The sequence below is a fragment of the Pseudomonas sp. RIT-562 genome, assembly GCF_026241895.1.
Taxonomy (GTDB): Bacteria; Pseudomonadota; Gammaproteobacteria; order Pseudomonadales; family Pseudomonadaceae; genus Aquipseudomonas; species Aquipseudomonas mandelii_F.
Genome location: NZ_JAPJIV010000005.1, coordinates 1 through 230,686, shown reverse-complemented (window position 1 = coordinate 230,686; position 230,686 = coordinate 1). Strand labels below are relative to the sequence as shown.

205 protein-coding genes, 10 tRNA genes and 6 pseudogenes are annotated in these 230,686 nt (G+C 58.3%); 103 read left to right on the top strand and 118 right to left on the bottom strand.

The features are described 5' to 3' along the window. Positions 1 to 190 precede the first annotated feature (190 nt). From radC to ORL50_RS09555, 9 genes and pseudogenes are all read left to right on the top strand, one after another. Positions 191 to 571 (top strand): annotated as a pseudogene (gene radC, locus ORL50_RS09595) (RadC family protein); the annotation flags it as partial. 52 nt (positions 572 to 623) lie between these two features. Then, a complete protein-coding gene (locus tag ORL50_RS09590) occupies positions 624 to 1,379 on the top strand; it encodes a DUF5983 family protein (protein WP_020300893.1) in 756 nt (251 codons plus the stop codon). A gap of 106 nt (positions 1,380 to 1,485) precedes the next feature. After that, positions 1,486 to 2,028 carry a PFGI-1 class ICE element type IV pilus protein PilL2 gene (gene pilL2 / locus ORL50_RS09585; protein WP_020300894.1) on the top strand — a complete coding sequence of 181 codons (543 nt, stop codon included), beginning with the start codon at positions 1,486 to 1,488 and terminating at the stop codon, positions 2,026 to 2,028. Next, the gene (locus tag ORL50_RS09580; RefSeq protein ID WP_020300895.1) at positions 2,025 to 2,696 is read left to right on the top strand and encodes a hypothetical protein; all 672 of its coding nucleotides are present in this window, start codon (positions 2,025 to 2,027) and stop codon (positions 2,694 to 2,696) included. The genes pilL2 and ORL50_RS09580 overlap by 4 nt, the downstream gene beginning before the upstream one ends. Positions 2,697 to 2,705: 9 nt before the next feature. Beyond that, entirely contained in the window at positions 2,706 to 3,425 is a 720-nt protein-coding gene (locus tag ORL50_RS09575; protein ID WP_032903628.1) for a TIGR03759 family integrating conjugative element protein, read from the top strand. After that, positions 3,407 to 3,955, top strand: a complete 549-nt coding sequence (locus tag ORL50_RS09570) for a lysozyme family protein (RefSeq protein ID WP_020300897.1) — start codon at positions 3,407 to 3,409, stop codon at positions 3,953 to 3,955. Before ORL50_RS09575 ends, ORL50_RS09570 begins: the two co-directional genes overlap by 19 nt. Continuing rightward, entirely contained in the window at positions 3,952 to 4,467 is a 516-nt protein-coding gene (locus ORL50_RS09565; protein ID WP_020300898.1) for an integrating conjugative element protein, read from the top strand. The genes ORL50_RS09570 and ORL50_RS09565 overlap by 4 nt, the downstream gene beginning before the upstream one ends. An 8-nt stretch (positions 4,468 to 4,475) precedes the next feature. Then, a complete protein-coding gene (gene traD, locus ORL50_RS09560; protein ID WP_020300899.1) occupies positions 4,476 to 6,581 on the top strand; it encodes a type IV conjugative transfer system coupling protein TraD in 2,106 nt (701 codons plus the stop codon). Between the two features lie 90 nt (positions 6,582 to 6,671). Then, positions 6,672 to 7,403: a TIGR03747 family integrating conjugative element membrane protein gene (locus tag ORL50_RS09555; protein WP_032903626.1), complete on the top strand. Its 732-nt coding sequence runs from the start codon at positions 6,672 to 6,674 to the stop codon at positions 7,401 to 7,403. A gap of 20 nt (positions 7,404 to 7,423) precedes the next feature. Here the strand turns inward: ORL50_RS09555 and ORL50_RS09550 are convergent, their stop codons facing one another. Continuing rightward, positions 7,424 to 8,005 carry a hypothetical protein gene (locus tag ORL50_RS09550; protein ID WP_020300901.1) on the bottom strand — a complete coding sequence of 194 codons (582 nt, stop codon included), beginning with the start codon at positions 8,003 to 8,005 and terminating at the stop codon, positions 7,424 to 7,426. A 299-nt stretch (positions 8,006 to 8,304) separates the two neighbouring features. On the opposite strand from ORL50_RS09550, the gene ORL50_RS09545 reads away from it, so the two are divergent. Genes ORL50_RS09545 through ORL50_RS09505 form a run of 9 tightly spaced genes read left to right on the top strand, consistent with a single transcriptional unit; the run spans position 8,305 to position 15,775 of the window. Next, positions 8,305 to 8,640 carry an integrative conjugative element protein, RAQPRD family gene (locus ORL50_RS09545; RefSeq protein WP_020300902.1) on the top strand — a complete coding sequence of 112 codons (336 nt, stop codon included), beginning with the start codon at positions 8,305 to 8,307 and terminating at the stop codon, positions 8,638 to 8,640. Further along, entirely contained in the window at positions 8,637 to 8,876 is a 240-nt protein-coding gene (locus ORL50_RS09540) for a TIGR03758 family integrating conjugative element protein (protein WP_020300903.1), read from the top strand. Before ORL50_RS09545 ends, ORL50_RS09540 begins: the two co-directional genes overlap by 4 nt. A 17-nt stretch (positions 8,877 to 8,893) precedes the next feature. Further along, positions 8,894 to 9,265: a TIGR03745 family integrating conjugative element membrane protein gene (locus ORL50_RS09535; RefSeq protein ID WP_020300904.1), complete on the top strand. Its 372-nt coding sequence runs from the start codon at positions 8,894 to 8,896 to the stop codon at positions 9,263 to 9,265. Positions 9,266 to 9,272: 7 nt separating this feature from the next. Next, positions 9,273 to 9,686 (top strand): TIGR03750 family conjugal transfer protein, encoded by a 414-nt coding sequence (locus ORL50_RS09530; protein WP_020300905.1) that lies wholly within the window; start codon positions 9,273 to 9,275, stop codon positions 9,684 to 9,686. Beyond that, positions 9,683 to 10,324, top strand: a complete 642-nt coding sequence (locus tag ORL50_RS09525) for a PFL_4703 family integrating conjugative element protein (RefSeq protein ID WP_020300906.1) — start codon at positions 9,683 to 9,685, stop codon at positions 10,322 to 10,324. Before ORL50_RS09530 ends, ORL50_RS09525 begins: the two co-directional genes overlap by 4 nt. Then, positions 10,321 to 11,133, top strand: a complete 813-nt coding sequence (locus ORL50_RS09520; RefSeq protein WP_150580261.1) for a TIGR03749 family integrating conjugative element protein — start codon at positions 10,321 to 10,323, stop codon at positions 11,131 to 11,133. The genes ORL50_RS09525 and ORL50_RS09520 overlap by 4 nt, the downstream gene beginning before the upstream one ends. Beyond that, positions 11,123 to 12,643, top strand: coding sequence for a TIGR03752 family integrating conjugative element protein (locus ORL50_RS09515; RefSeq protein WP_194690356.1), 1,521 nt, complete (start codon positions 11,123 to 11,125; stop codon positions 12,641 to 12,643). Before ORL50_RS09520 ends, ORL50_RS09515 begins: the two co-directional genes overlap by 11 nt. Further along, positions 12,606 to 13,022 (top strand): TIGR03751 family conjugal transfer lipoprotein, encoded by a 417-nt coding sequence (locus tag ORL50_RS09510; protein WP_150580263.1) that lies wholly within the window; start codon positions 12,606 to 12,608, stop codon positions 13,020 to 13,022. The genes ORL50_RS09515 and ORL50_RS09510 overlap by 38 nt, the downstream gene beginning before the upstream one ends. Continuing rightward, complete coding sequence (locus ORL50_RS09505; RefSeq protein WP_150580264.1) at positions 13,022 to 15,775, top strand: conjugative transfer ATPase; 2,754 nt, start codon at positions 13,022 to 13,024, stop codon at positions 15,773 to 15,775. The genes ORL50_RS09510 and ORL50_RS09505 overlap by 1 nt, the downstream gene beginning before the upstream one ends. Before the next feature lie 38 nt (positions 15,776 to 15,813). Here ORL50_RS09505 and ORL50_RS09500 read toward each other — a convergent pair whose 3' ends face one another. The 3 genes from ORL50_RS09500 to ORL50_RS09490 all read right to left on the bottom strand — a co-directional run bounded on the left by ORL50_RS09500 (position 15,814) and on the right by ORL50_RS09490 (position 17,416). After that, the gene (locus ORL50_RS09500) at positions 15,814 to 16,548 is read right to left on the bottom strand and encodes an ATPase (RefSeq protein WP_150580265.1); all 735 of its coding nucleotides are present in this window, start codon (positions 16,546 to 16,548) and stop codon (positions 15,814 to 15,816) included. After that, positions 16,545 to 16,793, bottom strand: a complete 249-nt coding sequence (locus ORL50_RS09495) for a hypothetical protein (protein WP_020300912.1) — start codon at positions 16,791 to 16,793, stop codon at positions 16,545 to 16,547. Before ORL50_RS09495 ends, ORL50_RS09500 begins: the two co-directional genes overlap by 4 nt. A gap of 365 nt (positions 16,794 to 17,158) precedes the next feature. Continuing rightward, positions 17,159 to 17,416, bottom strand: a complete 258-nt coding sequence (locus ORL50_RS09490) for a LasR-specific antiactivator QslA (RefSeq protein ID WP_096116162.1) — start codon at positions 17,414 to 17,416, stop codon at positions 17,159 to 17,161. Between the two features lie 169 nt (positions 17,417 to 17,585). On the opposite strand from ORL50_RS09490, the gene ORL50_RS09485 reads away from it, so the two are divergent. The 5 genes from ORL50_RS09485 to ORL50_RS09465 all read left to right on the top strand — a co-directional run bounded on the left by ORL50_RS09485 (position 17,586) and on the right by ORL50_RS09465 (position 22,160). Next, positions 17,586 to 17,840, top strand: a complete 255-nt coding sequence (locus tag ORL50_RS09485) for a helix-turn-helix domain-containing protein (protein WP_096116161.1) — start codon at positions 17,586 to 17,588, stop codon at positions 17,838 to 17,840. Positions 17,841 to 17,945: 105 nt separating this feature from the next. Continuing rightward, the gene (locus ORL50_RS09480; RefSeq protein ID WP_150580266.1) at positions 17,946 to 18,902 is read left to right on the top strand and encodes a TIGR03756 family integrating conjugative element protein; all 957 of its coding nucleotides are present in this window, start codon (positions 17,946 to 17,948) and stop codon (positions 18,900 to 18,902) included. Next, positions 18,899 to 20,281, top strand: coding sequence for an integrating conjugative element protein (locus tag ORL50_RS09475; RefSeq protein ID WP_150580267.1), 1,383 nt, complete (start codon positions 18,899 to 18,901; stop codon positions 20,279 to 20,281). Before ORL50_RS09480 ends, ORL50_RS09475 begins: the two co-directional genes overlap by 4 nt. 3 nt (positions 20,282 to 20,284) lie before the next feature. Next, a complete protein-coding gene (locus ORL50_RS09470) occupies positions 20,285 to 20,593 on the top strand; it encodes a hypothetical protein (RefSeq protein WP_150580268.1) in 309 nt (102 codons plus the stop codon). 10 nt (positions 20,594 to 20,603) lie between these two features. Then, the gene (locus ORL50_RS09465) at positions 20,604 to 22,160 is read left to right on the top strand and encodes a conjugal transfer protein TraG N-terminal domain-containing protein (RefSeq protein WP_150580269.1); all 1,557 of its coding nucleotides are present in this window, start codon (positions 20,604 to 20,606) and stop codon (positions 22,158 to 22,160) included. Between the two features lie 8 nt (positions 22,161 to 22,168). Here ORL50_RS09465 and ORL50_RS09460 read toward each other — a convergent pair whose 3' ends face one another. After that, positions 22,169 to 22,534, bottom strand: coding sequence for a DUF3742 family protein (locus tag ORL50_RS09460; RefSeq protein WP_150580270.1), 366 nt, complete (start codon positions 22,532 to 22,534; stop codon positions 22,169 to 22,171). A gap of 455 nt (positions 22,535 to 22,989) precedes the next feature. On the opposite strand from ORL50_RS09460, the gene ORL50_RS09455 reads away from it, so the two are divergent. Further along, on the top strand, positions 22,990 to 23,319 hold the full coding sequence (locus ORL50_RS09455; protein WP_150580271.1) for a hypothetical protein: 330 nt from the start codon (positions 22,990 to 22,992) through the stop codon (positions 23,317 to 23,319). Between the two features lie 130 nt (positions 23,320 to 23,449). Then, positions 23,450 to 24,409 (top strand): ArdC family protein, encoded by a 960-nt coding sequence (locus ORL50_RS09450; RefSeq protein ID WP_150580272.1) that lies wholly within the window; start codon positions 23,450 to 23,452, stop codon positions 24,407 to 24,409. Positions 24,410 to 24,541: 132 nt separating this feature from the next. Here ORL50_RS09450 and ORL50_RS09445 read toward each other — a convergent pair whose 3' ends face one another. Continuing rightward, positions 24,542 to 24,739 carry a DUF7740 domain-containing protein gene (locus ORL50_RS09445; RefSeq protein ID WP_007901093.1) on the bottom strand — a complete coding sequence of 66 codons (198 nt, stop codon included), beginning with the start codon at positions 24,737 to 24,739 and terminating at the stop codon, positions 24,542 to 24,544. Positions 24,740 to 24,961: 222 nt separating this feature from the next. Here ORL50_RS09445 and mobH point away from each other — a divergent pair, with 222 nt between their 5' ends. Further along, positions 24,962 to 26,686, top strand: coding sequence for a MobH family relaxase (gene mobH / locus ORL50_RS09440; RefSeq protein ID WP_150580273.1), 1,725 nt, complete (start codon positions 24,962 to 24,964; stop codon positions 26,684 to 26,686). A 573-nt stretch (positions 26,687 to 27,259) separates the two neighbouring features. Beyond that, positions 27,260 to 28,780: a hypothetical protein gene (locus ORL50_RS09435; RefSeq protein WP_150580274.1), complete on the top strand. Its 1,521-nt coding sequence runs from the start codon at positions 27,260 to 27,262 to the stop codon at positions 28,778 to 28,780. A 67-nt stretch (positions 28,781 to 28,847) separates the two neighbouring features. Here the strand turns inward: ORL50_RS09435 and ORL50_RS09430 are convergent, their stop codons facing one another. Then, the gene (locus ORL50_RS09430) at positions 28,848 to 30,296 is read right to left on the bottom strand and encodes a T6SS phospholipase effector Tle1-like catalytic domain-containing protein (RefSeq protein WP_150580275.1); all 1,449 of its coding nucleotides are present in this window, start codon (positions 30,294 to 30,296) and stop codon (positions 28,848 to 28,850) included. Positions 30,297 to 30,875: 579 nt separating this feature from the next. Beyond that, positions 30,876 to 31,367, bottom strand: a pseudogene (locus ORL50_RS09425) (transposase); the annotation flags it as partial. 495 nt (positions 31,368 to 31,862) lie between these two features. Between ORL50_RS09425 and ORL50_RS09420 the strand changes: the two are divergent. From ORL50_RS09420 to ORL50_RS09380, 10 genes are all read left to right on the top strand, one after another. Then, the gene (locus ORL50_RS09420; protein ID WP_224787693.1) at positions 31,863 to 32,480 is read left to right on the top strand and encodes a sugar O-acetyltransferase; all 618 of its coding nucleotides are present in this window, start codon (positions 31,863 to 31,865) and stop codon (positions 32,478 to 32,480) included. Between the two features lie 142 nt (positions 32,481 to 32,622). Then, on the top strand, positions 32,623 to 32,913 hold the full coding sequence (locus tag ORL50_RS09415) for a hypothetical protein (protein WP_150580276.1): 291 nt from the start codon (positions 32,623 to 32,625) through the stop codon (positions 32,911 to 32,913). Between the two features lie 2 nt (positions 32,914 to 32,915). Beyond that, the gene (locus tag ORL50_RS09410) at positions 32,916 to 33,146 is read left to right on the top strand and encodes a hypothetical protein (protein WP_412072138.1); all 231 of its coding nucleotides are present in this window, start codon (positions 32,916 to 32,918) and stop codon (positions 33,144 to 33,146) included. 98 nt (positions 33,147 to 33,244) lie between these two features. After that, positions 33,245 to 33,466, top strand: coding sequence for a hypothetical protein (locus ORL50_RS09405; RefSeq protein WP_150580277.1), 222 nt, complete (start codon positions 33,245 to 33,247; stop codon positions 33,464 to 33,466). A gap of 1,178 nt (positions 33,467 to 34,644) precedes the next feature. Continuing rightward, on the top strand, positions 34,645 to 34,869 hold the full coding sequence (locus ORL50_RS28955; RefSeq protein ID WP_323055222.1) for a cupin domain-containing protein: 225 nt from the start codon (positions 34,645 to 34,647) through the stop codon (positions 34,867 to 34,869). Positions 34,870 to 35,126: 257 nt separating this feature from the next. Further along, positions 35,127 to 35,996 (top strand): c-type cytochrome, encoded by an 870-nt coding sequence (locus tag ORL50_RS09400; RefSeq protein ID WP_150580279.1) that lies wholly within the window; start codon positions 35,127 to 35,129, stop codon positions 35,994 to 35,996. A 58-nt stretch (positions 35,997 to 36,054) separates the two neighbouring features. After that, complete coding sequence (locus ORL50_RS09395; protein WP_150580280.1) at positions 36,055 to 37,431, top strand: cbb3-type cytochrome c oxidase subunit I; 1,377 nt, start codon at positions 36,055 to 36,057, stop codon at positions 37,429 to 37,431. 11 nt (positions 37,432 to 37,442) lie between these two features. Then, entirely contained in the window at positions 37,443 to 38,252 is an 810-nt protein-coding gene (locus tag ORL50_RS09390) for a CbbQ/NirQ/NorQ/GpvN family protein (RefSeq protein WP_150580314.1), read from the top strand. Then, positions 38,252 to 40,282: a nitric oxide reductase activation protein NorD gene (locus ORL50_RS09385; RefSeq protein ID WP_150580281.1), complete on the top strand. Its 2,031-nt coding sequence runs from the start codon at positions 38,252 to 38,254 to the stop codon at positions 40,280 to 40,282. The genes ORL50_RS09390 and ORL50_RS09385 overlap by 1 nt, the downstream gene beginning before the upstream one ends. A gap of 27 nt (positions 40,283 to 40,309) precedes the next feature. Next, a complete protein-coding gene (locus tag ORL50_RS09380; protein WP_150580282.1) occupies positions 40,310 to 41,017 on the top strand; it encodes a succinate dehydrogenase iron-sulfur subunit in 708 nt (235 codons plus the stop codon). A gap of 234 nt (positions 41,018 to 41,251) precedes the next feature. On the opposite strand, the gene ORL50_RS09375 is transcribed toward ORL50_RS09380, so the two are convergent. The 13 genes and pseudogenes from ORL50_RS09375 to thrS form a co-directional block, all read right to left on the bottom strand. Then, positions 41,252 to 42,442, bottom strand: coding sequence for an NnrS family protein (locus ORL50_RS09375; RefSeq protein ID WP_150580283.1), 1,191 nt, complete (start codon positions 42,440 to 42,442; stop codon positions 41,252 to 41,254). Between the two features lie 631 nt (positions 42,443 to 43,073). Further along, a pseudogene (locus tag ORL50_RS09370) lies at positions 43,074 to 43,442 on the bottom strand (transposase); the annotation flags it as partial. A gap of 16 nt (positions 43,443 to 43,458) precedes the next feature. Further along, positions 43,459 to 44,983 (bottom strand): annotated as a pseudogene (gene tnpC / locus ORL50_RS09365) (IS66 family transposase). Between the two features lie 23 nt (positions 44,984 to 45,006). Next, positions 45,007 to 45,228: an IS66 family insertion sequence element accessory protein TnpB gene (tnpB, locus tag ORL50_RS29060; protein ID WP_194690357.1), complete on the bottom strand. Its 222-nt coding sequence runs from the start codon at positions 45,226 to 45,228 to the stop codon at positions 45,007 to 45,009. A 600-nt stretch (positions 45,229 to 45,828) separates the two neighbouring features. After that, positions 45,829 to 45,905 (bottom strand) — tRNA-Pro (locus tag ORL50_RS09360). Between the two features lie 89 nt (positions 45,906 to 45,994). Continuing rightward, entirely contained in the window at positions 45,995 to 46,351 is a 357-nt protein-coding gene (locus ORL50_RS09355; protein ID WP_003179985.1) for a MerR family transcriptional regulator, read from the bottom strand. Continuing rightward, positions 46,332 to 46,634 carry an integration host factor subunit alpha gene (gene ihfA, locus ORL50_RS09350; protein ID WP_002553164.1) on the bottom strand — a complete coding sequence of 101 codons (303 nt, stop codon included), beginning with the start codon at positions 46,632 to 46,634 and terminating at the stop codon, positions 46,332 to 46,334. The genes ORL50_RS09355 and ihfA overlap by 20 nt, the downstream gene beginning before the upstream one ends. Positions 46,635 to 46,637: 3 nt before the next feature. After that, complete coding sequence (pheT, locus tag ORL50_RS09345; RefSeq protein ID WP_266013039.1) at positions 46,638 to 49,019, bottom strand: phenylalanine--tRNA ligase subunit beta; 2,382 nt, start codon at positions 49,017 to 49,019, stop codon at positions 46,638 to 46,640. A gap of 26 nt (positions 49,020 to 49,045) precedes the next feature. Beyond that, positions 49,046 to 50,062 carry a phenylalanine--tRNA ligase subunit alpha gene (gene pheS / locus ORL50_RS09340; RefSeq protein WP_007905876.1) on the bottom strand — a complete coding sequence of 339 codons (1,017 nt, stop codon included), beginning with the start codon at positions 50,060 to 50,062 and terminating at the stop codon, positions 49,046 to 49,048. Positions 50,063 to 50,171: 109 nt separating this feature from the next. After that, positions 50,172 to 50,528, bottom strand: a complete 357-nt coding sequence (gene rplT / locus ORL50_RS09335) for a 50S ribosomal protein L20 (protein WP_007905879.1) — start codon at positions 50,526 to 50,528, stop codon at positions 50,172 to 50,174. Between the two features lie 28 nt (positions 50,529 to 50,556). Then, positions 50,557 to 50,751 carry a 50S ribosomal protein L35 gene (gene rpmI, locus ORL50_RS09330; RefSeq protein WP_002553160.1) on the bottom strand — a complete coding sequence of 65 codons (195 nt, stop codon included), beginning with the start codon at positions 50,749 to 50,751 and terminating at the stop codon, positions 50,557 to 50,559. A gap of 60 nt (positions 50,752 to 50,811) precedes the next feature. Next, positions 50,812 to 51,363, bottom strand: coding sequence for a translation initiation factor IF-3 (infC, locus tag ORL50_RS09325; RefSeq protein WP_176469887.1), 552 nt, complete (start codon positions 51,361 to 51,363; stop codon positions 50,812 to 50,814). After that, entirely contained in the window at positions 51,363 to 53,285 is a 1,923-nt protein-coding gene (thrS, locus tag ORL50_RS09320; RefSeq protein WP_266013021.1) for a threonine--tRNA ligase, read from the bottom strand. The genes infC and thrS overlap by 1 nt, the downstream gene beginning before the upstream one ends. A gap of 373 nt (positions 53,286 to 53,658) precedes the next feature. Between thrS and ORL50_RS09315 the strand changes: the two genes are divergently transcribed. Both ORL50_RS09315 and ORL50_RS09310 read left to right on the top strand, forming a co-directional pair. Then, positions 53,659 to 53,961, top strand: a complete 303-nt coding sequence (locus ORL50_RS09315; RefSeq protein WP_122838303.1) for a hypothetical protein — start codon at positions 53,659 to 53,661, stop codon at positions 53,959 to 53,961. 291 nt (positions 53,962 to 54,252) lie between these two features. Further along, positions 54,253 to 54,465: a cold-shock protein gene (locus ORL50_RS09310; protein WP_003179963.1), complete on the top strand. Its 213-nt coding sequence runs from the start codon at positions 54,253 to 54,255 to the stop codon at positions 54,463 to 54,465. Positions 54,466 to 54,532: 67 nt separating this feature from the next. On the opposite strand, the gene ORL50_RS09305 is transcribed toward ORL50_RS09310, so the two are convergent. Both ORL50_RS09305 and ORL50_RS09300 read right to left on the bottom strand, forming a co-directional pair. Further along, positions 54,533 to 54,853 carry an I78 family peptidase inhibitor gene (locus ORL50_RS09305; RefSeq protein ID WP_266013004.1) on the bottom strand — a complete coding sequence of 107 codons (321 nt, stop codon included), beginning with the start codon at positions 54,851 to 54,853 and terminating at the stop codon, positions 54,533 to 54,535. Between the two features lie 165 nt (positions 54,854 to 55,018). Continuing rightward, positions 55,019 to 55,324 carry a hypothetical protein gene (locus tag ORL50_RS09300; protein WP_266013001.1) on the bottom strand — a complete coding sequence of 102 codons (306 nt, stop codon included), beginning with the start codon at positions 55,322 to 55,324 and terminating at the stop codon, positions 55,019 to 55,021. 133 nt (positions 55,325 to 55,457) lie between these two features. Here ORL50_RS09300 and ORL50_RS09295 point away from each other — a divergent pair, with 133 nt between their 5' ends. Beyond that, entirely contained in the window at positions 55,458 to 55,670 is a 213-nt protein-coding gene (locus ORL50_RS09295) for a hypothetical protein (RefSeq protein WP_266012998.1), read from the top strand. A gap of 34 nt (positions 55,671 to 55,704) precedes the next feature. Here ORL50_RS09295 and ORL50_RS09290 read toward each other — a convergent pair whose 3' ends face one another. From ORL50_RS09290 to ORL50_RS09255, 8 genes are all read right to left on the bottom strand, one after another. Beyond that, positions 55,705 to 56,733, bottom strand: coding sequence for a nucleoside hydrolase (locus tag ORL50_RS09290; RefSeq protein ID WP_266012994.1), 1,029 nt, complete (start codon positions 56,731 to 56,733; stop codon positions 55,705 to 55,707). 41 nt (positions 56,734 to 56,774) lie between these two features. Beyond that, the gene (gene rbsD, locus ORL50_RS09285; RefSeq protein WP_266012991.1) at positions 56,775 to 57,179 is read right to left on the bottom strand and encodes a D-ribose pyranase; all 405 of its coding nucleotides are present in this window, start codon (positions 57,177 to 57,179) and stop codon (positions 56,775 to 56,777) included. After that, positions 57,176 to 58,093 (bottom strand): ribokinase, encoded by a 918-nt coding sequence (gene rbsK, locus ORL50_RS09280; protein ID WP_266012988.1) that lies wholly within the window; start codon positions 58,091 to 58,093, stop codon positions 57,176 to 57,178. Before rbsK ends, rbsD begins: the two co-directional genes overlap by 4 nt. Before the next feature lie 41 nt (positions 58,094 to 58,134). Next, complete coding sequence (locus ORL50_RS09275; RefSeq protein WP_266012985.1) at positions 58,135 to 59,154, bottom strand: LacI family DNA-binding transcriptional regulator; 1,020 nt, start codon at positions 59,152 to 59,154, stop codon at positions 58,135 to 58,137. 3 nt (positions 59,155 to 59,157) lie between these two features. Then, positions 59,158 to 60,135: an ABC transporter permease gene (locus tag ORL50_RS09270; protein WP_266012983.1), complete on the bottom strand. Its 978-nt coding sequence runs from the start codon at positions 60,133 to 60,135 to the stop codon at positions 59,158 to 59,160. Then, positions 60,132 to 61,685, bottom strand: a complete 1,554-nt coding sequence (locus ORL50_RS09265; protein ID WP_266012981.1) for a sugar ABC transporter ATP-binding protein — start codon at positions 61,683 to 61,685, stop codon at positions 60,132 to 60,134. Before ORL50_RS09265 ends, ORL50_RS09270 begins: the two co-directional genes overlap by 4 nt. Positions 61,686 to 61,741: 56 nt before the next feature. After that, the gene (locus tag ORL50_RS09260) at positions 61,742 to 62,698 is read right to left on the bottom strand and encodes a sugar ABC transporter substrate-binding protein (RefSeq protein ID WP_266012979.1); all 957 of its coding nucleotides are present in this window, start codon (positions 62,696 to 62,698) and stop codon (positions 61,742 to 61,744) included. A gap of 167 nt (positions 62,699 to 62,865) precedes the next feature. Continuing rightward, a complete protein-coding gene (locus tag ORL50_RS09255; protein ID WP_266012977.1) occupies positions 62,866 to 63,303 on the bottom strand; it encodes a hypothetical protein in 438 nt (145 codons plus the stop codon). 350 nt (positions 63,304 to 63,653) lie between these two features. Between ORL50_RS09255 and ORL50_RS09250 the strand changes: the two genes are divergently transcribed. From ORL50_RS09250 to ORL50_RS09240, 3 genes are all read left to right on the top strand, one after another. Then, positions 63,654 to 64,742, top strand: a complete 1,089-nt coding sequence (locus tag ORL50_RS09250; protein WP_266012975.1) for an asparaginase — start codon at positions 63,654 to 63,656, stop codon at positions 64,740 to 64,742. A gap of 145 nt (positions 64,743 to 64,887) precedes the next feature. Then, positions 64,888 to 65,157, top strand: a complete 270-nt coding sequence (locus ORL50_RS09245; protein ID WP_416236014.1) for a DUF1654 domain-containing protein — start codon at positions 64,888 to 64,890, stop codon at positions 65,155 to 65,157. Between the two features lie 4 nt (positions 65,158 to 65,161). Beyond that, positions 65,162 to 65,851 carry an endonuclease gene (locus tag ORL50_RS09240; RefSeq protein WP_045057922.1) on the top strand — a complete coding sequence of 230 codons (690 nt, stop codon included), beginning with the start codon at positions 65,162 to 65,164 and terminating at the stop codon, positions 65,849 to 65,851. Between the two features lie 63 nt (positions 65,852 to 65,914). On the opposite strand, the gene ORL50_RS09235 is transcribed toward ORL50_RS09240, so the two are convergent. Then, the gene (locus ORL50_RS09235) at positions 65,915 to 66,280 is read right to left on the bottom strand and encodes an SPOR domain-containing protein (protein WP_266012971.1); all 366 of its coding nucleotides are present in this window, start codon (positions 66,278 to 66,280) and stop codon (positions 65,915 to 65,917) included. A 249-nt stretch (positions 66,281 to 66,529) separates the two neighbouring features. Here ORL50_RS09235 and csrA point away from each other — a divergent pair, with 249 nt between their 5' ends. Continuing rightward, positions 66,530 to 66,721 carry a carbon storage regulator CsrA gene (csrA, locus tag ORL50_RS09230; RefSeq protein ID WP_045057924.1) on the top strand — a complete coding sequence of 64 codons (192 nt, stop codon included), beginning with the start codon at positions 66,530 to 66,532 and terminating at the stop codon, positions 66,719 to 66,721. An 85-nt stretch (positions 66,722 to 66,806) separates the two neighbouring features. Here the strand turns inward: csrA and ORL50_RS09225 are convergent, their stop codons facing one another. Next, positions 66,807 to 67,262 carry a DUF2214 family protein gene (locus ORL50_RS09225; RefSeq protein WP_266012968.1) on the bottom strand — a complete coding sequence of 152 codons (456 nt, stop codon included), beginning with the start codon at positions 67,260 to 67,262 and terminating at the stop codon, positions 66,807 to 66,809. 283 nt (positions 67,263 to 67,545) lie between these two features. On the opposite strand from ORL50_RS09225, the gene ORL50_RS09220 reads away from it, so the two are divergent. The 4 genes from ORL50_RS09220 (at position 67,546) to ORL50_RS09205 (ending at position 73,476) form a co-directional block, all read left to right on the top strand. After that, on the top strand, positions 67,546 to 69,807 hold the full coding sequence (locus ORL50_RS09220; protein WP_266012967.1) for an ATP-binding protein: 2,262 nt from the start codon (positions 67,546 to 67,548) through the stop codon (positions 69,805 to 69,807). Between the two features lie 15 nt (positions 69,808 to 69,822). Next, the gene (locus ORL50_RS09215; protein WP_266012966.1) at positions 69,823 to 70,284 is read left to right on the top strand and encodes a response regulator; all 462 of its coding nucleotides are present in this window, start codon (positions 69,823 to 69,825) and stop codon (positions 70,282 to 70,284) included. Between the two features lie 31 nt (positions 70,285 to 70,315). Further along, positions 70,316 to 72,697, top strand: coding sequence for a response regulator (locus ORL50_RS09210; protein WP_266012961.1), 2,382 nt, complete (start codon positions 70,316 to 70,318; stop codon positions 72,695 to 72,697). A gap of 395 nt (positions 72,698 to 73,092) precedes the next feature. Next, positions 73,093 to 73,476: a hypothetical protein gene (locus ORL50_RS09205; protein WP_266012958.1), complete on the top strand. Its 384-nt coding sequence runs from the start codon at positions 73,093 to 73,095 to the stop codon at positions 73,474 to 73,476. A 70-nt stretch (positions 73,477 to 73,546) separates the two neighbouring features. On the opposite strand, the gene ORL50_RS09200 is transcribed toward ORL50_RS09205, so the two are convergent. The 3 genes from ORL50_RS09200 to ORL50_RS09190 form a co-directional block, all read right to left on the bottom strand. After that, a complete protein-coding gene (locus ORL50_RS09200; RefSeq protein WP_266012956.1) occupies positions 73,547 to 74,428 on the bottom strand; it encodes a DNA/RNA non-specific endonuclease in 882 nt (293 codons plus the stop codon). A gap of 241 nt (positions 74,429 to 74,669) precedes the next feature. Continuing rightward, positions 74,670 to 74,888: a hypothetical protein gene (locus ORL50_RS09195; RefSeq protein WP_266012953.1), complete on the bottom strand. Its 219-nt coding sequence runs from the start codon at positions 74,886 to 74,888 to the stop codon at positions 74,670 to 74,672. A 403-nt stretch (positions 74,889 to 75,291) separates the two neighbouring features. Then, positions 75,292 to 75,368: transfer RNA gene (locus tag ORL50_RS09190), tRNA-Val, on the bottom strand. Between the two features lie 183 nt (positions 75,369 to 75,551). Between ORL50_RS09190 and ORL50_RS09185 the strand changes: the two genes are divergently transcribed. Beyond that, positions 75,552 to 76,835, top strand: a complete 1,284-nt coding sequence (locus ORL50_RS09185) for an NAD(P)/FAD-dependent oxidoreductase (protein ID WP_266012950.1) — start codon at positions 75,552 to 75,554, stop codon at positions 76,833 to 76,835. A 141-nt stretch (positions 76,836 to 76,976) separates the two neighbouring features. Here the strand turns inward: ORL50_RS09185 and ORL50_RS09180 are convergent, their stop codons facing one another. The 26 genes and pseudogenes from ORL50_RS09180 to leuC all read right to left on the bottom strand — a co-directional run bounded on the left by ORL50_RS09180 (position 76,977) and on the right by leuC (position 106,462). Beyond that, positions 76,977 to 77,948 carry an XdhC family protein gene (locus ORL50_RS09180; RefSeq protein ID WP_266012947.1) on the bottom strand — a complete coding sequence of 324 codons (972 nt, stop codon included), beginning with the start codon at positions 77,946 to 77,948 and terminating at the stop codon, positions 76,977 to 76,979. A 1-nt stretch (position 77,949) separates the two neighbouring features. Continuing rightward, entirely contained in the window at positions 77,950 to 79,185 is a 1,236-nt protein-coding gene (locus ORL50_RS09175; protein WP_266012944.1) for a c-type cytochrome, read from the bottom strand. A gap of 2 nt (positions 79,186 to 79,187) precedes the next feature. Next, entirely contained in the window at positions 79,188 to 79,727 is a 540-nt protein-coding gene (locus ORL50_RS09170) for a (2Fe-2S)-binding protein (protein ID WP_266012941.1), read from the bottom strand. Continuing rightward, entirely contained in the window at positions 79,720 to 82,551 is a 2,832-nt protein-coding gene (locus ORL50_RS09165) for a xanthine dehydrogenase family protein molybdopterin-binding subunit (RefSeq protein ID WP_266012938.1), read from the bottom strand. Before ORL50_RS09165 ends, ORL50_RS09170 begins: the two co-directional genes overlap by 8 nt. A 418-nt stretch (positions 82,552 to 82,969) precedes the next feature. After that, a complete protein-coding gene (locus tag ORL50_RS09160) occupies positions 82,970 to 85,372 on the bottom strand; it encodes a TonB-dependent receptor (protein ID WP_266012935.1) in 2,403 nt (800 codons plus the stop codon). Positions 85,373 to 85,439: 67 nt separating this feature from the next. Then, complete coding sequence (locus ORL50_RS09155) at positions 85,440 to 86,384, bottom strand: FecR domain-containing protein (RefSeq protein WP_266012932.1); 945 nt, start codon at positions 86,382 to 86,384, stop codon at positions 85,440 to 85,442. After that, complete coding sequence (locus tag ORL50_RS09150) at positions 86,381 to 86,890, bottom strand: sigma-70 family RNA polymerase sigma factor (protein WP_266012929.1); 510 nt, start codon at positions 86,888 to 86,890, stop codon at positions 86,381 to 86,383. The genes ORL50_RS09155 and ORL50_RS09150 overlap by 4 nt, the downstream gene beginning before the upstream one ends. 352 nt (positions 86,891 to 87,242) lie before the next feature. After that, a tRNA-Asp gene (locus ORL50_RS09145) sits at positions 87,243 to 87,319 on the bottom strand. An 89-nt stretch (positions 87,320 to 87,408) separates the two neighbouring features. After that, positions 87,409 to 87,485: transfer RNA gene (locus ORL50_RS09140), tRNA-Asp, on the bottom strand. Positions 87,486 to 87,540: 55 nt separating this feature from the next. Then, positions 87,541 to 87,616: transfer RNA gene (locus ORL50_RS09135), tRNA-Val, on the bottom strand. 204 nt (positions 87,617 to 87,820) lie between these two features. Then, a complete protein-coding gene (locus ORL50_RS09130; RefSeq protein WP_266012926.1) occupies positions 87,821 to 88,597 on the bottom strand; it encodes an SDR family oxidoreductase in 777 nt (258 codons plus the stop codon). After that, complete coding sequence (locus ORL50_RS09125) at positions 88,594 to 89,805, bottom strand: O-succinylhomoserine sulfhydrylase (protein WP_266012923.1); 1,212 nt, start codon at positions 89,803 to 89,805, stop codon at positions 88,594 to 88,596. Before ORL50_RS09125 ends, ORL50_RS09130 begins: the two co-directional genes overlap by 4 nt. Before the next feature lie 73 nt (positions 89,806 to 89,878). Next, a complete protein-coding gene (gene purF / locus ORL50_RS09120; RefSeq protein WP_266012920.1) occupies positions 89,879 to 91,384 on the bottom strand; it encodes an amidophosphoribosyltransferase in 1,506 nt (501 codons plus the stop codon). Between the two features lie 41 nt (positions 91,385 to 91,425). Beyond that, positions 91,426 to 91,986: a CvpA family protein gene (locus tag ORL50_RS09115; protein ID WP_247292521.1), complete on the bottom strand. Its 561-nt coding sequence runs from the start codon at positions 91,984 to 91,986 to the stop codon at positions 91,426 to 91,428. Positions 91,987 to 92,262: 276 nt separating this feature from the next. Next, on the bottom strand, positions 92,263 to 92,943 hold the full coding sequence (locus ORL50_RS09110; protein ID WP_266012915.1) for an SPOR domain-containing protein: 681 nt from the start codon (positions 92,941 to 92,943) through the stop codon (positions 92,263 to 92,265). Further along, complete coding sequence (folC, locus tag ORL50_RS09105) at positions 92,927 to 94,234, bottom strand: bifunctional tetrahydrofolate synthase/dihydrofolate synthase (protein ID WP_266012912.1); 1,308 nt, start codon at positions 94,232 to 94,234, stop codon at positions 92,927 to 92,929. Before folC ends, ORL50_RS09110 begins: the two co-directional genes overlap by 17 nt. Further along, positions 94,231 to 95,151, bottom strand: a complete 921-nt coding sequence (gene accD, locus ORL50_RS09100; RefSeq protein ID WP_045057943.1) for an acetyl-CoA carboxylase, carboxyltransferase subunit beta — start codon at positions 95,149 to 95,151, stop codon at positions 94,231 to 94,233. Before accD ends, folC begins: the two co-directional genes overlap by 4 nt. A gap of 177 nt (positions 95,152 to 95,328) precedes the next feature. Continuing rightward, entirely contained in the window at positions 95,329 to 95,955 is a 627-nt protein-coding gene (locus ORL50_RS09095) for a phosphoribosylanthranilate isomerase (protein WP_266012908.1), read from the bottom strand. 63 nt (positions 95,956 to 96,018) lie between these two features. Then, entirely contained in the window at positions 96,019 to 96,843 is an 825-nt protein-coding gene (gene truA, locus ORL50_RS09090) for a tRNA pseudouridine(38-40) synthase TruA (RefSeq protein WP_266013272.1), read from the bottom strand. Between the two features lie 305 nt (positions 96,844 to 97,148). Continuing rightward, entirely contained in the window at positions 97,149 to 99,797 is a 2,649-nt protein-coding gene (locus tag ORL50_RS09085) for a FimV/HubP family polar landmark protein (protein WP_266012906.1), read from the bottom strand. 93 nt (positions 99,798 to 99,890) lie between these two features. Next, on the bottom strand, positions 99,891 to 100,901 hold the full coding sequence (locus tag ORL50_RS09080; protein ID WP_266012903.1) for an aspartate-semialdehyde dehydrogenase: 1,011 nt from the start codon (positions 100,899 to 100,901) through the stop codon (positions 99,891 to 99,893). 269 nt (positions 100,902 to 101,170) lie between these two features. Then, positions 101,171 to 102,283: an aspartate-semialdehyde dehydrogenase gene (gene asd, locus ORL50_RS09075; protein WP_045057948.1), complete on the bottom strand. Its 1,113-nt coding sequence runs from the start codon at positions 102,281 to 102,283 to the stop codon at positions 101,171 to 101,173. Between the two features lie 69 nt (positions 102,284 to 102,352). After that, positions 102,353 to 103,435, bottom strand: coding sequence for a 3-isopropylmalate dehydrogenase (leuB, locus tag ORL50_RS09070; protein ID WP_266012895.1), 1,083 nt, complete (start codon positions 103,433 to 103,435; stop codon positions 102,353 to 102,355). 265 nt (positions 103,436 to 103,700) lie between these two features. Beyond that, a pseudogene (locus tag ORL50_RS09065) lies at positions 103,701 to 104,261 on the bottom strand (class I SAM-dependent methyltransferase); the annotation flags it as partial. 126 nt (positions 104,262 to 104,387) lie between these two features. After that, on the bottom strand, positions 104,388 to 105,032 hold the full coding sequence (gene leuD, locus ORL50_RS09060) for a 3-isopropylmalate dehydratase small subunit (protein WP_266012889.1): 645 nt from the start codon (positions 105,030 to 105,032) through the stop codon (positions 104,388 to 104,390). 11 nt (positions 105,033 to 105,043) lie between these two features. After that, positions 105,044 to 106,462: a 3-isopropylmalate dehydratase large subunit gene (gene leuC, locus ORL50_RS09055; RefSeq protein ID WP_266012886.1), complete on the bottom strand. Its 1,419-nt coding sequence runs from the start codon at positions 106,460 to 106,462 to the stop codon at positions 105,044 to 105,046. Between the two features lie 147 nt (positions 106,463 to 106,609). On the opposite strand from leuC, the gene ORL50_RS09050 reads away from it, so the two are divergent. Further along, entirely contained in the window at positions 106,610 to 107,500 is an 891-nt protein-coding gene (locus tag ORL50_RS09050; RefSeq protein WP_266012883.1) for a LysR family transcriptional regulator, read from the top strand. Between the two features lie 64 nt (positions 107,501 to 107,564). Continuing rightward, positions 107,565 to 110,843 carry a PAS domain S-box protein gene (locus tag ORL50_RS09045; RefSeq protein WP_266012880.1) on the top strand — a complete coding sequence of 1,093 codons (3,279 nt, stop codon included), beginning with the start codon at positions 107,565 to 107,567 and terminating at the stop codon, positions 110,841 to 110,843. 355 nt (positions 110,844 to 111,198) lie between these two features. Here ORL50_RS09045 and ORL50_RS09040 read toward each other — a convergent pair whose 3' ends face one another. The 10 genes from ORL50_RS09040 to gltX all read right to left on the bottom strand — a co-directional run bounded on the left by ORL50_RS09040 (position 111,199) and on the right by gltX (position 117,378). Further along, on the bottom strand, positions 111,199 to 111,645 hold the full coding sequence (locus ORL50_RS09040) for an Hsp20 family protein (RefSeq protein WP_266012877.1): 447 nt from the start codon (positions 111,643 to 111,645) through the stop codon (positions 111,199 to 111,201). Between the two features lie 121 nt (positions 111,646 to 111,766). Further along, positions 111,767 to 112,726 (bottom strand): tRNA dihydrouridine synthase, encoded by a 960-nt coding sequence (locus ORL50_RS09035; protein ID WP_266012874.1) that lies wholly within the window; start codon positions 112,724 to 112,726, stop codon positions 111,767 to 111,769. Between the two features lie 177 nt (positions 112,727 to 112,903). After that, on the bottom strand, positions 112,904 to 113,341 hold the full coding sequence (locus tag ORL50_RS09030) for an acyl-CoA thioesterase (RefSeq protein ID WP_266012871.1): 438 nt from the start codon (positions 113,339 to 113,341) through the stop codon (positions 112,904 to 112,906). 44 nt (positions 113,342 to 113,385) lie between these two features. Next, on the bottom strand, positions 113,386 to 114,219 hold the full coding sequence (locus tag ORL50_RS09025; protein ID WP_266012868.1) for an alpha/beta fold hydrolase: 834 nt from the start codon (positions 114,217 to 114,219) through the stop codon (positions 113,386 to 113,388). Positions 114,220 to 114,250: 31 nt separating this feature from the next. After that, positions 114,251 to 114,790 (bottom strand): TetR/AcrR family transcriptional regulator, encoded by a 540-nt coding sequence (locus ORL50_RS09020; protein WP_266012865.1) that lies wholly within the window; start codon positions 114,788 to 114,790, stop codon positions 114,251 to 114,253. Positions 114,791 to 114,974: 184 nt separating this feature from the next. Continuing rightward, a tRNA-Glu gene (locus ORL50_RS09015) sits at positions 114,975 to 115,050 on the bottom strand. A gap of 80 nt (positions 115,051 to 115,130) precedes the next feature. Beyond that, a tRNA-Ala gene (locus ORL50_RS09010) sits at positions 115,131 to 115,206 on the bottom strand. Between the two features lie 53 nt (positions 115,207 to 115,259). Further along, positions 115,260 to 115,335: transfer RNA gene (locus tag ORL50_RS09005), tRNA-Glu, on the bottom strand. Between the two features lie 79 nt (positions 115,336 to 115,414). Further along, a tRNA-Ala gene (locus tag ORL50_RS09000) sits at positions 115,415 to 115,490 on the bottom strand. 406 nt (positions 115,491 to 115,896) lie between these two features. Beyond that, on the bottom strand, positions 115,897 to 117,378 hold the full coding sequence (gltX, locus tag ORL50_RS08995; RefSeq protein ID WP_266012862.1) for a glutamate--tRNA ligase: 1,482 nt from the start codon (positions 117,376 to 117,378) through the stop codon (positions 115,897 to 115,899). A 220-nt stretch (positions 117,379 to 117,598) separates the two neighbouring features. Here gltX and ORL50_RS08990 point away from each other — a divergent pair, with 220 nt between their 5' ends. Beyond that, complete coding sequence (locus ORL50_RS08990) at positions 117,599 to 118,648, top strand: HlyD family secretion protein (RefSeq protein ID WP_266012859.1); 1,050 nt, start codon at positions 117,599 to 117,601, stop codon at positions 118,646 to 118,648. After that, positions 118,638 to 120,188, top strand: coding sequence for an MDR family MFS transporter (locus ORL50_RS08985; RefSeq protein ID WP_490722692.1), 1,551 nt, complete (start codon positions 118,638 to 118,640; stop codon positions 120,186 to 120,188). Before ORL50_RS08990 ends, ORL50_RS08985 begins: the two co-directional genes overlap by 11 nt. A gap of 140 nt (positions 120,189 to 120,328) precedes the next feature. On the opposite strand, the gene uvrB is transcribed toward ORL50_RS08985, so the two are convergent. Then, complete coding sequence (gene uvrB, locus ORL50_RS08980) at positions 120,329 to 122,344, bottom strand: excinuclease ABC subunit UvrB (protein WP_266012856.1); 2,016 nt, start codon at positions 122,342 to 122,344, stop codon at positions 120,329 to 120,331. 351 nt (positions 122,345 to 122,695) lie between these two features. On the opposite strand from uvrB, the gene ORL50_RS08975 reads away from it, so the two are divergent. Continuing rightward, positions 122,696 to 123,892: an amino acid aminotransferase gene (locus ORL50_RS08975; protein WP_266012853.1), complete on the top strand. Its 1,197-nt coding sequence runs from the start codon at positions 122,696 to 122,698 to the stop codon at positions 123,890 to 123,892. Between the two features lie 111 nt (positions 123,893 to 124,003). Then, a complete protein-coding gene (locus tag ORL50_RS08970; RefSeq protein ID WP_266012850.1) occupies positions 124,004 to 124,213 on the top strand; it encodes a hypothetical protein in 210 nt (69 codons plus the stop codon). Here the strand turns inward: ORL50_RS08970 and ORL50_RS08965 are convergent. Then, positions 124,210 to 124,440 carry a hypothetical protein gene (locus ORL50_RS08965; RefSeq protein WP_266012847.1) on the bottom strand — a complete coding sequence of 77 codons (231 nt, stop codon included), beginning with the start codon at positions 124,438 to 124,440 and terminating at the stop codon, positions 124,210 to 124,212. The genes ORL50_RS08970 and ORL50_RS08965 overlap by 4 nt on opposite strands. A gap of 227 nt (positions 124,441 to 124,667) precedes the next feature. Here ORL50_RS08965 and ORL50_RS08960 point away from each other — a divergent pair. After that, a tRNA-Asn gene (locus ORL50_RS08960) sits at positions 124,668 to 124,743 on the top strand. Between the two features lie 170 nt (positions 124,744 to 124,913). On the opposite strand, the gene ORL50_RS08955 is transcribed toward ORL50_RS08960, so the two are convergent. The 3 genes from ORL50_RS08955 to ORL50_RS08945 all read right to left on the bottom strand — a co-directional run bounded on the left by ORL50_RS08955 (position 124,914) and on the right by ORL50_RS08945 (position 128,372). Beyond that, a complete protein-coding gene (locus ORL50_RS08955; RefSeq protein WP_266012844.1) occupies positions 124,914 to 126,431 on the bottom strand; it encodes a nucleobase:cation symporter-2 family protein in 1,518 nt (505 codons plus the stop codon). Positions 126,432 to 126,641: 210 nt separating this feature from the next. Then, entirely contained in the window at positions 126,642 to 127,469 is an 828-nt protein-coding gene (locus ORL50_RS08950) for an arylamine N-acetyltransferase family protein (protein WP_266012841.1), read from the bottom strand. A 108-nt stretch (positions 127,470 to 127,577) separates the two neighbouring features. Further along, positions 127,578 to 128,372 (bottom strand): exodeoxyribonuclease III, encoded by a 795-nt coding sequence (locus ORL50_RS08945; RefSeq protein WP_266012838.1) that lies wholly within the window; start codon positions 128,370 to 128,372, stop codon positions 127,578 to 127,580. A gap of 174 nt (positions 128,373 to 128,546) precedes the next feature. Between ORL50_RS08945 and ORL50_RS08940 the strand changes: the two genes are divergently transcribed. Then, positions 128,547 to 128,876 (top strand): hypothetical protein, encoded by a 330-nt coding sequence (locus tag ORL50_RS08940; RefSeq protein WP_266012835.1) that lies wholly within the window; start codon positions 128,547 to 128,549, stop codon positions 128,874 to 128,876. A gap of 51 nt (positions 128,877 to 128,927) precedes the next feature. Here the strand turns inward: ORL50_RS08940 and ORL50_RS08935 are convergent, their stop codons facing one another. Genes ORL50_RS08935 through ORL50_RS08925 form a run of 3 tightly spaced genes read right to left on the bottom strand, consistent with a single transcriptional unit; the run spans position 128,928 to position 133,077 of the window. Then, positions 128,928 to 130,499, bottom strand: a complete 1,572-nt coding sequence (locus ORL50_RS08935; RefSeq protein ID WP_266012832.1) for a sensor domain-containing diguanylate cyclase — start codon at positions 130,497 to 130,499, stop codon at positions 128,928 to 128,930. Between the two features lie 23 nt (positions 130,500 to 130,522). Beyond that, complete coding sequence (locus ORL50_RS08930) at positions 130,523 to 131,320, bottom strand: lipopolysaccharide biosynthesis protein (protein ID WP_266012829.1); 798 nt, start codon at positions 131,318 to 131,320, stop codon at positions 130,523 to 130,525. 11 nt (positions 131,321 to 131,331) lie between these two features. Then, positions 131,332 to 133,077, bottom strand: coding sequence for a L,D-transpeptidase family protein (locus ORL50_RS08925; RefSeq protein ID WP_266012826.1), 1,746 nt, complete (start codon positions 133,075 to 133,077; stop codon positions 131,332 to 131,334). Between the two features lie 81 nt (positions 133,078 to 133,158). Between ORL50_RS08925 and ORL50_RS08920 the strand changes: the two genes are divergently transcribed. From ORL50_RS08920 to ORL50_RS08910, 3 genes are all read left to right on the top strand, one after another. Continuing rightward, positions 133,159 to 133,863: a murein L,D-transpeptidase catalytic domain family protein gene (locus tag ORL50_RS08920; protein ID WP_266012823.1), complete on the top strand. Its 705-nt coding sequence runs from the start codon at positions 133,159 to 133,161 to the stop codon at positions 133,861 to 133,863. A 122-nt stretch (positions 133,864 to 133,985) separates the two neighbouring features. Continuing rightward, on the top strand, positions 133,986 to 134,798 hold the full coding sequence (locus ORL50_RS08915; RefSeq protein WP_266012820.1) for an alpha/beta fold hydrolase: 813 nt from the start codon (positions 133,986 to 133,988) through the stop codon (positions 134,796 to 134,798). After that, entirely contained in the window at positions 134,791 to 135,960 is a 1,170-nt protein-coding gene (locus ORL50_RS08910) for a PAS domain-containing sensor histidine kinase (RefSeq protein WP_266012817.1), read from the top strand. Before ORL50_RS08915 ends, ORL50_RS08910 begins: the two co-directional genes overlap by 8 nt. A gap of 42 nt (positions 135,961 to 136,002) precedes the next feature. Here the strand turns inward: ORL50_RS08910 and ORL50_RS08905 are convergent, their stop codons facing one another. Next, positions 136,003 to 136,284 carry a DUF3892 domain-containing protein gene (locus ORL50_RS08905; protein WP_266012814.1) on the bottom strand — a complete coding sequence of 94 codons (282 nt, stop codon included), beginning with the start codon at positions 136,282 to 136,284 and terminating at the stop codon, positions 136,003 to 136,005. Positions 136,285 to 136,678: 394 nt separating this feature from the next. Between ORL50_RS08905 and ORL50_RS08900 the strand changes: the two genes are divergently transcribed. From ORL50_RS08900 to tal, 4 genes are all read left to right on the top strand, one after another. Beyond that, positions 136,679 to 137,995 (top strand): type II toxin-antitoxin system HipA family toxin, encoded by a 1,317-nt coding sequence (locus tag ORL50_RS08900; RefSeq protein WP_266013266.1) that lies wholly within the window; start codon positions 136,679 to 136,681, stop codon positions 137,993 to 137,995. After that, complete coding sequence (locus ORL50_RS08895) at positions 137,992 to 138,426, top strand: helix-turn-helix transcriptional regulator (protein WP_266012811.1); 435 nt, start codon at positions 137,992 to 137,994, stop codon at positions 138,424 to 138,426. Before ORL50_RS08900 ends, ORL50_RS08895 begins: the two co-directional genes overlap by 4 nt. Positions 138,427 to 138,719: 293 nt before the next feature. Then, positions 138,720 to 139,715 carry a tRNA dihydrouridine(20/20a) synthase DusA gene (dusA, locus tag ORL50_RS08890; RefSeq protein ID WP_266012808.1) on the top strand — a complete coding sequence of 332 codons (996 nt, stop codon included), beginning with the start codon at positions 138,720 to 138,722 and terminating at the stop codon, positions 139,713 to 139,715. 305 nt (positions 139,716 to 140,020) lie between these two features. Continuing rightward, entirely contained in the window at positions 140,021 to 140,947 is a 927-nt protein-coding gene (gene tal / locus ORL50_RS08885) for a transaldolase (protein WP_266012805.1), read from the top strand. Positions 140,948 to 141,025: 78 nt separating this feature from the next. On the opposite strand, the gene rssC is transcribed toward tal, so the two are convergent. The 3 genes from rssC to ORL50_RS08870 all read right to left on the bottom strand — a co-directional run bounded on the left by rssC (position 141,026) and on the right by ORL50_RS08870 (position 143,759). Then, a complete protein-coding gene (gene rssC, locus ORL50_RS08880) occupies positions 141,026 to 141,508 on the bottom strand; it encodes an anti-sigma factor antagonist RssC (RefSeq protein ID WP_007935262.1) in 483 nt (160 codons plus the stop codon). Continuing rightward, positions 141,505 to 142,689 (bottom strand): two-component system response regulator RssB, encoded by a 1,185-nt coding sequence (rssB, locus tag ORL50_RS08875; protein WP_266012770.1) that lies wholly within the window; start codon positions 142,687 to 142,689, stop codon positions 141,505 to 141,507. Before rssB ends, rssC begins: the two co-directional genes overlap by 4 nt. Before the next feature lie 380 nt (positions 142,690 to 143,069). Beyond that, a complete protein-coding gene (locus ORL50_RS08870; RefSeq protein WP_266012767.1) occupies positions 143,070 to 143,759 on the bottom strand; it encodes an MlaA family lipoprotein in 690 nt (229 codons plus the stop codon). Between the two features lie 199 nt (positions 143,760 to 143,958). Here ORL50_RS08870 and pcrP point away from each other — a divergent pair, with 199 nt between their 5' ends. Both pcrP and ORL50_RS08860 read left to right on the top strand, forming a co-directional pair. Next, entirely contained in the window at positions 143,959 to 144,579 is a 621-nt protein-coding gene (gene pcrP / locus ORL50_RS08865; RefSeq protein WP_266012764.1) for an HAD superfamily inactivated hydrolase PcrP, read from the top strand. A 125-nt stretch (positions 144,580 to 144,704) separates the two neighbouring features. Further along, complete coding sequence (locus tag ORL50_RS08860; RefSeq protein ID WP_150711610.1) at positions 144,705 to 144,968, top strand: DUF4404 family protein; 264 nt, start codon at positions 144,705 to 144,707, stop codon at positions 144,966 to 144,968. Between the two features lie 186 nt (positions 144,969 to 145,154). Here the strand turns inward: ORL50_RS08860 and queF are convergent, their stop codons facing one another. After that, entirely contained in the window at positions 145,155 to 145,985 is an 831-nt protein-coding gene (gene queF / locus ORL50_RS08855; RefSeq protein ID WP_266012760.1) for an NADPH-dependent 7-cyano-7-deazaguanine reductase QueF, read from the bottom strand. Between the two features lie 69 nt (positions 145,986 to 146,054). Continuing rightward, positions 146,055 to 146,570: a copper-resistant cuproprotein CopI gene (gene copI, locus ORL50_RS08850; RefSeq protein WP_266012758.1), complete on the bottom strand. Its 516-nt coding sequence runs from the start codon at positions 146,568 to 146,570 to the stop codon at positions 146,055 to 146,057. 155 nt (positions 146,571 to 146,725) lie between these two features. On the opposite strand from copI, the gene ORL50_RS08845 reads away from it, so the two are divergent. Continuing rightward, a complete protein-coding gene (locus ORL50_RS08845; protein WP_266012756.1) occupies positions 146,726 to 147,406 on the top strand; it encodes a heavy metal response regulator transcription factor in 681 nt (226 codons plus the stop codon). Further along, positions 147,406 to 148,755, top strand: coding sequence for a heavy metal sensor histidine kinase (locus ORL50_RS08840; RefSeq protein ID WP_266012754.1), 1,350 nt, complete (start codon positions 147,406 to 147,408; stop codon positions 148,753 to 148,755). Before ORL50_RS08845 ends, ORL50_RS08840 begins: the two co-directional genes overlap by 1 nt. A 125-nt stretch (positions 148,756 to 148,880) precedes the next feature. Here ORL50_RS08840 and ORL50_RS08835 read toward each other — a convergent pair whose 3' ends face one another. The 3 genes from ORL50_RS08835 to ORL50_RS08825 all read right to left on the bottom strand — a co-directional run bounded on the left by ORL50_RS08835 (position 148,881) and on the right by ORL50_RS08825 (position 152,130). Then, complete coding sequence (locus ORL50_RS08835; protein ID WP_266012752.1) at positions 148,881 to 150,125, bottom strand: lipoprotein-releasing ABC transporter permease subunit; 1,245 nt, start codon at positions 150,123 to 150,125, stop codon at positions 148,881 to 148,883. A gap of 63 nt (positions 150,126 to 150,188) precedes the next feature. Then, the gene (gene lolD / locus ORL50_RS08830) at positions 150,189 to 150,872 is read right to left on the bottom strand and encodes a lipoprotein-releasing ABC transporter ATP-binding protein LolD (protein ID WP_266012750.1); all 684 of its coding nucleotides are present in this window, start codon (positions 150,870 to 150,872) and stop codon (positions 150,189 to 150,191) included. A gap of 7 nt (positions 150,873 to 150,879) precedes the next feature. Beyond that, positions 150,880 to 152,130, bottom strand: a complete 1,251-nt coding sequence (locus ORL50_RS08825) for a lipoprotein-releasing ABC transporter permease subunit (protein WP_266012748.1) — start codon at positions 152,128 to 152,130, stop codon at positions 150,880 to 150,882. 94 nt (positions 152,131 to 152,224) lie between these two features. On the opposite strand from ORL50_RS08825, the gene ORL50_RS08820 reads away from it, so the two are divergent. Beyond that, positions 152,225 to 152,812, top strand: coding sequence for a PilZ domain-containing protein (locus ORL50_RS08820; RefSeq protein ID WP_266012746.1), 588 nt, complete (start codon positions 152,225 to 152,227; stop codon positions 152,810 to 152,812). Between the two features lie 9 nt (positions 152,813 to 152,821). Then, positions 152,822 to 153,544, top strand: coding sequence for a glycerophosphodiester phosphodiesterase (locus ORL50_RS08815; RefSeq protein ID WP_266012744.1), 723 nt, complete (start codon positions 152,822 to 152,824; stop codon positions 153,542 to 153,544). 42 nt (positions 153,545 to 153,586) lie between these two features. Here the strand turns inward: ORL50_RS08815 and sthA are convergent, their stop codons facing one another. The 7 genes from sthA to ORL50_RS08780 form a co-directional block, all read right to left on the bottom strand. Continuing rightward, positions 153,587 to 154,981, bottom strand: a complete 1,395-nt coding sequence (gene sthA, locus ORL50_RS08810; protein WP_045062459.1) for a Si-specific NAD(P)(+) transhydrogenase — start codon at positions 154,979 to 154,981, stop codon at positions 153,587 to 153,589. Between the two features lie 185 nt (positions 154,982 to 155,166). Further along, on the bottom strand, positions 155,167 to 156,159 hold the full coding sequence (locus tag ORL50_RS08805; RefSeq protein WP_266013263.1) for an FAD:protein FMN transferase: 993 nt from the start codon (positions 156,157 to 156,159) through the stop codon (positions 155,167 to 155,169). 227 nt (positions 156,160 to 156,386) lie between these two features. After that, complete coding sequence (locus ORL50_RS08800; protein WP_266012742.1) at positions 156,387 to 157,796, bottom strand: efflux transporter outer membrane subunit; 1,410 nt, start codon at positions 157,794 to 157,796, stop codon at positions 156,387 to 156,389. 39 nt (positions 157,797 to 157,835) lie between these two features. Then, positions 157,836 to 159,986, bottom strand: coding sequence for a glycosyltransferase family 2 protein (locus ORL50_RS08795; RefSeq protein WP_266012739.1), 2,151 nt, complete (start codon positions 159,984 to 159,986; stop codon positions 157,836 to 157,838). A 1-nt stretch (position 159,987) separates the two neighbouring features. Further along, entirely contained in the window at positions 159,988 to 161,232 is a 1,245-nt protein-coding gene (locus ORL50_RS08790) for a hypothetical protein (RefSeq protein ID WP_266012736.1), read from the bottom strand. Continuing rightward, entirely contained in the window at positions 161,229 to 162,434 is a 1,206-nt protein-coding gene (locus ORL50_RS08785; protein WP_266012733.1) for an HlyD family secretion protein, read from the bottom strand. The genes ORL50_RS08790 and ORL50_RS08785 overlap by 4 nt, the downstream gene beginning before the upstream one ends. Positions 162,435 to 162,952: 518 nt before the next feature. Next, positions 162,953 to 164,416 carry a glyceraldehyde-3-phosphate dehydrogenase gene (locus ORL50_RS08780; RefSeq protein WP_247292584.1) on the bottom strand — a complete coding sequence of 488 codons (1,464 nt, stop codon included), beginning with the start codon at positions 164,414 to 164,416 and terminating at the stop codon, positions 162,953 to 162,955. Positions 164,417 to 164,779: 363 nt separating this feature from the next. Between ORL50_RS08780 and mfd the strand changes: the two genes are divergently transcribed. The 3 genes from mfd to ORL50_RS08765 are packed head-to-tail and all read left to right on the top strand — an operon-like array spanning position 164,780 to position 171,511. Next, the gene (gene mfd, locus ORL50_RS08775; protein WP_266012727.1) at positions 164,780 to 168,229 is read left to right on the top strand and encodes a transcription-repair coupling factor; all 3,450 of its coding nucleotides are present in this window, start codon (positions 164,780 to 164,782) and stop codon (positions 168,227 to 168,229) included. 10 nt (positions 168,230 to 168,239) lie between these two features. Next, a complete protein-coding gene (locus ORL50_RS08770) occupies positions 168,240 to 168,806 on the top strand; it encodes a CsiV family protein (RefSeq protein ID WP_266012724.1) in 567 nt (188 codons plus the stop codon). Positions 168,807 to 168,817: 11 nt separating this feature from the next. Continuing rightward, positions 168,818 to 171,511, top strand: coding sequence for a DEAD/DEAH box helicase (locus tag ORL50_RS08765; RefSeq protein ID WP_266012721.1), 2,694 nt, complete (start codon positions 168,818 to 168,820; stop codon positions 171,509 to 171,511). 144 nt (positions 171,512 to 171,655) lie between these two features. On the opposite strand, the gene ORL50_RS08760 is transcribed toward ORL50_RS08765, so the two are convergent. From ORL50_RS08760 to ORL50_RS08750, 3 genes are all read right to left on the bottom strand, one after another. Next, positions 171,656 to 172,393 carry an S-methyl-5'-thioinosine phosphorylase gene (locus ORL50_RS08760; RefSeq protein ID WP_266012717.1) on the bottom strand — a complete coding sequence of 246 codons (738 nt, stop codon included), beginning with the start codon at positions 172,391 to 172,393 and terminating at the stop codon, positions 171,656 to 171,658. A 12-nt stretch (positions 172,394 to 172,405) separates the two neighbouring features. After that, on the bottom strand, positions 172,406 to 173,404 hold the full coding sequence (gene nagZ / locus ORL50_RS08755; RefSeq protein WP_266013260.1) for a beta-N-acetylhexosaminidase: 999 nt from the start codon (positions 173,402 to 173,404) through the stop codon (positions 172,406 to 172,408). A 170-nt stretch (positions 173,405 to 173,574) separates the two neighbouring features. After that, positions 173,575 to 174,282: a TetR/AcrR family transcriptional regulator gene (locus ORL50_RS08750; protein ID WP_008037709.1), complete on the bottom strand. Its 708-nt coding sequence runs from the start codon at positions 174,280 to 174,282 to the stop codon at positions 173,575 to 173,577. A 229-nt stretch (positions 174,283 to 174,511) separates the two neighbouring features. Here ORL50_RS08750 and lexA point away from each other — a divergent pair, with 229 nt between their 5' ends. Both lexA and sulA read left to right on the top strand, forming a co-directional pair. Continuing rightward, positions 174,512 to 175,123 (top strand): transcriptional repressor LexA, encoded by a 612-nt coding sequence (lexA, locus tag ORL50_RS08745; protein WP_122838163.1) that lies wholly within the window; start codon positions 174,512 to 174,514, stop codon positions 175,121 to 175,123. Positions 175,124 to 175,133: 10 nt separating this feature from the next. Continuing rightward, on the top strand, positions 175,134 to 175,607 hold the full coding sequence (sulA, locus tag ORL50_RS08740) for an SOS-induced cell division inhibitor SulA (protein WP_266012707.1): 474 nt from the start codon (positions 175,134 to 175,136) through the stop codon (positions 175,605 to 175,607). A gap of 80 nt (positions 175,608 to 175,687) precedes the next feature. Here sulA and ORL50_RS08735 read toward each other — a convergent pair whose 3' ends face one another. The 7 genes from ORL50_RS08735 to ORL50_RS08705 all read right to left on the bottom strand — a co-directional run bounded on the left by ORL50_RS08735 (position 175,688) and on the right by ORL50_RS08705 (position 184,225). Beyond that, positions 175,688 to 175,921: a hypothetical protein gene (locus ORL50_RS08735; protein ID WP_034148009.1), complete on the bottom strand. Its 234-nt coding sequence runs from the start codon at positions 175,919 to 175,921 to the stop codon at positions 175,688 to 175,690. Positions 175,922 to 176,027: 106 nt separating this feature from the next. Next, on the bottom strand, positions 176,028 to 176,552 hold the full coding sequence (locus ORL50_RS08730) for a DUF6586 family protein (RefSeq protein ID WP_266012700.1): 525 nt from the start codon (positions 176,550 to 176,552) through the stop codon (positions 176,028 to 176,030). Between the two features lie 157 nt (positions 176,553 to 176,709). After that, positions 176,710 to 179,337, bottom strand: a complete 2,628-nt coding sequence (gene topA, locus ORL50_RS08725; RefSeq protein ID WP_266012698.1) for a type I DNA topoisomerase — start codon at positions 179,335 to 179,337, stop codon at positions 176,710 to 176,712. Between the two features lie 114 nt (positions 179,338 to 179,451). Continuing rightward, a complete protein-coding gene (locus ORL50_RS08720) occupies positions 179,452 to 179,688 on the bottom strand; it encodes a DUF1653 domain-containing protein (RefSeq protein ID WP_262164890.1) in 237 nt (78 codons plus the stop codon). 99 nt (positions 179,689 to 179,787) lie between these two features. After that, positions 179,788 to 180,963 carry an acetyl-CoA C-acyltransferase FadA gene (fadA, locus tag ORL50_RS08715; RefSeq protein WP_045062413.1) on the bottom strand — a complete coding sequence of 392 codons (1,176 nt, stop codon included), beginning with the start codon at positions 180,961 to 180,963 and terminating at the stop codon, positions 179,788 to 179,790. A 32-nt stretch (positions 180,964 to 180,995) separates the two neighbouring features. Continuing rightward, positions 180,996 to 183,143 carry a fatty acid oxidation complex subunit alpha FadB gene (gene fadB / locus ORL50_RS08710; RefSeq protein WP_266012686.1) on the bottom strand — a complete coding sequence of 716 codons (2,148 nt, stop codon included), beginning with the start codon at positions 183,141 to 183,143 and terminating at the stop codon, positions 180,996 to 180,998. A gap of 644 nt (positions 183,144 to 183,787) precedes the next feature. Continuing rightward, positions 183,788 to 184,225 carry a hypothetical protein gene (locus ORL50_RS08705; protein WP_266012684.1) on the bottom strand — a complete coding sequence of 146 codons (438 nt, stop codon included), beginning with the start codon at positions 184,223 to 184,225 and terminating at the stop codon, positions 183,788 to 183,790. 104 nt (positions 184,226 to 184,329) lie between these two features. On the opposite strand from ORL50_RS08705, the gene ORL50_RS08700 reads away from it, so the two are divergent. Beyond that, entirely contained in the window at positions 184,330 to 184,770 is a 441-nt protein-coding gene (locus tag ORL50_RS08700) for a universal stress protein (protein WP_266012681.1), read from the top strand. Between the two features lie 191 nt (positions 184,771 to 184,961). Here the strand turns inward: ORL50_RS08700 and ORL50_RS08695 are convergent, their stop codons facing one another. Continuing rightward, complete coding sequence (locus ORL50_RS08695; protein ID WP_266012678.1) at positions 184,962 to 186,881, bottom strand: ATP-binding cassette domain-containing protein; 1,920 nt, start codon at positions 186,879 to 186,881, stop codon at positions 184,962 to 184,964. Between the two features lie 213 nt (positions 186,882 to 187,094). On the opposite strand from ORL50_RS08695, the gene ORL50_RS08690 reads away from it, so the two are divergent. After that, positions 187,095 to 189,023 (top strand): transglycosylase SLT domain-containing protein, encoded by a 1,929-nt coding sequence (locus ORL50_RS08690; protein ID WP_266012675.1) that lies wholly within the window; start codon positions 187,095 to 187,097, stop codon positions 189,021 to 189,023. A 294-nt stretch (positions 189,024 to 189,317) separates the two neighbouring features. Here the strand turns inward: ORL50_RS08690 and ORL50_RS08685 are convergent, their stop codons facing one another. Further along, positions 189,318 to 191,093 carry an ABC transporter transmembrane domain-containing protein gene (locus tag ORL50_RS08685; RefSeq protein WP_266012672.1) on the bottom strand — a complete coding sequence of 592 codons (1,776 nt, stop codon included), beginning with the start codon at positions 191,091 to 191,093 and terminating at the stop codon, positions 189,318 to 189,320. A 235-nt stretch (positions 191,094 to 191,328) separates the two neighbouring features. On the opposite strand from ORL50_RS08685, the gene ORL50_RS08680 reads away from it, so the two are divergent. Then, positions 191,329 to 191,508, top strand: a complete 180-nt coding sequence (locus tag ORL50_RS08680) for a PA1571 family protein (RefSeq protein WP_266012669.1) — start codon at positions 191,329 to 191,331, stop codon at positions 191,506 to 191,508. 249 nt (positions 191,509 to 191,757) lie between these two features. Continuing rightward, positions 191,758 to 192,831 (top strand): RHS repeat-associated core domain-containing protein, encoded by a 1,074-nt coding sequence (locus ORL50_RS08675; protein WP_266012666.1) that lies wholly within the window; start codon positions 191,758 to 191,760, stop codon positions 192,829 to 192,831. Positions 192,832 to 193,003: 172 nt separating this feature from the next. Here ORL50_RS08675 and pdxB read toward each other — a convergent pair whose 3' ends face one another. Further along, positions 193,004 to 194,146, bottom strand: coding sequence for a 4-phosphoerythronate dehydrogenase PdxB (pdxB, locus tag ORL50_RS08670; protein WP_266012664.1), 1,143 nt, complete (start codon positions 194,144 to 194,146; stop codon positions 193,004 to 193,006). Positions 194,147 to 194,523: 377 nt separating this feature from the next. Between pdxB and ORL50_RS08665 the strand changes: the two genes are divergently transcribed. Further along, on the top strand, positions 194,524 to 195,924 hold the full coding sequence (locus tag ORL50_RS08665; RefSeq protein WP_266012662.1) for an MATE family efflux transporter: 1,401 nt from the start codon (positions 194,524 to 194,526) through the stop codon (positions 195,922 to 195,924). Positions 195,925 to 195,997: 73 nt separating this feature from the next. Here the strand turns inward: ORL50_RS08665 and tusA are convergent, their stop codons facing one another. Continuing rightward, positions 195,998 to 196,249, bottom strand: coding sequence for a sulfurtransferase TusA (gene tusA / locus ORL50_RS08660; RefSeq protein ID WP_266012660.1), 252 nt, complete (start codon positions 196,247 to 196,249; stop codon positions 195,998 to 196,000). A gap of 226 nt (positions 196,250 to 196,475) precedes the next feature. Next, on the bottom strand, positions 196,476 to 197,549 hold the full coding sequence (gene rlmM, locus ORL50_RS08655) for a 23S rRNA (cytidine(2498)-2'-O)-methyltransferase RlmM (RefSeq protein WP_266012658.1): 1,074 nt from the start codon (positions 197,547 to 197,549) through the stop codon (positions 196,476 to 196,478). A 209-nt stretch (positions 197,550 to 197,758) separates the two neighbouring features. On the opposite strand from rlmM, the gene acnA reads away from it, so the two are divergent. The 23 genes from acnA (at position 197,759) to ORL50_RS08540 (ending at position 225,463) form a co-directional block, all read left to right on the top strand. Next, on the top strand, positions 197,759 to 200,500 hold the full coding sequence (gene acnA / locus ORL50_RS08650) for an aconitate hydratase AcnA (RefSeq protein ID WP_266012656.1): 2,742 nt from the start codon (positions 197,759 to 197,761) through the stop codon (positions 200,498 to 200,500). A gap of 213 nt (positions 200,501 to 200,713) precedes the next feature. Beyond that, a complete protein-coding gene (locus tag ORL50_RS08645) occupies positions 200,714 to 201,724 on the top strand; it encodes an RHS repeat-associated core domain-containing protein (protein ID WP_266012653.1) in 1,011 nt (336 codons plus the stop codon). A gap of 202 nt (positions 201,725 to 201,926) precedes the next feature. Beyond that, positions 201,927 to 202,718, top strand: coding sequence for a CPBP family intramembrane glutamic endopeptidase (locus tag ORL50_RS08640; RefSeq protein WP_266012650.1), 792 nt, complete (start codon positions 201,927 to 201,929; stop codon positions 202,716 to 202,718). Positions 202,719 to 202,931: 213 nt separating this feature from the next. Beyond that, positions 202,932 to 203,366: a low molecular weight protein-tyrosine-phosphatase gene (locus tag ORL50_RS08635; protein ID WP_266012646.1), complete on the top strand. Its 435-nt coding sequence runs from the start codon at positions 202,932 to 202,934 to the stop codon at positions 203,364 to 203,366. 24 nt (positions 203,367 to 203,390) lie between these two features. Next, positions 203,391 to 205,628, top strand: a complete 2,238-nt coding sequence (locus ORL50_RS08630) for a polysaccharide biosynthesis tyrosine autokinase (RefSeq protein ID WP_266012643.1) — start codon at positions 203,391 to 203,393, stop codon at positions 205,626 to 205,628. A gap of 54 nt (positions 205,629 to 205,682) precedes the next feature. Further along, positions 205,683 to 206,219: a transcription/translation regulatory transformer protein RfaH gene (gene rfaH, locus ORL50_RS08625; protein ID WP_266012641.1), complete on the top strand. Its 537-nt coding sequence runs from the start codon at positions 205,683 to 205,685 to the stop codon at positions 206,217 to 206,219. Between the two features lie 741 nt (positions 206,220 to 206,960). Then, entirely contained in the window at positions 206,961 to 208,352 is a 1,392-nt protein-coding gene (locus tag ORL50_RS08620; protein WP_416236013.1) for an undecaprenyl-phosphate glucose phosphotransferase, read from the top strand. A 103-nt stretch (positions 208,353 to 208,455) separates the two neighbouring features. Beyond that, on the top strand, positions 208,456 to 209,769 hold the full coding sequence (gene wbpA / locus ORL50_RS08615; RefSeq protein ID WP_266012639.1) for a UDP-N-acetyl-D-glucosamine 6-dehydrogenase: 1,314 nt from the start codon (positions 208,456 to 208,458) through the stop codon (positions 209,767 to 209,769). 78 nt (positions 209,770 to 209,847) lie between these two features. Beyond that, on the top strand, positions 209,848 to 210,798 hold the full coding sequence (wbpB, locus tag ORL50_RS08610) for a UDP-N-acetyl-2-amino-2-deoxy-D-glucuronate oxidase (protein ID WP_266012636.1): 951 nt from the start codon (positions 209,848 to 209,850) through the stop codon (positions 210,796 to 210,798). Positions 210,799 to 210,805: 7 nt separating this feature from the next. Continuing rightward, complete coding sequence (gene wbpD, locus ORL50_RS08605) at positions 210,806 to 211,393, top strand: UDP-2-acetamido-3-amino-2,3-dideoxy-D-glucuronate N-acetyltransferase (protein ID WP_266012633.1); 588 nt, start codon at positions 210,806 to 210,808, stop codon at positions 211,391 to 211,393. Next, positions 211,390 to 212,535 (top strand): DegT/DnrJ/EryC1/StrS family aminotransferase, encoded by a 1,146-nt coding sequence (locus tag ORL50_RS08600; RefSeq protein WP_266013252.1) that lies wholly within the window; start codon positions 211,390 to 211,392, stop codon positions 212,533 to 212,535. The genes wbpD and ORL50_RS08600 overlap by 4 nt, the downstream gene beginning before the upstream one ends. Positions 212,536 to 212,628: 93 nt before the next feature. After that, positions 212,629 to 213,798, top strand: a complete 1,170-nt coding sequence (locus tag ORL50_RS08595; protein WP_266012630.1) for a glycosyltransferase — start codon at positions 212,629 to 212,631, stop codon at positions 213,796 to 213,798. Between the two features lie 40 nt (positions 213,799 to 213,838). Then, positions 213,839 to 215,266 carry a lipopolysaccharide biosynthesis protein gene (locus ORL50_RS08590; protein ID WP_266012627.1) on the top strand — a complete coding sequence of 476 codons (1,428 nt, stop codon included), beginning with the start codon at positions 213,839 to 213,841 and terminating at the stop codon, positions 215,264 to 215,266. A 184-nt stretch (positions 215,267 to 215,450) separates the two neighbouring features. Then, positions 215,451 to 216,719, top strand: a complete 1,269-nt coding sequence (locus tag ORL50_RS08585) for an O-antigen ligase family protein (RefSeq protein ID WP_266012624.1) — start codon at positions 215,451 to 215,453, stop codon at positions 216,717 to 216,719. A gap of 35 nt (positions 216,720 to 216,754) precedes the next feature. Further along, on the top strand, positions 216,755 to 217,663 hold the full coding sequence (locus tag ORL50_RS08580; protein WP_266012620.1) for a glycosyltransferase family 2 protein: 909 nt from the start codon (positions 216,755 to 216,757) through the stop codon (positions 217,661 to 217,663). A 42-nt stretch (positions 217,664 to 217,705) separates the two neighbouring features. Further along, on the top strand, positions 217,706 to 218,524 hold the full coding sequence (locus tag ORL50_RS08575; protein WP_266012617.1) for a glycosyltransferase: 819 nt from the start codon (positions 217,706 to 217,708) through the stop codon (positions 218,522 to 218,524). A 23-nt stretch (positions 218,525 to 218,547) separates the two neighbouring features. Continuing rightward, positions 218,548 to 219,564 carry an NAD-dependent epimerase/dehydratase family protein gene (locus ORL50_RS08570; RefSeq protein ID WP_266012614.1) on the top strand — a complete coding sequence of 339 codons (1,017 nt, stop codon included), beginning with the start codon at positions 218,548 to 218,550 and terminating at the stop codon, positions 219,562 to 219,564. A 500-nt stretch (positions 219,565 to 220,064) separates the two neighbouring features. Next, positions 220,065 to 220,355, top strand: coding sequence for a hypothetical protein (locus tag ORL50_RS08565; RefSeq protein WP_266012611.1), 291 nt, complete (start codon positions 220,065 to 220,067; stop codon positions 220,353 to 220,355). An 87-nt stretch (positions 220,356 to 220,442) separates the two neighbouring features. Next, entirely contained in the window at positions 220,443 to 221,549 is a 1,107-nt protein-coding gene (locus ORL50_RS08560) for a polysaccharide biosynthesis/export family protein (RefSeq protein WP_266012608.1), read from the top strand. A gap of 14 nt (positions 221,550 to 221,563) precedes the next feature. Next, positions 221,564 to 222,223: a YjbF family lipoprotein gene (locus ORL50_RS08555; RefSeq protein WP_266012605.1), complete on the top strand. Its 660-nt coding sequence runs from the start codon at positions 221,564 to 221,566 to the stop codon at positions 222,221 to 222,223. After that, on the top strand, positions 222,220 to 222,993 hold the full coding sequence (locus ORL50_RS08550; RefSeq protein ID WP_266012601.1) for a capsule biosynthesis GfcC family protein: 774 nt from the start codon (positions 222,220 to 222,222) through the stop codon (positions 222,991 to 222,993). The genes ORL50_RS08555 and ORL50_RS08550 overlap by 4 nt, the downstream gene beginning before the upstream one ends. After that, the gene (locus ORL50_RS08545; protein ID WP_266012598.1) at positions 222,990 to 225,080 is read left to right on the top strand and encodes a YjbH domain-containing protein; all 2,091 of its coding nucleotides are present in this window, start codon (positions 222,990 to 222,992) and stop codon (positions 225,078 to 225,080) included. The genes ORL50_RS08550 and ORL50_RS08545 overlap by 4 nt, the downstream gene beginning before the upstream one ends. Positions 225,081 to 225,121: 41 nt before the next feature. Next, positions 225,122 to 225,463 carry a VanZ family protein gene (locus ORL50_RS08540; RefSeq protein WP_266012596.1) on the top strand — a complete coding sequence of 114 codons (342 nt, stop codon included), beginning with the start codon at positions 225,122 to 225,124 and terminating at the stop codon, positions 225,461 to 225,463. A gap of 80 nt (positions 225,464 to 225,543) precedes the next feature. Here the strand turns inward: ORL50_RS08540 and ORL50_RS08535 are convergent, their stop codons facing one another. From ORL50_RS08535 to ORL50_RS08505, 7 genes and pseudogenes are all read right to left on the bottom strand, one after another. After that, on the bottom strand, positions 225,544 to 226,482 hold the full coding sequence (locus ORL50_RS08535) for an NAD-dependent epimerase/dehydratase family protein (RefSeq protein WP_266012594.1): 939 nt from the start codon (positions 226,480 to 226,482) through the stop codon (positions 225,544 to 225,546). Between the two features lie 263 nt (positions 226,483 to 226,745). Further along, positions 226,746 to 227,330: a hypothetical protein gene (locus ORL50_RS08530; protein WP_266012592.1), complete on the bottom strand. Its 585-nt coding sequence runs from the start codon at positions 227,328 to 227,330 to the stop codon at positions 226,746 to 226,748. 115 nt (positions 227,331 to 227,445) lie between these two features. Next, positions 227,446 to 227,988 carry a hypothetical protein gene (locus ORL50_RS08525; RefSeq protein WP_266012589.1) on the bottom strand — a complete coding sequence of 181 codons (543 nt, stop codon included), beginning with the start codon at positions 227,986 to 227,988 and terminating at the stop codon, positions 227,446 to 227,448. Between the two features lie 104 nt (positions 227,989 to 228,092). Next, positions 228,093 to 228,785, bottom strand: a complete 693-nt coding sequence (locus tag ORL50_RS08520) for a hypothetical protein (RefSeq protein WP_266012586.1) — start codon at positions 228,783 to 228,785, stop codon at positions 228,093 to 228,095. A 55-nt stretch (positions 228,786 to 228,840) separates the two neighbouring features. Beyond that, positions 228,841 to 229,152 carry a hypothetical protein gene (locus ORL50_RS08515; RefSeq protein WP_266012583.1) on the bottom strand — a complete coding sequence of 104 codons (312 nt, stop codon included), beginning with the start codon at positions 229,150 to 229,152 and terminating at the stop codon, positions 228,841 to 228,843. Between the two features lie 118 nt (positions 229,153 to 229,270). Beyond that, positions 229,271 to 229,813, bottom strand: coding sequence for a hypothetical protein (locus ORL50_RS08510; RefSeq protein ID WP_266012580.1), 543 nt, complete (start codon positions 229,811 to 229,813; stop codon positions 229,271 to 229,273). Positions 229,814 to 229,822: 9 nt separating this feature from the next. Next, positions 229,823 to 230,686, bottom strand: a pseudogene (locus ORL50_RS08505) (type VI secretion system Vgr family protein); the annotation flags it as partial.

Genomic DNA, 230,686 nt, shown 5'->3' with positions numbered 1-230,686 from the left:
AGACTCCACACCCACCTTGGGGGATACCACTCCCCTCGGGCGTGTACCCCTGATTGTTCCCTTCGGAGGTACCGCCATGAGCACCCAACTTACACTGATTGAGACCTCGGATTTCGAGGCTGATCGCATTGTCCAAGAAAACCAGCTGATCGACGAAGCGCAGCATATTCTGGATCGTCGGCTGTTCGCCCGCGGCCCTATCCTGACGTCGCCTGACACTGTTGCCTCCTACCTAAAACTGCAGCTTGCGCAACAAGAGCATGAAGTCTTCGGTGTGATCTTTCTCGATGCCAGGCACCGGGTGCTGGCATTCGAAGTCCTCTTTCACGGCAGCATTGATGGCGCCAGCGTTTACCCCCGCCAAGTCGTTAAGCGTTCCCTAGCGCATAACGCTGCGGCCGCCATTTTGGTTCACAACCATCCCTCGGGTTGTACAGAACCCAGCCAGGCGGATCGCGTCTTGACCGCACGGCTGAAGGAGGCCTTGGCCTTGATCGAAGTGCGTGTATTGGATCACTTCATCGTGGGTGAAGGTCGTCCTCTCTCCCTTGCCGAATACGGCTGGCTTTAACCCTCACAGGCGCCTTCGGGCGCCTTGTTCATTTTCATTCTGGAGAACCCTCATGAACCCCGCACACCAAGCCCCAGCTCTGCTGATGGCCTCAACCCCATTTGCTCGCGGCTACGACAACCTTCATATCGAACGGCTGCTACTGATCACCTACGAAAACGACTGCCCTCCCTGCGTTCGACCAGTGCACGACTCACAAGCACATCTGCCCGACAATGAGCTGCAACTGTTCACCTGCCTGTTCAATGACGATTTCGCCTTGATCAGCGAAGGCCAATCCATTCCGGATGAATTGGATGAATTAGATGAACGCTGCCAGTCCACCGGGTTGGTGCGCCAAGTGATCTACGCCGTGATGGGCGACATGCTCAACGAGCGGCATCACCTCGGCGATCTGTACTCCCTGGAAGAAGCCCAAGCCATGGTCCATCGCTTGAGCTTCGAAACGGGGCACTACAGTCGAGCCTGGGAGATCAGTACCGCACACCTTCCTGAAGAAGCGATGTTCTATCTGGAAGGATGGGCAAGTAACTCCGCTCCGAGGCAAACCGGCCTTTTGTTCGAGCTTTTCGAGTTGCCGGATTGCTGCGGCATCAGTTGCAAGCTGATTGGCACGCCATGGACGGACGAAAACTTGCTGAACATTGAGGGCAAACGTTATTCAAGCTTGAGACAAGAGCAACTCGACGCAGGCACACCGGAAGTCCTAGTCAACGTACTGTACCTGGCGGCATTGGCGGATGCGAGATTGTTGATCTTCGACCCCGACGCTGCCGTCTTGAATGGGCTCGCTATTTTTGATGAATAGCAACGCGTTCAGCGTTAACACGACCCGCCTTGAATCAACTTTCTCACTGAGTTGCTCCTTCACCTCATGTCAGGTTTTGCACTGAATCTGTCATGAGGTTTTTTCCATGGAGCGTTTTTTCACGCCTGTCTGCCTGCTGGGTTTGTTGAGCGCCTGCACCGCGCAAATCCCCAATACATTGCCAACCCATCCAGAGATCGACAGTGGCTCCAATCGGGCCCAGCTTTCGAGGGACACAGCGGAAGGAAACCATCCGACAGAACTCCGCTATGGCCGCTATACGCTGGTCAGCACCGAGCCCACCACGGAACAACGCTATCTTCTCGCTCAAATCATTGAAGTGAACATCCCGTCCAGCCTAAACCCCTCAGTGCAGGATGCGTTGCAGTACGTATTGCAGCGCTCGGGCTATTCGCTCTGCCCCGTTACTGCGTCGGTGAAGTTGCTGTTTACCCGGCCTCTGCCTGCAGCCCATTACCGGCTTGGTCCAATCCCTTTGCGCCGCGCGCTACAAGTGCTGGCTGGCCCCGCCTGGCAACTCACGACCGATGAAGTCAGCCGTTCGGTCTGCTTCGAACAGCAGAAAACGGATGCCGGTGTCGCGCTGATTACACCCGTCTTGCCCCATCAATCGGAGGCGCGGTCATGAAAGCCTCAACGTTTCAAACCCTCATCATCGGGCTCCTTTGCCTGGCGGTCGCCGGGCTGAGCGGTGGTTTGTATAACCAGTATCAACGCATGGCAAAACTGCAGAGCACGGACACGCAATACCGACAAACTTTGGACACCCTGCAACATGATTCAAGCGCCCTCAAGGATGCACAAGAGAAGCTGCAGTACGCGCTGAAAGACCTGAAGCAGATGGTCGATACTAGTGAGCAACAGGCCAATACCCTCGATCCGATGCTGGATCAGTGGGCGCAAGAAATACAGGAGCTGCGCGATGGTCTGGCAGCCCGCGCCACCGTGGCAGAACTGACAGCGCTGCGCGCACACCTTGAACAGGTCGAGCAGCAGTTCCAGGAGCACAAGACCCAGCCATCACCCCCACCGCCGTCGCCTTCCGCGACTAAACCGAAAAAGACCGCTCGCCCCAAGCCCGTCCCGCTCTCGCCACCGTTCTCGGTGTTGGGGGTCGAATCCCGTGGTGGTGAGCGCTTTTTGGCAGTCGCACCTCATGACAGTCGCTCTCTCATAGATGTTCGGCTGCTGCATAGCGGCGAGCAGCTCGGAGCCTGGTACCTGAAAGTGCTGGAGCCGAACTCAGCCATCTTCGCGGTGGCCGCTCAGCCAGACCAGACCGTGCACCTCCCTTGAGAAGCGATCATGAACAGAGCGCTACTGCCCACCGTCGTCTGTCTCGCTTCGCTACTGGCCATGGACGCTGCGATGGGCAACCCCGTCACGACACAGTCACAGACCCAGGACACGCAGTCTGCTCCGCTGGGGCGCTCTGACTCTGAACAGGCAGCGAGCTGGGGCCTGACGGGGCAGGAGTGGACGCGCTTCGAACAGATCCAATCCGGCCCACGCGGTTTCTGGAGCCCGAACCTCGATCCGTTGACCGCGCTCGGGGTTGAGGCCCAGACCGACCAAGAGCGCCAGCGCTATGCCGAATTACAGGTAGCGCTGGAAGCCAAACGCGCCGAGCGCGAGTTGGCCTACCAAAACGCTTACGCCGCGGCCTGGACCAAGCTGTTTCCCGGGCTGCTACCGATCCAGGGCATGGCATCCCCGCCCCCTATCAGCTCAGCGGCCGCGCCGCGCCAGGCTCTATTTGTGGAGGACCACTGCTCAGCGTGTACCGCCGAAGCCCAGCGTCTGCAAAGCAGCGACACGGCGTTCGATATCTACCTGGTGGGCAGCCAAGGCGAGGATGAACGCGTCCGTAGCTGGGCTCGGCAAGCGGGCATCGATCCCGTCAAGGTTCAACGCCGGCAGATCACCCTGAACCATGACCGTGGTCGCTGGTTCAGCCTGGGTGCCCCGGGGCCAATGCCTGCCACATTTCAACAGGTGAATGGACAATGGCAACGCCTCGACTGAGTGGTCTTGCGCTGGTGCTGACGGTGCTCGCCGTCCAGGCCGACCAACTTCCGCCTCCGGCCTATCAATTGGCGGCGCATGACGCCGACATCCCTTCTATGGTGCTATTCGCAATTGCCCTGCAGGAGAGTGGTATCCACGTCCGTGGTCGATTGCTGCCCTGGCCCTGGACCCTGAACATCGCCGGAATACCCTACCGCTTCGCCACTCGCCAGGCCGCCTGTCACGCCTTACTTCAGGCGCTCGCGCGACATGACGCCAAGCGGGTCGATGTCGGTCTTGGACAAACCAACCTGGGTTACCACGGGCAACGTTATTCCAGCCCCTGCGAAGCCCTTGACCCTTACCGAAATCTCGCCGTGACCGCCGCGCTGTTGCAGGAGCATCACGCCACCACCGGTGATTGGGTATCAGCTGCCGGCCGATATCACCGCCCGGCAGGAGGAACGCCGGCCGCGCGTTACCGCGCCGGCTTTTCCCGGCAACTCGAACGGTTGCTGGTTTCTTTCAAACAGGGCACACCACCATGAAGCGAATCCCCATCGCCTGTTATTTCATCCTGCTTTTGGTATCTTTCGCCCAGCCGGAACTGACCGTAGCCGGGGATCAGCCTAGCGACTTCACCCGACACCATTTTCAAGTTGCCAGGCCGCTAATAAACAACAAGATCCAGCCTGATCGGGCCATGCATGCGGACCTGTCCACGTTTGCCGATGAAGCCTGGATACTGCCCATCCGTAGCCCCCACTTGAGCCCCGGCCAGATCACGTATCGCGCCCTGAACATGCCGGGCTTGCGGCCATTTTTTCTGGTCGGTGACGATCCCCTGTCGCTGACTTGGCTGCGTCAGCGCGCTGCTGAACTGCAGGAAATGGGCGCGGCTGGCCTCGCCGTCGAAGTAGCCGACACTGAAGCCCTGGCCCGAATTCGCGCAGCCGCTCCAGACATCACCATCCTGCCGGTCAACGGCAACGACATCGCCACCCGCCTGCAGATTTTGCACTACCCCGTCTTGATCACCGCCACCTCATTGGGACAGTGAGTCAGGTCATGGCCGAGCATGCGATGGAGTCCAAGCTCCGGCCAGCGGTCGAGTTGTACACCGTAACAATCTGCATCGCCGCCGCGGTGTTGTGCGTGTACTCGCCCTGGGCCGTGGCCCTGTCACCCGAGATCGGGCAGGTTGCGGCGCTGGCCTATACCCTGTTCGGCCTGATCCGCCTGCGACAAGCCTGGGAGGTGTTGCGCTATCGGCGCAATATCCGCCGGCTGCCCCGCTACGAGCTGACCAGCCGGCAGATTCCGGTCAGTCGTAAGCGTTTGTTCATGGGTCGCGGCTTTCGCTGGACCCGCCTGCACACCCAGCGCTTGGTCGAGGCCCAGGATCCGGCGGTCGCCCATTATGTCGACCAACCGACCCACTACCGGCTGGCCCGTGAACTCGAACGGCGCCTGGAGCATGCACCGTTTCCGCTCTCGATACTGGCCCGTGTCACCGCCTGGGACAGTGCCTTCAATCCGTTGCGCCCTTTACCCCCAGTCGGTGGCTCGCCTCTGTTGCATGGGGTCGAGCCCAACGAAACGGAAGTCAGTCTGCCGCTGGGCGAACGGGTCGGACACACCCTGGTGCTGGGCACTACCCGTGTCGGCAAGACGCGACTCGCCGAGGTGTACATCACCCAGGACATTCACCGCGTCGAACATGAGGTGGTCATCGTCTTCGATCCGAAGGGCGATGCCGACCTGCTCAAACGCATGTACGTCGAAGCCAAACGGGCCGGTCGGGAAAAGGAATTCTATGTTTTCCATCTAGGCTGGCCAGAGATCTCCGCGCGTTACAACGCGGTGGGACGTTTCGGGCGCATCTCGGAGGTAGCATCGCGCATCGCTGGGCAACTCAGTGGCGAAGGCAACTCCGCAGCCTTTCGCGAGTTCGCCTGGCGCTTTGTCAACATCATTGCCCGGGCTTTGATCGAGTTGGGCCGGCGCCCAGACTACCTGCAGATCCAGCGACATGTGGTCAATATAGACGCGCTGTTCATCGAATACGCTCAGCAGTTTTTCGCCAAGACCGATCCGAAAGCCTGGGAAGTGATCGTCCAACTGGAAGGCAAACTCACTGAGAAGAACATTCCCCGGCATATGGTGGGACGCGAAAAGCGTGTGGTGGCCATCGAACAGTACCTGGCGGTGAAACGGGTATTCGATCCGGTGCTGGATGGACTGCGCTCGGCAGTACGTTACGACCGCACCTACTTCGACAAAATCGTTGCTTCGCTGCTGCCGCTGCTGGAGAAACTCACCACCGGCAAGACCGCCCAACTGCTGGCCCCCAACTACACCGACCTAGATGACCCGCGACCAATCTTCGACTGGATGCAGATCATTCGCAAACGCGGCATCGTTTACGTCGGCCTGGATGCGCTGACCGACGCCGAAGTCGCAGCCGCTGTGGGCAACTCCATGTTCGCTGATTTGGTCTCGGTCGCGGGCCACATCTACAAACATGGCATTGACCACGGCCTGCCCCCATCAGGCAGCAGCAGTGACAAGCTGCCGATAAACCTGCACGCTGATGAGTTCAACGAATTGATGGGCGATGAGTTCATCCCCCTGATCAACAAGGGTGGCGGCGCCGGTATCCAGGTAACCGCCTACACCCAGACCCTCAGCGATATCGAAGCACGTATCGGCAACCGCGCCAAAGCTGGCCAGGTGATTGGCAACTTCAACACCCTGCAGATGCTCCGCGTGCGCGAAACCGCCACCGCTGAACTGCTCACCCAGCAGTTACCCAAGGTTAACGTGCTGACCAAGACCCTGATGTCGGGTGCGACGGACACATCCGATCCGGACGCCAACACGGACTTCACCTCGTCCTCCCAGGACCGTGTCAGCAGCACCAGTGTGCCGCTGATCGAGCCTGCTCATATCGTCAGTTTGCCCAAGGGGCAAATGTTCTCCTTCCAGGCCGGTGGGCAGCTCTGGAAAGTCCGCATGCCGTTGCCAAAACCCTCCAACGTCGACGCCATGCCCAAGGACCTACAGGAACTCACTCAACGGATGCGGGCGGCCTATAACGCGCAGGCGGGGCAATGGTGGAGCGCAAGCGGTGGCGGCCCAACTACCAACTTCGATCTGGATCAGGTGGGGTAGCCCTACCCCACAACAGGTTTCGATTCAGCAGAAAACGATCCAGGAGACGTATTGCCCACATCAACTCTGCAGCGCGCAATGGGGTGAACTATGGCGACTTCCACCCAGAACACGCCGCCACAACCGATCCAGCGTCCGGGATTGATCATCTCGACGATCAGCCTAGTCCTGCGCATCATCGGTTTGCTGATTGCCTCGTTGCTGTTCTCGATCCTCATCGAGTTCGCCGGGCTGCTACTGTTCTGGGGTGATCAGGGCTGGCGGCATAGTCAGGCTATGCTAACCAGTGAGTTGGGCTGGCTCAGCGAGCACTTCAAAGCTTCACTTCTCATCCAACAGCCTGGGAAAACAATTGTCCAGTGGCTGGAGCTCCTCAATCAGTGGCTGCTGGTCAAGACTGGCTTTGAGGATTTTGCCCGGCAGGCGCGGGTTTCGGGCCAGGGCAATGGCTTCTGGAGCTGGGCGAATCAGCTCTACGTGAGCATTGAGGATTTCGTACTGGCGGCGGTGTATGTGACCTTTACCTTCGTAGTGCGCCTAACCATCTTGGCTCTGGCCACACCGCTATTTTTGTTGGCCTCGTTCACCGGTTTTGTCGATGGTTTGATGCGCCGCGACCTGCGCAAGTTTGGAGCCGGGCGAGAAAGCAGTTTTGTCTATCACCGAGCTAAACGAGCAGTGATACCCCTGCTGCTCGTACCCTGGATCATGTATCTGTCCCTGCCCTTTTCGCTCAATCCTATGGCCGTCTTTTTGCCTTGCGCGATGATGCTCGGAATAACGACAGCCATCACCGCGGCGACGTTTAAAAAATACATTTAATAAAATGTAACGCTGACGTGTTAAACCATTCCGGTGAATTTAGCCAAAATCGCGACGACATAACCGCCAATAATAGACAAACCAACAATACCCAACGGCCGCTGCCACCAATCACCGCTAGGGGACGGCGGCATAGACTGCTGATAAAAATTGATCTGCCCGATCTGATTTGCGTTGACTTGGGTGGCTGCTCCATTTTGCATCGAGTTGCGCCACTGAGCTTCCTCAAGACGTTCGAATTGAACCTGAACACGCCTCTTGAGTTGGCTAGCGGAAAGGAGAATTTGCTTTCCAATAATCATCACACCCAGCAAACCGAAAAACAGCAAATTTCCATAGCTGAGCGGGTTTTCCTGGCTGAGGGTAGGCGCGTGCTCCCATACAAAACCGATGTAGGGTGATGTGACCTGGTAAACATCGGCTACTAAATTTTGCACAACCCCTCCCAAATGCCCAAAAAATTTTGTGCTCGCGAGAGTCTCTGCTTGATGGTGCAGAAAAATCAACGATGAAACCAAATAAAATAGCCCCCCGAAGACCATCAAGGAGAAGCCCACGGCCTGTCGAATACGGTACCGCCGAATTGCTTGTTGGATGTTCACTCTCTGCTATCACTCTTCGTTAACTGATTTCGTCCGCGCTTATCTGCGCCCCGCTAACAATGCTGTTAGCGGAATCAAAAGTTAACGGCTACTAATCGTTTTTCATGAGTAACCAATGCTGTACTTGCGGTCCAATCGTGTCATTTTTCCGCGTTTCGTAGCTCTCGATACGGTGTTCGAACTCGCTCCACGATCAGAGACTGTATCGAAATAAAATGACGCAGCGTGTTTCGTGTTTCTTACTGCTGAGTCCTGGACGTTAGTTGAATGCTGGCCCCATCTCCAAATGGGCTATCCACATGCCGACTACATTTTTCCGAATCTGCCTACTGCTCATATTGATGACGTTCCATAGCGGCGGCTATGCCGCATCTGCTCATGAGCGCGAGCAGCTCAGCCTAGTTCAGCAGCAGGTCGACACTATTGAGCGCCTTGCGGCGCAAGCTAAGGTAGCCAGGACCTCCGAACCAAACGAACGCTATCGCTTCGACTATCCCCGCCTGTCTCAGGACATCCAACGCATTCGCCAAGGAATGCAGAACTATCTGTCGCCCTCCCGTGCTCAACCTCACGACGCTGGTGAGCTGGTCGGCGATTACCGCCTCGACATCCCGTCCGTGGAACCGTCGCCATGAGCATGACCGACGCTCAGACCGCAGCGTTCCAAAACGCCTCCGGTTTCTCGGCACAGAGCAGTTCGACACTCTGGTTGTCCCTGGTTCTCGTCCTGGCTTTGCTCTGGTGCACCTGGGTGATGTGGACGGCTTACCGGGGCTGGGCCACCGGCAGTGTGCGCTTCGGCGCGTTTGGCGGCAGCGCCGCACGTGTTTTGCTCGCCCTACTAGTCCTGATGTTCTTCACGCTGTCCTAATCCAGGAGATCACTGCCATGCTCAAGTGCTTTACCCCTCTAAAAAACAACCTGCGTGATCGTGCCAGCCAGCGCTTGATCGGCCTGCTGTTGGTGCTCGGCCCAAGCCTGGCTTTTGCCGAGCTTCCCACCATGGAGGCTCCTTCGCGTGGTGAAGGTTCCGGGTTGATCGAGACGATCAAAAACTACGCCTATGACGGCGGCATCCTGCTCGGTTTGTTGATCGCCCTGCTCGCTTTTCTCGGGGTGGCTTGGCATTCCCTAACTGTCTATGCCGACGTGCAGAACCAGCGCAAGACCTGGAAGGACCTCGGCGCGGTGGTCGGCATCGGCGCCCTGTTGGTGGTGATCATCATCTGGTTCCTGACCAAGGCCGCCGCGATTCTGTGAGGTCGACATGAACGACACTATCGAACGCCTTGCCGACGGCACCTTGGTCTTTCTGCCGGAGCGACTCAACCGCGATCCTGCCGTACTGCGCGGTTTGACCAATGATGAGATGTGGGTAGCTCTCGGCACTGGCGCCGCCATTGGCCTGCTGCTGGGCGTTCCTCTAGGGATCGTCACCTCGTCTATTGCCGTTGCGCCGACCAGCATGATCGCAAGCATGGCGCTGGTGTTATTTGCCGGTGGTACGCTTTTGCGTCGGGCCAAACGGGCTCGCCCCGAGACCTGGTTGTACCGCAAGCTCGAATGGATACTCGCCAGCCGTTGGCGCCTGGGGCGCGGAAGTTTGATTCTCCACTCCGGCGCCTGGACGATTCGCCGTTCGCGTCGACTGCGCCCTGCCCTGTTCCGGTGGCAACCATGAATCGTTTTCGGAACAAGGTGGATGCCCAACACGCCCACATCTTCAGCCTGCGTCTGGCGGTAGTGATTCTGGCCCTGGTCTGTGCCGGACTTTGGTATGGCTGGCGCTCGGCACCGACCGATCTGACGGTGCATGTCCCCCCGGATCTGCGCTCGGGCAGCACTCGCAAGTGGTGGGATGTCCCCCCAGAGAATGTCTATGCCTTTGCCCTGTACATCTTTGGCCAACTCAACCGCTGGCCTTCGGATGGCGAGCAGGATTATCGCCGCGCCATCTATGGCTTGCAGTCCTACCTGACACCCGCCTGCAAGGCCTTCCTCGACGGTGATTATGAGTACCGCAAGGCCGCCGGCGAGCTGCGCCAGCGGGTGCGTGGCGTCTACGAAATTCTGGGCCGAGGCTACAGCGAAGATCCGGAACTCAGGGTCAAGCAACTCGACCGCGACAGCTGGCTGGTCAAGCTCGATCTCAATGCCGATGAATATTACGCCGCCGAACCGGTGAAACGGGTGGTGGTGCGGTATCCATTGCGCGTGGTGCGTTTTGATCTGGACCCCGAACGCAATAAGTGGGGGCTGGCACTGGATTGTTACCAGGGCACTCCGCAAAAAATCTCCCTGCCTGGAGGTGAGCCATGAAGCGGATTTCTACCCTGGGACTCACCGTTGCACTGATGCTATGGGGAGCTGTAGCGCAGGCCGTCGAGCTGATGCACTGGGAACGCCTCCCCCTCGCGGTCCCGCTGGTGATCAATCAGGAACGAGTGGTCTTTATCGATGAGGCTGTTCGCGTCGGTGTGCCCTCAACCCTGACAGGCAAACTGCGTGTGCAATCAACTGGCGGCACGCTGTACCTGCGCGCGTCAGAAGCCATTGCACCGACACGACTGCAACTGCAATCGGTCACGACGGGCGAGATTATCCTCCTGGATATCGCGGCCACTCCCGGCGATCAACCGCTGGAGCCCGTACGTATTCTCAAGAATGCTCAGGGGCAAGCTACCGAGGCTGAATCTAGCACCGTCCCTGTTCCAGAACACACACCGATCCCGGTCGCTTTGACGCGCTACGCCGCGCAAAGCCTGTACGCGCCGCTGCGCACCGTGGAGTCCCTGCCCGGTGTACGCCGCGTCCCGCTCAAGCTGCGTACCGAACTGCCGACCCTGCTGCCGACCGAAAACGTGTCCAGCACACCCATCGCCGTCTGGCGACTCGGTGATTACTGGGTGACGGCGGTGAAATTGCGCAATCGTGGTTCAGAGACGGTGCAACTCGATCCGCGTCGACTTCAGGCCAAGCTGTTCGCCGCGGCCTTCCAGCATGCTTTCCTCGGGCCTGTCGGCAGCGCTGAAGACACCACGATCGCCTACCTGGTCACCCGCGGTGCCGGCCTCGAGCAAGCCGTGCTGCTCCCGCCCGTTGCGCGAGGTGCTGACGATGAAAGCTAACGCCTTGCTCAAATGGCTGGTACCGGCTGCGCTGTTGGGCGTGGTGCTGATCATCCTGAAAACCTGGGTCCCGGGTGGCAGCACACCTTCTCCAGAGCACCCAGTTGATCAGGGCAATATTCAATTATCCGCCGAGCAAGCCAAGTCGCTCGGCATTGCAGGCGATACCCCACGCGACACGGTCGCCACCCTGGTCGGCCAGGTGAAGGCCATGCGCAGCGACATGCTCGGTTTGAAGAAACACAATGACTCATTGCAGACGGAAAACAACCGCCTACGCGAGCGGGAAAACAGTGTCGATTCGCGTATCCAGACCGCGCTTGGCAGTGTGACCCAGCAGGTCGACGAAGGCCGCCGCCAAGCCAACGAGGCCCGACTCAAAGCGGAACAAGACAGTCGTCAGGCTCGCGGCCTGCTCACGCAATTGCAGGATCAGTTGTCGGGGCTGACCGGCAAAGGCAAGGATATGCCAATCGGATTGGGGATCGAGCCTGGCGACGGTGCTCAGTTTGACGGACAGCATCCTGCCAATGATGCGCTGCAGTGGATTGAACCCTCGGATGCTTCGGGCACCGACACCCGAGGCAAAACCAAGACCTCCTCCCCCGCATTGAGTCTGCCTACCGCCTTCAACTCACTGGAAGGCTTGAAAGACAATCCTATTGATCGCAGCCAGAAACAGCTACGTGCAGTCACCAAGGGTGAGCGTGACCTGACGCGATCCGTTGACCGAACCGAAGGGGCGAAGCCGGTCTACACCATCCCCGAAAACGCGACATTGATGGGCTCAGTCGCCATGACCGCGCTGATCGGCCGCGTCCCGGTGGACGGCACTGTGAATGATCCCTATCCCTTCAAAGTGCTGGTTGGCCCTGAGAACCTGACCGCCAACGGCATCGACCTGCCAGACGTCGCGGGTGCCGTGATGAGCGGCACGGCGTCCGGTGATTGGACCCTGTCTTGCGTACGCGGACAGGTCGAGTCAATCACCTTTGTGTTTACCGATGGCACCATCCGCACGGTGCCTCAGCCAAAGGCGGTAGCCAGCCGCAATGCCTCCACCACCCAGAGCTCGAACACTGACAAGATCCGCGGTGGACTCGGTTACTTGTCCGATCCGTATGGCATTCCTTGCATTGCCGGCGAGCGCCGCTCGAACGCCCAACAGTACCTCGGCAGCCAGAGCTTGATCACCGCAGCCGGCGCCGGGGTCGCTGCCCTGCTCGGGGATGAGCGGAACAACAGCAGCGTGATCAGTTCGGGCGGCAGTGCCTTCGGGGTCACCAACAGCACGGGCAACAGCGCGCTGAATTCAATCCTCAGTGGTGGGGTCAGCGACATCCGCGAGTGGGTGAACAAACTGTATGGCGAAGCCTTTGCTGCCGTGTACGTACCACCTGCAGCACAGGTCGCACTGCACCTTGACCATGAGATCACCATCGACTACGAGCCCAAGGGCCGGAGCGTTCGCCATGAAAAAGACCATGCTTCTCTGCCTGACCTGGATTAGCTTGCTCTGCTGGGTCCTGACGGGGTGTTCCACCGATAAGGAAACGCTTTTGCCCCATGGCGAGCAAACCATGCTGGACATCTGGAACGGCGCCGGTTCACAAGGAACTCAGCAGCAACTGTTGGAGGCTCGGCAACAGTTACGCTGCCCGCTGGCTCAGGCAGATTTCTCCTCTTCTCTCCAGGAACCGTACACTCGCACAGCGGCGAATGAGATCCGCAACCTGTTCCCTCGCCTGCCCAATCCCGATCTAGTGCTGTACGTGTATCCGCACCTGAGCGGTACCGAGCAAGCACCGGTCCCGGGTTACTCAACCGTCTTTCCGTTCTACCAACGGGTGCAGTACGCATTACCTGGTGAACGTCAGGAAGACTTGTAGTGCGTACCGGCGATTCGGGCAACCGCACTCACGCGTGGAAAGCTTGGCGCAACCCGTCGCGCCCGCGCGTGACCTTAGCCGATGAAACCGCACTGTATGCGCACAACCCCAGCTTCACCGATCACCTGCCTTGGGTCGAGTACCTCGACACTGAGCAGTGTTTTCTGCTCGATGACAATCGTTCGGTGGGTGCGGTGTTCGAGTTGCTGCCCATCGGCACCGAAGGGCGCGAACCCGATTGGCTGATGGCGGCCCGCGATGCCCTCGAGGATGCCCTGCAGGATAGCTTTGACGAGTTGGATCAAGCGCCTTGGGTGGCGCAGTTTTTCTGCCAGGACGACAACGATTTCACCCCCTATCTGACCCGACTCACCGACTATATCCGGGACAGCGCGCGAGGCACGGTCTTCACCCAAGCATATTTGGAGCTCAGCCGTCGTCATCTGAAGGCCATCACCAAGCCCGGTGGTCTGTTTGAGGATAAGGTGGTTACGCGCCTATCCTGGCGTGGCAATAACCGACGGGTGCGCCTGGTGATCTATCGCTGGCTTGAGTCTGACGCTGAGGAGACGGGACTCACTCCAGTGCAATCCCTGCAACAAGCTTGCGAACGTATCGCGGCTTCGTTGCAGGCGTGCGGGGTGCAATCGACACGAGTCGATGGCCGAGGTCTTTATGCCTGGTTAGTGCCCTGGTTCAATCCTGCGCCCACGCTAACCAATGAAGCGCCCGAGGAGTTCTACCAACGCGTTGCCTATCCGGAGTCTGCCGAGGGCGAGTCGCTGGAACTGCCCTTCGATCATGACTTTGCCGAGCGGCTGTTCTTCAACGAACCGCGTTCGGATGTGCAGCACGGACTCTGGTTTTTTGACGATCAGCCCCACCGGGTCATGGTGGTGGACAAGCTTCGCCGGGCGCCCTTGATTGGTCAACTCACCGGAGAAACTCGCAAGGGCGACGCGGTGAATGCCCTGTTCGACCAGTTACCCGAAGGCACGGTGATGAGTCTGACCTTGGTGGTCAAACCGCAGGATGTACTTGAGGATCAGTTGAACCGCCTTGCCCGCAAAGCCATCGGTGAAAACCTAGCCTCGACCCAGACCCGCCAAGATGTTGAAGAGGCTCGTACGATCATCGGTCGCCAGCACAAGCTGTATCGCGGCACCCTGGCGTTCTACGTGCGCGGTCACGATGAGCAGCAATTGCACCAGCGCTCGGTCAGCCTGGCCAACGCGCTGTTGGGTGCGGGGCTGCAACCGGTACGCGAAGGCGATGAAGTCGCCGCCTGCAACAGTTACCTGCGTTGGTTACCGATGGTTTACAACCCAGCCCGCGACACGCGCAACTGGTACACACGCCTGATGTTCGCCCAGCACCTGGCGAACCTCGTTCCAGTCTGGGGCCGCAGCACCGGCACTGGCCACCCAGGCATCACCCTGTTCAACCGCGGGGGGTCGCCACTGAGCTTCGATCCGTTGTCACGCCTGGACCGGGCCATGAATGGTCATTTGCTGTTATTCGGTCCCACCGGTGCCGGCAAGTCGGCCACCCTGGTCACCCTGCTGATGCAGGTCATGGCCGTGTACCGTCCTCGCTTATTTATCGTCGAGGCCGGCAATTCGTTTGGTTTGCAGGGTGACTACTTCGCGACACAGGGCCTGTCGGTAAACAAGCTCCAATTGAAACCTGGTGCCTCGGTCAGTCTCGCGCCCTTTGTCGATGCTTGGCGCCTGGTCGAGCAGCCGGATCAGGTCGCGAGTCTGTCGATCGATGAGCTGGACGATGAGGCGGTAGCCAGTCACGAAGACCGGCGCGATGTTCTCGGCGAATTGGAGATCACCGCCCGCCTGATGATCACCGGCGGCGAGGCCGAGGAAGAAGCCCGCCTAAGCCGGGCCGATCGCAGCTTGATCCGCGAGTGTATCCTCGATGCAGCACATACCTGTGTCGCAGCGGACCGCCAGGTACTGACCCGCAACGTGCGCGACGCCTTGCTGCGCGTCGCCGCTGACCCGCATTTGCCGGAGAAGCGTCGTGAGCGTGCCCAGGAAATGGGCGAGTCCATCGACTTGTTTTGCCAGGGTTTCGAGGGCGAACTGTTCGATCGCGAGGGCACGCCTTGGCCCGAGAGCGATGTGACCATTGTCGACCTGGCCACTTACGCTCGCGAAGGCTATGAGGCACAGATGTCCATCAGCTACATCAGCCTGATGAACACCGTGAACAACCTTGCCGAGCGCGACCAGTACCTCGGGCGGCCGATCATCATGGTCACCGACGAAGGCCATATCGTCACCAAGAACCCATTATTGGCACCGTTCGTGGTCAAGGGTACGAAGATGTGGCGCAAACTTGGCGCGTGGTTCTGGCTGGCGACGCAAAACCTTGCCGACTTTCCCACTGCTGCGCAGACCATGCTCAACATGATCGAATGGTGGATTTGTTTGAACATGCCGCCGGCGGAAATCGAAGAGATCGCCCGCTTCAAGAAGCTCACACCAGCGCAAAAAAACCTGTTGCTGTCCGCCAGCAAAGAACCAGGCAAATACACCGAAGGGGTCGTACTGTCGAAGAAGCTCGAGACGCTGTTTCGGGCCGTGCCACCCAGCCTCTATCTCGCCCTGGCTATGACGGAGCCCGAGGAAAAAGCCGAGCGCTGGACACTGATGCAGGAGAACAGTTGCTCAGAGTTGGAAGCGGCTTACCGGGTAGCTGAACGGATCGATAGCGCACGAGGAATAGAGCCCATATAAGGGAGGTGTGGCGCTCCCAGCTTTGGCCAATCCGGCAGCTAGCCGTTGGACACCTTTTCAACGTAGGCATCCATGAACCAGTCAGGGACCTCATCAACCCTGAACTCAAGGTCCGTCCCATCCGTAACTTCGGCCAGCAGCACCAGATCGGCACCGGAGTTATCGAAGATGTAGGCCCGGTCCGAAGCAGCAATAGCCACAGGCAGCAGGCTCAGGCAACGGCCGTAGCGCTGTACAATTTTTTCTGTGGGAACTGGGTGCCCACCTGCCGCGACACGGTTCCTGACCCTGTTGATATTGATGTCAGGGTCTTCAGTTGCCACAAAGTACAGGTAGGTTCGGTATCCAGACTCTCTTGCCTTGAGCATAAAAGCGATTTTGTCGTCGCTAGACATCACCGTTTCGAAGGTGAAAGACAGCTGGTCTTCGAGGAGCTTGTTCCGGATGAAGTCAGAGAGCACGGAGGCAAAATAGGAGTTCATCGCGACCGTCTGGAAATTCAGGCCGTTGCTGCTAAAGCCTATGTTGGTCGCCTCCTCATCGAGCCGGGCAGACCTGACCAGCCGATGCTCCCTAATGAAACCGAGGACCTCATCACCCTCAACTTCCAGTTGAAAATCACTGAACTCCAGACGACCGCTGTCTTTGGCAGCCTTCTCGATTTCATCCGGGTTAATGTAGATACCGATCAGGTGGGAAGGGATGGCACTTTTCATCGTGCTCTTGCCGGAGCCGTTGGGTCCAGCAAAGACCCTCAACCGAGGGACAGTCATGAGCAACGGCGCACCTTAATGACGCCACCCAGAGTCACTTTGTGCTTGGGCTTGGCCACCCGAATGACTTTGTGCTTACCGTCAGCAGTCGTTTCAACAAGCATGCCGTTCATGACTTCCATCACACTGCGGCCGGCAGCCAGGGCGTTGATATAGGCGGTATTGATGGCGCCTTCAGCCATGACCGGGATCTTATCCTCCAGTCGGCTCACCAGATCGTCACTCAACACTCGTTTGGCTTTCATATCGCGCTCCACGTTCTCAGAGCGTGCAGAATCTGCACTTAATCAGAATCTTAGCTACGTAAACCTGTTTGTAACAGGGCGAAAGCTACTTCTGTCAGCCTCCATTCTAGAGGAATGGCGTCTGGAACCATACCTTTCAAGAGATTTTCACGTTCGATGCATGACCGGTGGCATTTGAAGCAAGTGCCGCCCTTGGTGCAGCGCCCAAATAAGGGAAGCACAATCCCCCACCGAGTTGTTCAGCCGGTGGAAAAAACGCGCCAGCGAAGCGGCAATCGTTCTTAAACTGCATGGTCTGTGTCGATGCAGCCAGGTTGAGTGCAAACGGGCGATCAAGACGATGCAATCGCCCATAAGCAACAGGGTTACTGTGACACGCTCCGAAGCCGTTGCTGAATTCTCAACAGAAAACCGGCTTCGAAGGCATCTTGGCAGTCACCGACAGGAAAGGTCTTGCGCGTTTGCGCCAGTTCCCACCACAAAGGAATATCGGTCGTTGCCTCAAGCCAAGCCTGGGCACATTGCACACCACGCTCGATCATCGGCGAAAATTCGCTGCCCCAAGGTGTCAGAAGACTTGGGCAATCATCCGCCGCGGGAATTGAAATGTAGTTTTCGTCCATACGCACCCTAGATTTCTGATTTTATTGTTAGACACTGGACCCAGCCTCGAAATCTTAACGACACCAAATGAACGCTCGATAACAGGCATGGGCACCAAATGTCCTAATTCAATGCCAATGTAGACTATATCCCGTGGATTGAGAGTCCCTCAAGGCGCAATTTGCGCGCATGACTCAAGACTACGAACAACTTCGTCTGCAACTGGCGGAGAACATCCGCTGGATGCGGCGCGTAAAGAACCTTACCCAGGAGCAGCTGGCGCTCATGGCCGAGGTGGATCGCACCTACGTCAGCCAAATCGAACGATGCGCGGGCAACCCCTCGCTGTTGGTCCTGTGCAAACTCGCCAATATTTTCGAAATCACCACAGATCAACTACTTGTAGACCCCGATACCCTGCGCAGCTCCCTTCACGTCAAATAATAGTCCCACGCCTCACAAATCCGATAGATCCGCCTTCATAATTCCCACTGACAGTCTTCAGTCCCTAACCGAACCTGCCCAGGCCATACACCGAGAGCCTGGATAATGCCTGTTGCCTGCTCGTCACTTCCGCCCACAAAACTACGGCCCTTGGCGCTAAGCATTCTGCTGGCGTGCGGCCTAAGCATGGCGCTGGACACCGTCAGCATCACCTCCTCCGTGCTTTCGCCAAACTGTCTCGAATACAGGGTCGTCGGTATTTGTTTCTGGCTCCTCTGCACGCCCTTCGGCTGCACAGTCAAAACCTCGACCAAGGTTCGTCATTTCATTCCTGAACTGGTCGTCTCGAGCTACGCCACCACCGGCAATAACCCCTGGACCGAGATGACCACCCTCTCCGCTCCCATCAGCGGTGCAGAAGGTGGCGGCAACCTGATCACGCCGAACGCCCGCCGCGACAACCTGCCTCGATTCAAGAACGTTGATGGCATCGGCCACCCCGGTGGCTGGGTCGCAACGCAACTGGCTTCGCAATCCGGCTATGCCTGCGCCAGCGGTGCAACTGCATTAATGCCTTACTACCTGAGTACCCTGGACTCACTGGCCTGGCGCCATGGCATCCCAGAAAGTTTCTACCCCGAATCGCTCATGCCGGGGATCCGTGAAATTGGTCGTCAGGTCTCGGGAAACATGTGGGGCAACGTTTATCCCCGGCAGGGCTTTCTGGTACAGCCCGACGATTTCAAGGCGGCCGCAGTCATGGCGCAACGCGCCGGCGATGTGATTACCCACAACTGGCAGCCGCATGTGTACTTACCACTCACGCCCGCCAAACGCGACGGCTACTGGCCGCCTGGCCCGATCGTTGAAAACGACGCTTCGACCCACAAATGGCAATTGCTCTACCCCCAGGTGCAGCCCACGTGCGCCATCTTCCCCAGCGATCCGGTACAGAGCGCGGATGGCGGCTACGCCTGGTCGCTGTGGCGTCCCTATAGCTGCTGCAAACGTGAGGGACAGACCTTCCTGTTCAGCATCGACTTCGAAGGAGGTGCTTCATGAGTCGGCTTCTCGCGCGGCCCTGGTTGGGCACGATGAGTCTGTTGCTCTGTGGACTGCTCGCCATTGCCACACATGCCTACGCCGCCGAGGGCGATTACCGTCTGGGTACTCAAGGTGAAGTACTCGACGACCGAGTGATGTACACCATTGGTGGCGGCTCGGCAGTGGGCTCACCGAGCTCGCTCTATCGACCCAGCGGTCTCGGCGTCGGCGGCTCCTGGCGAGCGAACATGATGTGCGGAAACATGAGCCTCACCAACACCCTGCAAAACCAGCTGAACGGCGTCACCGAAGGTTTCCAGCAGATCATGGGCAGCATCGTGCAGAACGCGACCCAAGCGGTGATGTCGCTGCCGGCGTTGATCATCCAGCGCGCCAACCCCGGTCTGTATGAGTTGCTCAGTAACGGGGTGATGCAAGGTCGGATCGACTTCGACCGCTCCAAGCTAACCTGCCAGGCCATGGCCGAAAAGATGGCGGATAAGGTCGGTCAAGCCGGCTGGGGTGCGCTGGCCAAAAACCAGGAGATGCAGGGCAATCTGGAGCAAACCGGAGGTGATGCGGTGGCAGCGGTGAAAAACACCGAGGCCCATAACGGCAACAATGGGGTGTCCTGGGTCGGCGGTTCGAAGGCCGGAGGTAACGGACAGACGCCCATTCGGGTGACCGCCGACGTGGTCCGCGCAGGCTATAACCTGCTGCATAACCGTACGGTGGATGACAGTGCCTCGATCAGTAGCAGTGATTGCCTGGGAGGGGCTATTTGCCAGACATGGGCTTTGCCCCAAGAGGAGTCCGACTGGGCCGTTCGGGTGTTGGGCGAGAGCGAAGTCGCGACCTGCGACAGCTGCGAAACTCTGCGTGCGACCGCTGGCAGCGGACTGACGCCGCTGATCCAGGAGGCCTATAACGAGCGCCTCAAGGCCCTGCAAGGGCTATTGTCTGGCTCTCTGCCGCCTACCCCTGACAACCTGGCGAAAGCCTCCAGCCCGATGCTGCCGGTGACCCGTGGTGTGGTCGAAGCCCTGCGTGACGACCCCGATCAGGACCTGTTGGCGCGGCGCCTGGCCAGTGAGACGGCCTTGTCCAGTGTGCTCGACAAAGCGTTGCTGCTACTGCGCACCCTGCTGGCGGGCAGTCACGAACCGAACATCGCCTCAGCCGAGCCGGCACAGAGCGCCTTGACGAAAAACATCGACACCCTGGAGCGCGAAATACGCCTGCTGCAGACCGAACTGCAGGTCCGGCAGATGCTGGCCACCAACACCGCCAGCCTGGTGCTCGACCGGCATGCCGGTGGTGCCGACGCATCGCGTACCGTCGAGCAAGGCGACCCCGAGCCCGGTCGACTCAATGATGCTGACGCCAGGCGCAAGTGAGCCATGAAACGCTCACCGCTATTCACTTTGCTTTCAAGTCTGGGGATTGCCGCAGTGATGATCCTGACCGCTGCACTGGTCGCATGGATCGGCCGCACTGCGCTAGGTAGTTTCGAGGCCTGGCAGCAGGCATTCGAATCCGTACGACCCTATCTGCGGGGGTGGCGTGCCCTGCTCTACGGCGCCCTCTTTGCGCTCTGGTGGGATCTGCTTCAGCGCTACCGACATCGACCCCAGGATCGACTGCGCGTGAAACGCATCGGGACATTAGGGCTCGTGCTCTTTACCTGCGTCGAACTCACCCGACTGTGAGGTCACCACCATGCTCCTGAGCACCAACAGCTACCTGGAATTTTACCTCTCCCTGCTGGCCTGGATCATTAACAACGGACTCTGGAGCGTCCTGTCCGACACCGGGCTGTTTGCCGCGCCCTTCGGCGCGATCATCCTCCAGGAATGGCTGTCAGCCCGTCAGCAAGGCGCGGATGAGGGAAACAAGGGATTGCTCTCGGTGCCGCGGATCGAGAACCGGTTGTGGCTGGCCTACATCGTCGTATTGTTCGGCTGCGCGCCGGTCTTTCCGTTGAGCCTCTCGTCAATGACGTTCGATGATGCGGCAAGTCAGCGCTGCGGCGTAAGTGTGGCCAAGCCAGCGGAAACCGCCTGGGGGACGACCTTCAATACCATCGGCGAACGCTCCGCCAACGTACCGATCTGGTGGTTTCTAGTGCATGCCTTGAGCAAAGGGGTAACCGCCGCAGCCACCGCCTCCATTCCCTGCGCACCGGATATTCGGCAGATGCGCATGGAGATCGACAGCTCGCGTATCAACAGCCAGGTACTGCTGCAGGAAGTCGCCGACTTCACCCGCGACTGTTATGGCTATTCCCGTTCTCGGTTGTTTACCAATCGCCCGCAACTGGACAAGGCACAAAGTCACGACGCGTCCTGGATCGGCTCAAGCTATCTTCTCGACACGCCCGGCTACTACGACACGGATCGTTCACGCACACCGCGAATCAGTTGGCCGTATGACGAAAGCCGCGATGTTTCCTTGCCGCGGCTGGAGAATGGCGCGGGCTACCCCACTTGCAAGCAGTGGTGGAGCGACAGCGGTGTTGGCTTGCTCGAGCGGTTGATCCAGCAGGTTGATCCCTCTCTGCTGACTCAGCTGAAAGGTTGGCTGACTGGCCGCTCGAGCAACGAGATCGAGGATGCCACCCTGCGCGAACTGGTCAGTCCGCGCCAGCAATCGATGTCCATGTCGCCCGGACAGGTGTACCAGGACTATGGTTCCAGCGCTCGTGGCGGCTCGATCAATCAGGGGCTTAATAACCTGGCCACCAATACCGGCTTGGCCCTCGGCTCCTTCAGCAACTTCCCGGCGATGAATGCGCTACGCGCCGCCCTGCCGATGGTGCAGGCTTTCCTGATCATGGGCATCATCATCAGCTTGCCGCTGATCTTGCTGGTCAGTACCTATCAGTTGAAGACCGTCATGACCGTGACGTTCGCGCTGTTCACCTTACACATGCTGACCTTCTGGTGGGAACTAGCGCGTTGGGTCGACTCCAGCATGCTCGATACCCTGTACAACCAGGTTTCGGCTTCCAATCAGGTGCTGTTGTCGCTGCCCACATCCGGGTTTATGGATGGGACTGTCACCGCGCAGGTGATCGAGTACGTGATGGGGGCGATGTTCATCGTGCTGCCGATGGTTTTTCTAGCCACCATGAGTTGGGCCGGATATAGCGTAGGTTCAGGCGTAGAAGGAATGCTCAGCAGGGGAACCCACGCAGCACAGACAGCGAGCTCTAACGGAACCTCTCAGTTGATGAGCGGTGCAAGAATTGTTTCGGGTAAATCGAGCTCAAAATAACCAAGAGGCTACTTCAGAGAACCCCATTTATCGTACCGCTCAGGCCAAGACGTTCTATGCACTGGATCATCGATATCGTCAATACCTGGAGTGTCTGAATCTTGAATTGGGATAGCTGCTAATACGACGATTGTGCACATCAGCACAAACAACCAGAAGCTAACAAAAATAAATGCTCCGAGCAGAGCCAACTTGGCAGCCAGAAAACTCCCGCGAACAAGAATTTTATCTGCGGGCATACCTACCGTCTCCGCACGCTCAACCACGCGGGATTCAAACGTTTTCAACCTGCGGTAACCACGCTTCACCGACATACCACAGACGTACGCCCAGCGGTGGACACGTGAACTCTGAACAGGTTGCTGAATCGGCATGGTCTCGCCCTCTTCTGAGCGTTTTCATGGTTGAGACAAGAGCAATAGCGTACTACTGAAATCGGCCCGTGCCTGACCGTTTATCAGTTTGCCCCAGCCGAAAAATCTTCACTGGAAGACAGAAGACAAGCTCCGTGAAACAGCGTCTCTACAGTCATTGACCCATACAAATCGTCCAGTTAAATACAAGGTACGGATCGCTGTTATCGACAGCACTTTCCCAGGTAGTCAGAACCTTCAAGGCTACGTCACTTCGATGATGGCTCTCCCCAAGTGCGATTAGCGTTCGGTAGCTCGCACGGTGACCGTTTCTACGGTGATGAACGCCTACTGCTCTCCTGAGCGCCTTTCGAGCTCTGCTCGTCAGGAAAACCTTCTTGATTTTCTTCAACCCACTGCGGGGAAATTTTTCCCGCACGGGACAGGTTTCTTCGCGTTTTCAACGGAGACATACCATGCCCGACTCACTTACACCGGAAACACTGAACACCCTTCGGTTGCCCATCGTGTTCACACCTGGCGCGTGGCAACGCGCAGTACAGCTCGAGCGTTCCGATCACGCTGGGAAGCTGCAGATCGATCGGTTGAGCCACGTATTGCGCGCAGCCTTCGAAGCCCACCTGGCCTATCCACAAAAGCCCTATGTGCTGTTCGAGGTAGTCCACATTGAACCAACCGATCACTTCGACCACGACCCGTTGCTGCAATTGAGTCTCAGCCTACTCCAAGAACCGGGTCAGCCTGGCGCCTTACTGATAGCGCTTACAGGAGAACACCAGCGCTAAGCGCAATTGGCGGCGCCCACCTCCACATTCGGACGGCATGCAGGCCTGCATCAATCCAGCCCATCACCCACCGGGGAACTCTCCCCCGGCGGGCAAGGCGTTCCTCCATTTTTCTCTCGAGGAAATTGCCATGCGCGATATCTACCAAGACGTAACTGACAAGATCGTTACCGCGTTAGACCAAGGCGTTGCTCCCTGGATCAAACCCTGGTCCTCAAGTGGCTCCGCTTACATCGGCCATCAACCCTACCCCATCAATGCCATCACGCGACGTCCGTATTCGGGCATCAATTTACCGCTGCTCTGGGCCGAGGCCAGGTTGCAGGGGTTCACTCAAGATCGTTGGCTGACCTTCAACCAAGCTAAAAAGGCCGGTGGGCACATCCGTAAGGGTGAGCACAGCACTCTGGCTGTGCTCTACAAGCCGATGGAGCGCGAGGAACAGACCGAGTCAGGCCAACCCGTACTCGATGAAAACGGTCAGCCCAAGGTTGCTCACTTCGGCATTCTCAGGACGCATTTTCTGTTCAACATCGAGCAAACGGAGGGGCTCGAGATGTTCAATCAAACCCTGCTCGAAACGGAACCGACCGATCCATTCCAGGCCAATAGCGTTGCGGAAAATCTGCTGTTAAGTTCAGGTGCACACATCGTTCATCGGCCTGCCGACGAAGCCTTTTACCACCCGATCAGGGATCTCATCCAACTGCCGACAAAAGCACAATTTCACGATGAAGGCGGGTACTACGCCACCGCACTGCACGAGCTGACGCACTGGACCGGGCATCACGCTCGGTTGCAACGTGAGGGGGTGACGTCAGCCTATCCGTTCGGCTCGCCAGGCTACGCGCTTGAGGAGTTGATCGCCGAGATGGGCGCTGCGTTTTTATGTGCTTACGCCGACATTCAGGGAGAGCTGAGGCACGAGGGCTATATCGATTCCTGGCTCGGCCTGCTCAAGGCTGACAAACGCGCGATCTTTCGCGCCAGTGGTCACGCCCGAAGCGCCTCGGAGTATGTACTCAACCTGGAGCAGAAACTGAAGCAGATGGTAATGGATGACTCACGATGCATGAACGATGGAGTTTGATTGTTACCTCACCGCTGCAATCGCATCACAGGGCCCAACGCGAGTTGGGCCCTTTTTTCTGCGCCCAGAAAAATCCCCATGCCGCGGGGCTCTGATGCAAAGAATCAGAGATGGGCACACACCCGCAGACTGTCATTCCGCATCCAGGTTCTGCGCCAGAAAATCCACCAGTTCAAGCGGACTCCGGCTGTCGATCACCTTGTAGATCAGATCGCGTTTACTGCGCGGCAACTTCTTGACCACGCTCTTCGCCGAGGCCCTGACGGCTTCGTCGGTCCCATGGATACGTGCCGCGAGCAGCAGCACGAGCGTGGCGTCAGTGAGGTTCATGGCAAGACCCAAAAAATAGGCACCGCAGTGTACCGACTCTTGTCTTTTCCATACCAGCCCTCAACAAACTGACGTGTAGCAGTATCGATAATCCGATTGCCGCACAAAGGGACACGAGCCAAAAGGACGGGTAACGGTTGGAAAGGAATGGGGAGTCAAGGGTAAGAGCCCTATCCGAAAAGGCTAAAAGGCTACTGACCCAGCCACTTCCCGGAGGTCACGATGCTCAATCTGTTTCGCCACAAAAGGCAGAAGCCCACTCCACCACCGACCGTGAGCGTCGCCGAAGGTTACCTGCCCGTCGAGTCGGCCCTCAGTTTGTTAGCGGCGGAGCACCGCCGTCAGTTGCTCGATCGGATTTGGCAGTACACCGCCCTCTCCCAAGCGCAATTCACCCAGCTCTATTTAAACCCGATCCATCGCTACGCCGAACAGGTCCAGCAACTTCCAGCCAGCGAGACACACCACCATGCGTATCTCGGCGGCATGCTCGACCATGGCCTAGAGCTGGTCGCTTGCAGTTTGAAACTGCGTCAGTCGTATCTGCTACCCACCGGCGCCGCGCCCGAAGACCAATCTGCCCAGACTGACGCCTGGTCGGCAGGTATTGCCTATGGCGCCCTGTTGCATGACATCGGCAAGATCGCCGTGGACCTGCTGATCGAACGCCAGGATGGCCGTGTTTGGCATCCTTGGCAGGGCTTCCTGGATCAGCCCTACCGTTTTCGTTACATCAAGGGGCGTGACTACCACCTGCACGGCGCCGCCGCAGGCTTGCTCTACACCCAAATTCTCGACCGCCCAATCCTCGATTGGCTCAGTGGATTTCCGCCACTGTGGGCCAGTCTGCTGTATGTCCTGGCGGGCCAGTACGAACGTGCCGGCGTGCTCGGTGAGTTGGTGATGCAGGCCGACCGTGTTTCCACCGCACAGAACATCGGTGGTAACCCGAGCAAGGCGCTGCAAGCGCCGATTCATTCGCTGCAACATCACTTGATCAGCGGACTACGTCATCTGGTTCAGCACGAGTTGAAACTCAACCAGCCGGGTGCCGCGGGATGGCTGACCCAGGACGCACTCTGGCTGGTCAGCAAGACGGTCACGGACAAGCTGCGAGCCTATCTACTGTCGCAAGCGATTGAGGGCATTCCCTCCTCCAACCTTGCTGTGTTCGACGAACTGCAATCGCATGGGCTGGCCGAGTCGACTCCAGAAGGCAAAGCCATCTGGACCGCTCTTGTCGCTCAGGGGGACTGGCAGCAGACCTTTACGTTTTTGCGCATTCAACCGGCATTGATCTGGGGGAACGAAGACCGCCCAAAAGCTTTCAGCGGAACGGTGAGCATTGCAGTCGATGACCACCCGACTGACGCTCCGGCACCTGCACTAGCCCCCAAGGCAGGCGGAACAGGATCGCATCAAAACCAATCGCTGGAAGATCCTATGGCGATGGAGGATGCCGACTACCTCGGAACATTGCTGGATATGTTCGGAATGGGTGAAACCGAGGTGCGTGATACGCCGTCACAAAAAGCTCTCGAAATATCAAATTCCACTTCGGACAACCCTGGCCAGGCATTCCTGAATTGGGTCAAGGCAGGCATCCAGAGCCACAAGCTGATCATCAACGACAGCAAGGCTAAAATCCACACAGTGAGCGGCACTGTGCTATTGGTCACACCAGGTCTCTTCCAACGCTACGCGCAGGAGTTTCCTGGTATCTCACAGGATTCCGATCAAGAGATTGAAGAATGGCGTTGGGTGCAGAAGCAGTTCGAAAAAATGAAGGTCCACAGGAAACGGGAAGATGGCTTGAACATCTGGATCTGTCAGGTCCAAGGTCCTCGGAAGAAAGCAAGACTCAAAGGTTATTTGCTAGAAAGGCCGGAACTGTTGTTCGAAACGATGCCTGCCGACAATCCTTTTCTCTTGCTTGAACCAGAATGAACATGCACATATCGCAAGGTCTAGCGTCTCTAGATACAGAAGAATATCAAGCCCACACTCCTGCTGGTGAAAACAGAGATGCTCAGTTTTTGATCAATTCATTGCATCCTGTATACGTCGTAGTAAATAGACAGTTACCCACAGAAATATCCACGCGGTTTGTGGGTAACTTTTAATCTGATGCGATGGGTTTTTGAGCCCTACACACCACCGTAAGCGTACCGGGAACACACCTTCCGAACTCCAACATTTCGGGGTCAGATCATATTTAAGCGGACGCGATAACCCTTAACGTCAGGATTTCCATGCGCCAACGAAGCGCTTATCCCATGCCGCAAATTAGCGCTGACATTTCCAATGAGAACTTCGCGATACTTGGTGGACATTACCAACATGGTGACAAAAATTCAGAAACGCTCCTCATGGCCGCTCTGTAACCCAAGCCACACTGGCTACGGTTGGAGCAATCGAAAAACATCTATACCGAGCCCGTAAATCGGGCTTATAAATAGCGCAGTGTGACATCCCCGCTTTTCTTGCAGTCCCCGACACCGTATTCCTAGGAGTCCCAGAATGGCCACAGCCGACAAGGTAGAGCTGATTCTCGCCAAGGATGGCCCCCAGCTCAGCACAGACGTTACGAAAAAGCTCATGAGCGTTCATGGGATGTACAGCGACGCCGCCAGACAAACAATCAGGCGCTCCTTTTCAACGGTACGCAGGCTGAAAGGCATCGTCTTTCCTCACCGTGCCCGCTTCCTGTATCTCGACATGCACTACGGCATGTTGATGTTCTCCAACAGGCTTCTGGAAGCTCTGAAAGCATCCAACCACCACTGCTACTCCGGGCTCCTGGCCCTTACAGAGAGAGATGGCGTCTTACCATTGGGGCATTTCAAGACCGCATGCGGCGCTCCGAAGATGCAGAAGAAACAGGTTAATGCTGACCGCCTCCTGGAAAACCTTCTGGCCTCGAATCTTGCCAAGTTGGTTGATATCGATGGGATAGGGGAATGCGTTGCCCTTGGAACACTTCGCGAAGAAGACATCGATGTCCCTGGCCTCAAAGCCCGGCTGGTGACAGAGACCCTCGCGCTGAGCGCTGTGAAGGAATGGGCGCGCAGGCTAGGCGTTGGGGGCTACAACCAGGTAACCATCAGAGGAAATGATGTAGATCCTCCCAGCGCTGGCCCGAACTACTGGGATCTGACAGCCCCTTGCTATCTATACCCTCTCCTCGGCAAGTCCTCGGAGCAGAACAAGATCAAGCCAGGCTCATTTGTTTGCGACATCTACCTTGGTGGCAAGGTCTCTGAGGCTTGCATCGAGACGTTCATGAAGAAATGCCTGAACGTCCGAGGCTTCCCGAAGGTGTCCCCCATGCTGCAGATGTTTGTGGCGGACTCCTACTCAAGCGAAGCTATGAAGCGTATCAAGGGCAACGGTGCGATCGCCGCCACCATTGATACCCTCCTGGGTACGGAGGTTGCCCAGGCGCTGAAGCAACTGACCCAAACGTTAACTTCAACGGCGCAATCAGCGCGCGATCCAGACAAACTCGACAAGCTCTTCCAGACCCTTCTCAAAATCGAAGGCTCTGCGAGTACTCTCAGAGGTTGCCTGTTTGAATACGTAGGCGCCGAAATCGCACGGGAGTTCTACAAGCCCATCGACATCATTCTCAACCACAAGGTAGTAAGCCAGACCACAGGCGCAAGGGCTGAGATAGATGTGCTGGTCAAGGTAGATAGGAAAAGCCTGGTGTTCATTGAGTGCAAAGGGCACCGGCCAAACGGTGCCGTCGACGAAGCTGAAGTCGAAAAGTGGCTGAATAAACGGCTGCCCGTGCTCCGCGACTTTGTCAAAGCACACACTGATTACAAGGATTGCAAGCTGTCATTCGAATTGTGGACAAACGCATCACTGACCGATGCATCGAAAGATCTGATCACTTCCAAACAGGTGCTCACAGACAAATATGAACTAGGGTATCGGGAAGGCTTGGAACTGCTTTCGATCACTGAGCAGAGCGGGAACAAATCTTTGATCAATACGTACCGGCAACACTTTCGAAACCATCCACTTAACGTCTAGATCTGGGGCAGAACAGATCCTGATAAACGTAGGGCCACTGTTAGTGCCTGTCCACTCAGGCAGCCGCTCAGTCCTCGTCCGGCATGCAGCCATTGACGATCCAGCGCGGCTCCCCCTTGATCAGATTCAGTTCAAGCTCGGAACGCCCCGATGTTTCACGCACCCGCTGCAAAATTCGCTCGGGCACGGTGTACACCTGATCGTTATTCGCGCCTCTAAGCACCACTTTCAATCGCTCACCCACCGGCACGACTACAGCATTAAAGCCGATGTCACTGATTCGTGGATATAGAACTGGATGAGGGCCACCCAGACTGATGAAGCGATAGTTTTCCAGCCATTGAAAACGTAAGAGATTTCCATTATCCAACGGGAAATTCCCAATGCCGTCATAGCGCCGCAACGTCAGATTCATCGCATCGTCGAGATTCATCTGACTAGGCCTCACGGTTTTCTCACGGTATTTGAAACAACCATAAGGCGATGGCACTCTCAGCAGAAGATCAATCGTACCCCGTGAGTCATGGAGCCCTTCATCCAGCACGCGACAGCCTGGCTGCTCACTGTTTTCAGGCAAGGCGCAATTGTAGTTTTTCAAGTTTGGCCTCAATCCCATCCTTGCCATCGTCATTCGGGCATACTGCGTGACCGCCATGCCGGCACCTTTTTTGTACGAGTCGCCCAAGTCCGAGTGCGCTCCCGGTACTTCAATCGTCACAATCCGCTGCGGAAAGTAAAACAGTTTCGCCAGAGGATTACTTTCGTAGCCCTCATCGGCATCGACCACCAGCCCGAAAAACTTGCGAGTTTCGTTCTGAGCCACAAAGTGGTACGCGAACTCCAGATTCGCTGGTAACGCCAGATCCAGATAGTTCGCCATCCCGGTCGCTACCGTATCGAACAACAACGCGTAGGACCGCACTGTCAGCGCTTCACCCCACACGTTAACCAACGGCTTACTGGCCAACAGATTAAGGAAATATCGAGACGTCGCCGCCCCCCGACTGAAGCCGATGACAACGACACGAATCTCCCTGACCCCGGAATCCAGATTCGCAATTTTGGACTGTACGTCGGCCACGGCGCGACGGGCCGACAACCAGGTACTCCAGCCAATCGCCGAATCAAAGGGGCATGCCACCCAGGAAGGACAACCCGGACCCCGATAGTAAATCGCCGACAAAGCATCCACAGGGATAGATGCCTTTTCACTCCCCTTGCGAATTTCATCGACAACATCCTGATAAAGCCTGCCAACCACCGTGGCGTTTTCCGAGTCAGGAGTATTGAAGAGGTCGTTGTTGGTGCCATCAAACGCCACGACCAGGGTATATACACCCGACTCGCCATCGTTGACCCTCGGCAATATGAAAGAGGACATTCCCCCCAAGTCATGAAGCCTGGTTTTCTGCTCTTCGGAAATCGGCACTTCACGACTGCCGGAAAATAGACTGGAGCAACCTGATAACACCAGACAAAACAGAAGAACCGCGTAATTTCTTGGCAGCTTACTCACTCAAACGTTTCCCGCTAGCGGACATCGATCACCTGCGCCGAAGTCTTGATAGCTCTATATCGGCAGTACCAGTCGCTCCTTGATTGATTGCCAGCCTCGAGATGCCGCCCTGATATGGAGCGATGTCACGCCTGTGCCCAACCAAAGACCCAATCGGGGAGTCGTTCCGGGATACATGACTCAGTTGCAGGATGCTTGTGACCGCGAACAATTCACCCGCTACGACCATCGCGAGGCATGCTGTGTCCATTGAGCCAGGCTAACTGGAACCCTGAGCCATTGATCAACGCCGCCTCAGTCTCAGGAACGTTTGTTGTTGCTAATAGCCGACATCTCAGGACTGCCAAAAACGAAAGGAGTAACTGTGGAACTGGGCGCAGAACTGGTCGCGGTAGGGATGGCAGTTACCTGCTACCCCCCGCACAGATCCGTATGTGCGGAACTACCGCATACCGCGAATGGGTCAACAAGCAAAAGCTGAGCATGCGACAGATCCACCTCCCTGGAGACAAGTCCTTCGTGGATTTTTGTGGCAGAACAATGCCTGTGACAAACCCGGACAACGGAACGGTTAACCGGTTCGTCACCCGGTACGCCGCGCTGCCGACTCGCATCCGCCTTGATGATGCTAGCGTCCACGGCAAACCCTTCGCCCTTGACCAAACCTGCGTCCATGCAGCGACGCAGCACCTCATTGAACAACCAGCGAAACAAATCGCTGTCCCGAAAACGGCCGTGTCGATTCTTGGAAAAGGTCGAGTGGTTGGGGACTTCATCTTCAAGGCTCAACCGGCAGAACCAGCGATACGCCAGGTTCAGATGGGCCTCTTCGCACAACCGCCGCTCTGAGCGAATGCCGTAGCAATAGCCCACGATCAGCATGCGAATCATTAGTTCGGGATCAATCGACGGACGCCCAATCGGGCTATAGAAATCGGCGAGGTAATGGCGCAGGTCGCTCAGATCGAGACACCGATCAATGCTGCGCAGAAGGTGATTGGCTGGAATGTGATCTTCAAGGTTGAACGAGTAAAACAGCCGATCCTGCCCACTCGATAACTGTCCCATCATGCTGCGTGATCCCCCTCCGACCAATGCAGAGATTTTGCCGGAGGTCAGCCAGAGGAGCTACTTTTTCAACAGAATCGGTCGATTGCTGCCGTTCGCATCTGGCGGAGTCGACCAAGTTTCGCTCACTTTCGACGACTTCCAAGTGGTGAAGATTGTTCTGCACCGAGGCAGAGCAACTGATTACAGGAAGGATGCTTTATACATATGAATCAATGTGTTACAGATTTTCTTATTACGTCGCAACACTATGGAAACCGCGATTTGTATAGGGCTACCGGTCCTTATTACGTGGTTTCATCGGGTGCAGTCGGGATGACGCAATCCATGCCGACGGGGCCTATGCCCATCCAGCTGCATGAGCAAGGGGGGCGCCGTGACCGATTTGTTTTTAGTCTGAGGGAGATCAACTCATCTGCTCGAAGTGAGCAGGTAGCGGTTCGACCAACGGATCCATATGTTTAACTGGTACCTGGCAAGCCTGATCGAACTACACGGGTGAAAAATATAAATGAGATGCAAAAAGCGGCGGCGGGGCTTCTTTACAACGCCAATCACGACATGGAATTGCTGAAGCAGCGAGCTGAGGTCAAAGACAAACTTTTCGAATTGAACAGTACCCGACCCAGCGACACGGAAGCCCGTACCCAACTCATAAAGGCCATCGTCGCCCGAATTGATGATGGCTTCACCATCGAAGGTCCATTTTACTGTGACTACGGCTACAACATTGAAATTGGGAAAAACTTTTACGCTAACACCAATCTGGTGATCCTCGACGGCGCCAAGGTCACGATTGGCGACAATGTTTTTATAGCCCCTAATGTGGGTCTTTATACAGCGGGGCACCCGCTTGATGCTGCCCGCAGAAACGAAGGCCTAGAGTACGCACTCCCGATTCACATTGGTCACAACGTATGGATCGGCGCCGGTGTTTCCATCCTTCCCGGCGTGAGCATTGGTGACAACGTAGTGATCGGATCAGGAAGTGTTGTTACACGCTCTCTGCCCGCGAACGTGGTGGCAGTCGGAAACCCATGTAAGGTGCTCCGCGAGATCACAGCGGCTGATGCTCAGGCCTTCAGCCAAAATGAAGGCCTGCCAAAGGGCGCATAACGGGACATTCGTCAAACCACCCCCTACAGACGAGCTCGCTGCGGCGGGCTTTTTGTGCTCGCTTAAAACCAGAGCCCGGCAGTCTGGTCTACCCTTACCGGTGCTCATGGTGTTGGCAGGTCGATGGACTGGAGGAAAGCTAGTGTCGTTACCGATCACCGCCCGGCAACTGAACGCCTTGCGAGCACTGCAACGCATCGACCCCGATTTGGGTGAACTGGCCACCACGATTGCGCTGGCGTTCGATCCGTCGAGCATCGAGAACCCACAAATGGCGCGGCTAATCCTTGAAAAAACTTGTCGACGGATTGTCGCCGGTCAACCGGGGAGTCATGAAGCGATGATCCAGCATCTGGAGCGCTTCGGTGACTTGGACTGTCTGTCACCTGAGCAGGTCAGTGACTTTACAGACCGGATCAGGAAGCATGCGTAATCATGCGCCAAGGTATCCACGAAGACGCGCTGCGCGCCATGCTCGAGGGCGGTGCGGTGCGCGATGTACTGGTCAATCGTCATGACGAGAAGTGGATGTTGGCCGTCCGTCTGGGCGGGGCCGGAAGTCGCTGGCTGCCCGTGCGCTCACGCCGCGAAGCGCTGCGCACCCGGGCGAGCCTGACGGCGGTGGGCGCTTTGCCGAGGCGGCAGGCATCCGGGTGTTCCAGGTAGAAGTTTAGTCGGCAGATTTACAGCCGACTGTCATCCGCCTGCTGGGCTCAAGGGAATGAACCGGTAAGTTCGCCTCATCCCCTGCAAGGAGCTCTTGCATGACGAAGGACGCGGTATTCACGCATTGCGTGGCGCTTGATCGCAGTAAACTGCTCTGTGAGCGGCAAATTGGCTGGGCGGGGCGATGGAGCCTTATGGGAGATTTCGTGATCTGCACCCAGTGCCAGGCGACACAGTCGATCAGCCTGGCGCATGAACCCTTTGATCATTTGCCCGCTTGTGCGGCTGCCGGGTACGGTCTGCACCCTGGCACGATCTAGCCCGTCTGTTGAGCCAGCTTCCAGCCGTTACCCACTGAATCACTGCACTGACAGGATCCGTTTCTGTTGCAGGTCAACGTCCCGGCGGGTAGCTACGTCTGCGAGGCATTCGCTTTAAAACTTCATCAAGATCTTACTCATCCGCAACAGTCTGCCGGCCAAAAGCTGACAGTCGTGGCCGCACTGTGACGCGCTGGCCCCAGTCGAGGCGGTGGGCATTCGATGCTTGAGCTCCACACGACATCCCCTGTCGGGACCGACAAAGACAACAAGAGTCTTGGCAAGCGCGTCTGCATTACAAACGTAAGCGTTCCGCCAACTCATCTTGCATGGCTGGGGTATTGCGCAGACTCGGCCTTTATCGGGGTATATGAATCCAAGCGACATGTTAGTGAGTGTTGCCCTCATCGATGGTCAGATGCTCAGGAAATCCATGCACACCGACGCCAAATCGCTCAATAAGCACCGTCATGGCGAATTGCTTTTTTAGCGTTACACGATTTTGTGAAAGGCAAAGAAAAAGGGCTACTGGTGACAGTAGCCCTTGATTTTAAGCATGAAATATTTTTGCACACTCTCATGCGGGGGTGTGGAGGTCTCACCCTACGCTGATGTCTAGATCATCCACGGGGTTCCTACGCCGGGTATATGCGACCATGACCGATTATGATCGACCGTTCGCGAAGCTACCTTTTACTGACGGGGAAGGTCTAAAGCTCGGTCTAAAGATATCCGCACCCACACCTTCTGTGTCTGACTCGTTATCGAGATGATTTTGCAACCAAAAGAATCGGCATGTTTCACGGTCATTATTTTCTGTTCCTTCTACATCGATACTACCAGAACTGGAGCATTTGCTCGGCCATCATTCGATCATGCAAAAAGGCACCCATATATGGACGACGATTACCCGAGCGATTAGACGGTATTAGGTATACACCCTGGTGAAGTCGTCCTACTATCGGCCGTAGGGCTTTGACATTGATCGTAGAAAGTAGCCTGAATCGTTTCGGTTGTGGCCATAGGCCTGATCAGCGACTACCCTCCTATAACAATGGGATATAAACGTGGCTTTAAAACATGCCAAATCGGCTGAGGTGGTCAGTCTGCTCAGCTCAGTCGACTCATCGCAGGCCCCGATCTCCCAAGCGCTCGTCAGCAGCCCAGAGATCGAGCTAATGCGTTTGATTCTGAAAGCTGGCAAAGAGCTTCCGCCTCACGCTGTCGCTGGTCCTATCACGCTTTACTGTCATCAGGGTTCGGTCGAAGTCCGGGCAGGTGGGGTCTGGCAGACGATGAGCGAAAGCGATCTGATGTACGTCGAAGGTGGGGCGGAGCATGCCTTGCACGCTCTTACCGACGCGATCGTTCTGGTGACTATCTTTCGACTGCCGGACCGATAGTCTATCTCCAACACGCGAACGATCAGCGCGGCACGGCACCGATACGGCCACTGCACTCACTTGTGCCTAATGAAAAGCGACGCTTCGTCCATTCACCGCTAACCGCACTGAAATAGGAGATCTGCGTTGGAAAAGACTTTCAGAATTCTCAGTTTCGCGGTCATCGCGCTCATGCTTGTGGCCTCTGTCTATGCCGGCGCCATCGGCATCTATTACTGGACCGGTATCGGCGTGTAACACGTCTCTGAGAGCATCCCATGAACAAACGCCAAACTCGCCTGTTCGCTGTGATCTCCACAGCCATCGCTGCTGTGGCTTTCCTGGGCATGACCTTGGACACCCACCGGCAATTCCCGGCACTGACACATTCCGAGAACATCACGCCGGCCGTTACTCGCGGCAAGGATGTCTGGCATGAGAATAACTGCATCAACTGCCACACCATCTTTGGCGAAGGCGCCTATTACGCGCCGGATCTGACAAAGATCTCTCAACATCGCGGCGCGCCGTACCTGACCGCGTTCCTGAAAGACCCGTCAAAATTCTATGATGAGAAACGGCATCGCCGGCTGATGCCCCAGCCAAATCTGAACGACCAGGAAATCTCGGACCTGATCGCCTTTTTCGACTGGGTCGCCAATGTCGACAACCAGGGCTGGCCACCGCGCCCAATCTTGGTAACCGGGTCCTCTATTCCAGGCACTACTCTCACAGTCGCGCAGCAGGATGCTTCAGGTCCCGGCAGAACCACCGACCCCATGCCACCCGGCGCCCGTCCGGTCAGTGGTAGCGATGACCCGATAGCTCTTGGCGAAGCGCTGTTCGGCACCGCCACACCAGTCTGCAACGCCTGTCATTCGATCGCCCCCGGCGTGAACCTCGCCGGCCCGACACTGGCCGGGATTGCTACCCGCGCGCTAGAAACCATAGCCTCGCCGGAATATGCGGGGAGCGCCGACAGCGTGGAAGCCTATATCCGCGAGTCGATCACCAAGCCCAGTGCCTATCTGCACCCTGGCGAGATGTACTCAGCAGGCGGTACTTCATTCATGCCGAACAACTACGCCGAGTCTTTGACCGACGAGCAGATCGACCAACTGGCCGCCTACCTGGCCACGTTCAAATAACAAGGTCGTGTTAGAGCTGTCGACGATTTGACCGGACATTATTTTTCAGGGGTGGGCAATGCGTTATAAATCACAGTCGGTCGCTTACTGGTACTTTGCCATCGCAATGGTACTTTTTGGATTGCAACTGGTGTTCGGACTGCTCTCGGCAGCCAAGTACCTGGGTCCGGATCCGTTGCTAAACATCTTGCCATTTGACGTCACCAAGACGATTCATACCAACTTGCTGATCGTCTGGGTACTGACCGGCTTCATGGGTGCAACCTACTGGATGGTGCCGGACGAATCACGCACTGAGCTGTACAGCACCAAACTCGCCTACATCCAGCTCGGTTTGTGGACAGTAATGGGTGTCACTGCCGTCATCGGTTATCTGTTCGGTTATGGCACCGGGAACAAACTGCTCGAGCAGCCGTTACCGCACAAGATCGTTATTGTTATCTGCATGCTGATCTTCCTCTACAACATCGGCATGACGATCAAGAAATCCGGCCGCTTCACCACCACCGAGGGCGTGTTACTGCTCGGCTTGGGTAGCGCGGCAGTGCTCTATCTGCCGGCCCTGCTGCATTACGAGAATTATGTGGTGTCGATCTACTACCGTTGGTGGACCATCCATCTCTGGGTCGAGGGCGTGTGGGAAATGATCCAGGGCGGCTTCCTTGCCTACTTGCTGATCCGTCTCTCCGGCGCCGATCGCGAGGTGATGGAAAAGTGGCTGTATGTGATCGTCGGCCTGGTTTTCATCGCCGGAATTATCGGTACCGCGCACCACTATTATTGGATCGGCGTACCCACTTACTGGCTGCCGATCGGCGGCTTATTCAGCGCGCTGGAGCCAGTCGCACTGGTGGGCATGGCGATGTACGCCTACTACGCTATGCGCCGCTCCGGGCTTGCACACCCGAACAAACTGGCTCTGCACTGGACCATTGGGAGCGCGCTGTTCACGATGTTCGGCGCCGGCCTGCTAGGCCTTGCGCATACCTTTCCCAGCGTCAACAAGTGGACTCACGGCACCCTGATCACCGCCATGCACGGACATGCGGCCTTCTACGGCGCATACGTGATGATCGTACTGGCGATGATCACCTACGCTATGCCCTCGATCACCCGCCGCGAGAATGTGGACGGCACTAACCTCGGCTACTGGGCGTTCTGGTTGCAGCTGGCCGGGATGTTTGGCATGACCCTGTCGTTCGGTACGGCGGGAATCGGCCAGGTCTACTTGGAGCGCATCCTCGGCATGGGTTATCTCGATACCCAGCTGAAGATCCAGGTGCATTTCCTGATGCTGGTAGCGACTGGATCGCTCTTCGCCCTTGGCGTTGGCATGTTCATCTACGACTTCTTCCGCTTCCCGCCGCGCCTGAGTGTGGGCGACAGTGAACCGCTGCCGATAACCACCACTAGCGCCGCAAGGCCAGGCTTGTGACCGATCTGCGAATGGCCGGCTCCGGACCGGTCGCCAAACACGCCGATGAAGCGCCCTGGTACGAAGCCAGCGGCGACGAAGTGATGATTTTCGAGCAATGCCACGCACGGCAGTTGGCCGTCATGCTCAAAGGCCCGACCGGCTGCGGCAAGACCCGTTTCGTAGAGCATATGGCTTGGCGCCTGGGCCGTCCGCTGGTGACCATTTCCTGCCACGACGACATGACTGCCAGTGACCTGATCGGACGTTTTCTGATCGGTAACCAAGGTACCCGCTGGGTCGACGGGCCGCTGACCCGAGCGGTGCGCGAAGGCGCTATCTGCTACCTGGACGAAGTGGTCGAGGCGCGCCAGGACACCATAGTCGTGCTCCACCCGCTCACTGACCACCGACGCATTCTGCCGCTGGACAAAACCGGCGAAACCCTCGAGGCTGCGGCCGGCTTCCAGCTGGTGGTCTCTTACAATCCTGGTTATCAGCGCATGCTCAAGGATCTCAAACCCAGCACCCGGCAACGCTTCGTCGCGTTGGATTTCGACTTTCCCTCCCCTGAGCGAGAGACACGCATCGTAATGCGCGAGAGCGGCGCCGACCACGCCATCGCCACCGCCCTCGTCTCGCTGTGCCAGCGGTTGCGCGCATTGCATGATCGTGGCCTCGCCGAAGTACCGAGCACTCGCTTGCTGATCGCCACCGCCCGTCTGATCGCCAGCGGCATCCCGGCGCGCGCAGCCTGCAACGCCGCGCTAATTTCGCCGCTGTCCGACGATGCCACACTGGTGGGCGCCATGCATGATCTGGTCGACATGACCTTCGTCTGATGGCCGAAGCCGAAGACGTCATCAGCGACGTCGCCCGCCATGCCACCGTGTACGTACAACGGCTCTGGCAACGCCGACGCAACGCGCTCAATACGGCGAGACCCATCGCTCTGGAGGATGTGGCCGAGCGACTCGACCTGTTAACTCACGCGGTCTTCGGTTGCAGCTATCCGCTGCGCATCGCTCAGCCACCGGCGCCGCCGACACTGCTGGCCAAACTCTTTCAGCGTGTCGAACGCCCCTATCGACAAACCGCCGTGCCCGCCACCGACGGGGTGCGTATCTGGCTGCCTGCTCATTTGGGCATCGCGGATTTTCAACAAGCGCTCCCGCGGTATCGCACCCTCGCTCTGCAACAGGCGATGCGTGCCTGGCGTGGCAGCGCCACGCTCCACGACGCCTTGGATACACCGCTGCAACGCAGTCTTTATCTGCTGCTCGAAGCCTGGGCCGCAGACTTTCAGCTGCTTGAACGTCTGCCGGGTATCGCCGATGCCCTGAACGGATTGCGCCGGCAAGCCTTGAGCGAAAGGCCGGCGCTGAGTCAGTTCTCTCCATCCCGTCAGCCGTTGGAGCGCTTGCTTCGGCAAGTATTGCAGCAGCGCTGTGGCGAGCCCATCGCTGGATTGCATCCACCCGTCACACCCGACGACGCACTGATTCAGGCGCGCCACCTGGCAATCACGTTGGATGACGGACAGCCATCGGCGCAGCCGGGCAAGCAACCCCTGCTGCTTGATCACTGGACGGGAGACCTGCGTTCGGCTCCCGACAGTCGCTCACACGACAATGACAACCGCAGCGAACCCGACCCCGCGCCAACCAACCCGCACGGCGCCCGCCTGTCACGCCGCCCCGAGGTGCGCGAAGCGGTGGAAGGCGAAGACGAGGAACAGCCGGATGGCATCTGGATGGTGCAACCCTCTCCTCCGCTGGAGCAGGCGGAAGATCCGATGGGCATGCAACGCCCCACCGACCGCGACGAGGCCACCCCGGCCGAGGAATACGCCGACTCTCTATCCGAGCTCAACGAAGCGCGCCTGGTGCGTACCCCGGGCAGTCCGAAGGAAGTTCTTGTTTCCGACGATCCGCCGGATGCCTGCAGCCTGCAAGCCGGCAACAAGTCGGAAAGCCATGCCGAACAGCTCAGTTATCCCGAATGGGACTACAAACGCGGCAGCTATCGCAACCCCGGCACCACAGTTCATCTCTTGCCGGCCCCGTTGGGAACATCGCAGTGGGTCACGCAAACACTGGAAACCCATCGATCGATGCTCGACGCCATTCGCCGCCAATTCGAGATGCTGCGCGCCCGCCGGCTACGTCTGCGCCGCCAACTGGATGGCGACGAGTTGGATCTGGACGCCTATATCGACGCCTTGGGTGAAGCGCGTGCCGGCTTGGACATGCCCCAGGCCGTCTACCAATCGCAGCGCAGCGCACGTCGTGACATGGCCATCATGCTGCTAATCGACGCCAGCGGCTCCACCGACGGTTGGCTATCAAGTAACCGGCGCATCATCGACGTCGAGCGCGAAGCCCTGTTGCTGATGTGCATGGCGCTCGAAGGCTTGGACGAACGCTACAGCGTGCAGACCTTTTCCGGCGAAGGGCCGGGCATGGTGACGCTGCGCAGCATCAAGGCATTCGACGAGCACTACAGCGAGGAAATCGGCCAGCGCATCGCTGGGCTCGAACCGGAACGCTACACCCGCGCCGGCGCCGCGATTCGTCACGCCAGCGGCCTGCTGATGAAGGAGCCGGCCACGCACCGGCTGCTGTTGCTGCTCTCCGATGGCAAACCTAATGATGTTGACGACTACGAAGGCCGTTACGGCGTCGAGGACATGCGCCAGGCCGTCAATGAAGCCAAGTTGCAGGGCATCTACCCCTTTTGCCTGACCATCGACCGCCAGGCCGCCAACTACCTGCCTAGAGTCTTCGGGGCCCAGCAATACGCCTTGCTGCCCAAACCGGAACTGCTGCCGGGCGTACTCCTAGAGTGGCTCAAACGACTGATATCGGCCTAATCGACACCGTAACGCGAGGAAATATTTATGCTCGAAATACAGGTGTATCGCTATAACGAAGAACAGGACTCCACGCCCTACATGCAATCAATGTCGGTGGCCGATGAATTCCGCGGGCGGATGGTGCTGGATGTATTGGAGCATTTGCGCGAAACCGATCAGTCACTTGCTTACCGTCGCTCCTGCCGCGAGGGTGTTTGCGGCTCGGACGGCATGAACATCAACGGTAAGAATCGTCTGGCATGCATCACCCCGGTTTCGGAGGCACTGGGCGGTTCAGACAAGCTGATCATCCGACCGTTGCCTGGAATGCCGGTGATTCGCGATCTGGTCGTGGATCAGAGTCTGTTCTTCAAACAGTACGAACGGGTCAAACCTTGGCTAATCAACGAAGAACCCGCGCCAAGTACTGAGCGCCTGCAATCTCCAGCAGAGCGTGCCCTGCTGGATGGCCTTTACGAATGTATCCTCTGCGGCTGCTGCTCCTCGCAGTGCCCTTCTTGGTGGTGGAACCCGGAGAAATTTATTGGCCCGGCGGGGCTGCTGCAGGCTTGGCGCTTCATCGTGGATAGCCGCGACACCGCGGCGACCGAGCGGTTGTCGAATCTCGACGATCCATTTAGCGTGTTTCGCTGCAGAAGCATTGGCAATTGCAGTTGGGTTTGCCCGAAGGGTCTCAACCCCATGGGCGCGATCGGCCACATTCGTAGAGAACTCACCAGACAGGGCACTTGAACGAGTGGCTGGCCTACACCCAGAGGCTTCTCACGGAAGAGCGAGCGCCGCGCAAGTGTCTGACCGAGTCCACAGCAGCCTCGGTGAAGGTCGTCAAGAGGTCTTGAAGATGATTTTGCATCGTCATTTCCATCATGCGCAGCCAGGCCACAGGCTGCCCGCTCCGGGTCTGTGGGCAGCGTTTTCTAGGGGCGCAAGTGGTACAGAGGTGTTTGGAATGCCGTTGCGCAAGGGTCAGCCTGGGTTGCCATCGACCCGCGCGCTGACCAGCATCGGCGCATACCGCCAGATGTAAAGCGCGAAGGCCACCGCCCAGCAGATCGCCGCTAACCAGAGGCCCATTATTGGCCACTGGCCAGAGAGGAACACCCGCGACGCGGCTCCGAGATTGAGCAGCACGAAGGCGCCAATGATGCCACTGGGTAACGCCAAAGAACGCCCGGTATGGCCGAGGGTGACTCGGGCGATCATCGCGAGGATCAGGCCGCTCATGGAGCCAACCGATAGCGCATGCAACGACGGGCTGGAACTGTCCAACAGACCGAAATTCCACAGCGCCAGACCTGCCGCCGCAACCACCAGCCAGAGCATCGCCAAGTGCAATGACCAAAGCAGCGGCACACGCCAGATAGCGGCGTCGTGCCAGCGCACCAACCGCAGCAGGTGGCCGGCGGCAATGGCGAGGAACAGTACACCGAGCAGCAGGTTTTGCTGCAACGCGACACCTGCGGCGTAGAACACCGCGATCAGGCCGGAACCGACCAGCAGCGCCACGTCCAGCCAGCCCAAGGGCTTCACAGCCGTGGTATGGCCCAAACCGCGCTGAGTGAAGAAGGGAATAACGCGTCCGCCAATAATTGACATCAACGTCGCCACCAGCCAAAGCCCGGCTAGTGTGCCTTGGCGCTGCAGGCCGTCGTCGCTTAGAGCAATTCCGCAGAGCACCATTACATTGGCGGAGATCATCAGGGTGAGAACGGCGATAATCGGGTAGTTGCGTTTCTGCCTGACGACCCAGAGCATGCGCACCATCAGTCCGGTTAAGCCGAACAGGAACATCAGGTCCAGCGGAATCATCAGAGCCAGGGGCAATCCGAACAGCCAGCCCAGACGTGCCAGCAGCCAGACGCCGGCCAGCACCATCAGCTTCTTGCCTGAAACCCCGGGCTGCCCTGTCCAGGTCTGCCCAGCTGTGAGCAGGAAACCTGCGACGATCGCCATGGCGAAGCCGAACAGCATTTCGTGGCGATGCCAGGATAGCCAGCCTCCGGTTGGCTGAAAACCGGGCCAGATGCCCGTCCAGGTGGCGACCCAGAGCGGAATCGCGAGCATCGCGAAGAAGCTGCCAGCGAGAAAAAACGGGCGAAAGGCAAGGCGCCACATGGGCGGAATACTCATGGCCTTTCGCCGATCGATAACTCGCACAAGGCCTCCTGAACTACTAAGTGTCTACCGGCAGGATGAGGAACTAGCCGGGCAGAACGGTAATGGCTCCCAATATCGCGGAGCCAGGATTACTTTCTACAGGTTAGCGGGTTCCGACAGACTTAATTGCAATTATCATTCATCGACAGACATCGGTGCCGACTACCCGCAGGTCTTAGTGGGCTAACGCAACACGCGTTAGGGCGATTGCCCCAACACAGTCATTTACCGGGCCGGTAGGTCGATCAACTTGGGATCGTTCAGTCTGGCCATCAACTCACGGTTCGTCCAGCGAGACTTTGTTGATTGACGCGAGGCATGCAAGCTTGGGCCTTAGCTTTTATATCACACGCCGGTATTTTTTTGCCTTTTCGCACTGGGCAACTAGCTACCATCTGCCACCGTTAACTCGCCGTACAACGGATGCAGGAGTTGAGATTTAAGCCCCAGGTACTTGTATGTGAATGGCCGCAATCGGCCCAGAGTGTGTAAAAACGCACGGATGCACTGCCGGCGCGCAGAGCCGACGGTTGTTAGCTGAGTAGCTCACACATGTCCTGCGGATCATCACTAGGTCTTGGGGGCCCCAGCGCCGCTTTTACCTTGCTGCGTGGCCAAAATATGGGTCTCCTCAGGCCGACAGCGCTTTCATTAAACCTCTGGTACCGAGAATTTTCATGACGCACTTCAAGTTGTAGGACGTTCAAACTCATCTCCGCACTTACTCCGCACAGCTTTCGTGTCAGGAATGCGTGGCGCCCATCCATTTTTTGAGTGTCCCGAAGGGATGCTCCACAGTACGCTTGCGGAATCGCATCATGTCCGGCGCGTTGCTCAGTCTGTTATGCATTTCCTCCAGTATGGCTTCATGCTCCCAGCGTCGAACCTGCCGTTCCGTGCTCGATGTGCACTGCGGTTTCATTGCGCAGCCCCAGCATTTCGAACTCCAGTAACGGTGCAGCATCAGGCCTTTTTCATCGTTGGTATAGCGCCAGATCAGTGTAAGCAAACGGGCATTACAGGTTGCGTAACGGTATCCAGTTATGCGGCAACAACCCGGCGATCTCACTCGCTCGCTGCGTCGGTAGCCGCGCCGGAACGTCCTTCAGATAAGCATACGGGTCATGCCCATTGAGCTTGGCCGACTGGATCAGACTCATCAGCGCCGCCGCACGTTTGCCGCTGCGCAACGATCCTGCAAAGAGCCAATTTTTGCGTCCAAGAGCCCATGGCCGGATCTGCTGCTCGATGTGGTTGTTATCGATAGGCACGACGCCGTCATCCAGATAACGTGACAACGCCGTCCCGCGCTCGAGGCTGTAATCCAGGGCTCTGGCGATGGCCACGCCATCGTGCACAAGCTCGCGCTGGGCGATCATCCAGGCATGCAAGGCGTCCATTGCCGGTGCGGCTTTTTCCTGGCGTATTCGTCGTCGAGCGTCAGGCTCAAGGTCGCGGATTTGCTGTTCTATTTCGTACAGCACCTGGATATAGCGCAAGGCCTGTTCGGCCAGCTGGCTTTTGTTCGTGGCGTGCAGGTCAAAGAATTTGCGCCGAGCATGAGCCATGCAACCGATCTCTGTCACACCCATTGCAAAAACTGGCCTTGTAGCCACCAAAATCGCCGCACACCAGTTTGCCTTTCCAGTCTTGCAGGAAGGCGCGAGCGTGTTCACCCGAGCGGCTTGGGCTGAAGTCGTACACCACCGCGCGGATATCGGCAGACGCGGTGGGCGCATAGGCCCAGACGTAGGCCCGATGGGTTTTCTTCACGCCGGGCATGAGCACCTGTACCGGCGTGCACCATGCTGTGTTCAAGCACCACTCGCGCAGGGCATCGACCAGCGGTTGCAGTTGCACACCGCAGGTGCCGACCCACTGCGCCAAGGTCGAGCGCGGGATGGCGAGGCCGGCCCGGCCAAAGATCTTTTCCTGACGGTACAGCGGCAAATGATCAGCGTATTTGGCGATCATCACTTGGGCCAGCAGACCTGCCGTGGGGATGCCCTTGTCGATGATCTGCGCGGGAACCGGTGCCTGGATCAGTGTCTCGCATTGATCGCACACCCACTTGCCACGGATGTGTTGTTCGACGGTGAACACGCCGGGCGTGTAGTCGAGTTTCTCGCTGACATCCTCGCCGATACGCTTGAGGGCGCAGCCGCAGGTGCACTGCGTGTTGTCCGGTTCGTGATGGATCTGCATGCGTGGAAACTCGGGCGGCAAGGCTGTGCGTTTAGGTCTTTGCCGAGCCACGGTCGGGGCCAGAGCGGGTTGCAACGCCTCAAGCTCGGCTTCGATGGCCGCGATGTCGGCGTCGATCAGGTCATCGAGCAGGCTGGCTTGATCCGGGTTTAGTTGCTCGCTGCGCTTGGCAAATTTGAAACGCTTGTGCTGTGCGATCTCATGGTTCAGCTTGTCGTTGACCGTTTTGTAGTGGTGGATCTGCTTGTCCATGGACTCGACGCGCTGCATCAACTGCGCCGCGATAGTGCGCAGTTGTTCAGGGTTTAGTTGGTCGAGATTAGGAAGCGAAGTAATGCCACCGATTTTGCCAGAGCAGGTCAACACCGACGATGGCTCATCGGACAATTGCACGGCGACGCTGGCCATGGCAGACGTTTCATGATGGAAATCGCGTTGTCTGGCCCAATTCTTTGCCAAGGCAAGCCCAGCACCAGAGCGAGTAACTGTTCGTCGCTCAGCGCCACCTGAAGACCATGACGAGAACCTGGCCAGATGAATTTTCCTTGATGCAGTCGGCGAGCCGCCAGCCAGATACCCAAACTGAACTCCTTGTTTGCCTCACGCAACTGATGTGAAAGGGACTGGAAGACTGTCCTTGCGCGCGACCTCAATCCTGGGCGGTACTTGCTTGTACCCAACAGAGCTGTAAAACGGGTCAGTCGACGCCGAAAAGGTCACCTAGGGAGTAACGGGAAATGAATCGAAGCTAGCAAAATGCTATACCCACGTCCACCCGTGGTTGCTGCTGATGGTTGCGGCTCGCTGAGTGGGATCACGCTTGATCAGCCCTCTCCCCGTCACGCCGCTGAAACCGCGTGATACCTAATGCCTCTGCCGGAACCTGAGCGATTGTCTGAATCACCTCAGCAGCAACCGAGACTATCACCCCGCCAATACCCATCCTCCGGTGCTCGCCTCGCGGACCTTCGATATGGGCAATACAGTTGACGAACGCACTTGTCAATTCAGAGCATTGCCTTGGCACGGGGAGCCTCCGGACACGAGATCAGAACACAATTGCGCCTTCCGGATGGCAACGCTACCCAGATCCAAAATATCCGTGGGAGTAAATGTGGGAGTATTTGTTTAGACATGAAAAAGCCCAATCTTTTCAGATTGGGCTAAATCATTGAAATATATGGTCGGGACGGAGTGATTCGAACACTCGACCCCTAGCACCCCATGCTAGTGCGCTACCGGACTGCGCTACGCCCCGACTAGGCGTGAAACTTGTCCCTCATCTCGAAGGACGCTCAAGAATATATCGCAAGCTTTTGAAAACTGGAAGTATTTAAAAGCGAAATATTATTTCTTGAGTACCACCAGCACGTCTTCCAATTCGGCAATCATCTGCCGGATCATCTGCTTGTACTGGGTGGTGTCATCTTTGGCTTCGTCGCCGGACAAACGCAGTCTCGCGCCGCCGATGGTGAAGCCCTGATCGTAAAGAAGCGCGCGGATCTGCCGGATCATCAGCACGTCTTGACGCTGATAATACCGGCGGTTTCCGCGGCGTTTAACGGGGTTGAGTTGAGGAAACTCCTGCTCCCAGTAGCGCAGCACGTGTGGTTTTACCGCACACAGCTCGCTGACTTCACCGATGGTGAAGTAGCGTTTGCCTGGGATGACGGGTAGCTCGTCGTTATGACTTGGTTCCAGCATAAGCCTCAACTCGGGCCTTCAACTTCTGCCCTGGACGAAAGGTGACCACACGGCGAGCCGTGATCGGGATTTCTTCTCCCGTTTTCGGATTGCGGCCAGGCCGCTGGCGTTTGTCCCGAAGGTCGAAATTGCCGAAACCGGACAATTTGACTTGTTCGTTGTCTTCCAGAGCGTGCCTGATTTCTTCAAAAAACAGTTCAACCAATTCCTTGGCCTCCCGTTTATTCAGGCCCAACTCCTCATACAGACGTTCCGCCATCTCAGCTTTCGTCAGAGCCCCCATACGTCACTTCCTTAACGTGGCGTTCAACCTTTGTTCGAGCGAGGTGAGGATGTTTTGCGTCGTGGTATTCACCTCATCGTCATTAAGAGTGCGCGATGGATGCTGCCAGGTCAAGCCGACTGCAAGGCTTTTTCTATCAGGATCAATGCCTTTACCCTGATACACGTCAAATAGCCTGAGGTCTGTCAGCCATTCGCCTGCATTTTCACGGATTACGTCGAGTACTGCGCTCGCTGCGACGTCTTTCTGCGCGATCAGTGCCAGGTCACGTCGCACTTCAGGAAAGCGCGATAACTCCTGGAATTTAGGCATTTTACCCAGTGCCACTTCGGCCAGAACCAGCTCGAATACGAACACCGGACGGTCGAGACCGAGGGTTTTCGACAGTTCCGGGTGAATGGCGCCGACGAAGCCGACCAGGCGCCCTTCACGTTCGATGCGCGCGGTCTGACCCGGGTGCAGCGCTGGGTGTTTGCCCGGCACGAACGTGAACGAATCCAGTGCGCCGGCGAAGCCTAATACCGCTTCCACGTCAGCCTTGACGTCGAAGAAGTCGACGACGTCGCGACCTTGTGCCCAGCCTTCAGGCAGGCGACTACCGCACACCACACCGGCGATCATCGGCTCTTGCTTGAGGCCTTCCAGCTGACCGACGAAACGCAGGCCGCTTTCGAACAGGCGGACGCGGTCCTGCTGGCGGTTCAGGTTGTGCTGCAGCGCCTTGACCAGGCCTGGCCACAGCGACGAACGCATGGCGGCCATGTCGTTGGAGATCGGGTTGGCCAACAGCAGCGGTTCAACACCTGGATTAAACAACTCGAATTGTTTCGGATCGATGAAGCTGTAGGTAATCGCTTCCTGATAACCACGGGCGACCAGCAGGCGACGCAGTTCCGGCAGGTCGCTGCGGGCTTCGGCCTTGGCTTGCGGAGCCAGGCGGGCTTGCGGGTAACGAACCGGCAGACGGTTATAACCGTACAGGCGGGCCAGTTCTTCGATCAGGTCGACTTCCAGGCTGATGTCGAAGCGATGGCTTGGCACTTCTACGCGCCACTGCCCTGCCCCGTCGGCGGAAATTTTCAGGCCCAGGCCGTTGAGCAGGCGCTCGACTTCGGCCGCTTCCATTTCCATGCCGAGCATCTGGCTGATGCGCTGTGCCCGCAGGGTGACTGGTGCGATGGAAGGCAGGTGCTGTTCGCTGACGGTTTCGATGATCGGGCCGGCTTCGCCGCCAGTGATTTCCAGCAGCAGGCCGGTGGCGCGCTCCATGGCTTCACGGGCCAGTTGCCAGTCCACGCCACGCTCGTAGCGGTGCGAGGCGTCGGTGTGCAGGCCGTAGGAACGGGCCTTGCCAGCGACGGCGATCTGGTCGAAGAAGGCGCTTTCGAGGAACACGTCACGAGTGGTCGCGGTGTTGACGCCGCTGTGCTCGCCACCCATGACGCCGGCGATAGCCAGGGCGCGGGTGTGGTCGGCGATGACCAGGGTATCGCTACGCAGGCTGACTTCCTGACCGTCGAGCAGTACCAGCTTCTCGCCTTCTTCAGCCATGCGCACACGGATGCCGCCATTGATTTCGGCGAGATCGAAAGCGTGCAGCGGCTGACCCAGTTCCAGCATCACGTAGTTGGTGATGTCGACGGCGGCGTCGATGCTGCGCACGTCGGAACGACGCAGGCGCTCAACCATCCACAGCGGAGTCGGCTTGGACAGGTCGACGTTGCGGATCACCCGCCCCAGGTAACGCGGGCAAGCGGCAGGCGCCAGGACTTCAACCGAGCGCACTTCGTCGTGCACGGCTGGCACGCTGGCCACGACCGGACGGGTGACTTCGGCGGCGTACAGCGCGCCGACTTCACGGGCCAGGCCGGCCACGGACAGGCAGTCGCCGCGGTTCGGGGTCAGGTCGACCTCGATGCTGGCGTCGTCCAGGCCCAGGTATTCACGGATGTCCTGGCCGACCGGTGCATCGACCGGCAATTCCATCAGGCCGTCGTTGCCTTCACCAACCTGCAGCTCGGCTTGCGAGCACAGCATGCCGTTGGACTCGACGCCCCGCAGCTTGGCTTTCTTGATCTTGAAGTCGCCCGGCAGCTCGGCGCCGATCATGGCGAATGGGATCTTCAGGCCCGGGCGCACGTTTGGCGCACCGCACACGACCTTGAAGGTCTCAGCGCCATTGCTGACCTGGCACACGCGCAGCTTGTCGGCGTCCGGATGCTGCTCGGTGCTCAGTACTTCGCCCACCACCACGCCACTGAATTCACCGGCGGCCAGCGTAACGCTGTCGACCTCAAGACCGGCCATCGACAGACGAGCAACCAGCTCGTCGCGACTTACCTGCGGGCTTACCCAGCCACGCAGCCATTGTTCACTGAATTTCATCCTGCTCTCCTAAGAATTCGTTACGACTAGCGAAATTGCGCGAGGAACCGCAAGTCGTTGTCGAAGAACAGACGCAAGTCGTTCACGCCGTAACGCAGCATGGCCAGACGCTCGACGCCCATGCCGAAGGCAAAGCCCGAAAACTCTTCCGGGTCGATGCCGGACATGCGCAGCACGTTCGGGTGAACCATGCCGCAGCCCATGACTTCCAGCCAGCCAGTCTGCTTGCAGACACGGCAGCCTTTCCCGCTGCACATCACGCATTCCATGTCGACTTCAGCGGATGGCTCGGTGAACGGGAAGTACGAAGGACGGAAACGCACGGCCAGCTCTTTTTCGAAGAACACCCGCAGGAACTCTTCGATCGTGCCTTTGAGGTCGGCGAAATTGATGTCGCGATCGACCAGCAGGCCTTCGACCTGGTGGAACATCGGCGAGTGGGTGATATCGGAGTCGCTGCGGTACACACGGCCTGGGCAGACGATGCGGATCGGCGGCTGTTTCGATTCCATGGTGCGTACCTGTACCGGCGAGGTATGGGTGCGCAGCAACATGTTGGCATTAAAATAGAAGGTGTCATGCATCGACCGGGCCGGGTGATGGCCTGGGATGTTGAGCGCTTCGAAGTTGTGATAGTCGTCTTCGACCTCAGGGCCTTCGGCAATGCCGTAGCCGATGTGGGTGAAGAACTGTTCGATTCGTTCCAGAGTACGAGTAACCGGATGCAGACCACCCGAGGTCTGGCCGCGGCCAGGCAGGGTCACGTCAATGGACTCGGCAGACAGTTTGGCGGCCAGGTCGGCCTCTTCAAACAGTGCCTTGCGGGCATTGAGAACCTCTGTGACACGCTCCTTGGCAACGTTGATCAGGGCGCCGACTTGCGGACGCTCTTCTGCCGGCAGATTCCCCAGGGTCTTCATCACCTGAGTCAATTCGCCCTTCTTGCCAAGGTAGTGAACCCGGATTTGCTCCAGGGCATTGATATCTTCAGCGCTTTGCACAGCCTCTAGTGCTTGAGAGACGAGCGCATCCAGGTTTTCCATGTACAGACTCCAGATACAAAATAGGGGAAGAGCTTGAAGGCTCTTCCCCTATTTATGACGTTTAACACCTGGCCCCACAAAGGTGAGGCAGGGTGACTGTCGGGGGTACTTAAGCCAAGGTGGCTTTAGCTTTCTCGACAATCGCAGCAAACGCCGCTTTTTCGTTCACTGCCAGATCAGCCAGAACCTTACGGTCGATCTCGATGGACGCTTTTTTCAGGCCGGCGATGAAACGGCTGTAGGACAGACCGTTGATACGTGCACCAGCGTTGATACGAGCGATCCACAGAGCGCGGAACTGACGTTTTTTCTGACGACGGTCACGGTAGGCGTATTGGCCTGCCTTGATTACCGCTTGCTTGGCAACACGGAATACGCGCGAACGAGCGCCGTAGTAGCCTTTAGCAAGTTTCAGAATTTTTTTGTGACGTTTACGGGCAATGACGCCACGCTTTACACGAGCCATGAGTTACTTCCTCTATTCTTGACTAAAATTAACGAAGGCGCAGCATGCGCTCGACTTTTGCCACGTCAGACGGATGCAGCAAGCTGCTACCGCGCAGTTGACGCTTACGCTTGGTCGACATTTTAGTCAGGATGTGGCTCTTGAAAGCGTGCTTGTGCTTGATACCGTTAGCAGTTTTCAGAAACCGCTTAGCAGCACCACTTTTCGTTTTCATTTTTGGCATGTTCGGATACTCCGCATTCAGTTGATAAACATAATCAGAAGGCCTGCCGTGCCCTATTGATTACTTCTTCTTTTTCGGGGCGATGACCATGATCAGTTGGCGTCCTTCCATCTTAGGATGCTGTTCGACCGAACCGTACTCGAGCAAGTCACCTTCAACTCGCTTGAGGAGTTCCATCCCCAGCTCCTGGTGGGCCATCTCACGGCCGCGGAATCGCAAGGATACCTTGGCCCTGTCCCCATCACTCAGGAAACGTACCAGGTTGCGCAGTTTTACCTGGTAATCCCCTTCCTCCGTCCCTGGACGAAACTTGATTTCTTTAACCTGAATCTGCTTCTGGTTTTTCTTGGCTGCGGCAACCTGCTTCTTCTTTTCGAAGATCGATTTGCCGTAGTCCATCAGCTTGCAGACAGGAGGTACAGCATCGGCGGAAATTTCCACCAAATCGAGCTTGGCTTCTTCAGCCTTAAGAAGCGCGTCTTCAATTGACACAATCCCAAGCTGCTCGCCTTCAGCCCCAATTAACCGAACCTCGCGTGCCGAGATATTCTCGTTGATCGGGGCTTTCGGTGCAGCTCGTTTATCTTGTCTCATTTCACGCTTAATAGTAATTACTCCGAATCTGGGCGACCACGCCGGGAAACCGCTTGCGCGAGAAACTCAGCGAACTGGGCGACGGGCATCGAGCCCAGGTCAGCACCTTCACGAGTACGCACAGCGACAGTCTGCATCTCGACTTCCCGATCTCCGATAACCAAGAGATAGGGAACCTTGAGCAAAGTATGCTCGCGGATTTTAAAGCCGATCTTTTCATTTCTCAAGTCAGACTTGGCACGAAATCCGCTTTCGTTGAGAGTTTTTTCAACTTCAGCGGCGAAATCAGCCTGCTTGTCAGTGATGTTCATGATCACTGCCTGGGTCGGAGCCAGCCACGCAGGGAACGCGCCCTCGTAGTGCTCGATCAGGATTCCGACGAAACGTTCGAAGGATCCGAGGATCGCCCGGTGCAACATAACCGGGTGCTTGCGACTGTTGTCTTCGGAGACGTATTCGGCTCCCAGACGGACAGGCAGATTAAAATCGAGCTGCAGGGTACCACACTGCCAGACGCGGCCAAGGCAATCTTTCAGCGAGAATTCGATCTTCGGACCATAAAAAGCGCCCTCGCCCGGTTGCAGATCGTACGGCAGGCCCGCGCTATCAAGGGCTGCAGCCAATGCCGCCTCGGCGCGATCCCACAGCTCGTCGGAACCAACGCGTTTTTCCGGACGAGTGGACAGCTTCATCTCGACGTCTTTGAAGCCGAAATCGGCATAGACGTCCATGGTCAGCTTGATGAACGCTGCTGACTCGGCCTGCATCTGCTCTTCGGTGCAGAAGATGTGGGCGTCATCCTGGGTGAAGGCACGCACGCGCATGATGCCGTGCAGCGCACCCGATGGCTCGTTGCGGTGGCACGCACCGAACTCGGCCAGGCGCATCGGCAGCTCGCGGTAGCTTTTCAGGCCCTGGTTGAACACCTGCACGTGGCACGGGCAGTTCATCGGCTTGATCGCGTAGTCGCGGTTTTCCGACTGGGTGGTGAACATGTTGTCGGCGTAGTTGGCCCAGTGCCCGGATTTTTCCCACAGGCTGCGGTCAACGACTTGCGGAGTCTTGATCTCCAGGTAACCGTTGTCGCGCTGAACCTTGCGCATGTACTGCTCGAGCACCTGGTACAAAGTCCAGCCGTTCGGGTGCCAGAACACCATGCCCGGCGACTCTTCCTGGGTGTGGAACAGGCCCAGACGCTTGCCGATCTTGCGGTGATCGCGTTTTTCAGCTTCTTCGATGCGCTGGATGTAAGCCGCCAGCTGCTTCTTGTCCGCCCAGGCAGTACCGTAGACGCGCTGCAACTGCTCGTTCTTGGCATCGCCGCGCCAGTAGGCGCCGGACAACTTGGTCAGCTTGAAGGATTTCAGGAAGCGGGTGTTCGGCACGTGCGGACCGCGGCACATGTCGACATATTCTTCGTGATAGTACAGGCCCATGGCCTGTTCGTTCGGCATGTCCTCGACCAGGCGCAACTTGTAGTCTTCGCCACGGGCCTTGAAAACTTCGATCACTTCGGCGCGCGGAGTGACTTTCTTGATCACGTCGTAATCTTTCTCGATCAGCTGCTGCATGCGCTGTTCGATGGCGGCCAGGTCGTCCGGGGTGAAAGGACGTTCGAAAGCGATGTCGTAATAGAAGCCTTCGTCGATGACCGGACCGATGACCATCTTGGCCGTCGGGTACAGCTGCTTGACCGCGTGGCCAACCAGGTGGGCGCAAGAGTGGCGAATGATCTCCAGCCCCTCTTCATCCTTTGGCGTAATGATTTGCAGCGTGGAATCGCTGTCGATGATGTCGCTGGCGTCGACCAGCTGGCCATTGACCTTACCGGCCACGGTGGCTTTGGCCAGGCCTGCACCAATGGATGCGGCGACCTCGGCTACGGAAACCGGGTGATCGAATGAACGTTGACTGCCGTCGGGAAGAGTAATAGTTGGCATGGCGCCTCCTCTCCTAGTGGTGACCCCTACCAAAGGTCACGTGGGTTGGGATGAGCCAGTACAAGATCCGATCCAGGCCATTCAATGACGAACGCCTGCCTTACAGCGGCAGGAGCCTTGCGGCCAACCGGAAACCGAACCAGAGTGACTGGGATTCAAATCAGGGTTATTCGAGCCTGTGCCGCCACCGGGACTGAAGGTCATCCGGAGCCTGCAAACGCCCGAGCGCAGCATGCTAGCACAGATGAACGGTCGCCGACGCCAGGCAGTACGCCGCGAGGGTAAAACAGGGCTTTTTATGCCAGAGTGCTGAACTTGAACCGGGTTTTACCCCTCAGATAACAAGACATTGACCCACAAGGAGCATCCCCGCATGCGTCTGAATCGTTTATTCGCCATCGTCGCCCCCGTCGTCCTGCTGCTGCCACTGGCCGCCCACGCGGACTGGCCGAAGGGCGAGCGCGAGAAATACATGGCTCAGTGCACCCAGGCGGCCACGCCGCAGATCGGCGCGGCTGCTGCCAAGTCCCACTGTGCCTGTGGCGCCGATGCAATCAAGTCGTACCCGGCCAGCGACATCCAGGCACTGATGGACAACAAGGCCAGTGACGCGCTGAAACAGAAAGCCCTGACCCAGATCGCCTCCTGCAAAGCCGATCCGAAGGCGAAAAAATAAGCCCGGCCGATCGCTTTTTTGGCCGAGACGAGCACTAAAAAGCCCCTGAAAACCGCCTTTTCCTACAAATTTTTCAGGTTTTTAAGCTTTTTTTATCGTCTTTACTTTCGGCTGAGAGCCTTTTAAACCGGGGCTTTCAGCCAATATGAGCAGCAAAGCAAGCGTGACTGCAGGGCAAACAGCTTCTCCGGGGGGCTCCCAAAGCGAACATTTCGACTATGATACCCCGGTGTGCCCAGTTGGCCTGAGCAGCACAGTACTGAAAAAATATATGTTTCTTGGAGATACACCATGTCTAATCGCCAAACCGGCACCGTTAAGTGGTTCAACGATGAAAAAGGCTTCGGCTTCATCACTCCTCAAGGTGGCGGTGACGACCTGTTCGTACACTTCAAAGCTATCGAAAGCGACGGTTTCAAAAGCCTGAAAGAAGGCCAAACCGTTTCCTTCGTGGCTGAGAAAGGCCAAAAGGGTATGCAAGCTGCACAAGTTCGCCCAGAGTAAGTTTCTGGCGCACTAAAAAAACCCCGTCCATGTGACGGGGTTTTTTATGCGCGCAACAAAAGAGCTGTCAGCCGCAGTTGACGCGGGTAACTACTCGGGCCGCATCGGTATTGAGATTCAGGCGGTCGGAGCGGTATTCCAGGGTGACCATGTCATCGGGCAACAGGAAACGGGCATTCTGTGCCCCTGCGCGAGTGCGCGCCTGCTCCAGCAATTCAGGTGAAGCCTTCTTGCCGATGGCGAATTCGGCAGCCTTTGCTTCGCAGCGGCTGTGACCCGCTTCAGTCGCCGCTACAGGGTCTGTTGCCGACTCGGAGGACGTACTGCTGCAGCCTGCCAACAACGTGGCGGCCAACAAAGTACCCAGTGACGCAAGCTTCCAAGGCATGAAGCCTCCTCTTTCAATAGTTAAGCTGAGATCGTGCGACCGCTAATCTGGCGATTGGTTTCACCGCCGGTGATAGCACCCTGCCCTCAGGCCGGATAATTGCCAAGTTTGCCTGAGCACCGTCCTGTAGATCATTGTTCAATCGTGACTGGATATGAACAAGCTTCAGTAGACGTCGATGTAGTCAAACGGTGGATTTGGCCAGTTCTCTTTCAGCGCGTTATAGATCTGCATCACCCACACCTCATCGCTGGCGGCGATGCGCCCGACATAACCGGAACCCTTGGCCCAGGTCTCCAGGCGAAACAGCAGGTCGCCGATATCGGTGCCGCCGACCACGCCTGAGGAGATATAAGCGATTCCGTCTTTGGTGACGCGCAGCTGGGTGTGCTCATCGTCACTGGCCGAGGCCAGCAATTGGCGAACGGCATCGAGGGTCAAGCCGTCGGGCGTGTTCAAATCAATCTGCACGGAGTAGTCCTTGGGCAATCTTCAAAGACCAAGTGTCGCATAGCCCTCCCCTCATGCCTAAGTCGGAGTGCCAAACGTCGCGCAAAATGGTTAACTTCGCCAACTGACTTCCACCCTTTCACGAGCGCCATTCATGACCACCGTAAGTATCGACGCCGACATCAAGGCCAAGTGGCCACAGGGCCACAGCTCCTATAGCCCGGGCAGCCCGGAAGAGTTGGCAATCATCGGCATAGATCTTCTGGTCAAGGAACTGGGGACCGAAGCAGCCCAGTCGTTTATCACTCAGGTATTCGAGAAATACCCGGCGAACTATCTGGGCGTCGCGTACACGCCAGGCAAGTAACTCCCGCAGGCTGGCACCTGCGGGAACTGGCCGCTTACTTGAGACGCGCCAGACGCTCGGTCAGCAGGTCAAAGAAGCCCTGGGCATCACCGTTTTCAACCCAGAACGCGTTTTTCGGCGCTTTCAGGCCGTCGTACCAGTCGACGATGGTCTGGCCGAAGGTCGGGCCTTCGCGGCTATCGACTACCACGTTGACCTCGCGACCGCTGAACAGCTCGGGCTTGAGCAGGTAGGCGATGACGGTGGCGTCGTGCACCGGGCCACCGGTCATGCCGTAGTGCTCCATATCGCCCTTGACGTATTCATTAAGAATATCGCCCACCAACTTGCTGGCATTGTTTTTCAGGGCCGCGATCTGCTTCAGGCGCGCGTCGCTGGTGAGGATCTTGTGGGTCACGTCGAGTGGCAGATAAGTCAGCTTCACGCCGCTCTTGAGCACCACTTCTGCCGCCTGCGGGTCCGCGAACAGGTTGAACTCGGCCACCGGGGTAATGTTGCCGCCATTGAAATGCGCGCCGCCCATGATCACCACTTCCTTGATGCCCTGGACGATCTCGGGCTCCTGGATCAGCGCCAGCGCCAGGTTGGTCTGCGGACCGAGCATGGCGATCGTGATGCTGTGGGGCTTGGCAGCTTTCAAGGTGTCGATCAGGTAGTTGACCGCATTGCCTTCGGCCAGGCCTTTTTTCGGTTCATGCACGGTGACACCCGACAGGCCTTCCTTGCCATGGATGTTCTCGGCGTAGATCGGCGTGCGCATCATCGGCCGGGCTGCACCGGCATACACCGGCACCTCCTCGCGCCCTGCCCACTCACGTGCCAGTCGCGCATTGCGCGAAGTCTTGTCCAGGCGCACGTTACCGGCCACGGTGGTCAGCGCACGAATGTTCAGCTCTTCAGGGGACGCCAGGGCAAACAGCAAGGCCACCACGTCGTCGGCACCAGGGTCGGTGTCGATGATCAGGTCGATCTTTTCCGCCGCCTGGGCGCCTGTTGCAGTAATCAAGGACAAAAGCAGCAAACTCCGGATCAGTTGGTGCAGTTTCTGAGCATAGCGGTGCATAGCGCACTCCTTGTGCGTGGGAAAACAGTGAGGTCGAATCTCTAGAAGGTCACTCCGGCGATCAGCACGATGTTGCAGTACGGCTGGCACTCGCCCGTTCGCACAACCGCCCGCGCCTGACGACTGAGAACCTTGAACTGGTCATGGCTGAGCAGCTCGCGTCTACCCAGCTCGCCGGCGGCATCGAGCTCGTCGAGAGTGGCCAGCGCTGTCGGTTGTTTCTCGAGTATTTCCTGGGCCAGCACATGGCTTTCGACCTGCATTTCACTGAGCACGACCTTCAGGGTGCTGATGAAATCCGGGACGCCATGGGTCAGCGCCAGATCGATCAATTCGACGCCAGCGGGTACCGGCAGGCCGGCATCGCCGATCACGAGCATGTCGCCATGGCCTAGGGAGGCGATCAGTCGCGACAGTGCGACGTTAAGCAGAGGAGTCTTTTTCATAGGGTCTTGAAGGCCTGTACTTCGGACAACGTGGGAATGGAGGGCTGTGCGCCGGCACGGGTCACCGACAGCGCCGCAGCCACCTGGCCGAAACGGATCGCTGCGGCTTCGCCCTGACCCTTTGCCAGCGCCGCCGCGAAACCGCCGACGAAGGTGTCGCCGGCCGCCGTGGTGTCGATCGCCTTAACGTCTGGCGCGGGAAAATGCTCGAAGCTGGCGCCATCAGCGAACAGCGAGCCCTGGGCGCCAAGGGTGATGATGACCTTGCCGGCGCCCATGGCGATCAGTTGGGTCGCGGCCGCCTTGGCCGTGTCCAGGGAATCCACCGGCAGGCCGCTGAGCGCCGTGGCCTCGCTCTCATTGGGGATCAGGTAATCGATGTGGGCGTACCAGTCTGCCGGCAGCGGACGACTGGCCGGCGCCGGATTGAGGATCACGACCTTGCCCAGCTCGCGGGCACGCTTGAGGGCATGTCCGACCGAGGCGTCGGGTATTTCCAGCTGGCAGATAATCACGTCGGCGGCCTGCAGCACCGAATCGAAGCAGCCGATGACTGCCGGGGTCAGCGCCCCGTTGGCGCCGGCGACGATCACGATGGCGTTCTGACTATTGTCATCGACCACAATCAGCGCGACTCCGCTGGAGCCATCGACGATGCTGACCGCCTGGCAGTCGATCTGCTCGGCCAGCAGTGCGTCGCGCAGCTCCCGGCCATAAGCGTCGCTGCCGACACAGCCGACCATCGATACCTGCGCACCCAGCCGGGCGGCGGCGACTGCCTGGTTGGCGCCCTTGCCGCCGGACACCGTGGCGAACGACTGGCCGATCAGGGTTTCACCGCCACGGGGCAGCCGCGGCGCCCGGGTGACCAGGTCCATGTTCAGGCTGCCTATTACCGCTACTTTTGCTGGCATTCGTCACTACTCGTCAATTCTGTTTCAGTGATGCGGTTGGTTCAGCGGTACTCGACAAAGACTCCCGCCACCGGCGCTGTCGATTCTCGCAAGACAATACTGGGGGTCACGATCCGCTGGTCGGTGGCCATGGCCGGGGAGGCAATTCGGCGCAGAAGCACTTCTGCGGCCATTTCGCCGAGTTGCAGGATCGACTGGCCGACGGTGGTCAGCGCCGGATACACGTAGCGGCTCATCTGGATATCGTCGAAGCCGATCACCGACAGCTCGCTGGGCACTCGGATATTGCGCTCGGCTGCCGCACGCAGCACGCCGATGCCAATCATGTCGTTGCCGGCGAATATCGCACTGGGCGGATTGTTTTCCAGTAACTGCGCCGCCGCAGCGTAACCGCCGGTACTGGTGAAATCGCTCTCGAGCATGCGCTCTTGAGGCACCTCGATACCCGCTTCATGCAACGCCCGGCAGAAACCCGCCAGACGCATCTGCGCCACACTGGTACTCGCCGGACCGCCAATCGTGGCGATGTCCCGATGCCCGAGTTCCAGCAGGTGCCGGGTCGCGAGGTACGCCCCGTATTCGTGATCGATGCGCACCATATCGGCATTGACGCCTTCCAGGCTGCGGTCGACGATCACCATCGGCGTGCGCACGCCCGCCAGGCCTTCCGCCAACCCGGCATCGCCGCCAGCGGACGCCACGATCAAGCCGTCGATGCGTTTTTCCAGGAGCACCCGCAGGTAGCTGCGCTGCTTGTCCGGGTTGTCGTCGGAGTTGCACAGGATCACGCAGTAACCGTTGCGCTCGCAGTAGTCCTCGATCCCCCGCGCCAGTTCGGCGAAGTACGGGTTGAGGCTGTTGGGTACCAGCAGGCCGATGGTCGCCGTGGTCTTGGCCTTCAGCGAGCGGGCCACTGCGCTTGGCACGTAGTCGAGGGTCTTGATGGCCGCCTCGACCTTGATCCGCACTTCTTCGCTGACCGGGCGGGTCTTGTTCACCACATGAGACACCGTGGTGTAGGAGATTCCCGCCAGGGCGGCGACGTCCTTGATGGTTGCCATGACTCAGGTCCGCCGGCTTGCGCGCTGACTGCGATAAGTATCCAGCACCACCGCGATCACGATGACCGCACCGGTGATGATGCGTTTGGTGGGCTCGGTCGCGCCGATCTGCGCCAGGCCGGCCGCCAGCACGGAAATGATCAGCACACCAAAGAAGGTGCTGATCACCGATCCGCGGCCACCCATCAGGCTGGTACCGCCGATGACCACCGCCGCGATCACTTGTAGCTCCAGGCCAGAACCGGCGTTGGGGTCGGCGGCTTCCAGGCGCGAGATCTGGAACAGCGCGGCGATACCGGCCAGCAGCCCCATCAGACTGAACACCAGGATCTTGTACGGCTTGGGATTGATCCCCGCCAGGCGCACGGCTTCTTCGTTGGTGCCAATACCGATCAGGTAGCGACCGAACACGGTACGGGTCAGCACCGCCTGGGCGATGATGATGATCAGCAAGGCGATGATGAACGATGGCGAGATACCGAACGCAATCGGGTTGGACAGCCAGGCGAAGGCATCGCCGATGTACGCGGTGCGCGAACCTGTCATCTGATACGCCACGCCTCGCGCCATCTCCAGCACGCCAAGCGACACGATAAACGATGGAATGCGCCAGGCCACGGTGATCGAGCCCGTGATGGTGCCGGCCAACGCCGCAATCGCCATGCCGAGCAAAGCGGCCGGCAATACGCTCCAACCCCAGCCGAGTATCGCCACGCTGACCGCCGAGGCCGCGAGCGCCAGCACCGAGCCCACCGACAGGTCGATGCCGCCGATGATCAACACAAACGTCATGCCGACCGCCAGCACCATCAGGTCGGGAATCTGGTTGGCCAGGGTGCTGAAGGTGTCATAGGACAGGAAGTGGCTGCTCAGCACGGAGAACAGCGCGATCATTGCCAGCAAGGCACCGGCCAGGCCCAGGTAAGTACCGAGGCCGTAGAAGTTGTCACTTCGTTTGCCAACAGACGTTGCAGTTTTCATTGAGGATCCCTAGGCGCTGCTTCGTTGAGCAACGCATCACGTTTTTGGTAGCCGGCAAAGGCGGCAGCAAGCAAATCATCCTGGGTCCAGGTATCGCGCTCGAACGTGTCGATCAGGCGCCCGGCCGACAGCACGCCGATGCGGTCACAGATCAGCATCAATTCGCGCAGGTCGCTGGAAACCACCACCAGCGCCTTGCCCTGGCGGGTCAGCTCACCGAGCAAGGCATAGATGTCGAACTTGGCGCCGACGTCGATGCCGCGGGTCGGCTCGTCGAACAGCATCACCGAGCAATCGCGTTCGAGCCAGCGGCCGATTACAACCTTCTGCTGGTTGCCGCCGGACAGCTGCGACACCAGTTGCGTCGGACTCGAACTGCGGATACGCATGGCGTCGATCTGACGTTGGGCCAGGGACATCTCGTCGCCGCTGTTGACGATGCCGCCACTGGAAATCACCGGCATGTTGCCCAAGGCAATGTTCGCGCTGATCGACTGGGTCAGCAGCAAGCCTTCGCCCTTGCGATCCTCGGTGATCAGCGCAATGCCATGCCCGACTGCATCGGCCGGCGATCGGATGCTCACCACCTGCGCCGGCGAACCCAGGGCCACGGTGCCGCTGTCGGCGATATCCGCGCCGAAGATCAGCCGCAGCAATTCGGTGCGCCCTGCCCCGATCAGCCCGGAAATTCCGTAGATTTCGCCAGCGCGCACTTCGAAGGAGACATCGCGAACCTTGTCGGAACGGCTCAGGCCCTTCACCGTCAACGCCGGTGCGCCAATGTTGCGCGGGCCCATCTCCATGTGTTCGCCCAGCTCACGCCCGACCATCAGCGTGACCAGTTGCTCGCTGTTGTAGTTGGCCATCGGCTCGACGCAGACCAGGTTGCCGTCGCGCAGCACCGCGATGCGTTGGGCCACCCGCGCCAGTTCTTCGAGGCGGTGCGAGATATAGATGATGGAAACACCACGCGCTTGCAGGCGGGTGATCTGTTCAAAGAGCATCTCGACTTCCCGGGCCGTGAGCATCGCCGTGGGTTCGTCGAGGATCAGCACATGGCAATCGCCGATCAGGTTGCGGGCGATCTCGACCATCTGCTGGTGACCGATGCCGAGCTCGCCGACCAGGGTGTCCGGGTCGATCGCGTCGAGCCCGACCTGGGCCATGGCTGCGATCGCCGCCTTGCGCAGTTGCTTGCGACTGATCCAGCCAGCGGTACTCGGCAGATTGTGCAGGAACAGGTTTTCCGCCACCGACAGGGTTGGCAGCAAATTGAGCTCCTGCATGACCATGCGGATGCCCAGGTCTTCGGCCTGGGTGCGGCTGCCCGGGCGGTAATCCTGGCCCTGGAACTGCATCTGCCCGGTGGTCGGAGTGACGAGGCCGCCGATGATTTTCGACAGCGTGCTTTTACCCGCGCCGTTTTCACCGGTCAACGCCAGCACTTCGCCGCGCATCAGCGTCAGGTCGATGCCGGTGAGGACAGGCTGGGCGTAGGTCTTGCCGACACCGCTGACCGAGAGGACAGCATTCGCAGCGGAAACTGACATAAAAACTCTCCATGCGCTCGCTCAGGAAGAGCGAGCACCTTGTGTCACCAGAAGGACTACTTGGTCACCAGCTCGACCGGGGTTTCGATCACGCCGTTGGTGCCGCTGTCGACTTTCTCGCCCTTGATGATCTTCAAGGCAGTCTCGATGCCGAACACCGCCTGCTTGGCGGCGAACTGGTCGGCGGTAGCCAGGACCCGGCCGTCCTTGAGCATTGGCTTGATGGCGTTGATATTGTCGTAGCCAACCACCTGGACTTTGCCAGCCTTGCCGGCTGCACGCACGGCAGACACTGCACCGACGGCCATGCTGTCGTTACCGGCCAGCAGCGCCTTGACCTGCGGGTACTCGCTGAGGATCGAGGCGGCTACCTTGTTGCCCTTGTCGATTTCCCAGTCACCGGACTGCAGGGACACCACTTTGATCTGAGCCGCTTCCATCGCATCCTTGAAGCCTGCGGTGCGAGCCTGGGCGTTGGTGGTGGTGGACACGCCTTCGATGATGCCGACTTCGTCACCTGCCTTCAGTTGCTTGGCCAGGTACTCACCCACCAGGCGGGCGCCTTTGCGGTTGTCCGGGCCTACGAAGGGCACGCTGATGTTCTTGCTCTTGACCACGGCCGGGTCCAGCTGGTTGTCGATGTTGATCACGGTGATACCGGCATCGATGGCTTTCTTGATCACCGGCACCATGGCCTTGGAATCCGAAGGCGCGATGACCAGGGCGTTGACCTTGGCCAGGATCATCTGCTCGACGATACGGGTTTGCCCGGCAGTGTCGGTTTCGTCCTTGATGCCGTTGGAGATCAGGTCGAAATCGGCGGAGTGTTCTTTCTGGTAAGCCTTGGCGCCGTCTTCCATGGTCAGGAAGAATTCGTTGGCCAGGGATTTCATGACCAGCGCGACTTTAGGTTTTTCAGGGGTTTCGGCGAAAGCCGAGGAGAGGGGCAATGCGGCGGATGCGGCAGCCAGCATGGCGACAGCAAGAAGGCGTCCAGCGAATGGCAGCTTCATGGGTTCACTCCGATCTTATGATTATTATGTGCAACGCTTGCGCTGGCGTAGGTTCTACAGCGTTCCGTGTAGGACCAAGCTATCAGAACACTGCGCAAACGTTTGCGAAGACCGAACTATGCGAACCCTGCGCAAATTTGTCAACGACCGCCAGTAGTGATTTTGTGTCAGGCCGAAGTACTGACCATGCTGCCACTGGTCGAACCTTCGGTGAGGGCCTTGGCCAATGCACCCGCCACCTGGGCGATTGCTCCGGCGGTGTCGGCAATACGCTGTTGCACCGCCATCACCGCAGTGGCCTTGGCTTCCTCATTGGCAAATTTGGTGGCCTGGGTGGCTGCCAGTTGCTGTTGTTGTTCGCGCAACTGCTGCTGCAGTTCTTTCATGCGCTTGAGCAACATCTGTACGGTAATACTCTGGCTGCTACTGCTGCTCTCGGTTTTCGAGTCTTGCTGGGCGGGCGCCACGCTCAACGGTTTATTCTCGCCCTCTTCCGGGGTCGCCGTCGGCGCGGAGGCTTCAGCAGCTGTCCGCACCGGGGCATCCGCCGGCTTGTTGGCAATATTGATCACACGCGCATTGGATAAAGCGACGGTCAACGACATTTTTTGCTCCCTCTTAAACGATCCATTACAGGGGCATCGACCGGTCGGGCGGATTCTTTAGGGCGGACCACCGATTCCGCATGAAACACCTATACCACTATTTTCAGCAGGGACTTTCGGGAGACCGAACAAAAGGACGGCGCTTGTTCGGAACTCCGGACGCTGCGCCCGCACATCGCTCACAACAAGATACAAATATTCGTTACAGATCAATATGTTACAAATAATCTTGTCACATAATACACATGGTACGGATCCTGCTCCCTCACTCTCACCCGGCATTCAGATGTGCCGGGGCCAACTGGAAGACCTGCAATCAGCACCGTCTCACCACAAGAGAGAAAAAAATAATGACATCTGCTCTTAAGTCCTTCGTTCCGGGCACCTTGGCCCTGCTGCTCCTCCTGCCTACCGCACTCCAGGCAAAAGAAACCCAGACCGAACAGAAACTGGCCAACGTGGTGATCCTTGCCACCGGCGGTACCATCGCCGGCGCCGGCGCCAGCGCGGCCAACAGTGCCACCTACCAGGCGGCCAAAGTCGGCATCGAGCAATTGATCGCTGGCGTGCCGGAACTGAGCCAGCTGGCTAACGTGCGTGGCGAACAGGTCATGCAAATCGCCTCCGAAAGCATCACCAACGACAACCTCCTGCAACTGGGCCGTCGCGTGGCGGAACTGGCCGACAGCAGCGACGTCGATGGCATCGTCATCACTCACGGCACCGACACCCTGGAAGAAACCGCGTACTTCCTCAACCTGGTGGAAAAAACCGACAAACCGATCATCGTTGTCGGCTCGATGCGCCCGGGCACCGCGATGTCTGCTGACGGTATGCTCAACCTGTACAACGCCGTGGCAGTCGCCAGCAGCAAGGATGCACGGGGCAAAGGCGTGCTGGTGACCATGAACGACGAGATCCAGTCGGGTCGCGACGTCAGCAAAATGATCAACATCAAGACTGAAGCGTTCAAGAGCGCCTGGGGCCCGCTGGGCATGGTGGTTGAAGGCAAGTCCTACTGGTTCCGCCTGCCGGCCAAGCGTCACACCATGGATTCGGAATTCGACATCAAGGACATCAAGACCTTGCCTGCCGTCGAAATCGCCTATTCCTACGGCAACGTCAGCGATACCGCCTACAAAGCCCTGGCGCAATCCGGTGCCAAAGCCATCATCCACGCCGGCACCGGCAATGGCTCGGTGTCTTCGCGGGTAGTTCCAGCCCTGCAAGCACTGCGCAAGGACGGCGTGCAAATAATCCGTTCTTCCCACGTCAACGCCGGTGGTTTCGTCCTGCGTAACGCCGAACAGCCGGACGACAAGAACGACTGGGTGGTTGCCCATGACCTGAACCCGCAGAAAGCCCGGATCCTGGCCATGGTCGCGCTGACCAAGACCAATGACAGCAAGGAACTGCAACGGATGTTCTGGGAGTATTGATCCCCTCGCCCGACCGATTCCGGTCGGGCAACCCGCCCGCCTGATAAAAAACCCGCCCTCGCCCCACACCAAAAGCGAAAAACCGCTGTCAGAGGAATTTCTTGAATTTTAAGCAGTTGCGATAATGCCTACAGTTTAATACTGTATGCACGTACAGCTTAATAAGGATAATTCCGTGGCCACTCCTGCATCCTCTCCAGACTCCTATGCACGCATGGGCATTCGAGTTCAGAAAATCATCAATTCCCCCACTGCCCAAAAAGCCAAAGCTGCGCTGATCTTCCGCCTGCCAGATGAACCGGTGGACGAGTGGGAGCAGTTGCTCGAAGAAATCGACGAAAACGATAACGTCACCCTCGCCTACCGCGACGATGGCGGCGTGCAGATTTTCTGGGTTGTGCCGAAGGAAGATTGATTCGATGAGCGTCCGCTGTTTAGCTTTACTGCTGCTGTTCTGTGCCATGGGCGCCCAGGCAGCCGCCCCTCGAACCTTCTCGGAAGCCAAGAAAGTCGCCTGGAAACTCTACGCGCCGCAATCGACCGAGTTCTATTGCGGCTGCAAATACACCGGCAACAAGGTCAACCTGTCCGCCTGCGGTTACGTGCCGCGCAAGAATGCCAAGCGCGCTGCCCGAATCGAGTGGGAGCACATCGTGCCGGCCTGGCAGATCGGTCATCAACGCCAGTGCTGGCAGGAAGGCGGGCGCAAGAACTGCACCCGTTACGACGCGGTGTACCAGAAGGCCGAGGCCGACCTGCACAACCTGGTCCCGAGCATTGGCGAGGTTAACGGCGACCGCAGCAACTTCAGCTTCGGCTGGTTGCCGGTGCAGTCGGGGCAATACGGCTCGTGCCTGACCCAGGTTGATTTCAAGGCGAAGAAGGTCATGCCGCGCCCGTCGATTCGCGGCATGATCGCCCGCACTTACTTCTACATGAGCAAGCAGTACGGCTTGCGTCTGTCCAAGCAGGATCGGCAACTGTACGAAGCCTGGAACAAGACCTACCCGGTGCAGGCCTGGGAAAGCCAGCGCAACCAGACGGTGGCGTGCGTGATGGGACGTGGTAACGAATTTGTCGGACCGGTGGACCTCAAAGCCTGCGGCTGAGTGCCAGGGCAAAAAAAAACGCCCCGGGTGGATAGCCCGGGGCGTTTTTTTATACCTGCTGCCTTACTGGCTCAGCGGACGCTCGATCACCAGCAATTCGATATTCTGCTTTTTCGCCCGCACCAGTGCCGCCTGCACTTCGGCCTGCTTGGCCTTGGCTTCGGCCTCGGAGTTATACGGCCCCATCAGAATGCGGGTCTTGCCGTTTTCCTTGACTACGCTGGACACGAAACTGTGCTCGATCAGCCAGCCGCTCAGGTCGCTGACCGCCTGGGTGATTTCGCCCCGAACTTCCAGATCCCACTGTGGCGCGGCAACTGCAGCGGACGTTGCAGCGACTGTCGGCTGCGGTGGAGGCACATCGCCACGCTTGCGCTCGTCGCACCCTGCCAACGCCAGTACTGCGACTACCCAGACCAATTTGCGCACAAGTTGTCCCTCTGAATGCTTAAAGCAGCATTTTAGCATTCATGAATAGTTCTTTAGAGCCGAAAAATCGAGATAAAACAACGAGAATGATGGGTCCGGCCTCTGTATAGTTACGCCTTGGGAATTAATGCAGCATCTGCGCGTCAGAAAGAGGCACCCAAACTGTGAGACTTCGCACTAATCTATACGTACCACCGACCTCTGCACTGTTCGAATCAGGTGCCCTACAAAGCAATCAAGGAGAAGACCATGCTGATACTCACCCGCAAAGTCGGTGAAAGCATAAACATTGGTGATGACATTACGATCACCATCCTCGGCGTCAGCGGCCAGCAAGTCAGGATTGGCATCAATGCCCCGAAGGACGTCGCAGTTCACCGCGAAGAGATCTACCAGCGCATTCAGGCTGGCCTGACCGCACCGGACAAGCCACAGAACTGATCTTGCGGCAGCCAGTAGCCAGCCCGTTCACCCAGAGCTCCGGCTGGCTAGGATTCAAGTGCCGCGCACCTGAACCTGCCACTGGCTAACCAAAGGTCACGGCCCGCGCCATGCCTGTGGCCGCCACGACCATCAGCAACACCAGCATCGCCTCCACATGACTGATTCGTGCAAACAGCTTTGCACGTCCAGCGTCTATTGCCCGCCCCCGCCCCAGTGCAATTCGCCATTTGATCAACGTGATCATCGGCGCCAGCTCCAATAGCAGGATCAGCACGAAGAGCGTCATCTTCAGGTGGAACAACGGCTGGTGCAGATAGAAGTCGGCGCCCTTCTCGTATCCGCCAAACGCACGCAGGCCGCCGGTCACCAGCAATACCACAGCGCTGACACCCCACAAATTATCGGCGATCAGCACGCTGCGTGGTTCTCCCGTCCCGGCCGCCAGCCGCCGCAACGCCGTCCCCCGGGACAACACCGCCCAGAAGCCCAGCGCATACGCCAATAGATGAACCGCCGCGAGCAACCAGTGAGTCAGCATCGGATACCCCTGTCAGTACGAACAATCGGACTGTCAGTAGTAGCTCATCGCGGCCGGACGCGCCTGCTCGCCGACGGGCAAAAGCTGGTCAAATTGAACTGGACCCCAGCACGAATAAACCTGGGAGCGGCTGGTCGTAATCTGTACATCAAGACAGCCCGACGCACTGCTGGCCGGTTTTTTTTGCTAATGTGTCATGCACTTTTTAAAGCGAATGGATTTGGCGACCTAAAGCTCAGCCAGGCAAACGCCAACCGCTTTTGACGCCTTAAAGGGGAAAATTTTGACGAAAACCGACATCGCTGCCTCCCTCCAGTCCGCTATCGACAACTGTGCTCGCGAACCCATCAGGACCCCGGGCAGCATCCAGCCCCAGGGATTTCTGCTGGTGGTCGATGAGGCCAGCATGACGGTGCTGCAGGTCAGCGAGAACGTGACTGACTGGATCGGTATCGCCCCGGCGCAGTTGCTGGGTCTTCATCTGGATGACCTGGTCAAGAGCGGTTCGGCCTTCGTCGACCAGTTGAGCGAGCTGGACGAGGATCAGCTGCAAGCGTTCCATGTCGGCGACACCACGCTGCTCAAGGGTGATCGTGAGGGGCAACTGTTCGCGATGATGCTGCACCGCAACGATGGCGTGCTGATTGCCGAACTTGAGCCCGCCAGCGATGCTTCCAGTGCGCATGGCCGGCTCTACCCGCTGATTCGTTCGTTCATCAGCCAGATGCGCGAAGACGAAAGCATCGATGAGTTGTGCCTGCGTTCCGTCGGATTCATCAAGCGCATTACCGGCTATGGCCGGGTGAACGCCTACCGGTTCGACAAGGAAGGCAATGGCGTGGTCAACGCCGAACTGGCGGACGAAGGTTACGACCAGTACCTGGGCCTGTGCTTCCCGGCCTCCGATATTCCGCAGCAGGCGCGCGAACTCTACTGCGCCAACCGCATCCGCATCATCGCCGACGTCGACTATGTGCCGTCGCCGATCATCCCTGCGCACAACCCCACCACTGGCCAGCCGCTGGACTTGAGCTTTGCGACGCTGCGCAGCGTTTCTCCGGTGCACCTGCATTACATGCGCAACATGGGCACCGGTGCGTCGATGTCCATCTCCGTTGTCATCGATGGCCAACTGTGGGGGCTGATTTCCTGCCACAACCATGCACCACGTGACGTCAGCTTTCAGACGCGCACCGCCTGCGAGCTGCTGGGCCGGGTGTTGTCGCTGCAGGTCGAGACCAAGGGCGCGCACCTGCGCAGCCAGAAAATGCTCAGCCTGAGAAAGCAGATCGTGCAGATGCTCGCGGCCATGGCCGATCACGACAGCGTGCTCAATGGCCTGAAATCCGTACCCGACGTATTCCTCGGTTTCGTCGGCGCCAGCGGCGCAGCAGTGGTCTCTGATACCGAGTGCGACCTGTATGGCCTCACTCCCCCGGAAAACCAGGTGCAGGCGCTCACCACCTGGCTGAACCATCGCCAGGGGTCCGACGTATTTCATAGCGACAATGTCGGCCGCGACATCCCGCAACTGCCTGGCCTCACCAAGTCCATCGGTGGAGTGCTGGCGGTATCGATTTCCGAAGTCCATTCCAACTACATCCTGTGGTTCAAGCCCGAGCAGACCCATGTGGTGCAATGGGCGGGCAAGCCGGAAAAAGTGCTGGATGTCAGCGGCTCGCTCTCGCCGCGCCAGAGTTTTTCCAAGTGGCAGCAGACGGTAGAGGGTTACTCGACGCCCTGGGAAGAAACCGAGATCGAAGGCGTTGCCGAATTGCGCCTGGCGGTGCTGGGTATTGTCTTGCGTAAGGCCGAAGAGCTGGCGCAACTGGCCACCGAGTTGAAGCGCTCCAACAAGGAGCTGGAAGCGTTCAGCTACAGCGTCTCCCACGACCTGCGCGCCCCGCTGCGGCATATCGCCGGCTACGCCGAACTGCTCACCGACATGGAACAGGGCAACATGACCGAGCGCGGCCAACGCTTCCTCGGCACCATTGGCGAGTCGGCGAAATTTGCCGGCACCCTGGTCGACAACCTGCTGAGTTTCTCGCAGATGGGGCGCTCGGCCATGCGCCTTTCCGAAGTCAATCTCAGCGCGATGATCGAGTCGATCAAACGCGAAATGCAGCCTGAATACGATGGCAGGAAGATTGAATGGGTCATGGGCGATCTGCCAATCATCGTCGCCGACCCCGCGTTCCTGCACCTGGCCATGCGCAACCTGGTTGCCAATGCCATCAAGTACACCCGCAACGAAGAAGTCGCGATGATTGAAATCACCGCGGCCGAGACAGCCGACACCGTGACTGTAAGCATCAGGGATAACGGAGTGGGCTTCGACATGCAGTACGCCGGCAAGCTGTTTGGAGTATTCCAACGCCTGCACCGTATGGATGAGTTCGAAGGAACCGGCATCGGCCTGGCCAACGTCAGGCGGATCGTCGAACGCCATGGCGGCACCGTCAAGGCCGAGGGCGTCCTCGACCAGGGCGCGACGTTCTCCATGACCCTACCGAAAAAACACCTGAGCCCAGTCGCCCGATGACCCAGAGAAAACGCCATGCTTAAACCGATACTGCTTGTAGAAGACGACCCCAACGACCTGGAACTGACCCTGGTGGCCCTCGAGCGCAGCCAGCTGGCCAACGACGTGATCGTCGTGCGCGACGGCGCCGAGGCGCTGGACTACCTGTTCCGCCGCAACGCCCATGCCGGTCGCGCCGATGGCAATCCGGCCGTCCTCCTGCTGGACCTGAAATTGCCGAAAGTCGATGGCCTGCAGGTGCTCGGGGCGATTCGCTCGGCTGAGGAGCTGCGCAGCATCCCGGTGGTCATGTTGACCTCGTCCCGGGAAGAGCCGGACCTGTCGCGCGCCTATCAGCTGGGCGTCAACGCCTACGTGGTCAAACCCGTGGAATTCAAGGAGTTCGTCGGCGCCATTTCCGACCTGGGTATTTTCTGGGCCGTGCTGAACGAACCGCCACCGGGCTCGGTCAGATCCGTGCGCCGCCCTAACTCCTGATTTTTTCGACGAACATGCACAGCTGAACTACATGCCACTGAACAAGCTGAAAATCCTCCTGATCGAAGACAGTCCTCACGACGCTGAGTTGACTGTGCTGACCCTGGAGGCTAGTGGCATCGAAGTTGATTCGACCCTGGTGCACAACCACAAAGGGGCGAAGCAGGCGCTTGACCAGGACACCTTCGATGTAGTGCTGTGCGACTACCTGCTGCCGGGTTCCTCTGGCGCCGATGTACTGCAGATTGCCCAGCAAATCGCGCCCCAGACTCCGTTTATCTTTCTCTCGGGCATGTTTGGCGAACACCAGGCCGTGGAGATGATTCGGCTGGGGGCGGTGGATTACGTCCTCAAGCAAAACCTCAAGATGCTGCCCAAGGCGGTCCGCCGTGCCGTTTCGGAAGTGCGCGAGCGCAAGCAGCGGTTGGTGGCGGAAGCTGCCCTGCAGGAAGTCGAGGCGCGCGCGCGGCTGGCGATCGAGGCAGCGGAGATGGGCGTATGGGAGCTTGAACCCAGCACCGGCCGACTGCTGTGGGACGAGCGTTGCAAGGCGCTGTACGAACTGCTGCCGACCGCATCGATCGACCTCGCCTACCTGCTCGACCGCTGTCACCCGGACGACCGCTCGCTGGTCGAAGAAAAACTCCAGGAAGCCATGAGCGCCCAGGCGGATTATCAGGTCGAGTACCGGGTCATCCTGCAGGGCGGCCGCCAGCGCTGGATTTTTTCCAACGGCCGCTCGGTGTTCGAGAACGGCCAATGCGTGCGGTTCACCGGGGTCATGCAAGACGTCAGCGAACGCAAACGCGCCACTGAAGAACTGGTGGAACTCAACGAAGCGCTCGGCCAACGCGTCGAACAGCGCACCCGCGAGCGCGACCGCACCTGGGAGCTGTCCCGGGAGCTGTTGGCCGTGCTGCGCCTGGACATGACGCCCATCGCGTTCAATCCGGCGTGGAAAGCCGCACTGGGCTGGTCCCATGAACAGATCAGCCAGATGCGCCTATGGGAACTGATTCATCCCGAAGACCTCGAGGCAACCGTACGCGAAACCGAAAGCATCGCCCGCGGCAACGTCTCCACCCGCTTCGTCAATCGCATGCGTCACCTGGGCGGTGACTATCGCTGGCTGTCCTGGACCATCGTTCCGGAAAACGGCCTGATGTATGCCGCAGTGCGCGACATTACCGAAGAGCGCGCCGTGGTCGACGAACTGGCCGCCGCCAACCAGCGGCTGCGCGACCAGATCCAGGAGCGCGAGCGGGTCGAAGCTGCGCTGCAGCAGATGCAGCGCCTGGAAGTCGTCGGGCAACTCACCGCTGGCGTGGCGCACGACTTCAACAACCTGCTGACGGTCATCCTCACCAGCACCACGTTTGCCATCCGCGATGTAGAGAAAGGCACGCTGGAAAAGACCACCCGGCGCCTGCAAAACGTCATCGAGGCCGGTGAGCGTGGCGCCAGGTTGACCGCGCAACTGCTCTCGTTCTCGCGTCGGCAAAGGCTTGAGCCAACCGTCATCAGCCTCAACGACACCATTCGCGGCATGGGTAGCCTGCTGGCGCGGGCACTCGGCGGCAGCATCTGGATCAAGAGCGAACTGTGCCCCGATCTCTGGCACGCCATGGGCGACCCGACCCAGACGGAAATGATCATCCTCAACCTCGCCATCAATGCGCGGGATGCCATGGCGATGGGCGGCACCCTGTGCTTTTCGACCTTCAACGCGGAAATCACCGAGCCTGCGGTCCGCCCCGAAGACCCGGAGCCCGGTCGGTACGCCGTCCTGGCGATCCAGGACTCGGGCAGCGGCATGAGCGACGACACCTTGCTCAAGGCCTTCGAACCGTTCTTCACCACCAAGGAAGTCGGCAAGGGCTCGGGCCTCGGCCTGGCGCAAGTCTTCGGCTTTGCCAAGCAGTCCGGCGGCGGGGTAAGGATCGAAACGCAGCTTGGAGTGGGCACCAAAGTGATGGTCTACCTGCCCAGCGTGGAAAAGAGCCTCGTAGTACCTGCCGAAACCCTGCCTGAAGTGGCGCCTCAGGCACTCGTAGAGGGCCGCACCGTGCTACTGGTCGACGATGATCCGGCCGTCCGCGCGGTCACCGTGCAGATGCTGGAATCCCTGGGCTACAGCGTCGAAGAGGCGCAGGACGGAATACAGGCCCTGGAAAAACTCGGGCCGAAGATCGATGTGGTGGTGACCGACTTCGCCATGCCCGGCATGACCGGTGGCGAACTGGCGGAACTGATCAGAGAAAAAACTCCCGAGGTGCCGGTACTTTTCGTCACCGGCTACGCCGACGTGGACGTGCTGGGTCTGGAGGCTTCGGCCGTGGTGCAGAAGCCGTTCAGCGAGCATGTGCTACGCGACAAGCTGCATAATGCATTGAGCAAACTTCGCATCGACTAAGCCCCTTTCGTCGCCCGCGCCTGTGAGGATAGAGAAATGGTCTGCTCGGACAGCCGCAATTTGCAGAAGTTCAACTAGCCTGAGTCTACGTCCCGCCAAGAGGAGTAGAAACGATGATCCTGCGCATGGTGGTTTCAGACTGGGTTTGCCTCGCCTTTGCGGGCGCCTGCGGTTTGGCATTGATTTCCATGGTGTTCTGGTGGGATCAGTGGCTGGCGTTGATCCTTAACTAGCCGCCTTCTACGGCGTGAAGCCCGGCAAAAGTGCCGTTCGGCGGCTGCGTTGAAAAATTGATAATTCTTCTCATTAAGGGGATTCCGCTTTGCTCTGATTCAGCTCTACAATGCTGACGCTGACCAGTCTCAGCTTGGAAAACCACGTCAGGGAAGAGCGCAATGAAATCCTCAGCAGTCTTTGCCACGCTTCTGTTTGCCGTCGCTACATATTCCGCCGATACCCTTAGCGCCTCAGACGACTATTACACCGCCTATTCCATCGAAACCGTCGCCGGCGAAATGCCGATCCGCAACGTGGTGGTCAAGAGAGCCGGAGAGACTTTCACCTCTTATAGTGGCTTCCAGTTTGACTGCACGACTCAAAAGTATATTCAGACTGGCTTCTACAGCTCACCTGAAAGCGCGCTGGCCGAACTCGCCGAGACCAAGGCCGCTGGCAACTATATCTACTCTTCCCTCTCCAACTCGGCGCGCATGAAAGCGTGCGGGCTTGAGCCCGGGCTTAACGTCAGCGATACGAACCAGCCACCCAACGCGTCCTGAGTAGCGCCTTGGGGGATCCTGGCCTGATCGCTGGGTACGGACTGTCTCCCGATACGCGCGGCAAGGCTAGCTACTCGCAACCCATTTTGTCAGCCAGTCGCCCGCGAGTGCTTTTTAATGCTGCCTGCGTCATCAACGGCAGCTCGCCCCAGAATGACAAGCCGGTGCGCTGTTCAATCTGCAGGACACTTACCTGGTAGTCGCAGAAGCTCGCGCCACGCGGAGTGTTTTGATTCATCACGAACGAAGCGTAAAGCCCCCGCTCAGGCGAGCTTCCGACAAAGATAATTTTCCAGTACCCACTCGGAATCGTGTGCACCTTGTCCGTGCGCGGCAGCACGCCGACGAAGCCTTCATACAGCGGCCCGGTCATGACGTGGACCTCATCGATGGCAGGATCCTTGCTCAGGCTGCGCTCCTGATCCTCAAGCCGCGCCCACGCCCCCTGGTTCAAATCGGACTTCTGCGGAGTGATGTTCGATAGGTAGTTCAACGATTGCCAGTCAGAAACCCCACCCAACGACGCCAGGTTGGCCTGGTGACCGCGATCGATTTTCAGCGCGGCACTGGCACCTCTGTAGTCCGCCGGAGCGAGTGTTTCGCCAGGGGGATTATCCGGGTCGGCTTTCCACACTCGCGGCCGATTCGTCGCCGCAGTGGCCTTCGTGACTTTGTAGGCAACCCAGTTGGCGAATTTGGTCGAAGCATTGTTGTTCAGCGTGTAGGCCTGCCGATTGAGTGTGAGCGCTCCACCGCCCATCGGGCACCCCACTGCGCAATTGTCGGTCGGAGTTGAGTGCACGTGCGACTCGGTGCTCGGGATTTGCGTGGTTGGCGTGGTTGGCGTGGTTAGCGTGGTTGGCGTGGTTGGCGTGGCTGGCGTGGCGGCGCAGGCTGCCAGGATCGGTATCAGGAATAAAGAAAGGTGCTTGAGGTTGCGGCTTCCTTGCATGGGTCTGGTCCTTTTTTTGGGGCTGAGCGCTGGAGGACCACTTTGCCGTTGAGGGTGGGATGCGTACGAGAATTGGGGGTTGTGCGGGGCGGGTTTACATAATGGACTTTAAACAGGCATTGCTGAACTAAGCGGCGCTGCGGTTTCAATTCCTCGCGAGAGCGCTGTGAGCCCTAGCTCCTGCAGTGACTTGAACTCGCCACCGCCCTCGCCTTCCTGCAACGCTCATCAAACACCGCACCTAAGCGACTTTCATTGCGTCGACACGTATTCTCCAATCAGCCATGCGATGCAGATACTCGCGCCAATTGGTGAAGGCTTGCTGTTGTCGTGCGGTAGCTTCAAGCCATTTCGAGCTGCCGATGTGTTCGACGGACAGGGACATCATCTGCCCGGTCGCAGAATCAAGTTCGTCAATCAGCTCACGGCCGTTGGGCATATCGAGGATAAGAGGTCGCATAGAAACCTTCTTTATTTGAGGTACTACATCGACTCGCTAACTGGTTGATCGTGCGTGGGTTCCGATGAATGGTGCTCATCGCACAGCTCCGAAGGCAAGCAGGGCCCGCTACCTGCTGTGAACCCCTGTAGGCAGCCTACGAGAACAAATTGGTTCGGCAGGTGCAATTCACCGATATTCCTGTCCAGTAGGCGTCGACTCCCGGGCGCAGCGCCTGGCTTCCATCGCGTCACGCGTCGAACCTGGGAGACAAAGGAATCCGCACCTTGGGGAACCAGCGTTTACATTGCCCAGTGTGAACGATGCCTATATTTTGTGAACGTTCTGCATAAAGCCCAGGCAACAAAAAAGGGCCCACCTTTCGGTGAGCCCTTCTAGACCGCCCAGCAGAGCGGATTTTGTTTGGTAGGCGCGATTGGACTCGAACCAACGACCCCCACCATGTCAAGGTGGTGCTCTAACCAACTGAGCTACGTGCCTGCTGTGAGGCGGCATTCTACGGAATTCCGGAGGGGTGTCAACACCTTTTTTCGCGCTAACCCTATGAATATGCAAAATATTTAATTTTGCCGCTGCGGCGAAGAATTTCCGGTGGCTGGCGGGGGATTTTCAAGTCGGGTAGGATCGCTGCACTCGTAAAATATATTAAACAGAGGCACGCGGATGGCGAACACTCCTTACCCAGAGTCCTATTACGCCGCATCGGCCAATGCGGTTCCGCCGCGTCCGGCTTTGCAGGGTGAAATAGAGACTGATGTCTGTGTGATCGGCGCCGGGTATACCGGATTGTCCTCCGCCCTGTTTCTGCTGGAGAACGGTTTCAAGGTCACCGTGCTGGAGGCCGCCAAGGTTGGCTTTGGTGCTTCGGGGCGCAATGGTGGGCAGATCGTTAACAGTTACAGCCGCGATATCGACGTGATCGAGCGCACGGTCGGGCCCAAGCATGCTCAGTTGCTGGGGCAGATGGCGTTCGAGGGTGGACGGATCATTCGTGAGCGGGTGGCCAAATATAATATCCAGTGCGACCTGAAGGACGGTGGGGTGTTTGCCGCCATCACGGCCAAGCAGATGGGTCATCTGGAGGCGCAGAAGCGTCTGTGGGAGCGCTTTGGGCATACGCAGCTGGAGTTGCTGGATCAGGCGCGTATACGCGAGGTGGTGGCTTGCGATCAGTATGTCGGCGGCATGCTCGATATGAGTGGCGGGCATATTCATCCGTTGAACCTGGCGCTGGGTGAGGCTGCGGCGGTGGAGTCTTTGGGCGGGACCATTTATGAGCAGTCGCCGGCGGTGCGCATCGAGCGTGGTGCCAGTCCGGTGGTGCATACGCCGCAGGGCAAGGTCAGGGCCAAGTTCATTATCGTCGCGGGCAATGCCTATCTGGGCAATCTGGTGCCGGAGCTGGCGGCCAAGTCGATGCCCTGCGGGACTCAGGTGATTACCACTGCGCCGCTGGGTGATGCGTTGGCCAGCAGTTTGCTGCCGCAGGATTACTGCGTGGAGGACTGTAATTATTTGCTCGACTATTACCGCCTGACTGCGGACAAGCGCTTGGTTTTCGGTGGTGGTGTGGTGTACGGCGCGCGGGATCCGGCCAACATCGAGGCAATCATTCGGCCGAAGATGCTCAAGGCATTTCCGCAGCTCAAGGATGTGAAGATCGATTACGCCTGGACCGGGAATTTCCTACTGACTTTGTCGCGACTGCCGCAGGTGGGACGGCTGGGGGACAACATCTATTACTCCCAGGGCTGCAGCGGGCATGGGGTGACGTATACGCATCTGGCGGGCAAGGTGTTGGCCGAAGCGTTGCGTGGGCAGGCTGAGCGTTTTGATGCGTTTGCGGACTTGCCGCATTATCCGTTTCCAGGCGGGCAATTGTTGCGCACGCCGTTTGCGGCGCTGGGGGCCTGGTATTACGGGTTGCGGGATAGGTTTGGGTATTGACCTGCGCTGCAAACCCACTGCAAGAGTGAGCCTGCTCGCGATGAGGCCAGCACATGCAACATCAACGTTGCCTGTGAGTGCCCTATCGCGAGCAGGCTCACTCCTACAGGTGCAATCGTTTCTCCACAGGTGGATTGGCGTCTAGATTCGATCGCGAGGGATGCCGCTACGGATTCGCAGGATGTCGGCGAGTACCGCCAGGGCGATTTCTGCGGGGGTCTTGCTGCCCAGGTTGAGGCCGATCGGCGCGTGGATTCGCGCCAGGTCGGCATCGCCCAGCCCACCAATGCGGCGCAAACGTTCGAAGCGTTTCTGCGAGGTTTGTACCGAGCCCATGACGCCGATGTAGAACGCGTCAGTGCGCACCGCCTCCATCATCGCCAGGTCATCGATGCGTGGGTCGTGGGTTAACGCCACGACCGCGGTGTCGCTGTGGCAGCCGCCGTCGGCGATGAACATCGAGGGCAATTGCCGGCAGATCTCGACGTTCTCCAGCACCACGCCTTCGAGCACTTCATCGCGCGGATCGCAGAGAATAACTTCAAACCCAAGGCCCACGGCAAACTCTGCACAGGCCTGGGCGACACTCGAATAGCCCGCCAGCAACAAGCGCTGGGCGGCGCCGATGCGCACCCGAACCCGATCGACTTCGCGCTCGATGCGCACACCCTGCTCCCTGTCCGCGAACAGCTCGCGGGCACCGCTGGCCAGATCGACTTCGCGGATCAATCGTCGCTGGCCGAGCAACGCCGATTCCAACTCCCGCAGGTGCGCCTGAACCTCGCAGGCCGGCTCAAGCTTCTCCACCAGCACGTCAAGAATCCCGCCACAAGGCAGGCTGATGCGCGAGCGCGGATCATCGCCTTCGCCGTACCGAACCACGCACACGGCTTGCTCGAATGCGCCTTCAGCAACGCGCTCAAGAAAGTCCTCTTCGACGCAACCACCCGACAGCGAGCCGATCCATTGCCCCTCGCCGTTCACCGCCAGCAACGAGCCAGGCGCGCGAGGCGCCGAGCCATAGGTGGCGAGCACCGTGCATAGCCAGACCTGCTGGCCGGCAATCGACCATTGCAGCGCGCGCCGTACCACTTGCAAGTCCAGATGCTGCATATCAATGCACCTTGTGTTCGGTTGGAGGAGCGTCCGCCTGCAGCTTCTGCACGTCGCCGACAGCCAGTTCAGCCGATTGACCACCCCAGCCCTGACGCAGGTAATTGAGCAGGTCGGTCAGCTGACCAGGGCTGAGTTTGTCGGCAAAACCCGGCATCGGCTGCATACGCTCGAAGCCGACGAATTGCTGCTCGCCGATGCCATCCTCGATCACCCGCAGCAGATTGCGCGGGTCGTCCAGGCGCAGCGTGGTGTTGCCACGCATGGCCACCGCGATGTGCGGTTTGCCCTCGCCCTCCACCGCATGACAGCCGGCGCAGACGTTGAGGTATTCCTGGCGACCGCGCTGGGCGCTGGCGCTCAACTTGTCCAGAGGTACTTCGGTCAGCACTTTCGCTGCCGGCGGCTGATCGCCGAGCAGGTAGGTAGCCATCGCCGCCAGGTCCGGATCAGTCAGGCCCTGGGTGCTGTTGTGGAACACCGGGAACATCTCGTTGAACATGGTGCCCTGGGCGCTCATGCCGTGCTTGAGGAACGAGCTCAGGTCCTGGTGGTTCCAGCCACGGTTCGCCAGGTCGTCAGCCAGCAGGCTCGGCGCCAGGTAGCCGTTGAGCACGCCGCCGGTCATGCGTTTGTCCTGCTGCATGGCACCGGGCAAGCCGCGTGGGGTGTGGCACTCGCCGCAGTGGCCGAGCACGTCGACCATGTACTGGCCGCGCTTGAACGCCTCGCTTTTGCCCTCGGTGGACGCCAGCTTGACGTCCTTGCCGTACAGCATGTTCCAGCCCGTCAGGCCCAGACGCACGTTGAACGGAAAACTCAGGCTGGTCACCGGCGCGGCGCGCTCGATGGGTTCGATGGTTTTCAGGTAGGCGTGAATCGCGTCGGAGTCTTCACGGGGCATCAGGTGATAGGAGGTGTACGGCATCGCCGGGTACAGGTTGGCGCCATCGCGACGCTTGCCTTCGGTGAGCGCAGCGAAGAATTCTTCATCGCTGTACTGACCGATGCCGTGCTCCTTGCTCGGCGTGATGTTGGTGCCATAGATGGTACCGAACGGCGAGACGATCGGCAGACCGCCTGCGTATGGCGCGCCACCCGGGGCGGTGTGGCAAGCCATGCAGTCGGCCGCGCGTGCGAGGTATTCGCCGCGCTTGACCTGATCATCGGCGTGGGCCAGCAACACTGGCGCAGCCAGGCCGACCGCCAATGCCAGGCGGGAAAGTTTATTGTTCATGCTCAACCCTCCTTGACCAGGCCGAGATCGGTCAGCACGTTGCGCGTCGCGCTGTAGTACCGCACGTAGCCGGTGCAGCGGCAGATGTGGTGACCCAGGCTGTCTTCAATCACCTGTTCCAACTGGCTCTTGACGATCGGTTGGCGTTGCAGCTTTTCTACCAGCACGGTCGCGGCATTGACGAAACCTGGCGCGCAGTAGCTGCACTGGAAGGCGAATTCATCGACGAAGCGTTGCTGGATCGGGTTTAGCTCTGTGACCTGGCCTTGCTCATCACGCTTGGCATGGCCTTCGATGGTCCGCACCTTCTTGCCTTCGAAATAGTGGGCGCCGGTGATGCAGGTGCGCACTTCCTCGCTGGTGCCGTCGGGGTTGTCGACGATCACCACGCAGGCATGGCAGATGCCTTGGCCGCAGCCCAGGCGCGAACCGGTGAGGTTCTTGTATTCGTGCAGGTAGTCGATCATCGGCAGGTCATCAGGGATGTCCACCGGGCCGACGGATTGACCGTTAAGGGTCAGTTGAAGCGGACGGTTAGCCATTGAGGGCCTCCTTGATGCGGGCAGAAGTGATTGGCAGGTCGCGCACGCGCTTGCCGATGGCGTGGGCCACGGCGTTACCGATGGCGCCTACGACTGGGATCATCACCACTTCGGCGATGCCTTTGGATGGATCGCTCGGTGACAGCGGCGGCAGGATTTCCGCCGTCTGCTGCCACACCGCAACATGGCGCGCCATGGGCAGGCGATAGCGGTTGAAGTTCCAGTCACCCTCCCCCGGCCCGCCTTCGTACAGCGGCATTTCTTCCAGCAGCGCGTGGCCGATACCCATGGCGATACCGCCTTCGAGCTGGCCCCTGACCAGTTCTTCCACCAGTACCCGACCGCACTCGACCCAGGAGTGATGGTTGAGCACCTGCACCTCGGCCGAGCCCTTGTTCACTTTCAGTTCGACCAGGGTCGCCACCGGGCTGTAGTAAGTCACCGCGGCGTTGTTCAGCTGGGTGTCCGGGTAATGCACGTTCTGCCGATCGAGCAGATGGAAACCGGCGCTGTTCATCTGCGCTTTCTTCGCATTCGGTGCGCCGTCGCCGTATTTCACTGCCAGGCCATCGAGTGGCAGGCGCTCGCGCACACCGTCGATGCTGTACTCGGCCTCGGCCCAGCTCCAACGGTTAAAACCGTGCACGGTGGCGCCAGTGACCAGGCCTTGGTCGTGGGCGTGTTTGGCCAGTTGCTCGAAGCTCAGCGGCTGCATGCCATTGGCCGTGAGTTTGCCGTCGACCCAGTGCGCGTCTTCGCGACGCACCACGTAGGGGTTCGCCTGGCCGCCATACGGGCCCTGGCGCCAGATCTGCAGTGCCGCCGGCCACAGGCCGTGGTTGAACAGCACGCGCGCCGCTTCGCGGGTGGCGTGGCTGAAGTAATAAGCAGAGTTGGTCGCCGACGAGGCCGATGCCAGCTTGCCGACCCAGCGCGGGTTGCGCAGCAGGTTGTCCTGCTCGGCCTGACTCATGATGTACGGGTTGCCGCCGGTGATCAGCTGCAACTCTTGCCATTCGGTCTCGCCAGTCTTCACTTCATGGGCCGGGCTGCCGAGGAAATCGGCCACGACCATGGCTTGCGAAGTGGACATGCCGGTACCGATCTCGATCCCGATGTGGCGCAGGTGAATGCGTCCTTCGGCGTTGAATTCGATGCTCGCCATCGGCGCTTCCGAACCGGTGCCGAAGTCTTTCTGGCAGATGGCGAAGCCGACGCCGTACCAGTGATCCGGATCCTGCGCTTCACGCTCTTGCTTGAACTTGTCGCGGTTCTTCCAGACGTCGTGCACCGCCGCCTTGTCGAGGATTTCGTGCAGGCGCAACGCACCCGCCGGCACCGCGCCCTGAGTGTTTTTCATGCCCGAGACCATGGCGTTTTTCTTGCGCAGGTCGATGGCGTCGATGCCGAGGCGACCGGCAATTTCGTCGACCATCATCTCGGTCGAGGCCATGCTCTGCAGGGTGCCGTAGCCACGCATCGAGCCGGCTTCAACAGCGCGGGAGTGATAGGCCGTGACCTGCAGATCGTTCTGCGGCATGTAGTAGATCGATTGCGCCGCCGTGGCGCCGACCGCCGCTACCGAGGGGCTGTAGTTGACGCGTCCGCCGCCGTCGACGCTCATCTCGGCGCGGAAAATCTTGAAGCTGTGATCGGTCTTGTCCACCGCCAGCTGATAGCGGATGTCGAACGGGTGACGCTTGATGCCGCTCTGGAACTGCTCGTAGCGATCGTTGGCCAGACGCACCGGCACACCGGCACCGTACAGGGCCGCCAACGCGGCGTAGTAGACGAAGATATTGTGGTCTTTGGACCCGTAACCCACGGTATAGCCTGGGTGCATGTTGAGGTTGGCCAGGCCGAAACGCGACGGCGCGATCATCTTCGCGGTCTCGGTGGCGGTCTCCAGTGGGCACTGGGTGGCGACCACAAAATGCAGGGTCTTGGTCGCAGGGTCGTACCAACCGTTGCCGTTGTCCGGCTCCATGGCGGCCGGCTCGATCGACGGGGTCTTGTAGCGCTCGTCGAACACCAGCCAATTGTCTGGTGGGCTGTCGATCTGCTGCTTCATGCGATCGGCGTAGAACAGCCCGCGCTCGGTCAGGTTGCCGTGCAGGTTGGGCTGAGAATTCCACACCGGGCGACGGTTTTTCAACATTGGGAAAAGGATCGAATCCTTGAGGCTGGCGAATTCGTCTTCGTCGGCCGAAGTCGCGCCGCCGACCCGCACGTAGCGGAAACTGCCGTAGGGATCACCTTCGTAGAACGGCACCTGGGCGCCGTAGCGGATGGCTTTGTCGTTGAATTTGAGCTTGGCCTTGGCCTGGCGGAAGCGCTCGAAGTCATTCCAGATCAGGATCGCTACCGGATGGCCGATGAACATCGGCACCTTGCCGACTGGCAACAGCGGATCGGGGGCGTGCTCTTCGGGGAAGACGATGCCGTCTTTCTCCAGGTCTTCAGCGGTGACGATGCGGTCCGGCTGCAAGTCGGCACCCAGCCACGCCAGGTCGTAACCGGCGTAGAGGCGGTCGGCCTTGGTGATCTTCAGCAGCATGGCGTGGCCTTGCTGCTGGGGCCAGCCCGGCATGTCCTTGGCGCGGATGTCGCGGGCAAAGACCTTGCTGCCGCACACCTTGGACAAGGCATCGTTACGCGAGCGCGCCTTGCCGTTGTTGCCGAGCCATTGCTCGGACGGCACGGTCACGCTGTTCTCCATCAAGGCGGCCAGCGCCTGGGTGCTGAGCGGCGTAAGCGTCACGCTCACCCCCGCCACCAGCCCGCCCTGTAGGAACGAGCGCCGGGATATATCACGGTTGGACATGGATCATCCTCTGAGCGGTTATGGGCCCGCCCTTCTGGTTATGTTCTGGAAATCTCGAGTCTTGCAGAAACCCTTTTTGGACGGAGCAAAGGGCTGTGTTGACAGTGCAAAGCTGACCGAAAGGTTAACTTTAAAGGTTTCTGCGCTCGCGGCAAACAACCAGTTACAAAAATCTGACCAGAAGATCAAAATATCGAGGATTTGTGGGTTGATGGTGCCAGGTCGGTTCTATGGCGGATGGGATGACGCGATCGCGAGCAGGCTCACTCCTACAATGATCTGTGTTGCGGCACAGGAAGCGCGCCGCAATTCCCTGTGGGAGTGAGCCTGCTCGCGATGACGGCAAATTAGTCACCCCGATTTTGCCTGGTCTATCGCCATCGCCGGCAAGCCGGCTCCTACACGGATTGGCGCGAGCTTAGAAATCCACCGTCGCCGAAAGCAGGTAGGTCCGTGGGGTCGAGAGGGTCAGGCCAGGCTCGCTGTCGTCCGAGGCGCCTGCGGAGCTCCAGTAGCGTTTGTCAGCCACGTTCTCGACGTTGCCGCGCAAGGTGATGGTCTTGTCGTCGACCTTGAATGCGTAGCGAGCACCCACGTCGAAGCGCTCCCAGGAGTCGATTTCCTTGTTGTTGGACTGGTCCAGGTATTGCGAGCTGGAGTAGATGCCGCGGCTGGTGAGGGTCAGGCCCTGGACGGTGGGCACGTCCCACTCGGCGCCGAGGTTGACGTTGTATTTCGGCGTCGCTGGCGCACGGTTGCCGTCGAAGGTGCCGTTGGTGGTGTGGGTCAATTCACTGTCGATGTACATCACACCACCGAGCAGGCGGAAGCCATCGAGGGGTTCGCCGAACACGCTCAGCTCAACACCTTTGTTCTCACGCTTGCCGTTGGGGCCGAACACCCGCGTGGTGGCATTGGTTTCATACGCGGGTTGCTTGATGCGGAATACCGCAGCGGTGACCGCGAACGGACCGGCGTCATACTTCGCGCCGACTTCGACCTGACGGCTGATGAAGGGCGGGAAGATTTCATCTTCGTTGACCGAGGTCGATGGGGCGATTTTGCCTTGGCTCAGGCCTTCCATGTAGTTGGCATACAACGATAACTTGTCGGTGGCCTTGAACAGAATGCCGCCCGACGGCGAAACCTTTTCCTCGTCATAGGCGGTGGCGCCTTTGATGTTGTCGGACCAGTCATCCACTTTCACCCGCTGCCACCGCGCGCCGAGGGTCAACAGCAAGCGATCCTCGAAGAAGCCCAGGGTGTCGGACAGGGCCACTCCGCTGAAGCGGTTCTCGGTGTAGACCTTCGCATCCTGGCGAGTCGGCCTGGCCGGCGTGGGAGTGTCCACCGGGTTGTAGATATTGCTCGGCGCTGCTGCATAGCGCGCTCCGCCATTCTCGAAATCCATGTAGAAGTAGCTGGCCGCGAGATTGACCTCGTGGCTCACCGGGCCGGTATGAAACCAGTTGCGCACCCCGGCCGTGGCCGTGCGCACATTTTCGTCGCGGGTGAAGTCTCGGGGTTGAACGCTGAAATCGCCAGCGTCGTTGGTGACCGAAACCGCATGCCGGAGGAAGTCATGATTGCTTTTGCGCGCGCCGACCCCGCCGTACAGCATGACCGAATCGCTGACGTCGAACTCGCCGTTGACCGTGCCGAAAGTATCCTCGGTCCGCGCCTTGCTCCAGGCCTGCGCGTAGTTGTGGCGCACGTCGCTGGCATGCGGGACCTGAGCGTTGGCGCCCACCTGCACACGCTCCTGTGGCGCGTCGGTATTGCGCTCGGTGTGGCCGATGTCCGTCGACAGCCGCAGGCGCTCGCCGCGAAAGTCCAGGCCCAATACGGCCATCTCGCGGTCGACGCTCTGGTGATCCCATTCGGTGTCACCCGACTGCTTCACGCCATTGAAGCGCAGGCCGAATTTATCGTCTTCGCCAAAGCGTCGACCGACATCCACGGCGCCGCCGAGTTGGTTGTTGGACGCGTAGCTGCCGGTGAATGAAGTGATCGGTGTGTCTGTCGCCCGTTTGGGCACGACGTTGATCCCGCCGCCCACGCTACCCCGCGGAGAGATGCCGTTGATCAGCTGGCTGGGGCCCTTGAGGATATCGACGCGATCGGCCATTTCCATGTCAATGGTGTAAGTCGGCAGTACGCCATACAGGCCGTTATAGGCGACATCACTATTGAACAGGCTGAGCCCGCGAATGGTGAACTGTTCGTAGCGCCCGCCGGCCGGGTTGGTGGCGCGCACCGAAGGATCGTTGGCGATCAGATCGCCCAGGGTTCGGGCTTGCTGGTTTTCGATCACCTCGCTGGTGTAGGTGGTCATGCTGAACGGCGTTTCCATGAAGTCTTTCGAGCCGAGCAACCCTTGTGAGCCACGACGCGCAACCTGGCCGCCGGCAAACACCTCGCCACCCTCCCCGCCGGTGGCGCCGAGAATCGAAGTGGGGGCCAGTTGCAGGCTGCTACCGTCCGGGCTCGGCGTGAGAATGTACGCTTGCTCGCCCACCGCCTGCAGTTGCAATCCGGAACCCTGCAGCAACCGGGCAAAGCCCTCCTCGACGGCAAATTCACCGGACAGCCCGCGACTGCTGCGCCCGCTGACCAGCGCCGGGTCCACCGACAGATTGACTCCGGACAAACCGGCAAATCGGGTCAATGCATCGCTCAGGCTGCCAGCCGGCACCTGATAGCTACGACGGCTGCCGTCCTCAGCCCAGGCTGGCGAGATCAACAATGGGCTGGCACTCAGGCCCAGCATCAGGCTCAGGTGCAACAACGGACGCAGGCGCGGGGAGGAAGCGGTAGGCATTGAATAGGCTCTCTTGATTCGTTCACATGCCTTCAATGACAGGCGAGTCGAAAAAAGGGGCCAGGCGTTACACACTATTTTTGCGCGGCAGCAACGTCACCCAATAGCGGGTTCGCGAGTGCACCTCCAGTGGCAGGCTGGCGGCGAGCAGCGCGAGTACCCGGTCGGTGTCGTCCAGGCGGAAGCTGCCGGTGACTCGCAGGTTTTCGAGCTCCGGCTCCCAGCGCAAGACACCCGGTCGATAGGTGCTCAGTTCGCGCAGGAAATCTCCCAGCGGCTGGTCTTTTGCCATCAGCACACCCTCACGCCAACCCGGCGCCAGTGTATCGAATGCAGTGATCGATCCGGCACCTGCGGCCTGCAGGCTCACCTGCTGGCCCGCGCGCAAGGCCAGGGCCGGCCCGCGCAAGGGTTGCAACTGCACGGCACCGTTGTACACCGACACTCGGCAGCCACGGGCGTCCTGGCGAACGCAGACTTCACCCTGGCTGACGACGACATTGCCAAAGCGGGTTTGGATCGTCAGTGGCGGATCACTCGGCACCCTCAATGACAGTTCGCCCTCGATCAGCTTGACTCGGCGCGCCTGCAGATCCACATCCACCGCGCTGGCGGTGTTGAGCTGCAGCGCGCTGCCGTCGGCCAGTTGTACTTTCTTGCGCTCGCCGACGGCGGTGTGCAAGTCGGCACGCCAGGTGTCCAGGGGTAGTTGCCGGCTGATCAACCACGCTGCTGGCACCAGGGCCACCGCGCCCAGGGCGCGCTTAAGCACTTTGCGCCGCGCCGGGTCCGGGCGATCCAGGCTGCTTAGTGCCAGACCTGAAGGCAGGTCGGCAAATCGCTGGCGCAACGCCTGGGCTTTCTGCCAGGCCAGTTCGTGAGTGGCGCAAGTGTCACGCCAGCGCTGCAAGTTCGCCCGATCCTGCTCGTTGGCAGCGCCGGACTCCAGCAATGCAAGCCATTGCGCGGCGGCACGAACGGCCTGGCGGGGATCGGACGCCTGAGTGTTCACAGTTCCACCAGCAGGCAGTGTTCATACGCCTGGGCCATATAACGCTTGATGGTGCGCTCGGACACTTGCAGGCGTTCTGCTATTTGCGCGTAGGTCAGCCCTTCCAGCTGGCTCCACAAAAAGGCCCGGCGCACGGCCCGCGGCAAGCCGTCGAGCAACTCATCCAATGCTTGCAGGGTTTCCAGCAGCAGCCAGCGTTGCTCGGGAGACGGCGCGCAATCTTCAGGCATCAACGCCAGCGCGGCCAGATAGGCCTGCTCCAGGCTACGGCGCTGGTAAAAATTGCTCAGCAGGCGTTTGCCTACGGTCAACAGGTAGGCACGGGGCTCTTGCAGGTCGGCGATGCGCTGGGAGCTGGCGAGAACTCGCAGGAAGGTATCCTGACTGAGGTCAGCCGCATCACAGCCATTGCCCAGGCGTTTGCTCAACCAGGTTTCCAGCCAGCCACGGTGATCGCGGTACAGGTCGTGAAGGCTTGGCTCCTTCGGCATCACTGCATCACTCATCTCAAGAAGCCCTGTGCCAGGAGTTATCGTAAATGAGAGTGATTCTAATTAATGTCGGCGCTGTAGAGGAAGCTCTTTATGCAGCAAGAGCGGAGAAAGATCTCACTGTGGGAGCGAGCCTGCTCGCGATGGTCGCGAGGGCACCGCGATAAACCAGAAGGCCAGCGTGATCGTTGACGTCCATCGCGAGCAGGCTCGCTCCTACAAGGGGGGGGGCGGAGTTTCATGGGGAGATATAAATCGCAGACACAAAAAACCCCGGTCTCTCGACCAGGGTCTTTGCTATCGACTCGAAGTTAACCAATGGTTTTCTTCGTAGCTCCAAGGCGTTCAGTGGGCCTTGTAGCAGATATGGCGCAGCGGACGGGACTCGAACCCGCGACCCCCGGCGTGACAGGCCGGTATTCTAACCGACTGAACTACCGCTGCGTATCGCTTTGGACTTGCGTCCTAACTCGTCTGATTGGAAGCTTCGAGGCTTTCAATCTCGAACCAGGTTAAACCTGACTCGGAAAATATGGCGCAGCGGACGGGACTCGAACCCGCGACCCCCGGCGTGACAGGCCGGTATTCTAACCGACTGAACTACCGCTGCGCGTCGGTGGAGGCTTTTAAAAGCTTCCATCTTGCTTTCGCAAGACTCTCGGAATTGGTGGGTGATGACGGGATCGAACCGCCGACATTCTGCTTGTAAGGCAGACGCTCTCCCAGCTGAGCTAATCACCCGTTTGCATCTCCGAGGCCGCGAAATTTACGCAGGTAGCGAACCTAAGTCAATAGCAGGATTGAAGTTTTTCTGAAAAAGGCGAAATCGTGTCAGGCGCTGGTGGTGCGGCGACCTTGAGGCCGCTATCGCGAGCAGGCTCACTCCTACAATGGTGCGTGTGGCATTTGTAGGAGTGAGCCTGCTCGCGATGGGGCCTGACCCTGTCACTCGCTGTAAATCATCTTCTTGGTCATGCCGCCGTCCACCACAAACTCCTGCCCCGTGACAAAGCCGGCGTTCCTCGACAGTAACCAGGCCACCATCGCCGCCACATCCTCGACCGTCCCTACCCTGCCCGCCGGATGCTGGGCATGGTCGGCGTCGGTCAGTGGCTCGGCGCGGCGCGCTGATGGGTCGCGTGCGTCGATCCAGCCCGGACTGACCGCATTGACCCGGATCTCCGGCCCCAGACTGATCGCCAGTGCATGAGTCAGGGCCAACAAGCCGCCCTTGCTCGCCGCATAAGCTTCAGTGTCGGGCTCCGACTGTCCGGCGCGGGTCGAGGCCAGGTTGACGATCGAACCACTGTGAGCACGCAAGTAAGGGGCACAGTGCTTGGCCAGCAGCATCGGACCGCTCAGATTGACCGCCAGCACCCGATTCCAGTAAGCCAGGTCGAGACTTTCCAGCGTGATGTTGTGCGGGTCGGTCACTGCCGCGTTGCAGACCAGCGCATCAAGCCGCCCGAACTGGCCAAGCACTTCGGCCACACCCAGTGCCACCTGCCCCTCGTTCGAAACGTCCATGGCGATGAACCAGGCGTTGTCGCCCAGCACCTTCGCCACTTTCGATCCGCGGACCCGATCCAGGTCGGTCAGCACGACTTGCCAGCCTTCACTGATCAACCAGGCCGAAATGCCCAGGCCGATGCCACGCGCAGCACCGGTGACCAGCGCGACGCGGCCATTGGTGCCGGTGCCGGGTGTCGACAATTCGATCACAGCGCAGCCAGGCCGCGCGCCAGATCGGCTTGCAGGTCTGCCACATCTTCCAGGCCAACCGCGACGCGGATCAGGCTGTCACGAATCCCCGCTGCTTCACGCTCCTGCGGCGCCAATCGACCGTGGGAAGTGGTGCTTGGGTGGGTGATGGTGGTCTTGCTGTCACCGAGGTTGGCAGTGATCGAGATCAGCCGAGTCGCATCGATAAAGCGCCACGCGCCCTCCTTGCCACCCTTCACCTCAAAGCTCACCACCGCACCAAAGCCTTTCTGTTGACGCAAGGCCAGCTCGTGCTGTGGATGGCTCTTGAGGCCGGCGTAATGGACCTTCTCGATGCCGTCCTGCTGCTCCAGCCATTCGGCCAGCTGCTGGGCGTTGGCGCAGTGCGCCTTCATCCGCAAACCGAGGGTTTCCAGGCCCTTGAGAAAGATCCAGGCGTTGAACGGGCTCAGGGTCGGCCCGGCGGTGCGCAGGAAACCCACGACTTCTTTCATGTGTTCGCTGCGACCGGCGACCACGCCGCCCATGCAACGACCCTGGCCGTCGATGAACTTGGTTGCCGAATGCACCACGATGTCGGCGCCCATCTTCAGCGGCTGCTGCAATGCCGGGGTGCAGAAACAGTTGTCGACCACCAGCATGGCGCCTTTGGCGTGGGCGATTTTCGCCAGCTCGGCGATGTCCACCAGCTCTGCCAGCGGATTGGAAGGAGACTCGACGAACAACAGCTTGGTATTGGCCTTGATCGCCGCATCCCAGCCGGAAAGGTCCGCCAGGGGCACGTAGTCGACTTCGACGCCGAACCGCTTGAAATACTTTTCGAACAGGCTGATGGTCGAGCCGAATACGCTGCGCGACACCAGCACGTGATCGCCGGCGCTGCACAGGCTCATGACCACGGCCATGATCGCCGCCATGCCAGTGGCGGTGGCCACGGCTTGCTCGGCGCTTTCCAGCGCGGCGATGCGCTCTTCGAAGGCACGCACGGTCGGGTTGGTGTAGCGCGAATAAACGTTGCCCGGCACTTCGCCGGCAAAGCGCGCCGCCGCATCGGCAGCGGTGCGAAATACGTAGCTGGAAGTGAAGAACATCGGATCACCGTGCTCGCCTTCCGGCGTGCGGTGCTGGCCGGCGCGTACGGCCAGGGTATCGAACGCTACGCCTTCGAGGTCGCTGTCCAGCCGACCGGCATCCCAATCCTGACTCATGCTGTCACTCCTTTCCCTAATCTCGTCAATTAAAAGCCAGATACAAAACCGGCCCCTCAGGGCCGGTAGTTACTCAGTTGTTGTACAGGTCAATGATCGCGCTGACTGCCTGGGTCTTGACCTTGGAGGCATCGTTGCGTGCCTGCTCGATCTTGTTCAGGTAAGCCTCATCGACATCACCGGTGACGTACTGGCCGTCGAACACCGCGCAATCGAACTTGTCGATCTTGATCTTGCCGCCACCGACCGCTTCGATCAAGTCAGGCAGGTCCTGATAGATCAGCCAGTCAGCGCCGATCAGGTCGGCGACGTCCTGGGTCGAACGGTTGTGGGCGATCAGTTCGTGGGCGCTCGGCATGTCGATGCCGTAAACGTTCGGATAACGCACTGCTGGCGCTGCGGAGCAGAAGTAGACGTTCTTGGCGCCGGCTTCGCGAGCCATCTGGATGATCTGCTTGCAGGTCGTGCCGCGAACGATCGAGTCGTCCACCAGCATGACGTTCTTGCCGCGGAATTCCAGTTCGATGGCGTTGAGCTTCTGGCGTACGGATTTTTTCCGCGCAGCCTGGCCCGGCATGATGAAGGTCCGGCCGATGTAACGGTTCTTCACGAAGCCTTCGCGGAATTTCACGCCCAGGTGGTTCGCCAGCTCCAGGGCTGCGGTGCGGCTGGTGTCCGGGATCGGGATGACCACGTCGATGTCGTGTTCCGGACGCTCGCGCAGGATCTTCTCGGCCAGCTTCTCGCCCATGCGCAGGCGGGCTTTGTACACCGATACGCCGTCGATGATCGAGTCCGGACGCGCCAGGTAGACGTGTTCGAAGATGCACGGGGTCAGGGACGGATTGTTTGCGCACTGGCGGGTGTGCAGCTTGCCGTCTTCGGTGATGTAGACCGCTTCACCCGGTGCCAGGTCGCGAATCAGAGTGAAACCGAGCACGTCCAGGGACACGCTTTCGGAGGCGATCATGTACTCGACGCCTTCGTCGGTGTGACGCTGGCCGAAGACGATCGGGCGGATGCCGTGCGGGTCACGGAAACCGACGATACCGTAGCCGGTGATCATCGCCACGACCGCGTAGCCGCCGACACAACGATTGTGCACGTCGGTGACCGCAGCAAACACGTCTTCTTCGGTAGGCTGCAACTTGCCGCGCTGGGCCAGTTCGTGGGCGAACACGTTGAGCAGCACTTCCGAATCGGAGTTGGTGTTGACGTGGCGCAGGTCAGATTCGTAGATCTCCTTGGCCAGCTGTTCAACGTTGGTCAGGTTACCGTTGTGCGCCAGGGTGATGCCGTAAGGCGAGTTGACGTAAAACGGTTGAGCCTCGGCCGAGGTCGAGCTGCCGGCGGTCGGGTAACGGACGTGGCCGATACCCATGTGACCGACCAGACGCTGCATGTGACGCTGATGGAACACGTCACGTACCAGGCCATTGTCCTTGCGCAGGAATAACCGGCCGTCATGGCTGGTCACGATACCGGCAGCGTCCTGGCCGCGGTGCTGGAGGACGGTTAGCGCGTCATACAGCGCCTGATTGACGTTCGACTTACCGACGATACCGACGATGCCACACATGCGACGCAACCCCTACTTAATGGATCTGAACTGAGCAACACTCACTGCGGCGTTTTGGCCGTCGGCAAGAGTTGCTCCTTGAACGGTATTTCAGCGGGTACGCTGATACCGCTGGCAAGCCACTGACTGCTCCACCCGAGAATCAGGTTTTTGGACCAGTCTGCGACCAATAGAAACTTTGGCACGAGCTGTGATTCTTTCCACCACCCGTCCTGCTGTACCGGCCCCAGGCTTAACAGCCCGACCGCCACGACCACCAGCAACACGCCACGCGCGGCGCCGAAGGCCATGCCGAGGAATCGATCGGTCCCGGATAACCCGGTGACGCGTACCAACTCGCCGATAAGATAATTGATCATTGCGCCTACTATCAGAGTGGCGACAAACATGATGGCACAGCCCGCGATCACGCGAGCCGATGGCGTTTCGATGTATCCGACGAGGTACTCGGACAATGCACCACCGAACATCCAGGCGACGACCCCTGCGATGATCCAGGTCACCAGCGATAATGCTTCCTTGACGAAGCCGCGGCTAAGACTGATCAATGCGGAGATGGCGACGATTGCAACGATCGCCCAGTCAACCCAGGTAAATGGCACAGTGCAGCCTACAGACGGATAAGGCGGCGCATTTTAGCAGAGCGCATGCCTGTCGGTAAGCTGCGATTGTCAGTGCTTTTCAAATCAGGGTGATAGTTTTAATCCTATCCACTCCACAGCGAACTGTATAGCAGCTGGCGCAGCCTGCGTTCGGCTGCGAAGCAGTCGTCGATCAGGCGATTGGGCACATCAGGCACTCGGCGCAAACAGGGTTTACGGCTGCTGCGCAGCCGAACGCAGGCTGCGCCAGCTGCTACATGGACCGGTGGGCGTCTGTTAACCGCGCTCTGGCTGGAAACGCACCACAAAACCCTTGAGGTTCTGCTGGCGGCTCAACAAATCGCGCAGACGGTCGGCTTCGGCGCGCTCGATCAGCGGCCCGACAAATACCCGATTCTTGCCATCAGCGGTGCGGATATAGGCGTTGTAGCCTTGGGCGCGCAAGGATTTCTGCAGGCTTTCGGCACTGGCCCGATTCGACAGGCTGGCCAGTTGCACCGACCAGCTGACCGACAGGCCATTGGCATCGACGCGGCTTTGGCTGGTGTCCGGCTTGCCCGGCGCTGCAGTAATCGGCTGGGCCGGAGGCGTGCTGGGCTTGGCGGCCAACGCCGGCACTGGCGCCGGGGCTGGCGCTACAGGCTTGGCTGCTGGGGCCGGAACAGGTGCGGGAGCTGGCGCTGCAGGCGTGATCGGCGCGGACGGCGTTTCCTGCTGGGCGATTTCTTCATCGCTCGGCACCGGTTCCTGCGGCAGCGCCTGGGGCTCAGGCACCACCACTGGCTCGACCTGAACCTGCGGCACCGAAGGCGCTTGCGGTGCAGCCGGCGCCTCGACGGTCACCTGGCGTTGCTCATCCTGGCGGGAAAACAGCATCGGCAGGAAAATCACCGCCAGCGCCACCAGCACCAGGGCGCCGACCATGCGTTGTTTGTAAGCCTTATCCAGCAATGCCATTTGCCGCTTCCTCCGTGGAGCGCCGGGCCAACCACTCAAGGGCCTCGGCGACACAATAAAATGATCCGAACAACAGAATCTCGTCGTCGCTCGTCGCTCGTGCGCACTGCCCTTCCAGGGCGGCGGCCACGCTGGCATAGGACGTTACCGATGCGCCAAGGTTCTGCAGCGCCTGCGCTAAATCGGTCACCGGGCGGGCCCGGGGCGAATCCAGCGGCGCCACGGCCCAATGCTCGACACTGGCATTCAACTGGCCGACGACACCGTCCAGGTCCTTGTCCGCCAACAAGCCAAACACTGCCAGGCGTTTGCCAACCGGTGGACGGCTGGACAGACGGCGAGCAAGGTATTCGGCCGCATGAGGATTATGCCCCACGTCGAGCAACAGGTGCAGACGTTTGCCCTGCCAGTCGAACTCGCGGCGATCAAGCCGCCCCACTACACGAGTCGCTGTCAGGGCTGCAACGATCTGCGCCTCTACCCAAGGCAGCCCGAGCAGAAGATAGGCTTGCAGGGCCAAGGCGGCGTTTTCCATGGGCAGGTCGAGCAATGGCAGGTCACGCAACTCGACTACCCGGCCCTGGGCATCAAGGCCGCGCCATTGCCAGTGGTGGTCAGTAACGCCCAGATCAAAGTCACGCCCGCGCAGGAAAAACGGGCAAGCCAGTTCGCGGGCTTTATCCAGCAGAGGTTGCGGGGGATTCAGATCGCCGCAGAGCGCCGGGGCGCCGTGGCGAAAAATACCGGCTTTTTCGTAGGCCACAGACTCGCGGGTATCACCCAGGTAGTCGGCGTGGTCGACGCCGATGCTGGTGACCAGCGCCATGTCCGCATCCACCACGTTGACCGTATCCAGCCGCCCACCCAGGCCGACTTCAAGCACCACCGCATCCAGCGCAGACTGTTGAAACAGCCAGAACGCCGCCAGGGTGCCCATTTCGAAATAAGTCAAGGAGGTGTCGCCACGGCCCGCCTCGACTGCGGCGAAGGCCTGGCACAACTCGGCGTCAGTCGCTTCAACGCCATTGACCTGCACCCGCTCGTTGTAACGCAGCAGGTGCGGAGAATTGTAGACACCGACGTTCAGGCCCTGCGCGCGCAGCAATGAAGCCACGAATGCGCAGGTAGAGCCCTTGCCGTTGGTGCCGGTGACCGTGATCACCCGAGGCGCCGGCTTGCCCAGTCCCATGCGGGACGCTACCTGTTGCGAGCGCTCCAGCCCCATGTCGATGGCCGAAGGGTGCAACTGTTCCAGGTAGGCGAGCCACTCGCCAAGGGTACGTTGGGTCATATGTTGGCAGGCACCGGCGGAACCACGATCGGCTCGATCGGCGCGGCGACGAATTTCGGCGTCGGCAGGCCCATCATCTGAGCCAGCAGGTTGCCCAGGCGCGGACGCAGTTCCTGACGGTGGATGATCATGTCGATCGCACCGTGTTCCAGCAGGAATTCGCTGCGCTGGAAACCTTCCGGCAGTTTTTCGCGCACGGTCTGCTCGATCACGCGCGGGCCGGCAAAGCCGATCAGGGCTTTTGGCTCGCCGACGATCACGTCGCCCAGCATCGCCAGGCTGGCAGACACACCGCCGTAGACCGGGTCGGTCAGCACGGAGATGAATGGAATGCCTTCTTCACGCAGACGCGCCAGGACCGCAGAGGTCTTGGCCATTTGCATCAGGGAGATCAGCGCTTCCTGCATCCGCGCGCCACCGGAAGCGGCGAAGCAGATCATCGGGCATTTGTTTTCCAGGGCGTAGTTGGCGGCGCGAACGAAGCGCTCACCGACGATGGCACCCATGGAACCACCCATGAAGGAAAATTCGAAGGCCGAAACCACCACCGGCATGCCCAGCAGGGTGCCGCTCATGGACACCAGCGCGTCTTTCTCGCCGGTGGCTTTCTGGGCTGCGACCAAACGGTCCTTGTACTTCTTGCCGTCGCGGAACTTCAGACGGTCGACTGGCTCCAGGTCAGCACCCAGTTCGGCACGGCCTTCGGCGTCGAGGAAGATGTCGATGCGCGCGCGCGCGCCGATACGCATGTGGTGATTGCACTTTGGGCAAACATCCAGGGTCTTTTCCAGCTCCGGACGATAAAGCACCGCCTCGCAGGATGGGCACTTGTGCCACAGACCTTCAGGCACCGAGCTCTTCTTGACCTCGGAACGCATGATCGAAGGGATCAGTTTGTCTACTAACCAGTTGCTCATGCTTTCTTTCTCCAGTACCGGCGGCTCGAACGCTCTGGTTCGCAGCCCCGCGTATGCCCTTGAGCTAAATTCATGTGTGCGGCGATGATCGAAGGATGGCCGGATCAGCGAATCGTGACCTGCGTACCACCCAAAAACCCTCAGCCATGCCTGTGGACGGCGGCAGTCTGCCAGCCGTCACATCAACGTGCCGCGTACCGCCTTGATGAACGCGTGAATCTTTGTGTGATCCTTGATGCCCTTGCTCGCTTCCACCCCGCCGCTGACATCCACCGCATAAGGCCGCACCCGGGTGATCGCCTCTGCGACGTTATCCGGGGTCAGGCCGCCAGCCAGGATGATAGGCTTGCTCAGGCCTTGCGGAATCAGAGACCAGTCGAACGCCTCCCCGGTTCCGCCCGGCACGCCTTCGACATAGGCATCAAGCAGAATGCCGCTGGCGCTTGGAAATGCATTGCATGCCGCCGCGATATCATCGCCGGCCTTGACCCGCAGCGCCTTGATGTACGGCCGATGCCAGCCCTCACAGTCAGCGGCGGTCTCATCGCCATGGAACTGCAGCAGGTCCAGCGGCACCGCGTCGAGGATTTCTCCCAGTTCGCAGCGACTGGCGTTGACGAACAGGCCGACGGTAGTCACGAACGGTGGCAGTGCCTGGATGATGGCGCGTGCCTGTTGGAAGGTAACGGCGCGCGGGCTCTTGGCATAGAACACAAAGCCGATGGCATCCGCACCCGCCTCGACCGCTGCCAGCGCATCCTCTATGCGGGTAATCCCGCAAATCTTGCTGCGAACGGCTGACATGTCGATTAAACCCCAAGGTAATTCCGGGAAAGTCCCGGATGGTAACAAATGCATTCGAGGGCGTCAGCCGTCAAGTTCGGCGAAACCGGTGAGGAAGTGTGGGCCAATGTAACGTTCGGGCAACTGGAACTCGTCACGGTATTCGACCTGCACCAGATACAGCCCGAACGGATGTGCGGTCACCCCGCCAGAGCGGCGGATTCGGCTCTCCAGCACTTCCTTCATCCACTCCACCGGACGCTCGCCGCAGCCGATGGTCATCAATACGCCAGCAATGTTGCGCACCATGTGGTGCAGGAACGCGCTGGCGCGGATATCCAGTACGATCATCTTGCCATGACGAGTGACCCGCAGGTGGTGCAGCTCCTTGACCGGCGACTTGGCCTGGCACTGGCCGGCGCGGAAGGCACTGAAGTCATGGGTGCCGACCAGGTACTGCGCCGCTTCGGCCATGCGCTCGACGTCCAGCGGACGGTGGTTCCAGGTGATCTCTTCGTTCAGGTGGGCTGGACGGATCTGATCGTTGTAGATGACGTAGCGATAACGCCGGGCGATGGCCTTGAAACGCGCGTGGAAATGCGCAGGCATGGCCTTGGCCCAGCTGACGCTGACGTCGTGGGGCAAGTTGATATTGGCGCCCATCACCCAGGCTTTCATCGAGCGCTCGACCTGGGTGTCGAAGTGCACCACCTGGCCACAGGCATGCACCCCGGCGTCAGTACGCCCGGCGCAGAGCAGCGAGACGGGGGAGTCGGCGACTTTCGACAGGGCCTTTTCCAGGGTTTCCTGCACGGTGAGCACGCCGGACGCCTGGCGTTGCCAGCCGCGATAACGCGAGCCTTTGTATTCAACGCCCAGTGCGATGCGGAAAAAACCGTCGGCCGCCATTTCGGCGGCCGGATTATCTATGTTTGCCAAGGGGTGACAGCCTGCTGATGTGCGCAAAGGCGGGCATTATAAGGCTGTGGGGCGGGGATGCCAGTGCAACAGTCGGGACAACGTCGAATGTGCCGCCGCCATCGCGAGCAGGCTCACTTCCACAGGGATGGGTGTTGCCCAAATAATTTGCGCCAGACGCCAACCCCTGTAGGAGTGAGCCTGCTCGCGATGGCGATCTAACAGCCACTGCTAACCTGGCGCAAAAACAAAAACGGCAGCCTCAATGGCTGCCGCTGTTGTTCACACCCAAGCTATCAAACCAGCCGCGACAGCATTTCCTTCGCTTCGCTCTTCTGTCCGTCATCGCCCTCGGACACCACCTCATTGAGGATGTCCCGCGCGCCATCACTGTCGCCCATGTCGATGTAGGCCTGGGCCAGGTCAAGCTTGGTCGCGACTTCGTCAGTGCCCGAGAGGAAATCGAACTCGGGCTCGTCGTCTGCGGAAACCAGGGCATCGTCGGCGGTGAAGGTCGGCGCGCTGATATCCCGGGACAGGCGATCCAGTTCGGCGCTGAGATCATCCGGCTCGGCGGACGGCGCTGCAGGTGCGGCCTGCGCGTCCATCTCGTCAGCCAGCGACAAGTCGAAGTCGTCGGGCAATTCCAGGTCGTCAACCTCGGGAGCGCCTGGCAGATCAGCGCCAGGCAGATCCTTGACGCCTTCGTCCAGGTCCAGCAGGAAGTCATCTTCGGCCAGGATAGCTGGCGAGGTGTCAGCACCGAGGTCCATGTCCAGGTCGAAATCCGACAGGTCGTCGAGGTTCTCCTTGATTTCGGTCTGCTGCTGCAACACCGATTCGAAGCTCAGGTCATCGTCCGACGGGAAATCGTCAAGCTCACCCAGGGTGTCCGGCTCCGCGACAGGCGGCACTACCGCCGGGGACGCGGCTTCCAGATCATCCAGGCTCAGGTCGAAAGTTTCGTCCAGCGGATCTTCAGCAACCGGCGCCGGCTCTGGCGCCGGTTCCTGTGGCTCATCCAGCATCAGGTCCTTGACATACTGCGCATCCATCTGCGCGGTCAGGGCTGCGGCGGCAATACCGCCTGCGGCCACCAGCGCCATGGCCGGGAAGCGGCTCTTGAGCTGTTCGACCTGGGCGTAGTTATCGCCGTTGGCCACCAGCTTGCGTTCCTGGGCAACAAAAGCATCACGATCGCCCTGCTGGCCGTAGATTTCCATCAGCTTGAGGCGCAAGTCGCTGCGCTGAGGCTCTTGCTTGATGCCTTCTTCCAGCAGCGCGCCTGCCTGATTCAACCGGCCGGCGTTGATATGCGACTGAGCCCGGGGCAAGACGTCATCGGAGTGTACTGCGGCCGGCGAAATCAGCGGCGCCGCGATGGGCGGCGTGACGATCACCGGGGCAATCACCGGCGCGGGTGCTGGTGCGGGTACTGGCGCAGGAGCAGGAGTCGGCTCCGGCACCGTCGCCAGTTTCACGCTCGGCGGTGGAACTTCCAGGCCTTCGAAGCTGCTTTCCGGCAGGTCGTGATCGACCGAGAATTCTTGCTCTTCGGACAAGGCGCGAGCCATGCGCAAGTGCTTTTCCGCTTCCTGCTGGGCCTTGCGGCGACGGGCCAGCAGCAACAGCAGAAGCAGCAAAATGATCGCCCCGCCGCCGACCATGCCCAGGAGCCATGGGTTGGTCAGCAGGTCGTTGTATTTCTGCTCATCGGTGGCAGCGACTGGTGCTGGCTCGACAGGCTTGTCCTCGACCGCTGGCGACGCATCAGGGGCAGCGACCGGCGCAGGCGGCACAGCTTCTGCCGGGGTCGGCGCAGGATCGGCCGCCAGCTCGGCGTTGATGGCCGGAGCAGTCGCAACGGCTTCAGGTGCTTCTTGCGCGCCTTCGGCCTGCAACTTGGCCAGTTGATTGTTTTTCAGCTCGATCAGCTTCTGCAGCTTGTCCAGCTGGCTCTGCAGATCTGCCATGCGGCTTTTCAGTTCTTCGTTGTCCCGACGGGTGGTGTCGAGGCTTTCCTGGGTCACCGCCAGCTTGTTGCTCAGATTCTTCGCGTCGCCCGCCGCACCTTTCGCCCCAGCCTTGCCGGCCTCGGCCGAGACCAGGCTCAGGTTATCCCTGGCGGCTTGCGATGAAGGAGCAGCACCACGAGGCCGATTGGTGGCGTCGAGCTGCTGCTGCCCGGTGCCGGGCTGTGGCACATAACGCCGGCCCTGACGCCAGGCGGTGTTCTGCGCGGCGACTTCGGCAATGGCTTTGGATTGCGCCAGGCTGGTGCTCTGTGCCTGGTCTGGCAGGCGCAGCACCTGTCCGGTTTTCAAGCGGTTGATGTTGCCGTCGATAAAGGCATCCGGGTTCAGCGCCTGGATTGCCAGCATGGTCTGCTGGACCGAGCCGCCATTACGCGCCTTCGCGGCGATTTCCCACAAGGTGTCGCGGCGGGTAGTGGTGTACTCGGTCGGCTTGGTGGCACCGGTGACCGGCGCTGTAGCAGTCTGGCTCGGTGCCGGTTGCGCAGCGGCATCAGCCGTCTGCGGCGAGAACTTCGAAGGGTCGAGCAATACGCTGTAGTCGCGCAGCAAACGACCGTTGGGCCACATGACCTGCACGAGAAATTTCACCATCGGTTCGGACAATGGCTGGCTGGACGTGACACGCAGGATGCTTTTGCCGCCGGGGTTGAGCACCGGGGTAAAGGTCAGGTCGTTGAGGAACGCCTGGCGGTCGACGCCCGCCTTGGCGAAATCCTCTGCGGAGGCGAGGCTTGGCACCACTTCGGCGGCGGTCAGCTCCTTGATATCGAGGAGCTCGATTTCCGCCACCAGCGGCTGGTTCAGGGTGGACTTCAGGGTCAACTCCCCGAGCCCGAGGGCATGCGCCATACCGGAGGACAGCGCCGAGGCGGCCGCTATTGCTAACACCAGTTTGCGAACTTGAACCATAGCCTCATCCTTAGTTTGAACCGCGCTGTCGAGCACTGCGGGCAAGCATAGCGCCCGACAGCATTCAGTCGACAAATTATTGGCAAGTATCTTTTACGAAAGGCCTTTTATCAACAATTCAGCCACCTGGACTGCATTGAGGGCCGCACCTTTGCGTACGTTATCTGACGTCAGCCAGACATTTAGTTCCGACGGGTCGTCGATTCCCCGGCGAACCCGACCGACGTAGACCACGTCCTGCCCTACCGCGTCACCGACAGCAGTCGGATAATCGCCGGCCTCGACCAGCTCAATGCCTGGTGCATCATCCAGGGCGGCATTGATTTGCGCCAGGTCGACCTCGCCACCCGTTTGCAGGGTCACGCTATAGCTATCGCCGAAAAACACCGGGGCTTGAATGCAAGTGACGGATATTTTCAACGCAGGCAGCGACATTACCTGACGCACTTCGCGCACCAGGCGTTTTTCCAACAGCGTGTGGCCCTGCTCGTCAGGCTTGCCAACCTGGGCCAGCAGGTTGAACGCCATCTGCCGGTCAAAAAAGCTTGGTTCCAGCGGACGCACATTGAGCAGCTCAGCGGTCTGCCGGGCCAGCTCGGTGACGGCTTCGCGGCCTTGGGCGGAGACCGCGAGGCAGGCGGTCAGGTTGATCCGTTGCAGGTCGATGAGGCCCAGCAAGGGCGCCAGCACTACGGCCAAGGTAGTGGCCGACGGGCTCGGGCTGCTGACCTGGAATGGTTTTTTCATTCCCGCGAGTACCCGGGCATTCGCTTCGGGAACCACTTGTGGCGCCTGATCGGCCGGCAAGGCGCCGGAGAGGTCGATCAGCGAGCATCCAGCGGCAGTGGCGCGCGAGGCGAAACTGAGAGTGACGGCGGGACCGGCGGCGAAGAACACCAGCTGCACCTTGCTGAAGTCGAACTCATCGACTTCACGCACCCGCACGTTCTTGCCGCGAAACGGCACCGAGTGCCCGGCAGATTCGCTGCTGGCGAGCAGGTGCAGATTGCCCACAGGAAAGTCGCGTTCTTCGAGGATCTGCACCAGCGTTTCGCCGACAGTTCCGGTGGCGCCGATCACGGCAATATCAAAGGACTGGGTCATGGTGCTACCTCTGGCGAAACGGGGGGAGCGGCACTTTACCGGCTGGTGGAGGTGCAAGCAATTTTTGCCCTGGATCTGCTGCGCCTGTCCCGGCCTCATCGCGGGCAAGCCTTGCTCCCACAGCTTTAGGGGGGTTCCACAGACTCTGTGGGTGCCACAACCCCTGTGGGAGCAAGGCTTGCCCGCGATGAGGCCGAAGCGGTTAACATAAATCCATAAAAAAACCCGCACTTCTTTCGAGGCGCGGGTTCTTTCATTGCTTCAACCGATCAACGCTCCAGCAGGATCCGCAGCATGCGGCGCAGCGGCTCGGCCGCGCCCCACAACAGCTGGTCGCCGACGGTGAATGCGCCGACGAATTGCGAACCCATGTTCAGCTTGCGCAGACGCCCTACCGGAACATTCAGGGTGCCGGTGACCTTGGTCGGACTCAGCTCCTGGATGCTCGCTTCGCGGTTGTTCGGCACCAGCTTGACCCACGGGTTGTGCTGGCTGATCAGCCCTTCGATATCGGCGATCGGCACGTCTTTGTTCAGCTTGATGGTCAGCGCCTGGCTGTGGCAACGCATGGCGCCGATGCGCACGCAGATGCCGTCCACCGGGATCGGGCTCTTGAAGCGACCGAGGATCTTGTTGGTCTCGGCCTGGGCCTTCCACTCTTCGCGGCTCTGACCGTTCGGCAGTTCCTTGTCGATCCACGGGATCAGGCTGCCGGCCAGCGGTACGCCAAAGTTTTCGGTCGGGTAGGCATCACTGCGCATGGCTTCGGCCACACGGCGGTCGATGTCGAGGATCGCGCTGGCCGGGTCGGCCAGTTGATCGGCGACAGCGGCGTGGGTCGCGCCCATTTGCTTGATCAGTTCACGCATGTTCTGCGCGCCAGCACCGGAGGCCGCCTGATAGGTCATGGCGCTCATCCACTCCACCAGGCCAGCTTCGAACAGACCGCCCAGGCCCATCAGCATCAAGCTGACGGTGCAGTTGCCGCCGATGTAGTTCTTGGTGCCCGCGTCGAGCTGCTGGTCGATGACCTTGCGGTTCACCGGGTCCAGCACGATCACCGCGTCATCCTGCATGCGCAGGCTGGAAGCGGCGTCGATCCAGTAACCCTGCCAGCCGGCTTCGCGCAGTTTCGGGAAGACTTCGCTGGTGTAGTCGCCACCCTGGCAGGTCAGGATCACGTCGAGGGTCTTCAGCTCTTCAATGCTGTAAGCGTCCTTGAGCGGAGCAATGTCCTTGCCCACGGACGGGCCTTGGCCACCGACATTCGAAGTGGTGAAAAACACCGGCTCGATTAGATCGAAATCCTGCTCTTCCAGCATCCGCTGCATGAGCACGGAACCGACCATACCGCGCCAACCGATCAGACCTACACGTTTCATCGCAACTACACCTTCTTTAAAAAGTGGGCCGCTGCTTTCGAAGTTGAAAGTGGCAGCGGGCCCGAGAGATTACAGATTCCGCAGCGCGGCGACTACTGCGTCACCCATTTCCTGCGTACCAACTTTAGTGCAACCGGTCGACCAGATGTCGCCCGTGCGCAGTCCCTGGTCCAGCACCAGGCTCACGGCTTGCTCGATGGCATCGGCGGCAGCCTGCTGGTTGAAGCTGTAACGCAACATCATCGACACCGACAAAATGGTCGCCAGCGGGTTGGCAATGCCTTTGCCTGCGATGTCCGGCGCCGAACCGTGGCATGGCTCGTACATGCCCTTGTTGTTGGTGTCCAGGGACGCCGATGGCAGCATGCCGATGGAGCCGGTGAGCATCGACGCCTGGTCGGACAGGATGTCGCCGAACAGGTTATCGGTGACGATCACGTCGAACTGCTTCGGTGCGCGCACAAGTTGCATGGCGGCGTTGTCGACGTACATGTGGCTCAGTTCTACTTCAGGGTAATCCTTGGCCACTTGCTCGACGATTTCACGCCACAGCTGGCTGGAGGCCAGAACGTTGGCTTTGTCTACCGAGCAGAGCTTCTTGCCGCGGACCATGGCCATGTCGAAACCGACACGGGCAATGCGGCGGATTTCGCTTTCGCTGTACGGCAGGGTGTCGTAGGCCTGGCGCTCGCCGTTTTCCAGGGTGCGGGTGCCACGCGGCGCGCCGAAGTAGATGCCGCCGGTCAGTTCGCGAACGATCAGGATGTCCAGGCCGGCGACGATTTCCGGCTTGAGGCTCGAAGCCTCGGCCAGTTGCGGGTAGAGGATCGCCGGGCGCAGGTTGCCGAACAGGCCCAGTTGTGCACGAATTTTCAGCAGGCCGCGCTCGGGGCGGATATCACGCTCAATGGTGTCCCATTTCGGACCGCCGACGGCGCCCAGCAGGACTGCGTCGGCAGCGCGGGCACGCTCCAGGGTTTCGTCTGCCAGCGGTACGCCGTGTTTGTCGATGGCTGCGCCGCCGATCACGTCGTGGCTCAGTTCAAAACCCAGGTCGAACTTGTCGCTGGCCAATTCCAGGACTTTAACCGCTTCGGCCATGATTTCCGGGCCAATACCGTCACCTGGGAGAATCAGAATCTGCTTGCTCATGCTTTCCTCTTGTCATCAGTCGGTGCGCCCTGTGAGCACACCCGGAAAAATTCGGGGCTTATTTTTCAGCGAACAGCACCAGCACATCGGTACTGAAGGAGCCATCGGCGGCAATCTCGAAATACTCGCGCACTTCGTTGCCCATTGCCTGCTGCAATTGAAGGATGGCAGCGCGCATCACTTGGGGTGTACGCATGCGCTCGACCCAGCTGCTGTACTCCAGGCGCAAGCGTTGGCGCGTAGTGTTGCGGGTGTGCAACCCGGCCTCACTGACCTGGCGCAACCACTCGCCAGCAGAATAATCGCGGACATGGCTGGTGTCGCGCAGCACCTCGACGCTTTGCAGGTAAGTGTCGAACAACGGACTGCCCGGTGACAACACATCAATGAACGCCGCTACGCCGCCAGGTTTCAACACCCGACGCACTTCCCTCAACGCCAGGCCGAGATCGCTCCAATGGTGCGCCGAGTACCGGCTGAAGACGAAATCGAACTCACCATCGGCGAACGGCAGGCGCTCGGCGGCGCCGTTGACCGTAGTGACATTGCTCAAACCACGATCGACGGCAGCAGTGGCCACCACGTCGAGCATTTGCTGCGACAGGTCGTAGGCCACCACTTCCTTGGCCAGTGAAGCCACCTGGAAACTGACATGACCGGCGCCACACCCCAGATCGAGTACCCGTGCATCGCCCTGCCCGGCCAGTTCGGCCTGCAGCAGCGCGAACTCGGTGCCTTGAGCGTGTACGGCGCTGCTCAGGTAAGCGGCGGCCTGTTCACCGAATTGCTTTTGGACGACCTGGGAGTGCTGGGGGGTGCTGGTCATGGTTCGGTCCTGAATATGTGTTGTTTGAGCTACCGCTATCGCGAGCGGGCTCGCTCCTACAGGGGAACGCATTTCAAATGTAGGAGTGAGCCTGCTCGCGATGGCGTCATTACGCCTTACGCAAAATCAGGCATCACGAAACAACCAAGGCTGACTAGCCCGATGTTTGCCTTCAAACGTTGCGATCGCTTCATGGTCCTGCAAGGTCAGGCCGATGTCGTCCAGGCCATTCAACAGGCAATGCTTGCGAAACGCATCGATCTCGAAGCTCAGCACCTTGCCGTCCGGGCGAGTCACGGTCTGGGCTTGCAGATCGACCTGCAGCTGGTAGCCAGGATTTGCCTCAACCTGCTGGAACAACTCATCGACTTCAGCGTCGCTCAAGATGATCGGCAGCAAGCCATTCTTGAAGCTGTTGTTGAAAAAAATGTCGGCATAGCTCGGCGCGATGATGCTGCGGAAACCGTATTCTTCCAGGGCCCAAGGTGCGTGCTCACGGCTGGAGCCGCAGCCGAAGTTCTCCCGGGCCAGCAACACGCTGGCGCCTTGGTAGCGCTCGGCGTTGAGCACGAAGTCCTCGTTCAACGGACGCTTGGAGTTGTCCTGATACGGCTGCCCGACATCCAGATAACGCCATTCATCAAACAGGTTCGGGCCAAAACCGGTGCGTTTGATCGACTTCAGGAACTGCTTCGGGATGATCTGATCGGTGTCGACGTTGGCACGATCCAGAGGCGCGACAAGTCCAGTGTGCTGGGTAAAAGCTTTCATGCTGCGCTCCTTTAGCTCAATTCACGGACGTCGACGAAACGACCGTTTACAGCAGCGGCGGCGGCCATGGCCGGGCTCACCAGGTGGGTACGGCCACCGGCGCCCTGACGGCCTTCGAAGTTGCGGTTGGAGGTCGAAGCGCAATGCTCGCCCGACTCCAAACGGTCCGGGTTCATCGCCAGGCACATCGAGCAACCGGGCTCACGCCATTCAAAACCGGCCTCAAGGAAAATCTTGTCCAGGCCTTCCAATTCAGCCTGGGCTTTCACCAGACCCGAGCCCGGCACCACGATCGCCTGCTTGATGGTCGAGGCCACTTTGCGGCCCTTGGCGATCACGGCAGCGGCGCGCAAATCTTCGATTCGCGAGTTGGTGCAGGAGCCGATGAACACGCGGTCCAGCTGGATATCGGTGATCGCCTGATTGGCGGTCAGACCCATGTATTTCAAGGCGCGCTCAATGGAGCCGCGCTTGACCAGGTCCATTTCCTTGGCCGGATCCGGAACGTTCTGATCCACAGCCAGAACCATTTCAGGCGAAGTGCCCCAGCTGACTTGCGGCTTGATCTGCGTGGCGTCGAGCTCGACCACGGTGTCAAACACCGCATCGGCGTCGGACACCAGGTCTTTCCACGCTTCGACAGCCAAGTCCCACTCCGCGCCTTTCGGGGCGAATGGACGGCCCTTCACGTAGGCCACGGTTTTTTCGTCCGCCGCCACCAGGCCCACACGCGCGCCGGCCTCGATGGACATGTTGCAGATGGTCATGCGCCCTTCGACCGACAGGTCGCGGATCGCGCTGCCGGCGAATTCGATGGCGTGGCCATTACCGCCGGCGGTGCCGATCTTGCCGATCACGGCGAGCACGATGTCCTTGGCCGTCACGCCGAACGGCAGTTTGCCTTCGACCGACACCAACATATTCTTCATTTTCTTGGCGACCAGGCACTGCGTGGCGAGCACGTGCTCGACCTCGGAAGTACCGATACCGTGAGCCAGGGCGCCGAATGCACCATGGGTCGAGGTGTGGGAGTCGCCGCAGACCACGGTCATGCCCGGCAAGGTCGCGCCCTGCTCCGGGCCAATGACGTGGACGATGCCCTGGCGCACGTCGTTCATCTTGAATTCGACGATGCCGTATTCATCGCAGTTGTCGTCGAGGGTCTGGACCTGCAGGCGCGAGACCTGGTCGGCAATCGCTTCGATGCCGCCTTTACGCTCCGGCGTGGTCGGTACGTTGTGGTCCGGGGTCGCGATATTGGCATCGATCCGCCAGGGCTTGCGCCCGGCCAGACGCAGGCCTTCGAAGGCTTGCGGCGAGGTCACTTCATGAATGATGTGACGGTCGATATAGATCAGCGCCGAACCATCGTCGCGCTGTTTGACCAAATGCGAATCCCAGAGCTTGTCGTAGAGCGTTTTGCCGGCCATCAGACGGTTTCCTCATCATTTGTTTCTATGCCCCGGGTTTTGAACGGCTCAATAACCCTTTGGCTTGTGAGGTCGATCCTAGGGGGTTACATTAAATAACTCAAATTCATATTTTTTATGCTTTGGATAACCAACTGGAATACTGCAATGGACCTGGCCAACCTCAACGCTTTTATCGCGATCGCCGAGACCGGCAGCTTCTCTGGCGCAGGTGAACGCCTGCACTTGACCCAACCGGCAATCAGCAAGCGCATCGCCGGTCTCGAGCAACAACTGAAGGTGCGCCTGTTCGACCGCCTGGGTCGTGAAGTCGGTCTGACCGAAGCCGGCCGCGCCCTGTTGCCGCGGGCTTACCAGATCCTCAACGTGCTGGACGACACCCGCCGCGCCCTGACCAACCTGACCGGCGAAGTGAGCGGTCGCCTGACGCTGGCCACCAGTCACCACATCGGCCTGCACCGTCTACCGCCTCTATTAAGGGAGTTCACCCGACGCTACCCACAGGTGGCGCTGGATATTCAGTTCCTTGATTCGGAAGTGGCCTACGAAGAGATCCTCCATGGTCGCGCGGAACTGGCAGTGATCACCCTCGCTCCGGAACCTCATTCCCTGGTCAAGGCCACGCCGGTGTGGGACGACCCGCTGGATTTCGTGGTGGCACCGGAGCACTCGCTGATCAGCAACGGCGCGGTCAGCCTCGGGGATATTGCCCTGCATCCGGCGGTGTTCCCCGGCGGCAACACCTTCACCCACCACATCGTCCAGCGCCTGTTCGAGGCCCAGGGGCTGACCCCGAACATCGCCATGAGCACCAACTACCTGGAAACCATCAAGATGATGGTATCCATCGGCTTGGCCTGGAGTGTGCTGCCGCGCACCATGCTCGATGAACAGGTGGCGCGCATCCCTTTGCCGGGCATACAGCTCACTCGCCAGCTAGGCTATATCCTGCACACAGAACGGACGCTGTCGAACGCGGCACGGGCCTTCATGGCCTTGCTGGATGCACAGATCGATCGGCCAGGGACACATGGCTAACTTGTGCTACTCCTATAGAGCCGCGAGACCCAGCGCCTAACGCCCTATTCAGTAAGGCTTGCCAATGCCGAAATCTGTTGACCGTATTCCGCCGATGCCGCGTATCCAGGCGCTTGACCCAAAACGGTCCGAGCAAAGCTGGGAAAGCGCGCCACAGTTGCTAGCGGCCCTCAATGGTGCCCGCCTGGGCGCTTGGTATTGGGACATCGAGCGCGGGCAGATCAGTTGGTCCCGGGGCACCCAGGCGCTGTTCGGCTTCGATCCCCATACGCCGCTGCCCGCCGACCTGGAATACCTCGACCTGCTGCCCCCGGAAGACCGCGCAAAAACCGTGCGCGCCTTCCATGCGGTGATTGCTGGCGCGCCGCTGGAACAGGCCATGCACCACCGCATTCGCTGGCCCGATGGCAGCCTGCACTGGCTGGAGATCAATGGCAGCCTACTGCCGGACAAGGACGGCCGCCCGCGGATGATCGGGGTGATCCGCGAAATCACCCACCAGCGCCAGCGCGAACAGGCGCTGAGCAGCTCGGAGAAGCGTTTTGCCACGCTGTTTCACCTGTGCCCGAACATGGTCCTGCTGACCCGCCAGGAAGACGGCCTGATCACCGAAGCCAACCAGTATTTTGAAAGCCTGTTCGGCTGGCCGGTGCAGGACGCGATTGGTCGGACCACCGTCGAGCTTGGCCTGTGGGTGCACCCGGAGCAACGGGACAAGCTGGTCAAAGCCACCAAAGCCAAGGGCGAGCTGACCAGCATGGAGGTGCAGTTCCGCGCCAGCAACGGGCAGATCCACGACGGCATTCTCAGCGCACAGAAGGTCGAGCTCGAAGGCCAGCCCTATTTGCTCAGCACCTTCCTCGACACGACCGAACGCAAAGCCGCCGAACTTGCGCTCAAAGACAGCCAGGAGCGCCTCGACCTCGCGCTGGACTCCGCGCAACTGGGCACCTGGGACTGGCATATCCCCAGCGGCATGCTTTACGGCTCGGCGCGCGCGGCGCAGTTGCACGGGCTGGATGCAGTGCCGTTCCACGAGTCGTTCGATGAATTTTTCGAAGGCGTACCCGACGAAGAGCGCGGCAGCATGCGCGACGCCTACCGAAGCCTTCGCGAGGGCCCGGCCGGCAACTATCAGCTGACCTATCGGGTGCAACTGGCCGACGGCAGCTCCCGCTACCTGGAAAGCCGCGCACGGCTTTATCGCGACGAGAACGGCGCCCCGCTACGCATGGCCGGCACCTTGCTCGACATCACCGACCAGGTGGAACGCGAGCAACGACTGGTGGCCTCGGAAGAGAAATTCGCCACGCTGTTCCAGGTCAGCCCCGACCCGATTTGCGTCACTCGCCAGGACAGCGGCCACTTCATCGAGATCAACTCGAGCTTTACCCAGACATTTGGCTGGAGCGCCGACGATGTGATCGGGCACAGCGCCGACGAAATCGGCCTCTGGGATGCTTCGGCAAAGAGCCTGCGGCGCATCGAACAGGTGATCCGCGAACAAGGCCTGAGCAATGTGGCGATCCAGGTTCAGCACAAGGACGGGCAGTCCCTGACCTGCGTGATCTCCAGCCGCCAGATCAGCGTCGGCGACCAGCCCTGCGTGGTCACCACCCTGCGCGACATCACTCAACAGCAGCGCTCCGAAGCCGCGCTCAAGGCCAGCGAGGAGAAGTTCGCCAAGGCCTTCCACTCCAGTCCCGATGCCATCACCATCACCGAGCGCGACACCGGCCGATATCTGGAGGTCAACGACGGCTTCTGCCGCCTGACTGGCTACCGGGCCGATGAAGTGGTCGGGCGCACCGTGTATCAGGTGGGCATCTGGGCCGAGGAGAAACAGCGCTCCTCGCTGCTGGCCGAACTGCAGCTGAACGGCCGGGTGCACCACCAGGAAATGCTCGGGCGCAACAAGCGCGGCGAGTTGCTGACCGTTGAAGTGTCGGTAGAACCGATCACCCTCAACGAAACCGCCTGCCTGCTGCTGACCGCCCGGGACGTCAGCCTGCTGAAAAACGCCGAGGCACAGATCCGCCACCTGGCCTACCACGACCCCCTGACCAACCTGCCCAACCGCGCACTGCTGATGGACCGCCTGAGCCAGCAAATCGCCTTGCTCAAGCGCCACAACCTGCGTGGCGCCCTGCTGTTTCTCGACCTCGACCACTTCAAGCACATCAACGATTCCCTCGGCCATCCCGTGGGCGATACCGTGCTGAAAATCATCACCGCGCGGCTCGAAGCCAGCGTGCGTATGGAAGACACCGTGGCGCGCCTGGGGGGTGACGAATTTGTAGTGCTGCTCAGCGGCCTGGAAGGCTTACGGGAAGAAGTCAGCACCCAGGTGCGCAGCCTCGCCGACACCTTGCGCGAACTGCTGTCGGAGCCGATGTTTCTTGACGGCCAGCGCCTGCAAGTCACGCCCAGCATCGGCATTGCGCTGATTCCCGACCACGGCTCGACCCCTACCGACCTGCTCAAGCGCGCCGACATTGCCCTGTACCGGGCCAAGGACTCAGGCCGCAACACCGCGCAGATGTACCACAACACCATGCAGAAGGCCGCCAGCGAACGCCTGCGTATGGAAACCGACCTGCGCCTGGCGCTGTCGCGCAACGAATTTCGCGTGCACTTCCAACCCCAAATCGACGCCCGGGACAACCGCATCGTCGGCGCGGAGGCGCTGGTGCGCTGGAACCATCCCGAACTGGGCGCCCAGTCCCCCAATGAGTTCATCAAGGTGCTGGAGGACAGCGGCCTGATCCTCGAGGTCGGCAGCTGGATCATCGATGAAGCCTGCCGCGCATTTAAGCGCCTGATGGCCGCAGGGCTCATTGATCCGCTGGACTTCAGCCTGTGCGTCAACATCAGTCCACGCCAGTTTCGCCAGAACGACTTTGTCGAACGGGTCCAGCATAGCCTCGGCAGTCATGGCCTGCCGTGCTCGCTGCTCAAGCTGGAAATCACCGAAGGCATCGTCATCCAGAACCTGGAAGACACCATCAGCAAAATGTGCCGCCTGAAAAAACTCGGCGTGAGCTTCGCCATGGACGATTTCGGCACCGGCTATTCATCCCTGACCTACCTCAAGCGCCTGCCGGTCGACACCCTGAAAATCGACCAGTCCTTCATCCGCGACGCCACCACCGACCCCAACGACGCCGAAATCATCCGCGCCATCGTCGCCATGGCTCGCAGCCTGGAATTGAAGGTGATTGCCGAGGGGGTGGAGACGCTGGAGCAGCTGGAGTTTCTGCAGGGGTTGGGGTGTTATTTTTACCAGGGCTACTTGCATAGCCGGCCGCTGCCGGTGGAGGAGTTTGAGTTGTTGCTCAGATAACGCGACCTAACACCGAGCGCAGTTTGATGAGCCGAGCATCGACCCATTGTGGGAGCGGGCTTGCTCGCGAAGGCTGTGTATAAGACAACATATTTGTCGACTGACCCACTGCTTTCGCGAGCAATCCCGCTCCCACCCGTTCTTTGGAGTTCACAAATATTGTGATCTACCCAAACCCTGTAGGAGTGAGCCTGCTCGCGATAGCGTCAGGTCAGTCGATAGCATTGTTGCCAAAGCGGCGAAAATGAGGACATATGCATTTGCACGGTCTGTGTCGGACCCGGCCGCAAAAAAAAGACCCCGACAAGTCGGGGTCTTTTCCATCAGCGGGCTATAAGCCTGCCGGGGTTACGCCTCAGTGCTGCAAAGCCGGCTTTTCCATCCCGTTGATCGGGATGCGCTTGGCTTTTGCCTCCTCCGGAATCACTCGCAGCAAATCAATGCTCAGCAACCCATTGCGCAGGTCAGCAGCCTTGATTTCGATGTGGTCCGCCAGGCGGAACGACAGCTTGAACGCACGTTGGGCGATGCCCTGGTGCAGGAAGGTCACACCTTCGGTCGTGTCGCGTTTGCCGCCACTGATGGTCAGCACGCCCTTCTCGACTTGCAGGTCCAGGTCTTCTTCCTGGAAACCGGCTGCCGCAACGACGATGCGGTATTGATCGTCACCGTGTTTTTCCACGTTGTAGGGCGGGTAGGTGCTGCCTGGCTCGTTGCGCAGGGCGGTTTCGAACAGGTCGTTGAAACGGTCGAAACCTACCGAGGAACGGAACAGTGGGGCCAGGGAAAATGCAGTACTCATGATTCAAATCTCCTGAAAACAATCAGCAAGGTTTTATGTCTCCGCGACCCGAATTCGGCATCGCGTAACCCTTAGATAGGGACCGCTGATTGCATTTCAAGAGATTATTTGAAGATTTTTTTCAGGCCGCCTCGGACACCTGCAACCCAAGTAAGCGCGAGACATTATCCAGTTCCGTCTCGCGGCGCAGCGCCGTGAACAACTCCACCGCCTCAGGGTAATTGCGGGTCAGCATGGCCAGCCATTGCTTCAGGCGACCGGGTGATTGGCGAGCGGTCATCTGCGCCTTGGCCTGGAGCCAGAACTCCTGGATCAGCGGCAACAGTTCGGCCCAGGTCATCTCCACGACTTCCTGGCCGGCGCGCGCGGCGGCGATTTGTCGGGCCAGGTCCGGGCGGGAGACCAGGCCGCGGCCGAGCATGATGTCTTCCACCCCGCTGATCTCGCGGCAGCGGCGCCAATCCTCGACATCCCAGATGTCGCCGTTGGCAAATACCGGCACGTTAACCACCTCTTGCACCCGCGGGATCCACTCCCAGTGGGCGGGCGGCTTGTAGCCATCGGTCTTGGTTCGCGCATGCACCACGATGTGCGCTGCGCCGCCCTCGGCCAGGGCTGTGGCACAGACCAGCGAGCCGTCGGGACTGTCGAAGCCCAGGCGCATTTTCGCGGTGACCGGGATGTACGCCGGCACGGCTCGGCGAACGTGCTCAACGATCTGGTTGAGCAGTTCCGGCTCCTTGAGCAATACCGCGCCACCGCGGGACTTGTTGACGGTCTTGGCCGGGCAGCCGAAATTCAAGTCGATGACCTCTGAGCCTAGCTCGCAGGCCAGTGCGGCGTTTTCCGCCAGGCACACCGGATCCGAACCCAGCAGCTGCACGCGCAAGGGTACGCCGGCAGCGGTCTTGGCACCGTTCAGCAGTTCAGGGCCGAATTTGTGGTAATAGGCGGGCGTGAGCAGCTGATCGTTGATCCGGATGAATTCGGTTACACACCAATCGATACCGCCGACACGAGTCAGCACGTCGCGCAGGATGTTGTCGACCAACCCCTCCATGGGTGCCAAGGCAATTTGCATGAAAAACACACTCTACGAAAATCGTGCGGCAGTTTACAGGTTTCACTCTGTAGGAGCTGCCGAAGGCTGCGATCTTTTGATCTTGATCTTGATCTTGATCTTGATCTTGATATTGCTGTTGCTTTCAAGATCAAAGTCAAAAGATCGCAGCCTTCGGCAGCTCCTACGGAGCCTGTGTCAGGACGGGGCTTGCAACGCCGGGCCATAACCTTCGATGAACTCCGCCGGCATGCGCTTGGGCTTGCCGGTGGACAGTTCGATGCACACAAAGGTGGTCTGCGCCCGCAGCAACGTGGTGTTATCGCTGGGGCGCTTGAGCTGGAAGTGCCGGGTCATTTTCAGGCGCTGGTCCCAGTCGACGATCCAGGTCGCCAGCTGCAAGCCGTCGCCTTCGTAGGCGGCCGCCAGGTAATCGATTTCGTGCCGCACCACGGCCATGGCCCGGTCCAGGCGTCGGTATTCGACCAGATCCAGGCCCAACCGCTGGGAGTGGCGCCAGGCGCACCGTTCGAGCCAGGTGACATACACCGCGTTGTTCGCGTGCCCCAGGCCGTCGATGTCTTCGGCGCCCACTTCCAGGTCAATGATAAACGGCGTTGCCCGATCCCAGCCCATGCCCCACTCCAGTCAGATAGTCACCTGGGGAGTGTAACGGATGCTCAGGCCGATTGGCGCGATTGCAGGCTGCGACCCGCCAGCAGTGATAGCACGCCATCAATCACCCTGGGGTCGGCCAGCACCCGTTGATGTCCACCTTCTTCAAGCCGCATCAGGCGGCTATCGAACCAGGCTTCGTTGATCAATTGGGACTCATTGACCGGGACCAACTTGTCATCTTCGGCATGCACGATCAGCCCCGGCATATCAAGCTGGTAGTGCGCGACATCGAGGGTCGCGGCGCGCATGCCGACGTCTTGCTCGACCTGGCGAATGAACGCCGAGCGGGCCTTGGGCGGCAGGCGCATGTAACGGGCAAACCCGCGCAGGACTCCCAATATGCGTGCCGGAGCGGCGATGGTCACCAGGGTTTCGGTGCGCAGGCCCAGTTGCACCGCGAGCATCGCACTGGCGCCGCCCATGGAGTGACCGATCACGGCTTGCAGTGGCGGCAACTCGGCTGCTGCTTCCAGCATGGCACGGGCGAACAGCACGACGTTCGCTTCGCTGCCCGGCGAGCGACCGTGCGCCGGACCGTCGAGGGCGACCACGGTGTAACCGGCGTCCACCAGCGCATTGATCAGGCTGGCGAATTGGGTTGGGCGCCCTTCCCAACCATGCATCAGCAGGACCGCCGGGCCTTGCCCCCAGCGCAGTGCCGAGAGACCGAAGCGCAAGGTAATGCGCTCTGACCTGGCCAGCAGCGGCAGCTCCCAATCCCGCGGAGGCAGCTCCCGCGGAGTCATGAACGCCAGGCGCATCTTGCTCGCGACCAGTTGAGGGGCAAACCAGCCCAAAGTGCCGTTGACGCCACGAACCCACTTTAACCCGCTCATCGCTCTCACTCCCCAGGCTCAGGCCTTCAGGTCATAGCACCGCCGATTTGGCGGCGCGCAACAATCGATCGGATAACTCCCCTGGCCCCAGCGCCCGCGCCAGTGCCAGTCCTCCCACCATCAAGGCCATGTCAGCCAGGGCCTTGTCGGTTTCTTCCGGGCTGGCCGCCAATTGCGCGACCATCATTTCCACGTGCTCATTCAACGCCACACGAAATTCCTCCGGCAGCCGCCCCAACTCGCCGACAGACGCCGGGATCGGGCAAGCGGACTCCGATGAATCACGGTGTTTGCGCGACAGGTAGAACGCGGCCACCAGGGCGCGGCGCTCTTCGCCGGTCAATTCAGCGTCCATGTCGGCGATCAGGCCCCGACGATGGCCGAGCAACTGCTTGAACGCTTCGAGCATCATCGCGTCCTTGCTTTCGAAGTGCGCATAGAAGCCGCCAACCGTCAGGCCGGCTGCGCCCATCACTTCGCCCACGCTCGGTTCGGCCGGGCCGCGCTGAATCAGCGCTGCACTGGCGGCCTTGAGAATGCGTTCGCGGGTTTGAGCTTTTTTATCGTTCATCGTTGCCTCCGAATATTACGACTAGAATATTATTCTCATAATAATTTTCCGCAAGTCGTAGGTGTGACCGCTGGTCTGAAGAACAGTTTGAGGTAGAGAGGGAGATTTGGCCAAACGCCAGACAAACAAAAGGGCCATTCAATAATTGAATGACCCTTATAAAATCCCGCAGAGCGGGTAATCGTGGCGTCCCCTAGGGGACTCGAACCCCTGTTACCGCCGTGAAAGGGCGGTGTCCTAGGCCACTAGACGAAGGGGACGCAAAACCTTCTATACAACTGATCAGTGCTGAGTGCTGATCGATTCAAGGCCGGTGTGGCCAGACCTTGAACTGTAAAATTGGTGGAGCTTAGCGGGATCGAACCGCTGACCTCCTGCATGCCATGCAGGCGCTCTCCCAGCTGAGCTAAAGCCCCGGATTTTTCGCCTCGCGGCGGAGTGACATCTTGCAACATCACTTCTGTAAAACTGGCGTCCCCTAGGGGACTCGAACCCCTGTTACCGCCGTGAAAGGGCGGTGTCCTAGGCCACTAGACGAAGGGGACGCAAACCCTTCTATACAACAGATCAACGCTGAGTGTTGATCGCTTCAAGGCCGGTGTGGCCAGACCCTGAAGTGTAAATTGGTGGAGCTAGACGGGATCGAACCGTCGACCTCTTGCATGCCATGCAAGCGCTCTCCCAGCTGAGCTATAGCCCCTCATCGCTGAGGACGGGGCGAATCTTAATGGCGGATCGAAAGGCTGTCAAACTTATTTTTAAAATATTTCAAAGTTTTTTGCCGGGATAACAATCACTTACCGCTCTCCCCCGTAAATCCGGGGGTGGAACGGGTCCCTGTAGCAGCTGCCGCAGGCTGCGTTCGAGGGCGCAGCACTCGCCGGCTTTAACCCGGTTGTATCAGGCAAGCCTGAGGGGGGCTGCTTCGCAGCCCAACGCAGCCTTCGGCAGCTGCTACAGGGATCGAGTGAATTCGATGCACCGCGGGGGGCTGCTTCGCAGCCCGACGCAGCCTTCGGCAGCTGCTACAGGGATCGAGTGAATTCGATGCTCCGCGGGGGGCTGCTGCGCAGCCCGACGCAGCCTTCGGCAGCTGCTACAGGGGATCAGGCGATATTGGCCAGGAGTTTTTCCCACTCCTTGTTTTCCTTCTTCGACACTCCACCGAGCAGATCGATGGCCTGGCGCAGGCGGAAACGGGTCAGGTCGGGGCCGAGGATCTCCATGGCGTCGAGCACGGATACCGAGCTGGCTTGCCCAGTGATCGCGGCGAACATCAGCGGCATGGCATCGCGCAGTTTCAACTCAAGGGATTCGACCACCGCCTGGATCGTCGCGGTGATGCTGTCCTTCTCCCACTGCCGCAGGCTTTCGAGCTTCCACAGGATCAACTGCATCAACTGACGCACCTGATCACCCGACAGCTTCTTCGACTCGAACAGCTTCGCGTCCGGGTTGACGCCACCGGCGAAGAAGAAGCCGGCCAGCGGAGCGACCTGGCTGAAGGTTTCGACCCTTCCCTGCACGTGCGGCGCGATCTTCATCATGTATTCAGGGTTCAGTGCCCAGGTCTGCAGGCGCGAGGCGAACTCTTCTACTGGCAAGTCACGCAACCATTGGCCGTTGAGCCACGACAACTTCTCGATGTCGAAGATCGGCCCGCCCAGGGAGACGCGCTTGAGGTCGAAGTTGTCGACCATTTCCTGCAGCGAGAACTTCTCGCGCTCGTCCGGCATCGACCAGCCCATGCGCCCCAGGTAATTGAGCATCGCTTCGGGCATGAAGCCCATGCGCTCGTAGAACGTGACCGAGGTCGGGTTCTTGCGCTTGGACAGCTTGCTCTTGTCCGGGTTACGCAGCAGCGGCATGTAGCACAGCTCCGGTTGTTCCCAGCCGAAGTATTCATAAAGCAGGATCAGTTTTGGCGCCGATGGCAGCCACTCTTCGCCGCGCAGCACGTGGGTGATGCCCATCAAGTGGTCATCGACCACGTTGGCCAGGAAGTAAGTCGGCAGGCCGTCGGTCTTCATCAGCACTTGCATGTCCATGCGATCCCACGGGATCTCGACATCGCCACGCAGCATGTCCGGCACCACGCACACGCCTTCGCTCGGCACTTTCATGCGGATCACGTGTGGCTCGCCCGCAGCCAGGCGCTGGGCCACCTCTTCTTTCGAAAGCAGCAACGCACGGCCATCGTAGCGCGGGGTTTCGCCGCGGGCCTGTTGTTCGGCGCGCATCTGGTCCAGCTCTTCGGCGGTACAGAAGCACGGGAAGGCATGCCCCATTTCAACCAGCTGCTGGCAGTACTTCTGATAGATCTCGCCGCGTTCGCTCTGACGATACGGACCGTGCGGGCCGCCAACGTCCGGGCCTTCGCTCCAGTCGATGCCCAACCAGCGCAGGGCGTCGAAAATCTGCTGTTCGGACTCGCGGGTTGAACGCAACTGGTCGGTGTCTTCGATCCGCAGGATGAACTCACCGCCGTGCTGCTTGGCAAAGCAGTAGTTGAACAATGCGATGTAAGCGGTACCTACGTGGGGATCCCCGGTAGGCGATGGCGCGATGCGAGTGCGGACGGTGGTCATGGCAAGTCTCGAAATGAAGATAAAACAAAGGGCGAATGGTAACAGGCGACACCGGCCCGGCTCCAGTCAGCAGGGCATTTAAGCCAAGGTTGCGTCTACAACGCGCTTAGCACCGGGTGAATGGCCGAATATCAGCGGATGGCATTTACCGTTCATCGGCTGTGTGCCAGATTGGTCAGCTGATACCTTTCCTTACAATTTCTCGACTACAGTCCGCCCCATGCCTGCCCAACTCAAGCGTCGCCTGTTTATCTTCCTGTTGATCGTCCTGCTCATCGCCGGGGGTTTCTTCGCCCACTGGTTCCTCCAGGGGCGATTTTACGAGAGCACCGACAACGCCTACGTCCAGGGCGAGATTACTCGCGTGTCGAGCCAACTGGGCGCGCGCATCGATCAGGTCGTGGTGCAGGACAACCAGCACGTCGAAAAGGGCCAGTTGCTGGTCAAACTCGAAGGCGACGATTTTCACCTGGCCGTTGACCGCGCCAACGCCACCCTCGCGACTCGCCAGGCCGAGCGTCTGCAAGCCCAGAGTAAACTCACACAACAGGCCAGCCTGATTGCCGCCAGCGAGGCACAGGTCGCATCCAGCCAGGCCAGCCTCAGCCGTTCGCAGATCGATTTGTCCCGTGCCGAAACCTTGCGCAAACCCGGCTACGTACCGGAAGAACGGGTGACCACCCTCTCCGCCGACAACCACATTGCCCGCTCGCAAGTGACCAAGGCCCAGGCGGATGCCCAGAGCCAGCGCCAGCAGGTGAATTCCCTGAGCGCCGAAATCAAGCGCCTCGATGCGATGATCGCCAATGCCAAAACCGACCTGGCCCAAGCCGAGCTGAACCTGACCCGCAGCGAGATTCATGCGCCCATCAGCGGGTTGATCGGCCAGCGCGCCGCGCGCAACGGTCAATACGTACAGGCCGGCGCGTACCTGCTGTCGATCGTGCCGGACCAGGACATCTGGATCCAGGCCAACTTCAAGGAAACCCAGATCGGCCACATGCAGCCTGGGCAGAAGGCCGAGTTGACCTTCGACGCCTACAGCGATACGCCGATCGAGGCGCGGGTCGACAGCCTGTTTGCCGCTTCCGGTGCGCAGTTCAGCCTGTTGCCGCCGGACAATGCCACCGGCAACTTCACCAAAGTCGTACAACGAATTCCGGTAAAACTGACCTTCGCTGCGGACAATCCGCTGCACGGCAAGATTCGTCCGGGGATGTCGGTCACCGCCAAAGTGAACATCAAAGACGCCCCTGACGATGGCCGGTGATCAGCTGATCCGCCCGGTCGGCGAGCCGACCCGGCGCGACTGGATCGCGGTGATGAGTGTGATGCTCGGCGCCTTTATGGCCGTGCTCGACATCCAGATCACCAACTCCTCGCTCAAGGATATCCAGGGTGCACTCTCGGCGACCCTGGAAGAAGGTTCATGGATTTCCACTTCGTACCTGGTCGCGGAAATCATCATGATTCCGCTGACCGCATGGCTGGTGCAGCTGCTGTCGGCACGGCGTCTGGCGGTCTGGGTCTCGCTGGGATTTTTAGTGGCTTCGCTGCTGTGTTCCATGGCCTGGAGCCTGGAAAGCATGATCGTGTTCCGCGCCTTGCAGGGTTTCACCGGCGGCGCACTGATCCCGCTGGCGTTCACCCTGACCCTGATCAAACTGCCCGAACACCATCGCGCCAAGGGCATGGCCATGTTCGCCATGACCGCCACCTTTGCGCCCTCCATCGGCCCGACGCTGGGCGGTTGGCTGACGGAGAACTGGGGCTGGGAATACATCTTCTACATCAACATCCCGCCCGGCCTGATCATGATCGCCGGACTGATGTACGGCCTGGAGAAAAAACCAGCGCATTGGGAATTGCTCAAAAGCACCGACTACATGGGCATCCTCACCCTGGGCGTGGGCCTTGGCTGCCTGCAGGTTTTTCTAGAAGAAGGCCACCGCAAGGACTGGCTGGAGTCGAGCCTGATCGTGGGCCTGGGCAGCATCGCGCTGATCAGCCTGATCACCTTTGTGATCGTGCAGGTGTCCAAGCCCAATCCGCTGATCAACCTGGGCATCCTGGGTAATCGCAATTTCGGCCTGTCGAGCATTTCCAGCCTGGGCATGGGTGTCGGGTTGTATGGCTCGATCTACCTGTTGCCGCTGTACCTGGCGCAGATCCAGAACTACAACGCGTTGCAGATCGGCGAAGTGATCATGTGGATGGGCGTGCCCCAGCTGTTTCTGATTCCGCTGGTGCCGAAACTGATGAAGTACGTGTCGCCGAAATGGCTGTGCACGTTGGGTTTCGGGTTGTTCGGGCTGGCGAGTTTCTCGTCAGGGGTGCTGAACCCGGACTTCGCCGGGCCGCAGTTCAACCAGATCCAGATCATTCGCGCCCTGGGCCAGCCGCTGATCATGGTCACGATTTCGCTGATCGCCACCGCCTACATCCTGCCCGAGGATGCGGGGTCGGCGTCGAGCCTGTTCAACATCCTGCGCAACCTGGGCGGCGCAATCGGCATCGCCCTCCTCGCCACGTTGCTGGATGCGCGGACCAAGACCTACTTCGATTACTTGCGCGAGGCGATTGTTCCGACCAACCCGCAGGTGGCAGAGCGCATGGCGTCGATGACCGACCGATTCGGCAGTGAGACGGCGGCCCTGGGGAAATTGAGCGAGATTGCGCATCAGCAGGCATCGATTATGGCGTACAACGATGCGTTTCATTTTGTCGGGATTGCGTTGGGGATCAGCATGATTGCGGTGCTGTTGACCAGGGCGTTGCCGGCGGGGGTGAAGGCTGGGGAGGCGCATTGATTTTGTAGCGATGCGACGGGCCTCATCGCGGGCAAGCCTTGCTCCCACAGGTTTTTCGCTGTACGCAGATCCTGTGAACACCCCAAATCCTGTGGGAGCAAGGCTTGCCCGCGATGGGGCCGGCTCTGGTTGCGCAACTCTTAGACAGTAATCAAGCGCTCCCGCAGCTTGCCAATCTCATCGCGCATCTGCGCCGCAGCCTCGAACTCGAGATCCCGCGCCAAGGCGTACATCTTCTCTTCCAGCGCCTTGATGCGCTTGGCGACTTCGCCCGGTGAGCGCAGTTCGGCTTCGTATTTGGCACTTTCCTCGGCGGCCTTGGCCATGCCCTTGCGCTTTTTGCTGCGCGAACCTGGCACGGTGGCGCCTTCCATGATATCGGCGACGTCCTTGAATACGCCCTTGGGGGTAATGCCGTTGGCCAGGTTGAAGGCAATCTGCTTGTCCCGGCGCCGCTCGGTCTCGCCGATCGCCCGCTCCATGGACCCAGTGATGCGGTCCGCATACAAAATTGCGCGGCCGTTGAGGTTACGCGCCGCACGACCGATGGTCTGGATCAGTGACCGCTCGGACCGCAAGAAGCCTTCCTTGTCCGCGTCGAGAATCGCCACCAGGGAGACTTCCGGCATATCCAGGCCTTCGCGCAGCAGGTTGATCCCCACCAGCACATCGAAGGTACCCAGGCGCAGGTCGCGGATGATTTCCACGCGCTCCACGGTGTCGATATCCGAGTGCAGGTAGCGAACGCGCACTCCATGGTCGGCCAGATAGTCGGTCAAGTCCTCGGACATGCGCTTGGTCAAGGTAGTGACCAGCACCCGCTCTTCCAGCGCGACGCGCTTGGTGATTTCCGAGAGCAAATCGTCGACCTGGGTCAGCGCCGGGCGAATTTCGATTTGCGGGTCCACCAGGCCGGTCGGCCGCACCAATTGCTCGACCACGCGCCCGGCATGCTCGGCCTCATAGTTGCCTGGCGTGGCGGAAACGAAGATGGTTTGCGGGCTGATGTGCTCGAACTCGTCGAAGCGCATCGGCCGGTTATCCAGGGCCGACGGCAGGCGGAAACCGTATTCCACCAGGGTTTCCTTGCGCGAGCGGTCGCCCTTATACATCGCGCCCACCTGCGGCACGCTGACATGGGACTCGTCGATCACCAGCAACGCATCGGCCGGCAGGTAATCGAACAAAGTCGGCGGAGCCTCGCCGGAGGCCCGCCCGGACAGGTAGCGCGAGTAGTTTTCGATGCCGTTGCAGTAACCCAGCTCGAGAATCATCTCCAGGTCGAAACGCGTGCGCTGCTCCAGGCGCTGGGCCTCCACCAACTTGTTGTTGGAGCGCAGATAATCCAGGCGCTCCTGCAGCTCGACCTTGATCCCTTCGATGGCACCCAGCAGGGTTTCACGCGGAGTCACGTAGTGGCTCTTCGGGTAGAAGGTGAATCGCGGCAGCTGGCGTGTCACCTCGCCGGTCAACGGATCGAAGGCAGAAATCCGCTCGACCTCGTCGTCGAACAGCTCGATGCGAATCGCTTCGAAATCCGATTCGGCGGGATGGATGTCAATCACATCGCCGCGAACCCGGAAGGTCGCCCGAGCGAAATCCATGTCGTTACGGGTGTACTGCAAGTCCGCGAGACGGCGCAGCAAGGCGCGCTGATCGAGCTTGTCGCCGCGATCCACGTGCAACACCATCTTCAAATAGGTTTCCGGACTGCCCAGGCCGTAGATGCACGACACCGTGGTGACGATGATCGCGTCCTTGCGTTCCAGCAGGGCCTTGGTCGCCGACAGGCGCATCTGCTCGATGTGATCGTTGATCGAGGCGTCCTTCTCGATGAAGGTATCCGAGGACGGCACATAGGCTTCAGGCTGGTAGTAGTCGTAGTAGGAAACGAAGTACTCGACGGCGTTGTTGGGAAAGAACGCCTTGAATTCGCCATACAACTGCGCGGCCAGGGTCTTGTTCGGCGCCAGCACCAAGGTCGGGCGCTGAACCTGGGCGATGACGTTGGCGATGCTGAAGGTCTTGCCCGAGCCGGTCACACCGAGCAACGTCTGGTGCGCCAACCCGGCCTCGATGCCCTCGACCATCAGGCGGATGGCTTCCGGCTGGTCGCCGGCGGGCTCGAAGCGGGTGACTAGCTGGAATTCAGACATGCATACCTCTCGGTTCTCGAAGCAGGGAATCGTGCCTGGGCGGTCAAACCGGTAGGAACGAGAAAAGCCGCAAACGACTGACGCCGCCCGAGGAAATAACTGGATTGTGCTCAATGTGGAGCCGATTGCCTGCGCTTTCAAGGCAAACGTCCTACAACACTTACAATGTTTGACGGCGCGGTACGACTAACGGTCGATAAATAAATGAAAAAACTTACAGGAAAAGCTGAATCGTCTGTCGCCTTCAATCATTGATGGCCTCTATACTAGCTCCCCGTTTGTGCACCGCTCTAGTGCATTCGGCTGGAGCGCGACACGTCCCTCCACTCTCCATTCAGAGCCGCCGCAAAAATGAGCCTGTTCTCCGCTGTCGAAATGGCACCACGCGATCCAATCCTGGGCCTCAACGAAGCATTCAACGCCGATACACGCACCACCAAGGTCAACCTGGGGGTCGGTGTTTACTGCAACGAGGAGGGGCGAATTCCACTCCTGCGCGCCGTTGTCGAAGCCGAGACGATTCGTGTTGCTCAACACGCGTCCCGTGGCTACTTGCCGATCGATGGCATCGCTGCCTACGACCAGGCCGTGCAAAAACTGCTGTTTGGCAATGATTCGCCACTGATCGCCGCTGGCCGGGTCATTACCACCCAGGCCGTCGGCGGCACTGGCGCACTGAAAATCGGTGCCGACTTCCTCAAGCAACTGCTGCCGAACGCCGTCGTGGCGATCAGCGACCCGAGCTGGGAAAACCACCGCGCGCTGTTCGAAACCGCTGGTTTCCCGGTGCAGAACTACCGCTACTACGACGCCGCGACCCACGACGTTAACCGTGCCGGCCTGCTCGAAGACCTCAACGCCCTGCCGTCCGGTTCGATCGTGGTGCTGCACGCCTGCTGCCACAACCCGACCGGCGTGGACCTGAGCCCGACGGACTGGAAAAACGTGCTGGACGTGGTGAAAGCCAAAGGTCACGTGCCGTTCCTCGACATGGCCTATCAGGGTTTCGGCGATGGCATCGACGAAGACGCCGCTGCCGTGCGCTTGTTTGCAGAGTCGGGCCTGACCTTCTTCGTCTCCAGCTCGTTCTCCAAGTCGTTCTCGCTGTACGGCGAGCGCGTTGGCGCCCTGTCCATCGTCAGCGAATCGAAAGAAGAAAGCGCGCGGGTGCTGTCCCAGGTCAAGCGCGTGATCCGCACCAACTACTCCAACCCGCCGACCCACGGTGCAAGCATCGTCGCCGCGGTATTGAACAGCCCTGAGCTGCGCGCCCAGTGGGAAACAGAACTGGCAGAAATGCGCCTGCGGATTCGCGGCATGCGCACCCAGATGGTCGACCTGCTGGCGCAAAAAGCCCCGCAGCGCGATTTCAGCTTCGTTGGTCGCCAGCGCGGCATGTTCTCCTACTCCGGCCTGACCACCGAGCAAGTTCACCGCTTGCGCAACGAGTTCGGCATCTATGCCCTGGACACCGGCCGTATCTGCGTCGCCGCACTGAACCAGAGCAACATCCAGGCGGTAACGGATGCCATCGTTCAGGTGATCTGATACGGCTGGCTGACGAAAAACGGGAAGCCTTTGGGCTTCCCGTTTTTATTTGTCTGAAGAATATTGCCCGAAACCTCTAGACTGCACACAGATTAAACTGCGGAAACCATTATGAAAAACGATGACCTGCGCGCCGAGCGCGATGACCTGGATGAACTGGACCATTTCGTCCCTCGCCCTGCGGCCAAACGCGGCAACAACCTGGTGCTGCAAGTAGCAGCCGGGGTATTTCTGGGCGGCTTGGCCCTGTGGCTGGTGCAGCTGGCGGCCACCATGGTGTACGGCAAGCTGATGCTCGGCACTTTTACCTTCGGCGGTTAAGACAGCTCGCCGGCACGCTGGCTTGCCGCGTCGTCATAAGCGACGTAGAGCGATTCGGCGACCTGGCTCTTGATGGCCTTGGTGCTTTCCAGGCCGAGCACGAAGCCCTCGGCCTTGCCTGCGGCACGATTCAGTTCTTCGGCGGTGCTGGCCTGGGTGATCGCGTCGAACAGCTTTTCAGCATGCGGACCGACACCTTTGGGCAGGCTGATCTGGGCGATGCTCATGCGCGCACCCCTTTGGCTTTACAGGTGAAAACTGGGTGATTCATGGCGCGTACCTTTTCGGCGAATGGCCGGCAGCGCGTGTAACCACTTCCGGGCGGCCATGGTAGACCCCTGAGGGAATTCTGGTAACCGCCAAAGGCGGAAAAACCACCACTCGTCTCGACGAATTGTCGATTTTCGCCACAGGTGCTTGACTTCTCTTTTTGAATCAGTAACATACACGCCATTCCGCGATAGCTCAGTTGGTAGAGCAAGTGACTGTTAATCACTGGGTCCCTGGTTCGAGTCCAGGTCGTGGAGCCAGACAGCAAGAACTGAAAAGCCCCTGAATCGGAAGATTCAGGGGCTTTTTTGTGGGCGCTACATGTAGGAGCGAGCCTGCTCAGGATGGACTTGAGATCGCCGCGTTAGATCAGAAAATACGCGTGATCGTTGACGTCCGTCGCGAGCAGGCTCGCTGCTACAGTGATAGATCAGACATGCTCACCCGTCTTCGCCTGCACCGGCCGCGGCTCTCCATGCCCATGGTCAACCTCCACCACCGGAATCTCCTTGCCGTCGCAGTCATGCAGCTTGCCGTCACTGAAGTAATCGCCTTCACGCAGCGCCGCCAGATCCTGATAACGCAACACCCGCTCGGTACCGGCAGCAAACACCGACTGCTGATCGGAGTTGCCCGCCGTCAGGTGGTTAAACGCCAGGTTGAGCACGATCGCCATGATCGCCGACGAGCTGATGCCCGAATGGAAGATGGTCGCGAACCAGCTCGGGAAATGGTCGTAGAAGTTCGGCGCAGCGATGGGGATCATGCCGAAGCCGATCGAGGTTGCGACGATGATCAGGTTCACGTTGTTACGATAATCAACCTTGGACAGCGTCCGGATACCGCTGGCCGCCACGGTGCCAAACAGCACGATGCCAGCACCGCCGAGCACCGAAGTGGGCACCGCCGCAATGACCCGCCCCATGAACGGCAACAGGCCGAGGACCACCAGGAACAGCCCGCCCGTCGCGACCACGAAGCGACTCTTGATCCCGGTCACCGCCACCAGCCCGACGTTCTGGGCGAATGCGCTTTGGGTGAACGAACCAAAGATCGGCGCGATCATGCTCGACAGCATGTCGGCGCGCAGACCATTGCCCAGGCGCTTGGAATCGACCTTGGTCTCGATGATTTCGCCCACGGCGAGGATGTCAGCCGAGGTTTCCACCAGCGTCACCATGACCACAATGCACATCGACAGGATCGCGGCGAAGTGGAAAGTCGGCATGCCGAAGTGGAACGGTGTCGGGAAACCGAACATCGGGCCTTCGGTCACGGACGAGAAGTCCGCCATGCCGAGGAACACCGCGATAACCGTGCCGATGACCATGGCCAGCAGGATCGACAAGCGCGAGATGGTCGCGCTGCCGACTTTGCTCAGCAGTAGCACCAGCACCAGCGTCAGTGCTGCCAGGCCGATGTTCGCCATGCTGCCGAAGTCCGGCGCGTGACTGTTACCGCCCATTGCCCAGCGTGCCGCCACGGGCATCAGCGTCAGGCCGATGGTGGTGATCACGATGCCGGTGACCAGTGGCGGGAAGAATTTGGTGATTCGCGAGAACACCGGGGTTATGAGCAACCCGATCAACGACGCGGCAATCACCGCCCCCAGGATCGACTGGAACCCGCCCTCCCCGCCACTGCTGACGATCGCCACCATGGTCGCAACGCCGGAGAACGACACGCCCTGTACCAGCGGCAACTGACAGCCAAAAAACGGTAAACCAAGGGTCTGCAGCAACGTTGCCAGGCCCCCTGCAAACAATGAAGCAGCAATCAACAAACCGATGTCCGCCGGCGACAGCCCGGCCGCCTGACCGATGATCAACGGCACCGCAACGATGCCACCGTACATGGTCAGAACGTGTTGCAGGCCATAAGCCATATTCGCGCCGATCCCAAGATTTTCATCCTCGGGCCGTTGGTGTGAAACATGGGGCGTTTTCATGATTGGGGGGTTCCCTGGTTTTTTGTTATGCGCACACTGTATGCAAGACTCAGGACAAATGTCTATAGAGTTGTATACAACTCACCAGTCAGATTATGGACACCCGTCCACCCCACCCTTGAATACGCTGGCTTTGCCGGCAAAATCCGCGATCAAATTTTACCCGGCGATTTTCCCCCCTCCCCACCGCCAGTCTTTTGCATGGCGGCTCTACGCGTTACCTACCAGGCGGGCCAGGGTCTGCCTCAAGCCCGCATGCGCCGGCAGTCGAATGCCAAACTCGCTCTGGAGCAAGGCAACGAGCTCTTCCACGTCAGCGACTTCCCTCCGCTCGCTGTCGTAGCCGAGCCGATGGATCGCAAAACTGCCGTTGTTGAGCGTGCGCCGCCACCCATCCCCAGTCCGTGCCACCATTAGTTGCCTGGCAAAAGACGAGTCGGGATGGGTCGAGACGTACCAGTTGCCGACGGCGTAATCGACCTCCTCCTGACGCTGCAGGTCGAAGATGTACATCGGCCGCCATTCACCAGCGACCTTGGCGTACAAGGTGAAGCCATCCTCGTGCTGTGCGATCCGGTAGGGTTCGTGCGGTGTAGCCTGCTCGGCGGTAGAGTCGAGCAATAGCGGCGCGGTGGGGACCATGCCGCCGAACCCGACGTCGCTGATGTAGCGCACGCCGTCCAGGTGCACCAGGCTCAAGCGGTGGGTACGGGCGGTCCACGCCCCTTCGGGTTGGCCCATCACCACGCGGCCGGTGATTCCGCGAACATCGAAGCCCAGCTCCTGGAGCAACGCGAAAAAAATATGATTGAGTTCGTAGCAGTAGCCGCCGCGCTGCTCTTGCAGCAGTTTTCGTTCGATGGACGGCAGGTCGATCAGCACCGGCTCGCGCGCCAGGGTCGCCAGGTTTTCAAACGGAAAAACCCCGGTGTGACGCAGTTGCAGTTGGCGCAAGGTTTCGAGCGTCGGTGCAGGGGGCGCCTCGAATCCCAGAAGTTGCAGGTAGTGCGCAAGGTTGCCCAGGCGTGTCTCGCTCATTGCTCAGTCCTTATGCCGATGCCGCGGATCGCTCCGCCAATGGGCGACAGGTATAGGCCAAAAGCGCACGGGACTGACAATTGATTTCACCAATCAGCTGCCTGCAAATCACCGGCGCTTGCGCGAGCCCAGGCGAATCCAGGTAGGCGCGTGGTCGCTGGCGTGCGGTTCGTTGCGTACCCAGGCATCCACTCCGGCTTCTTGCAGGTAGGGACTCAACGCCGGGTTGAGCAGCAGGTGGTCGATGCGCAGGCCCGAGTTTTTCTGCCAGTGCTGGCGGAAGTAGTCCCAGAACGTGTAGAGCCGATCTTCCGGGTAGAGGTGGCGCAGGGAGTCGGTCCAGCCCTGATCGAGCAGGCGCTGGTAGCACTCGCGACTTTCCGGCTGGAGTAACGCATCCTTTAGCCAGGAGCGCGGGTTGTAGATATCCATGTCGGTGGGCACTACGTTGTAGTCACCGGCCAGCACCACCGGGTGGTCACTGGCCTGCAGGTCCTTGGCATAGGCGATCAGTCGCTCGAACCAGGCCAGCTTGTAATCGAATTTGGGTCCGGGCTGCGGGTTGCCGTTGGGCAGATAAAGACAACCCACCAGCACCCCATGCACGGCGGCCTCGATGTAGCGGCTGTGCGTATCGCTGTCATCGCCTGGCAGCCCGCGCCGGCTTTCCAGCGGTTGCGCATCCCGCGCCAGGATCGCCACGCCATTCCACGACGACTGTCCCTGCCAGATGGCACCATATCCGGCGGCTTCAAGCTCGGCCGCAGGAAACGCACTGTCAACCGACTTGAGCTCCTGCAGGCAAACGATGTCCGGCTGCTCGCGCTCCAGCCAGGCCAGCAGGTTTGGCAACCGGGCGCGCATGCCATTGACGTTGAAGGTGGCGATTCGCAGTTTTTTCATGGGCCGGCGCTCCTGGTGGCGAGGTGTCCAGGTTGTGACAGCGGGCTGTTTAGGTGGTTGCGTCGGGATGGGTTGGAGCGGATGCGTCTGAACCGACCACTCGTCATCCAATCGGCACCAACCACCTTCCCCGCCACCCAATATCAGGTAACGACTCATTTGCGGAGACGTACCATGAAAACGCTCAAGATCACTTCGCTGGTTCTGGCCGGCCTGATGTCCGCCGCTTCGCTGGGTGCTTACGCGGCGACCGGCGATGGCGCAGACGCTACCGGGACCAAGTCAGGGTCCGTCGGTGGCTCGACGATGTCACCCAATAACACTCCAGCCATGCCGTCTGGCGGTACAGGCAGCGGCAGCGGCTCGACGCCTTCCACTGGCAGCGGCAGCAGTAGCGGCGGCAGCACTGGCACCAATGGCGGTACCAGTGGCTCTGGCGCGGGCGGCGGCACCGGTGCCGCAGGCGGCGGGACTGGCGGTGCGGGTGGTGGCACCGGCAGCTGAACGCGTAAAGGCAGCCGATGACCTCGGCTGCTTGCGTTGCCCTGTATTCGTTTAGCGATCTGAACGCATCAACGCCTCGTCGGCGCCTTCCATCGACAGCACCGCAACGCGGTTGCGCCCTGAATGTTTGGCTTGATAAAGCGCGGCATCGGCGCGCTCGATGAACACTTCGACACTGTCGCGCGCGCTCGGCACGAATGAATAGCAGCCCAGACTCACCGTCACGTACCCGGTGGGCGACCCGCTGTGGGTGATGTTCTTGCCGATGACTTTGCGCCTGATTTCCTCGGCAATGACTGTCGCCCCGCGCAGGTCGGTATCGGGCAGCAGTACCGCAAATTCCTCCCCGCCATAACGCACTGCCAGATCAGCCTTGCGATGACAGCAAGCCTTCACCGCCCCCGCCACCTGCGCCAGGCAATGGTCTCCAGCGACGTGACCATAGGCGTCGTTGTAGCGCTTGAAAAAATCGATGTCTAGCATGATCAGGCTCAATGAAGTGCCCAGCCGCGCCCCACGTCCGAACTCGATGTCCAGCGCCCGCTCGAACAACCTCCGATTGGCCAGCCCGGTCAGGCTGTCGTGAGTTGCGATCAGCTCCAGAGCCTCCTGCGCGGCCCGCAGATCGGCCTCGATGCGCTCGCTATCACGCACCTGATGTACAAACACCCAACCGAACAGGCTAACGCCCAGCACCACCAGGGCCACGATCACGCTCGACTGGAATGCGGTGTCCGACCAGTGTTTGAGGATCGCCGTTTGCGAAGAAGCGGCCGAGACCACCAGCGGATAGGCGTCCAGCTGCCGATAACCGTGCAGCCGCATGACGCCGTCCACCACCGAGTTGACCATGGCGTTGCCGGAGGATGCACTGGGCAGCCACTTCTGAAAGATTTCCCCCTGGGCCAGGGTCGAGCCAATCTGCGCTTCGACAAAAGGCCTGCGCGCCAGCAGCGTGCCATCGGTCAGGGCGAGGAACATCGAACCGTTGTCGTCGATACTGAAGCTTTTGAAGAACTGGTCGAAGTACGACATCTTGATCCCGGCCATCAACACGCCCAGGAATTTGCCATTCCTGTCGTTGACGCGCTTGGACAGCGGGATGATCCACTCGCCATTCTCGCGACTGCGGATCGCCGGCCCGATGTGCGCCACCGAAGATGCATTCTGCTGGTGGAACTTGAAGTAGTCTCGATCAGCAACGCCCTTGCCGTGGGGCAGATCCTCGAACGAGGTCACCACCCACTGCCCCTGCCGGTCGAACAGGAAAATCCCGTGCAGCTGATTCAGGGCGAGCACTCGCCGCGCGAAGGTCTTCTGCAGCCTGGGCAGTTGCGCCGCACCGTAGCCATCGGCCTGCAACCAGTCGGCCAGGCTGCTCAACACCAGGTCGGCATTCATGAAAGTATCTTCGGCCTGCTGCGCCATGGCACGGGTCAAGTTGGTCGATGCCACTTGCGCCTGTTCCAGGTCGTGACTGCGTGACTGCTGCAGTTGCAGGTACAGCAAACCCACCAGGCACAGGCACACGGCGGCGATAAACAGCACCGCCGCCTTGAGCAGAGGCAGTCGTTTCAGGGGTCCACCAGGGTTGTGCTGGGGGTCTTGCAGGGGAATTGGCAAAAAGCTCATCCTGGGGAGGCGCGTCAGGCGCCAATCATTCTGTCGACATCTTCAAAGGTCACGCGCGGCACCAATTCGGCGGGGATTCGCGAGGTATCGGACAGGTTGTAGACCTGGAAATTCTGATTCATGACGTACTTCGACATGATCTTGAACGAAGGCAGGATCCGCGTATGCAAATGCTCGTCCAGCGTGCAAGGCGAAACGAATGTGCCCGGGGTTTCGTAAAAGCGTTTCACCGACTGATTCAAATCGACGCCCACCAGGAACACTTTGGAAAATCCCAGGTGATAGGCAATTTGCAGCGCCACATAAGCCACGGTGCGCGCATCAAAAAAACCACGCTTGAGATTTTGGCTGAAACCCAGGCTGCGATTGCGCCCCGCCCCCAGCTTGCGGCTGCGGATCAACTCCCTGTCGCGTCGCCCCAGCAGGCCCAGCCATGACAGCCTGGGTGCGCGAGTCAGCAGATACAGCTCGCCCTTGGGGTTGAGCGCCTGGCAATAGGCGTGGCTTCGCGGCACGGCAACCCGCTGGCTCAAGCGCATGGCTTCCGCGAACAGGCGCGGCTGCTCCCGGTAAAACGCATCATCCGAGCACATGAAAAAGTACGGTTTGATGCCCGTTCCGATAAACATCGATATCGCACCGTTCATGGTAATCATCGGCACGTCGGCATACTTCTTGAGGGGAAAGTCTTTGGCAGACGCACCCGAGGCGATGATGAACACCGCCCCGTTATTTATATTGCGACACTCATCCAGGTCATGCACCTGGACCGGACTTTTCACCAGTTCCGTGGCTTTCTGCGCAACATCCATATTCAGCCCCCTTATTTCGGGTTGATCACCACGGCGGGAGCTCCTGCCCGCAGCAAGTCCAGAATGGGTAATTTCGACGGCAGGTTCAAACCGCGCAGGACAGCCGAATCGTAGCCGTACACATCGGGTTTGAACGTCACTCGTCCATCATTACTCAGGTCTACCGTCCAATACGCCAACAGCACCGGAATTTTCACCGGCAGCCGGATATTTTCAGTCTTGCCCTTGGCCAGCTGTTTCTGGATGCCGACGCTGTCCCAGCGCACTGGGTCGTTGAACAGCAACTCGACCAGCTGCAACGGATTTTCCACGCGAATGCAGCCGGAACTGGTGGCGCGCATGTTCTTGGAGAACAACTCGCGATGGGGCGTGTCGTGCAGATAAATCGCATAGTCGTTGGGGAAACGGATTACCACCTGCCCCAGCGAACTGTCCGGCCCGGCATCCTGGCGCAGGCTGACCCCACGCGGGTTGCTCCAGTCGACAGTCGACGGATCCAGCACAGCTCCTTCGCGGTCGATCACGCGAATGTGGTTGGCGGCAAGATACCCTGGGTTTCTCTGGATTTTAGGGATCACGTCTTCCTTGAGGATCGTCGGGGGCACGGTCCAGGTCGGGTTGAACGTGACATAAGTGATTTCGGACTGGAACACCGGCGTATTACGGAACGGCTTGCCGACCTGCACCCGCGAGCGCCAGATCGGCTTGCCGTCACGGTACATCGCCACTTTATACCCGGCGATATCCACGATCACGAAAGTGCCTTGCAGCTTGTACAGCAGCCAGCGCGCCCGCTCCATGTTGACTCGCACCTGATCGATACGGGCATCGACTGACACATTCAACGCCGCCAGGGTGGTCGCCCCAGCCACGCCATCAGCGCCCAAATACTGCTCGGCCTGATACTTCTTCACTGCGGCAATGACCGCGCCGTCATATTTGGTTCCCCGGGCCAGGCGTGGCTCGAGAAAACCACCGGCCACCAACCTTGCCCGCAGCTGCGCGACGGCCGGATCATCCATGCCCGGCTTCAGCGACTGACCTTCGGCGACTTTTGGCCAGCCACCCGCGGCATGCACTTTGCGCAATTGCGCCAAGCCCTCGCGCAATCCGCGATACACCGACTCCTGCGGCGGCGCCTGGGCAAAGGCGCCCGCCACATCATGGGCATCCAGGGCGACGAAGAATTTATTCACGTCTTCCCGCGGATCGACGTCAGAGGGGTCGAAGTTCCAGTGGATATCCAGCCGGGACGGGTCGACCTTGCCGCGACGCAATTGCAGCAACGCGCTGAGAAACGTGTGGGTGGCGGCAATATCGTAGGCTGCCCGTTGTTCGGGTGTCGCGGAATCGGCCTGCAATAACGTCCGGGACCGGACCAACTCGTCGATATGAAAATCCGCAGGGTTCAGCCCATCAACTTCGGTGGCCTGGAGGCTGGCGAACAATTGCGCGGAATCGCTTTCGTTACTCCACGCTGCGCGATAGCCGCGATGGGAGTAGAAATCCAGGACCATGCGGCTAACGTCGACCCGCTTGTGCCGAGGCGCAGTCAATAACGGTGGAAAAGAAGTGCTCAGGGGCGCCAGGTTGGCCTGGATCGCCTGACCGACGTTGTCATCCGCTGCCGCATCCCTTTGGATGATGGGTGCAATTGCCGACTCGATCGACGAATTTTCTGCATGCGCCGCACCGCTGATCAGAAAGACCATAAAAAAGACGCGGCTTATGACGAATAACCTTGTTAATTGCACCATGGATAATCCTTAATCTCCCGATTTCAACGGCTAGCTTCCCGCGAACAGCTAGACTCGAACCTATCACGATGAGACATCTATATGGCGCCAGCTCGCATTCGTCTGCTTTTCTCGGCCCTGCTGCTGACATCCCTTTCAGTACCGGCAGCCTACGCCGATTCGCTTGCCGCCGCCCTCGTCAAAGCGGCTCCAGATGCCAACGCCACCGTTATAAACCTGGCAGTACGTGCTTCACAATGCACCCAGGCCCAGGGTTCCGCCCCCGCTCAACGCCTGGCAGTGATCGATTACTCCCTGCCTTCGACCGAACAACGCCTGTGGGTGTTCGATCTGAAAAAGCGAAAGTTGCTGTTTCGTGAACTGGTCGCCCATGGGCGCAACAGTGGCGAGAACATGGCGGTCAATTTCTCCAACCAGAACGAGAGCTTCGCCACCAGTTTGGGGCTGTATCGCACTCAGGCCAGTTACGTCGGGCAAAACGGCTATTCCCTGCGCATGCAGGGCCTGGAGCCGGGCTTCAACGATAACGCGTTTGATCGGGCAATCGTCATTCATGGCGCACCATACGTCAGTCCGGTGCTGGCCCGTGCCAACGGCCGCATTGGCCGCAGCCTCGGTTGCCCGGCAGTGCGACCCGCCGTTGCCCGGCCGCTGATTGACTCGATGAAGAACGGCCAGTTGCTGTTTTCGTACTATCCGGACAAGCGCTGGCTGAAGTCATCGCCCTATATCAACTGCAGTGGCGCCACGGTTGCGTCGGCGGGCAAGGCTACTTCTCGCAAGTAGCTTGAGCGCCCTCCCCGACTCGTTGAAAAAATGTAGTCGGCGCTCGTGAAGCGTGACCTGCCGGCCCTGACTATTTAAACTCCCCGGCGCTATCAATTTTTTGGCCTACCCGGGAATCCAGCATGGACCTTCAGCATCGCAACAACGTAACTGTGCTGGGTTCCGGTCCGTCGACACTGATCCTGTCCCACGGCTTCGGCTGCGACCAGAGCATGTGGAACTACCTGTATCCCCACTTCACCGGGCGTTTTCGTGTGGTGATGCTTGACCTGGTCGGTGCCGGCCGGTCAGATCTGAGCGCGTATGACCCGCAAAAGTACAACTCGCTGGCGGGTTATGCACGGGACCTCAACGAAATAATCGATGAGTACGCCCAGGGCCCGGTGATCCTGGTCGGGCATTCCGTCAGCGCCATGATCGGCGTCCTCGCTGATCGCCAGCTGCCCGATCGAATCGCCGCCCACGTCATGATCGGCCCATCGCCCTGCTACATCGATTCCGATAACTACGTTGGCGGCTTCAAGCTCGAAGACATCCATTCGTTGCTCGACACCCTCGACAGCAACTACCTTGGCTGGTCGAGCACCATGGCACCGGTCATCATGGGTGCACCGGGGCAGCCGGCCCTGAGCGAAGAACTGACCAACAGCTTCTGCCGCACCGAACCGGAAATCGCCAAGCAGTTCGCCCGCACTACCTTCATGTCCGACAACCGCCAAGACGTCGCCGGCCTGACCACACCTACCTTGATCCTGCAATCCACCGACGACCTGATCGCGCCGATTGCCGTGGGCGAATACCTGCGGACCGTAATCCCTAACAGCAGCTATTGCCTGGTGGACAACGTTGGCCACTGCCCGCACATGAGCGCACCGGGCGCCTGCTCCACCGCCATGGACGACTTCCTGCAGCGCTGGGCCGGCACCGATGTCTGAAGAGCCTAATCTGCCGGATGCCCACGCATTGTTCGAAGGCGCCCCTTGCGCCCTTGTGGTCACCCGTGAAGACGGCAGCATCCTGCGAGCCAACCTGACCTTCTGCACCTGGATCGGTTTCAGCCAGGAAGAACTGTGCGGGCGCCGCTTCCAGGAATTGCTGACCATGGGCGGGCGGATCTTTCACCAGACCCACTGGGCGCCCCTGATGCGCATGCAGGGCTCGGTGGCGGAAGTGAAACTCGACCTGGTTCACCGCGACCGGCACATCATCACCATGCTGCTCAACGGCGTCCGACGCGAGCACGCCAGCGGCGCCTTCTACGAACTGGCGCTGTTCGGCACCACTGACCGCGACAAGTACGAACGCGAGTTGCTCAACGCCCGCAAACTCGCCGAAGCCCTGCTACAAGAAAAGACCGCCACCGAAGCGGCCCTGCAGCAAGCGCAAAACGAACTCAGCGACGCCTACGAAAAGTCCCAGCGCCGCGCCCAGTTCGCTGAACAAATGGTCGCCATCGTCAGCCACGACCTGAAAAACCCGCTCACCGCAATCAAAATGGCCTCGGACATCCTCGCCCGCAGCGAGCGCACCGCCCGGGAAACCACCCTGCTCGGCCACATCAGCCAATCCGCCGAACGCGCGCAACGCATGATCGCCGACCTGCTGGACTTCGCCCTCGCCCGAGTCGGCCAAGGCCTGAGCATCGCCGCGGCCCCTGCAGACCTGCACGGCGTCACTCGCCTGAGCGTTGACGAACTGCGAGTGGCCTTCCCGGCCGCCAACCTCATCCACCAGCAAAGCGGCAGCGGCAGCGCCCTGCTCGACGCCGACCGAGTGCAGCAAATCATCGGCAACCTGGTCGCCAACAGCGTGGCCTATGGCGATCCGCAGCAGCCGATCATCATCACCTCACGCATCGAACCCCATTGCGCCATCCTGTCGGTGCACAACCAGGGCCCCGCCATCCCGCCCACCCTGATGGATATACTCTTCGAACCCATGACCCGCGGCACCGAGAGCGACAGCGAAGTGCGCAGCGTGGGGCTGGGGTTGTTCATCGTCCGGGAAATCGCCAAGGCGCATGGAGGCAATGTTGCAGTGCAATCCAGCGAAGAACGTGGAACTGAGTTCAGCGTGTACTTCCCACAATCCCTGTAGCAGCGTGGCAAAGCCTGGGTTCGACTGTGCAGCAGTCGCCTCCTAAACCACAACCGTCGGCAACCTGTCCAAACCCTCCCCAGCCTGACCGTCTCCAACAGTCCGTAAAAATGAATCATCCCCCACCGCAACCCTCGCGCCTTTCTGGTAATTAGCCTCACCGACCTTGAACAAGGTGTTGAACTGCACCCCTTTGTTGATCAGCTGGATAACGAACTCCGTTGGAACCCAACACCACTGGTCTTCATCCTGTCCGCAGGTGAAGACGGCGACAATGCGTTTGGACTCGGCGTCTATTTTGATTTTGTAGATGTAAAACTGCATGGTTGTAAGTCCTTTTGAGGTAAAGCGTCCTTGGTTTGCGCAGATGGAACCTGAGTCACCAACTGCTGGTGAATTGAAATCGAAATGGGGGGGCTGGGAAAGGCGCGAATGGCCTGGATTTGTTGCGAAGCGAGGCGGTGAGCTGAGCTGAGCTGAGCTGAGCTGAGCTGAGCTGAGCGATGATCCTTGAGGACCGTGCAAAATGGGAACGCCAAAATGGCAACTTAGATAGACCGCTCGGGGTCAGTGTCAGCCTCCCGCACAGAGCCGGGACAATCGGTATTATTTTACCGGTTTACCACGCAAAATCGAATAAAATCGGAATTATATTGCCGAAACCTGATAATTGACCCACTCTAACCGGCATCATGATGCCGATTGGGTCGCGTTCACTATGCTAGGGCAAATCACTATCCAGACCTACGTTGAAGGCCAATGGCGCGATGCCATGATGCTTTCTACATCGGACCCTCAGAAAATTGAGGCGTCGCGCTGCAGTGTGTCTTACGACCCGCGCTACTTGGTCGAATTCATTGGCAGCTTAGAGACAATGTTCGAACCAGCTGTCAGCGTTAATCTTCCACTGACCTGGAGCCCTGTTGATAGCAAGGGATACCCCCCGTTTGTATACGACATCATACCGGCTGGCGCCGCACGCAAGTCGCTACTGAGACGTTTCTCGGGCGAAAAACCCGATCAGATGGACTTGGATTTTTTCCTTTTAGGCCGCTGCACGCCCTCGCCTATTGGACACCTGCGTGTAAAGGAGTCTTTCGAGCATATTGATCAGACCCATAAGGAGGCCTTCCCACGCAAGGAGGTAGTAGACAGAACAAACGATTTCCTTGAGTACGCCTATGAATCAGGTGCCGCTCTAGGCGGCGCTACAGGCGCCCAAGGAGAGGCTCCAAAGCTGCTCATGACCGAAGGGAAAGATGGGGCTCTTTACGCTGATGCAATGCTTCCTGACAAGCTTGCCCGCCGCCATTGGCTAGTGAAATTTGCTCGCAACCAGGCCACCGAACGCGACAAGAATATCCTGCGGGCCGAGTACCACTACTACAAAGCTGTCTCGCAACTGGGTTTGAACACGATATCTATGGACGGACTTGTGCTTGAAGAAGCTGAAAAGCCGAGCTTATGGATGCCACGCTTTGATCGGCGAGTTATCAACGGAGAAGTGGAACGAATACCGGTCGAATCGATTTATTCGGTGTGCGGGAATACGACTCCTGGTTCGAAGATGAATCATGAGGACGTTATCCACAGCCTGATCAAACTATGGATCACCAATGAGCAGAATGGAGAGCTTGAGGAACTGGTTTTCGAATACCTGCGGCGCGATCTGCTTAACCGTATCCTCGGGAACTCGGACAACCATGGCCGTAACACGGCTATTTTCAGACATCGGGGCAGATTTGAACTGGCACCGATCTACGACCTTGCTCCTATGGTGCTTGACCCCGAAGGTATCACTCGAGTGACCAAGTGGGATTCTGAGCACAAAGGAAGTCCAGACTGGAGAACGATCTGCGGTTCTTTTCAGAGTTTAGTAAACCCTGATGCGCTCTTTGAGCGTTTGCTCGCAGCAGCAGAGACGTTCCGAGCTTTGCCGGATCTGCTGGTGGATCTTCCAGAAGAAGTGAAAAAAGCCCACTCTGTTCCGCTCAACAAGCTGGATATGCACTTGGCTAATTGGGGGCTTAGATGAGGGCAATCACACCAGAGCTTCGCAAACAGCTGATTGAAGACATCATGCAACAACATGATATGGGCAATGAAACTTTGGGAACTTCTATTCGCCGACTACGACTTGAGGTGACCGGTTTGGACCAAGACACCTTTGCTACCATGTGCAACATGTCGACCAAGGCCTTGTATCTGATCGAGAATGACAAGGGAAATCCGACCATCTCTACCGTCGAAGCCATTCTAAGGAAGTTCGGGCTGCGCCTGGGTTTGACGATGAGAGCCGCAACGACTTACACACCGGTGTCAGGGCAGCATAAACCCGTATCTAAAACACCTGCTCGGGGCTCTAGTCCTCAACGGACGTATGCGGGTCAGCTCACTAGAGTTACCACTCGCAAGGCTGCTGCACAAACCAAGCTCAAGGATGGTGATAACGACCCCGCTAAATGAGAGATGGTATGTTTTGGAACCGGAAAGTTGAGAGCTACCATCGCCTATCGAAGCTCGACCTCCATTCTACCGGATCACCTGGGGCGCTTTGAAATGCTGCGCTTTGCTAGTCGCCCCAATGGCCAGATGATCTACCGCGTCACGATCGATAATGTCGGTGGTGGATTGAGAGTACTAATCTCACAGCCTTAGCGTAGTGCCTGGACCACCCCCGGCGTCACTGCTCCGCGTCCCGACAGCTCAACCCTGATAAACTGCCCACTCCCTAGCCCTGCCGATTCCAGATTCCCCCAATGCCTCCAGCCATTGCTACACCCGCACCGCTCTCCCGCCGCTTCTCCGTCGCCCCCATGATGGATTGGACTGACCGCCACTGCCGCTTCTTCCTGCGCCTCCTCTCCAAACACGCCCTCCTCTACACCGAAATGGTCACCACCGGTGCGCTGCTCAACGGCGATCACGAGCGATTCCTGCGTCATAACGAAGCCGAGCACCCGCTTGCCCTGCAACTGGGCGGCAGCGTGCCGTTGGATCTCGCGGCCTGCGCGCGCATGGCGCAGGAGCATGGCTATGACGAGGTGAACCTGAATGTTGGCTGCCCGAGTGATCGGGTGCAGAACAACATGATTGGCGCGGTGTTGATGGGGCATCCGCAGTTGGTGGCCGATTGTGTGAAGGCTATGCGTGATGCGGTGTCGATTCCGGTGACGGTTAAACATCGGATCGGTATCAATGGCCGGGACAGCTATGAGCAGTTGTGCGAGTTCGTTGGCACGGTGCGGGATGCCGGGTGCACGAGTTTTACCGTGCATGCGCGGATTGCGATCCTGGAGGGGTTGTCGCCGAAGGAAAACCGCGATATTCCACCGCTGCGCTATGACGTGGCGGCGCAGCTGAAGACTGACTTCCCCGATCTGGAGATCATCCTTAATGGCGGGATCAAGACGCTGGAGTCCTGCCACGAGCATCTGCAGACGTTCGACGGGGTGATGTTGGGCCGTGAGGCGTATCACAATCCTTATGTGATGGCCGAGGTAGACCAGCAGCTGTTCGGCAGCACCGCGCCGGTGATCAGCCGTGCTGAAGCACTGGCGCAGTTGCGGCCGTATATTGCGGCGCATATTGCTGCGGGTGGGTCGATGCACCATATCACCCGGCATGTGCTGGGGCTGGGCACGGGGTTTCCTGGAGCGCGCAGGTTTCGGCAGTTGTTGTCGGTGGATATTCATAAGGCCAAGGAGCCTTTGGCGCTGCTGGACCAGGCGGCGGAGTTGCTTGAGGGGCGGTGATCGATTGGTGCCTGGACTTCGATGATTGTTGTCGGGTCTTGCGCTGGGCCGGGTCAAAAGATCGCAGCCTAGTTGCACTCGGCAGCTCCTACCCCTCCTATCGGCTTATGTATTTGCTTGGGGCTGCCGGTCGCCCCGGTTGAACCACTTCCCCATTTCGGCATCGTATTTATCAACACCGCGCCCCACCTTTCAAACAGCCGTTTTCAGGTTGTTGCCGCTGGGGCCTTCGATAGGTACACGCGCCCTTGAGTGGCTGTCAGCGCTCGGGTAATGTCATCAGATCCAAAGGACAGAGCACGCCCATGACTTCCAAGCTGGAACAACTTAAACAAATGACCACCGTGGTTGCCGACACTGGCGACTTCGAAGCAATTGCTCGCGTTAAGCCGGTAGACGCTACCACCAACCCTTCCCTGCTGCTCAAGGCTGCTGCGATCTCCGGTTATGCCGAGTTGCTGAATGCCTGCGTGCATGACTGCAAGGGCGATGTAGGGCTGGCCAGCGATCGTTTTGGTGTCGCGGTTGGCCAGGAAATTCTCAAAGTGGTACCGGGGCGGATTTCCACCGAAGTGGATGCGCGCCTGTCGTTCGACACTGACGCGGTATTGAAGCGCGCGCACCGTCTGATCGAGCTTTATGATAAGGCCGGCGTTGGCCGTGATCGCGTGCTGATCAAGATTGCTTCAACCTGGGAAGGCATTCGTGCAGCCGAGAAGCTGGAGAAGGAAGGTATCCAGACCAACCTGACCCTGCTGTTCTCGTTCGCCCAGGCAGCGGCCTGTGCCGATGCTGGGGTGTTCCTGATTTCGCCATTCGTGGGCCGTATCTACGACTGGTACAAGAAAGCCAACGGCAGCGACTACACCGGCTCGGATGACCCGGGAGTGCAGTCGGTGACCCGCATCTACAACTATTACAAAGCCAATGACTACAAGACTGTGGTCATGGGTGCGAGCTTCCGCAACCTTAACCAGATCGAGCAACTAGCCGGGTGTGATCGCCTGACCATCAGCCCGGAGCTGCTGGAGAAACTGGCGGCGGACAACGGCAAGCTGGAGCGCAAACTGGCGCCAGGCCATGCCGGTGAGGCGCGCCTGAGCCTCAATGAAGCGCAGTTCCGTTGGTTGTCCAACGAGGACGCGATGGCGACGGAGAAGCTGGCTGAAGGTATTCGGCAGTTCGCCCGGGACCAGGAGAAGCTCGAAGCATTGCTGCAAGCCAAGCTTTGATCTAGTTCAGCGCAATGCAAAAAGGGCGAACCTGACAGGTTCGCCCTTTTTTGTGCGTGCCGCGATGAGGCCCTGGGATCAGTGACGCTCCAGCGCATTCACCAGGTCGTGGAAGGCTTCGCGGTTGGAATCGTTGAGGCCCATGAGGATCTTGTGCGCTTCCAGCACTTTGATCCGCACCACTTCTTCCGACTGATCCTGGTCTGGCAGGTCGGTCAGGCACTCAGGGCATGGGATCGGGCGGTCAACGATGTTGAACACCTGCTCAAAGCCCATGGACTGCAGCAGACGGGTGATGTCTTCGTGGGTGGTGACGACGGTCGGCAGCAAGCCGACCTTCTGCCGCGACAGGATCGACAGTTTGGCCAGCAGGCCAAGGGTGGTGCTGTCGATGCTACGGGTCTCGGTCAGGTCGATCACGATGGCGTTGAAGTTCAACGCAGTGAAGATCCGCTCAATAGTCGCATCCAACGCCGAACACAGGGTCAGGCGAACTTCACCGACGAACTTCAGGACGAAGGTGCCGTCCTGCTCGGCGAACTGGATTCTACCGGTACTCATTGAAGATTCCTGCTCAACACCAACAGGGCGATATCATCCGGCATCTCCCCAAGCGTGGCCAATCCAAAAACCTGCCGCAACCCATCCAGGGTGCCGCCCGCTGCCTTGACCCGCTGGGGCAAGGCTGCTTCTTTTTCCTTCAGTGTAGGCTCTGGCAGAAGGTCGAGGATGCCATCGGACATCAGCGTCAGGCTGAACGTCGGCGGCAGCTCCAGTACGTGATCTTCGTAGGTGGCTTCATTGAAGAGGCCCACAGGCAGACCGCGCCCTCCCAGATAACGAACACTGTCTGGCGTGTACAACACAGGCAACGGCAAATGACCGCCGATGCTATAGGTCAACAAACCTGTCTCCTCGTCGATGACTCCACCGACCATTGTGACGTGTTTACCCAGCTTACAACTGATCAGGCCTCGGTTGATATGACCAAGGACCTCTGAAGGCTTGAATTCCGGCAATGTGCCGCTGCGCTTGGACTCGAACAGCAAGCGCGTGGTCATGAACTTCAACAGCACCGTGACGAAGGCAGAAGAGGCGCCGTGACCGGAAACGTCCGCCAGGTAGAAGGCTACCCGACGCTCATCGACCCGAAAATAGTCGACGAAATCACCCGACAGGTACAGTGACGGGATGATCTGGTGCGCGAACTGGAACTCATCGACGGTCCATGGGCTGACCGGCAGCATGTTCATCTGCACCTGGCGACCGGCGTTCTGGTCTTCCTGGAGCAGGTTGAGGCTGGCTTCAAGCTCGCGGTTGGCCTTTTCCAGCTTCTCGCGATAGCGCTGGTTTTCCAGCAGCAGGCGCGCGCGATCCAGGGCCCGGCGCACTGAGTGCTCGAGCACGGCCAGATCTTCGAGAGGTTTGATCAGGTAGTCAGCCGCGCCCAGGCGCAGGGCTTCGACCGCGTCATTCATCACCCCGGCACCGGAAACCACGATCACCGGGGTTTGCGGCGACCGCTCGGTGACCTGGCGGATAAGTTCGAGTCCGCCCATCTGTGGCATGCGCAGATCGCAGATGACCAAGTCGGGCTTGTCTTGCTCGAATACCTGAAGACCTTGCTGGCCATTGCTGGCCTGCAAGACGCTGAAACCACTGTCTTCCAAATAGGCGGCGAGGCTCGCGCGCACTACTTCGTCATCATCGATTATCAGCAGCGTGGCACTGGTTTTTGGCATGTGGGCAAACGGCGCCAGAATTAGGTTGGCGTAGCAGGCGAGGTTCAGACCCGGCTCTCACTACTGGATTCGCTTTCTAGCCTCTCTGTTGCACCGGTTCCGGGCTTTTGCCCGACGCACAGGTGACACCAGAGGTGCCCTTCTAAGGCGCAGACGGTACTCCCATCCGCGGGGCGTTTCAAGCTCGTGGCGATGGTCGCTTGAGGACTTTGGCCGGCAAATGACCAGTAGTTATAAGAACCGGTAAAACCGGAACTCAATGTTAGGTTGCACTCGTCGACCAAAACACCGCTGCAGACAGCAAAAACCTGCGCTTGCCGTGATTCGCACACATGAAAAAAGGCGGCACTATGGCCGCCTTCCTTTATTCCTGAGTGTTATCAGAAATCGTCTTCGACCTGACCGTCCTTGACCTTGAATTCACGATTCTGCAAGTAGGCGTTACGAATGAAGACGTACTTGTCGCCATTGATCAGCTTCTCCGCCGACAGCAGGGTGGCGCGGGCGTCGATCACATCCAGAGCCATGAACGAGTTGCGGACCGCGACGTCGTCGACGTAACGATAGGCACCGACGTAAGAGTCCGGGTACCTGGCTGGCGCATCGCGCAAAGTGCTTGGGCCAAGCAGTGGCAGCATCACGTATGGACCACTTGGGACGCCCCAGTAACCCAGGGTCTGGCCGAAGTCTTCATCATTACGCTGTAGACCCATGTGAGTACCGACGTCGATGAAGCCCAGCAGGCCAAACGTCGTGTTGAAAATCAGGCGCGCGGTGTCGACGCCCGCCGCAGCCGGCTTGGCCTGCAGCAGATCGTTGGCAAGATTGCGCACGTCACCGATATTGCGGAAGAAGTTGTGAATGCCGTCTTCGACGAATTGCGGCGCCACGTATTGATAACCTTGGGCCAAAGGCTTCAGCGCATAGGTATCGAGTACGTCGTTGAATTTGTAGATCGGGCGGTTGACGCTTTCCCAAGGGTCTTCTTCCGTGGCTGCCTGGGCAACGAACGGAACCAGCAACACGCTGGAACACACACACAGCTGAGCTAGAAGGTTGCTCCAGCGCATAGAAAAACTCCTTGGATTGTACTGACGCAGGCTCTTGGCCCAAGCGTTGAGCTGGCTAGTATAAGACGGAAAGGCCGCTTTAGGCAGCATCGTCGTGATCCATGATCAAGAACACGGCGCCGGGCGAACAATAAACAAGCCGTGTAACTGAACTGTCACCCGCGTCGAATAGCCTCGGTACTATTTCAGGGAAGTTGATATGCCCCACGCCGAAGCCTTGCCCCTCACAGTGCCCAGCCTGACTGCCGTGTTATTTGGTCTCAGTGGCTGCCTGGTGGATTTCGGCGCCCGCACCCGCGAGCATGGCGGCCATCAGGGGGAACATGCCGAGGTCACGCCGGGAGCCCTGGCCAGTCTGCACAGCTTGCAACAACAGCAAATTCCCTGTGCGTGGCTCGATGAACTACCCCCTGCCCTCAGCCACTCCCTGGCACTCGCGCTGCCGGAATGGATCAAACCATCGAAACAACTCGCAACAAACAATCCGTGGCCGGCGCCGCATGCCTGCTGGGAAGCGTTGATGGAGCTGAACGTCGCCCAGCTGGACGGCTGTGTCCTGGTGAGCGGTGAGCCGCGGTTACTGCAAGCGGGCCTGAACGCCGGATTGTGGACCATCGGCCTGGCCTCCTGCGGATCGCTTTGCGGGCTGGCGCCGAATGAATGGCAGGCGTTGAGCCCACAGCAGCGTGAGCTCAAACGCGGTAAGGCTACGGTGCAATTGTTCAGCCTGGGGGTACATTCGGTGATTGATCACCTGGGCGAGCTCGACACCTGCCTGGCGGACATCAGCCTGCGCCGGCTCAAGGGCGAAAAGCCCTGATTGCCGCCGACTCCCGATCAACACATGCAGGTTGCGCGCGAGTGGATTAATCTAGGGGTAAGCCATAGACCTTTGGCGTGCTGCTGCGGTCTATGCCAGTGCCTATCGATAAAAGGAAGAACGTCATGCCTGCCCGCGAACTGCAACAACAGCTCAATACTCTGCGCGAGCAATTGGAACAGAATCCGCCATTGACGGAAGTGGAGCGTGAAGACCTGCGCGTGTTGATGCAGCAGATCGAACTTGAGCTGGAGCTCGAGACCAAGACCCAGGATTCGAGCCTGTCCGATAATGTGAACCTGGCCGTCGAACGCTTCGAAATCGAACACCCGACCCTGGCTGGCACCTTGCGCAATATCGTGCAGGCGCTGGGCAACATGGGTATCTGAATTCGCCGGATGTAAAAAAGCCCTGCCAGTGATGGCGGGGCTTTTTATTGTGCGCAATTTGCAATGCATTCCCTGTGGGAGCGGGCTTGCTCGCGAAGGCTGTGTTCCAGGCAACCTCTACGTTGGCTGATGCACCGCCTTCGCGAGCAAGCCCGCTCCCACAGGGACGGTTCCCACACAAGTAACTTATTGGCGGACCAGACGGTGGTTCGGCAACTGCACGGTCTCGGTGCTGCGATACGGGTTGATGTCCAGCCCGCCGCGGCGGACATACCGCGCGAACACCGTCAGCTTCTCTGGCTTCAGCAACCGCTGCAGGTCCAGGAAGATGCGCTCTACACACTGCTCGTGGAAGTCCGAATGCTGGCGGAAACTGACGATGTACTCCAGCAGGCTCGCGTGATCCAGCGCCGCGCCACGATATTCGACGGCAACACTGCCCCAATCCGGCTGGCTGGTTACCGGGCAATTGGATTTGAGCAGATGGCTGTGAACACTCTCCTCGACGATGCGCGAATCGTCGCAACGCAGCAGTTCCGGGCGCGGATGCTCGTAGTTGCTGACGCTGATGTCGAGGTCATCGATGCACACGCCGGGCAAGGCGACCACGCCTTCGGCTTCCACATCCTTCAGGCTGCGGATGCGCACGCCCACCGATTTGCCGGCGGCGGCGGACAGATCCTTGGCCAGGGTCGCTTCAAGGCTCGCGGAGTCGGCGAACGGCGTCTGGTTCAAGGAATTGAGGTAGAGCTTGAACGATTTGGATTCGATGATATTCGGCGAATCCGCCGGAATGCTGAATTCGCCGATCGCCACCACCGGCTTACCCGACGGCAACAACCACGACAGTTCGAAGCAATTCCAGAAATCCACGCCCTTATACGGCAAGGTGTCTGCCGTCAGGCCGAGCTCGGCCCACTTCGCGGTACGCGGGATCGGGAAAAGCAGGGACGGCGTGTAGGTGGCGATGTATTCGCTGGATTTGCCCAGCGGCGAGTGTTCGGCTGCGGGATGCATGGCGGAAACCTGACTGAAGAATCAGTGGATTCTATCAGTGTTTGCGGGGGGCCACAGCCGCCGCAGCGCCTACGGAGCGTCGACCGTCAGTTTGCCAACCATGCCAGCCTGGTAGTGGCCGGGGATGTTGCAGGCGAATTCCAGGGTGGTGGGTTTGCTGAAGGTCCAGGTCAGTTCGGCGGTTTTGCCTGGCTCGACCAGTACACTGTTGGGGTCATCGTGCTTCATGGCATGGCCCATGGCGCCGTGGTCCATGGCCTTCATTCCCGTCGGAGTGAGCATGCCGCTCTGCTGCATCTGCAGCATTTCCTGCTGGTGCCTGGCATGCATTGCCGCGTCGCCGAGGTTGAACTCATGCAGCAATTGGCCTTTGTTCACCAGCACAAATCGTACGGTCTCGCCGGCCTTGATCTCGATGGCCTTGGGATCAAACGACATGTCCCCCATCAGCACTTCAACGCTGCGGCTAGCCTTGGCTGCCGGAGCCGGCTGGCCAAAGTCGAAGGAGTGCGCCGGCGCTGCCCACGCCGGAGCGCTCAGCGCCAGCAGGCATGCGGTCAACAGCAACGGTTTGCGCAAAAACATGGGTCTACTCCAACAAGGTAAGTGACAGCCTGTAGAAAACTCTAAACTGCTGCCACTGCCCGCAACCTGACAGGCAGATTACAACTTTGTCAGGTTGGCCTGCCCCCGCGCGGCACACGGTATAAAGCGTTCGTTCCATTGACCCCGAGCTATCCATGAAACTGCTGATCGTCGAAGACCAAGCGAAAACCGGCCAATATCTGCGCCAGGGCCTGACCGAGGCCGGCTTTAATACCGAGCTGGTGGCCGACGGCAGCACCGGGCAACAACTGGCACTGAGCGGTGATTACGCCTTATTGATCCTTGATGTGATGCTGCCCGGTCGCGACGGCTGGCAAATTCTCCAGGCGGTGCGCGGCGCCGGCCTCGACACGCCAGTGCTGTTTCTCACCGCTCGCGACGCCGTGGAGGACCGGGTTCATGGCCTGGAGCTGGGCGCCGACGATTACCTGGTCAAACCATTCGCTTTTTCCGAACTGCTCGCACGGGTGCGCAGCCTGTTACGCCGTGGCAGCGCCCCGCCCCAGGAAACCAGCCTGCAACTGGCGGATCTGCGCCTGGACCTGATTCGTCGGCGGGTTGAACGCAGCGGACAGCGTATCGACCTCACCGCCAAGGAATTCGCCCTGCTGGAAATGCTCTTGCGTCGCCAGGGTGAAGTGTTGCCCAAGTCGCTGATCGCTTCACAGGTGTGGGACATGAACTTCGACAGCGACACCAACGTGATCGAAGTGGCGATCCGTCGGCTGCGCCTGAAGATCGACGATGACTTCCCCAACAAACTGATCCACACCGTACGCGGCATGGGTTACGTCCTTGAAGAGCGCCCTGCCTGATGCGCCGACTGTCTTTGAGCAGCCGCCTGGCGCTGCTGTTCGCTGCCTGTACGGCGGTGGTTTCACTGATCGCCGGCGTGCTGTTCAGCCGGGCCAGCGAGGCGCATTTCGTCGAGCTGGATCAACAGCTGCTGGACGGCAAATTGATTGGCTTGCGTCGGGCGCTGCACGACATTCAATCCAGCGAAAGCCAGGCCAGGCTCGCCGATGAACTGAGCCGCCAGGCCGACCTGGCGCTGCGCATCACCGGGGCTGACGGCCAACGCTGGTATGACAGTTCGGCGCAGCTGCCAGGTCAACTGCCGCTGACTGCAGGCTTGTCCACCACCAGCCATGCCGGCACCGACTATCGAGTGCTGAACGCCCCGCTCTACCCCGGCAAACCCGACTCGCCGCAGCTGACCTTGCTGCTCGACATCACCCATCACCAGCACTTTCTGCAGCGCATGCAGCACCTGATCTGGCTGACCGTAGGCCTTTCGGCGCTGGCCACTGCGCTGCTCGGCGCCTGGGCCGCGCGCAGTGGCTTGCGGCCGCTGCGCCGCATGAGTGAAGTGGCGCGCGGGGTGTCGGCACAATCGCTCAACGCTCGATTGCCCGAAGAGCAAATGCCCCCCGAGCTCGCGCAAATGGCCCATCATTTCAACGCCATGCTGGGACGTCTCGACGACTCTTTCCAGCGCCTGTCGGCTTTCTCTGCCGACATCGCGCATGAACTGCGCACTCCGCTGTCGAACCTGCTGACCCACACCCAGGTCACCCTCACCCGCCCGCGTCCGCTCGAGGATTATCGCGAGGCGCTGCACAGCAACCTTGAAGAGTTGCAATGGATGGCGCAGCTGGTCAACGACATGTTGTACCTGGCCAAGGCCGATCACGGCTTGTTGATGCCCTCCCGCGAACCGCTGGACCTCGGACAGGAAGTGGATGTGCTGCTGGAATTCTTCGCACCTTTGGCGGAAGACGCCCAGGTCAGACTGAGCCGTGAAGGCACTGCGCGAATGGCAGGTGATCGCAGCATGCTGCGCCGCGCGCTGTCCAATCTGCTGGACAATGCGTTGCGGTTCACCCCGATGGAAGGTGAAGTGCGGGTGCGGATCAGCGAGCAGCCCAAGGACTTGGGACTGGTGATCGAGAACACGGGAGCTGGGATTGCCGCAGAATTGCTGCCGCGCTTGTTCGACCGATTTTATCGGGCGGACCCCGCTCGACAGGAAGGCAGCAGTGAACATGCGGGGCTGGGGCTGGCGATTACTCGGTCGATCATTCGGGCCCATGGCGGGCAGATCCGGTGTGAATCGGGGGATGGGTGGACGCGGTTTTTGATTGAGTTACCCAGGGAGCATTGAGCCTGGCAGGATCTACCTCATCGCGGGCAAGCCTTGCTCCCACAGGTCTTTGAGTCGTTCACGCAATCGTGTTTCAACTCCAATCCTGTGGGAGCAAGGCTTGCCCGCGATAGCGGTTTCAGGCCTTACGAATACCGCAACGCATGCGCCGGCTCGATCTTCGCCGCTCGCCACGCCGGATATACCGTGGCCAGGAAGCTCAACACAAACCCCGCCGAGCAGATCAACAGCACATCCCCACCCTGCAACTCGGAAGGCAGGTTGCTGACGAAGTACACATCCGAACTGAAGATGTGCTGCCCGCTCACGCGCTCGACCCAACCCACCAGCTCGCTGACGTTCAGCGCCGCGATCACGCCCAGCACCCCACCAATCAGCGTGCCGACGATGCCGATCACCGTGCCCTGCACCATGAAGATCGCCATGATCTGCCGTGGGGTCGCGCCGATGGTGCGCAGGATCGCGATGTCCGCGCCCTTGTCGTTTACCACCATGATCAGGGTGGCGATGATGTTGAAGGCGGCGACGGCGACGATCATCAGCAACAGCAGGCCAATCATGGTCTTTTCCATTTTCATCGCGCTGAACAGGCTGCCCTGGGTGTGGGTCCAGTCGTCAGCGCGATAAGCCGTGCCCAAGCCACCAGCAATGTCGCTGGAGACTTTGGGGGCCGCGTACAGATCCTTCACCGCGAGGCGCACGCTCTGCACCTGGTTGGGCTGCCAATGTTGCATCTGCGCGGCATCGGCCACGTGGATCAGCGCCATCGAGCCGTCCAGCTCGGCGCCGACCTTGAACACGCCGACCACATTCAGGCGCTGCATGCGCGGGGTAATACCACCCGGCGCGGTACTGACTTCCGGCACGATCAGGGTGATCTTGTCGCCCACGTTCAAGCGGAAACGCCGGGCCGTGATCTCACCGATCACCACGCCGAACTCACCGGGCTTCAGCGCATCCAGGCGCCCCTGGACAATGTGCTTGGCGACAATCGACACCTGGCCTTCAAGCGCCGGGTCGACGCCGCTGACCTGGATCGGCTGCATCGTGCCCTTGTAGGACAGCATGCCTTCCATTTCGGTGAAGGGCACGGCGGCGGTCACTTCGGGGTTTTTCATCGCGGCGGCGGCCACTGGCTGCCAGTCATCGATCGGGTTGACGCCGACGATGGTCGCGTGCGGCACCATGCCAAGGATGCGCGAACTCATTTCGCGCTGGAAGCCGTTCATCACCGACAGCACCACGATCATGGCCAGCACGCCCAGGGCGAGACCGATCATCGAGGTCATCGAGATGAAGGACACGAAGCGATTGCGACGCTTGGCGCGGGTGTAGCGCGCGCCGATGAAGATCGATAACGGTCTGAACATTCGCTGGGGCACCGTATAAAAATTAATGACCCGAGGTCGTTGCAGACCTCGGGTTGCGACCAGTCAGATAGGAGTCAGGCAACCTTCCTGCAAGTGCAGGACGCGATCCATCTGGCGGGCCAGGTTCATGTCGTGAGTCACCACCAGGAACGCCGTGCGCATCGAGGTGCTGAGTTCCAGCATCAAATCCTGGATGCCCTGGGCGGTGTGGGAGTCGAGGTTGCCGGTCGGCTCGTCGAGCATCACCAGCCCTGGCTTGTTCACCAGGGCGCGGGCGATGGCCACACGCTGGCGTTCACCTCCGGACAGTTCGGCCGGCTTGTGTTCCAGGCGATGTCCCAGCCCTACCCGCTCCAGCAATGCCGTGGCACGCTGACGCGCCTCCGGGATCGCGGTCTTGCCGATCAGCAGCGGCATGCAGACGTTTTCCAGCGCGGTGAATTCCGGCAGCAAGTGGTGGAACTGGTAAACGAAACCCAGGGACCGATTGCGCAACAGGCCGCGATTCTTCTCGCTCAGGGCCGACAGCTCTTCACCGTCGAGCCACACGCTGCCCTTGGTCGGTGTATCCAGCCCGCCCAACAGGTTGAGCAAGGTACTCTTGCCCGACCCCGAGGTGCCGACGATCGCCACGCGCTCGCCCGGATGCAACTCCAGTTGCAGACCAGCCAGGACCTCGACCGACTCCGGGCCTTCCTCGTAGGATTTGCCCAGGTTGCGGCAGCTCAGGATTGCTTTTTCACTCATGCCCAATTCACTCATAACGTAGCGCCTCCGCAGGCTGGGTGCGCGCGGCACGCCAGGCTGGATACAGGGTGGCGAGGAAACTCAGGATCAACGCGGCGGCACAGACCATCACCACGTCCTGGCTCTGCACCTGCGACGGCAGGTAATCGATGAAGTACACGTCGGCGTTCAGGAACTTGTGGCCGATCAGGCCTTCGAGGGCCGAGATCGCCGCACTGACGTTCAGCGCCGCGAAGATGCCGACCACGGCGCCGATCAGCGTGCCGAACACCCCAATCACCGTGCCCTGCACCATGAAGATCGCCATGATGGTGCCAGGCGTGGCACCCAGGGTGCGCAAGATCGCTATATCGCCCTTCTTGTCGTTCACCACCATCACCAGGGTGGAGATGATGTTGAACGCAGCCACGGCGACAATCAGCAGCAACAGCAGGCCGATCATGGCTTTTTCCATGCGGATGGCCTGGTACAGGTTGCCGTGGGTGCGGGTCCAGTCGCGGGCGTAGTAGTGGTCTTCGCCAAGTTGCTGGGCAATGTTCCACGCAGTGCGCGGCGCCTGGAACAGGTCGTCGAACTTCAGGCGGATGCCCTGCACCTGATCCGGCTTCCAGCGATGCAGCTTCGCCAGGTCCTGGAGGTTGGTGACGCCCAGGTAACCGTCGATCTCACCGGCGCCGACATGGAAAATGCCGACCACCGTAAAGCGTTTCATGCGCGGGAACATCCCGGCCGGAGTCACGGTGACTTCGGGCGCGACGAAGGTCAGCTTGTCGCCAATGGCGGCGCCGAGCTTGGCCGCAGCCTTGTCGCCGATGAAGATGCCAAAGCTGCCGGGGGCCAAATCGTCGAGTTTGCCCTGCAGCATGAACTTGTCGATGATCGAAACCTGGCGTTCCAGCGCAGGGTCGATGGCATTGAGCAGCACCTTGGACACCTTGCCGTTATTGGTCAGCAAACCCTGCATCTGGGTAAACGGCGCTACCGCCGTCACCTGCGGGTTTTGCTTGACCTTGGCGGCCAGGCTTGGCCAGTCGTTGATCGGTTCGCCGGACTCGATGGTCGCGTGGGGCACCATGCCCAGCACGCGGGTGCGCATCTCATGATCGAAGCCGTTCATGACCGACAGCACCACGATCATCACGACCACGCCAAGGGCGAGCCCGATCATCGAGGTCAGGGAAATGAACGACACAAAATGATTGCGACGCTTTGCACGGGTATAACGCGTGCCTATAAATACGAAGAGAGGTCTGAACATGTCGGGGCTTGTTCGGAGGGAAAAGGAACGTCCTTGTGGCGGGGGTCGATAACCAGCTTTACACTCAGACCACCGCCGCTACCATGGGTTCGCCATGTCGACATTAGATGAAGAAGATCGCCGCGAATACTACCGTATCGATGACTCGATCGCACTGGAAATTCGGCCCCTGTCCGCTGCCGAAGCCGCGGGCCAGGAAGTGTTGCAGGATGCTTCTCCGCTGTTCAACCTGCTCAGTGAATTGCACCTGAGCGAATTCGAATCGCAACACCTGTTGCGCCAGATCAGTGAGCGCGACCGCAACCTTGCGGCATTCTTGAAATCCCAGAACAAACGTATCGACCTGCTGAGCCAGGTGATCGCCATTACCGTGCTGGGGCAGATCGGCGAACCGCAACCGGTGATCCTTTCCGAAGGCGGCATCGACTTCCAGCACCCCACGCCAATCGCCGCCGACGCGCGCCTGTCGATCAAGCTGGTATTGATGCCGCAAGCGCTTGGCCTGCTGTTGCGCGCCCGGGTCACGCATTGTGATGCCAAGGGCGATGGCTACGACATCGGCACCGAATTCGAGCACCCGACCGATGCCCAGCGCCAACTGCTGGCCCGCTACATTTTGCAGAAGCAGGCCCAGGAACGTCGCCTGGCCCGTGAACAAAACGACTCAGGCACTTTAAATTAAGGAAGAACCGTGACCCTCATCTACGGCCATCGCGGCGCCAAGGGCGAAGCACCGGAAAACACCCTGACCAGTTTCCAGCAATGTCTCAAGCACGGCGTGCGCCGCTGCGAGCTGGACCTGCACCTGTCCAAGGACAACGAGCTGATGGTCATCCACGACCCGACGCTCAAGCGCACCACCGACCGGCGCGGCAAGGTCGTCGAGCACTCGGCGGCGGAGCTTAAGACCTACGACGCGCGCAAAGGCGGCCCGGGCTGGATCAAGCCCTGCCCGATCCCGACCCTGGAAGAACTGTTCGAAAAATGCGACTTCGAGCACTGGCAGCTGGAGGTCAAAAGCGCTTCGCGCACCCGCGCCGCCACCACCGTGCTGGCGATTCGCGAAATGGCCCAGCGCTTCGGCATGCTCGACAAGGTCACCATCACCTCAAGCTCACGCGAAGTGTTGAAGGCTGCACTGGATCTGGTGCCGGACGTGTCTCGCGGACTGGTGGCCGAATACGCCTGGCTCGACCCATTGAAGGTCGCGCAAAGCTATGGCTGTGAATTTCTTGCGCTGAACTGGACCCTGTGTACGCCGGAACGCCTGGAGAAGGCGCAGCGCCAGGGGCTGCATGTGTCGGTATGGACAGTCAACGAGCCCGCGCTGATGCGCAGGCTCGCCGACTTCGGCGTTGACAGCCTGATTACAGACTTTCCCGGTTTGGCCAGCGCCACGCTCGAGAATTGCTGAAATCGGTCTCCCCGGCCGGCTCAGGCCACCGGCCGGAGCCGCTCAAAAAAGCCGGTTGAGGCCATCGTACGCCGCTACCCGATAGGCTTCGGCCATGGTCGGGTAGTTGAACGTGGTGTTGACGAAATACTTCAGGGTGTTCAGGTCGCCCGGCTGGTTCATGATCGCCTGGCCGATGTGCACGATCTCCGACGCCTGGTAACCGAAGCAGTGAACGCCCAGCACTTCCAGGGTCTCGCGGTGGAACAGGATCTTCAGCATGCCTTGCGGCTCGCCGGCGATCTGCGCACGCGCCATGCTCTTGAAGAACGCCTTGCCCACTTCGTACGGCACCTTGGCCTGGGTCAGCTCCTGCTCGTTCTTGCCGATCGAGCTGATCTCCGGAATGGTGTAGATGCCGGTCGGCACGTCATTGACGAAGCGCCAGCTGTGGTTATCGACGATGCTGCCAGCCGCCGAACGGCCCTGGTCGTGAGCAGCACTGGCCAGGCTCGGCCAGCCAATCACGTCACCGGCGCCGTAAATATTCGGCTTGCAGGTACGGTAGGCCTCGTCCACTTCGATCTGACCACGGCTGTTGACCTTCACGCCGATATTTTCCAGGCCCAACTGATCGGTGTTCCCGGTACGGCCGTTGCACCAGAGCAAGGCGTCAGCCTTGATCTTCTTGCCGGACTTGAGGTGCAGGATCACGCCGTTGTCCACGCCTTCGACGCGGTCGTAGTCTTCGTTGTGGCGGACCGTGATGTTGTTGTTGCTGAAGTGATAGCTCAGGGCCTGGGAGATTTCCGAGTCGAGGAAGCTCAGCAACTGACCACGGTTATCCACCAACTCCACCAGTACACCCAGGCCGCTGAAAATCGAGGCGTACTCGCAACCGATCACGCCGGCGCCGTACACGATGAGTTTGCGCGGGGTGTGGCCGAGGCTGAGGATGGTGTCGCTATCGTAGATACGCGGGTGGTGGAAATCGATGTCCGCCGGGCGATAAGGACGCGAGCCAGTGGCGATGATGATGTGCTTGGCCACCAGTTTCTCGACCACGCCATTGGCGCAGACCACTTCGATGGTTTGCTCGTCGGCGAAGCTGCCGGTGCCGAAGAACACGTCGACGCGGTTACGGGCGTAGTAGCCGGTACGCGAAGCGACTTGTTTGGAGATGACTTTCTCGGCGCTTTTCAACACGTCCGGGAACGAGAACCAGCGCGGCTCACCAATGGCCCGGAACATCGGGTTGGTGTTGAACTGCATGATCTGCCGGACCGAGTGACGCAAAGCCTTGGACGGGATGGTGCCCAGGTGGGTGCAGTTGCCGCCGACCTGGCGACGGCTATCGACCATCGCCACCTTGCGTCCTGCTTTGGCGGCGTTCATTGCCGCGCCTTCTCCTGCCGGGCCGGAACCCAGCACCACCACGTCGTAGTTGTAGACAGCCATGCGTACTCCTCAGAACAGGCCGCGGCGCCATCGGCACCTGCGGCTAAATCACGCCATCTGCGGCGTGAAGGAACAATTTGGGGCCAATGCAGAACCCGGACACAGTCTATAGAAGCGTCAACGCCGCGCACATTAACCCTTGGTCGCGTCGTAGGCTAGTTTTGCCTGCACTACAACGCCAGCATTCATTGCTTTAATTGGGTTTGTACGGCACTGAGTCGCTCAAAAGCCTGATTGGTTCTTGTGACGAAACCGCTATCGGCACGAATCACAAAAAATGCACCGATCGCGTGTTTTTCCGCGTAGTCCCAACCGCGCTGGGGCCCAAGAATCAGCAGCAGCGTCGATAAGCCATCGGCCATCAGTGCCGAAGAATGAATCACCGTGACCGACGCCAGGGTGTGCGAGACCGGCGCCCCGGAGCGCGCATCGAACGTGTGGGAATAGCGCCGGCCATCCTCCTGGAAATAATGGCGGTAGTCACCGGAAGTGGACACCGCGTAGTTGTCGACCGCGATGATCTTTTCCGCCACCTGCTGGTCATCCCGCGGCTCTTCGAGAGCGATCCGCCATGGGCTGCCATCGAGTTTGTGACCGCGCGCCTTGAGTTCACCGGTGGCTTCGGCGAGGTAATCGTGGATGCCCATGGCTTCGAGTCGCGCGGCGATGGTGTCGACTGCATAGCCGGCGGCGATGCTGTTGAAGTCGACTTCGACGGCAGCGTCCTTGCACAGCTGTTGGTTTTCGATGCGCAGATGCTGGTATCCGACTCGCTGGCGCACTTCGGCCAGTGCTTCAACGCTCGGGACTTGTTCCTTGCGCGATTGCGGACCAAATCCCCAGAGATTGAGCAGCGGCTCGACCGTCAGGTCGTAGGAGCCTTCGCTCTGCTGTGACAGCTGCTGGCCGATGCGGACCAATTCTAGGATGGGCGCGGGCATTTTCTGACAGTGGTTGGCAGGCAGGCGGTTGAAGCGTTCGATGTCGGAGTCGCTGCGGTAGGTCGACATTTGTTGATCGACCTGGGCGAGGATTTGCTCGACCTCGGCCTGGACTTCTTTGGGTGCGGGCAGGCCGGCGCGATGCAGGTATTTGACTGAATAAGAGCTGCCCATCGTGGGCCCGCCGAAACTTTCCATGGAGTCGCCGTTGCCGCAGCCGGACAGGCCGGCCAGCAGCCCCAGGACAATCCCCTTCCACCCGCTCAACACATTTCTCCGCAATCCCTGAAACACCACCAAGATCAGCCATTATGCATCGCCTCCCCGTCATCGGCATGGGTTGTGGAAGTCGGGGGCAGGCAGATCGTTATCGCGAGCAGGCTCACTCCTACATTGGATCGGTGTGCACAGCACCCTGTAGGAGTGAGCCTGCTCGCGATGAGGCCTGCAAGGTCACTGAATAATCACCGCCCGGCCACCTTCAAAGAACCACCCCACCCCCCACCCAACGCCTTGTACAACGTGACCTGGTTAATCTCCCGCGCCAACTCCAGCTGCGCCCACTTCTGTTGTGCATCAAACAACGAACGCTGCGCATCCATGGTCGAGAAATAGCTGTCCAGCCCCGCCTCGAACCGTAGCCGGGACTGGCGGTAGGCTTCCTGATAATCCCCCACCAGTTTCTTCTGGAACGCCACCTGGGTCAGCATCTCCTGGCGCGCATTCAAGGCATCGGCCGCCTCCCGAAATGCGTTCTGTACCGTAGCTTCGTACGCCGCTGTTTGCCCAGCAAATCGGGCATGGCTGGCGTCCACTTGCGCCCGCCGCGCGCCGCCATCGATCAAGGGCAACGACCCCGCCAGCGCCACGGTCCAGAATTCCGCAGGGCCGGTGAGCAGGCGTGAGAAATCCCCGGTCAGACTGCCCAACGCCGAGGTCAGGGAAAAGGTCGGGAAGTACGCGCTGCGCGCTGCACCGATGTCGGCATTGGCGGCGCGCAACTGGGCCTCGGCAGACATGATGTCGGGGCGGCGCTCGACCAGTGACGCCGGCAAACCGGCTGGCACGTCCAGCGTTGCCAGCTGCTCGCCGAGCACGCCGGAGGGCAGCAACCCCGGTGGCACCGGTTGCCCCACCAGTACCCGCAACGCGTTGCTGTTCTGCGCCACTTGCATCCGGTAAGTGTTGACCTGGACCGCGGCCGTGTTGGTCTGCGCATCGGCCTGGTGCACATCGATTCGCGCACTGGAACCCAGGTTGAAACTCTTGCGCAGCAACTGCCCGTAACGGTCCTGGGACTGATAAGTGTTCTGGGCCAGGTCGAGCAGATGCTGATTGGCCTTGAGCGTCAACCAGGTGCTGGCAACTTCACCGATCAGCGCCAGGCGCGCGGCCTGGTAATCGCCCTCCGACGCTTCGAATCGGGCCCCGGCAGCATTGCGCTGGCTGCGAATGCGCCCGAACAGGTCCAGCTCGTAGGAAGTGAAACCACCCGTGGCCTGAAAGGTGTTGGCGATGCTCCCGGCACTGTCGCCGCCATTGGGCGTGCGCACCAGCGGCGGCAACTTGCTGCGCCCGGCGTAAGTATCGATGCCGATGGTCGGAAACAGCCCGGACTGCGCGCTGGCGTAACCGGCCCGCGCCTCTTCGACACTGGCGGCGAACTGGCGCAGGCTGCGGTTATTGGCCAGCGCCATGTCGATCAACTGCCGCAGGCGGTCATCGACCACAAAACCACGCCAGTCCTTGTCGAACGCCTGCTGGCCGACGCAGCACTCGCCCGCCGTGTTGGCCGGCCATTGCTGATCGATCGGCGCGTCGGGCTTCTCGTAAGTCGGCTCCAGCGAACAACCGCCCAGCAGTAGCAATGACATTAAGCATGAGGTCGGTAAGCAACTGTTCATGGCGCGCACCTAAAATCGTTGGCCGAGCAAAGCTCGCAAGGGTGAAAGCAGCAAAGACCACAGCCCCGGCCGACTGACGCTGATGTGCGGCAGTGGCTGTTTACGAGAGCGCACACTGACCGGCCGCCAACGACGCTGGGGCGTGTAGGACGACTCCCTGTCCGGTGCAGGCAAACGCGGCAGCGCAGATTTTTCGCCGAGCAACGAGCGCCGCAACAAGGTGCCAAAGGCCAGCCCAGGCTCGGCCTTGCTGACGACATTGATCGTCGCATCGCTGAACAGGCGCGCGATCAGCCGCCGCCGCAGGTCTTCATCCAGCTCGGCAAAGCGCAGGCCCAACTGCTCGGCGCCGTGGTTGCGCATCACTTCGACGTCGAGCCAGCCCAGCTTGTCGACCCACATCTGGCCGCACAGTCCCGGTTTGATCGACGAAGCGAACGCGCATTTGAACGACGCGCCGCTGAGGGAAATATCCACCAGGCGCCCGGGCAACACCTTGCCGCCAAACCGAAAGCCCGTGGGTTTGTCGAACGGAAAGCGCTCCTCACCGTGCAAACGCGGGCGATCCACACAAGCGACCAGCGTCGCCAGGTTGTAGACCAGCGCCACCACGGTCCAGCACAGGTTGAACAGCATGTTGCCGTCGAATGCGGCGGCGGTACTGATCGCGATGTAGGCGCCAATTTGCGAGAACAGCGTCAAGGCAAAAAAGAACCCGAACAGCTTCCAGTGCACCATGGTTTTGCTGCGATCCAGGCCTTTGGCGGTGACTTTGAACGGCCGGCCGAAGGGCCGGATCATCGCGCTGGCAATGGTCGCAGTCACCGCCAGGGAGGCGACGATCTGGGTGACCTCGGTGAAAATCGGCAAGGTGCGCCGGTCCGTGACCCAGGTGCCGTAGCCCCAGAACGCAATCAGCGCCGGCATGCCAAACGCCAGGAAGTCCATCGGCGTGGCGTAGAAACCTGCCACCCCGAAGTACCAATACAGCACCGGCGACACCAGCATCATCAGGATGAAAGGCTTGGAGAACCAGTGCATCAGGCCATGGATGTAATGCAACCGGTCATTGAGCGTATAGCCGCTACCGCGCAACGGTCCTTCCTTGAGCAGCGCCACCTGGATAGTGCCCAGGCACCAGCGGCCGCGCTGGTTGATGTACTCGGTCAGGCCTTCTGCCGATAAGCCGATCGACAGGCGCTCGTTCAGCCAGCGGGTGACATAGCCTTTCTGCAGCAGGCGGTAGGTGGTGTAGATGTCTTCGCACACCGAGCCTGTAGGAAAACCGCCAATTTCATTGATCAAGTCGCGCCGCACCACGAAGGAAGTGCCGACACAGAACGCCGCATCCCAACCATCCTTTGCCGGTTGAAACACGTCGAAGAACACCCGTTGCTCGTCGACCCAGCACGCTGAAGTGCCCAGGTTGTGTTGGATCGGATCAGGGTTGTAATAGAACTGCGGGGTCTGCACCAGGCCGACCTTGGGGTCGTCGAACAAACCCAGGGTGCGCAAAAGGATCGGTTGCTGCGGCGCAAAATCGGCATCCAGCACCAGGATGTACGGCGCATTGCTGCCGGCCGCCGACTGGCGCAAACCGTTGTTCAGGTTGCCGGCCTTGGCGTGGGAATTATCGGGCCGTCGCGCGTACTGCACGCCGACCTCGGCGCAGTAATCGCGCAGCCAGTCGCGGCGCGTATCGTCGAGCACCCAAATCGTGAAGTTCGGGTAGTCGATGGCTTGGGCGGCGATAATGGTTTTTTCGAGGATTTCCAGGCCCTCATTGTAGGTGGCGATGAAGATATCCACCGCAGGCGCTTCCGCACCCAGGGCTCGCAGTCGTCGCTCACCGGTGTCCGCGGCCTTGCTGTGATCGGAGCGACATAACATCACGACAATGGAAAACAGCGTGTAGCCGATCGCCAGCATCTCGAAGAACAGGAAAGCGTAGGCCCAGACCGTGGCGAACCCCGAATGACCATCCGGCAAGGTGTCGCGAATTCGCCAGGCCGCGTAATTGAGTAGCAGCAACGCGGTGACGGCGCCGAACCCGGCACGCGCGGCCCATTGGTCGCGATGGGTCAGGCAAGTGAACAGAATCACCGCCGCCAGCGTGCAGAAATTGATTTGCAGCAGTTGCAACGAGTCCAGTGCCTGCATGTCAGTCAGCCTCTTGCGAACCGGTAAAGGGATTGACGCCAGTGGCCGCAATCGCCGCCCACGCCGTGGCGCCCAAGTGAGGCAGGTGGTAATAGAAAAAATCGTTGGTGACCGAGTCCGGGCCGATGGCCAGCCCGGTACTGATGCGCTCTGCCGGGGTCGCGAACAGCCAGCCATTCCCGGCTTCCTGGGCCAGCAACACACTCCACAGGGGTTGCGCCTTGTCGCTCAGGCCGTTTAATTGCGCGACCGCAGCGGTTTGCGCGGTGCCTTCGGTCCATAAGCCATCGGGATCGCGATTGAAGCCGTAACCGTCACCTGCACGGTGCGCGCTATCCACGAAGGCGAACACCCGACGCCAGTCACCGGGGGGATCGTGCAAGGCAATCAACGGCCATATCTGCGCGTCCAACCCGGAACGCAGCCGGTCCGACGTCTGGCCATCCGCTCCGGTGCCGATCAGGAAGCGCCCTTCTGTAGCGTCCCATTGGCTGGCGACAAACTGCCGGGCGATTTGCGCCTGTTGCGCCGTCGCCGGGTCCGGGGCCAGGGCATCGAGGGCCGACCAGGCGGCGGCGAGGTCGACGTTATGCTCGGTGGACTTCCACTTCTGCTCGATTTGCTGATTGAAATAGCCGTAGTAGCCACCACTGAAGCCGGCCGGAGCCTGGGCGTCGTAGGTATTTTCCTGCGACCAGCGCAGGACTTTTCTCGCGGCTTGCAGGTAGGAAGTCTCGCCGCTTTGACGAAAAGCCTCGAGCAACGCGAGTGCCGCCCATGCCTGGTTACCGGTGGCGCTGCTGACTTGATAGGCGTCCTGATTCCAGGCGTTGCGCTCGACGCTCCAATAGCCGGGCAACTTGATCGGCGGCGCACCCACCGGGCCGGCGGCATAGGCGTTGCGCAAGCGACCGTCCTGATATTCGGGATCGTGGTTGATGGCGAAGGCCAGGGCATCGGCAATCCGCCGCGCCGATCCGGGCTTGCCGCAGGCGAACAAGGCGATGCTCGCCAGGGCGTTATCGTAAGTAAACGCCACCCCGCGCAAGGCCAGGATCGGCGCCGGCTGACCATTCAGCGCAGGGTAACTGGCGACCAATACCGGGCCCGCCGGCTGCGTGATCACCGCGCGATCGAGCGCGGCACAGGTCATGGTCGCCAGTTGTGGCCTGGCGGCTGCCGCCAATGCCGAGGCACCGGTGCCCATCAGCATCAGGCTGACGAGCGTTCGCAAGAGGCCGTTCATGGTCGCGACACCTCGGCACTGGCCCACAGCCCCGGGTTACAGGTCATGGAGCGCTGGCTATCGGTGAGGTCGGCGGCAAAGGTGCCGACCACGTACACCGAGTTCTGCTCGGCGTAGGGAAACGGCACGCTGTAGGAGTTGGCGCGAATGTCCGAAGCGCTGGATAAGAGCTGCACCACGCTGGCCTTGAGGGGCTCGGCAAGGCCGCGGATTCTCACCGTCAGCACGCTGTCGCGATCGATCTTGCTGGCCATGCGCTCGGGGAACACCGCAATCACATAGCTCTGCCCGCAATCGGTCGCGCGCAGCAAGGTTGAGCCGGCCTGCACCTGCGTGCCCTGGGGCGCCACGAGCTCCTGCACAGTACCCGGCGAATAAGCCACGACATCGTACCCAGCCATCAGCTTGACCCGGTTCTGCTCGGCATCGATCAAGCGGTTGAGATTGTCCAGCTCCTGTTGATAGGTCGCCCGATTGCGCGCCTGATTTTCCAGGCTGAGCTTGAGCGTGGTCATTTGCGCGCTGAGATCAAACATGCGCAGCTGATCGGGGTCGAGGTATACCTGCTTGTTGGCGGCACTGACGTCTCCGTCGTTGATCCGCAACTGCGAGCGCACCGACTCGGCCGCACCTTGCAAAGAGGCAAGCTGCGCTTTTGATGAGGCGACCACCGCGCCGCTCACCGCCCCTTGCACGAACAACTCCAGATTGCGCTCGACCGTCTCCTGGGCGTCCATCAACCGCGCACTGGCCGCACTGCTTTCGGCGCGCAGGGCTCTTTGGGTGAAGAGTTGCCGGGTATGAAAGGCGGTCTGGTACTGCTGGCTGGTTTTTTCCAAGGCCTCGTAATACTGCTGGTCATGTTCGGCCTGGCTGGCCGAGGAAGATATCTGCTGTTCCAGGGTGAGCCGCCGGGTTTGCAGAGTCAGCAAGGTTTCCTGATTGGCCCGCGGGTTTTCCACCACGGCCACTTTCTGGCCCTGGACAAAAGTCGCGCCGGGTTTGACTTCCAGCGCGCTGACCACGCCATCAATGGGAGTGGTCAGCAGGATCACCGGCGCATTCAAAATGGCCCGGGTAGCAGAGGTCGATACCAGCGGCATCAGCAGCGTCGACAGCAGTAACCAGACGACAAACCCCAGGACTCCCAAACCCACCAGGCGGGGAAGCAATGACAGTAGCCTTGAGCGTTCTTCAGCCATGTTCAACTCTCCCGAGAGACCAACCGCGTAAAAGCCAGGCATAAACAAGCCGTGACCGCGAAACACTTTCGGCAGGGTGAGCAACATGAAACAGGGCGCTGCACGGCAACTATGCCGGGACAGTGTTAATTGAATTTATTGTGATGTGAGCAGGAATAAGATTCCTGTCTTTTTGGAGAGTTGAAACCTTGCATTGACACCATAAGCCCAGCGAGGCCCGAGGCAGAGCGGGCTGTCACAGGCGACACTAGTTTCAGAGCGTCGGGGTGTCAAGTATTAGGGCTTAACAATTAAATGGCGCCAATTAGATAACACAGCGTTTTATTGGATCCACAAGTCAGTTAACTCAAGCAACTTCTTATTTTTATTGAGAGTTTAAATTACCCACTATTGAAGCAACTCTGTATCAACAATGAGAAAAATCTCGAGCCCCGTAAAAAAATAATAAAAAGTTATAAGCAGGCCGCAAACAAAAACGCCCCGACCAAGGCCGGGGCGTTTTCAATTACAGGTGAAGCTTAGCGCGGGAATGCTGGCGGGTTTACACCGGCCATGTCTTCCATCACGCGAACCACCTGGCAGCTGTAACCGAACTCGTTGTCGTACCAAACGTACAGTACAACGCGGTTATCCTGGGTGATGGTCGCTTCAGCGTCCACCACGCCTGCGTGGCGCGAGCCAACGAAGTCGGTGGAAACCACTTCCTGCGAGTTGACGTAGTCGATTTGCTTATGCAGATCCGAGTGCATGGCCATCTGGCGCAGGTACTCGTTGATCTCTTCGCGAGTGGTGGCTTTCTCAAGGTTCAGGTTGAGAATGGCCATCGACACGTTAGGCGTCGGAACGCGGATCGCGTTACCGGTCAGCTTGCCGGCCAGCTCAGGCAGGGCCTTGGCAGCAGCGGTGGCAGCACCGGTCTCGGTGATGACCATGTTCAGCGCGGCGCTACGGCCACGGCGATCGCCTTTGTGGAAGTTGTCGATCAGGTTCTGGTCGTTGGTGTACGAGTGAACGGTTTCAACGTGACCATTGACGATGCCGAACTTGTCGTTGACTGCCTTGAGCACCGGCACGATGGCGTTGGTGGTGCACGAAGCGGCAGAAACGATCTTGTCGTCAGCAGTGATATCGCCGTGGTTGATGCCGTGCACGATGTTCTTCAGCTTGCCTTTGCCAGGCGCGGTCAGAACAACGCGGTCAACACCCGGGCACGCCAAATGCTGGCCCAGGCCATCGGCGTCACGCCATACACCGGTGTTATCCACCAGCAGCGCGTCTTTGATGCCGTACTGGGTGTAGTCCACTTCAGTCGGGTTTTTCGCGTAGATAACCTGGATCAGGTTACCGTTGGCGGTGATGGTGTTGTTGGCTTCATCAATGGTGATGGTGCCATCGAACGGGCCATGAACCGAGTCACGACGCAGCAGGCTTGCGCGCTTGACCAGGTCATTCTCGGCGCCCTTGCGGACCACGATGGCGCGCAGGCGCAGGCCGTCGCCACCACCGGTTTTCTCGATCAGGATGCGTGCCAGCAGACGGCCGATACGACCGAAGCCGTACAGGACAACGTCGGTGCCTTTACGAGCGGAAGCATTTTGCTGACCAACGACATCAGCCAGTTCTTCGCGGACGAACTGCTCGGCAGTGCGGCCATTGCCTTCGGTCTTGAACTTGACCGCAAGCTTGCCCAGGTCTACCGAGGCGGCGCCGAGCTTGAGCTCGCTCATCGCCTTGAGCAGGGGGAATGTTTCGTGGACGGACAATTCGCTGTCATCGGACTGGCGATGACGAGCAAAGCGGTGAGCTTTGAGAATCGCAATGACTGAACGATTGATCAGGCTGCGGCCATAGATCGAGCTCACCACGTTGTTATTGCGGTAGAGCTGACCGATAAGCGGAATCATCGCTTCTGCGAGTGCTTCACGGTCGATCCATTCACCAAGACACTGGTCGGGCTTCTGAGTCACGGGAACCTTCCACATGTAGGGGCAGAAAAAAGGGGCTACATTATGCCGCCGAGTGCCTCTTGTAGCAATGCGCGCCTGTCGTGCGATCCGTAACAAATTTCCCCGCAGAAAAAACACAGCTCGCTGCAGCCCAGTAAACACGGGCCTTCCAGCGCCGTCATTTTTTTGCAGACAGCGCTGCCTTGTCCGTAACCATCCGTAACACTGGTCTGTTTTGCCACTACATATTCGGTAATTTTCCCTAAAAAAACCGGCGATTTTGTCTTTACCACTACATTTCGCCCAACCTGCGTAATAGACACAGTCTGCAACTGACAGGCGGCACCCGGGACCGCTACAATTACCGACTTTGTCGCAACGCTTGGAGCTCAACCTTCCGTGCCCGTTCTGCGTCTACCGCTTCTCCCTGCCGCGGCAGGTAAACAGCACTGGGGCAATTTGCCCGGTGCCGCCCTGAGCCTGGCCATTGCCGAGGCCGCCAGCGCTGCCAAGCGCTTTACCCTGCTGCTCACAGCCGACAGCCAAAGTGCCGAACGACTGGAACAGGAGCTGGGTTTCTTCGCCCCGGATTTGCCCGTATTGCATTTCCCGGACTGGGAAACCTTGCCCTACGACCTGTTTTCGCCGCACCAGGACATCATCTCCCAGCGCATCGCCGCCTTATACAGGCTGCCGGAGCTGAGCCATGGCGTGCTGGTGGTGCCGATCACCACCGCCCTGCACCGCCTGGCCCCGACCAAGTTCCTGCTGGGCAGCAGCCTGGTGCTGGACGTCGGCCAGAAGCTTGACGTCGAGCAGATGCGCACCCGGCTCGAAGCCAGTGGCTATCGATATGTCGACACCGTCTATGAACACGGCGAATTCACCGTGCGCGGCTCGCTGATCGACCTGTTCCCGATGGGCAGCAAACTGCCGTTTCGTATCGACCTGTTCGATGACGAAATCGAGACCCTGCGTACCTTCGATCCGGAGAACCAGCGCTCCATCGACAAGGTCGACACCGTGCGCCTGCTGCCTGCGCGGGAATTTCCGTTGCAGAAAGATGCGGTCACCCGCTTCAAGGCACGCTTTCGCGAACGCTTCGACGTCGACTTCCGGCGCTGCCCGATCTTCCAGGACTTGAGCAGCGGCATTACCCCGGCCGGCATCGAGTACTACCTGCCGCTTTTCTTCGATGAAACCTCGACCCTGTTCGATTACCTGCCCCAGGACACCCAGGTGTTCTCCCTGCCCGGCATCGAGCAGGCGGCGGAGAACTTCTGGAACGACGTGCGCAATCGTTATGAAGAACGTCGCGTCGATCCGGCGCGACCTTTATTGCCGCCCGCCGAGTTGTTCCTGCCGGTGGAAGATTGCTTCGCCCGCCTGAAAAACTGGCCGCGAGTGGTGGCCAGCCAGCAGGACGTGGAAACCGGCGTCGGTCGCGAGCGCTTCCCCGCTCGCGAACTGCCTAACCTGGCCATCGAAGCCAAGGCCACCCAGCCTCTGGCGGCGCTGGCCGGTTTCCTCGACGAGTTCCCCGGCCGCGTGCTGTTTACCGCCGAGTCGGCTGGCCGGCGCGAGGTGCTGCTGGAACTGCTCGAACGCCTGAAGCTGCGACCGAAAACCGTCGACAGCTGGCCAGACTTCGTCGCCGGCAAAGAGCGCCTGGCCATCACCATCGCGCCGCTGGACGAAGGCCTGGTGCTGGACGATCCGGCGCTGGCCCTGGTAGCGGAAAGCCCGTTGTTCGGCCAGCGCGTAATGCAGCGTCGCCGCCGCGAGAAACGCGCCGACGCGAACAACGACGCGGTCATCAAGAACCTCACCGAGCTGCGCGAAGGCGCGCCGGTGGTGCACATTGACCACGGAGTCGGGCGTTATCTCGGCCTGGCGACCCTGGAAATCGACGATCAGGCCGCCGAATTCCTCACTCTGCAATATGCCGAAGGCGCCAAGCTCTACGTGCCCGTGGCCAACCTGCACCTGATCGCGCGTTACACCGGCAGCGACGACGCCCTGGCGCCGTTGCACCGCCTCGGCTCCGAAACCTGGCAGAAAGCCAAGCGCAAGGCTGCCGAGCAGGTGCGCGATGTAGCGGCCGAATTGCTCGACATCTATGCCCGTCGAGCGGCACGCGAAGGTTATGCCTTCGAAGACCCGAAAGGCGACTACGCGACCTTCAGTGCCGGCTTCCCGTTCGAAGAAACCCCGGACCAGCAGACCACCATCGAGGCCGTGCGCGCCGACATGCTGGCGCCCAAGCCGATGGACCGCCTGGTCTGCGGCGACGTGGGTTTCGGCAAGACCGAAGTGGCGATGCGCGCCGCCTTCATCGCAGTGCATGGCGGTCGTCAGGTGGCCATCCTGGTGCCGACCACCCTGCTCGCCCAGCAGCACTACAACAGCTTCCGCGACCGCTTTGCCGACTGGCCGGTGAGCGTGGAAGTGATGAGCCGCTTCAAGTCGCCCAAGGAAGTGAACGCGGCCATCGCCGACCTCGCCGAAGGCAAGATCGACATCGTGATCGGCACGCATAAGCTGCTGTCAGACGACGTCAAGATCAAAAACCTGGGGCTGGTGATCATCGACGAAGAGCACCGCTTTGGCGTGCGCCAGAAGGAACAGCTCAAGGCCCTGCGCAGCGAAGTCGACATCCTCACCCTGACCGCCACGCCGATTCCGCGCACGCTGAACATGGCGGTGTCGGGCATGCGCGACCTGTCGATCATCGCCACACCGCCGGCCCGGCGCCTGTCGGTGCGCACCTTTGTCATGGAGCAGAACAAGAGCACGGTCAAAGAAGCCCTGCTCCGTGAGTTGCTGCGTGGCGGCCAGGTGTACTACCTGCACAACGATGTGAAGACCATCGAGAAATGCGCCGCCGACCTCGCCGAACTGGTGCCGGAAGCACGCATCGGCATCGGCCACGGGCAGATGCGCGAGCGCGAACTCGAACAGGTGATGAGCGACTTCTATCACAAACGCTTCAACGTGCTGATCGCCTCGACCATCATCGAGACCGGCATCGACGTGCCGAGCGCCAACACCATCATCATCGAGCGGGCCGACAAGTTCGGCCTGGCACAGCTGCACCAGCTGCGCGGCCGGGTCGGGCGCAGTCACCACCAGGCCTACGCCTACCTGCTGACGCCACCGCGCCAGCAAATTACCGCAGACGCGGAAAAGCGCCTGGAAGCGATCGCCAACACCCAGGACCTCGGCGCGGGCTTCGTGCTCGCCACCAACGACCTGGAAATCCGTGGTGCCGGCGAGCTGCTGGGCGACGGTCAGAGCGGGCAGATCCAGGCCGTTGGCTTCACCCTGTACATGGAAATGCTCGAACGCGCGGTGAAATCGATCCGCAAGGGCGAACAACCGAACCTCGACCAACCCCTGGGTGGTGGCCCCGAGGTCAATCTGCGAGTACCGGCGCTGATCCCGGAAGATTACCTGCCAGACGTGCACGCCCGGCTGATCCTCTACAAGCGCATTGCCTCGGCCACCGACGAAGACGGCCTGAAGGACCTGCAGGTGGAGATGATCGACCGCTTTGGCCTGCTGCCGGAGCCGACCAAGAACCTGATGCGCATCACCGCGCTGAAACTGCAGGCGGAACTGCTCGGCATCAAGAAAGTCGACGGCGGCCCCCAGGGCGGTCGCATCGAATTTGCGGCGCAGACTCCGGTCGACCCGCTGACGCTGATCAAACTGATCCAAAGCCAGCCCAAACGCTACAAATTCGAAGGCGCCACGATGTTCAAGTTCATGGTGCCGATGGAGCGCGCGGAAGAGCGCTTTAATACTGTAGAGGCGCTGCTTGAGCTCCTCATCCCGAAAACTGCTTGAAGGACGCCGCATGCGCCTGTTTCGCTCACTGACCTTGCTGATGACCCTGGTCGCCCCCTCGGTATTTGCCGACGATTTGTATCAAGTTGAAATGATCCTGGTGCGGCAGAACGCCGTACCTGCCATCGTCAGCCGAGCCGCACCGGAAGACTGGGCTGCCGGCGCCAAGCTCGTGAGTTCGGATAGCCTGCGGTCGCCGACCTTGAATGGTGAGGTGGAAAAACTCACCGCCAGCAATCAATACACAGTGTTGCTGCACAAGGCGTGGCAACAGACTTTGGGCGAGGAAGCCAGCAAGGTCGCGGTCAGCGATGGCGCAGAACAGTTCGGCCAGTTCCCGATCGAGGGCACCCTGAGCTTGAAACTGGGACGCTTTACCGACGTCGACGCCGATTTCTGGGTCAACCAGATCGACGCCAACGGCCTGGTCACCTCCAGCGAGCGCCTGAAACAGGAAAGCCACACCAAGAACGGCCAGCTGAATTTCCTCGACAACGGCCACCTCGGCCTGCTGATCAAGATCACTTCGTTGACCGCCCCCGCACCTCGGCCAGTCCCCGATGAAATTCCGGACTGATTGAAGTCCTTATGTCCACGACCCTGAGCAAACCCCTGGCACCGTCCTGGGTCAGCCGATTCAAGGAACAGAGCCTGGAGCGTGGCCGCCGCTACGCCCTGGAGAATCGCGTCAGGATCGTCGAAGTGGGCGACGCCACCATCGTGGCTGCGTGCGAAGGCTCTGGCGGCAACGTCTACCGTCAGACCATTCGCCTGCGCGAGTCAGCCAAATCGACGCTGCTGATGGTCGATGCCACCTGCAGCTGCCCCGTGCGCAACAACTGCAAGCATTGCGCTGCGGTGCTGCTGCAGGTGCAGGAAACCCTCGACTACCCAGCGGCCGCCAAAGACGCCGAACTCCTGGAAAAACTCTCGGCGGTCCTGGAAAACCGCAACCCGAAAACCGTGCCGCAGGTACTGGTGGACAATGTCCAACCGGTGCCGCGCCTGTGGCTGGCGAGCATCGAGTTCAGCGCGTTCGAGCCGCGCAACGGCAAGATGCAGCGGTATATCCAGCACCGCGCCGCGCTGTCTTTCAACTACCTGGACGAATACGTCTCAGGTCAAAAAAACGCCGACATCTTGATCCGCCAGGAGACCCAGACCCTGCGAATAAAGCGGCAGCCGGAAGTGGAACAGTCCTACCGGGAACACTTGCGGATCCTCGGTTTCAAGATCGCCACACGGCAAAGCAAGGCCTTGCCGGAAAGCGCTGGCGAGCTGTTCGAGATGGTCAACGACAGCGCCTGGCTGACTTTCACCCTCAACGAACTGCCCAAGCTGCGCACCCAGGGTTGGGAGCTGCAGATCGACGAGGACTTCGGCTTTGACCTGACGGCCGTGGATGACTGGTACGCCACCGTCGAACAGGCGCCTGAGCGCGACTGGTTTGATCTGGAACTGGGCATCATCGTCAACGGTGAGCGCCTGAGCCTGCTGCCGATCCTGTTGAACCTGATGCGCTCGCACACCGAAATTCTCAACCCGGAGCGCCTGGCCCGGCGTCGGGATGACGAGCTGATCCTGGTCAACATTCCTCATCGGCCCAACTCCGAACACGGCCCGCTGCAAGTCGCCCTGCCCCTGGGTCGGTTGAAACCGGTGCTGGCCACTCTCGGCGAGTTCTACCTGCAGGAGCCTGGCGAGACCACGCTGCGCCTGAGCAAGGCCGATGCCACGCGCCTCAATCCGCTGGAAGACATGCCGCTGCTGTGGGAAGGCGGCGAACAGATCCGCACGTTCGCCCAGCGCCTGCGTGACATCAAGGACTTCACCGCAGCCGCGCCCGACGGCCTCAACGCCACTCTGCGCCCCTACCAGCTCGAAGGCTTGAGCTGGATGCAGTCGCTGCGCCAGCTGGAAGTTGGCGGCATTCTCGCCGATGACATGGGCCTGGGGAAAACCCTGCAGACCCTGGCGCACATTCTCAGCGAGAAGCACGCCGGGCGCCTCGATCGGCCCTGCATGGTGGTGATGCCGACCAGCCTGATCCCCAACTGGCTCGACGAAGCAGCGCACTTCACCCCGCAACTCAAGGTCCTGGCCCTGTATGGCGCCAGTCGCAAAAAACATTTCGACCACCTGGCCGACTACGACCTGATCCTGACCACGTATGCACTGCTGCCCAAGGACGTCGAGCGCCTGGCCACGCAACCCTTGCACGTACTGGTGCTGGATGAAGCGCAGTACATCAAGAACCCCAACAGCAAAGCCGCCCAGGCTGCCCGCGAACTCAACGCACGGCAGCGCCTGTGCCTGAGCGGCACCCCGCTGGAGAATCACCTGGGTGAACTCTGGTCGCTGTTTCACTTCCTGCTGCCGGGCTGGCTGGGCGACGTGAAGAGCTTCAATCGCGATTACCGCGTGCCCATTGAAAAACGCGCCAGCGAAGTCCGCCTGCAGCACCTGAACGGGCGAATCAAACCCTTCCTACTGCGCCGCACCAAGGAGCAGGTGGCAACGGAGTTACCGCCGAAAACCGAGATCATTCATTGGGTCGAACTCAACGAGGCCCAGCGCGACGTGTACGAAACGATGCGCCTGGCCATGGACAAGAAAGTCCGCGACGAGATCACCCGCAAAGGCGTGGCCCGCAGCCAGATCATCATTCTCGAGGCGCTGTTGAAACTGCGTCAGGTGTGCTGCGACTTGCGCCTGGTCAGCGACGCCGCCCCGCCCACGCGCGGCAGCACGTCGGGCAAACTCGACAGCCTGATGGAGATGCTCGATGAGTTGTTTGAAGAAGGCCGGCGGATTCTGTTGTTCTCGCAATTCACTTCGATGCTGGCGTTGATCGAGGTCGAGCTGAAGAAGCGCGGGGTTGAATATGCCCTGCTGACCGGGCAGACCCGCGATCGTCGCTCGCCGGTCAAAGATTTCCAGAGCGGCAAGCGGCAGATCTTCCTGATCAGCTTGAAGGCGGGAGGCGTCGGCCTGAACCTGACCGAAGCGGACACGGTGATTCACTATGACCCGTGGTGGAACCCGGCAACGGAAAACCAGGCAACCGACCGCGCCTATCGCATCGGCCAGGAGAAGCCGGTGTTCGTCTACAAGATGATTGCCCGGGGCACGGTGGAAGAGAAAATTCAGCACCTGCAAAAGGAAAAATCCGACCTCGCGGCGGGCGTACTGGATGGGCGCAGCGCCGGGGACTGGAAGTTGCAGAGTGATGATATCGAGGCGCTGTTTGCGCCGCTGCCGGATAAGCTCGAAAAACGCTGATTCTGCAGCGGCTGTCAGATCGTCATCGCGAGCAGGCTCACTCCTACATCGGATAACACATCACCTGTAGGAGCGAGCCTGTGGGAGCAAGGCTGTGGGAGCAAGGCTTGCCCGCGATGGGGTCTACCCGGTATTGCGACTAAGTTAGCCCTTAAGCACCCGCGCCAAAGTCGACTTCACCTTCCCCATCCCATCATGCAACGCCTGCTCGATCTCAGCCATGGTAATCACCGCCGTCGATTTCCCAGCTGCCGGGTTCACCACCAGCGCCAGGCATGCGTAATCCAGCTCCAGCTCACGGGCCAGTGCCGCTTCAGGCATGCCGGTCATGCCGACGATATCGCAGCCATCACGCTCCAGCCGGGTGATTTCGGCAACCGTTTCCAGGCGTGGTCCCTGGGTGCAGGCGTATACACCCTGGCTGCTGTACTCCACACCTTCAGCCGCCAGCGCTGCAATCAATTGCTGGCGCAACGGCTCGCTGTAGGGGTAGCTGAAGTCGATGTGGGTCACCTGCTCCAGGTCGTCGGCGAAAAACGTGTGCTCGCGCCCGCTGGTGTAGTCGATCAGCTGGTGCGGCACGCAGAAATGCCCGGTGCCCATCGCACTGTGAATGCCGCCCACGGCGTTGACCGCCAGAATCGCTTCAGCACCGGCCTGTTTCAGCGCCCAGAGGTTGGCGCGATAGTTCACCTGATGGGGCGGGAAACGGTGGGGATGACCGTGGCGGGCCAGGAACAGCACTTCCTTACCGGCGTACTCACCTATCTGCACCTCGGCCGAAGGCGCGCCGTAAGGCGTATCCACCGCCAGGGACTGACGAATGTTCAGGCCTTCGAGCTGGGTCAGGCCGGTGCCACCGATGATCGCGTAAACCGTCATAACGTTGAATCCTTATTCAATCAGTTGAGCTTCTTTGAGCGCGCCGATGGCGGCCAGCCAGCGTGGCTGCTGACGGTATTCGGCGTTGGCAAAGGATTGCCCACGCATCCGCGCAATACGCGCTGAAGGTGTGACTTTGAGCCGCTGCGCCGCCGACAGGGCAAGCTCTGCCGCTGCGCGATCGTTGCATACCAGGCCCATATCGCAACCGGCGGTCAGCGCCGCCTCGATCCGACTGGCCGCATCACCGACCACATGCGCGCCCGCCATGGACAGATCATCACTGAAGATCACTCCGTCAAATTGCAGCTCGCCGCGCAGGATGTCCTGCAACCAGCGGCGGGAGAAGCCGGCCGGTTGAGTGTCGACTTGCGGGTAGATGACGTGGGCCGGCATCACTGCCGCCAACTGCTTGCTCAAACGGGCGAACGGCACCAAATCGTTGGCGCGAATCTCATCGAGACTGCGCTCATCGTTGGGGATGGCCACGTGGGAATCCGCTTCAGCCCAGCCATGCCCGGGGAAATGTTTACCGGTGGCCGCCATGCCGGCACTGTTCATGCCGCGAATGAACGCGCCGGCCAGCAAGGCGGCGCGCTGCGGATCGCCTTCGAACGAGCGGGTGCCAACCACGGCGCTGCGTTGGTAATCCAGGTCCAGCACCGGGGCGAAGCTCAGGTCAAGGCCGACTGCAAGTACTTCAGTGGCCATGATCCAGCCACACTGCTCGGCGAGGTATTCGGCATTCGGATTGTCGGCAATGGCGCGCATCGCCGGCAGCCGCACGAAACCTTGGCGCAACCGCTGAACGCGTCCACCCTCCTGGTCTACCGCCAGCAGCAGGTCGGGACGCACCGCGCGGATCGCCGCACTCAATTCACGCACCTGGCGCGGGTGTTCGATGTTGCGGGCGAAAATGATCAGCCCGCCCACTTCCGGTTGACGCAGCAACTGGCGATCTTCAGCCGTCAGCCAGGTACCGGCGACGTCCACCATCAACGAGCCTTGCAGGCCAGCAGTCATAGAGATTCCTTGATAACGAAAAACCCGGCGCGCACGAATTCGCCAACCTGGGCGAGGCCCGGCAGGTCGGCGAAAGCAATGGGAAGCGGGTTCAGAACGAGAGTCGGCATGGGCGGCTAGCTTAGCGGATGTAAGCTGCCACGCCCACCCGTGCGCGGTTAAACCTTGGCGGCAACCTGTGTCGATTTACTGCGTGGACGCAACTGCGCGGTCGCCATGGCAGAGTCAGTCACACCCGTTTCGGCGCGCATGCCCGCCGCCAGAAACGGCACCATCAGGCGCATCACCTGCTCGATGGAGGTGTTGACGCCGAAATCGGTTTCGGCAATCGCGCGCAGCGCCTTGATCCCCGACATGCTGAACGCAGCAGCGCCGAGCATGAAGTGCACTCGCCAGAACAGTTCGATCGGCGGAATGCGCGGCGCGGCTTCGTTGACCAACATCATGTAGCGGCGAAACACCTTGCCGTACATGTCTTCCAGATAGCGCCGCAAGTGACCCTGGCTCTGGCTGAAAGCCAAACCGAGCAGGCGCATGAAAATCGACAGGTCGTTGCCGCTGCGTGGTTGCACCACCAAAGCCTGCTCGACCAGGATTTCCAGCAGCTCTTCCAGCGTCGGCTTGTTTTCCGGCTTGGCCTGGCGGCGTTCCAGCTCTTTGTCGAGGCTCAGGCAGAACGGCCCGAGGAAGCGCGAGAAAACTGCCTGGATCAGGGCTTTCTTCGAACCAAAGTGATAGTTCACCGCTGCCAGGTTGACCCCGGCCTTGCTGGTGATCAGGCGCAACGAGGTTTCGGCGAAACCTTTTTCCGCGAACAATTGCTCGGCAGCATCGAGAATGCGTTCAACGGTTTCCGACTGGGCCATGGCTACTCCGCCTGACAAACACTTGTTTGAAACATACGTTTCAGACCCTGTCTTGTCAAGCCTGGCAGTTCGTTTCGGGAATGGTCGGTCAGCTATTTAACCATACAACTGCAAAGCTTCAATCAGGGGCCGCAGCGACCGTCCAGCGGCAGGCAAAAAATCGGGCATTGCCAAGACCGTTCCACTGTATATAATCCCAGTCACTGTATAAAAAGACAGAGCGATCAATATGCTAAAGCTGACGCCACGCCAAGCAGAGATTCTGGCCTTCATCAAACGCTGCCTCGAAGACAACGGCTACCCGCCGACCCGTGCGGAAATCGCCCAGGAACTGGGGTTCAAGTCGCCCAACGCGGCGGAAGAACACCTCAAGGCACTGGCCCGCAAAGGTGCTATCGAAATGACCCCGGGTGCTTCCCGCGGCATCCGTATTCCGGGCTTCGAAGCCAAGGCCGCCGACGACTCTACCCTGCCGATCATTGGCCGGGTGGCTGCCGGTGCGCCAATCCTGGCCCAACAGCACATCGAAGAGTCCTGCAACATCAACCCGACCTTCTTTCATCCACGCGCCGACTACCTGCTGCGGGTGCACGGCATGAGCATGAAGGATGTCGGCATTTTCGATGGCGACCTGCTGGCGGTGCATACCACCCGGGAAGCGCGAAATGGCCAGATCGTGGTCGCGCGGATCGGCGACGAAGTTACCGTCAAGCGCTTCAAGCGCGATGGCAGCAAGGTCTGGTTGCTGGCTGAAAACCCTGAATTCGCCCCTATCGAAGTCAACCTGAAAGATCAGGAACTGGTGATTGAAGGCTTGAGTGTTGGCGTCATTCGCCGCTAAAGGAGGCTTTATGCAATTCCCGCACACATCACAGCAAGCCCAACTGCCGTTGTTCGAGGCATTCATGGTGCAGCCGTTGGCGCCCATCCTCAAAGACGTGGTCGAATCGCCGTGGAGCGCCGAACCGGAAGTCTTCAGCGAACTGTCACTGCGTGGTGCAGCCGGGAATTGCCTCAACCTTCTCGCTCCGATCCTCAGGGAGCTGAGCCAGGACCAGGACGCCCGCTGGCTGACCCTGATCGCCCCGCCCGCCAGCCTGACCCAGGCCTGGCTGCGGGACGCCGGCCTCAACCGTGAGCGCATCCTGCTGCTGCAACCCCGCGGCACCCAGAGCGCCCAGCAACTGACGTGCGAAGCTCTGCGACTGGGGCGAAGCCACACCGTAGTCAGCTGGCTCAACCCGCTGGGCTCTGTGCAACGCCAACAGCTGATCAGCGCCGCCCGGACCGGGGACGCACAAAGTCTGAATATTCGACTGGGCTAAGCGAACTACTGCGCGCAGGGACTATGCGCGGGGCTTCTCAAAGGACAGAGAAGCCGATCTGTAGAAACCGACGGGCGGGATCAATGAAGAACCCGCGACCCCTCATCTTTCTCGAATTCACCTTCAACCATGCGACCGGCCATCTGCACGCCGACGCTCAACATCGCCTTGGCGACTTCCACGTGCTGGCCTTGCAGGAACGCTTTGGCGTCTTCGGAGAAATCCAAAGTCACCAGAGAACCCTCGTCCTCAGCCCTGCGCAGCTCGATACGGCCGTCAGGCAACTCGACAATTTCCAGAAACGACGTTGGCATAAAAGTCTGTTCTCCACGAAAGGCGGGGATTATATAGGCATCGGCCATGCTTCGCTCGGGATCTTGACCAGCAGTGCCATTGATTGCACTGCTGAATACCCAGCGATCAGCACTCGTTCAAACCTTCACGGAAACGAATGGCCAGGCCCTTGAGGTTTTGCCGCCAGCTCTCAAGCTCTTCACGACTGAGTTCTTGAGGGGCTTGTTCTTCGTCCAGGTTGATGGCCTGAATCAGCGGCTGGGTCACATCGCCCTTGGGCTTGTGCGGGGCACGAGGTGGCTGGAACAGCGCTGAGTAAGCGGCCAGCAACTTCGCCAGCCAGGTTTCAGGATTGTGCGCCAGTTCAACCATCTCGGCCATTTCCGGAATGGCGATGGCTTCCAGCACTTCGCGGGTCAGCAGCATTTCGGCGCGCGGGGCGTTGGCTTGGGGCAGTCGGTAGAAACCGGCGATTTCATGGCACAGGCCCAGCAGCGCACCGTACAGATGAAACAGCGCCGACTCGCGCCCCGCCTGGATTAGCGCGAGGGAGTTCATCGCCCGCCCCTCTTCGGCCTTCGCCAGCGCCTCGAGCGACAGGCCAGCGAAATAAATCTTCTGGTTGGTGCGGGTATAGAGTTCGTGGGCCATAACGGCAGTCTCCACAGCGAAATAATTGCTTGAAGCAGGTCGTGTAGGAGCGAGCTTGCTCGCGATGATCGTTAACGATAACGCAGGGGGGGCATGGTATCCCGTGGCGTTCTCAGGTTCATCGCGAGCAGGTCGCTCCTACAGAGGTCTTCCGATTCTACGCCTTCGCAGCCGGTCGCTTGTCCTCAACCTTCCACTTTCCGCCATCGTAATACGCTTTCCAGCCAGTCGGCTTGCCGTCGACTTCTGTCTGCACGTACTGCTCCTTGGTCTTGCGGCTGTAGCGAATCACGGCCGGCAAGCCATCCGGGTCTTTCTTCGGTGCTTCGCAAAGGAAGTGATACTTCGGATCGATCTCGTCCTTGTGCGGAATGATCTCCATCACCAAGGGCGCACGAGTCTCACGGTTTTTCGGGAACTGGCTGGCAGCCAGGAACAACCCGGAAGCCCCGTCGCGCAGGATATAGGTGTCGTTGACCTTTTCGCACTTAAGCTCAGGCATCTTCACCGGGTCCATTTTCGGCGGCGCCGCGTCACCGCTTTTCAGCAGCTTGCGGGTGTTCTTGCAGGTCGCGTTGGTGCAGCCAAAGAACTTGCCGAAACGGCCGGTCTTGAGTTGCATCTCGCTGCCGCACTTGTCGCATTCCAGGCTCGGACCTTCATAGCCCTTGATGCGATAGCTGCCTTCTTCGATCTCGTAGCCGTCACAGTCCGGGTTGTTGCCGCAGATGTGCAACTTGCGCTTCTCGTCCAGCAGGTAGGCGTCCATCGCCGTGCTGCAGATCGGGCAGCGATGCTTGCCGCGCAGTACCAGGGACTCCGATTCGCCCTCGTCGTCCGCAGCGATTTCGTCGCCTGGCACCAGGTTAACGGTGGCCTTGCAGCGTTCTTTCGGCGGCAGGCTGTAGCCTGAGCAACCGAGGAACACGCCAGTCGATGCGGTACGAATCTGCATCGGACGACCGCACACCACGCACGGGATGTCAGTCATCACCGGCTGGTTGGCGCGCATCCCGCCTTCGGCACTTTCGGCTACTTCGAGTTTTTTCTTGAAGTCGCCGTAGAACTCGTCGAGCACGCTTTTCCAGTCGCGTTCGCCCTGGGCCACGTCATCGAGGTTCTCTTCCATGCCGGCGGTGAAGCCGTAGTCCATCAGGTTGGAGAAACTCTCGGACAGGCGCTCGGTGACGATGTCGCCCATCTTCTCCGAGTAGAACCGACGGTTGTGCAGCGCAACGTAGCCGCGATCCTGGATGGTCGAAATGATCGCTGCGTAGGTCGAAGGACGACCGATGCCGCGTTTTTCCATTTCCTTGACCAGGCTCGCTTCCGAATAACGCGCAGGCGGCTTGGTGAAGTGCTGGGTCGGATCAAGCTTGATCAGCTTCATCGAGTCGCCCTGAGCCATGTCCGGCAGTACGTCGTCATCGCCAGGCTTGGCGATCTGCGGCATGACGCGGGTGTAACCGTCGAACTTGAGGATGCGGCCCTTGGCGCGCAACTCGAAATCACCAGCGCCCACGGTGACGGTGGTCGACAGGTATTGCGCCGGCAGCATCTGGCAAGCCAGGAACTGGCGCCAGATCAGCTCGTAGAGGCGCTCTGCATCACGCTCCATGCCCGACAGCTTGCTTGGCTCGGTATTGGCGTCAGACGGACGAATCGCTTCGTGAGCCTCCTGTGCGCCTTCCTTGCTGCTGTAGACGTTCGGGTTCTCCGGCAGGTACTTCTTGCCGAACTCAGTCTCGATGTAGCTGCGCGCCATGGTCACGGCATCAGCCGAGAGGTTGGTGGAGTCGGTACGCATGTAAGTGATGTAGCCGGCTTCGTACAAGCGCTGGGCCATCATCATGGTTTTCTTCACGCCGAAGCCCAGGCGGTTACTTGCGGCCTGTTGCAGGGTGGACGTGATGAATGGCGCGGACGGCTTGCTGCTGGTCGGCTTGTCTTCGCGCTTGACGATGCTGTAGCTGGAAGCCTTGAGCTTCTCCAGCGCGGCCATCGCCTGGGTTTCGTTCAGCGGCTTGAAGGCCTCGCCTTTCTCGCGAGCGACGTCAAAGCGCACGGTGGCGCCCTTGGCGGTGCCGAGGTCAGCGTGCACTTCCCAGTATTCTTCAGGGTTGAACGCACGAATTTCGCGTTCGCGCTCCACCACCAGCTTCACCGCAACCGATTGCACGCGACCGGCAGACAGGCCACGGGCGATCTTGGCCCACAGCAGCGGCGAAACCATGTAACCCACCACGCGGTCGAGGAACCGACGCGCCTGCTGGGCATTTACACGGTCGATGTCCAGCTCGCCGGGTTTGGAGAAGGCTTCTTGAATGGCCTTCTTGGTGATCTCGTTGAACACCACGCGCTTGTAGCGGCTCTCGTCACCACCGATGGCTTCGCGCAGGTGCCAGGCAATGGCTTCCCCCTCGCGATCCAAGTCGGTTGCGAGATAGATGGTGTCAGCATCCTTGGCGAGCCGGCGCAGCTCTTCGATGACCTTTTCCTTGCCCGGGAGGATCTCGTACTTGGCTTTCCAGCCATGATCGGGATCGACGCCCATGCGCGAGACCAGCTGCTTGCGCGATTTCTCTTTCGGCGTGAGCACCGGACCTTCACCCGCGGCGGCCTTGCCGCGCTTGGCGGCAGGCTCTTTGCTGGCGCTAGCCGAACCGCTGGTGGGCAGGTCTCGGATATGGCCGATACTCGACTTCACCACGTATTGGTTACCCAGATACTTGTTGATGGTCTTGGCCTTAGCCGGGGATTCCACAATGACCAGCGATTTGCCCATGGATCAGAAAATTCCTGAATTCTAGAAGTGAAAGGCGGTTGGCGCCTGACGCGGCACCGCTATATATAGTGGCTACAAGGTGAGGTCAAGCGCAGGGTTCAGCGCGCACTCAGCTTATGCCTTCGAAAAAACGCTCGGTTCAGCTTGCACCAAAGCAAAGCGTGGCACCTGTTCGCCGTCAACCTCGACCGACTCCAGGAACATGCTCAGGGGACGCACCCAAAAACCGTAATCACCATACAGGGCTTGGTAGAAGACCACTTCTTCTTCTGTTTCCGAATGTCGCGCAATGCTGAATACGCGGTACTGCGGACCTTTGTAATGTTGGTAGAGCCCAGGTTGTATCGGCATGGTTTGGCCCTCGCACAAATCTTTTCAAAATAAAAATAAAAAAAATTTCAGAAAAACAAAAACCGGGGCACTTGGCCCCGGCTTCCATCAACGAAACGCTTAAACGCGTTCGAAGACGGTGGAGATGCCTTGGCCGAGACCAATGCACATGGTTGCAACCCCGAGGCTGCCGCCATTTTGCTTCATCACGTTCAGCAGAGTGCCGGAGATACGCGCTCCGGAGCAACCGAACGGGTGACCCAAGGCGATCGCGCCGCCGTGCAGGTTAACCTTCTCGTTCATCTTGTCGAGCACTTTCAGATCTTTCAGCACTGGCAGGGCCTGTGCGGCGAAAGCTTCGTTAAGCTCGAAGAAGTCGATATCGTTGATGCCGAGGCCCGCACGTTTAAGTGCTTTCTGGGTCGCCGGTACTGGACCATAGCCCATGATTGCCGGGTCCACACCTGCCACTGCCATCGAGCGGATCACGGCCAGAGGCTGGATACCCAGGTCCTGGGCACGCTGCGCCGACATCACGATCATGCACGAGGCACCATCGGTGATCTGCGAAGAAGTACCGGCTGTCACGGTGCCGCCCTTCGGGTTAAACGCTGGCTTCAACGCCGCCAGGCTTTCCAGGGTGGTTTCCGGACGAATGGTTTCGTCGTAGTCGAACAGTTTCAGGAAACCGTTCTCGTCGTAGCCCTGCATCGGGATGATCTCGTCCTTGAACTTGCCTTCCACAGTCGCCTTGTGGGCGAGCTGGTGGGAGCGCACGCCAAAGGCGTCCTGCTGTTCGCGAGTAATGCCGTGCATCTTGCCAAGCATTTCCGCGGTCAGGCCCATCATGCCCGAGGCTTTCGCCGCGTACAGCGACATGTGCGGGTTCGGATCGACACCGTGCATCATGCTCACGTGACCCATATGCTCGACGCCGCCGACGACGAACACGTCACCGTTGCCGGTCATGATTGCTTGCGCAGCGGTGTGCAGCGCGCTCATCGACGAGCCACACAGGCGGCTGACGGTCTGGCCGGCAGCAGTGTGCGGGATCTGCGTCATCAGGGACGCCATGCGAGCGATGTTCCAGCCCTGCTCCAGGGTCTGGTTGACGCACCCCCAGATCACGTCTTCGACTTCGTTCGGGTCAACCTTGACGTTGCGTTCAAGCAGCTTGCTGATCAGGTGCGCCGACATATCTTCGGCGCGGGTGTTGCGGTGCATGCCGCCCTTGGAGCGGCCCATCGGAGTACGACCGAAGTCGACAATCACGACGTCTCTTGGATTCAAGCTCATAAAATTTCACTCTCGCTCAAGTGTTGGGACGCTTAACCGAAGAACCGCTGGCCAGTCTTGGCCATTTCACGCAGCTTCGCGGTCGGGTGGTACAGCGCGCCCAAATCAGCGTACTGGTCAGCCAGGGCAACGAACTCGGCAACACCGATCGAATCGATGTAGCGCAGCGCGCCGCCACGGAATGGAGGGAAACCAATACCGTAGACCAGACCCATGTCGGCTTCGGCAGCGGTTTCGACAATGCCGTCTTCCAGGCAACGCACGGTTTCCAAGCACAGCGGGATCATCATCCAGTTGATGATGTCTTCGTCAGTGACTTCGCGCTGCTCGTAAACGATCGGCTTGAGCACTTCCAGCACCGACGGGTCGGCGACTTTCTTCTGCTTGCCTTTCTTGTCGGTCTCGTAGGCGTAGAAGCCCTTGCCGTTCTTCTGGCCCAGGCGCTTGGCTTCGTACAGCACGTCGATCGCCGAACGGCGGTCGTCTTTCATACGGTCCGGGAAGCCTTCAGCCATCACGTCACGACCGTGGTGACCGGTGTCGATGCCGACCACGTCCATCAGGTACGCCGGGCCCATCGGCCAGCCGAATTTCTCCATGACCTTGTCGATGCGCACGAAGTCCACGCCAGCGCTGACCAGCTTGGCGAAACCGCCGAAGTACGGGAACAGCACGCGGTTGACCAGGAAGCCCGGGCAGTCGTTGACGACGATCGGGTTCTTGCCCATTTTCTTGGCGTAGGCAACGGTGGTGGCAACTGCCAGCTCGCTGGACTTCTCGCCACGGATCACTTCCACCAGCGGCATCATGTGCACCGGGTTGAAGAAGTGCATGCCGACGAAGTTTTCCGGACGCTTGAGGGCCTTGGCCAGCAAGGTGATGGAAATGGTCGAGGTGTTGGACGCGAGGATGGTGTCCTCTTTGACCTTGTCTTCGACTTCAGCCAGCACGGCCTGTTTGACTTTAGGGTTCTCGACCACGGCTTCGACCACCAGGTCCACGTGACCGAAGTCGCCGTAGGACAGGGTTGGGCGGATGCCGTTGAGCACTTCAGCCATTTTCGCTGCCGTCATGCGACCTTTATCAACGCGGCCGACCAGCAGCTTGGCGGCTTCAGCCAGGCCTTGCTCGATACCGTGCTCGTTGATGTCCTTCATCAGGATCGGCGTACCTTTGGAAGCCGACTGATAGGCGATGCCGCCACCCATGATGCCGGCGCCCAATACGGCAGCCTGCTTCACGTCGCGAGCGATTTCGTCGTAGGCCTTGGCCTTTTTCTTCAGTTCCTGATCGTTCAGGAACAGACCGATCAAGCTCTGCGCAGCAGAGGTCTTGGCCAGTTTCACAAAACCCGCAGCTTCGACTTCCAGGGCCTTGTCGCGACCGAAGTTCGCGGCTTTCTGGATGGTCTTGATCGCTTCAACCGGCGCCGGGTAGTTCGGGCCAGCTTGACCGGCAACAAAACCTTTAGCGGTTTCGAAGGCCATCATTTGTTCGATCGCGTTCAGCTTGAGCTTTTCCAGCTTCGGCTGGCGCTTGGCCTTGTAGTCAAACTCACCGGAGATGGCGCGTTTGATCAGTTCCAGCGCGGCTTCCTGCAGCTTTTCAGGAGCAACCACAGCGTCTACGGCGCCGACTTTCAGCGCGTCTTCAGCACGGTTTTCCTTGCCGGCGGCAATCCACTCGATCGCGTTGTCGGCACCAATCAGGCGCGGCAGGCGCACGGTGCCGCCGAAGCCCGGGTAGATGCCCAGCTTGACTTCTGGCAGACCGATCTTGGCCGCGGTGGACATGACGCGGTAGTCCGCCGCCAGGCACATTTCCAGACCGCCACCCAGGGCGATGCCGTTGATCGCGGCGACAGTCGGGACGTTGAGGTCTTCGAAATCGCTGAATATCTTGTTGGCTTCGAGGTTGCCTGCAACAAGCTCTGCATCGGGCAGCTTGAAGTTCTCGACGAATTCGGTGATGTCGGCGCCGACGATGAACACGTCCTTGCCGCTGCTGACGATCACACCCTTGATCGAAGCATCTGCCTTGATGGTGTCCACGGCCTGACGCAGTTCGTTCAGGGTTAGACGGTTGAACTTGTTGACGGACTCACCCTTGAGGTCGAATTTCAATTCGACGATGCCACTTTCAAGAGCCGTAACCGTGATGGCTTTACCTTCGTAAATCATCAACTGATCTCCACGATATGGAAGCTGAACAGTACACGTCGGACGCAGGCGAATGGCTTGGCAAGACGTTATTCGTCGATGCTACGCCAATCCACCCGACACACCCGCCAACGCGATAGTCGGGATTCTGTAGGAGCGCTGCGCAATGCAAACGCTCAATTCATACGCCCGTTTGATTTGGGTACGTCACCTTCACGGAATTTCAAACAATTGTCAATCGCCCAAAATACGGGTGTGAACGCGACTTTGCGGTCATTTCCGTCACTCGAAGATCTTCAACACTCGGGTGCATGTGCGCCCATTCATAGGATCAATAGTTAGAAAAGTCGCCCTAATTCGCGGCAGTTTCTGTTTAAGAGACTACGCTGGCGGGGACTGGAGGAAATATTTTCAACGATTTGGCGAATGCCCGGCGTAAGATCAGCTCACACCGTTTTCCGGCCTGCCTGGCCAACCCGGCCCGATGTTGATGTCGGGCTTTTTATTGCCTGTAGAAACCCGACCATCTACATCGCAACAACTGCCCGCGAAGAGGTCACGACGGTAGATGGCGCCGCCTCACGGACGTGCATCCACGCCAGATCGCTGGGCCTAGCGGACGTGGAAAGTCGCTGCATCGAGGTTGCATGTGTCAGGGTCGGGATTCAGGCCAGCGCTTTGAGGGTCGCATCGATTTGCTGCAACACCGTCGCCTCGCCCTTCTCCCCCCAATACAAGGTGATCATTTGCTGATCCGCTTCGACCTTGTAGACGTTAGCCGGCAATTTTTCGAAATGATTCAGCAGCGCCCGATCTTCACAGACTTCCTGCCACTGATTGACCCAAACCCCCGGGGCTTTTTGCCAGTAGCTCCAGCAGGCCGGCTGCTTGCCGCGTCGTGGCCGATGGTACTGCGCGCACGGGCTCGGAGGCTCCTGGCTCAGCCAGTGGGGCCACTCCACGGGCGCCAGTTGCATGGCCAGGCCGATGCGTCGGGCCTCCATGCGCAGGGCCATGCGACCGCTCTGACCACGGGACGGTCGCAACCACGCCAGCGGACTCAAGACCACTAACAGGATTGACACCACTATCCAGACCGTCATATCTGTACTCCGTTTTTTAAATGAGCGCGCCGGACCTATCGGGAACCACTGCGCTTGAAACCAGCCATACTTAACAATAATGCCATCCTCAGGAGGAGCACCTCATGCCCTACAACCATATTCTGGTCGCTGTAGATCTAACCGAAGAGTGCGATCCTGTAATCCACCGCGCTCGCGAACTGTCGGTGAGCAACGGCGCCAAACTGTCCCTGGTGCACATCGTCGAACCGATGGCCATGGCCTTTGGCGGCGACGTACCCATGGACCTGTCCCAGTTGCAGCAGCAACAGTTCGATCAAGCCAAGGAGCGCCTGGACCGACTGATCCTGAAGTATCCGGAACTCTCCAAGGAATACAGCCACCTGACTTACGGCCAGCCGCGTCAGGAGATTCATCACCTGGCCAAGGAGCAGACCTGCGACCTGATCGTGGTGGGCAGTCATGGCCGCCATGGCTTGGCATTGCTGCTGGGCTCCACGGCCAACGACGTGCTGCACGGCGCGCCTTGTGACGTGCTCGCGGTGCGCCTGGCCAACAAAAACTGACAGCACACCCCCCTGTGGGAGCGGGCTTGCTCGCGAATTCGTTGTGCCAGTCGACATCCATGTTGAATGTCCAACCGCTTTCGCGAGCAAGCCCGCTCCCACAGGGGATTTTGGGTGATCTGTCGACCGTGTTGCATACAAAAAGCCCGGCGCTCATCGCTGAACGCCGGGCTTTTTTATTGCAGGGTCAATCAGGCATCCAACTCAGCCCAACGCTCCACCATCACTTCCAGCTCTGCCTGCAACTGTTCCAGCTGAGCAATCACCGCAGCAGTTTTCGCCGCAGGACGCTGGTAGAAACCGCTGTCGGCCATTTGTGCTTCAACGGCGGCGATCTGCTGCTCCATGGCCTCGATCTGGCCCGGCAGGGCTTCCAGCTCGCGCTGCAGCTTGTAGCTGAGCTTCTTCTTTGCGACGGGCGCTTCGACCGCTGCCGCCACAGGTGCGGCCTCGGCAGTCACGACTGCCGAGGTCAGGTCGGCTTTGCCCGACTTGCTCTCGGTCACGCCCAGTAGGCGCGGCGAGCCGCCCTGACGCAGCCAATCCTGATAACCACCCACATACTCGCGAACCTTGCCTTCACCTTCAAAGACCAGGGTGCTGGTGACCACGTTGTCGAGGAATGCCCGGTCGTGACTGACCATCAGCACAGTGCCGTTGAAGGTCAGCAGGACCTCTTCCAGCAACTCGAGGGTTTCCACGTCGAGGTCGTTGGTCGGTTCGTCGAGGACCAGCAGGTTCGCCGGTTTGCTGAACAATTTCGCCAGCAACAGACGCGCACGCTCACCACCCGACAGCGCCTTGACCGGCGTGCGGGCACGCTGCGGGCTGAACAGGAAATCGCCGAGGTAGCTCAGCACGTGACGGCTCTGGCCATCGATGTCGATGAAATCGCGACCTTCGGCGACGTTGTCGATCACGGTCTTTTCCAGGTCCAGCTGATGGCGCAACTGGTCGAAGTAGGCGACGTCGATGCGCGTCCCCTCCTCCACGGTGCCGCTGGTCGGTTGCAGGCCGTTGAGCATCAGCTTCAGCAGCGTGGTCTTGCCGGTACCGTTGGCGCCCAGCAGACCGATACGGTCACCGCGCGCCAGGACCATCGAGAAGTCCTTGATCAGGAACGGGCCGCCCGGGTGAGCAAAGCTAACGTTCTCGAGGACCATCACCTGCTTGCCAGACTTGTCAGCGGTGTCCAGCTGAATGTTGGCCTTGCCGGTGCGTTCACGACGCTCGCTGCGCTCAACGCGCAGGGCTTTCAAGGCACGAACACGGCCTTCGTTACGGGTGCGACGGGCCTTGATGCCCTGGCGGATCCAGACTTCTTCCTGGGCCAGCTTTTTGTCGAACAACGCGTTGGCGGTTTCTTCAGCAGCCAGCGAGGCTTCCTTGTGCACCAGGAAACTGGCGTAGTCGCCGTTCCAGTCGATCAGGCCGCCGCGATCCAGTTCGAGAATGCGAGTCGCCAGGTTCTGCAGGAATGAACGGTCGTGCGTGATGAACAACACGGCGCCCTGGAAATCCTTCAGCGCTTCTTCAAGCCAGGCGATTGCACCGATGTCCAGGTGGTTGGTCGGTTCGTCGAGCAGCAGCAGGTCTGGCTCGGAAACCAGGGCCTGGGCCAGCAGGACGCGACGACGCCAGCCACCGGACAGCTGGGACAGGGTCTTGTCCGCCGGCAGCTGCAGGCGGCTCAGGGTGCTGTCGACCAATTGCTGCAAGCGCCAGCCATCGCGGGCTTCGAGGTCGTGCTGGACGTGCATCAGCTTGTCCAGGTCGGCATCGGTAACGATGTTCTGGCTCAGGTGGTGATACTGCGCAAGCAGCTCGCCGACGCCATCAAGGCCTTCAGCCACCACGTCGAACACGGTCCGCTCGTCGGCTACCGGCAATTCTTGCGGCAATTCGCCAATCTTGAGGCCGGGGGCACGCCAAACGGAGCCGTCATCCGGCTTCTGGTCGCCCTTGACGAGCTTCATCATGCTGGACTTGCCAGTGCCGTTGCGGCCGATGATGCACACCCGCTCTCCACGGGCGATCTGCCAGGACACCTTGTCCAACAACGGCGTAGAGCCGAAAGCAAGGGACACATCGCTGAATTTGAGCAGGGTCATGAGCTTCTCCAAAAACCGGGCGCGCATTCTACCTGACTTGAGGCTGCAAAAGGCCGGCAATTTCACTGTCGGGGCACTCTGCACAACAAATGTTGCGAACTGATGCCAAGAGGCCGGCAAAGCTTTCGCCCGTCGCTGGCAAAAGGCTAAGCTACAGATTATTCAGTGGGGGTCCTGCCCGCACTTGTCATGATTTCTCTGCCCGGATGTCTCATGCGCAGTCGCCTTTTCAGTCTTTTTTCATGTTTGCTTCTTTCTGCCTCTGCCATCCAATCAGCCCAGGCGGTGGACCTGTCCACCCAGCGCCAGTATTACGACGAAGCCAAGCGCGCGCTGGCCAAGGGCGATACCGGCCCCTATTTTCGCTACAGCCAGGCCCTCGCCGATTATCCGCTGGAACCTTACCTGGCGTATGACGAGCTGACCGCGCGCCTGAAAACCGCGAGCAATGCCGAAATCGAGAAATTCCTCGCCGAGCATGGCGACCTGCCCCAGGCCAACTGGATGAAACTGCGCTGGTTGCGCTGGCTGGCCGAACGCGGCGACTGGGCACCCTTCGTCAAGTATTACGATCCCAAGCTCAACTTCACCGAGCTGGACTGCCTGAACGCCCAGTACCAGATCGGCCACAACCAGAAAACCGAGGGCTACGCCAACGCCAACAAACTGTGGCTGACCGGTAAATCCCTGCCGGCCGCTTGCGACGGTTTGTTCGGGGTGTGGGCCGCCGATGGTCAACTGACTGAACAGAAACGCTGGGAGCGCACCAAGCTGGCGGCGCAGGCGCGCAACTATCCGCTGGCCAACAGCCTGGTCAACGGCCTCACCACCCTCGCCCCGCGCGGCCGCTTGCTGGTGGACGTAGCGCAGAAGCCCGAGCTGCTCAACCAGCCCTCACGCTTCAGCCCGGCCGATGAGCCGATGTCGGACATCGTCAGCCTGGGCCTGCGCCGCCTGGCACGCCAGGATCCGGAAAAGGCCATGGCCTTGCTCGATGGTTATGCCAGCAGCATGCATTTCTCCCGCGATGAAAAAGTCGCCATTGCCCGGGAGATCGGCCTGACGCTCGCCCGCCGTTTCGACAGCCGGGCGCTCGATGTCATGACCAAATACGACCCGGAGCTGCGCGACAACACCGTTTCCGAGTGGCGCTTGCGCCTGTTGCTGCGCCTGGCGCGTTGGGATGATGCCTATCAGCTGACTCGCCGCCTGCCGCAAGACCTGGCCACCACCAACCGCTGGCGCTACTGGCAGGCCCGCAGCCTGGAACTGGCCCAACCGCAGAATCCGGAAGCGCAGACGCTGTACAAGGGCCTGGCCCGCGAGCGTGATTTCTACGGCTTCCTGGCCGCCGATCGCTCGCAATCGCCTTACTCGCTGAACAACAAGCCGCTGGTGCTGAGCCAGGCGCTGGTCAACAAGGTACGCAACACGCCGGGCATTCGCCGCGCGCTGGAGTTTCATGCTCGCGGGCAGATCGTCGACGGGCGCCGCGAGTGGTACCACGTCAGCCGGCATTTCAACCGCGATGAAATGGTCGCCCAGGCGAAACTGGCCTACGACCTGAAATGGTACTTCCCGGCGATCCGCACCATCAGCCAGGCGCAGTATTGGGATGACCTGGACATCCGCTTCCCGATGGCCCACCGCGACACCCTGGTACGCGAAGCCAAGGTCCGTGGCCTGCATTCCAGCTGGGTATTTGCCATTACTCGCCAGGAAAGCGCCTTCATGGACGACGCCCGCTCCGGCGTCGGCGCCAGCGGCCTGATGCAGCTGATGCCGGCCACCGCCAAGGAAACCGCGCGCAAGTTCAGCATTCCCCTGGCCTCGCCGCAGCAAGTGCTCAACCCCGACACCAACATCCAGCTGGGTGCCGCCTACCTGAGCCAGGTCCACGCCCAGTTCAACGGCAACCGCGTCCTCGCCTCCGCCGCCTACAACGCAGGCCCCGGTCGCGTGCGCCAGTGGCTGCGCGGCGCCGATCACCTGAGCTTCGATGTGTGGGTGGAGAGCATTCCGTTCGATGAAACCCGCCAGTACGTGCAGAACGTGTTGTCGTATTCGGTGATCTACGGGCAGAAGCTGAATTCACCGCAGCCGCTGGTGGATTGGCATGAGCGGTATTTTGATGATCAGTGAAGTTGGTTGAAGCAAGATCAAAAGATCGCAGCCTGCGGCAGCTCCTACATAGGGATGGTGTACACCCCGTAGGAGCTGCCGCAGACCTGTTCAGAAAATCTGGACTTGCGCAGGCGACATCCATTAGCGGCGATGGGCATTCCGTTGCCCTCCTCGATCATGCAGATTACGCGAGGCTAGTTCACTGAGCTGAGGTCGTTGATCTGTGCGATTTCTGCATATTTCGCAGCGGCGCTACTTAGCCGGTTACTTGGTCGGTACTGGGTCGGTACTGGGTCGCCCAGCAGCGCCGACTCACGAAACCTGATGCCCATCACTAAACTGCAACGCCGCCAACCGCGCATACAACGCGTTCCCCGCAATCAACTCCTGATGCGTGCCCACCGCCACCAGTTTCCCCTGATCCATCACCGCAATCCGGTCCGCATTCTTCACCGTGGCCAGACGGTGGGCGATGACCAGGGTGGTGCGGTTTTTCATCAGGCTTGGCAGGGCTTGCTGGATCAGGTGTTCGCTCTGGGCATCGAGGGCGCTGGTGGCTTCGTCGAGCAGCAGGATGGGCGCGTCCACCAGCAGCGCGCGGGCGATGGCCAGGCGTTGCCGTTGGCCGCCGGACAGGCCCAGGCCGCCGTCGCCGAGGTGGGTCTGGTAGCCGTCGGGCATCTGTTCGATGAAGTCGTGGGCATAGGCGATTTTTGCCGCTTCCTGCACCTGGGCCAGGGTGGCGTCCGGTCGGCCGTAGCGGATGTTTTCTTCGACGCTGCCGAAAAACAGCGCCGGGTTCTGCGAGACCAGGGCGAAGCAGCGGCGCAGGTCGAGCGGATCGAGTTGAGTCAAGGGCACGCCGTCCAGCAGAATGCGCCCGGCGAGCGGGTCGTAGAAGCGCAGCAGCAGGTCATACACGGTCGACTTGCCGGCCCCCGAAGGCCCGACCAGCGCCAGGGTTTCGCCGGCATGGATAGTAAGGTTGAGGCCATCGACCGCGAAGCTATCCGGACGCGAGGGGTAGGAAAACCGCACATCCTGCAGCACAAGGTCGCCGGCGACCCGCTCGGGCAAGGTCACCAGCCCCGAGCTCGGCGGCTGGATGATGTTCTCCGAGCGCAGCAGCTCGGCGATACGCTCGGCGGCGCCAGCGGCGCGTTGCAGTTCACCGATCACTTCGCTCAACGTGCCGAACGCACTGCCGACGATCAGGCTGTAGAACACGAAGGCCGCCAGCTCACCGGCAGAAATCCGCCCGGCAATCACGTCCATGCCGCCTACCCACAACATCACCCCAACGGCGCCCAGCACCAGCACGATCACCAGGGTAATCAGCCAGGCGCGCTGGAAGATCCGCTTGCGCGCAGTCTCGAAGGCCTGCTCCACCGTCACGGCAAAGCGCTGCTCGTCCTGGACCTGATGGTTATAGGCCTGCACGGTCTTGATCTGGCCAAGGGTTTCGGACACGTAGCTGCCGATGTCGGCGATGCGATCCTGGCTCATGCGCGACAGGCTGCGCACTCGCCGGCCGAAGATCAGGATCGGCGCGATCACCAGCGGCAAGGCGACCACCACGATGCTGGTCAGCTTGGGGTTGGTGATGAACAGCAGGATCACCCCGCCGATCACCATCAGCAAATTACGCAGGAACATCGACAGCGAAGAGCCGATCACCGATTGCAGAAGAGTGGTATCTGCGGTCAAGCGCGACTGGATCTCGGAGCTGCGATTGTCCTCATAGAACCCTGGGTGCAGGTAGACGAGATGGTTGAACACCTGCCGGCGAATGTCCGCCACCACTCGCTCGCCGATCCACGACACCAGGTAAAAACGCGCAAACGTGCCGACCGCCAAACCCGCCACCAGCAGCATGAACAGCCCGATGGATTGATTGAGCAGGTGCGGTGATTGGGTCATGAAACCCTGGTCCACCAGCAGGCGAATGCCCTGCCCCATGGACAAGGTGATGCCCGCCGTGACAATCAACGCCAGCAACGCGCCGAGCGCGGGCCAGCGGTAGGGTGCGAGGAAACGGCTGGTCAGGCGAATGGCACGGCGGTGACGGGCAGAGAGCATGTAGATCATCCAGTTACGCCACGGCGCGGTGGTTTGAAGGGAACTTGTGTAAATCAAAATGAGTCAGGTTAATTATGACCGCAAGGCCTAGCCCCTAGACGCTATCGGTCTAAAGTCCGGGTAGCAACCCTGCGTTATTTCTGGTGGACTGTCGATGCCGTTCAGGAAAGACCGCAAGGAGCTGTCACAGCCCGGTCACCAGGCGGTTTTATAGTAAGCACACAACCTGATGAGGAGACAGGCCATGTCCTTGCAACACAGCAGCGAAGACAAGATTGAAGTGATCCGTACCAAACCCGGCCAGCCTCTGGGTTGCTCGATTATCGACGAGCAAGGGCGCGAAGTACCCATCACTGAAGACATGATCCAGGACGCTTGCCGCGACCTGGAGAAGCGATTGGTCGAGCCTGCCAAACAAGATTGATATAGCCCCCGTCTTCTTGACCCGGCCCTGATGGCCGGGTTTTTTATGGGTGCTTTCCTAGATCAGCGATACGGCCGATCCGCGGTTACTCCAGCAGATATCAAATCGCGGTCAGCAGATGCTTGAACTTACAGCAACTCCAACGCCAAAAGTGAAGTTTCACTAGCAGTTCTGATAGTTCCCAACACTCGGCAACCTGATCAAACTGGAAGCGCTCCCCAGCCTCCTCCTTTATCAAGGAAAGACTTAATGCCCCAGCCACCGGTTGAGAATCAAGGTGCCCCAAGCCAGTTCCGCACCATACTGCTGGCTGCTGACAATAAAAAGTCGATAATTGCCGAACTCACGGGGGCGCAACCCAATTCGATCGCATATTGCGCCTATGGTGGACAATCACCACAGCAGCAAATCGCCTCACACCTTGGTTTCAACGGTGAACTGTGCGAAAGGCAGATCGGCTGGTATGTGCTTGGGAATGGCTACCGTGCTTACAACCCTAAATTGATGCGTTTCCATAGCCCAGATAGTTGGAGCCCGTTTGGCGGCGGTGGATTGAATGCCTATATGTACTGCGTGGGAGATCCGGTGAATTTTTCAGACCCTACGGGGCACTCGATTCTTGGAGTGATCAAAGACTTCTACTCCAGAAATGTCTCATTCTCCGGGGCATCGCAAGTGAGCATCAATGCACGCCATAGTCGCTCTATAAGTGCAGGTATTAACAGGCAGGAGGCGATGTATGCACTCGGCCAGGCCGGAGGGTCGCCCTCGGGAACGGCTCGCACAGGGCAATCTTCTTCCTTAGCTGATATAGGTGTATTAGTTATGGGAGCACCGGGGCCTAGAGGAAATAACAATCCCGCAATTGGCAGCACAGGCACCACTACCACGCGGAACTACGACGGGTATGCCGCAGGGGCGCAAAGAGATGGGTTAACCGCGCTGGGTAATAGATCGATGACCGGGAGTTATTCACAAAACCCGAACCTGCAAGCCGCAGTCTCTCACTCTGTCACCCGAAGGCAGGGGATGCATAAAGACAGCAGGGGGAACATCTGGGTGACTGGACGAGACAGTAATGGGAGGATGGTAACGAGAGCTCGACAACCAATACGGGGCGGCGGTGATGCAACGGGAACTCGTCCGAGCGCACGTATGCGCGACATCGAAATTCGAGACCAAGCGATTATTCAACAGCGAAATGTTGTGCGACAAGAAGCACTTAGAGCAGCAAATGAGGTACTCAATGCTCGGCTACAACGAGCTGGGCAACCCCCACGCGAAATTTTGACGGCGGTGAGAAGAGGGGGCCAGGAAAGGTAGGACGAAGTGATGCTTGGGTGGAGTAGGCTGCCTTCGGATAGTCATGACCTGTAATCCAAATTCAGCAAATTCACGTGGGTGGTGCCGCCCTTCGCGCGCAAGCCCACCCACACATGATTAGATGCAGGACCTGGGGGAGCGGGCTTGCTCGCGAATAGGCGAACCCGGATTTTCAGACAGCCGCAGCCCCCAACGCCGCCACAATCCCCCGCAACTCCAGCGACTCCCCCTCAATCCTCACCTGCAACCCATCAATCTCCCGCCGCAATGGGTAATGCTTGCGCAACCCGTCAAATGCCGCACGCTGTTCACTCACTGTTCCTACAAGACTGCGCCGAAAATCCGCATCATCACGGCGCGGGTCGTACACCCCGCGGCACAGCATCGCCAGCGCCCAGGCCGGATCCGTCTGGGCATGCAAGGTGACCTGCGCCAACCAGGGCGCCGGCAGCAGATCGCTCAGGCTCACCGTCGCTGGCTGCCCGAGGAAAGCGCAAAACGCCTGGTAAATCTGCGCCGTGCCGCGCTGCTTGCCATCCAGGCTATAACCGGCGATGTGCGGAGTCGCGAGCACGCACAGATCCGCCAGCGCCGCATCGACCTCAGGCTCCCCCTCCCAGACATCCAGCACCGCCTGCAGGTCTTCGCGCTGCAGCAGCACATTGCGCAGCGCGGCGTTGTCGACCACCGGACCACGGCTGGCGTTGATCAGCCAGGTGCCAGGTTTGAGCTGATCCAGGCGATTTTTGTCGAAAAGGTGCCAGGTGGACTGCGCGCCGTGTTTCTTCAACGGGGTGTGCAGGCTGATGACGTCGCATTGCTGGATGATCTGATCGAGGCTGACAAAATCACCGCCTTCAGCGGCCTGGCGCGGTGGGTCGCAGACCAACACGTTCCAGCCCAGCCCGCGCAGCACCTGGACCAGACGCCCGCCCACTTCACCGGCGCCGACCACGCCATACGTACGCTGCTTGAGGTCCGCGCCTTCGATCTCGGCCAGGGTCAGCAGGCTGCCGAGCACATAGTCGACCACGCCGCGGGCATTGCAGCCGGGGGCGCTGGACCAGGTGATGCCGGCCTGTTGAAAGTAGTCGAGATCGAGGTGATCGGTGCCGATGGTGCACGTGCCGACAAACCGCACCTTGCTGCCTTCGAGCAATGCGCGATTGACGTTGGTCACGGAGCGCACCAGCAACACGTCGGCCTGTTCGACGGTGGCGCGATCGATGGACCGCCCAGGTACCCGGCGGATTTCACCGAAAGATTCGAAAAAGGCATCGAGCAGCGGGATATTTTCGTCGGCAACAATCAGCATGGCGGGCTCCTTTGGGGGATCGGCAGTGTAGGCGTAGAAGGACGTAGTGGGCCAGCAGGCATTGCTCTGATTGATTGCCAAACACCGTATCCTTACCCACCTGACACCGCCCCCCTTCTACCCGCCAAACACCCTCCCCCTGTAGCAGCTGCCGAGGCACGAGGCTGCGTTGGGCTGCGAAGCGGCCCCCATGGGCGGTCCTGCGGACCGCAACGCAGCCTCGTACCTCGGCAGCTGCTACAAAGGTTGCGGTGGCTGTGCGAAGGGGGCGGGGTCGCGGGCCGCTTACAAATCCTCAACACAGCTATTTTCCTGACCACTACGTCAACGCGTAGAATGCCCCGCCTCGCGCATCAAATACCTTTGGACGTTTCGCCTTGAATTCCGCCACTGACCGCTCCACTTGCAGCCCCCTCACCCGCCCGGCCCGGGTGCGCCTGGAGCTGAAAAATCTGCTGGGCCTGGCCTTGCCGATCATGATCGCGCAGCTGGCCACCACGGCCATGGGGTTCGTCGATGCGGTCATGGCCGGTCGGGTCGGGCCGCGGGACCTGGCCGCCGTGGCCCTGGGCAATTCGATCTGGGTCCCGGTGTTCCTGCTGATGACCGGCACCCTGCTGGCCACCACCCCCAAAGTCGCCCAGCGATTCGGCGCCGGCACCCACAGCGAAATCGGCCCGATCGTGCGCCAGGCCCTGTGGTTGGCATTGGTGGTGGGCCTGATGGCCACCGGTATGCTGCTCAGCGCAGAGCCGATCCTGCACCTGATGAACGTCGACCCCGAACTCATCGGCCCGTGCATGCAATACCTGCACGGCATCGCCAGCGGCCTGCCTGCGGTGGCGCTCTATCACGTGTTGCGCTGCTTCAGTGACGGCCTGGGACGCACCCGCCCCGCCATGGTTCTCGGCCTGTGTGGCCTGGCGCTGAACATCCCGCTCAACTACATCTTCATCTATGGCCACTTCGGCGTACCGGCCATGGGCGGCGTCGGCTGCGGCTGGGCCACGGCGATCGTGATGTGGGTAATGGCCATTGGCATGGCCGGCTGGGAACGCTGGGCGCCGGCCTATCAGTCGAGCCAGTTGTTCAGCCGCTTCGACTGGCCACAGTGGTCGGTGATCAAGCGCCTGCTCGGCATCGGCCTGCCGATCGGTATCGCGGTGTTTGCCGAGTCGAGCATCTTTGCCGTGATCGCCCTGCTGATCGGCAGCCTCGGCGCCACCGTGGTGGCCGGCCACCAGATCGCCCTCAACTTCAGCTCCCTGGTGTTCATGATCCCCTACTCCCTCGGCATGGCCGTCACCGTGCGCGTCGGCCAGGCACTCGGGCGCCAGCAACCGCGGGAAGCCCGGTTTGCTGCGGGAGTCGGCATGGGCACTGCCCTGGCGTATGCGTGTATCTCGGCGAGCATGATGTTGTTGCTGCGCGAGCAGATCGCGACTATCTACACCTCGGACCCGACGGTGATTCATGTCGCGGCGATGCTGATCGTGTATTCGGCGCTGTTCCAGTTCTCCGACGCGATCCAGGTCACGGCAGCCGGCGCCTTGCGCGGCTATCAGGACACCCGGGTGACGATGATCCTGACCCTGTTCGCCTACTGGGGCATCGGCTTGCCCGTCGGTTACGCGTTGGGCCTTACCGACTGGCTTGGCCCCCCAAGCGGCCCGAGCGGGCTATGGCAAGGCCTGATCGTCGGCCTGAGCTGCGCGGCGCTGATGTTATCGATCCGCCTGACCCGCAGCGCCCGCCGACGCATCCGCACAACCCTGTAGGCGCCTGGCTTGCCAGCGATGGCGGTGTCACATCCGCCATAGCAATTGCAGGCAAGCCAGGTCCCCCAAACGTTCAGGCGGTTTTCTTGCGAATCCAGTACAGGTAAGTCCCTGCCTCTTCATGCTGCCCAACCAACTCATGGTCAAGGAACACGCAGAACTTGGGGATATCGCGCCGGGTCGACGGGTCGGTAGCGATCACCTTCAACAGGCCGCCAGGCACCAGGTCACGGATGTGCTGGTGCAGCATCATCACCGGCTCCGGGCAGTTGAGGCCGGTGGCGTCGAGGGTGCCGTCAACCGGCGTATCAAGCATTTCACTCATGATTCACTCCTGAAACTGGCCGACATTGTCGCGCAATGTCGGGTTGAACGTCATCTGTAGGAACGACATGCCTGCCCTGTGAGACTACTGCTTTTGTGGGAGCAAGGCTTGCCCGCGATGGGGCCCTCAAGATTGCCATCGCGGGCAAGCCTTGCTCCCACAAAGCCCTACTCCCACATGAACCTTGCTCCCACAAGAACCGTGCACCCACACATGTATCACCGCCTCAGCGGGACTTGGGTTTCTTCACATCAATCCGCCGCAAATGGCACGTCACTTCTTCCCGGTCGTGATACAGCTGCTTGCAGCCAATCTCCACCCGAATCCCCCGCGCCTTGAACCCCTCGGCAATTCGCTCCAGCAAGCGCTTAACCTCGGCATAGCGCTGCTTCATCGGCAACTTCAGGTTCACCACCGCCTCACGGCAATGCCCCTCGCCGATCCACTCCTCCAGCATCGCCGCATTGCGCGCCGGCTTCTCGACGATGTCGCACACCATCCAATCCACCGGCTGCTTGGGCTTGAAGGTAAAACCATCCGCCATTAAATGCTGCACCAACCCGGTTTCCATCAGGCTTTCCGCCATCGGCCCGTTATCGATCGCCGTCACCAGCATCCCGCGATTCACCAGCTGCCAGGTCCAGCCACCCGGCGCCGCACCAAGGTCCACGCCGGTCATGTCACTGTGCAAACGCTCATCCCACTGGTCACGCGGGATAAAATGGTGCCACGCCTCTTCCAGCTTCAGCGTCGACCGGCTCGGCGCCTCACGGGGGAACTTCAACCGCGGAATACCCATCGGCCACATCGCCGAATTGTTCGACTCCGCCAACCCCATGAACACTTCGCGCCCACTCTTGAACGTCAACAGCAAGCGCGGCTTCAGCGGGTCTTCCACCAGCTTGCCCGCCGCCAGCAGCGCCTTGCGCAAATGCACTTCGAACTTCTTGCAGAAATTCGACAGCTCCTTGCCATCGTTGGTATCGACCATCTCCAGCCACAGGCTGCCACACAGCGGGAAATCCGCCATGTGCGCGAGGATCACACTGATGCGATCAGTTTCCGGCAACTCGATAAACATCCCGCGAGCCCACTGGCGCGGAAAAATCAAATCGGCAAAACGCTGCCCGCGCATCAGGCGCTCGGCACCGTCTTCCTCGGTGCAGATAAATTCGGCGAAGGCGCTGGCGGTCTTGGCCTTGGCATAACCGGCCACGTTCAGGCGAGCGGCATGCTCGGAAATCTCCGAGCAGACTTCGCCTTCGAAGCCCGGCCGGCAGTGCATAAAGAGGGTGTTCATTAAATCTCCTGGGCAATCGGCAATGAATCGCTGCGCAACTTGCCCTGTAGCAAAGCCTGTCACGAAAACCGGCGCATGATAGCCGAGTTCGGAACCTTGGACCTGTCCATAGAGTCCAGTTATTAGCTTTAAGCCGCAAACAGGACTAGGTTTAGACCTCAGTTCGTCCCCTCAGTCCGTAGCCGTGCGGATCAAAAGGAGTGATCGTAATGCCGTCCCTCGATAGCCTGAAAACCCTCAAGACCCTGCAAGTCGACGACAAGACCTACCATTATTTCAGTCTGCCCGACGCTGCCAAAAGCCTCGGTGATCTCGACAAACTGCCCATGTCGTTGAAAGTGCTGCTGGAAAACCTGCTGCGCTGGGAAGATGAAAAAACCGTCACCGGCGCCGACCTCAAGGCCATTGCCGCCTGGCTCAAAGAGCGCCGCTCCGACCGGGAAATCCAATACCGCCCCGCGCGCGTCTTGATGCAAGACTTTACCGGCGTACCCGCCGTGGTCGACCTGGCCGCCATGCGCGCCGCCATGGCCAAGGCCGGCGGCGACCCGCAACGCATCAACCCGCTGTCCCCCGTCGACCTGGTGATCGACCACTCGGTGATGGTCGACAAATTCGGCAGCGCCGGCGCCTTCGAGCAGAACGTCGACATCGAAATGCAGCGCAATGGCGAGCGCTACGCGTTCCTGCGCTGGGGCCAGAGCGCCTTCGACAACTTCAGCGTAGTGCCACCGGGCACCGGCATCTGCCACCAGGTCAACCTCGAATACCTCGGGCGCACCGTCTGGACCAAAGATGAAGACGGCCGCACCTACGCCTTCCCCGACACCCTGGTCGGCACCGACTCCCACACCACCATGATCAACGGCCTTGGCGTACTCGGCTGGGGCGTCGGCGGGATCGAAGCGGAAGCGGCGATGCTCGGCCAGCCGGTGTCGATGCTGATCCCGGAAGTCATCGGCTTCAAACTCACCGGCAAGCTCAAGGAAGGCATCACCGCCACCGACCTGGTGCTCACCGTCACCCAGATGCTGCGCAAGAAAGGCGTGGTCGGCAAATTCGTCGAATTCTACGGTGACGGCCTCGCCGACCTGCCCCTGGCCGACCGCGCGACCATCGCCAACATGGCCCCGGAATACGGCGCCACCTGCGGCTTCTTCCCGGTAGACGACGTCACGCTCGACTACCTGCGCCTCTCGGGCCGCCCACCAGAAACCGTAAAACTGGTCGAGGCCTACTGCAAAACCCAGGGCCTGTGGCGCCTGCCGGGCAAGGAGCCGGCATTCACCGACAGCCTGGCCCTGGACATGGCCAGCGTCGAAGCCAGCCTCGCCGGGCCGAAACGCCCGCAAGACCGCGTCTCGCTGCCCAATGTCGCCCAAGCCTTCAGCGACTTCATCGACCTGCAATTCAAACCCACCAGCAAGGAAGAAGGTCGTCTGGAAAGTGAAGGCGGCGGCGGAGTGGCCGTGGGCAACGCCGACCTGGTCGGCGAAACCGACTACGAATACGACGGCCACACCTATCGCCTGAAAAACGGCGCCGTGGTCATCGCCGCCATCACCTCCTGCACCAACACCTCCAACCCCAGCGTGATGATGGCGGCTGGTTTGGTGGCGAAAAAAGCCGTGGAAAAAGGCCTGACGCGCAAACCCTGGGTAAAAAGCTCCCTGGCCCCCGGCTCGAAAGTCGTCACCGACTACTACAAGGCCGCAGGCCTGACCCAATACCTCGATCAACTCGGCTTCGCCCTGGTCGGCTACGGCTGCACCACCTGCATCGGCAACTCCGGCCCGCTGCCGGAACCGATCGAAAAAGCCATCCAGAAAGCCGACCTCACCGTCGCCTCGGTCCTGTCCGGCAACCGCAACTTCGAAGGCCGCGTGCACCCGCTGGTGAAAACCAACTGGCTCGCCTCCCCACCACTGGTCGTCGCCTACGCCCTGGCCGGCACCGTGCGCACCGACATCAGCAGCGAACCCCTGGGCAACGACCAGGACGGCAACCCGGTGTACCTGCGCGACATCTGGCCCAGCACCCAGGAAATCGCCGACGCGGTAAACCAGGTCAACACCGCCATGTTCCACAAGGAATACGCCGAAGTCTTCGCCGGCGACGAGCAATGGCAAGCCATCGAAGTCCCGCAAGCCGCGACCTACGTCTGGCAGGACGACTCCACCTACATCCAGCACCCCCCGTTCTTCGACGACATCGGCGGCCCGCCACCAGTGGTCAAGGATGTCGCCGGCGCCCGGGTCCTGGCCATGCTCGGCGACTCCGTCACCACCGACCACATCTCCCCCGCCGGCAACATCAAGGTCGACAGCCCCGCCGGCCAATACCTGCGCGACAAAGGCGTGGAACCGCGCGACTTCAACTCCTACGGCTCACGCCGCGGCAACCACGAAGTCATGATGCGCGGCACCTTCGCCAACATCCGCATTCGCAACGAAATGCTCGGCGGCGAAGAAGGCGGCAACACGATCTACATCCCTACGGGAGAAAAGGTCGCGATCTACGACGCCGCCATGCGCTACCAGGCCGCCGGCACCCCGCTGGTGGTCATCGCCGGCCAGGAATACGGCACCGGCTCCAGTCGCGACTGGGCGGCCAAAGGCACTAACTTGCTGGGGGTGAAAGCGGTTATTGCAGAGAGCTTCGAGCGGATCCACCGGTCCAACCTGGTGGGCATGGGAGTGCTGCCGTTGCAGTTCAAACTGGATCAGAACCGTAAGAGTCTGAAACTCACGGGCAAGGAGACGCTCGATATTCTCGGGCTGACAGGAGTGGAACTGACTCCACGGATGAATCTGACCCTGGTCATCACCCGTGAAGACGGCAGCCGCGAAAGAATCGAAGTGCTATGCCGTATCGACACGCTAAACGAAGTTGAATACTTCAAATCCGGCGGCATCCTGCACTACGTACTGCGCCAACTGATAGCTTCATAACCCAACTGGGGGGACTTCAAGTCCCCCCAACACCCCAATCCCCTGTAGGAGCGAGCCTGCTCGCGATAGCGGTCGACAATGCGCCAAATCCACTAAGTGAAGGCGCTCACCCGAGATCGTAGACCAACCCTACCTAGCAGTTCTGATAGTAGGCAGAACCTCACAAACCAACGATCCTGAGCTCACGAATTCTCGCGCCCAGGGATCCCCTCAATGCTAACCAATACTCACTTGACCCTGGCTCGCTATACATACGACCCACTCGACCGCCTGACCCATTGCACCCCCTCCGACCAACCTCACATCCAGCGCTATTACTGCCAGACGCGCCTATCCACCGAGATACAAGGCACCTCCCACCGCAGCATCTTGCAGCACGAAGACCAGTTACTGGCGCAACATCATCAAGATGGCGCAGCGGCCTCTAGCGCCCTGTTGGCAACCGACCTGCAACGATCGGTACTACGCGCAACCCACGGCAACTTGCGATACGCTTTTGCCTACGCACCCTACGGCTATCGAACGCTAACAAGCGGCTTACTCAGCTTGCTCGGCTTCAACGGCGAAAGTCCGGACCCGGTGACAGGCCATTACCATCTCGGCAATGGCTATCGCCAATACAACCCAGTATTGATGCAATTCAACAGCCCTGACAGCTGGAGTCCGTTTGGAGACGGTGGCTTGAATGCATATGCATACTGCGCCGGGGATCCGATCAACAATGGCGATCCGACTGGACGTATGCTCAAGCATGTCCTTCACCGGCGCATACTCTATACAACATTCAAAATCCCCAGACCAAAACTGGTCAAAGAACCAACAACGAAACCATTTTGGTTTGAAGATTTTCACCATCTCGACGCTAAAACCAGAAGAAATACTTTAGTAAACTCGTGGACTTCCTTGAGTGAAAATGAGGTGCCCGGCCTCCCTAATGCCGTCAAAAACAACACTGCGCAACGCTACAACAACCCTTCGGAGAAGATAGATTGGGACACGTACAAACGTCAAAAAACAGCTAATACAAACCAGGCACGCTTTTATCACAACAAAATCAACGCAATCACTTATATTTCAACATTAAGGGAGCAAAAACTAAAATTTTCTCCCTCTTCGCAAGTTAGGGAGTTTGAGAAACACCTTTCGATCGACGAGTACCCATGGAAGCAATACTCATTAAACTTAAACACGAACGACATTCGCTCAAACATCCGAAAATTTTGAGGTAAGGGATGACCAATCTACGTGTCTTGGCTATTCACACTGCTAATTTGCCTCGCGGCACCATGTTCCCATTCGGACACGTTCCTAATACGATAGAAGGTTCGTGTGAAATTTAAAAACAACTTAATCTGCAGCCTTCATTGCCGCCCCCGCTTCTGCCTAAACTATTCTCCTGAATAACGCGCCACCCAAGGATGACCCAATGCTCCGCCTCCCCTGGCCGTACCTCACCATGCTCACCGCCGGCTACGTCCTGGCGCTCACCTTCGGCCAACTGTCACTCCAGGCCAGCATCCCCATCACCCTGCTCCTGCTAGCCGGCTTCGCCGTCCAACCCCAAAACCACCGCTACGCCCGCTACCTCGGCCACAGCCTGTTCGTTCTCATGGCGATAGCCCTGGCCCTCCACTACCTTCCAGGCTTCCACAACGCCCAAGTCATCGAGCCGCAACGCTTCAGCGAAAACGCCACTCCATTCTCGATGTACCTAAACCTCGACAAACCGCTACTCGGCTTCTGGCTCCTGCTCGCCTGCCCCTGGATCATCGCCCAACGCGCCTTCAGCCCAACCCTGAAAACCAGCGCCATCGCCCTGACCCTCACCGCACTCGCCACCTTCGCCAGCGCCAGGCTGCTGGGCATCATCGAATGGTCGCCAAAATGGCCCGACGTCGCCCGCATCTGGCTCCTCAACAACCTGCTATTGGTTACCCTGGTAGAAGAAGCCCTGTTCCGCGGCTATATACAAGGCAGCCTGAGCCAACGACTCAAACACCTGCCCTACGGCGAAAACCTGGCCGTGTTAATCGCCGCAACAGTTTTCGGCCTGGCGCACTGGGGCGCGGGTTGGCAGTGGGTCCTGCTGGCAACCCTGGCCGGCATCGGCTACGGCCTGGCCTACCGCTATGGCGGACTGGCAGCCGCCATCGCCACACATTTCGGGTTAAACCTGCTGCACTTCGGGCTATTCACCTACCCAATGCTGGCGGCATAGTCATCAGGGCCAAGCAAACGCCCGTATGACAGAAAGTGTCAACGGAGCCTTGACCCTCCCCCCCTACGCCACTAGAGTGCACGCTTTTAAAATGGCCCCGGCAGCAGTAATGCACCGGAGAAGGCCGTACTGTTGCGCTGGAAAGGACTTCCATCCCCCTCCTCCTGCTGCCTGTGCGGTCAAAACACTCGATCCCGTAACCTGCGCAGCCCTATGTTCAATAAAATCCTGGTCGTTTGCATCGGCAACATCTGCCGCAGCCCCACCGTAGAAGCCCTGCTGAAAAGCAAGCTGGCCCATCGCGGCAAAGTCATAAGCTCAGCCGGCCTCGGCGCCCTCGTGGACAAATCCATGGACGCCACCGCACTGGAAGTCCTGCGCGAGCACGGCGGCGACCTGCCAGACCATAAAGGTCGGCAATTGACTCGAGAAATGCTGCAACAGGCCGATGTAATACTGACCATGGAACAACGCCATGTAGACAGCATCGCGCGCATGGCCCCGGAAGTACGCGGCAAGACGTTCCTGCTAGGCAAGTGGCAGAACAACCAGGAAATCCCGGACCCGTACCGCCAGCAGAAAGTCGCATTCGAACACGTCTACCAGTTGATGACGCAAGGCGTCGACAGCTGGTCGCAAAAACTATAATCACCTCTTGTAAAAGTACCCCGCATGCCAAGCCAAAACAGCCTACCTATTCAGGATCACCGCGACGACGATGATGATATCGATCTGCTCGCGTTATTCGGCACTTTGCTCGATAGCAAGTGGATTATCATCAGTATTACTGCGTTTTTTTGCGCAGTGGGTGTTTCTTATGCCCTGCTTTCCACACCTGTCTACCAGGCAAATGCTCTCGTTCAGGTCGAAGAAAAAAAAGGCGGAATGGCCGCGCTAGGTGGCATGGGTGAAATGAGCGAAATGTTCGGCGGAACCTCCCCTGCCGTTACTGAAATAGAATTGCTGAAATCCCGGGCTGTTCTGGGGAAGGCAGTGGAAAACCTTAAGCTTGATATCATTGTCGAGCCAAATTATTTTCCGCTGATTGGGCACTTCCTAAGTCGACATTTTCAACCTGATAGTCTAAACGAACTGGCCTCACCTCTGCTTGGCCTAAACAGCTACACATGGGGTGGAGAGAAACTCGAAATATTCCAACTGGAAGTGCCAGACGCTTACTTAGGAGAGCCTATGACTCTCCGAGCAGAAGGTAATGGCGCCTTCACAATTATAAATGACGAAGACGAAGTGCTCGTGAATGGTCAAACTGGCGATAAACTCGAGCAGAATGGCTTCAGGGTACAAATTTCTACTTTGAACGCGAATAAAGGAGCACTATTCGGTGTTACCAAACAGCGTCGCCTTAACACCATCTTGCAATATCAAGAAGATGTATCGGCCAGCGAGCGCGGCAAAGAATCTGGCATTATCGCCCTTTCGCTAGAAAATGATGATCCCGTGCAAGCGAGCAAAGTACTGGACGAGATCAGCCATCTTTATGTATTGCAGAACGTACAGCGCAACTCGGCTGAAGCCGCACAAAGTCTAGAGTTTCTACGCACACAAATACCTGACGTACGGAAACAGCTTGAGAAAGCCGAAGGCAAGCTTAACGCTTATCAAACCAGCGCCCGTTCCGTAGATATAACAATCGAAACCAAAGCGGTGCTAGATCAAATCGTGGCGCTGGAAACTCTTATCTCCGAACTCAAGCTTAAACAAGCTGAAATGGAACATCGTTTCACTCGTGAACATCCGGCCTACCAGGCTTTAATGACTCAAATGGGCCAACTAGCTGGACAAAAACTCGCTCTTGAGAAGAAAGTAAAAAATCTTCCGGAGACCCAGCAGGAATTGCTCCGATTGGCGCGTGACATGCAGGTCACTACCGAAATCTATACGCAGCTACTGAATAAAACACAAGAGCTCGACATCGTTCGCGCCGGAACGGTAGGTAATGTCCGCGTAATTGATTCCGCAGATGCGAACGTTGAAAAACCGGTCAGACCAAGAAAATTGTTGATTGTGCTAATCGCCACTGTGCTAGGTGGGTTGCTTGCTGTTGCTTACGTATTGATCCGAAAATCGATGAACCGGGGCATCGAAGACCCAGAAGCTATCGAACAACTTGGCATTCCTGTCTACGCATCTATCCCACTTAGCAAAGGGCAGTCGTTAATTGAAAGCAGTTTAAAAAGTGGAAGTAGCGAAAGTGCTGGTTCGTTGCTACTTGCAGTGAACAACCCTGCTGACTTAGCGATTGAATCATTACGAAGCCTACGTACGAGCCTTCACTTCGCGACTCTTGAAGCAAAGAACAATATTTTAATGATTTCCGGCCCAAGCCCAGCTGTTGGCAAATCTTTCGTATCTTGCAATCTGGCAGCAATTATCGCTCAGACAGGGCAGAGGGTACTGCTCGTAGACGCCGACATGCGCAAAGGTTATCTGAACAAACTGTTCCGAAAAGACCTGAGCAATGGATTGTCTGATCTTCTGGCAGGTAAAATTGACCTAAACACAGCGACTTATTCGACGGAAGTGGAAAACCTACACATCATCACTCGAGGGCAGATCCCGCCCAACCCATCAGAATTATTGATGCACAGCAACTTCACCCGGTTCCTAGAAAAAGTTAGTAGCTTGTATGACCTAGTTATTATCGACACTCCGCCGATTCTGGCAGTTACCGATGCAGCCCTTGTAGGACGGCAGGCTGGTACAAGCCTGATTGTAACTCGTTTCGGTGTAAACGCGGCCAAAGAAATTCAGGTGACCAAGCGTCGCTTCGAACAAAACGGTATCGTCGTCAAAGGCGCAATTTTCAACGCCGTGGAACGTAAAGCATCGGCCTATGGCTACGGCAGCTACAGCTACTACCAGTACGAATACGCTTCAGACAAAAAATAGCACCGGATATCAGGGCAGCGCCGCTGCCCTGATCTACCCAAGAGAGCTTTTAGCATGCCTCCTCAGCACCCGCTGCCCCGCTGGTACCTGATTCAGTGCAAGCCACGACAAGACTCACGCGCAGAGGAAAACCTGACGCGCCAAGCCTTCAAGTGCTACCGCCCCACCCAACATGTAGAACGTATCCAACGCGGCCGTCGCATAACTTCGGTGGAGTCATTGTTCCCCGGCTACCTGTTCATACGGCTCGATCAACTCAACGACAACTGGCACCCCATCCGCTCAACCCGCGGAGTCAACCAACTGGTCACGTTCGGAAAGCAACCCATCGCCGTAGCGGATAAACTCATCGAACAGCTCCAAAATCGACTTCAGAGCCAACTCACTGAAACACCTAAAGACTCTTTAGCACTCGAGCCCGGTGACCAGGTACGCATCACCAGCGGCAGCTACAAAGAACTTGAGGCCATTTTCCTCTCCCACGACGGCGCCGAACGCATCGTGATCCTCTTGCAACTCCTCCACCGCGAACACACCCTAAGCATCCCGATCACCGCAATAGAAAAAGCTGACACCAGTCGCTCTATATAACAAAAACAATCCTCTATATCCCCTCCACCGCCGCTCCCCTGGCAGGAGCTGCCGAAGGCTGCGATTTTTTGCCCTACTGCCCTTGAACGAAATACCTATCATTACCGGCAACACCAGTCCAAAATTGCTACTCGTTTACCCAAATCCATGTCCCCAACATCCGTCTCAGCCAGCAGAATAAACCCCTTACCAAAATCCAAAGACTCACCAGTCACCCCAAACACCCCCCCTGTGACCCACCACTCAAAACACACAGTTCCGACTGTAGGATCTTTCAAACAAAACTGTTTTTACCTTCACTTTTCCCACCAAATCAGTAAAATGCGCCGTCGGCTGAGGTAACAACTCATTCCGGCAGGATGCCATTGCACAGACCCCATGTTGTGCAGCAGTCAAGGACAGACTCATCTCCTCTGCTTGCCATTAACCGAGCCCAGACTCGGCCTGCCTGATTGATCCTCATCCCCAAAAAATTGCCAGCGCTTGCGCATACGGCTCACGTCGCACCCACGGCGCACGTTTTCAGGAAACCAACGGTGAATCCTGGGGCGGTAGCGTGCCCAAAACCTTGATATCGGCCAAGGCAAAGTGCATCCCCTCCCACGGATAAGGGGGACGCCACGACAACGACCGGTTTGTGCCTCAGGCTCAAACAGTAACTCCAGCTGAACAGAGCTAAACCCTCTATACAGCGGGCACAGCCTGGATGGTTATGCCCATTTCCACGCAAGGGACATTATCTTGATTCGCAAGCGTAACACCACGATGCCTGCAGGCCAGGGGCTTACTTTCTGGGCCCAATGGGTGGCCGCAATCTCTGTACTAATTCTCTTGCTGTGCGCACTGGCAGTGATAAAGACAGGTGAAGTAGAAACCCAGTACCGCATCCTGAGCGTACTTATGTTACTCGGCTCCGTGCCGGCTTACTCGATGATGCAGGTCTACCATAAACACCACGGTTATATCGCGGGCCTTGGTCGCTTGCTTGCTGGTTGGCTAGTATTATTATCCGGCTTGATGGTTATGGCCTTCATCACCAAAACCAGTGAGCTTTTCTCACGCGAGGTAATTATTACACTGGCCTTGTCCGGGTTCGCCTTGCAAGCGGTTCTCTACGTACCGCTGCATAATCTCGCCAAACGTTATCAGCAGAAGATTCAATCGGCTCGTAAATCTATAATTGTAGGCACTGGCGAGCTCGCACTTGATCTCGCAGACAAGCTGGCCCGGCACAACAATGAACCATTAATAGGTTTAGTTGCAGCACATGACCATCCGCTACCGAGCCACAGTGAGTATCCCCTCCTAGGCAATCTTGCTCACCTGCGCGATCTAATCGCGACCCACCGCATTCGCCGCCTTTACATCGCCCTTCCACTAGCAGAAGCAGAGCAAATCGAAAGTTTGTATATCGACCTTCTTGATTCAAGCGTCGATGTCATCTGGATACCCGATTTGCGCAGTCTGATTTTGTTGAATCATTCGGTTTCAGAGATCGAAGGACTTCCCGCGATTCACCTAAATGAAAGCCCGTTGACTTCTTATCCTACCGCCGCACTGTCTAAAGCTTTACTCGACCGTACGGTAGCTTTGGTAGCTATTATCTTGCTAAGCCCCGTAATACTTGCAACTGCGGTCGCGGTGAAGCTTTCATCTCCAGGACCGGTACTTTTTAAGCAGAAGCGTCACGGATGGAACGGAAAAATAATAAAAGTATGGAAATTTAGATCCATGCGAATACACGACGATCAGGAAGTCAAACAGGCCAGTCGTGGCGATACGCGTATCACCCGAGTGGGCAAATTCATCCGCCGCACCTCCATTGACGAATTACCTCAATTGTTCAATGCGTTACAAGGCCGGATGTCATTGGTAGGCCCACGACCTCATGCCATAGCACACAACGATTACTACACAGGTAAAATTGATGCATATATGGCCCGCCATCGCATCAAACCAGGCATTACCGGTCTTGCTCAGATAAGCGGGTTTCGTGGCGAGACTGAAACAATTGATAAAATGGAAAAACGTGTTGAACTCGACCTCGCTTATATAAATAACTGGTCGTTATGGCTGGATATTAAGATCTTAATCAAAACCCCTTTCACTCTACTTTCGAAAGACATTTATTAAACCTGTGTACCTGACACCCCTCCGGGTGCGCTCCGTGCGAGAAAGCCAAGCGCGGCGATATACTTTCCGAATCATTTACTTTGTCCTTACCAACGAGTTTTTTATGTCCGAACATCTGCAAGCAAGCATCGCCAAATTTAAAAGCAAGGAAGCCATCATTGGCATCGTCGGCTTGGGATATGTTGGCCTACCATTGATGCTGCGTTATAACTCTATCGGCTTTCGAGTGTTAGGCATTGATATTGATGAAAATAAAGTGTCCAAGCTGAATGCAGGCCAAAGTTATATCGAACATATTTCTGCCGAAAAAATTTCCAGCGCACGCCAATCCGGCTTTACTGCAACTACCGATTTCAGCAAAGTCGATGAATGCGATGCTTTAATCCTCTGTGTGCCTACACCACTTAACAAATATCGCGAGCCAGATATGAGCTACGTGATCAGTACAACAAATGCACTTAAGACATACCTTAGACCTGGACAAATCGTTTCTCTAGAAAGCACCACCTATCCAGGTACTACCGAAGAAGAATTACTACCACGCGTACAAGAAGGTGGTTTGACTGTCGGCAAAGATATTTTTCTGGTTTACTCTCCGGAACGCGAAGATCCCGGCAACCCGAATTTCGAAACTCGCACTATTCCGAAAGTAATAGGCGGTCACACTACTGCCTGCCTTGAAGTGGGCGTAGCTTTATATGAGCAAGCTATCGACCAAATAGTGCAGGTTAGCTCAACTAAAGCTGCAGAGATGACCAAGTTGCTGGAAAACATACACCGAGCAGTAAATATCGGCTTGGTTAACGAAATGAAAATCGTTGCGGACCGCATGGGCATCGATATATTTGAAGTTGTTGACGCCGCAGCTACAAAACCTTTTGGCTTTACTGCTTACTATCCAGGTCCAGGCCTCGGCGGCCACTGCATACCTATCGACCCTTTCTACCTGACATGGAAAGCGCGCGAATATGGTTTACATACGCGTTTTATCGAATTATCCGGCGAGGTCAACAAAGCCATGCCGGAGTACGTACTAAGCAAACTTATGGACGGACTAAATAACAGTGGAAAGTCCCTCAAGGGAAGCAAAATCCTAGTACTTGGTATTGCATATAAGAAAAACGTAGATGACATGCGAGAGTCGCCATCGGTAGAAATCATGGAATTGATTGAGGCCAAGGGTGGTATAGTTAGCTATAGCGATCCGCATGTACCTGTCTTCCCGAAAATGCGTGAACATCACTTCAATCTAAGTAGTGAGCAATTAACCGCTGAAAACATTGCGAGCTTCGATGCAGTTGTCCTTGCTACCGACCATGATAAATTCGACTACGACCTGATCAAACAGTTTGGCCACCTGATCGTTGACAGCCGAGGCAAATACCGCGCCCCAGCTGAACATATCATCAAGGCCTGATCTCTTTCATATTTTTCGAGAATTACCGGCAAACCAAATAACTGTTTTGTCGGATTATCCAGATTTGGTAGGAATGTCATGAAAAAATTTGCACTGATCGGTGCCGCCGGATATATCGCTCCCCGTCATATGCGCGCAATTAAAGACACCGGCAACATTCTAGTTTCAGCTTACGACATAAATGATTCGGTCGGCATCATTGATAGCATCTCGCCTGAAAGCGAGTTTTTCACCCAATTTGAGTGCTTCCAAGAACATGCTTACCGCCTGAAGCGTGATGCGGCCACCGCACTAGATTACGTGTCTATTTGTTCACCCAACTACCTTCATCATTCACACATTGCTGCCGGTCTGAGACTCGGTTGTGACGTTATATGTGAAAAACCACTGGTTCCCACTCCAGAAATCCTTGATGAACTCGCTCTAGTAGAACAAGAAACCGGAAATAAGCTATATAACATCCTTCAGTTGCGTCATCACCAAGCAATTCTTGACCTCAAGAGTAAGGTGAGCCGAGAAGCAAACGAGCACAAATATGATGTAGAGCTTACTTACATCACTTCGCGTGGTAAATGGTACATGGAGAGTTGGAAAGGCGACCCTCGCAAATCCTTTGGAATCGCCACTAATATCGGTGTCCATTTTTATGACATGCTGCACTTCATTTTCGGTAACCTGCAACGCAACGTAGTACATTTCACATCTGAGCATAAAGCAGCAGGCTATCTAGAATACGAGAAAGCTCGTGTGCGCTGGTTTCTTTCCATTGATGCTAACGATCTGCCGATTTCGGTACAAGGTAAAAAGCCGACATACCGCTCCATTACTGTGAATGGCGAGGAAATGGAGTTCTCTGAAGGCTTTACTGATTTACACACTACTAGCTATCGGGAAATTCTGGCCGGACGCGGATATGGCATTGAAGACGCACGTCATTGTGTAGAAACTGTTAACACTATCCGCTCTGCTAACCTCGTCACGGCTCAGGACGATGAAGGACATCCATTTCTTAATATCCTAAACCGTTGAGATTGATATGCCCTATTATCAGCACCCCAGCGCAATAGTCGATGATGGAGCTCAGATTGGCGAAGATTCGCGTGTCTGGCATTTCGTTCATGTATGTAGCGGAGCGCGCATAGGCCGAGGAGTGTCACTCGGCCAAAACGTGTTCGTCGGCAACCGTGTGGTCATCAGAGACCATTGCAAGGTGCAAAACAATGTCTCTGTCTACGATAACGTTACTCTTGAGGAGGGCGTATTCTGCGGTCCAAGCATGGTATTCACCAACGTCTACAACCCGCGCTCACTGATAGAGCGGAAAGACCAATATCGGGACACGCTTGTAAAAAAAGGCGCCACTCTTGGCGCTAACTGCACGATTGTGTGTGGCGTTACAATTGGTGAATATGCTTTTGTGGGCGCAGGTGCTGTCATCAACAAGGATGTGCCAGCTTATGCCTTAATGGTTGGCGTACCTGCTCGACAAATTGGTTGGATGAGCCAGTTTGGAGAACAATTGGACCTACCCTTGAAGGGTGAACGTGAAGTTACATGCCCAAACTCCGGAGCACGGTACGTACTGACCGGCAACTCCCTGATTAAAGTGGATGTATGCAAGTGATAGAATTTATCGATCTAAAATCCCAGCAAGCTCGCATCAGAGGCGAAATTGAATCAGCAATACAGCGCGTACTAGACCATGGCCAATATATACTTGGGCCTGAAGTTGCTGAGCTAGAGGAAAGGCTTGCAGATTTTGTTGGTGCGAAATACTGCATCACCTGCGCCAATGGTACTGATGCATTGCAGATCGCCCAAATGGCATTGGGCATTGGTCCAGGGGACGAAGTCATCACGCCAGGCTTTACATATATCGCAACTGCTGAAACAGTTGCCCTGCTAGGCGCCAAGCCTGTATACATCGACATCGATCCCCGCACGTACAATCTCGACCCTCAACAACTAGAAGCAGCAATTACCCCGAATACAAAAGCCATTATCCCAGTTTCTCTATATGGGCAGTGTGCGGATTTTGATGCAATAAATACTATTGCTGTTAAATATGGTATTCCTGTAATAGAAGATGCTGCACAGAGTTTTGGTGCTACTTACAAAGGTAAACGTTCTTGTAATCTTTCTACAATTGCATGTACTAGTTTTTTCCCCAGTAAACCTCTTGGTTGTTATGGCGACGGGGGGGCAATCTTCACAAACGATTGTGAATTGGCTAAAGTTCTTCGCCAAATTGCTCGTCACGGGCAGGATGGTAGATATCATCATATTCGTGTGGGAATAAATAGCCGCTTAGATACTATTCAAGCCGCTATATTGTTACCAAAACTAGATATTTTCGATGAAGAGATTTTACTTCGACGAGAAATCGCGTCAATTTACGAAAAATATATAACCAGTTACCGCAACGAACACAAACATTCTCAAAACACAATTAATACACTTGTTACCCCATATATTGAATCACATAATAAAAGCGTTTACGCTCAATACACCGTACGCACTCCTAACCGCGCTGTTACACAGGACAAATTAACGCAGGCGGGAATTCCCACTGCAGTTCATTACCCTACCCCTTTAAATAAGCAACCAGCAGTGGCGGATTCTCATGCCATTTTACCTATTGGAGATACTGCATCCACGCAAGTACTAAGTCTGCCTATGCATCCTTATATTACAAAAGAACAAATTTCGAAAATAGTACAAGCCTTAGTAATTTCCGAAGAACCAACAAAAACAACTGAAACGTGAACAAAATAAGCTTCGCGCCGCTGTCCTTCTCGCAAAAATGCTTATTAGTCTCGAACTAACGATAAAAAATAACTTTAAGTTGGCAAAAAAAAAATGCACATTCTTATCCTACCTTCTTGGTATCCAAGCAATCCAAGTGATATAAATGGTAGTTTTTTTCGCGAGCAAGCACTAGCTCTTCAAAAGCATAATTGCACAGTCGGTGTCGTCTATCCACAGTTGCGCTCGTTGAGAAACTGGAAAAGTATTTTTTTGGGTCCGCGGGGGACGGCCAAAGAAATTGATGATGGAATTCCAACATTTCGCTGCCATGGAACAAACTGGTTCCCCCGATTTTCATCGGCAGCAGCGTGGCATTGGGTAAAGCGGGGAATGGATACATTCGATCGCTATGTTCGAGATTACGGAAAACCGGACATTATTCACGTACACTCCGCCCTTTATGCCGGGTGCCTAGCAGTAGAAATTTTTAAAATACATAAAATTCCATTTGTAATAACAGAACACAGTACGTCGTATGCTCGGGGTTTAATTAGTAAAAACCAGAAAAAACTATCGGAAAGAGTGTCTGAAAAAGCCAAATGCCGAATAGCTGTTAGCCTTGAATTTGCGAGGCTTTTAAAAGGTTTCCATGAATCACAGAGTCAGGATTGGATATACATACCGAATATTGTCAGTAAATCTTTCACAGATCACCGTATCAAGCCTAACAAAGCAAAAAGCGATTATACGTTTATAAATATTGCTCTGTTATCAGATAAAAAAGCAGTAGACAATTTAATAATTGCGTTCTCTAAACTCCTGTTAAAGAGTGAAAATATTATCCTGAAGATAGGGGGTGATGGCCCAGCTCTTTCAAAACTGAAATGTCTCACAAATGATTTGGCAATCTCTGACAAAGTAATTTTCCTAGGTTCCTTAACAAGGGAACAGGTACTTGCGGAGGTAGCCAACGCAGATGCGTTTGTATTGCCAAGTCGATATGAGACATTTGGAGTCGTCGTCATTGAAGCTTTAGCGCTTGGTAAACCTGTAGTAGCAACACGCTGCGGTGGACCTGAATCTATTATTCGTGAGGGCGACGGATTACTGGTACCGGTTGACGATATCGAAAGCCTCGCTGATGCAATGTGGACACTTTATAAGAATCCAGGTGATTACGAGGCCAATCGAATTAGAAAATCATGTATTGATCGATTTAGTGAGGATACAATCGCGTCCCGGCTAAAATCAGTCTATGAAGAGATTTTAGTCGCAAAATAGTTTTGAGTAATGCAGTCATTTTAAACTCTGTCGTGGAACTATGAATAAATCAAAAATTCTTCACTTCGCTATTGGGCCTATTGGGTCTGCAATTTTAGGTTTCGCGGCATTACCAATAATGGCATGGTTTTTTACGCCAGAGGATATTGGTCGAATTTCAATGCTTCAACTTATTTGTAGTTTTTCGGTAATTCTCTTCAGCTTAGGTTTGGATCAAGCGTACGTGCGTGAGTATCATGAGGCAGCTCAAAAGCCTGCACTTTTGAAAACTTCCATTGCCCCTGGCTTACTTCTTTTATCTGCGACCTTTTTGTTATTTATCATTCTTGACTCGACATTATTGTCTACTTTATTATTTTCTGTTGAAAGTGCGTTCATTAGTGTATTGGTAGTTATTTGCTTGTTGACCACGTATATTTCCAGATTCTTATCCCTCATATTGCGATTGCAAGAAAAAGGGTTGGCATTTTCGATGAGCCAACTGCTGCCTAAAGCTATATTTCTTTTGATTATCGGAGCTTTCGTCGTTACAAAAACGAGTTTCAATTTTGAAAAGTTGGTAATTGCACACGCGCTATCAATTATGGCCGTGTTGCTAATTTATTCTTGGAATACAAGAAATGAATGGTTAGTTGCGATCAGTCATCCAATTGATAAAACCAGACTCTACCAGATGCTAAAATATGGACTTCCATTGATAATTGGAGGAGTCGCTTCTTGGGCGATGATGGCCACAGATAAAATATTGCTAAGAAGCTTATCATCTTTTGAAGAACTGGGGATATATTCTATCGCGACAAGCATTGCAATGGCTGCTGGGATATTTTCGGGTATTTTTACCACAATTTGGGCACCAACCGTTTTTAAATGGGCAGCAGAGGGTATTAACCTAGAAAAAGTGGATCAAATTTCCGAACACGTTTTAGCAGCGGTATTTTTGGTAATTACTGTTACTGGATTATTCGCATGGATTATCCCCTTCTTTTTGCCAAATTCTTATGTGAAAGTTCAATACCTTGTCACTGCTTGCATGGTGGCTCCTTTGTTTTATGCCCTCTCAGAAACAACCTCAATTGGTATTAGCCTTACTCGTAAAACTGGATTTTCAATGCTCGCTTCGATTTTAGCCGCCACATTAAACACATTTGGAAACTACTGGTTGATCCCCAAATTCGGTGCTGCTGGGGCGGCAACGTCCACAGCTTGTGCCTTCTGGTTATTTTTAGTGTTTCGTACTGAGTTATCTTGCTTCTCATGGCGAAAAATACCTAGACTGAAGCTTTACATCGCAACACTTGTATGCGTAGCGATGTCCGCTGCAGTCGCATTGTTAGATGGTAAACACACACCAATAAGTCTAATTATTTGGTCAGCCTTATGCATTATTGGCATACATACATTCAAAAATTCTCTATGTATGTTTGCAAACTTCTTGTCTTTCAAAAAAACTAAATATATCAAGATTTAAGCGTTTTAAACAATTTATCTTAAAAAATTAACGCGTTCAATCAGATTAATTTCGTATTGAAAATAAGAGTATTTCTTTAGTATCTAGACACACTGCGCCATCATTGAAATCGATGTTAAAATAGACTCAAAAAACAATATGTAAAGTATTTCTCAATAGACGCCATTTGGATTAACTTCGCCCCATGAAATATTATAAAGCAGCAGTAAGTGTTTGTTTTTTTACAATGCTTTACCTCACCACAGGTTCTATTGAGTTATTTAAGGCTGGCGGTGCTCAAACCGCAACCTACGATGCGATTGCATCATCCACCCACCCGCTAGATTACATAAAACCACTTTGGACGGGTTTTTCTCTTATTTTAATTATAATTGGTCTTACTTCATCAAAATTTAAAATCTCGATTAACCGTACGGACAAATGGATCGCAACTTTAAGCGCGTTCATAATAGTATCTGCACTTTGGTCAGTAGATCCAGGCGCGTCAATAAAAACTGCTTTTGCATTATTACTTATCGCAGCCCTGACAAAATTATATTTACAAGTCAATAACACTTCCAAAGCCTACAAATCACTACTGAACTTTTTTATTACCCTTGAGCTTGCATCATTAATATTATTCACTCTCTTACCGTCTTACGGAGCAGCCTATGGCACAACAGATGTAGCTCAAGGAATATTCACGCAGAAAAATGGACTAGGTAACTTTTCTCTGCTCGCATACACGTTCTTTATAGCTTCCCCAGTAAAGATTTCAAATATAAAAAAATATTCCGGAGTAATACTTTCTATTACTTTGATTTTACTAAGCCAATCCACCACCGCGATCATTGGACTACTGATATCTACAACGTGCTTTATATTGTTATCGTCAGGTGCTAGCCTTAGACAACTTTTACGTTATCGCAAAGTCATAGTTTATTCTTCGGCAGTCACAATTGCAGTCCCCCTAATTTTAAGCGCGATACTCCCAGCGTTTCCTATTCTCGGAAAAGACGCAACCTTCACCGGAAGAGTGTTTATTTGGAATTTCATAACAGGAAAGATATTCGAGAACCCTCTGATTGGCCATGGCGCGGGGCAATTTAGATCAACTTTTGTCAATGCCGGAACCGAGTTTATTAAAAACGTCGGTTTCCAAGTTGGTTCGACACATAATGGTTTATTAGATCTCGTATACTCTCTTGGCATTGTAGGACTAATTCTATATTTTCCCGTACTAAAATTTCTGAGTCCACAAGCAGAAAGTAAATCAGGACTCCTACTTGGTATCATATTTGCGATGTCATTTTTCATCACAAATTCTCTCGAGTCACTACTACTTTCTTTTAATATTTGGTTTGCTTTTCTGATCGTAACAATAAATCTGATGCTTCCTCATAACAGTAAAAATTTTTTAGCTCCTCATAAACACGAAAATCATACCGCAAAAAAATCGAATTTTTTTGTCTGAGTTTTTACTCTGCGATTTATCAATCGGATCATTACATGTTAAAAGTTTCCTACTTGATCGCGCTGTATAACAAGAGCGAATTTATAATTGAAGCTGTCGATTCCATATTGTATGAACAACGGCTGAATACCGATTTTGAAATTGAAATTTGTATTGTGGACGATGGATCAACTGATAATTCATTTAAAATAATTGAAGAAAATTACGGAAATAGCCCATTTTTTAAACTATCACGCTTCCCCGAAAACCGAGGAAAAAACGCGGCTTACAATCTCGCATTTAAAATGAGCACTGGACAATATATCTGCATTTTTGGTGCAGATGACACCATTGTTCCAGGCAGAACAAAGTCTATGCTGATTGCCGCAATGGAAACCGGTAAATCTATATATGGCGGACTTATTGCGAAAGATCACTTACTAAACAAAACGCTCTATAAGCAGATACCAAAATCCGCTGATTTTAAAGAAAATGTTATGGGGAATAAGTTATCGGGAGGATGCTCTTTTCTCGCTAGAGATCATCTTTCTGATGTTTTCCCGATCCCAGAAAATTTAAAATTTGAAGACTGGTGGATAGCATACTTTTTAACCAGAGATGGTCTCGCATTAATCCTAGATACCGTAGTCACTACGTATAGGATACATGATAGTAATGACTGCGGCACATCCGAAATAAGTTACGAAAGTAAGAAAAAAGATTACTTGAGGCATCTTCCCTATTTCCAAGAAATGCGCAAGATCGCTAGAGATAAGTCTGAATTAGAACTGATCAAGAGATCTGAAAATCTTCGACTGGCATTCCTTAGTGACTGTAATTATAAAGCACTTCTACCTGTTCACATGGATCAATACTGGCTACAGCTTTTTTGCTATTTGACACTGGGGCCGAAATTAGTTTTATTTTATTATTCGCAATTAAAAAAACTCAGACAACAACAGTAACTTTCCTAAACTACTATTCACTAAACGATACCCAATAACATTATGGATGATTTTTCAATATTGATGTCTGTTTATAATGGCGATAAAGCCGAGCCATTCGCAGACGCGCTAAAATCCGTATTAGTCGGGTCTAGCATAAAACCTACACAAACTGTTTTGGTTGTGGACGGACCCATTTCGGCTGAACTTAATAAAGTCATTGATGTATTTGAAAGTGACTTGACTGTAGTTCGTATTAAAGACAATGTTGGATTATCTAATGCGTTAAATATCGGTTTAGATCATTGTAATTTCGATCTGATTTTTCGGATGGACTCCGATGATATATCTACTCCGGACCGATTCGAGCTACAGTTAGAATTTTTTAAAAAATTTACCAACGCAGCAATGTGCAGTTCTTGGGTAGCCCACTACGACGAGACCATGCTTCAGTATCTGGGAGATAGAAAATTACCAGAGTTACCCAGCGAAGTTCATAGATATTCCTTTACGAGGACTCCAATCAATCACCCAGCCACTGCTTTCAGAAAGTCTTTCGTAATGAAAGCAGGCGGCTATCCGGACACACGCTTACCATTTGAAGATTGGTGGTTAAGTTTGAGAGTTATAAAGTATGGGGGTGAAATCTATAATTTGCCCAAGTACCTTGTGAACGTCAGAGCTAGCGCAGACTTCCACGCAAGAAGATCGGGAATTAAATATTTAATTTCTGAATATAATGCGATCTATTTGATGCACAAAGAAAAAATAATAAGCACAAAATGGGCGTTAGCGAATTTATTAATACGCACGCCGTTTAGGCTCTTGCCGAAGTCGGCCCTAAATATCGTTTATAAAAATATCATCAGAAAGATCTTCTAAGAATTTTTCGGAGGACGGGTTAAATGCAAACTGCTGTTATTTTTGGAGGAGCCGGTTTTATCGGCACTTTTTTCGCCGAACACTTGCTCAATGTGGGTTTCAACAAAATTTACTTGTTTGATATTCAACCACTTTCGGACAAACAGTCTAAATACCGCAAAAATAAGATTGCCGATAATAAAAATATAGTTGAAATATTTGGTGACGTTCGTCAACGAATATCATGGCAACCGGAAGAAAAAATTTCGTTGATTGCTAACTTTGCAGCAGTCCACCGGGAGCCGGGGCACGAAGATCACGAGTACTATGAAACCAACCTACTTGGCGCTGAAAATGTTTGCGCATGGGCAGAACTAGTTGATTGCGAAAAAATCATTTTTACAAGTTCTATTTCCCCGTATGGACCTAGTGAACACCAGAAGAACGAAAGTTCTCTCCCATTGCCGTTAACTGCATATGGCGGCTCCAAATTAATTGCTGAAAAAATTCATCAGATTTGGCTAGCCGCAGATGGAAAACACCGAAATCTGGTTATCGTTCGACCTGGGGTCGTCTTTGGCCCTGGTGAGGGTGGAAATGTTTCTAGACTGATCAAAGCCGTAATCAAACGCTATTTTTTTTACATGGGTAATCGTGATACACGCAAGGCCGGGACATATGTTAAAGAGCTTTGCAGAGCGATGTGCTGGGCTTTGAATTATCAAAAAGAACAGGGACGAAACTTCACTCTGTTCAATATGTCTATGAATCCGGGTCCATCTATCCAAGAATACGTCGAAGCGGTGTGTGCAGTTGCCCAAGTCAAGCGTAGAATACCTGCGATCCCGTACCTGACCTTATTAAGTGCAGCGTATGGAATTGAACTAATTGCTAGACCGTTACGTATCCAGCATCCTTTCAGCCCAGTAAGGATTCGCAAATTAGTGCGCTCTAACTTTATCCAACCAGGCTTTCTTATTGAACATAAATATTGCTACCAATACACTCTCGAGTCAGCATTCGCAGATTGGAAATTAGAGTGCCCGGAAGAGTGGCGTTAACAAAGACCCCATAAATAGGCTTCAGCTGTTTTACGTGAGTATACGTTCTTACCGGACTATAGGCCCTTTCCCCCGCACCTAACTTCCTAATCGGCGAGATAACGAAATTATTCTACATACCACTAAATTTATCATCTTTTGAGTAATGCATATTTTAAGATTTCCTCTTTTACGAGGAGCCACGTCCGGATGTGTCTGGGTCGTATTGAGCCTTTGATCCTATGGTAACTGCCCGTTTTGCTACACAGATGCGTCCTCGGTAAAACCCAAGTAGCATCGCGAAAAAATGTGGACAGATACAAATATTTCTGTTGACATTCCCGTCCCACAGCAATGATGCTCTTGTATTTGATCCAGCCTGCGTCCTTTCGGTGAAGCCAAGGTGGAAAATTAGGCCGATTTTTTAATCTTGAATCAGTAGCAGCTTGCAATATAGCCCTCGCCTACAATATTCTTATGTCAAATCACCCTCAGGGAATATCCTTTCAAGGAGCATGAACATGAAAAAACTACTAGCATTCACAGTTGTCACTTTGATTAGCCTGCCGTTGATGGCTGCTGAATCTGTTCCTGCAAAAACCGCTGCAGCGCCTGATACAACTGCACCACTGAGCTTGTCGACGCCTATCGCTGGCGGCGTAACGGTTGGCACAGGCCTGGCTATCGGCGCGGGTCTCATCGCGGTTGGTGTTGCTGCCTCAAACAGCGGCGGCGGCGGTAATGATGGGACTCCAGGTACCACGGGTACTACTGGCACTACCGGTACTACTGGTACTACTGGCACCAACTAAAACCTGCCTTCGTTAAAAGTTCGATACGTTAACCTCCCAGCTTCGCTGGGAGGTTTTGTTTTGCCTATTCCTCGAGCAATTTCGACAATGAATCGCGCGCTTCCATTGGCCATGCTGGTTGGCCTGAGCCTGCAAGGCTGCATTTTTTCCCCTGGTCAGCACATGGACACAGGCAACCTAGTACGTGAAGGCTCACCTGAGAGTAGTCGTATAGAGTTGGTGCAGATCACTCCTAAATTGGTGGCCATCGAGGAGGCCTCCGATCATTCGAGCATGGTTGCAGCCGAACTTATGACTTACCGGCCGCAGGAGTACCGCATTGGCGCAGGAGATCTCGTCTATATTACAGTGTGGGATCATCCAGAGCTTACCGCTCCCTCCGGCCCGCAACAGCAAACAGAAGCAAACGGGCGCCTGGTTCGACCCGATGGTAGTCTCTTCTACCCGTATGTCGGAACCGTGGAAGCTGCTGGGAAAACAATCGAGGAGCTACGCTCGACAATTGCTACGCGCTTATCGCACGTAGTCGCGGAGCCGCAGGTAGACGTCAGTATCCTGCGTTTTGTCAGCCAAAAAGTCATCCTATCCGGAGCTTTTGGTAAGACCGGACAGTTACCCATCACTAGTTCACACTTGAGCTTGCTTGACGCTGTGGGCCAAGGCTCGGTTCAAACCGGGACTGCCGATATTTCCGGGCTAGTTCTAAAGCGCGATGGTCGTGAATACATCATCGATTTAGATGCGCTCAATCGTAAGAACTCGAATTTGCACGCCCTCTATCTTAAAGATGGCGACCAACTCCACCTACCATACAACGATCAGAAAAAGGTCTACTTACTCGGTGAAGTTACCTCTGCGCGATCTCTTGTTTTCAAGGGCACCGATATGAATCTCACTGATGCTTTAGGCAGCGTAGGCGGATTGCGTCAGGAAACCTCCAGCGGCAAAGAAGTCTATGTGATCCGCGGCGTTGAAAATCTCGCGGACGAACCAGTCAAGGTTTTCCAGATCGATCTCAAATCGCCTTCGGCATTCGCCCTTGCCCAGCACTTTAAACTGAAGCCGCAGGACGTGGTCTATGTTGGCCCCGCCGATGTCACTCGCTGGAACCGCTTCATCAGCCAGGTTTTCCCAACAGCTAACCTGCTGCGTACCGGTGTAGCGATTCAAGATGACATGGGCAGCGAAAACTAAGAATTGGATGTCTTGTGAAATTTTTGCGACTGGCCACCGTAGCGGTGGCCTCCTTGCTGGTGAGCGCCTGCAACCCGTTGATGACCGCTTCCATGGACACGCTCAAGGCTGCCTTTGAAGGCCCTGAGCCCCTGGAACTCACCCGCCAACAGGTGGATGCAACCCCGTACTTCCAGATCACCATCGCGGCACCTACGGGTGAAGCCGTTATGGCGTTGGTGCGTCAGCAGGATGGTGTTGGTTTCTGGATGGCCTCGACTCGTCAAATCCTGATGCTCGAAGACGGCCTGGCCATTCGCAGCGTTGGTTTCAACAACAATCTGGATGGCACTCGCTTTGAGGGCGTATCGCCTTTCAAAGCCGGCTTGCACCGAGTTGCTGATGGCTTGCAGACCCGCCGCCAGGTGGATTTTGTCGACGGCTATCGGATGGGTGTGACGCTCACCAGCCGCTTTGAGAAAAAAGGTCTGGAAACCGTGCATATCCTCGATCGCGACGTGGAGCTACTTCGCGTTGACGAGGACATCGCCATGGAAGGTCTGGGCTTCACCGCGCGGAACCAGTACTGGGTCGACCCTGCCGACGGCTTCATCATGGCCAGCGTGCAACACCTGACTCCCGAATTGCCCCTACGCATTGTTCAAGTGCGCCCGAATAAGCCGGTAGTGCAATGATTTCTCGTTCCTCCTGGCTGCTTTGCTGCAGCCTGCTCATGACTTTTGCCGTAAATGCTGACTCGCTGGTCACCGTGCAGGGCGATGCCGCCAAACCTGGGCGCTATTCGTTCCAGGAAGGGACTCGCTTGCACGACGTTCTGCTTCCGGCTCAGGTTAGTCCTAAGGCGTATTTGCTCGGTGCTGCGTGGTTGCACACTCCCCTGCGTAATGCGCAGGAGCGATTAAAACTGGGCGTGCTCTTCGATCTCGCGACCGTGAAAAGCAACGCGCTGCAGGATGATGAAACCGAGCTGGCGGCACTCGCTGAGCGTTTGATCGACAAGGTCCAAGCAATGCCGATCACCGGCCGCAGAGTGGCTCAACTTGATCCGGTTCGGGTTGAACTGAACCGTGGGGATAATCCCTACCTGAGCAATGGTGATGTGTTGCTCTACCCTCCCCGTCCGAGCACTGTGAAGGTGGTGGGTGCAGTAACTGGTGAATGCGAGTTGGCGTACCAGCCTTTGCAGCCGGCAATCAGCTATCTGAAAAACTGCCCGCAAGATCCCGGCGCTGACAAAGATTTGCTGTTTGTCATCCAGCCCGATGGTCGCGTTTTCCAGGAAGGCATCGCACTTTGGAACGAAACCAAATCTATGCCGCCAGCACCTGGCGCTCGTATTTATGTACCCGTGCATAGCACCGCCAAGGGCGATCCGACACCGGACCTGAATACTGAACTGGCCGCATTCATCGCCACCCAGCCATTGCTGGAGGTGAAGCCATGAAGTATCACTTGATTCCGTGCTTGCTGCTTGGCTGCAGCGCTTGGGCAATAGCTGAGCCGCGCTATACACAGAGCGACTTTGGTGGTGTTGGCCTTCTGCAAACACCCACAGCGCGGATGGCGCCAGCTGGTGAATTATCTCTGACTGCAAGCCGCACTGACCCTTACAGTCGTTATAGCGTGTCGTTTCAACCTTTCGATTGGCTGGAAGGATCGTTTCGCTACACCTCGATTAGCAACCGTGACTACGGTCCTGAATCCTTGAGTGGTAGTCAGAGCTACAAGGATAAGGCGATCGACGCCAAAGTACGTCTGTTCGAGGAGAGCCATTGGATACCCGAAGTTGCACTAGGTGCGCGCGACGTCGGTGGTACAGGTCTCTTCTCCAGCGAATATTTTGTTGGCAACAAACGCATGGGCAATTTCGATCTCAGCTTGGGCCTAGCGTGGGGCTATATCGGTAATCGTGGCGATATGGATAACCCGTTGGGCTGGCTGGATGACAAGTTCGATACCCGGCCTGACTCTGGCACTCAAGCCGGTAACTTCAACGGAAACAGCTACTTCCGTGGTTCACCGTCCTTCTTCGGCGGCGTGAACTACCAAACGCCATGGGACCCACTGTCCATTAAGCTCGAATACGAAGGTAACGACTACCAGCACGAGCCGCAAAACAACAACCAGATTCAGGACTCCCCAATCAACCTTGGCTTTGTCTTCAAAGCCAGCGACTGGGTAGACCTCCACGCAGCCTGGGAACGCGGCAACACCGCCATGTTCGGCATCACCTTGCACACCAACTTCGCCACCCGCAAGGCGCCAACCAAGAGCTTCGACCCAAAACCCGAACCCGTGCCGGACGTCAAGCCGACCACCGCGCCAACGGACGTGCAATGGGCCGGCGTCGCCAAGCGTCTGCAGAACAACGCTGGCTACACGGTTTCGAAGATCACCCAGCGTGACTCCGAGCTGATCGTCTACGGCGAACAGGGCCGCTACTTTCATACCCCGAAAGCCGTCGGCCGTGCGTCGCGCATCCTCGACAACAGCGTTAACGACCAGATCAACTGGTTCACCATGGTCGATACGCGCTACAGCCTTCCAGTCGAGGAAGTCAGCCTGCCCCGCGATACTTTCCGTGAAGTGATCCAAGAGGATCGTCCACTGGAAGACCTGCGCCGCGTAACCGAGCAGAACGTTCCAGTGCCGCATCAGGAAAAAACCCTGTTCGCGCAAAAACCGGATCCGTTCACCTACGGCTTGGGCCTCGGGTACAAACAGAACGTCGGTGGTCCTGACGGATTCCTGCTGTACCAATTCAGTGCGGATTTGAGTGCCGAGTATCGCTTCCAGCCTGATCTTTGGTGGAGCGGGATGTTAAGCGCGAACCTGATCAACAACTTCGACAAGTTCAAGTACGACGCACCGAGCGGCCTGCCGCGAGTGCGTACCGACTTGCGTCAGTACATGACGACGTCGGAAGTGACGATGCCGACCTTCCAGTTGAACAAGGTCAAGCAGCTGGACGAAGACCTCTACGGTATGGTGTACGGCGGCTATCTGGAATCGATGTTCGCCGGCGTCGGCGGTGAAGCGCTGTACCGTCCGATGGGCGAGCGTTGGGCGGTTGGCGTTGATATGAACTGGGTCAAGCAGCGTGATTTCGATCAAGGTTTGGGGCTGCGTGATTACAGCACCATCACCGGCAACGCCACGCTTTACTATCGGAGTTCGTTCCAGGATATTCTGGGCGCACTCAGCGTTGGGCGTTACTTGGCCAAAGACTACGGCGCTACTTTGGACTTGTCCCGCGAGTTCGCTAACGGTGTGCGCTTCGGTGGATGGGTGACTGTCACCAATGCCACGAAAGAGGAATACGGCGAGGGTAGTTTCGGTAAGGGTATCTACTTCTCGATACCGTTCGACGAATTGATGGCCAGTTCGACCACTCGCCGGGCTAACCTTGCGTGGACTCCACTGACTCGAGACGGTGGCGCTCCCCTGGCACGCAGCTACTCTCTGTACTCCCTGACTGAGCGTCGCAACATCGACCTGTTCCACAATAACTTCTACAAGGTCACCGAATGAAGCAGCGGATTCTGCGTGTCCTGCCCAAGCTGGCGTTTTTCGTGATCCTGCTGGTGCTGTGTTTCGCCGGCATGCGCGGCGAGCCGGTGCCGCAGGTGTTCGAGAATCAGGACAAGCTGCATCACTGGGCCGCCTTTGCCTGTTTGACGGTGAGCGCCTACCTGGCGTTCCCCGCCACGCGGTTGGGCTGGCTGCTGTTTTGGCCGTTGGTGGGTTCGATGTTGATTGAGCTGGAACAGAGCTTGATGCCGCTGCGTACAGCTTCCTGGGGGGATATGGTGGCTAATGCTACTGGGGTGTTGTGTGGGATGGTGGTTGTTCTGGTCTTGCGGGGATATTTGAATTCGCGCCTGAAAAAACTCGAATCAAATCCTGCGGCTTAGCGTCTTTCGGTTTTATCGTCATATGTTTGGAAAATCTGGCCACGCTTCATAAGCGTGGCCAGACTTTTATTCCCACCTGATCAGCAAGCTTCCTTGCCCAGCAGTTTCGCCAGACCCACACTCATCGGTGTAGTCTCAGCCAGCTTGAATCTTTTCAGCAGTCGATCATTGTTCGCGCGCGAATGGCGAATGTCTCCCGCACGGGCCGGGCTGTGGCTAACGGGTGGAATCTCACCTAGAACTTCTGCCAAGACTCCGAGCATCTGCGTCAACGAAGTCGCCTGGTTCATACCAACGTTGATTGCGCCATCCTCAACGTGCGGTGCTTCCAAGGCCTGCACCAACAACCCCACCAAATCTTCTACATAGAAAAAATCACGGGTCTGTTCGCCGTCACCGAAAATAGTGATTGGCAGGCCTTTCTGTGCCCGCTCGCTGAAGATACTGATCACGCCGGAGTAAGGCGAAGACGGATCCTGGCGGGGGCCGAAGATGTTGAAGAACCGGAATATGACCGGCTCCAGTGCATGCTGGCGGCGGTAGAAGTCGAAGTAGTACTCGCTTGCCAGCTTGTCCGAAGCATAGGGGGTCAACGGCGCTTTAGGCGTGTCTTCGTCGATAGCGCACCCTTCACCGTTGTTGCCGTACACGGCAGCGCTGGAGGCAAAAACCACCCGCTTCACGTTGGCCTGGCGCATGGCCTCACAAACGTTCAGCGTACCGACAAAATTGCTCTGGTGCGTGCGAACAGGATCGTCGACCGAAGCCTGGACCGAAGCAACAGCTGCAAGATGCGCCACTGCTTGGCAGTCGACCATCGCCCGCGCGACTACATCGGCATCGGCAACGTCGCCTACGATCAACTCCACTCGTGGGTTGTCCTGCGGGAGGTTGCTGCGCTTACCAGTCGAGAGGTCATCGAGAATTCTGACTGAGTAGCCTTTGGCGAGTAAGACGTCGGTGAGATGGGAGCCGATGAAGCCAGCGCCGCCAGTGATCAGGATAGGTCCATTAGACATCTTTAAAATCCATTGAAAAGTTCGGGAGGGGTGGTTACCTCCGGCTTGAAGCTTGCCTTGTGGATCTGCGCATCGCTTAAGGATGTGCTCAAGGTATGTAAGCGGTGGGATTGATGGTGCGAGGGGTGATTATCCCACAGGTAGTGCATTGCTTTCGAGGCGAGATGACTTTTTACCTCGCGATCCATCCAACGCCCTGGGCTGCAACCGAGCAGGCTATCACTGCAGGTCAACGACGGAATCGGAGCTAGCTCCGATATCCATCACTCCCGTCTCTGTCTTCGGAAATCACAGGAGGGTATCAGCCGATCGCCATTGCTGAATCGAGTATATTCAAGATACTCCAGAGCACCCTGAGCCTTCCTGCTTACACAAAAAAGAACCGAGTAAGAATTTCTCGTCTTGTAGGCATCATGTATCCTAAAAATGTAGGTCTTATTCACTTCAGGCTGCAGTCTAGGCATTTTTGTTGTGTAGCGATCTACTTCGTATCCCTCCTGCACAGCTTCAAATTTAATGCATTCCCCTGGCTTTAAGGCCAGAGGCGTAGCGCCGTCCTTCAGCGCTACACCCCATGAGCCTGGATTCCGAACATAGCTTTCTGACACGGTAATCAATCCGACGAGGAAGGGTGCTTCCGCATCGTTTGGTAAACAAATAGCAGGCAAAGCATCAACGGATGATATACTCGCCGTGCTTACGAATCCGAACGAAGTAGCGCAAGCAATCTTGGTGACAAAAGACAACAGCAAAAAAAATAGATAGAACGGCGATTTTTTCATAACTTTTAGCCAATCGATTCTCAACTCCGTAAACTCTTGTGTTACATCATCGAAAGCATCCAACATTTCGATGCAGCCTAACTAAAGATTAATCCAGCCTCCAATATTCCCAATCAAAGTTAGTGCCCAACCAAGCTGCGCCGGGCACGTAGCCGACCTGAATAAAAAACCTGCGTTTTTCTCACTCCTCCCATGGCGCAATATTTAACGACGACTTCCTATGTTTCAGAGTATCGCAGGATGGAATTAACCTAGCGCCATCGTTGAGGCGAGTATATTCCCGATACTCCAACCTTCCATCGGCTTTCCGGCTGACACAAAAGGTTCCAGTGTATGTATCTCGTGTCTTATAGGCATCGGAAATAGCAAATAAGTAGGTTTTGTTCACCTCAAGCTTCAGTCGAGGAACTTTTGTCGTGTATTTATCTACTTCGTATCCTTCAGGCACACTTTCGAAAGCAATGCACTCGCCTGGTTTCAGTGCCAGCGGCACTGCACCATCCTTGAGAGCAATACCCCACGACCCAGGATTCCGAACATAGCTCTCTGACACAGTAACCGCACCAACTTGCAAAGGTGCACTGGCATCGCTCGGCGAACAAATGGCAGGCACGCCATTAACAGATAGTATATCCGCCCTTCCAAAAAAACCGAAAGAAGTAGCGCTTGCAAACAGGGCGACGGGTGAGAATAGGACACAGACCAACAATATAATGTTTTTCATACAGATCCTTATTTACGTAAATTTTTCTTATCAACAGGTCTAGCTAATAATCTGGCCACGGTGGACTTAAGCAACCGGGGATCTTTGTTTCGGATACTAAAGCTCTACACCCTTGCTGCGTCGCCGAGCACGCAAATAATGTAGTAATCCGAAATAATTTCACCCTGCTGCTCCATATTATATTCTGACAATGTACCTGTCTCGCTCAACGCATACTTGTACACATCATCACCGCGACTGGTGACTGTTACACCCGCACTTTTAACCGCATAACCAAGCTGATACTGCCATACATGAGTCATCTCGTGCATGAACAACGCTTTGTATTTGTCTTCGTCATCTGCTGAAAAGTCGTCTCTATAAAACTCAGTGCTCGCAGGAAAATACATTTCTCCATTAGGTGTGACCGCAGTGTTTTGAAACCCAAAAAAAAGCCACCAACCACCGTGATGTATTTTTACTTTTTCATAATTGACTGCGTATTTGAAAATAGTCCTCGCCATAGCGATCTCTCCTGACGTCAGAGAGCGCTTCTTGCCTTTGGGCAGAACAACTGCTTTTTCAGAGCGGTCTACTTCAGTGTCATTCGTAAAGATCTCGCTGGCAGTCAAATCAACGACCATCGGTGCCTGGGCATCTTTTGCCGCGCAGCAGAAATTTTCTGCGTTCTCTGGTGGAGTGAGCGTCAACTGGGCAATTCGTGCCGGTTTCCGGCTTTTCAATCGTTGGGTCATGCCATCCACATCGGTCACCCCGTCAATGACAGTGCCGTCTGCCAGAGAGATCGAGTACTTCAAATTACTACCCACCTCACCATCTGGACCGACTAATGAAGTTGTTCGTCGAAGCGTTTCAGTTCGTCAGGAGCTTAGCGCCGTCCTTCAGCGCTACATCCCATGAGCCTGGATTCCGAACATAGCTTTCTGACACGGTAATCAATCCGACGAGGAAGGGTGCTTCCGCATCGTTTGGTAAACAAATAGCAGGCAAAGCATCAACGGATGAAATATTTGCCGTGCTTAAGGATCCGAACGAAATAGAGCTAGCAATATTGGAGACAAACGACGACAGAAATAAAATAAATGGAATGGCGATTTTCATAAATTTTAGCAAATTTATCTTCGACTCCGTAAGCTCTTCTACTTCATCATCGAAAGCGTCCACTATTTCGAAGCCGCCCAACTAAAGATTGATAGAGCCTCCAATATCCCCAATCAAAGTTAATGCCCAACCAAGCTGCACCGGCTACGCAACCAACTTGAACAAAAAACCTACTTTTTTCTCACTGCTGCCATGGCGCAATATTAATCGGCGATTTCCTATGCTTCAAAGTATCACAGGATGGAATCAGCGTAGCTCCATCGTGGAGGCGAGTATATTCACGATACTCCAACCTCCCATCGGCTTTCTGGCTGACACAAAAGGTTCCCGTGTAAGTATCTCGCGACTTATAGGCGTCGTAAATACTAAATAAATATGTCTTATTCACCTCAAGTTGCAGTGGAGGTTTTTTTGTTGTGTATCTATCTATTCCGAATCCTTCGGGCACACTGCCAAAGGAAACGCACTCCCCTGGCTTAAGAGCCAGCGGCAGGGCTCCTTCTTGGAGAGTAATACCCCACGAGCCAGGATTCAGAATATAGCCTTCTGATACAGTAACTGATCCAACTAACAAAGGTGCACCAGCATCCTTCGGCGTACAAACAGCCGGCACACCATCAATAGTCAATATATCCGCGCTACCCAAGCGCCCGAAGGAATTAGCGCTAGCGACCTTAGCGACAAGCGATAGCAGCAAACAAATCACCAGCCCAATAATTTTCATATTGACCACCTACCTAGGTAGATTTTTCTTGTCAGTAGGGTTAGCTAAAAACCCGGCCACAGTGTTCTTTAGCAGTCGAGGGTCTTTTTTTCGGCTACTGAAACTCCAAACCTTGTCAGCGTCACCAACAACGCAAATAATAAAGTAATCTGAAATAATTTCACCCTGCTGTTCCATATTATAATCTGACAAAGTGCCTGACTCGCTCAACGTATATTTATACACTTCATCACCTCGACTGGTGACCGTTACACCTGCACTTTTTACCGGATATCCAAGCTGATACTGCCATACATGAGTCATCTCGTGCATAAACAACGCGTTAATTCTATGATCTTTATCTGATGAAAAATCATCTCTGTAGAGCTCGGTACTCTCCGGGAAATACATTTCCCCGTTAGGTGTAACCGCAGTGTTTTGAAACCCAAAAAACAACCACCATCCACCGTGATGCACTTTTACTTTTTCATAATTGACGGCATCTTTGAAGATAGTCCGGGCCATAGCAATCTCTCCTATCGTCAGGGGGCGCTTCTTACCTCTAGGCAGGACGACGGTTTTTTTGGAACTGTCTACTTCAGTGTCATTCGTAAAGATCTCGCTGGCAGTCAAATCAACGACCATCGGTGCCTGGGCATCTTTTGCCGCGCAGCAGAAATTTTCTGCGTTCTCTGGTGGAGTGAGCGTCAACTGGGTAATTCGTGCCGGTTTCCGGCTTTTCAATCGTTGGGTCATGCCATCCACATCGGTCACCCCGTCAATGACAGTGCCGTCTGCCAGAGAGATCGAGTACTTCAAATTACTACCCACCTCACCATCTGGCCCGACTATTCGAAGTTGCTCGTCGAAGCGTTTCAGTTCGTCAGGAGCTTC

Bases quoted from the DNA above. Each gene is read 5' to 3' on its own strand.
- ORL50_RS08785 (WP_266012733.1), bottom strand. From the start codon at position 162,434: ATGGCTGAAGAACGCTCAAGGCTACTGTCATTGCTTCCCCGCCTGGTG.
- ORL50_RS08950 (WP_266012841.1), bottom strand. From the start codon at position 127,469: ATGAGCGAGACACGCCTGGGCAACCTTGCGCACTACCTGCAACTTCTG.
- ORL50_RS09555 (WP_032903626.1), top strand. From the start codon at position 6,672: ATGGCGACTTCCACCCAGAACACGCCGCCACAACCGATCCAGCGTCCG.
- ORL50_RS08925 (WP_266012826.1), bottom strand. From the start codon at position 133,077: ATGGTGCAATTAACAAGGTTATTCGTCATAAGCCGCGTCTTTTTTATG.
- ORL50_RS09125 (WP_266012923.1), bottom strand. From the start codon at position 89,805: ATGAGTCAGGATTGGGATGCCGGTCGGCTGGACAGCGACCTCGAAGGC.
- ORL50_RS09265 (WP_266012981.1), bottom strand. From the start codon at position 61,685: ATGTCAGTTTCCGCTGCGAATGCTGTCCTCTCGGTCAGCGGTGTCGGC.
- ORL50_RS08770 (WP_266012724.1), top strand. From the start codon at position 168,240: ATGCGCCTGTTTCGCTCACTGACCTTGCTGATGACCCTGGTCGCCCCC.
- ORL50_RS08955 (WP_266012844.1), bottom strand. From the start codon at position 126,431: ATGAAAACGCCCCATGTTTCACACCAACGGCCCGAGGATGAAAATCTT.
- ORL50_RS08550 (WP_266012601.1), top strand. From the start codon at position 222,220: ATGATTTCTCGTTCCTCCTGGCTGCTTTGCTGCAGCCTGCTCATGACT.
- ORL50_RS09085 (WP_266012906.1), bottom strand. From the start codon at position 99,797: ATGGTTCAAGTTCGCAAACTGGTGTTAGCAATAGCGGCCGCCTCGGCG.
- ORL50_RS08690 (WP_266012675.1), top strand. From the start codon at position 187,095: ATGCGCAGTCGCCTTTTCAGTCTTTTTTCATGTTTGCTTCTTTCTGCC.
- leuD (WP_266012889.1), bottom strand. From the start codon at position 105,032: ATGAAAGCTTTTACCCAGCACACTGGACTTGTCGCGCCTCTGGATCGT.
- ORL50_RS09310 (WP_003179963.1), top strand. From the start codon at position 54,253: ATGTCTAATCGCCAAACCGGCACCGTTAAGTGGTTCAACGATGAAAAA.
- ORL50_RS09315 (WP_122838303.1), top strand. From the start codon at position 53,659: ATGCGTCTGAATCGTTTATTCGCCATCGTCGCCCCCGTCGTCCTGCTG.
- pheT (WP_266013039.1), bottom strand. From the start codon at position 49,019: ATGAAATTCAGTGAACAATGGCTGCGTGGCTGGGTAAGCCCGCAGGTA.
- ORL50_RS09465 (WP_150580269.1), top strand. From the start codon at position 20,604: ATGCTCCTGAGCACCAACAGCTACCTGGAATTTTACCTCTCCCTGCTG.
- leuC (WP_266012886.1), bottom strand. From the start codon at position 106,462: ATGGCCGGCAAAACGCTCTACGACAAGCTCTGGGATTCGCATTTGGTC.
- ORL50_RS09180 (WP_266012947.1), bottom strand. From the start codon at position 77,948: ATGCAGCATCTGGACTTGCAAGTGGTACGGCGCGCGCTGCAATGGTCG.
- ORL50_RS09445 (WP_007901093.1), bottom strand. From the start codon at position 24,739: ATGAACCTCACTGACGCCACGCTCGTGCTGCTGCTCGCGGCACGTATC.
- ORL50_RS09405 (WP_150580277.1), top strand. From the start codon at position 33,245: ATGACGAAGGACGCGGTATTCACGCATTGCGTGGCGCTTGATCGCAGT.
- ORL50_RS08895 (WP_266012811.1), top strand. From the start codon at position 137,992: ATGAGGGCAATCACACCAGAGCTTCGCAAACAGCTGATTGAAGACATC.
- ORL50_RS09575 (WP_032903628.1), top strand. From the start codon at position 2,706: ATGAACAGAGCGCTACTGCCCACCGTCGTCTGTCTCGCTTCGCTACTG.
- ORL50_RS08570 (WP_266012614.1), top strand. From the start codon at position 218,548: ATGCAAACTGCTGTTATTTTTGGAGGAGCCGGTTTTATCGGCACTTTT.
- ORL50_RS08595 (WP_266012630.1), top strand. From the start codon at position 212,629: ATGCACATTCTTATCCTACCTTCTTGGTATCCAAGCAATCCAAGTGAT.
- ORL50_RS08940 (WP_266012835.1), top strand. From the start codon at position 128,547: ATGAAAACGCTCAAGATCACTTCGCTGGTTCTGGCCGGCCTGATGTCC.
- rlmM (WP_266012658.1), bottom strand. From the start codon at position 197,549: ATGAACACCCTCTTTATGCACTGCCGGCCGGGCTTCGAAGGCGAAGTC.
- ORL50_RS08790 (WP_266012736.1), bottom strand. From the start codon at position 161,232: ATGAACGGCCTCTTGCGAACGCTCGTCAGCCTGATGCTGATGGGCACC.
- ORL50_RS09400 (WP_150580279.1), top strand. From the start codon at position 35,127: ATGAACAAACGCCAAACTCGCCTGTTCGCTGTGATCTCCACAGCCATC.
- ORL50_RS09590 (WP_020300893.1), top strand. From the start codon at position 624: ATGAACCCCGCACACCAAGCCCCAGCTCTGCTGATGGCCTCAACCCCA.
- ORL50_RS09035 (WP_266012874.1), bottom strand. From the start codon at position 112,726: ATGCAAATTGCCTTGGCACCCATGGAGGGGTTGGTCGACAACATCCTG.
- ORL50_RS09165 (WP_266012938.1), bottom strand. From the start codon at position 82,551: ATGTCCAACCGTGATATATCCCGGCGCTCGTTCCTACAGGGCGGGCTG.
- traD (WP_020300899.1), top strand. From the start codon at position 4,476: ATGGCCGAGCATGCGATGGAGTCCAAGCTCCGGCCAGCGGTCGAGTTG.
- ORL50_RS09170 (WP_266012941.1), bottom strand. From the start codon at position 79,727: ATGGCTAACCGTCCGCTTCAACTGACCCTTAACGGTCAATCCGTCGGC.
- ORL50_RS08675 (WP_266012666.1), top strand. From the start codon at position 191,758: ATGCCCCAGCCACCGGTTGAGAATCAAGGTGCCCCAAGCCAGTTCCGC.
- ORL50_RS09295 (WP_266012998.1), top strand. From the start codon at position 55,458: ATGACCACCGTAAGTATCGACGCCGACATCAAGGCCAAGTGGCCACAG.
- ORL50_RS08585 (WP_266012624.1), top strand. From the start codon at position 215,451: ATGAAATATTATAAAGCAGCAGTAAGTGTTTGTTTTTTTACAATGCTT.
- ORL50_RS08820 (WP_266012746.1), top strand. From the start codon at position 152,225: ATGTCGACATTAGATGAAGAAGATCGCCGCGAATACTACCGTATCGAT.
- ORL50_RS08730 (WP_266012700.1), bottom strand. From the start codon at position 176,552: ATGGCCCACGAACTCTATACCCGCACCAACCAGAAGATTTATTTCGCT.
- ORL50_RS09195 (WP_266012953.1), bottom strand. From the start codon at position 74,888: ATGCGACCTCTTATCCTCGATATGCCCAACGGCCGTGAGCTGATTGAC.
- ORL50_RS09020 (WP_266012865.1), bottom strand. From the start codon at position 114,790: ATGAACGATAAAAAAGCTCAAACCCGCGAACGCATTCTCAAGGCCGCC.
- ORL50_RS09570 (WP_020300897.1), top strand. From the start codon at position 3,407: ATGGCAACGCCTCGACTGAGTGGTCTTGCGCTGGTGCTGACGGTGCTC.
- csrA (WP_045057924.1), top strand. From the start codon at position 66,530: ATGCTGATACTCACCCGCAAAGTCGGTGAAAGCATAAACATTGGTGAT.
- ORL50_RS08735 (WP_034148009.1), bottom strand. From the start codon at position 175,921: ATGCCAACGTCGTTTCTGGAAATTGTCGAGTTGCCTGACGGCCGTATC.
- ORL50_RS09455 (WP_150580271.1), top strand. From the start codon at position 22,990: ATGCCCGACTCACTTACACCGGAAACACTGAACACCCTTCGGTTGCCC.
- ORL50_RS08760 (WP_266012717.1), bottom strand. From the start codon at position 172,393: ATGACGGTTTACGCGATCATCGGTGGCACCGGCCTGACCCAGCTCGAA.
- ORL50_RS09580 (WP_020300895.1), top strand. From the start codon at position 2,025: ATGAAAGCCTCAACGTTTCAAACCCTCATCATCGGGCTCCTTTGCCTG.
- ORL50_RS08535 (WP_266012594.1), bottom strand. From the start codon at position 226,482: ATGTCTAATGGACCTATCCTGATCACTGGCGGCGCTGGCTTCATCGGC.
- rbsK (WP_266012988.1), bottom strand. From the start codon at position 58,093: ATGCCAGCAAAAGTAGCGGTAATAGGCAGCCTGAACATGGACCTGGTC.
- ORL50_RS09520 (WP_150580261.1), top strand. From the start codon at position 10,321: ATGAAGCGGATTTCTACCCTGGGACTCACCGTTGCACTGATGCTATGG.
- rssC (WP_007935262.1), bottom strand. From the start codon at position 141,508: ATGAGTACCGGTAGAATCCAGTTCGCCGAGCAGGACGGCACCTTCGTC.
- ORL50_RS09260 (WP_266012979.1), bottom strand. From the start codon at position 62,698: ATGAAGCTGCCATTCGCTGGACGCCTTCTTGCTGTCGCCATGCTGGCT.
- sthA (WP_045062459.1), bottom strand. From the start codon at position 154,981: ATGGCTGTCTACAACTACGACGTGGTGGTGCTGGGTTCCGGCCCGGCA.
- ORL50_RS09245 (WP_416236014.1), top strand. From the start codon at position 64,888: ATGCACGTACAGCTTAATAAGGATAATTCCGTGGCCACTCCTGCATCC.
- dusA (WP_266012808.1), top strand. From the start codon at position 138,720: ATGCCTCCAGCCATTGCTACACCCGCACCGCTCTCCCGCCGCTTCTCC.
- ORL50_RS09025 (WP_266012868.1), bottom strand. From the start codon at position 114,219: ATGAGCGGGTTAAAGTGGGTTCGTGGCGTCAACGGCACTTTGGGCTGG.
- ORL50_RS08990 (WP_266012859.1), top strand. From the start codon at position 117,599: ATGCCTGCCCAACTCAAGCGTCGCCTGTTTATCTTCCTGTTGATCGTC.
- ORL50_RS08635 (WP_266012646.1), top strand. From the start codon at position 202,932: ATGTTCAATAAAATCCTGGTCGTTTGCATCGGCAACATCTGCCGCAGC.
- ORL50_RS09205 (WP_266012958.1), top strand. From the start codon at position 73,093: ATGAAATCCTCAGCAGTCTTTGCCACGCTTCTGTTTGCCGTCGCTACA.
- ORL50_RS09150 (WP_266012929.1), bottom strand. From the start codon at position 86,890: ATGAGTGATGCAGTGATGCCGAAGGAGCCAAGCCTTCACGACCTGTAC.
- wbpD (WP_266012633.1), top strand. From the start codon at position 210,806: ATGCCCTATTATCAGCACCCCAGCGCAATAGTCGATGATGGAGCTCAG.
- ORL50_RS08560 (WP_266012608.1), top strand. From the start codon at position 220,443: ATGAATCGCGCGCTTCCATTGGCCATGCTGGTTGGCCTGAGCCTGCAA.
- ORL50_RS09490 (WP_096116162.1), bottom strand. From the start codon at position 17,416: ATGGACGAAAACTACATTTCAATTCCCGCGGCGGATGATTGCCCAAGT.
- ORL50_RS09080 (WP_266012903.1), bottom strand. From the start codon at position 100,901: ATGACCCAGTCCTTTGATATTGCCGTGATCGGCGCCACCGGAACTGTC.
- ORL50_RS09270 (WP_266012983.1), bottom strand. From the start codon at position 60,135: ATGAAAACTGCAACGTCTGTTGGCAAACGAAGTGACAACTTCTACGGC.
- ORL50_RS09390 (WP_150580314.1), top strand. From the start codon at position 37,443: ATGGCCGGCTCCGGACCGGTCGCCAAACACGCCGATGAAGCGCCCTGG.
- ORL50_RS08800 (WP_266012742.1), bottom strand. From the start codon at position 157,796: ATGTCATTGCTACTGCTGGGCGGTTGTTCGCTGGAGCCGACTTACGAG.
- rssB (WP_266012770.1), bottom strand. From the start codon at position 142,689: ATGCCAAAAACCAGTGCCACGCTGCTGATAATCGATGATGACGAAGTA.
- ORL50_RS08795 (WP_266012739.1), bottom strand. From the start codon at position 159,986: ATGCAGGCACTGGACTCGTTGCAACTGCTGCAAATCAATTTCTGCACG.
- uvrB (WP_266012856.1), bottom strand. From the start codon at position 122,344: ATGTCTGAATTCCAGCTAGTCACCCGCTTCGAGCCCGCCGGCGACCAG.
- lexA (WP_122838163.1), top strand. From the start codon at position 174,512: ATGCTAAAGCTGACGCCACGCCAAGCAGAGATTCTGGCCTTCATCAAA.
- lolD (WP_266012750.1), bottom strand. From the start codon at position 150,872: ATGAGTGAAAAAGCAATCCTGAGCTGCCGCAACCTGGGCAAATCCTAC.
- ORL50_RS08590 (WP_266012627.1), top strand. From the start codon at position 213,839: ATGAATAAATCAAAAATTCTTCACTTCGCTATTGGGCCTATTGGGTCT.
- ORL50_RS28955 (WP_323055222.1), top strand. From the start codon at position 34,645: ATGCGTTTGATTCTGAAAGCTGGCAAAGAGCTTCCGCCTCACGCTGTC.
- tal (WP_266012805.1), top strand. From the start codon at position 140,021: ATGACTTCCAAGCTGGAACAACTTAAACAAATGACCACCGTGGTTGCC.
- ORL50_RS09240 (WP_045057922.1), top strand. From the start codon at position 65,162: ATGAGCGTCCGCTGTTTAGCTTTACTGCTGCTGTTCTGTGCCATGGGC.
- ORL50_RS09215 (WP_266012966.1), top strand. From the start codon at position 69,823: ATGCTTAAACCGATACTGCTTGTAGAAGACGACCCCAACGACCTGGAA.
- ORL50_RS09355 (WP_003179985.1), bottom strand. From the start codon at position 46,351: ATGCTGGAACCAAGTCATAACGACGAGCTACCCGTCATCCCAGGCAAA.
- ORL50_RS09110 (WP_266012915.1), bottom strand. From the start codon at position 92,943: ATGGCATTGCTGGATAAGGCTTACAAACAACGCATGGTCGGCGCCCTG.
- ORL50_RS09510 (WP_150580263.1), top strand. From the start codon at position 12,606: ATGAAAAAGACCATGCTTCTCTGCCTGACCTGGATTAGCTTGCTCTGC.
- rbsD (WP_266012991.1), bottom strand. From the start codon at position 57,179: ATGAAAAAGACTCCTCTGCTTAACGTCGCACTGTCGCGACTGATCGCC.
- ORL50_RS08630 (WP_266012643.1), top strand. From the start codon at position 203,391: ATGCCAAGCCAAAACAGCCTACCTATTCAGGATCACCGCGACGACGAT.
- ORL50_RS08965 (WP_266012847.1), bottom strand. From the start codon at position 124,440: ATGAGCATCGCCCAGATCAGCCTGCCCAAAGGTGTCGGTCCGCATGCT.
- ORL50_RS09040 (WP_266012877.1), bottom strand. From the start codon at position 111,645: ATGAGTACTGCATTTTCCCTGGCCCCACTGTTCCGTTCCTCGGTAGGT.
- ORL50_RS09545 (WP_020300902.1), top strand. From the start codon at position 8,305: ATGCCGACTACATTTTTCCGAATCTGCCTACTGCTCATATTGATGACG.
- ORL50_RS09485 (WP_096116161.1), top strand. From the start codon at position 17,586: ATGACTCAAGACTACGAACAACTTCGTCTGCAACTGGCGGAGAACATC.
- ORL50_RS08680 (WP_266012669.1), top strand. From the start codon at position 191,329: ATGTCCTTGCAACACAGCAGCGAAGACAAGATTGAAGTGATCCGTACC.
- queF (WP_266012760.1), bottom strand. From the start codon at position 145,985: ATGCATCCCGCAGCCGAACACTCGCCGCTGGGCAAATCCAGCGAATAC.
- tusA (WP_266012660.1), bottom strand. From the start codon at position 196,249: ATGAGTGAAATGCTTGATACGCCGGTTGACGGCACCCTCGACGCCACC.
- ORL50_RS08835 (WP_266012752.1), bottom strand. From the start codon at position 150,125: ATGTTCAGACCGTTATCGATCTTCATCGGCGCGCGCTACACCCGCGCC.
- ORL50_RS08910 (WP_266012817.1), top strand. From the start codon at position 134,791: ATGTCTGAAGAGCCTAATCTGCCGGATGCCCACGCATTGTTCGAAGGC.
- ORL50_RS08685 (WP_266012672.1), bottom strand. From the start codon at position 191,093: ATGATCTACATGCTCTCTGCCCGTCACCGCCGTGCCATTCGCCTGACC.
- ORL50_RS09210 (WP_266012961.1), top strand. From the start codon at position 70,316: ATGCCACTGAACAAGCTGAAAATCCTCCTGATCGAAGACAGTCCTCAC.
- pdxB (WP_266012664.1), bottom strand. From the start codon at position 194,146: ATGCTGATTGTTGCCGACGAAAATATCCCGCTGCTCGATGCCTTTTTC.
- ORL50_RS09175 (WP_266012944.1), bottom strand. From the start codon at position 79,185: ATGAACAATAAACTTTCCCGCCTGGCATTGGCGGTCGGCCTGGCTGCG.
- pcrP (WP_266012764.1), top strand. From the start codon at position 143,959: ATGCCCCACGCCGAAGCCTTGCCCCTCACAGTGCCCAGCCTGACTGCC.
- ORL50_RS08860 (WP_150711610.1), top strand. From the start codon at position 144,705: ATGCCTGCCCGCGAACTGCAACAACAGCTCAATACTCTGCGCGAGCAA.
- rplT (WP_007905879.1), bottom strand. From the start codon at position 50,528: ATGGCTCGTGTAAAGCGTGGCGTCATTGCCCGTAAACGTCACAAAAAA.
- truA (WP_266013272.1), bottom strand. From the start codon at position 96,843: ATGGCGGCCGACGGTTTTTTCCGCATCGCACTGGGCGTTGAATACAAA.
- fadB (WP_266012686.1), bottom strand. From the start codon at position 183,143: ATGATTTACGAAGGTAAAGCCATCACGGTTACGGCTCTTGAAAGTGGC.
- sulA (WP_266012707.1), top strand. From the start codon at position 175,134: ATGCAATTCCCGCACACATCACAGCAAGCCCAACTGCCGTTGTTCGAG.
- ORL50_RS08920 (WP_266012823.1), top strand. From the start codon at position 133,159: ATGGCGCCAGCTCGCATTCGTCTGCTTTTCTCGGCCCTGCTGCTGACA.
- ORL50_RS09385 (WP_150580281.1), top strand. From the start codon at position 38,252: ATGGCCGAAGCCGAAGACGTCATCAGCGACGTCGCCCGCCATGCCACC.
- fadA (WP_045062413.1), bottom strand. From the start codon at position 180,963: ATGAGCTTGAATCCAAGAGACGTCGTGATTGTCGACTTCGGTCGTACT.
- folC (WP_266012912.1), bottom strand. From the start codon at position 94,234: ATGACCCAACGTACCCTTGGCGAGTGGCTCGCCTACCTGGAACAGTTG.
- ORL50_RS08695 (WP_266012678.1), bottom strand. From the start codon at position 186,881: ATGACCCTGCTCAAATTCAGCGATGTGTCCCTTGCTTTCGGCTCTACG.
- pheS (WP_007905876.1), bottom strand. From the start codon at position 50,062: ATGGAAAACCTGGATGCGCTCGTCTCTCAAGCACTAGAGGCTGTGCAA.
- ORL50_RS09275 (WP_266012985.1), bottom strand. From the start codon at position 59,154: ATGGCAACCATCAAGGACGTCGCCGCCCTGGCGGGAATCTCCTACACC.
- ORL50_RS08780 (WP_247292584.1), bottom strand. From the start codon at position 164,416: ATGTGGAAGGTTCCCGTGACTCAGAAGCCCGACCAGTGTCTTGGTGAA.
- pilL2 (WP_020300894.1), top strand. From the start codon at position 1,486: ATGGAGCGTTTTTTCACGCCTGTCTGCCTGCTGGGTTTGTTGAGCGCC.
- ORL50_RS08510 (WP_266012580.1), bottom strand. From the start codon at position 229,813: ATGAAAATTATTGGGCTGGTGATTTGTTTGCTGCTATCGCTTGTCGCT.
- ORL50_RS09250 (WP_266012975.1), top strand. From the start codon at position 63,654: ATGACATCTGCTCTTAAGTCCTTCGTTCCGGGCACCTTGGCCCTGCTG.
- rfaH (WP_266012641.1), top strand. From the start codon at position 205,683: ATGCCTCCTCAGCACCCGCTGCCCCGCTGGTACCTGATTCAGTGCAAG.
- ORL50_RS08750 (WP_008037709.1), bottom strand. From the start codon at position 174,282: ATGGCCCAGTCGGAAACCGTTGAACGCATTCTCGATGCTGCCGAGCAA.
- wbpA (WP_266012639.1), top strand. From the start codon at position 208,456: ATGTCCGAACATCTGCAAGCAAGCATCGCCAAATTTAAAAGCAAGGAA.
- ORL50_RS08845 (WP_266012756.1), top strand. From the start codon at position 146,726: ATGAAACTGCTGATCGTCGAAGACCAAGCGAAAACCGGCCAATATCTG.
- ORL50_RS09530 (WP_020300905.1), top strand. From the start codon at position 9,273: ATGAACGACACTATCGAACGCCTTGCCGACGGCACCTTGGTCTTTCTG.
- ORL50_RS08905 (WP_266012814.1), bottom strand. From the start codon at position 136,284: ATGCAGTTTTACATCTACAAAATCAAAATAGACGCCGAGTCCAAACGC.
- ORL50_RS08900 (WP_266013266.1), top strand. From the start codon at position 136,679: ATGCTAGGGCAAATCACTATCCAGACCTACGTTGAAGGCCAATGGCGC.
- ORL50_RS09030 (WP_266012871.1), bottom strand. From the start codon at position 113,341: ATGGGCTGGGATCGGGCAACGCCGTTTATCATTGACCTGGAAGTGGGC.
- ORL50_RS08840 (WP_266012754.1), top strand. From the start codon at position 147,406: ATGCGCCGACTGTCTTTGAGCAGCCGCCTGGCGCTGCTGTTCGCTGCC.
- ORL50_RS09450 (WP_150580272.1), top strand. From the start codon at position 23,450: ATGCGCGATATCTACCAAGACGTAACTGACAAGATCGTTACCGCGTTA.
- ORL50_RS09395 (WP_150580280.1), top strand. From the start codon at position 36,055: ATGCGTTATAAATCACAGTCGGTCGCTTACTGGTACTTTGCCATCGCA.
- copI (WP_266012758.1), bottom strand. From the start codon at position 146,570: ATGTTTTTGCGCAAACCGTTGCTGTTGACCGCATGCCTGCTGGCGCTG.
- ORL50_RS08825 (WP_266012748.1), bottom strand. From the start codon at position 152,130: ATGTTCAGACCTCTCTTCGTATTTATAGGCACGCGTTATACCCGTGCA.
- thrS (WP_266013021.1), bottom strand. From the start codon at position 53,285: ATGCCAACTATTACTCTTCCCGACGGCAGTCAACGTTCATTCGATCAC.
- ORL50_RS09500 (WP_150580265.1), bottom strand. From the start codon at position 16,548: ATGACTGTCCCTCGGTTGAGGGTCTTTGCTGGACCCAACGGCTCCGGC.
- ORL50_RS08640 (WP_266012650.1), top strand. From the start codon at position 201,927: ATGCTCCGCCTCCCCTGGCCGTACCTCACCATGCTCACCGCCGGCTAC.
- ihfA (WP_002553164.1), bottom strand. From the start codon at position 46,634: ATGGGGGCTCTGACGAAAGCTGAGATGGCGGAACGTCTGTATGAGGAG.
- ORL50_RS08985 (WP_490722692.1), top strand. From the start codon at position 118,638: ATGGCCGGTGATCAGCTGATCCGCCCGGTCGGCGAGCCGACCCGGCGC.
- wbpB (WP_266012636.1), top strand. From the start codon at position 209,848: ATGAAAAAATTTGCACTGATCGGTGCCGCCGGATATATCGCTCCCCGT.
- ORL50_RS09095 (WP_266012908.1), bottom strand. From the start codon at position 95,955: ATGTCAGCCGTTCGCAGCAAGATTTGCGGGATTACCCGCATAGAGGAT.
- ORL50_RS08645 (WP_266012653.1), top strand. From the start codon at position 200,714: ATGCTAACCAATACTCACTTGACCCTGGCTCGCTATACATACGACCCA.
- ORL50_RS09470 (WP_150580268.1), top strand. From the start codon at position 20,285: ATGAAACGCTCACCGCTATTCACTTTGCTTTCAAGTCTGGGGATTGCC.
- ORL50_RS08525 (WP_266012589.1), bottom strand. From the start codon at position 227,988: ATGAAAAACATTATATTGTTGGTCTGTGTCCTATTCTCACCCGTCGCC.
- ORL50_RS09460 (WP_150580270.1), bottom strand. From the start codon at position 22,534: ATGCCGATTCAGCAACCTGTTCAGAGTTCACGTGTCCACCGCTGGGCG.
- ORL50_RS09515 (WP_194690356.1), top strand. From the start codon at position 11,123: ATGAAAGCTAACGCCTTGCTCAAATGGCTGGTACCGGCTGCGCTGTTG.
- accD (WP_045057943.1), bottom strand. From the start codon at position 95,151: ATGAGCAACTGGTTAGTAGACAAACTGATCCCTTCGATCATGCGTTCC.
- ORL50_RS09480 (WP_150580266.1), top strand. From the start codon at position 17,946: ATGCCTGTTGCCTGCTCGTCACTTCCGCCCACAAAACTACGGCCCTTG.
- ORL50_RS08575 (WP_266012617.1), top strand. From the start codon at position 217,706: ATGGATGATTTTTCAATATTGATGTCTGTTTATAATGGCGATAAAGCC.
- purF (WP_266012920.1), bottom strand. From the start codon at position 91,384: ATGTGTGGCATCGTCGGTATCGTCGGTAAGTCGAACGTCAATCAGGCG.
- ORL50_RS08870 (WP_266012767.1), bottom strand. From the start codon at position 143,759: ATGCGCTGGAGCAACCTTCTAGCTCAGCTGTGTGTGTGTTCCAGCGTG.
- asd (WP_045057948.1), bottom strand. From the start codon at position 102,283: ATGAAACGTGTAGGTCTGATCGGTTGGCGCGGTATGGTCGGTTCCGTG.
- ORL50_RS08700 (WP_266012681.1), top strand. From the start codon at position 184,330: ATGCCCTACAACCATATTCTGGTCGCTGTAGATCTAACCGAAGAGTGC.
- ORL50_RS08930 (WP_266012829.1), bottom strand. From the start codon at position 131,320: ATGGATGTTGCGCAGAAAGCCACGGAACTGGTGAAAAGTCCGGTCCAG.
- ORL50_RS08945 (WP_266012838.1), bottom strand. From the start codon at position 128,372: ATGAAAAAACTGCGAATCGCCACCTTCAACGTCAATGGCATGCGCGCC.
- ORL50_RS09540 (WP_020300903.1), top strand. From the start codon at position 8,637: ATGAGCATGACCGACGCTCAGACCGCAGCGTTCCAAAACGCCTCCGGT.
- ORL50_RS09495 (WP_020300912.1), bottom strand. From the start codon at position 16,793: ATGAAAGCCAAACGAGTGTTGAGTGACGATCTGGTGAGCCGACTGGAG.
- ORL50_RS09255 (WP_266012977.1), bottom strand. From the start codon at position 63,303: ATGTCGTTGACCGTCGCTTTATCCAATGCGCGTGTGATCAATATTGCC.
- ORL50_RS09535 (WP_020300904.1), top strand. From the start codon at position 8,894: ATGCTCAAGTGCTTTACCCCTCTAAAAAACAACCTGCGTGATCGTGCC.
- topA (WP_266012698.1), bottom strand. From the start codon at position 179,337: ATGGGCAAATCGCTGGTCATTGTGGAATCCCCGGCTAAGGCCAAGACC.
- ORL50_RS09410 (WP_412072138.1), top strand. From the start codon at position 32,916: ATGCGCCAAGGTATCCACGAAGACGCGCTGCGCGCCATGCTCGAGGGC.
- ORL50_RS09565 (WP_020300898.1), top strand. From the start codon at position 3,952: ATGAAGCGAATCCCCATCGCCTGTTATTTCATCCTGCTTTTGGTATCT.
- ORL50_RS09305 (WP_266013004.1), bottom strand. From the start codon at position 54,853: ATGCCTTGGAAGCTTGCGTCACTGGGTACTTTGTTGGCCGCCACGTTG.
- ORL50_RS09525 (WP_020300906.1), top strand. From the start codon at position 9,683: ATGAATCGTTTTCGGAACAAGGTGGATGCCCAACACGCCCACATCTTC.
- ORL50_RS09435 (WP_150580274.1), top strand. From the start codon at position 27,260: ATGGCCACAGCCGACAAGGTAGAGCTGATTCTCGCCAAGGATGGCCCC.
- mobH (WP_150580273.1), top strand. From the start codon at position 24,962: ATGCTCAATCTGTTTCGCCACAAAAGGCAGAAGCCCACTCCACCACCG.
- ORL50_RS08705 (WP_266012684.1), bottom strand. From the start codon at position 184,225: ATGACGGTCTGGATAGTGGTGTCAATCCTGTTAGTGGTCTTGAGTCCG.
- ORL50_RS08970 (WP_266012850.1), top strand. From the start codon at position 124,004: ATGAAAAACGATGACCTGCGCGCCGAGCGCGATGACCTGGATGAACTG.
- ORL50_RS09225 (WP_266012968.1), bottom strand. From the start codon at position 67,262: ATGCTGACTCACTGGTTGCTCGCGGCGGTTCATCTATTGGCGTATGCG.
- ORL50_RS08580 (WP_266012620.1), top strand. From the start codon at position 216,755: ATGTTAAAAGTTTCCTACTTGATCGCGCTGTATAACAAGAGCGAATTT.
- ORL50_RS09475 (WP_150580267.1), top strand. From the start codon at position 18,899: ATGAGTCGGCTTCTCGCGCGGCCCTGGTTGGGCACGATGAGTCTGTTG.
- ORL50_RS09380 (WP_150580282.1), top strand. From the start codon at position 40,310: ATGCTCGAAATACAGGTGTATCGCTATAACGAAGAACAGGACTCCACG.
- ORL50_RS08565 (WP_266012611.1), top strand. From the start codon at position 220,065: ATGAAAAAACTACTAGCATTCACAGTTGTCACTTTGATTAGCCTGCCG.
- ORL50_RS08975 (WP_266012853.1), top strand. From the start codon at position 122,696: ATGAGCCTGTTCTCCGCTGTCGAAATGGCACCACGCGATCCAATCCTG.
- ORL50_RS09200 (WP_266012956.1), bottom strand. From the start codon at position 74,428: ATGCAAGGAAGCCGCAACCTCAAGCACCTTTCTTTATTCCTGATACCG.
- rpmI (WP_002553160.1), bottom strand. From the start codon at position 50,751: ATGCCAAAAATGAAAACGAAAAGTGGTGCTGCTAAGCGGTTTCTGAAA.
- ORL50_RS09290 (WP_266012994.1), bottom strand. From the start codon at position 56,733: ATGCACCGCTATGCTCAGAAACTGCACCAACTGATCCGGAGTTTGCTG.
- ORL50_RS08545 (WP_266012598.1), top strand. From the start codon at position 222,990: ATGAAGTATCACTTGATTCCGTGCTTGCTGCTTGGCTGCAGCGCTTGG.
- ORL50_RS09045 (WP_266012880.1), top strand. From the start codon at position 107,565: ATGCCGAAATCTGTTGACCGTATTCCGCCGATGCCGCGTATCCAGGCG.
- ORL50_RS08915 (WP_266012820.1), top strand. From the start codon at position 133,986: ATGGACCTTCAGCATCGCAACAACGTAACTGTGCTGGGTTCCGGTCCG.
- ORL50_RS08530 (WP_266012592.1), bottom strand. From the start codon at position 227,330: ATGTTGGATGCTTTCGATGATGTAACACAAGAGTTTACGGAGTTGAGA.
- ORL50_RS09185 (WP_266012950.1), top strand. From the start codon at position 75,552: ATGGCGAACACTCCTTACCCAGAGTCCTATTACGCCGCATCGGCCAAT.
- gltX (WP_266012862.1), bottom strand. From the start codon at position 117,378: ATGACCACCGTCCGCACTCGCATCGCGCCATCGCCTACCGGGGATCCC.
- leuB (WP_266012895.1), bottom strand. From the start codon at position 103,435: ATGAGCAAGCAGATTCTGATTCTCCCAGGTGACGGTATTGGCCCGGAA.
- ORL50_RS08765 (WP_266012721.1), top strand. From the start codon at position 168,818: ATGTCCACGACCCTGAGCAAACCCCTGGCACCGTCCTGGGTCAGCCGA.
- ORL50_RS09160 (WP_266012935.1), bottom strand. From the start codon at position 85,372: ATGCCTACCGCTTCCTCCCCGCGCCTGCGTCCGTTGTTGCACCTGAGC.
- ORL50_RS08720 (WP_262164890.1), bottom strand. From the start codon at position 179,688: ATGCCGATACAACCTGGGCTCTACCAACATTACAAAGGTCCGCAGTAC.
- ORL50_RS09050 (WP_266012883.1), top strand. From the start codon at position 106,610: ATGGACCTGGCCAACCTCAACGCTTTTATCGCGATCGCCGAGACCGGC.
- acnA (WP_266012656.1), top strand. From the start codon at position 197,759: ATGCCGTCCCTCGATAGCCTGAAAACCCTCAAGACCCTGCAAGTCGAC.